We start from the raw sequence: 193,834 nt of genomic DNA, 5'->3' as shown, positions 1-193,834 counted from the left end.
AGTGCTGACGCCGAGTTTTCGATACATGTTCTTCCGATGGGTCCGGACCGTCCAGACGCTGATGTAAAGTTTCTGGCCAATGGCCTCATCGCTTAGCCCTTCGAGCATAAGGTCGAGAACCTCACGTTCGCGCACCGTAAGCGTCTTCTTCAAGAGACCCGCTCTTTCTCCTTCCTCTTCGCTCTCCGATAAAGTTTCCCGTTCCGCTTCCCCTCCCCCTGCCCAAAGCTCCCGCCCGATCTGCTCCGTCATGTCGATCAGCCAGAGTGCGTAGCCGTACGGATCTCGATCTGTCGAAAAGAAAAGCCCTACATAACCCAGCGGCTCCTTCCCAAACGGTACCGCGACGGTCCACATCCCTTTGAACTGCGGACAGGTGTGAACCGCACCGGCGACGGCACGAATGCGTCCTGAGCGCTTCGCCAGAACAAAAGCGGTGAGGCCATAAGACGCCTCATCGAGCAAATCTCCGGGATTGAATTCCGGAATTGCGCTCAAGGAAGGCGACCGTGCGCTTTCGCCTCCTTGTTCCCCGCCGCTTCCTCCCGGCGTCGGATGCATGTCCGAAACGACGCGGAGATCAAAATCCGTTACGATGAGCCCGACGTCGGGCAAGCACATTCCGAGCGTTTCGTAACGCCGATACCGTCGGCGAAAGCATGCGATGAACGAAAAGAGGCGTCCCGCGTTCGAAACAGGAAAATTCGGCGCCTGGTCCTGCCGACTTCCGCAATGAGGGCGAATGTTCCGCCTGCGAAGATCGCCGAGCACCTCCGCGATCTCCTCATCCACCGCCAGGAAAGCCGGTTCCTGACCCAGGACTCGCTTCTCTGAGAGGCTTTCCACGGTCCTCCCTCCTGCGCCGTTCAATCTCCCGTTTCGTTCACTCGCCTCCTCGACTCCGTCTTCTGCGCTAAGTTTTTGGGTTTGGCGGAATTTACAACCAGGATAGCATGAAAAAAAATGGCCGGTCAACGAGACACTCGGCTTTGGCCATATGGCCAAAACGAAACCTCCAGCGTCCAGCGCCCCAAAACGAACCGGTAGCGTCCAAAAAAGAACCGGCGCCAATTCGCAGGACCTTCCCGAACCGGCGCCAGGTGTGCGAGAGGCCGCAAGAACACAACAACACGACCCGTTTTGGGAGAAAAGCATAGCTCGCAGAAGTGAATGGCGCTTTCCGCCTTCATTCCTCGTGAAGCAGGGTTTCCCCCCGGACCAAAAGCGGAGCCACTAAGACGAGAAGAATACTCAAAATCAGAGAACCGACAATGGCGAAGTACGCCACCCGCACCGGCGACACGTCCGGTCGAAGGGTGATTACCACGAGGCTAATAAGGACGGGCGACGTCGCGATCAATACCACAGGATTCTGGGTAACGAGCATTCCCGTACGGAAGCGAGCCAGCGACGGAAACAGAAGGAGGAACAATACCGAGAGAAGGCCCGCGAGTATGGCGAGGCTCAGCGGCATGAGAAAGGCGCTCTCCCAGTAAGTCGGCTCGGGCATCAGTTGGGTGACCCCCATACCCCAGAGGGTAAAGAAGGAAAGGACGAGGGTCATGAAAGACAGAACCGCCCAGCTCGCTACAGCAAAGCTCAACGAGGCTGTGAACATGGCCAGCACGAGGGTGCGCAGCCGGATAGGCGCTGCCAACAGAAGCTCCATGGTCCCGCGGTTGATCTCGCTGCCGATGATGTTCAGCGGAATATTGGCTGCCGTGAAAGAAGTGAGGAGGGCGAGAAAAAAGGGCCCTTGGATGATGAGAAATGCAGCCGCCCAGGCCACTCGGGAGTCAGGCAAGGAGCCGAAGTAGTGTCTAGAATAAAACTCCAGCGACTGACGCGTCGGCGCTGTAAGCAGGTTGGGTGCGAGGAAAATCGTAAGCACTACAACTACCAACAGGACGCTGAAGAGGAGTGAGCTTTTAAGGAGCGTCCGACCTCCTTCCCGCCACGTCCGCCACACATATGCTCTGAGCACCCTAAAGGCGCCCGGCGGTGAGGGCGTCGAAGAGAGATTCGAGGGGGTTGTCAAGTTCTCTCACCTCCAAGACGGACAATCCAGATGTGACCAAAGCGGACACCGCTCGGGACACCTGTTCCTCCTCAGACACCTCTATGACCCAAAGTCCTCCCTCCAGACGGCTTTCAAGTCCCAATTGGGCAAACACGGGGCGAGGGTCTCCTGTTGTGCGAAAACCAAAACGCCGCAGGCCCATACGTCCCTTCAGATCCTCCACAGAACCTCGCTGGATGATCCGTCCGCGGTGAATGAGGATCACCTCTTCTGCCAGTTCGGCTGCCTCGTACAGGTTGTGGGTGGCCGTTAGGATGAGTTGGCCTTCTCGGGCCAACCCTTGAAGCAGCTGGCGCACGCTGCGCGCCAAGATCGGATCGAGCCCCGTGGTGGGTTCATCCAAAAGAAGCACATTAGGGGTGGCGAGAAGCGCCCGGGCCAGGTTGACCCGGCGCTTCTGACCGCCGCTTAAGGTGCCCGCGGCCTGCATCAAGAACTCCCCCAATTGCAGCTCTTCCACAACTTCGCTCACACGCTGCCGTGCCACATCCTCCGAAAGACCGTACATCTGAGCAAAAAAGAACAGATTGTCGCGTACCGTCAGCGAGGGGTAGAGCGTGTCTCGTTGCGGCACGTAGGCGACTTTGGTACGCACCGAAAGATCACGCGCCAGATCTCTCCCTTCAATGCGCACCTCACCCCGCCATGGCCTCAGAACACCAGCCAGCACCCGAAAAAGGGTGGTCTTACCGGCGCCGTTCGGGCCCAGGAGCACATGAAATCCAGGACCAAGGTTGAGCTCAATTTCATGCAGCACGGTTCGAGATCTGTATCCTACCGTGACCGAGCGGACCTCAAGCATCGGGGAGCATCACCTTCCGTACCGCCACAGCCTTGAGCTGAAGCGGGGTTGTTTTGATAAGGAAGCTTCAGTATCTGCCGTCGTGTGTCGTCCCCGAGCGCTTTGAACACATGTGTTAGAGACATGCCGACCGACCACCTTTAGATCCTTAGGCAACTATCTAAAAACTAAAGCGCAAAATTGCCACCGTCAAGGGGGAAGTAGCCACAAAAATGCGGCCGCTCACCTTGTGAGCCTTTCGTATGCCGGCGAAACTCCCGGTCTGTGAGCGCTTCCGCACATATCGGCTTAATCGTTTGAGATTCCGCACTACAGCCATCAGGAGGGTTTCCCCCTGCATCGCTTCCAAGCCACGGTTTCAATCACGGCTTAAGCCGTACTACTCTTTGCCTTCGGCAAAAAGTCGTTCCATGACGACGCGTCGCGTCCGTTTGGCCCGGTCATGCGGTTGACCATTCTGGCGACACACAATGCTTTGTAGGTCTTTGCCGATTCTGGACCATCGGATCCGCATGGTGATCAGATATGCCTTCTCTCCCTCACCGGATGTTCGGACCGCGCTTCAGGCGTGATGACGGGCCAAAGCGTTCATCCTGACCCAAAAGAGAGAGCGCCCGAAAGCCACCCCCCATCGCGATCCGGGCGGCGCCTTCATGAGTCACGCGTAGGTCGGTCATCTCCTACTTGAAGAAGGGCAGCGGCTGGCGTACAGCCTTCGGAGCCCGAAGGAGAATCCCGCCGACGAATCCTTCCTCTCGCGTTTCAAAGCAGAGCATCGAAAGCTTCTCTTGCAGCAAAGAGCGTCGAAGCCCTCGATGCGCTTTTGACCGAACGGATTCGGACCGATCACGAGCACCGGGTGCATTCAAGCCTTCGGACCAAAACACCCCAAGAAACGCTTAAAGAATCTCTGATTACAAGCAAAGTCTGTATCACATAGGGAGACCGAATAAAATATCTAAATCAAGGGCGTGGTTTCACCTTCCCGAACGATCGTCCGGTGAAAACAGGAGAGCATTTCATCACCACCTTGCGCGGTGTGAATCGTGTCATCACAGATATGCATTTTAGCACCCCATAGAACCCGCAAAATCTTGATACAACATTATCGAGGGTTCCGCATGTGCTTCGGAACTCTCGAATTCTAGCTAAAGTTTCGCCAATAACTCGATTATCAGTTTGAAAATACCATATGAAAGGACGGGGATAATAAAGCTAATGCCTACAATCCACAAAATTGAAATCTTTGATTTTTCGAACTTGCAAAGCGAATAATTGATTAAAAATATAAGAAAAGTGATTAAAGTGAAGACTTTAACAAGAAAAAGAATTGGTGAAGGAGGTGTTGTTGAATCGAAATAAGAGTATATATACATCGTCTCGGCGAAAACAACAATTGGCCCTGTGAGCAGAAATGCGATAAAGTTTAGAACAATACACGCCTTTGAAAAAGACAAAGCATTAACACCACCTTTAGAAAAATGGAAGTTAAGCTAAGCTAGCGACCCAGAAAGTCATCATGGGGGGCGCCAGCTTAGCCCGGTCATCTTCACCTGCAGGGTACTAACTGATTCCCACTGATACGAACCAAAACCCCACTCCTGCGGGCAGCGTCAACCTTGTCGGCCAATTGGGGCTCCGATGCGCTTGGGTTATTCACAGCAATTTCCCGTCCTTTCGCGTTGTTATACAAGTCCATCTGCTTCTCGATCTCAGGTTGATTGGGGTTTTGTTCATGAGCGGTCGCCCACCGGATCGCCCAATCAAGATCTATCCGCTTGACCATCAAGGCGTTCCAGTAAGCGTGGCGAAAGGCATCGGTGCAATCGTTGTGCCCGCTGTACCCAAACCGGCGCGTAGTTTCGCCTATTGCATCTCGAGCTGCTAAATATGCTTTATAGGCCTTCCAAGGGTTCTCCCAGAAGAGCTGCTTTTCCGCATCAGTCAGACCCTTGTAGATGTCATAATACCCTTGAGCAACGACATCTCCAGGATTCTTCCTTGAAGTTCTATCGATGTACCGAAAGAAATCTTGATAGTTGGCCTCGGGGTTTTCTTTTTTGAACTTCTCGGCCTCGCGGACCAGCATCAGAAAGCTTCGGTTATCAATCGCATAGAAGGCATTCTCCATGCTGGTTTTCCCGCCGGACTTCGATGCCGCCAAAGCGAAGCCGTGAAAGTTAAATAAGACCATCACTATTGTTACTGCCGCCAATAGCCCCCGGAATACCTTCACCGAACATCATCCTCCTTTCAATGATTAACACTTTTTCTTCATTTTTCTTCTGTTCAATTATACGTTTTATCCTTAGATAATTTTATATTATTTTCTAATTAACGAATTTTTGTTTAATATTATGCTATAAATGTTCTCCCTGCTGCGTTGTCAGAAGCAGAAAATGGGGTCGCGCAACGGCGGATAGACAATGTACCCCCTTCCTACCCATCATCGACCACCAAAGAAGAACGATCAGTGAAAATCGAACGACTTTCACACTACCTTCACTCCTCCTTTCCTTACCTTCTTAATCTGCCCCTCAAGGTGAGTGAACGTTCTCGATGAACCTTCGTAAATATTACCATATCACGTATGACTACACCTCCTAATCTAACATCAAAGGTGTTCGTGTATTACTGTCTCTTTTTTACTATAGTCAGCGCGATCTGTCTATACCTCAAACGAGGCATTTTTCTTAGCCAGCACCCACCCTTTCATCTTCCCCACTAACTCCCGCAAGGTGCTGACGCCGAGTTTTCGATACATGTTCTTCCGATGGGTCCGGACCGTCCAGACGCTGATGTAAAGTTTCTGGCCAATGGCCTCATCGCTTAGCCCTTCGAGCATAAGGTCGAGAACCTCACGTTCGCGCTCTGTGAGCGTGTTCTCCAAGAAACCCGCTGTTTCTCCTTCTTCTCCGCTCTCCGATAAAGTTCTCCGTTCCGCTTCTCCTCCCCTTACCCAAAGCTCCCGCCCGATCTGCTCCGTCACTTCGATCAGCCAGAGCGCGTAGCCGTGCAGATCTCGATCCGTCGAAAGGAAAAGCCCTACATAACCCAGCGGCTCCTTCCCAAACGGTACCGCGACGGTCCACATCCCTTTGAACTGCGGACAGGTGTGAACCGCACCGGCGACGGCACGAATGCGTCCCGAGCGCTTCGCCAGAACAAAAGCGGTGAGCCCATAAGACGCCTCATCGAGCAAATCTCCGGGCTTGAATTCCGGAATTGCGCTCAAGGAAGACGACAGTGCGCTTTCCCCTCCTTGTTCTCCACCGCTTCCTCTAGGCGCCGGATGCATGACCAAAGCGACGCGGAGATCGGAATCCGTGACGATGAGCCCGACGTCGGGCAAGTACATTCCGAGCGTTTCGTAACGCCGATACCGCCGGCGAAGGCAAGCGACGAACGAAAAGAGGCGTCCCGAGTTCAGAACGGGAACATTCAGCGACCGATCATACCGACTTCCGCAATGAGGGCGAATGTTCCGCCTGCGAAGATCGCCGAGCACCTCCGCGATCTCCTCATCCGCCGCCAGGAACGCAGGTTCCTGGTCGGGGATCCGCTTCTCCGGCGGGCTTTCCACGGTCCTCCCTCCTGCGCCGCCCGATTGTTCGTTTTGTTCGTTTGCCTTCTCGACTTCAACTCCCACGATGAGTTTTTGGGTTCGGTGGAATTCTGGAACAGGATAACCTCGGTGTCAAGGTAACATCGGAACAAATAGCCTGTCAACAGAACCCGCTGTTGATCTGTGTGACAAAAATGACATCGTTCCACCGCCCCAATACGAACCGGTGCCGGTTCGCAGGCCCATTCCGAACCGGCACCAGATGTGCGGAAGACCTCAAAACATCGACGACACGACCTGTCCGGGGAAAATGCAGGCCCCGCAGAAGTTGCTTCCGCCCTCATTCCTCGTAAAGCAGGGTTTCCCCCCGGACCAGTAGCGGGGCCACTAAGACGAGAAGAACACTCAAAATCAAAGAACCGACGATAGCGAAGGACGCCACCCGCACCGGAGACACGTCCGATCGAAGGGTGATAACTAAATATTAAAAATATTGGATACTAGTCATGCCCGTTGGAAACGGGTTACTTTTTCCCCTCATCCCCGTCTGCCTCCCGAAAACTGAAGTACACGTAGGAGGCCACGATCGGAATGAGTCCCATGGAGACGATTCCTACAACGAAGGCGATTGCCGCGGCCCGACCGGGGACAAAGGACAACAAGAGGCAGATGAGACCCCCAAACACCCATACCCGAGCCGCAAGACGATGCGTCCGCCGCCACACCTCTTCGTCCGCCAGCGTCCAGGGAGTGCGGATTCCGACGAAGTAATTGGGTTTGATCTGTCCCATGACATTGCCGGTCACAACGAAAATCAGGCTGAGCACCACTTCCACCCAGCGCCCCACGTCCACCGCATGGCCTAAGGCCGAAGTCATCACAATCCCGTACACCACGACCATGAAAAAGACGAAGCTCCATCGAATCACACGATATGCCCCGAGGAAACGGCCGTAATTGCGGCGGTTGGGATCAATGAGGGGGGTTACAAGCATCAAGAGATAGAGTCCCAGCGTGAGCAACGGAATTTCAAACGCCGCCTCCAACCGTGAACCGTACCTATCTACTTCGCCCTCGAGGTTCCAATGTACGGGCACTCGCTCCGGCAACTGCGGATAGAGAGAAAAGGCAGCAACGAGCATACCTACCAATACGAGCCACACGGGCCATTCTTGCATTACACTTCCATTACACTTCTCCGGGAAAGGTCGTAGGTTTCACTTGGGGCGTCCTTTGCCATGGCCTTTCGCTCCTTTCACTCCCTTTTTCGCCGTTGCCCGTTGCGGGACGCTCCACGTTTACGGCACCTGCGGCAAAGTCCATCGCCCAAGCCACGACCTCTTGAAAGACCGTGGTGTTGAGGGTGTAGTAGATGTTCTGTCCGCGGCGATAGTCCTGAACGAGCTGAGCCTGCTTCAGGACGTTCAGGTGATGGGAAATCGTAGGCCATGAAACGGCAAAGTGCGCCGCGATCTCTCCGGCAGTAAGGTCCCTTGCTCTAAGGAGCTTCAGTATCTGCCGTCGTGTGTCGTCCCCGAGCGCTTTGAACACATGTGTTAGAGACATGCCGACCGACCACCTTTAGATCCTTAGGCAATCATCTAAATGATAGGGCGCAAAACGGCCACCGTCAAGAAGCTCTTTCATGACGGACTCCCCCTTTCCAAGCACGCTCTTAGTGGGAGGAGAAAGCGTAAGGCCGCACGAGCGTTCGAATATCGACGACGCGGCCCATCCGAAGGGCCTTTGCTGGCCGGTGCACACAAGAATACATGTCCTCGGGTATCTCTCCACGTAGGCGACGATTTTCGCTGTGCTCTCACGATCTGGAGCGTTGAACGGTTCGTCATGATTATAATCAAAATTATTATTCGTATTAGACAAAGTAACTAACAATATCTAATATTTTCTCTACTATTTACCCGTTAATAAATACCCAAAATAAACAAATATGGGCCCGCCCAAAAAAGAAATTCCCGCATAGAGAATCGCCGCCGGACGCCGGTTTTGCCACCGGTCGTCGATTTCGAGCATCAAGGCAGAAAACGTCGTATACCCACCGAGAAAGCCCGCGAGAAGAAGCGGCCGAAACGGAGACGGAAGGGGGAGTACGGCATCTAACAAACCGAACGTAAATGCTCCGCTCAAGTTGACGGCGAGGGTTCCCCACGGAAGCGCTGCGCCGCTTGCAAACGCGCGAGTGTTCAACGGTGCGCTCAGCAAATAGCGGAGGATCGCCCCGAAAAATCCGCCGGCAAAGACGAGAAATCCCGCCATCACCGCCGCTCCTCCTTCCTTTCCGCCGTCGGTTGCCCGTACGCCCTAGCGACGAGGCGACGGCCGGCACGCAAGGCCAACCAACCGGCAACGAAGGAGAAGACTCCGTAGCCTATGCCGGCTCTCGGTCCGAGCTGAAGCGCGTCTCCGCTGAAGCCAGAAAAGGTGGTCAGACCGCCCAAAAAACCGGTCCCGTACCAGAGAAAGCGTCGGGCAGACTCCGGCGTCCGATCCCGGAGCACCCACTCAGCCAAAACTCCCAGTCCGAAAGCCCCGGCCAGATTCACAAAGGCTACCGCCGCCGGCTCCCACGCTTTGGGGAGAGCCACTCCGACCATCCAGCGCATGAAGGAACCCACTCCGCCTAAAGTTCCAACCGCAAGAATGTCCCGCCCTCGAAATCGAGGACGGTTCGCACTCCCCATCTACCACTCCCCCTTGTTGCCGCACACCGCATCCGGGATGTCTTGGGAACGAGGTCTCGCATGATGTCAAGCGCGCGGACTCAAGGGGCACGGAGTTTTGGGTTCTTGGGCACCTCCGAACTTACACCCCCGCCTCCCCGAGGACAAAACTCAGAAGGAGAACCACGAGGACGAAGAGGGTGATCCCCGCGTACAACCGGTCTCCCTCGCGGAGGAAGAGAAAAACCGAGGCCGCAACCCGAAGTACGGGTGTGGCGATGAGGAGAACAAGCCCGAGGGCGATGATCGCCGCCGGATTTCCACGCACGCTCTCTCTCAAAAGTTCTCCCGGGGATACGGGGTATGCCGGTGCCGTGGGAGGGGCGTGGAGGACCTGCGAAACGTGAGCGACGGCGAGACCATCGCGAAGGAAAAGGAGAAGAAGTCCAAAGGCGATGACGACGGTGCTCGTGAGTACGCCGATGCGGAGAATGCGGCTTACGGCCACTTCCATCTCGCCGAGCGGTTTCGCGGCCGGCGGATTTTCCTTACCCTGGGCCAAGGAGTTCACCCCCATATCCCACGGGCGAGCATTTCTAGGGCGAGGATGGCGAGGACGGGGACGAAGAGGTAGCGAAGGGCCACCCCGCGAATGCGCACCATGATCCGCGTCCCTAAAAAGGCGCCTACGAGTACCCCCAGGGCCACGGGGGCGGCGACGAACGGCTCGATGTAGCCCCGGAGGAAGTAAATCCCGGCGCTCGCGGCGGCCGTGACGCCGATCATGAAGTTGCTCGTCGCCGAAGAAACCTTGATCGGCAGGCGCATGATGAGGTCCATGGCGAGCACCTTAAAGGCCCCGCTTCCGATGCCGAGAAGCCCGGAAATGAGGCCCGCGCCGAACATCGCGGGAAAGGCGAAGGCGACGTGCGTGGGTTCGTAGGTGACTTCCCGCCCCAGGGCTTGGTCGTAATAACTTCCCCGCAGGCGAAAGCGGCGCGTAAACCCGTCGGGTTCGATAGGCAGTGGGAGCTCTTCCTTTCGCTTTTGAAACATCTGTACGGCAGAATAGAGAAGCACGAGGCCAAAGATCACGAAGAGCCAGCGGGGGTTGACGATCCCGATGAGGAGGGCCCCGGCGATCGCGCCGGTGGTCGTGGCCATCTCCAAAAGCATCCCCACGCGGAGGTTCGTGAGCCGGTCGCGGACGTAGGCGACGGCCGCCCCGCTCGAGGTGGCGATCACGGAGACGATGCTCGCTCCGATGGCGTAGTAGATGTGCACCCCCAAGAAGAGCGTGAGTACGGGCACCATTACAACGCCGCCACCCAACCCCAACAGGGCGCCGACGATTCCCGCGAGAACCGAGGACAAAAACGTGACGAGGACGAAGGCGATGCCGGACATCGGACAGCCTCCCCGAGTTCGGGATCTCTGGCCGAAACGCGGAAGGATCCACTCCGACCCTACAAGGACGAGGAGGAAGCTTTCTCCGAAAGATCTCCGGGAAAAGGACCCGCAGAAACGTACAAAGGGCGTTCCGAGCGCGCTCGGAACGCCCTTATTGTACCAGATCGCTCATTCGAAAACCCCGAAGGCGATCTTTGCCAATGCGGAAAGGCGAGTCTTCATGTCCCACGGGGGCATCCAGACGAGCTCCACTTCGACCCCAGGGAAGAGCCGGAGGGCCTCGAGCGCCTTGCGTGTCTCCGCGAGGATGAGGGGCGTAAAGGGGCACCCCATGGAGGTCATCGTCATCTTGACGTGGAGGACTCCGTCCTCGCGGCGCACGACGTCGTACACGAGTCCGAGGTTGATGATGTCAACCCCGACTTCCGGGTCCACTACCTTGCCCAACGCGTCGAGGATCTTTTCCTTTTCCTCTTCGGATACGCCCACGAAGTTGATGGGCGCGATATCCGTGAGGTCGATCTCGTCGAACTCCACGGGTATCCCTCCTTAACGGTTCCCCAAGGCAGGTCGAACCGTCCCCAAAGCCCCCCGTACGGCAAGCGGCCCGGCATGGTTTAGGCGGCGCAACTCGAGAAGCGGAGCTCAGCAGATCCGCGGAAGCTGCATCCCCAAGAGGCGGAAAATGCGGCGGCGCGAACCGACGGGGCTTCGCAAAAGAAGCTTGCCCTCTTCGCTGCGGCCTACGACGCGCCCGATGATCGTCGCATCGCGCCCTTCCTCGCGCGCGCGCATCGCGGCTAGGGCCTTTTCCGCGTCCGCTTCGGGAACGATGAAGACGACCTTGCCCTCGTTGGCGAGAAACAGCGGATCAAGGCCGAGGATTTCGCACGCACCTTCGACTTCGGGCTTGAGGGGAATCGCTTCTTGGTCGAGTTCGACGATCACGCCGAAATCCTCCGTGATTTCCACGAGGGTTGTGGCGAGGCCGCCGCGCGTCGGGTCGCGCATCACGCGAATCCGGACGCCCGCGTCGCGCACGGCGCGAATCAAAGGGTACAGCGAGGTGCTGTCCGTGGGGAGATCCGTCGCGACGCCGAGCTCACCCCGCGCCGCGAGGATGGCCACGCCGTGGTCGCCGATGGTGCCGTTGACGATGACCACGTCGCCTTCCTCGATGTCTTCCGGGTGCAGCTCCCATCCCGGGTGAACCACGCCGACGCCGGAGGTGTTGATGAAGATCTTGTCGGCGCTCCCCTTCTCCACGACCTTCGTATCTCCCGTAATGATGCGCACGCCCGTCTTGGACGCCTCTTCGGCCATGGAGGCCACGATCCGCTCGAGGTCGTCGAAGGAGAGGCCCTCTTCGAGGACGAAGCCCGCCGAGAGGTAAAGGGGCTCCGCTCCGCTTACGGCGAGGTCGTTTACCGTGCCGGCAACGGCGAGCTTGCCGATGTTCCCGCCGGAAAAGAAGGGCGGCTTTACGGTAAACGTGTCCGTCGTAAAGGCGATGCGCGAGCCGGGGAGGTCGAGAACGGCGGCGTCGAATTTCGCCTCTTCGGCGTGGCCGAAGTACTTCACGAAGAGATCACGGATGAGCTCGTGCGTCATTTCGCCGCCTTCGCCGTGTTCGATGCTAATGTGCCTGGCCATGCCCTGCCCTCCTTTGGCCTCATCGTCAACCCTTGCGAGACCTTTTCGTGGGGACTCCCGGACGACGTTCGGGGGATCACTGGCGGAGGTACTTGTAGTGTGCCGCACACGCGCCTTCCGAGGAAACCATGCACGGTCCGATCGGGTGGGCGGGCGTGCACGCCTTTCCGAAGAGCGGGCATTCTTCGGGTTCGATGAGTCCGCGGATGACCTCGCCGCAGCGGCACGCCGTCGGCTTCGGCTTGCCTACGGTCACGGGGAATCGCTTCTTGGCGTCGAAGTGGGCGTATTCGGGACGGAAGTCCATGCCGCTCTTGGGGATCACGTCGATCTCCCGCCACGCCATGTCCACGGGCATGAAGTACTTCTCCGCGAGTTTCCAAGCACCGGGGTTCCCCTCTTCTCGGACGACGTACGGGTAGTTGTTCACGATCTCCGCCTTGCCCTTGAGGACGAGGTCGAGGAGGATGTAGAGCGAGCTCAGGATTTCGTTCATCTCGAAACCGGAGATCACGCCGTTTACGCCGTATTCTTCGGCGAGCCAGAGAAAGCCCTTGCGTCCGAGGATGGTGGCCACGTGTCCCGGGAGGATAAAGGCATCGATGCGCGTCTCTCCGGTGTCCAAGAGGTAGCGCATGATGGGTTCCACGAGCTTCCCCGACATCCACATGGAGAAGTTTTCGAGACCCAAGGTTTCCGCCTCGTATACCGCCGCGGCGAGCACGGGAATCGTCGTCTCGAAGCCTACGCCGAGAAAGATCACCTGCTTATCCGGGTTCTTTTGGGCGATTTCCACGGCGTCGGAGGGGGAGTACACCACGCGTACGTCCGCCCGCCCTTCCGCCTTGGCCTTCATGAGCGAGCCGCGCGAACCGGGGACGCGGAGCATGTCTCCGAACGTCGTGATGATCCGGTCCTCGCCGTCCGCGAGGGCGATCATCGCGTCGATCTCCTGCTGGTCCGTAACGCACACGGGGCACCCCGGTCCGGAGACGAGCTTGAGCACGTCGCGCAGGGCGTACTTAATCCCGAATTCGGCAAGGGCGTGCGTGTGCGAGCCGCAAACCTCCATGAACGACGCTGGACGTCCGTGCACCTCGACGAACTTTTCCGCCAACCGCCGGACTTCGCGCAAGAGCTCCCGGGCAAGGGCCGGATCTTTCGTCCTCTCGATCGCCTGGGCGATGCGGTCTTCGGCGTGCACCTGGGTTTCCATCCGCCTTCCCCCCGTCTCTTTTCTTACTCACCAGAAGGCCGAATTCAGCGGTCGGTCGGATCGATGACGCCCTGCTCCCGAAGCTCATTGATGAGCTTCCACGCCTCGATGCTCTCGAGGGCAAACTGCTCGTCGATGACCTGCAGCGCCTTCCCCGCATGCACGAGCACCCAGTCCCCCACTTCTACGTCCGGCGTGAGGAGGATGCCGATCTTAAGCCGCGAACCCATGACGTCGACAATCGCCGTGTACTCGTCGCGTTCGAGGATTTTCCCGGGTACCCCAACGCACATGATCTCTACCCCCCTTGGTATCGTGCAACGAACACCTGTCCGGCGGAAAGGCCGCCGTCGCCGGCGGGCAAGACGCGGTGGGTGAAGACCTCGAATCCCGAAGATTCGAGGGCGAGCTTGAGCTTTCTCCGCAGCGTAGGGTTGTGGAAGCACCCCCCGGAGAGGACCACGCGCCGCGTACGTTCGGGGTGCGCGGCGGCATCCCGAACGACGACTTCTTTTAAGGCGCGCACGATCGCCGCGTGGAACTTCCCGGCGATCTCCTTAGGCGGCACGCCCCCGGCGAAGTCGCGGAGGATTTCCTCAAAGAGCGGCGCCGGATCCAGCAGGAAACCTTCCGCGTTCTCGCGCACGGCGAAGGTGTACGGCGGAAATTCCTCCTCCGGCCGGATGAGTTCCGAAAGGACGATGGCCGGCTCTCCGTCGTAGGCGGACTCCTCGACGAGTCCGAGGAGGGCGCTCACGGCGTCGAAGAGACGGCCACACGTCCCCGCCAGAGGCACGCCCCTCCCCCCCGCGGCGAGAAAACGGAGGAGGGCGCGGGCGGTCTCGAAGCGTTCCGGAAGGTGGCGGCGGAAGATGCCTTCGGCCCGCTTCGCCCCGAAGAACCCGTAGAGCATCCCGAGGAGCGTCCGCCAAGGTTCGCGCACAGCGCGATCTCCGCCGGGGAGCGGTGCGTAGCGCAGGTGCGCGATGCGGCGAAAGCGCGCGTAGCCACCGTAGAGCACCTCGAACCCCCAAATCGCCCCGTCCGTACCGTACCCCGTCCCGTCGAGGATGAGCCCGTAGACTTCCCCGTCGAGGTGGTGTTCTCCCATCGCTGCGGCGAGGTGCGCGTGGTGGTGCTGTACGGGGACGATCTCTGCCTCAGGAAACCGCCTGCGGAGATCTTGGGCGAGCCGGCGCGTCGTAAAGAGCGGGTGCATGTCCACGGCGATGCGCGTCAGCCGAATCCCCATCCAGCGGAAGAGGTGTTCGAACTCCCGCAGGTAGTGCTCTTCGACCTCCACGGCGCCCATGTCGCCGATGTGCGGCCCGACAAAGAGCTGCCGGTGGCGTCCGAAGGCAAACGTGTTCTTTTCCTCGGAGCCCATCCCGACGATGCCGTGAACGTCCACGTGGGTGAAGATCGGCTCGGGCACAAACCCGCGGGAGCGGCGTAGAAGGTCCACGTCCCCTCCCACCACGCGGAGCACGGAGTCGTCCAACGGGTGGACGATCGGGCGGTTGTGTAGGAGGAAGGCGTCGGCGATCCCCCGCAGGTAGTCGTACGCCTCTTCATTCCGGTAGAGGATGGGGAGGCCGGAGGGATTGGCGCTCGTCATCACGAGGTACGGGGGAGCGCCCTCTTCGAGGAGGAGGTGGTGCAGAGGCGAGTAGGGGAGCATGATGCCCACGGTAGCGAGTCGCGGGGCCACGGACGGCGCGAGGGGCGAGTCCGGCCGCTGCCACGCGATCACGATCGGCGCCTCCGCGGACGTGAGCCAGGACTCCTCTTCGGGGGTCAGTTCCGCCACGCGCCGAGCGTGTGCGAGGTCGCGTACCATGACCGCGAGCGGTTTCCGCGGGCGGTGTTTGCGGGCGCGGAGAAGTTGTACGACGTCCTCCCGCGTGGCGTCGCAGGCGAGGTGAAATCCCCCGATGCCCTTTACGGCGACGATCTTGCCTTCCCGAAGGAGCTCCTGCGCGCGCAGTACGGGATCTCCGGAAAGGGGCCGACCGTCGGCATCCGTGAGGATGAGCGACGGTCCGCAGACGGCGCAGGCGGTGGTCTCAGCGTGGTAGCGGCGGTCGGCGGGATCCTCGTACTCGCGGCGGCAATCCTCGCACAGCGGGAAGAGCCGCATCGTCGTGCGCTCGCGGTCGTACGGAAGCGACTCGATGATCGTGTAGCGCGGCCCGCACTGCGTGCAGCTGATGAACGGGTAGCGGTACCGGCGGTTCGTGGGGTCGCGCATCTCCCGCAGGCAGTCTTCGCAGACGGCCATGTCCACGGGGATCACGAGGTGCGATTCGCCTTCAGGATCGCTCGGGAGGATGCGAAACTCCCGTTCTCCACGCGGTTCCGCATCTTCTACGCGGTACTCGTAGATCCGCGCCGCACGCGGCTTTTCCTCTGGAAGGGCGTCCACGAAGCCCTGCACCGCTTCTGGAGACCCCTCCGCGTAGACGAACACGCCGTCCATGTTGTTTTGAACGCTGCCGAACACGCCGAACCGGTCGGCGAGGCGGGCGACGAAGGGACGAAACCCGACCCCCTGTACGCGTCCGCGGATCGTGATCCGAACAGCGACCCTCTCCCCCTCCGGCCGCGGGGAGGCGCCCATGCCGGATGCGGGAACGCCGCTGCGCTTTACGCCACCATCTGCTTCCAAGCCGCGTACACCTCGTCAATCCAAGCGTACCACTGGTCGAGGTTCGTCCCGTCCTTTGTGGAAATCGGGATGAGCCGCGAGTCCGGGTTGATCGTCCGGAGGTCTTCGACGGCCTGCTCGACGCTGAATTCGAAGTACGGCAAAAGGTCGATCTTGTTGAGAAGGACGAGCTCCGTCTTGAGGAACATCACGGGGTACTTGAGGATCTTGTCGTTGCCTTCGGGGACGCTGAGAAGGGCGACGCGGTGGCGTTCGCCGAGGTCGTAGTTTGCCGGGCAGATCAGGTTCCCCACGTTCTCGATGAACACGATGTCGAACTGGGAGAGGTCAAACTGCGGAAGCACCTTGGCCACCATGCGGGCGTCGAGGTGGCAGACCCCCTGCGTGTTGATCTGGATCGCCTTTGCTCCGGCCGCGCGAATTCGGTCCGCGTCCTTCTGCGTCGCGAGGTCGCCTTCGATCACGCCGATTCGGTACTTCGGCGCAAGCGCTTTCACGGTGTGCTCGAGAAGGGTGGTCTTGCCCGACCCCGGGGCGCTCATGATGTTGATCGTGAGGACCCCGTACTTGCGAAAGAGCTCCCGGTTGTGCGCCGCCGCCTTGTTGTTGCTCGCGAGGGCGTCCTCGGAAAGGACGATGCGCTCCACTCCGATCAACTCCCTTCGTAGGAGAGAACTTTGAGGGTTTCCCCGGAGATGATCTTGCCGCCCGGCATGCCGCAGTTCGGGCAGAGGGCGACGCGGTTGTCCGGGGTGTACTCGTGCCCGCAAAAGACGCACTTCGCCCGCGCTTCCTCGCGGATGATCACGAGCTCGGAAGACTCGTCCAGGATGGGCGACTTCATCGCCTTGTGGATCTCGAAGGCCATCTCGAGGGCGTCCGGCATGGCATTGGACAGATCGCCGACGATGAGTTCGATCTTGAGCACCTTGCTGAGCCCCCGAACCTTCATGTCCTCGGCGATGAGGTTGAGAATGTCGCCCATGAGTGCGACCTCATGGCTCATCGACCTTCACCCCAATGCGGGCCCCCTCGTCGTCCCGACGAAAGCGCACCCAAAGAGGCGCGAGGGTTCCCCCGTTGTCTAGTATACGGTATTCCGTCCGACAACGCAGGCAGCGAAGTGCACGGGCGTAGGGGATGTGGGTGAGGAGTCCGCCGCACGTGGGGCAGCGGTTCCGGAGCGCGCGTTCGTTCCCATCCCGATCTTTGACGACGAAGAAGGCGTCGTTTCCAGCAAAGACGAGCTCGGCTTCCCCCGGCTCGAGATTCCGAACGCGTACGGGAAACCAGAGCACACCTTCTACCGCCTCCGAAACCTCTTCGAGGCGCTCGGCGTACTCTTCCGCTAGAGGGGCGGCAACCTCCCGTACAAACCCGAAAAGCTCTTCCTTGAGGCTCTTCCAAAACTCCCGCCGCTCCACCGTTCTCACCCCCCGAGGGGTTCCCCTCTGCGGGCAAAGACCTGCCACGACGTGCTGGATCCCGAGTGGCGCGCTGCTAGGTTTCCCGCCGCGGGCAAAGACTTGCCGTACGGCATGCCGCCGGTCGAGGCGGCGGCTCGGGTTCCCTTACGCGGACGAAAGACCGTCCACTTCCCTTCCGAGCCGCGGTCCTCTGCCGCCCCCGGACGTCGGGAGGTAACGGTCCTTCCGCCCGTCTTTAAGAGGGAGGGTGTATGTCTTCCTTCGCCCGCTCGGCGGATTCCTCCCCGAGTTCCTCCCGTACCCATTTTTCCACCAGGCCGAGGACGGCTTCGACGACCTCGGGCAGCTTCGCCCGAACGGTGTCCGTAAGTTCGAGACCTACTTCCAAGGAGGCCGGCTGAACGCCCACAAGGGCCACGCGCTTGGGAAGTCGGCCACGAATCTTGGCACCAAAGAGGATCTCCGGAAGTCCAATCTCGTGGGCGGAGAGGCGCACCCCGTAGTACACAGGGATGTTTTCCTCGCCTTCGATCACGAGCACGGTACCGGGCGGCTTTTTGGCTTCGACGGCGTCGACGACGATCAAGTTTTCCGCATCTTCGACGGGAACGATGAGCCGAAGGCCGTCCGTTCCCCCTTCGACGATGTCGACGGTGAGGTCCTTGCGTTTGCCGTACGCGGCACGAAGCGCCTCTTCCAGAAGCGGGAGGACGTGCATCCCCACCCCTTCGTCGCTGAAAAGCGTGTTCCCCAGCCCCAGCACGGTGATGTGCACAGGAGCATCCCCCCGAACTAGCCGGCGATGAAAAGCGCCGCGAGGCCCGCGTAGCCCCCGCGGCGCTGCTTCCGCATCTTTTCAAATCCCTCAGACGGCAGGTCCCCCTGCCGGAACCGCCTCGAAGAACCGGCGAACCTTCGAGGCGATCAGTCGCTCTTCTTGGCGAGTTCTTCCCGCACGGCTTCTTCGGGGGCGACCTTGTAGCCCGTAAAGATGGAGCTCAACGTCCCGCTCTTCTCGAGGACATCGTCGCGGATGGCCATGTACACGTGGACGACTACAAAGATCATGATGAGCCAGGCGACGATGCGGTGCCACGACCGAACCATGAAGCTCGGCCCGAAGATCCACGGCACCCAGGCGAAGAGCTTACCCCAGAAGCTCTCGGGTTGCGGTTCAAAGAGCATGTAGAACCCCGTCAGCACCATTATAAGGGACATGATCCCCAGGAGCCAGTAACTAAACATCGCCAAGGGGTTGTGCCCCACGTAGTGCTGCTTTTTGTTTGGCAGGAACAGGTAGAACTTGAGGGTCTCCCACATGCCCTTCCAGAAGTCTTTCCTAAACGGATGCTCAGCTGCGTAGCGGTTCCCCCAGATGAGCCAGTACAACCGGCCAATCCATCCCAGGGTGAAGATGAACGCCGTGATGAAGTGGATGTCCCGCGCCCACCCCATGAAGAAGTTCGACGCTTCCGTAGCCTCGATGGGGATGGGCTGGACGAACGGATTGCCGATGTACACGCCGGTCACGAAGAGCGTGAAAATCGCCAGAGCGTTGACCCAGTGCCACACCCGAACGGGGAGCTCCCAGACGTAAACCTTGACCGTACCGGGCGACACGCGTTCCACCTTGGGGACGCGGTCGACGAGCTTCCCACTCGGGGCGGCTACCTGCGCGGATCCGCTCCCTCCCGACGTCCGCGCCATGTGCTCGCCTCCCCTCTCCACAAATTCCATATCCGCCAAACCCTCCCGCGGGGGAACCCCCAGGGTGCATCGCGCCTTCGGGAGTTCCCCCTGCGGCGCGCGAGAGGGCCGGACCGTTCGGAAACCTTACATGTCGAGGAAGAACTCGAGGGTTTGGTTGGTCGTGAGGTCCGTGAGGTGCACGGCACACGCCATGCACGGGTCGAAGGAGTGGATGATCCGGAGGATCTCCACCGGTTCGTCCGCCTTGTGGATGGGGGTTCCGACGAGGGAGGCCTCGTATGCACCCACGTTTTCGAGCGCATCCCGCGGCGAAGCGTTCCACGTCGTCGGCACGACGGCCTGGAACCGCTCGACCTTCCCGTCCTTGATGATCACCCAGTGGCCGAGCGCGCCGCGCGGGGCCTCCGTGTACCCGACGCCCTTAGCCTCCTTGGGCCAAGTAGACGGATCCCACTTCTTGCCGTTAAAGGTCGACCAGTCGCCCGCCTTGATGTTCGCGAGCAAGCGGTCGAAGTCTTCCTTGGCGTACTGGAGGGCGATCTTGGCGTCGAGGGCGCGGGCGAGGGTGCGGCCGATGGCGGAGTGCATCCAGTGGATGTCCACCGTGTCCGTCCCGCCGAGCGCCTTGATCGTCTCGTTTACGCGGGCGAGCGCTTCGTCTACCGTCCCCCGGATGACTTCGTTCTTCGCCGCGTACCCCACGATCATCCGCGCCAGCGGCCCGACCTCCATGGGCTTTTCTTCCCAGCGCGGCGCCTTCACCCACGAGTACTTCCCTTCGACGTTCAGGTACTCGAAGGGAGGCTTGGGGCCGGTGAAGTGGAGGTTCGTCTCTCCTTCAAACGGGTGCTTTCCGTATCCGGGCTTCTCCTTGCCGTCGTACGTGTACCAGGAGTGGTCGACGAACTCCTGAATCTGCTTCGGGTCGACCATGTCCACGGGGTGAACTTCGTTCAAGTTGAAGTCGAGCACCGCACCCCGCGGGAAGCGGTAGGACGCCACGTCGTCGATGTCGTTCGGCGGCATGTCCCCGTACGAGATGTAGTTCTTGAGCCCGCCCCCGTACCTCCAGTCGCGGTAAGCCGCCGCGAGGAGGATGGCATCCGCGTAGTACACGTTGTTTACGAATTCGATGGCCATGTCGAGCTGGCGGCCGACTTCCGTGAGGCGGGAGGTGTTCAGGGCGTTGTCGCTGTTCAGGTCGATGGGCCACGGTACGCCGCCTACCACGTAGTTGGGGTGCGGGTTGCGGCCGCCGAAGATCGTGTGGATGCGGACGACTTCGCGCTGCCAGTCGAGGGCCTCCAGGTAGTGGGCAACGGCGATGAGGTTGATCTCCGGCGGAAGCACGTACGCGGGGTGGTTCCAGTACCCCGTGGCGAAGATCCCCAACTGCCCGCTGTCGATGACCTTCTTGAGCTTGGCGAGAATGTCCTTGAAGTAGGCGGGCGAAGTCTTCGGCCAGTTCGACCACGGAGCGTAGTTCTGGGCGATCTCGCTCGCTTTCACCGGGTCGGCCTGGGCTGCGGATACGACGTTCACCCAGTCGAGGGCGTGCAGCTGGTAGAAGTGCACCGTGTGGTCGTGGGCCATCTGCGCCCCGTACATGATGTTGCGGATCAGGTTGGCGTTGAGCGGAATTTTGATGCCCAGAGCGTTTTCCACTGCGCGGACCGACGCCAGCGCGTGCACCGTGGTGCAAACGCCGCAGATGCGCTGCGTGAAGGCCCACAGGTCGCGCGGGTCACGCCCCTGGACGATGAGCTCGATCCCGCGCACGGCCGTGCCGGAGCTGTAGGCCTTGGAAATCCTTCCACTCCCGTCGAGTTCGGCCTCGATTCTGAGGTGTCCCTCGATGCGCGTGATCGGGTCGACGACCAAGCGGTTGGCCATTCTCTCTCACCCCGTCTTTCTCGCGGTCGTTTGGTTTACTCTTCCTTGGCGGCCGTTTCGGCCTTTTCGTGCTTCGCAATCCGCCCGCGGAGCACGACGGTAGCCGCAGCGTGGGCGGCGATGCCCGCAACGACGACACCCGTAAGGATTGCGCCTACCTTTTCGGGGTTTACCGTCGTCTGCGTGCCCGGAATCATCGCCAGCCGCTCGTAGAAAGGACCCTGGTCCCAGAAGTTGGGCTCCGAACAACCGATGCACGGGTGGCCAGACTGTACGGGCCAGGAGAGGCCGCCGTTCCAGCGGAGTTCCGCGCAGGCGTTGTACGTCGTCGGACCCCGGCATCCGAGCTTGTACAGGCAGTACCCTTGCCGCGCCCCTTCGTCGTCGAACGACTCGGCAAAGAGCCCAGCGTCGAAATACGCGCGGCGCTGGCACTTGTCGTGCAGGCGGTGACGGAAGAATTCCTTGGGCCGACCGAGCTCGTCGAGTTCGGGGATTTGGCCAAAGATCACGATGTGGGCGATCGTGTTCGTCATGACTTCCGCGATCGGCGGGCAGCCCGGGATGCGGATCACAGGCTTCCCCTTTACGAGATCGGCGGCCGCCTTGGCCCCTGTCGGGTTTGGCTTGGCCGCGGGAATCCCGCCCCAGGACGAGCAGCTTCCGAAGGAGACGACGGCCATCGCCTTTTCCGCGGTCTCCCGGAGGATGTCGTACGCGGAATGCCCGCCGATGAAGAGGTACTCCGGCGCCGGGACGCTTCCCTCGACGACGAGGACGTACTTCCCGGGGTATTCGGCCATGATCTTCTTGCGGTGTTCTTCCGCCGCGCTTCCGGCACCTGCCATGATGAGTTCCGTGTACTCGAGGGAGATGAGATCGAAGAGGACCTTTTCCATGCGCGGCTGCATGGAGCGAATGAAAGATTCCCCGCATCCGCTGCAGCTCTGGAACTCCAGCCAGATCACCGGTACGCGTTCCTTCGTCTCCATCGCCCGGACGACCTTGGGCATTTCCTTGAGGTCGAGCCCCAGGGCGAGGGTGATCGCCGAGGCGAGCTTAAGGAAGTCGCGCCGCGTGAGGCCGGCTTCCAAAGCTTCCTCGTAGATCGTCTTGTGCCCCGTAGCGGTCGGCATGCTCCCGTTCCCCCCTACGTGCGTCTTTTTGCGCTTGGGTGAGGGCCGTCTGAAAGCGCTGACAGTGCGGCGCAGAGATCGTGCTACGTCGCGTACGTCGGAAGAGTATGACACCCTTACCCCCATCCCAACCTCCACCCGTATCTTACCGATTAGAACGGGTCCTACGCAATCTTCTTTCCAAGTTTGTCATAGAAAATTCAACTCCAAACGCGGAACTTCGTGCTACCGTGAAATATCGGCGTAGTACCATACGCCGTAACCCTTGGTCGTCCTGGGTTTGTAAGCGTTCGTGAAAAGTTTCATGCGTGGGTGATTGTAGTTCGTGTTTCTACAATACGTATAGTGAAAACGATGGCAAAAGCCGCGCTCCGCGTCCCGGAAAACGTACCCAGTGGCCGAATTTCCTATTTTTGTGTCAAACCTGCGGAAAGGGATTGACATTTCCCTAGGGATAGGGAATGATTTGGGTAAGGCCACTACATGTAGGAGCGGGAGGTTCGGCCCATGGATCTCAAACGGCTCGTCGAAGACTACCTCACCCAAAACGACTGGCGGGTGCACGAGAACAGCAACATGAACTACTCTCTACAGGGGCTCAACAACCACATCGCGCAGGAAGTCGTGAAGTGGTACTGGCTCCACGAGGTGTACACGCCGGAAATCCGGAAGGCGCACGAAGAAGGGGATTTCCACATCCACGACTTGGGAAGCCTTTCCGTCTACTGCATGGGTTGGGACCTTAAAGACCTCCTCCTTACGGGCTTCACCGGCGTGGAAGGAAAGATTTCCTCGAAGCCTCCCAAGCACTTCCGCACGGCGCTCCTTCAGGTAGTGAACTTTTTCTACACGCTTCAGGGGGAGGCGGCCGGAGCGCAGGCGTTCTCCAACTTCGATACATACCTCGCGCCGTTTATCGCCTACGACGGCCTTTCCTACGACGAAGTGAAGCAGGCGATGCAGGAGTTCATCTTCAACCTCAACGTCCCCACGCGGGTGGGCTTTCAAACGCCCTTCACCAACATCACCCTCGACCTAGTCGTCCCCGACTACATGAAAGACGAGCCCGTAATCATCGGCGGCGAGTACATGGAGCGCACGTACAAGGAATTCCAGCGCGAGATGGACATGTTCAACATGGCCTTTGCCGAGGTCATGCTCGAAGGCGACGCCCAAGGACGGATTTTCACCTTTCCCATCCCCACGTACAACGTCACCAAGGACTTCCCCTGGGATTCGCCCGTCGTGGATAAGATCATGGAGATGACGGCAAAGTACGGGACTCCCTACTTCTCCAACTTCGTCTCTTCGGACATGAACCCGGAAGACGCGCGAAGCATGTGCTGCCGCCTCCGCCTCGACAACCGCGAGCTCAAAAAGCGCGGGGGAGGGCTCTTCGGCGCCAATCCCCTCACCGGCTCCATCGGCGTGGTGACCATCAACCTCCCGCGCATCGGCTACCTCGCCAAATCCGAGGCAGAGTTCTTCGCCCGACTGGAAGAACTTATGCGCATCGCCAAGGAAAGCTTGGAAATCAAGCGCGCGAAGCTCGAGGAGTGGACGGAAGCCGGGCTCTATCCGTACACGAAGTTCTACCTGCGAAACGTAAAGGGACTCGTCGTAGGCACGGACCCATTCGCCGCGTTCTCCCTCGGCGGCTCCGGCAGTTACTGGAACAACCACTTCTCCACGATTGGCCTCGTGGGGATGAACGAAGCCCTCGTGAACTTCCTCGGCACGAACATCGCCACAAAAAAAGGCGTGGAGTTTGCCAATAAAGTCCTTGACTTCATGCGCGAGCGCGTCGCGGATTTCCAGGAAGAAACGGGGCACCTCTACAACCTCGAAGCGACGCCCGCCGAAGGCGCCTCCTACCGCCTCGCCCGCTTAGACCGCGAGCGCTGGCCGGAAATCTTTACGGCGGGAGAATCCACGCCCTACTACACAAACTCTTCTCAGCTTCCCGTGGACTTTACAGATGACCTCTTTACGGCCCTAGACCTTCAGGCCGACCTTCAGACGAAGTATACGGGCGGTACGGTATTCCACGCCTTTCTCGGCGAAGCCGTCTCTGACATTCGCGTCGTAAAGAAAATCGTAAAGACCATCGCCGAACGCTACCCGATTCCCTACTACACGCTTACGCCGACCTTCAGCATCTGCCCCAACCACGGATACCTCTCCGGAGAACACTTCACCTGCCCATACTGCGGCGCGAAGACGGAAGTCTACAGCCGCGTCGTCGGCTACTACCGCCCTGTGCAGAACTGGCACGAAGGAAAGAAAGAGGAATTCGCCCAGCGGCTTGAATTCAAGCTTCACGCCGGAGCAGGAGCGTGACGTCCTCCCCTCAATGAATTGAGGGGCATCCCTTTCAGGATGCGCGCAGGCTTTTGTTCCTGCGCTTCGGTTCGTGGACTCCGTGCCATCCCAAGTGGAATGACAGGACCACAGGCCGCGCCACACGGCCACTACTCCCCTTCACGGGAGATACCTGGAACGCCCTCTCGAAGATGTTCAGAGAGCCGTTCACGTCCGCCTGCGCCCTCCAGCCGCAGGAACACTCGTAAAGCCCCCTGTGCTTCCGGTTGGAGGGTAAGACGCGCCCGCAGGCGTGACAGCGCGCGGACGTGTTCTTCTCGTCCACGTCGTCCCGGACCACAATTCCCGCCAGAGCACCCTTGTACTTGAGCATATTGACTAGCTTCCGGTACGGCCAGGCATGTAGCCTCTGGTTGAGTTTGTCTCCGTAGTCGATGCTCTCGCGGATGCAATAAAGATCCCCGATGGCTATCTCCCCCACGCCCCGCCTCACGCACTCCTCTATGAAGTGGGACGTGGCAATGTGGAGCAGGTGCTCCACTTGAAGCTTTTCCCGGTGGGCCACCTCCCTCCACCTATGGGAGTTTGGCTTGAGACTCGCCCGCACCTTCTGCCAGTATCTCCTAACCGACTTAATGAACCTGCCCGAGTAGAGCAGCACGGTACCGTCCTCGAAGGCGGCCGCCATGAGAACGGTCTCCCCCAAATCCAGGGCAACTCTCTTTGTCCCAGGACGCGGGTTCGCCTTCACCTCCACCACCAGACGGGCCTCTATCTGCCCGGACACCTTGTCGTAGATGATGGAGAGCTCCCGCACCCGCTCGTACTCCACGCCGGGACGGTGAGAGATGCGGAAGGAGACCTGTCTTACCCCGTCTTCCCGGCCGGTGCCCAGAGAAACCGTGACCTTGTCTCCTTCCACCCTGAAGCCGCTCTGGACGTACTTGAGCGGGGAGAGGTAGCTTTTCGGACGAAATCCGGGGGCGCTGTGCCGCGTGAACCCCTTTTTCTTGAGGGCGAAGAAGGACCTGTACGCTTCTATCACTTCGTCCCTCGTGAGCTGCACGGACATCGAGTAGTAACCTTTCGCCCGGGGAAGTTTTTTTAAGATGCGGTTGAGGTTCCTGCGGGAAACATTTGCTTTTCCGGTCTCCTCGCACTCCTTCCGGAGGTGCCAGAGGAGGCCGTTGTAGACCTTGGTGGCGCAAAACATGGCGTCTTTGAGGACGGTCAGGGTCTTGGGGTCGGCGTGAACCTGGGCTTTAATAGTGACGAAGGGCACTCACAGTTCACCTCCTTCCCCTATTGTCTTTTGAGCCTTGATATACCTTTTAATGACTTCGCTTGAGACCTGTCCCGCCGTGCCCACATAATAGCTTGGATTCCATAAGTGGCCGCCCCAGAGCTCCTTTTTGAGCTCCGGATGCTTCTTAAAAAGCATCCGGGCAGTGGAACCTTTCAGCACCTTGGCTATCACTGCAGGTGCAACTTTGGGAGGGGCGGAAAGAAAAACATGCACGTGATCGGGCATAACCTCCAGGGCTAGCAGTTCGTACCCGTGTTCTGCGCAGAGAGCGATGATAGCTTCCTTCAGGGAAGCGTCTACTGGAGGAAGGAGCACTTTGCGACGATACTTGGTTGACCATACAAAGTGGTAATTGATGTTGTAGACCGCCGTTCCTGTGGACTTCCAAGCCTTCTTCTTCATACCTTCATGGTATTACGCAAGGAGAAGAAACGCAAGTATTAGGACGAGGGGGTCCGTGTATCCCCTCAATAAATTGAGGGGGATTACAGCCCCCTCGCACTCCCCCGTTTTTCTAAAAAGGAGGTTTTTGCCGTGTTCTACGACTTCCTTCCCCTTACGCTCGTGGACTATCCGGGGCACGTCGCCGCTACGGCCTTCATAAGCGGTTGCAACTTCCGCTGTCCGTACTGCCACAACTCCGAACTCATCCGCGTGCAGCCGAATCCTAGGAGGACAGAAGACGAATTCCTCGCGTACTTGCGCTCTCGCGCAGATGCGTTAGAAGGCGTTTGCATCACGGGGGGAGAGCCTACGCTTTGGAAGGGACTTCCCGAACTTCTCAGGCGAATCAAGGACTTAGGCCTCAAGGTAAAGCTCGACTCTCAGGGCTCTAGGCCGCACGTACTGGAAGCCCTCTTCCGCGAAGGGCTCGTGGACTACATCGCCATGGACGTCAAGGCGCCCCGGGAAAAGTACGGCGAATACGTCTGGGACCTCCGCGACGTAGACCGCGTAGCCGAATCGATAGAGCTCATAAAGGCCCTCGCCCCCGACTACGAATTCCGCACGACGGTTGTAGAAAGGCTTCACACGGTAGAGGACGTCTTAGAAATCGCCCGCTGGGTCGCCCCTTGCAAGCGCTACGCGCTTCAAGCTTACCGCCCTTCCCCCGGCGTAAAAGACGTAGAGGCGAGCGGGGAAACTCCCACGCCCGCCTCCATGCTCGAAGAAATTAAAAAGCGCCTTCCGGAAGGGATTGAAGAAGTGCTCCTTCGGACGTACGCGTGACCTTCTCCCACCTTTAAATAAGGTGGGCTTCCCCGGCGGTTTCTCGTAAACGCCTCAAAAAGACAGATCTTCGGGCGTTTCTCGCCCGTATGCGTCGAACGCCTCGGATTCGAGCGCCGTGTGAGCCCGGCAGGGGAAGACGAGGCGGAAGATCGTTCCATGCGGGTTTCGCTCTTCGATCTCGATCTTCCCCCCGTGGGCGACGACGATTCGATGCGTGAGGAAAAGGCCGATGCCCGTACCGCCCGCCTTGTTGCTCCAAAAGGGATCGAATACGTGCGCGCGCTGGGGCTCTGGAATTCCCGGACCTTCGTCCGCCACGGAAAAGACCACGTACTCCCCTTCCTTCCGGAGCTCCAACGTCACGGTGCCACCCGGGGGAGAGACTTCGATGGCGTTTTTGATCACGTTCACGAGCGCCTGATGTACCCGTCGGGCATCGAGGGCGCATGCCTTTTCGTGGAACGACTGATAGCGGAGGGCGAGGTAGACCTCCGCCTGGTTGGCATACGGCCGCATGAGTTCGTGTACCTCGGTGAGCAAAGTTACGGGATCGACGTCCTTTCTCTGCAAGGGCTTGGGAACGTACAAGTCGAGGAGCTCTTCTGCCAGAAGTTGTGCGCGGTCGACTTCGCTCAGGAGGAGCTTCTGCTGCGCGGCAGGCATCGCCCGCGCGTTGAGCTGGAGGTACCCGCGCAGGACGGCCAAGCTGTTTTTGAGTTCGTGGGCAAACACGGCGACGAACGGCCGCCGCTCCCGGGCAGATTCGCGGGAGGGAAACACGTGAAGCCGCTCTGCGTGCACGTCGAAGAGCCACGCGGCGGCAAAGACGACCAAGGCGAATCCCATCCAGAGGGGCAGGGGCGAAGGCGGACGGACGGAGAAGACGTCGCGAAGTGGTCCGACACGGCCGCCCAACCAAACGAGGGCGTAGGCGAAGAACGCTGCGGCGAGGAGGAGGAGGCCGTCGAGGCGAAAGGGGGACCGGACATCGATCCCCCCTCCTTTTCCGAGGTACCCACTAAAGGCGCCTACAAGGCCGAGAACGAGGGCCTCCCCTACGGGGGAACCGAAGAAGTAGAGAATGGGGAAGAGAGACGACACGAGGAGGATCGGGAAGCGACGCGTCGTCATGGCAACCACGTAGGGAAGAAAGAGGCTGTACTCGGCGCCGGAAGGAAACGACCACCGCGACATCGTCGAGAAACTCACGACAACCCACGCAACGGAGAGGACCTCGACGGAGAAGCGCACAAGGGCACCGGATCCCCTCTTCGTTTCCCCTAAGGGAGAAAGCGCCTCAAGAAGGATCCGGTACCCCCACCAGAAAAACACAGCGGCTCCGAAAAACGCCACTCCGTCGCGCAGAAGCTCCATCCCCGTCATCCTTTCGCCATCTTCTATCTTACCTCTATTCCTCGGGTTCGGCAGAATTCACTCCGAATGCACAGGACCCCGAAGTGGAAAACTGAGGAAAGAAAAAGCCCCCACGAAGGGGGCGTGCCATGCGGAGGTGAACTTCTGGGCACCGCCGCGTCGCGCGGTGCCCGCGAGAGCGCACATGATCCGACCGTCTACCCCGGGGGAACTCGTCGTCCGCCTGCGGGACTTGGGCGTCCCGTTGAGAAACTCCTGGGAACGAGGCGGGAGCGCCTTGCCGAACCCACCTACGTCTCCCCCACGCGCGCGCTTTTGGAGCGCGCGCGAGAACGACGGCGTTGCCGTATGGTTCGGTCACGTAGGCGAAGACGGCGCCTTCCGTTCCGTATACTCCGCGGCCTTCCTCTCCCGCGCCGTACCGCCAAACCTTGCCCGCCTTCGCACCGCGGTACGCTTTTTCCGCGCCACGCAGGCTCAAGTCTCTCTCTCCGAAATCTCGTTTTTCCTCGAGCGCTTAGGGGTTCTCGGCGAGGGCCGGGAGTGGACGCGCCCCCTCTTTCGCACCTATCGCGAACCGTATGCGGAGTACCTCGCCGCCTGGGACCCGCAAAAGCGGCTCTTCGTCCTCGGGGTGCGCTTCGACGTCTCCCCCCTCACCTGGCCGGAACCGCGTCAATCGGGAAACTCCCAGAAGAACGGCGTCCCAAGGTCGACGTGAATTGCCGGCGAGAGAAACCCGCCGAGCTTTACGTGGCGAAGCGGCGCGTCCACGGACGAATACGTCATGGAAAAGAGGGCGTCGAAGCCGAGTCCCTCGAGCACTTGAGGAAGGATGCTCGCCGAAGGCCCTGCGAGGACGCGGTACCCGGAAACGAGCTCGAGGACGCGGTCGACGGTGAAGTTGTTGAGCGTCATCCCCGTGATCACGGCGGCCCCGCAACGCGGGAGGAGGAGGGGCTCCTCCACGTCGGAAAAGGAGAATGGACCCTTGAGCGACTGAGAACGTTCGAACACCCAGACGTCCTTCCCGCGATCGCGCAACAGGTGGTCGAGGGGGCTCATGTTCCCCACGAGGCAGATGGGGTCCGGATAGGCGACGAGCCGCTGGATCAACGCGTCGGAATCGGCCCGGCGCACGGGTGGATAGTGGTACTGACTTACGGCGTTCGCCATGGCGAGGCCGAGCACGCGGTTGAGGGGATGGGGATCGACGACGAACCGCTCTAGGGCCCCGAGTTCGGGGGGATGGACGCGCCCCACCCGGTGGATGTCCTCGTGCGGAATGTGGGCCGCGCCAAAGGCCCGGCGTCCGTCCGGTCCCTCGACGACGACGTAGGCGGCCAAAAGGCACAGTCCGTAGTCCACGACGCGCAGGTCGCGCGCGTACGGCGCGAGGCGTCGGGCGATCTCCCGAACGATCATTCGTCGTCTTCCTTTCGCCAAAAGATCCAGGCCATCTTGGTGCGCACGTGGGTCGTGACCGTTCCCTCGGCGTCGGCACGGCGTTCGAGGAAGGCGCGGATTTCCCTCCGCAGGGCCTCCTCGTCTTTTGCCTCGCGGATGAAGCGCCGGAGGTAGCGGTCTATGGCGTCTTCGACGGTGAGCCGCTGCGTCCACCCGCCGCGGCGGTACGTTACGGACGGATGAAAGCCGCGAAGCCAGAGGAGGTTGAGCACCGCGTAAACGCGAGGCTCGTCGAACGCCTCGCGAAACACGTCTTCCGGCGGCCGAAAGCCCAAGGCCGCCTCGAGTTCTTCCCGCAGGCTGTCTCGCCGCCAGACGAAGCTGGAGAGAAAACCTGCGTTTCGCGACGCCTCTACCATCTTGAGAAAGGCGTCGGCGTTGCGAATGGCGGGCGTATTGGAGGCAAAGACGAAGTCGAAGGCGCCACGCCAGCCCACGGCGTCCAAGTCCAACTCCTCCCAAACCGCCTGCACAAAGTGCGTGCGGTCCGCGACGCCGTAGCGTTCGGCGTACGCGCGAGCCCTTTCTACCATCCGTTCCGCAATGTCTACGCCGGTGACGTCGTAGCCCTCTTGGGCGAGAAAGATCGCGTACGTCCCTGGCCCGCACCCGATGTCCAATACGCGCGCCGGCGGTCGGGGAACGCCCTCCGCGTTGAACCAGGCGAGCAGGTCCTCCACGCGCCGCTTGCGTTCGGGATCCTCGAGCAGGCGTCCGAACTCGTCCGCCCGACGGTTCCAAAACGACTCTTGTTCGGCATAGCGCGCGGGCCCTCCCGGCCAAAGTGCGCGGAATACGGCTTCGTCGATCGCCACGAAGCGCCACCTCTCTCCGATCGGTAAACGCTTTCAACCTCGATTCTTTTTGTATTTTACCTCCAAAGGCGCTGGGGAGCAAAACTTTCCGCCGCCGGAGCGAAAAACGAAGAAAAGACCGAGGAAATCGTGCCACCTCGGCCTACCTCTGTCCGCTCTCTCGTCTCCCAACTACCCTTCCCACTGCAGAATCCCGCGGGGCGCTCCGCCTTTCCAAAACCCTTGGCCTTCCGTGGGCCACCCTTCCTTTTCCCAAAACGCGCGCATCGCGTCTACGTCAAAGGAAGGGCCCCCGGGAACTTCGATCGTGAGGGGCAAAAAGCGGCGGTATGCCCAGTCCAGATACGCCTTGCGCATCGCCAGCTTGAGCGTGGAAAAACGTTGCTCGAGCACTTCGGAAACGCCGGAAAACCGGTAGACGATGTATCCCCCCATGGGCCTTGCCACCCTTTCCAGGTGCGTGTGCGCACTTCCCGCCTTGTTTCTCATTGTACCAAAAGGGGCCGCCGAGAGGCCAATAAAAAAGGGGCTCCATTCCCTCCCCCCGCTCCGCCCCATTTCTGAAAGGAAATGAAAACCATAAAACGTGCGTGCTCGCACCTCGCACCTCCTTGACATCTTTCCCGCAAATAGGTATAGTCTTTCTCGGAAAAAGAACAAGAACGATTCTCGACTCCTCCGGTCCGGAAACGGGACCGGCCGCTCCGACCGCGGGAAAATTTTCCGGGAAGGGAGGAAAGGACGATGGCACAACCTGAAGCCGTTCGCGGGTTTCGCCCGCATGCGGAAAAGCTCTCCTCCGGCGAACACGTCGAGCGCGGGCTCCGCTACTTCCCCATCGCCCTTTTCTCCCTCGTGATGGGAATCGCGGGCGTGACCATCGCAACCCACCGTACGGAAACCCTGTTCGATGTCCCCCACATCCTCTCGGGAGCCCTCCTCGTCTTGGCGAGCGCGTTTTTCGCGGCCTTTACCCTCCTTCAGATCGTCCGCGCGATCCGCTGGCCGGAGGAGATCGTCCGCGACTTCAATCACCCGACGCGCATCAACTTCTTTGCCGCCTTTTCCGTAAGCTTTCTCCTCCTCAGCATTGCCTACCTCGACTTCGTACCGGATATCGCCCGCGTCCTCTGGTGGATCGGAACGCCGCTTCACCTGGGAATTACCTTGGCGATTTTGAACAAGCTCATCCACCAGGACACCTTTGAGATCCAGCACTACAACCCCGCCTGGTTCATCCCCTTCGTAGGGAACATCGTAGTCCCCGTGGCGGGAGTGGAATTCGCCCCGCTCGGAATCAACGTGTTTTTCTTCGGCGTCGGCCTGTTCTTCAGCATCGTCCTCGGCACGATCTTCTTCTACCGAATCTTCTTCCACGCTCCGCTTCCCATCAAGCTCGTGCCGACGTTCTTCATCCTCATGGCCCCGCCCGCCGTCGGGTGCATCTCCTACGTGAAGCTCACGGGCTGCTTCGACATCTTTGCCCAAATCCTCTACAGCATCGCCCTCTTCATGGCCCTTCTCTTCCTCTTCCAGTTCCGCATGTACACGCGGATTCCTTTCTACATTTCCTGGTGGGCGTATCTCTTTCCCAGCGCCGCCCTCACGATCGCCACGATCCTCGCGTACCACATGACGCACGAAGAAATCTTCCGCTGGCTCGCCCACTTCTTCAACGTCGTGCTTCTCACGTGGCTCGCCTTCTTCACGTGGAAGACGTACAAACTCCTCAAGATGCGCCACCTCTGCGTCAAGGAAGATTGAAAGGCAAAGCGAAAACGGGCGGGAGCTTCCCCCGCCCGTTTCTCCGGAAAAAACCTCGCGGCGACGACCAAACGCGCGAAGGGGCGCTGTGCGCCCCTTCGTTTTTTTGTCTTTGCGCCTTTTCTGCGCGGAGGGAGGTCGAAACGGGCGTCCGTCCCACCCTTACGGGGGCGGAAGCGCCGAAGGAGGCTCCCCCTCAGGGAGGGCGGTGCGGCGAAGCAAGACGACGCGGAGGACGCGCGGCCCCCGCTCGACGCGAACGCGGTCCGGATCCACCCCTACGGGAAGAGGGAAACTCCAGGCAAAGGCGCGCCGCGTCTCCCGCACGCCTTCTCTCTCGACGTACCGATGCACGACGCGGCCGCGAACGTGGGGGAGGCGGCGGTCGACGGCGACGTCCACCTCGTCGGAAGTGAACCCTTCGGGAACGGAGATTTCCACGACGACCGTCTGGGCGTCGGGGGAGTACACGCGCATCGCCGGAGATCCCCGAAAGAGGTCGGCCGCCGAAAGGCGGAGGTCGGAGAAGAGCCGCCGGATGTCGTCCCAAAATCCGTCCCACACGGTCGGTCCCCCTGCCGCCTGTGTATGCGCCAAAGGGGACAGCGCCGCGGCGCTCACCCAGGGGCGTCCTTACTCCGCGTCCCGCTCGCCGGCGCGGGAGACGTCCTCCCACCAACGCCGAAGGATTTCCGCCTCGTGTGTTCGTCCGCGCCGCTCCAAGGCTCGGAGGAGGGCGACGAAGTCCGTGAGGGCGGAAAAGGCGGTGCCGCGTTCCGCGAGGCGGGCGGGCCCTTGAGGAAACCCGTAGGTAAAGAGGACGAAGACGGAGAGGACGCGCGCACCCTCGTTCTCCAAGGCGTCCACCGCCTCGAGGGTCGTCCCGCCTGTCGTGAGGAGATCCTCGAGAAGCACGACGGGGGTACCCGCGCGGAGTTCCCCCTCCACGCGGCGGCCGCGGCCGTGTTCCTTGCGTTCGGCCCGTACGTAGACCATGGGCAACCCAAGGCGGTCGGAAACCCAGGCGGCGTAGGGGATCGCCCCCGTCGCCACCCCCGCCACGGTGAGGAGGTGGCCCTCTGCGGAAGCGGGAGAAAGGGAATCGCGGACGTGCCGCACGCGGTCCGTGAGGGCGTCGACAAATGCCTTCCGCGCCGAGGGCCGCGAGAGGAGGATGCGGTGGTCGACATAGACGGGGGAGGACAGGCCTGAGCGAAAGCGAAACGGTTCCTCGGGCCGTACGTGGACGGCGCCCACTTCGAGGAGAAGATCCGCCAAACCCAGAGCCTCTTCCCGAAGGGGAACGTCGAAGCGGTCGGATGCCACGAATGGATCCCTCCCGGAAATCCCAGGCGTCCTGAAGTTCCACAACGTGCGGGGCGATCCGTCCGGACGGGGCACCTGCCGCCGGAAAGAAAGCCCCCTTTAGCCCTTTATCGCCTGGGAGGCAGATCAAAAAGGGCGGCGGCGATCTCTTCGAGGATCGCCTCCGCAGCCCTGCGGGGGTCGGGTGCCCAAACGATAGGGCGTCCGACGACCACGGCATCGGCGCCGGAACGAATGGCCTCCCCCGGGGAGGAAACGCGCCTTTGGTCGTCTTCCCCTCGGGAAAAGGCGGGGCGGATTCCCGGAACGACGAAGATCGGACCGGGTCCCAGGGCGGCGCGGAGGGAGGTGACCTCCCACGCCGAGACGACGAGGCCCGCCGCCCCGCCGAGCAGGGCTTCTTCCGCGAGGATGCCGACGCTTTGCCGGCGATCGATGCCGAAGCGGGCGAACTCCGCCTCGCCTAAGGACGTGAGCCAGGTGACGCCGAGGAGGTACGGCGGGGCGTAGCTCGGTGAGTTTTGCACCGCGAGAACGTCCTTGGGGGATGCCTGGTGCTTTTCTCCCCGTACCCGCGCTTCCCGGATTCCTTCGTAGGCAGCACGCACCATTTCCCTGCCTCCGGACGCGTGAACCGTGAGGAAGAGGACCGCTCCCGCGGGAAGAAGGCGCGCCGCGCGGTAGACGGTATGGGGGATGTCGTGGAGCTTGAGGTCGAGGAAGACCTCGTAGCCGCGCTCCGCGAGGACTTCCACGAACCGTGGGCCTTCGGCGAAGAAGAGTTCCAATCCGACCTTAACCCGCCGAACGCTTCCCCCGAGCCGGGAGAGGAGGTTTTCCGCCTCTTGCCGGGAGGGGACGTCGAGGGCCACGAAGAGGCGACTTCGTGGATCGTCGTCGAAGGGCTTTTGCGCAGGGGACAAGGGGATCATTCCGCCTCCCCCCTTCCTTCCGAAGGCGCGAGGGCGCGGAGTCCGCCACGGTGGGCGATTCCGACGAACGACGCCGCACGATCGACCCCGACGGCGCGCAGGGCGGCGGGAAGCTCCGCGAGAATCCGCTCGAACACGAAGGGATCCCGGAGCGCCGCGGTTCCGACTTGGACGGCGCTCGCGCCGACGGCGAGGAACTCCAAGACGTCCTCCGCGTCGGAGATCCCGCCGACGCCTATGATCGGCAAGGGGACGTGTCGGTACACTTCGTAGACGAGGCGGAGGGAGATGGGCTTGAGCGCGGGGCCGGAAAGGCCGCCCGTGACGTTTGCGAGGACGGGGGCGTACGTCCGCCGGTCGACGGCGAGGCCGGGCATCGTGTTTCCGAGGACGAGGGCGTCGGCCCCGGCGGCGTTGGCGGCCTTCGCCGCTGCAACGACGTCGCACGTATCCGGAGAGAGCTTTACCCACAAGGGCAAGGACGTCGCGGCGCGCACGCGCGCCGTAACCCTCGCCACGCCCTCGGGATTTCGCCCGAAGGCGAGACCGCCTTCGGCCACGTTCGGGCAGGAGAGGTTGATTTCGAGCGCGGAGATGCGGGGCGAGCGGGAAAAGGCCTCGGCCACGGCCGCGTATTCGTCTTCGGTGTTTCCGAAGATGCTCGCCACGAGGACGACCCCCTCGGGGAGGCGTTCCACGAGCGCGAGCGCCTCCCGGACTCCGGGGTTTTCTAGGCCGATGGCATTGAGCATTCCGCAGGGCGTCTCCGCCACGCGAACCCCACGGTGTCCGGGCCGGGGGGCGAGAGAGGTCGACTTCAGGACCACAGCGCCCAGCCGACGAAGGTCGAGCCACTCCATCGCCTCAAGGCCGTACCCGAACGTCCCGGAAGCCGGGAGCACGGGATTGGCGAGGCGAAGGGGGCCGAGGGAAACGGTGAGGTCGACGGACTTCGGTGTCCGCCGACTCCCGTCGGATTCGGACGAAAACACAGCAAACCTCCTCTCGTTCCTGCACCGGAGGGGCTAGGGGGCGTCACAGGGAAAGCCGCCTAGGACGCATCGCCTTCTCGGGGGGCGAGGTGGGGGAAGTGCACCTCGCGGGAGAGGACGGGGCCTTCGCGGCAGAGACGTACGTTCCCCACCGCTGTCTCGACGACGCAGCCGCGGCAAAGTCCGGTTCCGCACGCCATGGGTGCCTCGAAGGCGCCGTACACGCGCGCCGCGGCGGGGAGACGGCGAAAGGCCGCCTCAAGCATGGGCTTCGGTCCGGCGACGAAGACGGCGATTTCCTCCGGAGGGACGGGGTCGGGCCACAGCTCTTGCCAACGCGCAAACGCCGCGTCCAGCGCCGTACCGGGAAACGCCACCGGAGGAACGACCCTCCCCTCTGCGTCGCGAGACGGACGTTCCACGGCGAGAAGGGGCTCCGCCCAGGGACGGAAAAGGCGGGCGAGAACGGCCTCTTCGCTCCGGCGGATCCCGAGGACGACGGCTACGTCGGAGGTTCGAAAGGCCGTCTTTCCTGCGGCGACGGCGGCGAGGACGGAGGCGAGCGGCGCGGCCCCCACGCCGCCCGCGAGGAGGAGGAGCTTGCGCGCTCCGGGCGGCGCAAGGGGGAACCCCGTGCCCAAAGGTCCTAAGAGGCGAAGCCGATCCCCCGGGCGAAGCCGGGCGATGGCGGACGTCCCGCGTCCGACGACGCGCACGGCAAAGCGGTGGACGACGCCCAGGCGGGTGACGAGGCTGAAGGGGCGGCGGAGGTACACCTCCCCGCCCTCCAGGAGGATTTGGAAGAACTGTCCCGGTTGGGCGTCCGGAGGGAGGGACTCTGCGGGAACCGTGTCGAGGAGGACGAGGTCGGACGTAAGCGCCTGCACGTCCTTCACGAAAAACGGCAGATCGGCAAAGGGGGTAGGCGTCGCGACGTCGGCAATCGAGGAAGTCACGAGCTCACGCTCCCCTGGGCGAACTCCGCGCCGTCGCCGATCTCTCTCCCAGCCCCGACGTTCGGCGGAACAACGTGGGCATCCGGAAGGAGGTCGCGCACGGCGCGGGAGAAGAGTTCGGAATCTGCGTAAGCCACGCGCCCCCCCACGAGCGTTAGGACCGGCCAACCCCGTAGGAGACGTCCGAAAAAGGGGCTGTTGCGGCTCTTGGACGCCAGCCTCTCGGGGACGACAGAACGCGGGAGGTAGGGATCCACGAGGACGAGATCGGCCGGAACGCCCGCTCGAAGTTCGCCGCCGGGAATCCCGAGAAATCGTGCGGGGATGCGGGACATGCGGTCCACGAGTTCTCCTAGGGAAAGCCTTCCCCGGAGGACGAGTTCCGTGTACAAGAGGGGAAAGGCCGTCTCCAGACCGAGGATCCCGAAGGGGGCCCGTTCGAGGGGGAGGGCCTTTTCCTCCGGAGCGTGGGGGGCGTGGTCCGTGGCCACGAAATCGACAACCCCCTCCCGGAGGGCACGGACGAGGGCGTCCCGATCCTCGGCTTCGCGGAGGGGAGGGTTCATCTTTGCGTCCTGGGGTCGGGTCGCGACCGGCAACCGTTCGGCTCCGGCGGCAACGTCTGCGGATCGGCGCACGTCCTCCCACGTGAGGACGAGGTGGTGTGGCGTCGCCTCGGCCGTGAGGTGGACTCCCCGACGGGCGAGAAGCGGGCGCAGGCGCCGGACGAGTTCTACGGAAATTCGAGAGGACAGGTGCTGCAGGTGGATCCGCGCCCCGGGAACGAAAGCCCCGAGGGCGAGGTCGCGGCCGATGAGCGACGCCTCCGCCTCCGGTGGATACGTCGGAAGTCCCCGCCCTTTCGCCCACGGGCTCGGATGGACGACCCCTCCCCGGGAAAGGGAAGGGTCTTCCTCGTGAAGGAGGACCGGCAACCGGAGGCGGGCAGAAGCGAAAAAGGCCTCCCGCAGGACGTCGGGATCGAGGACGGGAAGGCCGTCGTCGGAAAAGGCGCGAACGCCCGCGGCGGCGAGGGCGGCAAAGTCCACGGGAACCTCCCCTGTCTGCCCGCGCGTCACGGGAGCGGTGACAAAGGTACGGACGACGGCGGTTCGGCGGGCGACGGCGCGCATCTCCCAAACCCGCTCCGGCGTGTCCGGAGGCGGGACTGTATTGGCCATCATGAGCACCGAGGTAAATCCCCCATGGGCAGCGGCACGACTTCCGCTGGCGATCGTCTCCTTGTGCGTTCCGCCCGGTTCGCGGAAGTGCACGTGCGCGTCTACGAAGCCCGGAAGCGCCCACATCCCCTCTCCCGCGATGCGAAAGACCCGTTCCCCCAAGCCCCCCACCCCGTCCCGCGGGCCGGCGTAGCGGACGAACCCTTCCTCGAGGAGGAGAAGGCCGTAGACGAGCTTTCCCTCGGGCGTGAGGACGAAGACGTCATCGATGGAGAGGAGAGGTAAAGGCACGGTTCCCCTCCTCCCGGACGGGCGACTCGGCATAAGACGGCAGATCCCCGCCGAGGGCTTCGGCGTCCGCATTTCCCTCGCCGGCAACGCGGTCGCCTTCGCACGGCCCGAGGTTCCCTCCCGCGGCGACGAGGACGGCCATGCGCACGTAGAGGCCATTTTCCACCTGGCGGCGCACGAGAATCCGCGGGTCTTCTCGAAGGGACGGATCGATTTCCACGCCCCACGTTACGGGGCCCGGGTGGAGGATTCGGGATTCGGGGCGTAGGGCGCGCGCCCGCGCCTCGGTAAGCCCGTACCGCTCGAGGTACGACACGGGCGTTGGAGACGCGGAGGAGCCTGCGGAATGCGCGTGGCGCTCCCACTGGGGCCGGAGGACGAGGACGGCGTCGGCGGAAGCGAGCAGGTCTTCGAGGGAAACGTCTTCGAGGGCGACGCGCTCGGCCACACCCGGCAAATCCTCCTCGCGACCGAGCCAGGCACGAGGTGCGGCGGCCGTAATGCGCACGCCGAGGCGCGGGAGGAGACGCGCGTGCGAGCCGAACACCCGGCTGTGCCGAAGGTCGCCGAGGACGAGGAGGCGAAGACCCTCCAGGCGCCCGAAGGCCTCGTAGAGCGTCCACGCGTCGAGAAGGGCCTGCGTCGGATGCTCCCCGGTTCCGCTTCCGGCGCTCACCACGGACGGAGAGAGCGCCGGCGGACGGATGACGTCTTCCGAGGTGCGGACGACGGCCACGTCTACTCCCAAAAGGGCGAGGACCTCCAAAGTATCCGCGAGTGTCTCGCCCTTCGCCCGGCTCGTAAGGCGCTCGTCGAGGGTGAGGACTTCGGCGCCCAGGCGCATGGCGGCGAGGGAAAAGGAGAGGCGCGTGCGCGTGGACGGTTCGCCAAAGAGGAGGGCCACCGAGCGGCCGGAGAGGAGCTTGGGAGGTTCCTGCCGTGCGCGAAGTTCCCCCGCAAGCCGAAAGAGGGCGTATACGAGGCGGGGCGAGAAGTCTTCGGCCGAAAGGAAGTGGGGCACCGCATGCCACCTCCGGAAAAAACGCCCGCTCGCGCGGGCGCGGAAAGTCACGTCCGGGAAGGCGGGCCGTCTTCGCCGCCGCGGTGCGGGGAACGTCCCTCGTACGGAACTTCGCCCGCCGCCTGGGCGGCCAAGGTCGTCTTGCCGTAGGCGACGGCGCGTTCGGGAAGCACGAGATGGAGAAAGATGCCGAGCAAGGTGGCCAAAGCGATGTTGTCTACCGTGAGGGAGAACGGCACGCCGCCGGGAAAGGTTCCCGCGAGGTCGAAGCGAAAACCGCCGATACCCGTCACGAGGACGACGGCGACGAGGAGCATGTTGCGCCGGTGGGCGAGGTCGACGCCGTACTCGACGAACATCCGAAGCCCCTGGGCGGCGATCACGCCGAAGAGCACGATCATCACGCCCCCGAGGACGGGCTTGGGTACGGCCAGGAGGGCAGCGCCGAGCTTTTCCACAAAGGCGAGGAGCGCGGCAAACCCGGCGGCTCCGAAGAGGACCGCCCGACTGTACACGCGGCTTACCGCAAGAACGCCGATGTTTTCGCCGTACGTCGTGCTCGGCGGCCCGCCAATCCACGCCGCAAGCATCACCGCCAGTCCGTCCCCCAAAAGCGAGCGCGGGAGGAGGGGGACCAACGGACGTCCGATCACGCGCTCCGTGACGAGGAGGTGGCCGATGTGTTCCGCGAGGGTGACAAAGGCGATGGGGGCAATCGTGAGGGCGAAGAGCCACGCCTCGGGCGTGAGCGCGGCGCGGGCGACTTCTAGCGTGTGCGTGTGGCGGGAAAAGAACTCCGCCGGCGTGAGAAACCAGGAAGCTTGCGCCACCTTGCCCACGAATCCCCCGTCGGGTCCAGCGGTGAACCAGTCCGGGTGGCGGAGGTAGGCGTAGACGGTACCCAAGACGACTCCCGTGAGGACAGGGAGGACGCCCAGAAGGCCGCGGCCGTACAGGTTCACGAAGAGCACGATCGCCAAGGTGACGAGGGCCACCTCTGCCGCCGCGAGAGAGCTCCCGCCCTGCGGATGCAAGGGATCCGCGAGCGCCCAGGACACCGCCACGCCGGAAAGCGCGAGGCCGATCACGGCGACGATGCTCCCGACGAGAACGGGAGGAAGGATGGCGTCGAGCCAGCGCGTTCCCGCACGGTGCACGAGCCAAGCAAAGACGAGGTACAGCGCGCCAGAGAGAAACGCCCCCAAAAGGGCGGCCCCTACCCCGGCCGCGTGCGTCACCGTGAGAATGGGGCCGATGAAGGCAAAGGAAGAGCCGAGGTAGTTCGGAATCCGGCCGCGCGTCACGAGGAGGAAGAGGATCGTTCCCAACCCGCTCGCCAAGAGCGCCGCCTGCACGTCCAGTCCCGTGAGGATCGGCACGAGGACCGTAGCGCCGAACATGGCAAAGACGTGTTGTAGGCTCAAGGGCAGGAGGCGAAGAAAAGGCGGAGTGTCTTCTACGTCGTAGAGGGGGCGAATGCCGAAGGACGTCGGGCGTTCCTCGGAACGGGCCATGCGGCGCTACTCCTCTCCCCCGCTTGTAGCTTCAGAGGCGCCTTCCGCCTGCGGACCTCGGCCGTCCCGGTCGCGACGCGCCTCGCGCAAGGTGACCAGGTCGCGGCCGTCCACTTCCACGAGTTCTACGTAGACGCGCTCGTCGCGCGAGGTCGGGACGTTTTTGCCGACGAAGTCGGGGCGGATGGGCAGCTCCCGGTGCCCGCGGTCGACGAGGACGGCGAGCTGGATGGCCGCCGGACGGCCGCGGGAAATCACGGCCTCCATGGCTGCACGCGCCGTGCGCCCCGTGTACAGCACGTCGTCTACGAGGACGACGACCTTCCCTTCGATCGGCACGGGAAAATCTGTACCCTGGACGAGGGGATCTCCCGAAGGTTTGAGGTAGGTGAGGTCGTCGCGGTACAAGGTGACGTCCACCACGCCCACGGGGACCTCCTGCCCTTCGATTTCCCGCAGTCGTTCCGCAAGGCGCCGCGCGAGGTACACGCCGCGCGTGCGTACCCCCGCGAGGACGACGTGGGCAACCCCCTTATTCCGCTCGACGATCTCGTGGGCGATGCGCGTGAGCGCACGCCGGACAGCCGCCTCGTCCATGAGTTCCACGTTGCGCGCCACGGAATACCGCCTCCTCGTTTGCGTCTGGCCCGAACGCTTGCCGCCGTATCCGCGAGGGACTCCGACGGGGTTCTCCGGGCACGAAAAAACCCTCCCGCCGGGAGGGTGGAGGGTAGGCAAGGTAGGTTGTATGTAGCGCGTCGCCGCGCCGAAGAGCGCACTTCGGCCCCGCGCGGTCGACTCCAACCTGCCCTCCTTGTCAGCCTCGCCGGACTGCCTTAAAGGAGGCAACGCGCATCTCGGATTCGGTTCGGGTGGATTGTACTCCGTTTCTCCGCGTTTGTCAATCACCCGCCCGATCCGGACGAAAGGAGTCGGAAGGCACCTCTTCGGTACCGTAGACGAGGCGCCGGAGGCGCTTTTCCACGCGCGCCCAAACTTCCTCCGGAGGAGGCGCGGACGGAGCGAGAGAATCCCCCGGTACACGCGCGGACGTACTCCCTTCCGGACAGAGGCGGAAGAACGCTGCGCGAAAGTCCTCCGGCGGCGGTGCGTACGCCCGAACTGGCTCTTTCGTCACGGGGTGGGTGAACCGAAGGCCGAAGGCGTGCAAAAGGAGGGGGGTACCGGACCGTTCGCGCCGGTAGCCGTACACGGAATCGCCCACGACGGGGTGGCCTATGTGCCGCATGTGCACGCGAATCTGGTGCGTGCGCCCCGTCTCCAAACGCAGGACGACGAGGCTGACCGACGAGCAGGCCAAGAGCATCCGGTAGTGGGTAATCGCCTCCCGACCCCCGGCCACGACAGCCATGCGCTTCCGATCGCGCGGATCGCGTCCGATGGGGGCCACGATCGTACCTCGGGGAGGGTCGGGGTGACCGTGAACGACGGCCACGTAGCCGCGAAAGACCGAATGGGCGGCGAAGAGGCGCGCGAGTCGGTGGTGGACGGCGTCGCTCTTGGCGACGACGAGGAGTCCCGTCGTATCTTTGTCCAGGCGGTGGACGATGCCTGGGCGAAGTTCGCCGCCCGCTCGGCTCAGTTCGGGAAAGCGGACGAGGAGGGCGTGGACGAGCGTTCCCGTTTCGTGTCCCGGACTGGGGTGCACGGGCACGCCCCGCGGCTTTTCGACAACCGCGAGGTAGGCGTCTTCGTAATGCACGGAGAGCGGGCGGTCTTCCGGGACGAGCGCGAGCGGAGGATCGCGAGGTACGAGGACCTCTACGCGTTCCCCCGCACGTGCCGGCCGCTTGGGCGCATCTACGGGGACGCCGCCCGCGTGCACCCGCCCTTCGGCGATGAGGCGCTTGATCCGCTCGCGGCTCAACTCCGGAAGGAGGGAGGCGAGGACGCGGTCGATCCTCTCGCCGTGCGCTTCCGGAGGAATTTCGACGGAGATCCGTTCCGCTTCCCCTTCTCTGCCTACCATTCGCCCTTCCAAAGCGCTCTCCCCTTTTTTCCGAAGAGGAAGAGGGCGCCCAGGAGAATCCCTCCTACGGTGAGCGCCGCATCGGCGACGTTAAAGACGGGGTAGTGGATCGCGCGGACGTCGATGAAGTCGACGACCGCCCCGTAGGCGATGCGGTCCCAAAGGTTCCCCGCCGCACCTCCGAGCACGAGCCCGAGGGCCAAGGAATACCCTCTTCCCCACGCCGAAAGCCGATACACGAGGTAGACGAGCATAACCACGGCCACGGCGCTCAAAAGGGCGAGAAATTCCGTGGCGCCACGCAGCATCCCGAAAGAGGCTCCGGTGTTCCGCACCGAAGTGATGTGGAGGATCCCGTCGAAGACGGGGAAGCTCTCCCCGACGAGGAGGCTGTGGAGGACCCACACCTTGGCCGCGCGGTCGAGGAGGAAGACCAGCGCCGCAACCAAATACCCTCCCGTCGCACGGAAAAAGACGGTCCTTTCGTTCGGCGAAAGCGAGAGCCGTTTGCGAAGGCCCATTTCCCAAACTCCTTGGAGGCGCTCCCCAAACCTAGGTCGCCTTGCGGAGGTAGGTGGCGGCAAACTCCTCCGCCGGGAGCGGCTTCCCGAAGTAATACCCCTGCATGATCTGGAGGCTGTTGGAGGCGAGGAATTCCTTTTGCCACTCCGTTTCCACGCCCTCGGCGACGACTTCGAGTCCCAAGGCGTGGGCGAGGTAGATCACGGCCGTCGCGATCGTACCCGTATCCTTTTCGTCCTTGACCTCCCACACGAAGGAGCGGTCGATCTTCACGGCGTCGATGGGGAGACGGCGCAAGTAGCTTAGGGACGAATACCCCGTGCCGAAGTCGTCTACGGCGATGCGTATCCCCATCGCCTTGAGTTCCTTGAGCCGTTCGACGCTCGCCTCGATGTCGCGCATGAGGACGCTCTCGGTGAGCTCGAGTTCTAGGCGGTTCGGCTGCACCCCGCTCTCGGCGACGATGGCCGCCACGCGGCGGACGAACTCCGGGTCGTCGAACTGGACCGCCGATACGTTGACGTACGCCCGAAGCACCTCGCCCGTCTCGCGCTCCCAAGCGACAAGCTGGCGCAAAGCCTCCCGAAGGACCCACTCCCCGATCGGAACGATGAGCCCTGTGTCTTCCGCCTGAGGGAGGAACTCCGCGGGAGGAATGAGCCCCATCTCCGGATGCCGCCAGCGCAGGAGCGCTTCCATCCCCACGAGCTTTCCCCGCAGGACGTCGTACAGGGGTTGATAGTATAATACCAATTCTCCACGTTCGAGGGCACCCCAGAGGTCCATTTCGAGCACGAGCTGGCGGACGAGCACGTCCTTCCCTTGGGGGACGTAGCGCACGACCTTTCCCCGCCCCCGTTCCTTCGCGCGGACGAGGGCCCCTTCGGCGGCCCGGAGGAGTTCCTCAACGCTTTGGCCGTCCTCGGGGTAGACGGCGACCCCGACGGAAAAGGTGAGGTGGTACGTCCGTCCTTCGACCACGAACGGGTCGTAGCCTCCGCGGGCGACCGTCGTTAGCTTGGCGAGAAGCTCGTCTAAAGCCTTCGGGTCTTCCGAAGGCAAGAAGAATACGAGGCCGTATTCGTCACCCGCCATCCGCGCCACGAGGCCGTTCCCGGAGACGAGCGTGCGGAAGAGGTCGCGCGCCGCACGCAAGAGCTCGTCCCCGACCTCGGGACCGAAGGCGTCGTTGTATACCTTGAATCGGTCTACGTCCACGAGCACGACGGCAAAGGGAGGCACGTTGTGTCGGAGGAGCCGATCGAGCGTCCGGAGAAACTCCTGGCGCGAGGGAATGTCCAAAAGGACGTCCCCCGTCCGTTCCTCCTCGCGTACGGGGACGAGGCTCGAGACGAAAAACCCCGCGGCGTCTTCGTCGAGGGGACGCGTGCGGAGGAAGAAGGGCTCCCCGCCGTAGGAGTCGGCGGTACGGAGGAGAAACGCCCGCCCCGGCTCCATGAGCGCGCGGAAGAAGAGCGGCCGATCTTCGGGGACGAAGAGCTTGAGCGGGCTCTTTCCCAAAAGCTCCGCCTCGCCACCCCGGGCGAGCGCCTGTACGGCCGCACCGTTGGCGAAGACGATTTTGCCGTACGCGTGGACGAAGATCGGTGTGTCCACGCTGGCGAGAGACCTCCAGCAGGGGGCGACGAGACGGGGGGCGTCGGGTGGAAAAAACAGGCCCAAGAGCACCCCTGCATCGCCCGGGAAGAGGTGCAGGACACCGATGCCGCGTTCTTCCGGCACAGCCGTGAGGGCGTAGCCGCGGCGGTAGGCGGCGTCCAGCGCTCGGCGGACGGCCTTGGCCCCCGAGGGAAAGAAGACCTCAAGAGAGCAGCCCGAATTCGCGCACTCGGAAGGGCGTCGACCTTCTCCGGCAAACGTAAGGAAATCGCAGCCGAGTACGGGGCGTACGAGCCAATCCTTGGACGATTTGTCTGCGGCGGTAAAGACGAGTACCGTGCCGGGAACCCGAGGTGCGGCTTCCTCTCCGTCGCGACCGCGATCGACATTCTCCGCGTCGGCAAACGGGCCGCTCTCCCGGTCTTGCTCGCGGGAAGCCATAGATCCACGCACCACCGTTTCGCACTTCGGCTTCTCCGCTCATTGTAGCATCTCGCGTTTATCTCCGAAAATAGGAAGAACTATGCGGTTTTCCTTGAAGATTGGCAGGAAGCTCCTCCACGGGATTTCCCGTGTCGGCAAATTCCGCAGAGTAGGAAGCGGAACGAGCCGCGAATTCTCCCGTACTCGTGTCCGATGTCCCGAAACTTTCCACCTCTTCCCATACGTCTTCCGGGGAAATCCCCGGCGTTTCCCCCGCCCTTCTTTCCCCTTCGCTCCCGTACCACGTCCGGAGGTATTCCTCCTCTGCGGGCCTGCGGGGCGTCTCGCGCCGGCGAACATCCTCGAACTCCCGTTCGTGTTCGAGGCAAAACCGCGCGGCGGGTACGGCGAGGAGGCGTTCGAAGGGGATCGGCGCCCCGCAGCGTTCGCACAGGCCGTAGATCCCCTCTTCCATCCGCCGCAAGGCGCGGAGGATCTCCTCCCGCTCCGCCCGGTAATCCAGGGCGAGCGCGAGGTCCCGGCTTCGGTCGTGCGTGAGCGTCCCGTCGTCGGCGGGGTGGTTGTCGTAGCGGGAAAGCTCGGAACTCGCATCCGTTTCCGCAAGCGTGGCGGCACCCGCGGCGAGCTTCGCCTCGAGCTCGTGCAGGCGTTCCTGCAAAATCCGCCGTAAAGTGGCCCGTTGCTCATCCGTGAGGTGGTCTTCCGTACGCACGGCGATCTTGCCTCCTCGGGAAAAACGCCGCACCGCCGGCAAAACGCCGGGGCGCGGCGCAGGTCTCCTTTTACCTTTTCCCGAGGAGGTTTCCTTTACGCGTCCGACTGCGCCACGCGGCCCTCGAGGACGAGGCGCCGAACCACCGCAGCACAGCGCGGGCAGAGGTCCGGATACTCCGGATCCGAACCGACCTCCGGTGTGATCATCCAGCAGCGTGCGCACTTTTGCCCTTCCGCCCGGGATACCGAAGCCCACCCTCCCGGGAAGGGAACGGCGTCCGCCGGCGGGGCCTCTCCAGGGTCGTGGACAGTGACGGCCGAAGTGAGGAAGATCTCCTCGGGCCGCGGGAGCGAGCGGAGAAAGTCGGCCGCCTCCGCACTTTCCGGATAGAGGTGGAGGTGCGCCTCGAGCGCCGCACCCAGGAGATCCGCCTTACGGGCTTCTTCGATGGCCTTGTTGGAAGCCTCGCGGACGGCGAGGATTTTCGCCCATCGGGCGTGCAGGGCGCGGTCGATGAGGCGCGGATCGGGCTCCGGGAAGTCGGCGAGCTGCACGCTCTCTTCCTTCGGCCCGGGCATGTGCTGCCAAACTTCCTCTGCCGTATGCGGCAGGATGGGGTGGAAGAGGATCGCGAGCGCCCGAAGCGTCTCGTAGAGGACGGTTTGGGCGGACCGGCGCCCCTCGTCCTCCGGATGGCTCGTGTACAGGCGGTCCTTGAGCACGTCGAGGTAGAAGGCGCTCAAATCCACCGTCGCGTACGTGTGGAGGAGCATGTACACCTCGTGAAAGTCGTACGCCTCGTACGCCCGCCACACGCGGCCGATGAGCTCGTGCAGGCGCGAGAGCATGTAGCGGTCGAGCTCCCAGAGCCGCTCCGGCGGCACGCGGTCGCGCGTCGGGTCGAAGTCGCTCGTGTTTCCCAAAAGGAAGCGGAACGTGTTGCGCACTTTGCGGTACACTTCGGCGATTTGCCCGAGGATCGCATCCGAAATTCGCACGTCCGACGTGTAGTCTACGGAAGCGACCCAGAGGCGGAGGATGTCCGCACCGTACGTCTTCATGACGTCCATGGGGTCGACGATGTTCCCCAGGGACTTGGACATCTTGCGCCCTTCCCCGTCGAGGACGAAACCGTGCCCGAGCACGGTCTTGTACGGCGGTCGGCCGAAGACCGCTACGGCGGTCGTAAGCGACGAGTTGAACCAGCCGCGGAACTGGTCCGAGCCTTCGAGGTAGAGATCCGCCGGCCACTCGAGCTCCGGACGCGTCCGGAGGACGGCCGCATGCGAAGATCCCGAGTCGAACCAGACGTCCATCGTGTCCGTTTCCTTGCGGAAGTGCGTGCCGCCGCAGTGCGGACAGCGAAAGCCCTCGGGGAGGAAGTCCTCCACCGGACGCTCGTACCACGCGTTCGACCCTTCGGCCTCGAAGATCAAGGCGACGCGGTCGAGGATTTGCGCGTCGATGATGGGCTTGCCGCACGTCGTGCAGTAGACGGCGGGGATGGGGACGCCCCAGACGCGCTGCCGCGAAATGCACCAGTCGCCGCGGTCGCGAATCATGTTGGCGAGGCGGATTTCCCCCCACTCTGGGATCCAGCGAACGCTCTCCACGGCGCGCAGGAGTTCTTCGCGAAACCCATCGATGGAGGCAAACCACTGCTCCGTCGCTCGGTAGATCACGGGCTTCTTCGTACGCCAGTCGTGGGGGTAGGTGTGACGGATCGTCCCTCGGTGGATGAGGGCGCCGCGTTCGGCGAGGATCTCGATGATCCGTTCGTCGGCGTCCGCGTAAAACATCCCTTCAAAACCGGGGGCTTCGGCGGTAAACCTCCCCTTTTCGTCCACAGGCGAAAGGAGGGGAAGACCGTACCGCTCACCCACGTAGGCGTCGTCTTCTCCGTGCCCGGGTGCCGTGTGCACGGCGCCCGTACCCATGTCCAGGGTGACGTGTTCTCCGAGGACGACGGGAACCACGCGCTCGTAGAAGGGGTGGTGGAGGGTGACGCCTTCGAGCTCCCGGCCGCGCCAAGAGCCGAGCTCCCGAACGACGGACACGCCGGTGACCTCGCGGAACGCGGGGACGAGCTCCGTGGCCACGAGGAGGTTGCCGCGGTCCGTCTCCAAGAGGCTGTAGCGGTACTCCGGGTGCAAGGTCACGGCGAGGTTGGCGGGGAGCGTCCACGGGGTTGTCGTCCAGATCACCACGCGGTCCCCCGGGGAAAGCTTGCCCTTCCCGTCCACCACATCGAAGGCGACGTAGATCGAAGGGGAGACCTTGTCGCGGTACTCGATTTCCGCGTCGGCGAGGGCCGTCTCCGCGGAAGGAGACCAGTAGATCACCTTGAGCCCGCGGTAGATGTATCCCTTTTTGGCCATCTCCCCGAAGACGCGGATCTGCGCCGCCTCGTACTTGGGGTCGAAGGTCACGTAAGGGCGTTCCCAGTCGCCGCGGACGCCGAGACGCTGAAACTGCCGGGTTTGCCGTGCGATGAACTCTTCCGCCCACTCGCGACAGAGGTTGCGAAAGGGAACGATGCCCACGGAACGCGGATCGGCCTTTTTGTGGGTGATCACCGCGTGTTCGATCGGCATTCCGTGCGTGTCGAATCCAGGCACGAAAGGCGCGTCGTACCCCATTTGCGAGCGTGAACGCACGATGATGTCCTTGAGGACCTTGTTGAGGACGTGCCCCATGTGGATGTCGCCGTTGGCGTACGGCGGTCCGTCGTGCAGGACGAACTTGGGCCGACCGCGGTTCTTTTCCTGTACGCGGGCGTAGATGCCCATTTCCTGCCAACGAGCTTGGATTTCCGGCTCGCGCTTCGGGAGGTTGGCGCGCATGGGAAAGTCCGTCTTGGGGAGGTTCACCGTCGCCCGGTAGTCCACGTTTGCCACATCTCCTTTGTCCCACGCAAAACGACCGGTTGGTACACGAAAAAGCCTTCCACCCGCCGGATGGAAAGGCCTCCGCTCGCGCCCGTTTCCGAACCAACTCTCAAAGCGGCCCGGCTTACGGGTAATTATAGGGAAAGCAAATCCCTCCCGGCAAGCACGGAGCCGGAAGATCGGAGTTCTTACGTACGCAGAGACGTTTTCCTCCCGGCGACGCATCTTTTCTTCGCCGGGTGCGTAGGCGTCTTACGGAAGAAAGCCAAAGAAACGCGCTTACGGCGTGCGGAGCTCTTCACGCCCCCTGCCTTCCCCAAAGGTCTCCTCCGTGAGGCGGTCCCAATCGTGGCTCTGGAGCATCTCGAGCTGCGCTTCGAGCAGCGTGCGGAAGCGGTTGCGATAGACGATCGCCCGCTGCTTGAGCTCGTCGATTTCCAAGTTGATCTTGCGCACTTTGGCGAGGGCCTCTTCGACAATGCGGTTGGCGTTTTTTTCCGCCTCCCGGAGGATGAGCTCCGCCTCCTTGTGCGCGTTGGCCTTCACTTGCTCCGCCGTCTTCTCGGCGGCCACGAGGGTTTTCGTGAGGGTCTCCTCCAAATTCCCGTAATGGTTGAGTCGCTCCTCGAGCTCGGCGACGCGCTTTCGAAGCCTCGCCTGTTCCTCGAGAAGAAGCGCCATCTCGCGCGCCACCTGTTCGAGAAAGGCGTTCACCTCGTCTACGTGGTACCCGCGAAAGGCGATAGGGAATTCCTTGTGTTCGATGTCTTCGGGTCGCAGGGCCACCGCCGCATCCCCCCTTTGCCCGCCCCGCCCGCACACCTCACCTCCGGGATGCGCCTAAGGGCTACACCACCACCGAGGGACCGCACCCCGAAAGCGGGTAAACCCGCCCGTCCCGCCGGTGTTCGGCCCGACGCCCCCGTTCTCGAAAGGTCAGCGGCGGAAGTTCCCCAGCGTCTCGTCGGCAAAGAGCGAGATCGACCCTTCGATCTCTACGTTCTCCGGAGCGAGGAGGTAGATGTCCTCTCCTACGGCCGTGAACTCCCCTTCCAGGACGTAAATCGTCCCGCTCAAGAAGTCCTTCATCCGCTGCTTGAGCTCGTGGGGCACACGGTGGAAGTTCACGAGCACGGCCTTCCTCGCGCGCAAGTGGTCTGCAATGTCCTTTACCTCGTTGAACGTCCGCGGCTCTACGATGACCACCTTTGCCTCACTCCGCTTCCGTTCCAAGGGTACGATGTTCCCCCGCCGCCGCGACCGCTCCGCCTCGGTCTCCGGTTCGGCAGGCTGCCGGCCGTCCTCTCCGGTGAATTCGCCGTCGTCGCCCAGCCCAATCCACTGAAACACGCGATCCATCATGAAAGGCTTCCTCCCATCTTTCGAACTTCGAAAATTGTCGCAGGCGCCGCCTCAGGCTCGAAGGAAGAGGAAGGCGGCCATCCTCCCCGCCTTCTCTCCTTCCCGACGGTGGGAAAAGAGGAGGTCTCCGTTTCCGTCTGTAGACAGAGGACTACATTCGATACGGTCTTCGGGAATTCCTGCCTTCTGCAAGAGAAGAGCGTTCAAAAGGGCGAGGTCCAACCGCGCCCTTCCGCCCGGCCCACGGTCGAGCACCCGCTCAATCTCCGTATCGGCAAGACCGGCCCGTTCCCTTAGACCTTCCAACGCGCGGAGGACGTCTTCTCCGACTTCGTACGCGGCACGGGAAATTCCCGGACCGACGACCGCCCGCAAGCTCCTTGGCTCCACGCCGAAGGTTCGAACGAGGAGTTCGACGCTGCGGCCGGCCACATTGCGCACCGTCCCGCGCCAACCGGCGTGCGCCAGGGCGATCGCCTTCCCGGGCGCGTACAAGTAGAGGGGCAAACAGTCCGCGTAGGTCATGAGGAGCACCACCCGCGGACAGTCGGTCGCCGCGATGTCCGCCTCGGGAACGTCTCCCGCCGGAATCTCCTCTTCCTCTCCGTTCTCCCGGACGAGCGTCCCGCGGCAGTCGCCACCCTGCGCCTCGAGGACCCAAGCATCCGCACCGTGGACGAGCCTGGGGGCGGCGAGGCGGAGCTCGTCCCCCAAAAGGGCGAGAAGCGTGCGCCGGCGGCGTTCGGCTACGGCGGGGTCGCGCTCGCGCGAGGGGGAGAGATTCCCCCACGGCTCTCCCGGACGCCGGTCGAAGTCTCGCGCCGTAAGCCCCCCCACGACGGTCGCCGTACCGCGTACGCGCAGCCAAAAGATGCGGTTTTCGGAGTCGTACGCAAACGGCCCGTCTCCCGTTCGGGCGCCTTCCACGTGTTCACCTCCTCGGGAACACCCGCGGCCTCCTCACCACGGCTTCGCCCGTGGTCCATTATACCGTTAAGACTTCCCTTCCGGGAGTCGGGACGCGGGAGAATCGGGGGTTCGAACGAGGATCACGTCGACCCCGATCGTCTCGATGTCCTCCCAGCGCACGACGGTTTCTTCAGGACGCCGAAACCAGGAAAACATCCCCCCGCTTTTGGGGACGATGAGGGCAAGCACGCGCCCGGCGTCGGGATCGATTTCCACGTCGGCCACGCGTCCGAGACGCTTCCCGTCCGAGAGGCGAACGACGTCCTTGGATTGAAACTCGGAAATCCTGAGCACGTCAGCCACCGCCTTCCCTCTACCGGTATATGCGCGGCGGCCGGAAAGGTACGCCACGAACTACCTGGGGAAACGCGCCGTGTGCGGCGCGCGAAAAAGGCGATGACCAGTCCCGCTCCTTCCCGCTCCTTCCGAACCCGGAGCGGCGCCTATTCCGCGAGGTCGACGTGCTTTTGCATGTGGCGCAAGGCGTTCTTTTCCAGGCGCGAAACTTGCGCCTGGGAGATCCCGATCTCCTCCGCGATCTCCATCTGCGTCTTTCCTTCAAAAAACCGCTTCGTCACGATGAGCCGTTCCCGCGGCCCCAGATTGCGCAACGCCTCGCGCAAGGCGATCCAGGTAACCCACGTCCCTTCCCGCGTGCGCTCGTCGCGGACTTGGTCCATGAGGTAGATCGGATCGCCCCCGTCCTGGTAGATGGGCTCGAAGAGCGAAACGGGCTCCTGTATCGCCTCCAGAGCGAGGATGACCTCCTCGCGGGAAAGGGAAAGCTCGGCGGCGATTTCGTCCACCGTAGGTTCGATCGACCGTTCTCCGAGCAGGCGGTCGCGCACGTTGAGGGCTTTATAGGCAACGTCCCGGAGGGAACGCGATACGCGAAGGGCGCCGTTGTCCCGAAGGTAGCGGCGAATCTCCCCCACGATCATCGGCACGGCGTACGTGGAAAAGCGCACGCCGTGTGCGAGGTCGAAGTTGTCGATCGCCTTGATGAGGCCGACGACGCCCACCTGAAAGAGGTCGTCCATGTTTTCTCCGCGGTGGCTGAAGCGCTGCACGACGGAAAGGACGAGACGCAGGTTGCCGTAGATGAGGCGCTCCCGGGCTTCCAGGTCTCCCTCTTGCATGCGCCGAAAGAGTTCCTGCATTTCCGCATTCGTAAGTACGGGAAGCTGCGAGGTGTCGACGCCGGTGATTTCGACCTTGTGGTTCCCGGACACGCATTCGTCCCTCCCCGGTACACACTTCCGCCACGTCCGCGCATGGCGTTACTCAGTATGCCCGGTTCGGGACGATCCATGACGAAAACGGCCCCTGCAGACACACCAAATGCGAAGCTCCGGAGAAGGCAAACGTTCGTTTCGGCAGGAGACGAAAGCCTACGCCATGTTGCTCATGGCTACCTCGAGCCGCCGGAGAATCCGCTTTTCAAGGCGCGAAATGTACGACTGGGAAATCCCCAATAGGTCCGCAACCTCCTTTTGCGTGTATTCCCGGCCGTCGCGGAGGCCGAACCTGAGCTCGACGATCGTCCGCTCCCGCTCGCTCAGCGTGGAGATCGCCCGGCGGAGGAGTTCTCGGTCTACCTCCGCCTCGATGCCGCGGTGGAGCTCGTCGTCCCCGTGCCCGAGGACGTCGGCGATGAGCAGTTCGTTTCCGTCGGAGTCCACGGTCAGCGGCTCCTCGAGCGAGACTTCGTGGCGCAGGCGGTTCGCCTTCCTTAGGTGCATGAGGATTTCGTTTTCGATGCAGCGGGAGGCGTACGTGGCGAGCTTAATGTTCTTTTCCGGATCGTACGTGTGCACCGCCTTGATGAGGCCGATGGTCCCGATGCCGATGAGGTCGTCGAGGGGGACGTACGGCTGCTCGAACTTTCTGGCGATGTACACGACGAGGCGGAGGTTGCGCTCGATGAGCGTCTGCTTGACCTCGTGCGCGTCCTCACCCGACCGAAGCCGGCGGATGAGCACTTCCTCCTCCTCGCGGGCGAGGGGCGGCGGCAGCGTGTCCGGCCCTCCGAGGTAGTACACCTCCTCGGACGCGAGCCCGAGCCGTACGAGTACCATGCGGAAGAAGGCCTTAATCTTATGCACGAGGGTCCGCCACGTCCACATGTCCTTCCCTCCTTCGGTTCGGGTCGCTTGACAGCTCCGCACTCGGAAAGACCTCCGCCGGGACGAGTACCTCGGCGGCGGCGTCGGAGAAGAGAGGGCGGACGCTCCACGCGAGGCGGGGACGGTGGAGGCGTACGCGCTCCCGACCCGCCTCGAGGACGACCTCGTCGACGACAAACGAAGGGAGGAGGCCGGAACCGCCCACGCTGCGGTAGGGCAAGAGACGGAACCGGCGAACCAAGGGTTCCGGGAAATCCCGGGGGATCCGGCCTTCGACGAGCCGCTCGAGAACTTCTACCGCCTGCGGGAGGCCTCCGAGTTCCGGAAAGAGGCGAACCAAAACGGACGTATCGGCGAGCAGCACGGGTACGTTTCCTACCGGATCGCGCAACAGATGGCCCGTGTCCACGAGGCCGACGAAGGAAACCTCTTTCCCCTCTGCCCGCGCAGTACCCCGTACTCGGTGTGCGATCCCCCGCCGCCCTCGCTCCAAGGCCCGCAAGGTCACCTTGCCCAAGGAAAACATGAGCGCGTAGCCCAAAAGGAGCGCTCCCCAAGAGGCGTGGGACGTCGGCGTCGTGGAAAGCCCCGCACCCCGCCCTTCCCAAGATGCGAGAAACGTGAGCACGCCCCCGTAGAGGAGAGAGACGAGCCAAAAGAGGGCCGTGAGGCGGAGGAGTACCTGGACGTTTCGCACGGAAAAGGCGACACAGACGACGAGGAAAGAGAGTACCGCCGCGTAGCCTACCGTGAACGATGCGGGCCATTCGGAAGCGTACGGAGGAAGGGCGGCGACTCCCCCAAAAAGGGCGGAGACCACGAGGCGCGAGATGCGGATCGGGCGGTCGGCGAGGGATGCCACGGCCCAAAGGAGGAGGGCGTCGACGAGGAAGTTGTAGAGGACGAACAGGTCGACGTAGAAGACGGGCTCCATCGCCCCTCCCCCCGGGCTCGGTCTAGGGCCAAGTATATCCCCCGTCCCCGGAAGGAGGTGTCGAAGCGGGCAGGCGCCGGGAACGAAACTTTCTCCCCGTGCCCGTCATTTTCGTCCTTCCCTGGACAAAACCCGCCCGAGGTCGGTGGAACGCCCGGCCTCTTCGGGCGAAAGAGAGCGGCGGGGCGATGCATTTCCCGCGTAGCGAAACGAAAAGACGCCCCGCCTTCGGCCCGCAGTGCAGCGGAACCGAAAGGGGCGTCCGAAGTGGGGTCCTTCGCCTCTTTAGGGGCGCGGACGGCGCTTGCGGAGAAACGTCGGAATGTCGAAGTCGTCGAAGAAGGGAGGGGAATCCTCCGGGGCTTTGGAGGAAGAGGGCGCCGCCTCCTGCGTCCGCGGAAAGCCCGCCTCGCGCTTCTTTTCGTCGAAGCCGGTGGCGATGATCGTCACGTAAATCTCGTCGTCGAGGGATTCGTTGATCACCGCTCCGAAGATCATGTTCACATCCGGGTCGGAGGCCGCGTGGACGATTTCGGCCGCCTCGTTCACCTCGAAGAGGGTGAGGGACGTCCCTCCGGTGATGTTGAGGAGTACCCCCTTCGCCCCTTCGATCGTCGTCTCGAGAAGGGGGCTCATGATCGCCCGCTTCGCCGCTTCCTGCGCCCGGTTTTCGCCGGAGGCGACGCCGATTCCCATGAGGGCCGTACCCTTGTCCTGCATGATCGTCTTTACGTCGGCAAAGTCCAGGTTGATGAGCCCCGGAACGGCGATGAGGTCGCTGATCCCTTGCACGCCTTGGCGGAGGACGTTGTCCGCCATGCGAAACGCCTCGGTGATCGTCGTGTTCTTGTCCACGACTTCGAGAAGGCGGTCGTTGGGGATGACGATGAGCGTGTCTACGCGCTCCTTGAGGTTTGCGATTCCCGCTTCCGCCTGAAGCATGCGGCGCTTCCCTTCGAAGCGGAAGGGCTTGGTCACCACGGCGACCGTGAGCGCCCCGAGCTCCTTCGCCACCTGGGCGATGACCGGGGCGGCTCCCGTTCCCGTACCGCCGCCCATGCCCGCGGTGACGAAGACCATGTCGGCGTCCCGAAGGACGGCTTCAATGGCCTCGCGCGACTCTTCGGCCGCCTTTTTCCCGATCTCCGGATTGGCCCCCGCCCCGAGACCGCGGGTGAGCTTTTCGCCAATTTGCAGCTTTACGTCCGCCTTGGACAGGGATAGGGCCTGTGCGTCCGTATTTACGGCGATAAACTCTACGCCCGAAAGGCCGCTTTCGATCATTCGGTTTACGGCGTTCGAACCGCCGCCTCCGACGCCCACAACCTTGATGACGGCCGGAACGGCTTTTTCCATCTCCAGGTCGAGCATCTCCGTAGCCTCCCGTCTCGTACACCCGTAGGCACGACGACCGAACCTACTTCTCGTATCGGCAGTCCTTCCGATGTTTTCAACTCTTCGGAGGTTCTCCCTACTCCATCTATCTTACCTCGTCTTCGGTTCCGCAGGAAACCCCTTCCGCGGCCGAGCGCCTCCGCGGAAGGTCAAAACCGTTCGAGAAGCCACTCGCGCACGCGGCGAATCCACCCTTCTTCGCGGATTCCGTCGTGTCGGCGAAACCCTTCTTCTGCGAGTCCAGCCAGGGCTTCGGCGTGCAGGAGGGCGACGGCGCCACTCAGGGAGGGATGGCGTACGCCCATGTACTGGGGGTAGCCGATGCGCACGGAACCGGGAAAGAGGCGGCGAACGAGTCCCGTAAATCCAGGAAGGGCCGACGTCCCCCCGGTAAAGACGTACGTGGGCAGAGGATCCAGGGCGTGCTCCTCGAGGCGCGAACGCACGAGGGTGAGGATTTCCTCCAGACGGGCTTCGAGGATTTGGGCGAGCTCCGTCTGCCGGAGGTACGCCTCGCCCTTCTCGGAAGGAAGGGAGAGGACCTCGACGTCCGCCGCTTCCTGGACGTAGGCGACGCCGTGCGCGAGCTTGAGCTGCTCCGCGTCTGCGAGGGAGATCCCGAGAACGCGCGCCACGTCCCGCGTGAGGTAGGCGCCGCCGAAGGGAAAGGATTCGACGACGAGGCGCTCCGCGTCCTTCACGGCGATGAGTTCCGTGTTCCAGCCGCCCACGTCCACGACGACGACGCCCTCGCGCCGCTCTTCCGCGTGCGTGAGGAGTTCGAGGACGGCAAAGGGGCGAAAGCGGTAGACGGCCTCGCGCTCGAGCCGGTTGAGGAGACCCCGGTACGCCTCGAGGACTTCCTCCGGAACGCGTACTTGCCAGCCTTCGAAGACGAGTTCGTGTCCCGCGTGGCCTCGCGGGTCGGCGAGCCGGACGCCATCGAGGAGGAACCGCCGCGGCAAAACTTCGGGAACGTACGCCCCCGCCCCTTCGCCCTGGGCCGCGGCGACGAGGGCTTCCACTTCGGCGTCGTCGACCGCCGTCCGGGGGTCCCGCCGCGCCGATACGCGTACGGGGGCGATTTCCGCCTCCGCTCCCCCTACGCCGATGACGAGCACCTCCGGAGTCGCGTGCGCCATGGCCTCTGCCTCCTCCAAGGCGCGGCGCAGCGCGGGGAGCACGTCCAAGACCTCCCGCGGTCGCGACTTTGCCGTCCCCGCAATCGGGGCCGCCGCCGCACCGCGGACGTACAAGGCGTAGCCGCGGCGCTCCCCGACGACGACGCGAACCCGATGGGTGCCGATGTCCACGGCGGCGATGACGCTGCGCGATACCACCGCCCGCCCCCTCCTTTCCGGCTCATCCGTATGTGTTCCACGTCGAAAAGGGCAATTCCTGCCTCATCCCGCGTAGAGGGGCGAACTAGAAGGACTTGGGGCGTTCGGAATAGTAGATCCCCTCGGGGTAGAGGTAGAGCACGCCTTTCGGGGCGTCGGGCAGGGCGCGGCGGACGGCGGGAAAGGAGGCGAGCATGCGGCCCAGGTGGCGCAGCGTCGTCTCCGCGACGAGTCCGTCGCGAAAGCGAAGGTGCAAGGCTTCTGGATCGGAGGCGCGCGGCGTCCCGCGCACTTCGGCGATCGCCGTACGCACTTCCTTCGGCGTTGCGGCGAGCTCCGCCGCGAGGCGGGGAAAGAGGTCGTGGGGGACGTCCACGAGGCGCGGCAAAGAAGGAGACGCGCCCTTTGGGGGCTCGTCCACCGGCGACGCGTCCCGATCTCCACGCAAAGACCCTTCCGACCCCGGGAGAACAAAGGGCGAGACGTGGCCGTTGGCCAACAGGGTCCCTCCTTCTGCGAGAAGGCCCACCGCCTCCTCTTCTTCCACGCTCAGGAAAATCCGGTTGGGAAACGTCCACCGGACGCGCGCGGAGCGAAACTCCCCGCTCGCAAGGAGGTTGCGGCGGGCCCAGAGGGCCCGCCCCAAAAAGTCCCCTTCGCGCACGCCGGAAAGCGCGAGAACTTCTTGCCGCGGGACGCGCACGGCGCCGTCGACGACGACCGAGCCGACCTTTGCGTAGGGGCTAAAGGCGTACGCGGCAACGGCGACGCCGAAGAAAAAGAGCGCGACGAAGAACCGAAGCTTCCTGCGCACGGCGCCTCCTCCTCCCGAACGATCCCGACCGACGGCTCAGCCCGCCGCCTCTTCCTCCCGCGTCGCGGAAACCCTGCGGATAGAAGCTCCGAGGGCCGCAAGCTCCTCCTCGATGCGCATGTAGCCGCGGTCGATGTGCGTAAGCCCGTAGACGCGCGTCGTCCCCTCGGCAGCGAGACCCGCGAGGACGAGGGCGGCGCCTCCCCGAAGGTCGTAGGCGCGAACGCGCTCGCCCTTGAGGCGTGTAGGCCCTTCGATGACCGCCGTGCGTTGGTCGACGTAGATCTTGGCCCCCATGCGGACGAGCTCCTCTGCGTGGCGGAAGCGGCCGTCGAAGACCGTCTCCACGACGACGCTCGTACCCTCCGACTGCGTGAGGTATGTGACGAGCTGGGGCTGGAGGTCCGTGGGAAACCCGGGATGGGGGGCCGTGACCACGCGCGGGAGCGGGCGCGGGGGGAGCTTCCCCCGCAGGCGGATCGTATCCGCCCCTACTTCGAGCTCCGCACCGCTCGTCGCGAGGAGGTCCAGGACTGCCTCCATGTGCTCAGGTCTGGCGTCCTCGAGGACGACGTCCCCCCCGGTGATCGCCGCGGCGAAGAGAAACGTCCCGGCGACGATGCGGTCGGGGATCACGCGGTGGCGGGTGCCCCGGAGCTCGCGCACTCCTTCCACGACGATCGTCGCCTCCCCTGCACCGTACACGCGGGCGCCCATCGCGTTGAGGAAGCGGCCGAGGTCCTCGATTTCCGGTTCCCGGGCGGCGTTTACGATGCGCGTCGTCCCCTCAGCAAGCGCCGCCGCCATCATGAGGTTTTCCGTGGCGCCCACGCTCGGGTACGGGAGGACGATCGTGGCGCCGCGGAGGGCGAGTGCCCGCGCCTCGATCCTCCCGCCTTCTTCTACGACGCGCGCCCCGAGCCGCCGCAGCCCTTCCACGTGGAAGTCGATGCGCCGCGTGCCGATGGCACAGCCTCCGGGGCGGTAGAGCGTCGCCTCGCGGTAACGGGCGACGAGGGGCCCCATGAGGAAGAGGGACGAACGCATCTGCCCCATGAGTTCCTCGGGGACTTCCGTGCGGTGGATTTCCCGGGTGTCGACGTAGAGGGTCGTCCCCTCGCGCCGCACGCGCGCCCCGAGCGCGTGGAGGATGGCGATCATGATCTTTAGGTCGAGGAGGTCGGGGACGTTTTCGATTTCGAAGGTGTCCCGCGCAAGCACGGTGGCGGCGAGGATGGGGAGCGCCGCGTTTTTGGCCCCGTAGACCTTGTGCCGGCCCACGAGGGGACGACCGCCTTCGATGAGGAGATGGGACAAAGGTGAGCACCTCCGCTCACCCCTCCCCCACCACCACGACCTCCGTCTCCAAACGCACGCCAAACTTCCGGTACACCTCGTCCTGGATGCGTTCGATCAGGGCGCGCACGTCTCGGGCCGTGGCGCCGCCTGCGTTTTCGATGAAGTTCGCATGTACGGACGAGACGACCGCGCCGCCGACGCGAAGGCCTTTGAGCCCGGCGGCGTCGATGAGCCTTCCCGCGTAGTCTCCCGGCGGGTTGCGAAAGACGCTGCCCGCCGTGCGGGCGGTGACGGGTTGCGTCCGCGCGCGCCGTTCGCGGAAGGCGGCCAGGCGTGCGCGAATCTCTTCGGGGTCGTCGGGACGAAGGCAAAACGCTGCCTCCACGACGACCGCCCGTTCCTTCTGGAGGATCGACGTGCGGTAGGAAAACCTTAAGCTTTCCGGACCCGCCACGACCTCGCGACCGTCGGGGGTGAAGAGGCGTACGGAGCGAAGGACGTCCTTCACCTCGCCGCCGTGCGCTCCGGCGTTCATGACCACCGCTCCCCCGACCGTCCCCGGAATCCCCCCAGCAAACTCGAGCCCCGCAAGCCCCTGGCGTGCGGCAAAGGAGGCAAGGCCGGGAAGAGACGCCCCACCGCCGGCGATCACGAGAACCGTCCCGGGAGGACAGGAAATGTCCCCGCCCTGGGGGGAGACGGCGAGGGTGCGGAATGCGCCCACGAGGCGGAATACGACCCCGCGAAACCCGCCGTCGCCGAAGAGCACGTTCGACCCGTGCCCCAAAAGGAACCAGGGGATCCCCTCCTCCCGCAGGAAGGCGAAGAGGCGCTCGAGCTCTTCCGGCGTACCGACGTCCACGAGGGCGTCGGCCGGCCCGCCGATGCGCCACGTTGTGTACGGGGCGAGGAGTTCGCGGAAGCGCACCCGGGTAAAGGCGAGGTCTGCGAGGCGTCGCAGGGCGGGATGCACGGAAAGTTCCTCCCTTGCACGGCGTCCCCCGGTCCGGTTGCCCCCGCCGAGCTGGCGTGGGCGGTTGCCCGGTCCACCCCAACGTATGCGCGGAAGCGGCCCTGCGTCCCGGCGGGATTCAACTTGCCCGCGCGGCGCGCGACACGGAAAGAAGAACGCCCGTGCCGGCGAGGGTGATCCCCAGGGAAGACCCGCCCGCGCTCAAAAAGGGCAAGGTGATCCCCGTAACGGGGAGAAGTCCGAGGACGACGCCGACGTTGATGAATACCTGGACGAAGACGAGGGACGTAAACCCCGTGGCGAGGTAAAAGCCGAAGGCATCGGGGGCGCGGAGTGCCGCCCGCACCCCCCGCCAAAGGTAGACGAAGAAGAGGGCGAGAAGTGCCATCGCCCCGAGGAACCCGAGTTCCTCGGCGACGATCGCAAAGATGAAGTCGTTGTACGGCTCCGGCAGGTAGAGGAACTTCTGCCGGCTCATCCCGAAGCCGACGCCGAACACCCCTCCTGGCCCTACGGCCATGAGCGACTGAATCGTCTGGTACCCGGCGCCGAGGGGATCTTGCCACGGGTCGAGGAAGGCCGTGATCCGTCGGATCCGGTACGGCTCGGCGAGGATGAGAAGTCCGAAGAGGGCGGCGCCGAGGGCGGCGAGAACGGCCAACACGCGGTGGGAGAGACCGGCGACGTAGAAGAGGATGAGGACGGAGGCCGCAAGCACCGTCCCCGTCCCTAGGTCCGGTTCGAGGAGGATGAGGGCAAACACGAGGGCGAGGAAGCCGAAGGCGAGGGCCGCTTTGGAGCCGTTGCGCACGAGGTCCGGGTGCCGGTCCAAGAGGTGGGCGTAGGTCCAGATGAGGGCGAACTTGGCGAATTCCGCCGGCTGCACGGAAAAGGCGCCGAATCCGATCCAGCTTCGGGCCCCGCCGCGCACGTCGCCGATCCCGGGAACGAGCACGAGGACGAGCCCGAGGAGGGCGATCCCCGTGAGTGCGGGGACGTAGCGCCGAAAGGCCCGGTAATCCGTGCGGGCGAAGACGGCCATCGCCCCAAGCCCCAAGGCGGCAAAGACCGCTTGCCGCTTCCCGTAGTACCACGGATCGCCAAAGTCGCGCGCCCCTACCGCCGAACCGGCCGAGGTGACTGCGAGTAGGCCGAAGACGACGAGAGCGACCGCCGCTCCGAGGAGGACGAAGTCGAGAGAGTCTCCCCCTGCGATTCCCCGCCGCGGAACCGTTGCCGTGCCCGGAGCACCCATACTTCCGCCTCCCTCCGTATCTCGCAGGCGCATGGACGGAGCCGTTCCCCCGGGCGTGCGGCGCCGCCCGGCGCAAATCCGCCGGCAGGCGGGCCGCGGGTTTTGTCGATCCCGCGGCCGAGAACGTACCCCCTACCTCGCCCTACGGCCCCGAAGGTGCGGCAAACGCCTCGCGCACCAAGCGGCGGAACTCCTCCCCACGCGCCTCGAAGTCGGGGTATTGGTCCCAAGACGCCGCCGCCGGAGAGAGGAGGAGCACGTCACCGGGGCGAACGAGCTCGCGCGCACGGCCGACCGCCTCGGCGAGGGTGAGGACGAGGTGGACGGAACCCAAGCCCGCCTCCCGCGCTGCCTGGGCCAGACGCGGGCCCATCTCTCCGTAGGCGATGAGGGCGCGGAGGTCTCCCTCCCGCCCGGCAAAGTACGGGGCGAGGGGGGAGAGGGACTCCCCGCGTTCCAGACCGCCGGCGAGGAGGACCGTGGGGCGACCGGAGAGGGCGGCGAGGGCCGTCGCCGCCGCCTCGGGGTTCGTCGCCTTGGAGTCGTTGTACACGTGTACGCCGGAAAACTCGCCTACATACTCGAGGCGGTGCGGCACGCCGGAAAACGTGCGAAGTCCCTCGACGAGCGCGTCGACGCTAGCGCCTAGGAGGTGCGCCGCGGCGGCGGCGAAGAGGGCGTTTTCCGCGTTGTGCCGTCCGGGCAAGGGGAGGGCGCGCACGGGCAAGAGGGGGAACACCGCGGCGCCGAAGGCGAGGGCGAGGCGGGGTTCTCCGTCCTCCCGGACGAACGCCGCCCACGGGGCGTCCGGCCGCCGGAGGCCGACGAGGAGACGCCGGCCACGGTGTCCCTCGAGGAGCGCCAGCGTCTCGGGGGCGTCCCGCACGACGGCGACGTCCCCCGGCCCTTGGGCGGCAAAGAGGTGCGCCTTGGCCTGAGCGTAGGCGGCCAGCGAGCCGTGGTAGTCGACGTGGTGTGGGTAGAGGTTTGTAAGTACGGCGACCTCCGCGCGGAACGCCTCGTTCGCCAGGCGCATGTCCTCGAGCTGAAAGCTCGACAGTTCGGCGACAAGACGCGCCCGGGGAGAGAGTTCGCCCGCGACGCCCGAGAGCGGGACGCCCACGTTTCCCGCGGCAACGGCCTCCCAACCGGCGAGGGCGAGGATGTGGCGCGTCCAGAGGACGACCGTCGTCTTGCCGTTGGAACCCGTAACCGCCACACGGGGGTGCGGCAAGAGCGGCAGGCTGAGACCGACCTCGGACACCACGGGAATTCCCCGTTCGCGCGCCGCCCGCACCGCCGGATGTTCCGGGGGAAGTCCGGGGCTCTTTACGACGACCTCCGCCCCTTCGAGCACCTCCGGCCCTTGCGGTCCGATGCGCACGGAAACCTTTGCACGCTCGAGCTCGGCGAACTCCGGGCGTTCGCGCACGTCGCTCAACGCGACGCGGGCCCCGGCCCGGGCGAGAAGGAGGGCGGCGGCGACGCCGCTTCGGCCGCCGCCGAGGACGAGAACCCGCCTCCCGGCGTAGCGCCGCCGCAGGGCGGACCACCCCCGCTCGTGCGGCGAGGCGATGGATCCCACGGGGAATCGCGTCATCGGGCGAGCACCTCCACCGTGAGGGCGCAGGCGGCGCACAGGGCCTCGAAGGCCCAAAAGGTGGCGACGATGCGCCATTCGCTCCAGCCGACGAGTTCGAAGTGGTGGTGCAAGGGAGACATGCGAAGCAGGCGCTTCCCGCCCGTGCGCTTGAAGTAGATCACCTGAAGGATCACGGAAAGCGTCTCGACGACGAAGAGCCCGCCCAAGAGGACGAGCAAAAGCTCCGTGCGGGTGAGGACGGCGAGACCCGCAAGGGCACCTCCCAGGGCGAGGGAGCCCGTATCGCCCATAAACACGCGCGCCGGGTGGGCGTTGAAAAAGAGGAAACCCACGAGCGCCCCGACGAGCGCGGCGGCGAAAAGCGCCTCCTCGAAGTGCCCGCGCCCCAAGGCGAGGATGGCGTACGCGCCGAAGGCGATGGCCGCCGAGCCCGCAAGGAGACCGTCGAGTCCGTCCGTGATGTTCACGGCGTTCGTCGTGGCGACGAAGACGAGGAGGAGGAAGGCGAAATAGAGGACGTAGGCGATGGGACCGGGTCCTAAGGCGACGTCGCCGACGAAGGGGACGAATACCCGCGGGTCGAGCCGACCCGTCGCGGCGAGGAGGAGGAAGAGGGCAAAGGCGAGGGCGAGCTGGGCGAGGAACTTGTCGCGAGCGGTGAGGCCGAGGTTGCGCCGGTAGACGACCTTGAGGAAGTCGTCGGCAAAGCCGATCGCCGCATACCCGAGCGTCGCCACGAGGAGGAAGGCCGTCTCCGGCGTCCAGTGGCCGAAGAAGGCGAGGGCGAAGAGCGCGCCGCCGAGGAAGATGAGCCCGCCCATCGTCGGCGTGCCGCTCTTTTTGGCGTGCCAGCGCGGCCCCTCCTCGCGAATGGACTGGCCGGCCTTGAGCCAGCGGAGAAGGGGAATCGCGGCGGGTCCGATGAGGAGCGTCGCGAGGAAGGACGTGGCCATAGCAAAGAGGAGGACCCGTTCAACCACCGGTCGGCCCCCCCTCCCCCGACCCTTCTGCGAGGAGGGCTTGGACGAAGCGCTCGAAGCGCATGTAGCGCGACGCCTTAAAGAGCAAGACCGCGTCGGGGCGGTCGTAGGACCGGACCTCCGCCAGAAGCGCCTCCGGGTCTTCCGTACGCCATACGCGGGCGCCGCGGGCGCGGAGCGCCGCCTCCAGAGGGGCGAGCCCGGGGCCAAAGAGGAGGTAGACGATTCCCTCGACGGGAAGGGTTTCCCCGAGTTCGGCGTAAAGCCGCGGCGCGTGCTCGCCGAGCTCTCCCACCTCGCCGAGGACGGCCACGCGCTCGCGCGCGGGGACGCGGGCGAGCACGGACACGGCGGCGCGGATGGACGTGGGGGCGGCGTTGTACGTATCGTCGAGGACGAGCGCCCCCCGCGGCGTATGCCGCGGGGCGAGGCGCATGGGCGAGCGCTCGAGTTCACGCCAGGCTGCCTCGACTTCCGCCGGCGGAATCCCGAAGTCGCGGGCGACGAAGAGGGCGTAGAGGGCGTTGCGCCAGGCAAAGGCTCCGGGGAGCGGAACGTCCAGTTCCGCGCGCCCCCCATTCACCTCCGCCCACATGCGAAAGCCGTCCAGACCCCGGTCTTCGAGTAGCCCGCCTGGGTCCTTTCCCCGCGGACCGACGGTGCGCACCTCCCCGGGAAAGGCGAAGAGGTAGGCCGCCTTGGGGAGGAGTGGGTCGTCGTCCGGAATGTAGATCCGTCCGCCCTCGTCCATCCCGAGGGCGATTTCCGCCTTGGCCACAGCGATCGCCTCACGCGAGCCGAGAAGGCCGATGTGCGATTCCCCCACGAGGGTGATCACGGCGACGTCCGGCCGCGCGAGGCGGGAAAGCTCGGCGATCTCTCCGCGGCGGTTCATCCCCATCTCGAGGACGACGGCGTCGATGTCCTCGTCGGCCGCAAGCAAGGTGAGCGGTACGCCGATGTGGTTGTTGTAGCTCTCCCGCGCGTAGGCGACGGTCAGGCGGGCGGCGAGGGCGCGGGCGATGAGGTCCTTGGTCGTCGTCTTACCTACGGATCCGGTCACGGCGACGACGCGGCCGCGAAGGCGCGCGCGGTGCGCCCGCGATGCCTCCCAAAGGGCGACGAGGGGATCGTCCACGAAAAGGAGCGGCCTCCGGCGGAGTTCCGCCGGAACGGGGACACTCCGGCGCCAGAAAGACGCCGCGGCGCCACGGGCAAAGGCGTCGGCGACGTAGGCGTGTCCGTCCGTTCGGGCTCCCGGTAGGGGGACGAAAAGCTCGCCGCCGCGGACGGCGCGGGAATCGTGGACGACGCCGCGCACCCGCACGGCCCCGGGCGCAAGGTCCCCCGCGTATTCCGCCCGGGTCGCGGTGAGGAAGAAGGCGAGCGGCCACTCAGGCATCCTCCGCACCCCCCAACTCCCTCAGGGCGGCGAGGGCCTCTTCGCGGTCGTCGAAGGGGATGCGGAGGCGGCCGACGATCTGCTCGCGCTCGTGCCCCTTCCCGGCGATGAGCACGACGTCCCCCGGACGGGCGAGGCGAATTGCGGCGCGGATCGCCCGCTTTCGGTCGAGCTCGACGTATGTCTCCCGCTCCGGCGGATCGGGAATCCCGGAGAGGATGTCCCGGGCGATGGCCTCCGGGTCTTCGCTCCGCGGGTTGTCGCTCGTGACGACGAGGACGTCGGCGAGGCGGTGGGCGACCTCGCCCATGCGCGGGCGCTTTGCGCGGTCGCGGTCGCCGCCGGCGCCGAAGACGACGATCACCCGACCTTCGGCCCACTCGCGGACGGCGCCGAGGGCCTTTTCCAACCCGTCGGGGGTGTGGGCGTAGTCTACGAGCACCGTAAACGGCTGCCCGGCCTCCACCCGCTCCATCCGGCCGGGCACGGGGCGGACGTACTCGAGGATGGGTACGAGCTCCTTGAGGGGGACGCCGAGGGCGTGGGCCGCCGCGAGGGCGGCGAGGGCGTTTTCCACGTTGAAGCGGCCAAGGAGCGGAAGGCGCGCGGGTAGGCGTTCGCCCGTGTAGGCCTCGAGGACGAACGTCGCACCCTGGGCGTTCAGGTGGACGTCGACGGCGCGCAGGGCATTTTCCGGTCCGAAGCCATACGTATACACAGGTACGGCGCTTCGCCGTAACATTCGCTCCGCATGGGGGTCGTCGCCGCGGACAATTGCCGCCTTTTCCGCCGAAGCCTCCGAACCGAGAAAGGCAAAGAGGAGGCCCTTGGCCTCCGCGTACGCGTCCATCGTCGCGTGGTAGTCGAGGTGGTCCTGGGTGAGGTTCGTAAAGACCGCGGCGGTAAGACGAACCCCCCGAATCCGGCCTTGGTCGAGGGCGTGGGAAGACGCTTCGAAGACGGCCGCCTCCAGGCCGTGGATCCGCATGTCGCGGAAGAGGCGCTGAAGTTCGGCGGCGCCCGGCGTCGTGAGCTGCGCCGGACGGGGACCGCGGCCGACGTCGACGAACACCGTGCCCACGAGGCCCGTGCGGATCCCCGCCGCCTCGAGGAGCTGCTGCACGAGGTAGGCGACGGTCGACTTCCCGTTCGTCCCCGTGACGCCGACGACGCGAAGGTGGGACGTGGGGTCGCCGTACAGGCGCGCGGCGAGAAAGGCGAGGGCCTGGTGGGGGTCGGGAACCTCGACGATGGGGACGCCTTCGGGAACGCCACCGCGGCGTACGACTTCCTCCCCCCGCCCCATGGCGACGACGAGGGCGACGGCGCCGCGGGCGAGGGCGTCGGGGATGAACGCGTGCCCGTCGCCTGTCGTGCCTCGGCGGGCGACGAAGAGGCTGCCGGGAAGGACTTCCCGCGAGTCGTCGGTGATGTGCGTGACGTTGACGGTGAGAAACCCCCGCGCCCTCCAGACGCGGAGCGGCGCGAGGAGTTCGGCGAGACGCATTCCCCGTTCCTCCCTTACGGCCGACCCCGGGCGACGGTCGACCGACGTGCGGGAATCCGACGTTCGACCTTGCCCGTACCGTCCCCCATTGTACGGCGTTTTGCAAGGCTTGTCACGAAAGCGCCTACCGACCTTCCGCGGGGGCACGTGGCCCTAGCCGAATGCGCACCCGTTCGCCTGGGGCGAGCTTCGTCCCCGGGGGAGGAGATTGGTCGACGACGACCTCCCCTTCCCCCACGACCTCGAGGTCGAAGGTGTAGGAGCTTTGCCGGATGTCGTCCACGCCCATCCCCACGAGGTTGGGAACCTCCAGGGGCGGGACCTCGGGCCAGACGTACTTTTCCCGGGGAATACCTCCTTCGCGCGGAGGAATTCCCAAGATCCGAAGGGAGGCGTCGAGGACCTGCCCGGCGATGGGCGCGGCGACGACGCCGCCGAACTGGATTCCCTGGGGGTGGTCGACGGCGATGTAGACGACGAGCCGGGGATCGTCCGCCGGAGCAAAGCCGATGAAGGAGACGATGTACTCGCCCGGAAGGTAGCGCCCGTCCGGACCTACCTTTTGCGCCGTCCCCGTCTTCCCGCCTACCCGGTACCCGTCCACGTACGCCCGGTACCCCGTCCCGCGGGCGACGACGGATTCGAGGGCGTAGCGAACCTGCGCCGAGGTCTCGGGGGAGATTGGCGTGCCGCGCACCTCCGGCTCTTGGCGGTGGACCACCGCACCCGTGCGCGGGTCGCGTACTTCCTTGAGGAGGTGTGGCCGGTAGAGGGTTCCGCCGTTTACGGCGGCGGAGACGGCGGCTACCTGCTGAATCGGCGTTACGGCAACCCCTTGGCCGAAAGCAGTCGTCGCGAGCTCCACGGGACCTACGCGCTCGAGGGGGAAGAGGATTCCCTTGGCCTCCCCGGGAAGGTCGATGCCCGTCTTTTCTCCAAAGCCGAAGGCGCGGATGTAGCGAAAGAGCGTTTCCTTGCCGAGGCGGAGCCCGAGTTCGACGAAGCCCGGGTTGTTGGAGTTTTCCACGACTTGGAGAAAGGTCTGGTCGCCGTGTCCTCCGGGCTTCCAGTTCCGGATCTTTACGCCGGCGACGATGATGTAGCCGGGGTCGAAGAAGTGCTCGCGCTCGAGGTCGACCTTTTTCTCCTGGAGGGCGGCGCTCAGGGTGACGATCTTAAACGTCGAGCCGGGTTCGAAGACGCGCCAGATCGGGAGGTTGCGGTTGAGCACTTCGGCCGGATACTCCCGGTAGCGGTTCGGGTCGAATGTGGGCCGCGAGGCCATGGCGAGGATCTCCCCCGTTCGGGGGTCAGCGATCACCCCCATGGCCGCCTCGGGCTTGTACGTGAGCCAGGCGTCGTCGAGGGCGTTCTCTAAGATCTCCTGCAGACGGAGGTCGAGGGAGGTCACGACGTCGTAGCCGGCTTCGGGGGCGTCGTACAGCATGGGAAGCCCGGGAAGCGCCTCGCCCGCCGCGGTGGTGAAGAGCTTGAACGCCCCACGGCGCCCCCGCAGCACCTCGTCGTAGGCGAGCTCGAGGCCGGAAAGTCCCTGGTTGTCGATCCCGACGAACCCGAGGACGTGGGCGGCCAAGGAACCGTGGGGGTAGATGCGCGCCGGCTCGGGGGCGACGTAGACGCCAGGAAGGGCGAGCGCCTCTACGCGCCGCCGCACGTCTTCGTCCACCCGCCTGCCTTCCGGCGAAAGGCGCACCACGAGCGTCCTCTGCGAAATACGCCGAAGGATCTTTTCCCGGTCGGCGCCGAGTTCGCGCGCGAGGATGTCCGCCGTGCGCTCCTTGTCCCGTACCTGGGCGGGAAAGACGAGGACGGAGTACGCCTCGCGGTTCGTCGCGAGGATTTCCCCGTTGCGGTCGAGGATCCGCCCCCGCGGAGGTTCTACGGGTACATCCCGACTCCAAAGCTCCAAGGCCTTGGCCGCGAGGTCCGGGCCCATGAGCACCTGGAGGTGAAACAGGCGCAAGGCAAAGACGACAAGCGCAAGCGTGGCGAGGCCGAAGAGGGCGAGGAGGCGTCGAGAAGGTTCGCGCCGCACGCGTCCGTCCTCCCCGGGGCACCTGCCGCACGCGATCGGACGAGGGCGGGACAGACACCCACGACAAGTCCAACGTTCACCTCACTCGTATGCGGCTTTCCCCCGCGGGAGAACCCGTCCCTTCGCGCTCCACGCCGAGCAGAGGCGCTGCCTGCTCGACGACCTTGCGAAAGATCGGGGCGACGACCTCGCCGCTCCCCTCGGCCGGCCGTTCTGGTTCATCGACGGCGATGTAGAGGGCAAACCGCGGGTGGTCTACGGGGAGGAATCCGTAAAAGGAATAGATGTACCGCCGCGCTTCGTACTTTCCCGTGCGGGGATCGACCTTTTGCGCTGTGCCCGTCTTGCCGCCGATGCGGTATCCGTCCACGGCATAGGCGTGTCCCGTACCTTCGGGTCGGGCTACGACGTCGGCGAGGATCTCCCGCACCTTGGCCGCCGTTTCCGGCGAAACGACGCGTCGACCTTCAGAGGCCGTGGGGGAAGTGCACGTCCCGGCGTTGGCGTCGCGAACGCACTTCACGAGCACGGGATCGCGCAGTACCCCATCGGTCACCGCTGCGGAAAGGGCACGGACGAGGCCAAACGCCGTCACTTCGAGTCCCTGCCCGTACGTCGTCGTCGCCACGTCGCGCGGCGGCGCAGCGGCAAAGTCGGGCAGCCGACCGCGCGCCGATCCGGGGAGCGGAGCCCGTCCCGTGAGCGAAAACGGCAGTTCGTCTACGCCGAAGGCGTGTTCGTACCGGGCAAGCCGCTCCCGTCCCAGGCGCTCGTACCCGAGGATCACCGCGGCGACGTTGCTCGAGCGGACGATCCCCTCGCGCAGCGTGATCTTCCCCCATCCCCTGGGGTCCGACCAGTCGCGGATCGGGGGCGAGATTTCCGGACGTGCATACACCCCCGCCTGGTACGTGTCGTCGTCGCGGTACACGCCTTCTTCGATCGCCGCGGCTAGGGTGAGCACCTTGAAGGTCGAACCCGGCTCGTAGAGCCTGCCCACGAAGGGATTTGTGTACTCGGAAATCGCCTCGTACCGGTTGGGATCGAAGGTCGGGCGGGCGGCGGCCGCGAGCACCTCCATCGTCCACGGATCGACGAGCACGCCCCAAATGCCCTTGGGGTGGAGTTCCTCGTCCGCCTCCCGAAGCGCCTCCTCGAGGATCGCCTGCAGGCGGACGTCGATCGTGAGCACGACGTCCTTTCCCGGACGCGGCGGATCACCCTGGACCTCGGCGTAAGGGAGGGGTACGCCGCGGTTGTCCGTGGGCACCGAAGTCTTTCCCCGCGTGCCGCGGAGTACGGCATCCAATCCCGCCTCCAGGCCGTACTCCGCCTTCCCGTCCCGGTTTACGTAGCCGAGGAGGTAGGCGGCGTACTCGCCTTTGGGGTAGTACCGTCCGACCTCGGGGCGAAAGACGACCCCCCGAACGCCCGCGCGCCGCAGCTCTTCCTCGAGAGCTTCCTTGCGGTGCGGGAGGAGCTTCCACCCGTAGGGGCGGAACTCCACCTGGTACCTCCCCCGTTCGCGCCCTTCCCGCAGCGTGTTCAAGATCGCCTCCTCGGGAGCATCGAGCCCGCGGGCGAGGGCGCGGGCCGTCGCCTCGAGGTCCTCGACGTGTTCGGGAGCCCGGGGATCGAGGAGGGCGACGACGTCAAAGGCGGGAACGTCGTACGCGAGGCGTTCGCCATTTCGGTCCAAGAGGGATCCGCGGGGCGCCTCTTCTTCGCGCGAATGAACCCATTGTTCGGTGGCGGCGTGAAGGAGTTGGGGGCCCCACACCTCCTGTACGTAGAAGACGCGTCCGATCACGGCGACGAGGAAGGCGACAAACACGCCCAAGAAGTACGCAGCCGTGCGGAACGCGCGGTGCGCGTTCCCCGGGCGTCTCCCCCCGCCGACGTCCCCCCGCGACGTCACGGCCGCGTCTCCGGACGTATGGCGTCCGGCTCTCCCCCCTGCGTCGGCGAGACACGCGCCACGACGGGCGAACCGGTCGGGGGACGGTTGCCAAGTTGGGCCACACCTTGGGGCGTCCCGTCGCCGCGCACCACGGTTCCCGCGTTCTTCTCCAGGCCGAGCCCTGCGGCAACCTCGCGCAGACGTTCGGGGGACTTCAGGCGGTCGACCTCCGCCGTAAGAAGGTCCACTTCCTGCCGCAGGGCGGCCGTTTCCCGTTCGAGGCGAGACGCTTCATAGCCGAGCCCCGTGAGGTAGGCCATGCGCGCGAGATAGGCGAAGACAACGAGGAGCGCCAATACCGCGTACCCGAGGTAGGTGCGCTTTTCTGCACCCGAAAAGGGTACGGACGAAGGGGCGGTCGGCTTCGCCTCCGGCGACCCCGAAGGACGCGCGCGGCGAGGCGACCGCGGAAGCGGCGGTGTTGGGACGGGGTCGTATTCCGCAGGGCGGGCGCGGAGAGCCGCGGATCCTCGAAGCGGGGGGTGCACGACAAACCCTCCCTCCATCTCGTCGAGGTACATCGGTTTCGAAGGGTTCGCACCACGAACTTGGGGCGGCGGATCACGTGACCCGCTCCAGGGCGCGGAGCTTCGCCGACCGGGCACGGGGGTTGCGCGCCACCTCCTCCGGCGTCGGCGTTACGGGTTTCCGCAAGAGGAGGCGGTAGGTCGGGCGCGGGGCGCCGGAGTACGGTGCGGTCGACTCCGGACCGTACACCGCCCGGCGAAAGGCTTCTTTCACGCGTCGGTCTTCGAGCGAATGGAAGGAGATCACCGCCAGACGGCCGCCGGGACGAAGGAGGCGGATCGCCTGCTCGAGGGCAGTCTCCAGGCGGGCCAATTCGTCGTTTACGGCAATCCGGAGCGCCTGGAAGGTCCTGCGCGCCGGATGCCCTCCCCGCCTGCGGTAGCGGGCGGGAATTGCGGCTTTCACGATCTCCACAAGTTCTCCCGTCGTGGTGATGGGCGAGCGCGCCCGTGCCTCCACGAGGAAGCGGGCAATGCGCCTGGCAAAGGGTTCCTCCCCGTACTCACGAAGGATTCGAGCGAGCTCGTCTTCGGACAGGGTGTTGACGAGGTCGGCGGCAGTAACCGCCCCCTCGGGATCCATGCGCATGTCCAACGGGGCGTCCGCGCGGTAGGTAAACCCCCGTTCTGCCTCGTCGAGTTGGAGGGAGGAGACTCCGAGGTCGAAGAGGATTCCGTCTACCCCTTCGGGTACCAAGGGACGTACGACGTCCTCGAGGTCGGCAAAGTTCGCGCGCTTCAGGATGAAGCGCCCCCCCACCTCGCCCAGGGCGACCTCCGCGCGGGCCAAAGCCGACGGATCTTGGTCGATGCCGATGAGGAGCCCGCCGTCCAAGCGCGCGAGGATCTCCCGCGCATGCCCCCCGAGGCCGACCGTCGCATCGACGAAGATCTTCCCGGGAGCGGGGGCGAGAACCTCCACCACTTCCTGAAGGAGGACGGGTATGTGCACGCGCACGCCTCCTTACGGGATGTCCGCGCCGGAATCTTCCCACCCCTCGTCGAGGTCCAGATCGATGAGGGACTCGGCGAGATCCGTGTACTTCGCCTCTCCTTCGGCGACGTACGCCTCCCAGCGCGCCTCGTCCCAAATCTCCACGCGCGCGGAAACCCCGACGACTACGACGTTCTTCGTCAAACCGGCGTAGGCCGCGAGGTTGGGCGGGATGTTGATCCGGCCCTGACGGTCGGGTTCCACCTCCACAGCGCCGGCAAAGAGGAGGCGCGTAAAGGCACGGACTTCTTTGCGGGTAAAGGGAAGGGAGCGCAGGCGCCGCTCGAGCGTGCGCCAGGCGCCAAGGGGGTAGGCGAAGAGGGAGCCGTCGAGTCCGCGCGTGAGGATGAACGGCGAACCCAGTTCCTCGCGGAAGCGGGCAGGAATCGTGAGCCGACCCTTTTCGTCGAGCACGTGCCGGTGCTCCCCGAGGAACATCCCCCTCACCTCCCCACTTTACCCCACTTTGCCCCACCTACGCTATGTTCTTCGGCGCCACGGCAAAAAATCCTTCCCCGAGCCGCGTACGAAAATACCGCCCGGGAAGGGCTTCCCGGGCGGTTCGATCGTCCGCTTGTCCGATGGGAGGAAATCCCGCGCGTTGCCGAGGGGAACAGGGAGAGCCGCGACCTTACGCTTCCTCTCCCTCGAGGTAACGCCTTTGGTCTTCTGTGAGGTGGTCAATCGCGATCCCGAGGGCGGCGAGCTTCCGGCGCGCTACCTCCTCGTCTACCTCCGGCGGCACGGGCAAGAGCTCCGGAGCAAGCCGCCCTTCTCGCGCGTGGCGCTCCCGGAGGTAGAGGAGGGAGAGGGCCTGCAGGGCAAAACTTAGGTCCATGATCTCCGCCGGGTGGCCGTCGCCGGCCACGAGGTTCACGAGCCGACCCTTGCCGAGGAGGTAAAGCGTACGGCCGTCTGGGAGGACGTACGCGTCCACGTTGGGCCGAACGTCCTCGTCTATGCGGACGGCCATCTCCCGGAGTTCGGAAACCGCGACCTCGACGTCGAAGTGGCCCGCGTTCATGAGGAACGCCCCGTCCTTCATGCGGGCGAAGTGCTCGCGTCCGAGGACGCGCGCGTTCCCCGTCACGGTGACGAAGACGTCGCCGATCGCCGCCGCCTCGAGGGCCGGAAGGACACGGAACCCCTCGAGGTGGGCTTCCAAAGCCCGCACGGGATGGACTTCCGTGACGACGACCTCCGCCCCGAGTCCGCGGGCGCGCTGGGCTACGCCCTTCCCGCACCACCCGTAGCCGTGGACGACGACGGTCTTCCCCGCGACGAGGAGGTTCGTCGTCCGAACGAAGGCGTCCCACACCGACTGTCCCGTACCGTAGCGGTTGTCGAAGAGGTGCTTCGTGGGCGTGTCGTTCACGAGGACCATGGGAAAGCGCAGGCGTCCCGACCTCGCCAGCGCCCTGAGGCGCAAAATCCCCGTCGTCGTCTCCTCCGCCCCGCCGATCACGCTCGCGGCGATTTCCGGGTAGCGCGTGTGCAGGAGGTGGACGAGGTCGCCGCCGTCGTCCACGAGAAGGTGCGGACGGGCCCGGACGAGCTCTTCGAGGTATGCCTCGTACTCCTCCTGCGTCGCTCCCCGGCGGGCGAAGACGCGGACGCCGCGCGCCGCCACGGCCCGGGCGACGTCGTCCTGCGTGGAGAGAGGGTTGGAGCTCGCGAGGTAGACCTCTGCACCGCCCGCCCGAAGCGTGTCTGCGAGGTAGGCCGTCTTAGCTTCGAGGTGAAGGGCGATGGCGATCGTGAGGCCGGAAAAGGGGCGCGTGCGTTCGAATTCTGCCCGAAGCGTCCTGAGAACGGGCATGAAGCGTTCTACCCAGAGGAGCTTGCGTTCGCCGAGGTCCACGGCCGTATCCCTACCTCCCTTGTGCTACAAGTTCCATGCCGTTACCAAGATTCCCACGAGGACGAGGAGCGCGTACACGCCGCCGAAATACAAAAGCCCCAGCCGCAAGGCCACGCGGCCGAGGGGGAACCTCACCCTCCGTCCGCGCCGCACCCCGTAGGCGACGAGGGCGGCGAAGGCGGCAAAAAACCCGAAGAGAAAGGCAAACCGCCCGACCCCTCCCCAGCGCACGACCTCTCCCAAGACGAAGTCCGCGAGGAAGAAGAGGAGCGAGGTCGCCCCGAGTGCCCACTCCCGCGCCTCCGAAGGGGAACGCGTGACGTAGTATGCGACGAGCCACACGAGGGGAAAGCCGAGAGGCGGGACGACGACCAACGCCGCCAGAACGTGCTGCACGACTTGCGGCACGGCCGACCCCCTTTCCGCAAACACCCTTTCCTGGGCACAATTCGTCATCCGCGGGCAAACTCCTCCCTCGGCGCGGAAATTTTGCATGCGGCGCATGAATCCTGCCGCCGCCTCCCAACCTAGGAAAAGAAACCCGTGGCAGAGACTTCCGCACCCGGCGAATTCCGGTACTCGGGGCGAGAGGAGGGGACAAATGAAGAAAAAGGATAGGAGCGGGACCCAAGACAAAAGCGCTTCCCCTTTGCGTCCCCAAGATGCCCTTCGCCGCACTTTCGAAGGACTGGCGGACTTCGTATCCCGAACCCTGGAAGACGGCCCGAAGCGCGCGACGCTTCTCTACGTCAAGACCGTGGCCGACGAAGACAAGATCCAGCGCTACCTCGTGCGCGTCTTCTTCGAAACCGATGCGTCCCGCTTCCGCGACTACCTGAAGAGCCATCCCTTTGGTATCCCCTACGCCGACGAAGGACAGGCGGCCAAGATGCTCCTAAACGGGGCCGTCTTCGTGGAATTCGAAGGAGAGCCCTACCTTCTCGACCTTCGCCTCCTCCAGGATACGGGGGTTCAGCGGACGGAAGTCGAGCCCGTCCTCCAAGGCCCCCTCAACTCGCTGAGCGAAACCCTCCTCGTCAACCTCAACCTCCTCCGCTTTCGCTACAAGCAGGTCAACCTCGCCATCGAGCTCGGGGAAATCGGTACGCGCAGCCAAACCAACGTCGCCCTCGTCTACGACCGCGACCTCGTGAAGTCCCACGTTCTCGAAGCCCTCCGCAAGGCGATCCAGACGCCCGACCTGCCCGCCCTCTTCGCCGCCGGACAACTCGAGCGCGTATTTGCCGGGAAGTTCACGCTCTTCCCCTCGTACATGGTCACGGACCGACCCGACCGAATCCTGCAGGAGATCACCCACGGAAAGGTGGCCCTCCTCCTCGACGGCTCGGAGTTCGCCCTCATCGCCCCGGCTTACTTCTTCGACTTCTTCGCCTCCATGGACGACGTGTACCATCCCGGCATCGCGCGCCTCTTCTTCCTCACCATGCGCTTTACCGCCGTCCTCGTCACGCTGCTTACGCCCGCACTCTACGTGGCCCTCACCGTGTACAACCCCGGAGCGATCCGCCTCCCGCTCACGTTGTCCGTGGCGGGAAGCCGGGCGGCCGTACCCTTTTCCGCGTTTTTCGAAGTGCTCTTCATGATGCTCGCTGTGGAGCTCCTTCTCGAAGCCTCGATGCGCCTGCCCAAGAGCATAAGCGCCGCCGCGACCACCGTAGGCGGAATCATCCTCGGGCAGGCGACGACCACCGCAGGGATCGTCTCCGACGTCATGATCCTCGTGATCGCCGTCGTAGCCATTTCGAGCTTCGTGGTCCCCGTAAACCCCATGTTGTACGCCGTGCGCATCGCGCGCTATCCGCTCATCGGCCTCGCCTCCCTCTTCGGCCTCGCGGGAATCCTCGTGGGGTTTGCGGTTTACCTCTTCGCACTCGCCGAAAGGGAGAGCTTTGGCGAACCGTACTTCTACCTTCCCTTCTCCGCGGGGACGTCCGGCAAAGGAGTGGGACGCTAAGTGCAGCCACGCTTTGCCCTGTACGTCTTTCTCGCTACGTACTTCATGGCCGGCTTCGGGTTCGTCCCCCACCTCCTTCTCGCCTCCCCGGCGGGGGACGGTCTTGCCCTCGCGGCGGGCAGCCTTCTGGGAATCGTCCTCGCTTTGGCCTACGGCACCCTTTGGCGCAAGGCTCCCTACACCCCGCTTCACGATCAGCTCACCGCCGTGTTTCCGTCCCCCGCGGCGCGACCGCTGGCGGCAGCCTTCGGCCTTACGTACCTCGCGTGGGGGAGTTTTGCGATCCTCTTTTCCGCAGATGTCGCCATACGCTTCCTTGGGGCTCCGGCCTACCTTTCGCTCCCCGTGTTCCTCTTCGCCGCCCTCGCCCTTTACGGCGCACGACTCCCCTTTTCCAAGCTCCTTCTGGCAGTGGAGGTGCTCGCCCTCCTCGGGATCCTCGTCCTCCTCGTGTCCCTGCCACCTACGCTCACTCAGCCGCATACCCGATGGGACCTTGCATGGCGCCACCTCCTGCGTCCAGGGCTGCCCACGTACGGGCAAATCGCCGCCGCCTTTGCTCCCTTTTCCGGGACGCTGGCCCTAGCGGGGTTCCTCCACGTCCTCGAACCCCCGAAGCGCCTCTTCCCCTACGCCCTCGTTTTCCTCTTCCTCGCCCTCGCCTACGTCTTCCTCTACCTCCTCCCCCTCTCCCTCCTCGGCCCGGAACTCCTCTCCGGAGCACCGTACCCGTGGTTGAGCGCGGCGAGTGCCGTGCGGCTGTACCTTTCGCCGATGGAGCAGGACTTCCTCACGCTCGTGCTCGTCACCCTCACTTCCTCCTCCCTCGCCGCTACCGTTTTTTGGGCCGCCTCCGTCCGCCTCTTCGAGGCCGCCCTGTTCGGCGAATCTGCCAAACGAAAAGGAGCTCGGGGGACGACCCCCGAGCTCGACGCTCCCGCCTTTATGGGTATGCGGCGGCAACGGCTCTTCCCGTGGCTGTTCCTTGCCGTCACCGGGCTAGTTCTCCTCCCCATTTTCTGGAACCTCCTGGGTACGGAAGGGACGTACCGGGCGGTGGCGATGTTCTTCGACGTTTTACCTGCGGCCGAACTCGTCGCCCTCCTCGTCTTTGGACTCTTCGTGCGCCTCCCCCCGCAAAAACGGTCTCCCCAAGGCGCGAGAAGGGGCTTCCGCGGAGGGAAAGCTGCACTCGTCGCCCTCCTTCTCGGCGGAAGCGCGGCGTTTGTCGCCGGGTGCAACTACCGCGACATCGAGCAACACGCGTTCGTCATCGCCGTGGGCGTAGACGGCCCCGGCGTCACCGAAAGTACCTCTGTACCGAAGAAACACGAAACAGAAGGCCTACGCTTTACGTTTAAGGTGGTCATCCCCAGCCCCGAGATCAAAAAGGGAGAAAACCGCTTCCTCCTCCTGGAAACGGAAGCCTCGGGGTTCGCCGAAGCCGTGGAAACCCTTCGCACGCGCTCATCCAGCTACCTGGACTTTTCCCACCTCAACGTCGTGGTGATCGGCGAGGACGCCCTCTCACACCGTACGCTGGGTGAACTCCTCGACGGGTTCCTCCGCCGCGAAGAAATCAAGGTGACCGCCTTCGTCGCGGTGGGACGGCCCTCCGCCCGAGACGTCCTCGAGATCAAACCGCCCGACGAGCGAATCCCCGGGAGCAACCTCCTCTCCCTATTGGAACGAACGGGCGAAGACAACCCCGACCTCTACCCGGCAGAACTCTTCGACGTGGGGCGCAGGCTCCTCGAGCCGGATTTCGATCCCGTCCTCCCCGTCGTGAGCGTCGAGAAACAAGGTTACCGCGTGGATTCCCTCTACGTGTGCGACAAGGCCCGGCCGCGGCTGGAACTCCGCGGCGAGGAGGCCGTCCTTTTGAACGCGCTTTTGCGCGAACGAATCCCCCTCAGCGTGCGGGTAAACGGTGCCCTCCTCGTGAGTCCCCCGGGGCGTTGGCGCACGGAGCTCTGGCTCGAGGACGGGACGACCCTTCACCTCCGACTTCGGGTCGACGCCGCCGTCGAGGAAAATTCCGACGGGCTCCCAAAGTCCGAACTTGAAGCGCGTGCCGCCAAGACCCTGGCGGAAACCGCCCAAACCGTCTTACAAAAGGTCGGAGAGGAAGGGCTCAACCCCTACGGACTGCCCCTTTCGCAGACCGCGCCCTCGTCAAAAGTCGCGAAGGCGCCTCGGCGCCTTCGCGACGTCCGCGTCGAGGTCTTCGTGCGCATCGTCGACCGGGGAAGCCTGGAGGTACACACGAACCGCTAGACGAAAGCCTTACGAGTCTTCGAGGTCGCGCAGAGCCTCCAAGATGGGGGTGAGGGCGTCCGATTTTTCATCCAACGAGCCCGGTTCCCTTGCAAACGCGAGAGAAAGGCGAATCTCCCTGCCTCCCCCTTCCTCTTTCTTTGCGGAAAGAGGCGAGACCCTCCGGATTGTGCTTGCACCCAACGTTGCCCTCCGGTGCGGAGGTCGCTGTTCTCCCTTGTCCTCCGGCTTTTCGCGAGAGGAGCTTCCCCCTTCCCCCTTCCCTTTCTCCCCGAGCGCCTCCCCTTCGGAAAGGGCCGAAGCCGAAAGAGACGCCCGACCAGACGGAGGAGCCGAGGGGGAAACCGAAGCCGAGGGAAGGGACGGACCGACAGAAGCACCTCTATGCGAGGGGAAGGAACCCGGAACGGACCCATCCCCGAAGAGCTCTTCCAATTCCTCGAGAAGTGCGGAAATCTTCCGGAGAACCTCGCGGGCGCGGGCGGAAGGATCCGGTGCCGCAGGGGAGAAAGCGGAGGAAGGCGGAATCTCCTGGGGAAAAGCCCCTTTCGAGCGGGCACTTCTGCGGAGGGCGGCAAGCTCCTTTGCGTAATCCTTGCGCACGAAGCGGTTCCAGCGGTAGCTCGCGGCGGCGTAGGAACGGCCGAGGCGCTCTGCGGCCTCCTCGATCCCGGCCTTTTGGGTGCCTCCCCGACGAAGCGAAGAGAGCACGCTCTCCGCCAAAATGCGGTCATCCTCGGGCGTCCAGATTTCGTAGGAACGGGACCTCTCCCTTTTCATCTCTCGTCCACTCCCACACGGCGTACGTCCCCACACCGGGAAAACCCGAAGAAGCGGGGCGGCCGGAAGGTAAGTGACCGGCGCAGCGCCTACCCCTAGTATAGCAAACTCCCCTGTAGTTTTCGAAAAGACGAAAAGGTATACACACAAAAGGAGTCGCCGCACAGGCGGCGACCCCCTTCCGTTCATCCGAAGTTCCCATTTGTTCGACGTCTCCGCGTCACGCCAAGGCGAGCAGGACCTCCAAGGCCTCACGATCGTAGCCGACAATCAGGTGGTCCCCGTAGGTGATGATCGGCCGCCGAAGGAGGCGGGGTTCACGGTGAAGGAGCTCGAGGAGCTCCGTAAAGCGGAGGTTTTCGATGTCTATACCGAGCGACTTAAAGACCTGACTGCGCTTGGACAAAAGCTCGTCCGTCCCTTCCGTGGTCAGGCGGAACATCTCCTTGAGCTCGTCCGGAGACGGCGGATTCCGAAAGATGTGCCTCTCCTCGTAGGGGATCCCGTGGCGGTTGAGCCATTCCTTGGTCTTGCGGCACGACGTGCAGCTCGGGTACGTGTAGAAAATCACCTTACCCTTTCGGCGCGGCGCCATTTTCCTCACCCCACCTTGTTCGATCTCGAGGCCCGAGACGGTGCACGGGCCGTGCCGGCGTTCTCATCCGCCCGAAAAACGGATTGAGAACAATACTCGCTACAATGTATTGTAGCCTCGCCCGTCCGGGGCGTCAAGGCACCCGTGAAAAGTCAAAATATTTTTATTTACCAGTTCATGCTTGATTTCTCCGGTTCCCATCGTATATACTATCCCTGGTATGGTAGGTGGTCGTGGCCCCTCCCGGAGATGCGGAACTCCCATTTGGGACGACCGGGTAAGCGCTTTCTCTACCGGGCCAGGGGAAAGGCGTTCCACAACGGCAGGAAAGGAAGATCGACCATGGCGAGCGAACAAGTTCTGAAAATCACAGGCGCCCTCTCCGATCCGACCCGCTACAACATCTACCGCTACGTCCTGGCCAACAAAGAGGGGGTTACCGTCACCCAAGTCGCCGAACACTTCGGGATCCACCCCAACGTCGCCCGGCTGCACCTCACGAAGCTGGAAGAGGCAAACCTCGTCACGTCCCGTGCGGAAAAGTCCGGGAAGGGCGGTCGGCCGGGGAAGGTCTACACCCCAACCCTCAAGCGGGAAACCGTGTCCTTCCCGCCGCGGGACTACGCCTTCGTTTCCGAGGTGGCGATGCGGACGCTGGACCGCCTCGGCGAAGAGGCGAAAAAGGTTTTCGTCGAAGAGGGGTACCGCCTGGGCGTCGAGGTAGGGCACCGCTACCTCCAAGATGAGCACTTCCGAGCGGAAGACCAGCCCTTCCCCCGGCTCGTCGAAGCGGCCATCCGCATCGCGGAACAGCAAGATCTCTACCCCGAACTCCTCGAGGTACAAGATCCCATGTTCCGCTTCCGCGTACGGAACTGCCCCTTCATGGAGCAAATCCACGACTACCCCGTGATTTGCGAAATGCACCAGGCATACCTAAGGGGGATCCTCGAGACGATCGGGGGCCGCGTCGACCTGATCGAGGAAAAGTGCATGGTGCACGGCGACCTCGACTGCGAGTACATCGCCGTAAAGCTCCCGTAAACGTCTTTCCGGACCCCGATTCGCCGAAGGGGAAAGAAAAAATCCCCACAGGAGAAAACGCCAAAAGCCGGGCGGGGATACCGCCCGGCTTTCGTCCGCATACCCGCAGAAATCCGGCCCCTCAGTGGACTTCCGCTCCGTGCTCCTCCGCCGTCTCCGACACTTCGCGAATCACCGTGTCCACGAAGCGAAAGCCTTCTTCCGCCTCCGTGAGGTCCTTTACGCTTAACATCCCCACGACACGCCCTCCGTCGACAACCACCAAGCGGCGGATCTGGTGCTCCGCCATGAGCTTCGCCGCCTCGAGGAGCGGACGATCCGGGGAGACGGTGACGGGATTCGGGGTCATCACGTCCGCCACACGCAGATTCCCGTCCTTCGCCTCGGAAAGCGCGCGGACGACGATGTCGCGGTCGGTGACGATCCCGAGAAGCTTTCCGTCCGCGCCGACGACGGGCAACGCGCCGATGTCGTGCTCCTTCATCCGCCGTGCGACTTCCACAAGCGTCATCTGCGGATCGGCGGTGACGACCTGCCGGGCCATGACGTCGGCCACGCGGGTCACGGCGTTCACCTCCTCGGAAGATCCGCCCTTATCCTTTGCGAGATCCTCCGCCCCTATGTGTGCCGCACGGCCGAAACGCCCTCGCCCGCTCGTCCCGAAATCCCGGTATAATCGGAACCGAGAGGAGAAACTAGCTGTGGACGAGGTGAAAGGCGATTTCTCCCAGACGTCTCCCCCATGAGCACCCCGCTGCGGTAATCCCCTTTTCTTCCGTGTCGCCGCGGAAGGGCTTCGCCGGATCGGAAAAGCGAACGGCCGTATCGCCCGGTCCAGACTACGTCCTCCTCCTCCTCACGGTGCTCCTCGTGATCTTCGGCCTCACGATGGTGTGGAGCGCCAGCCTGCCCGAAGTCCAACTCCCCGCCTCGTCCCGGTCCTCCGCAACGACGTCCGCCTTCCACTTCCTTTTGCAACCCGGCGCTCTGAACTGGGCCGAGCGACAACTTCTCTGGGCGGGACTTGGGAGCGTCGTCCTCGTCGTGGCGATGCACACCCCCCTCCGCCTCCTCCGAAAGCTCATCCCGCTCGCCCTCGCCGCGGCCTACGCCTTCCTCGTTCTCGTCCTCATCCCACACGTGGGCACGGAAGTCAACGGTTCGCGTTCCTGGCTGCGGTTCGGAGGCCTCTCCTTTCAACCTTCCGAATTCGCCAAACTCGCCCTCCTCATGTACCTCGCCGCCTTCGTCGCCAATCGGGGGGATCGGATCGCGCAGTTCCGCAGGGGGTTTCTGCCGCCGCTCCTCGTCGGCGGAAGCCTCGCCTTCCTCGTCCTTTTGGAAAACGACCTCGGAACGGCGGCCATCCTCCTCGGTACGACGCTCGTCGTCCTCTACCTCTCCGGCGCCGACCTCCGCCACCTCCTCTTCGTCGGTGTCGTTTCCGCGGCGGGAGTCGCCCTGGCCGTCTTTTTCGTCCCGTACCGGATGAACCGGTTCTTCGCCTTTCTCGATCCCTGGTCGGACCCCCAGGGGCGTGGATACCACCTCATCCAGTCCTTGTACGCCATCGCCCACGGCCGGCTGGTCGGCGTAGGTCTGGGCTACGGCACGCAAAAGGCCTACTACCTCCCCTACGCCCACAACGACTTCATCTTCGCCGTCGTACTCGAGGAACTCGGCGCGATCGGCGGCGCGCTCCTCCTCTTCCTCCTCGCCTCCCTCGTGCTCCGGATCGCCTTTCTCGCCGCACGCACGGACGATCCCTTTGCCCGCACGTTGGCGTACGGCATCGCCACTTCCCTCTCCATCCAGACGATGTTCAACCTCGGGGGCGTGACGGGGCTCCTTCCGATCACTGGAGTGACCTTACCCTTTATCAGCTACGGAGGAACGTCCCTCGTATTGAGCCTCGGGGAGGTCGGCATCGCCTTGGCGATCTCCCGACTCCGTCGGGTTTCCGGCTGAACGACCTTCGCCCTGTGCGGTGGGCTCGGGAGGCCGAGCCTTTCTCTCGCGGACGTCTTCGACGAAGACGTCCACGGCGTCCGGGACGTAGCCCGTAAGACGCTCCACATCTTCGCGGACGCGCCTCTGGACTTCGCGCGCCACGCTCCGGATGTCCGCACCATAGTCGACGGCAAGGCGCACGAAAACGGAAAGCCGACCGTCTTCCCGGCGCAGCTGCACCGCCGGCCCGGCGGGCCTCCCCCAAAGGCGGTACACCCAGCCGCCCACATACGGCTCCTCTGCGAGGTAAGCTCCGGGTGTATCCTCTACGGCGAGGCGAACGAGGAGGGAGATCACCTCCATAGCCACGCCGCGCTCTTTTGTTTCCGACTCTTTGGAATACTTGTTATTCGACTGCGCAAACGATGCTTCGGAATGCGACGGGGGTTCCCCCAACGAACGCCCCGTTTCGTCTCGAGGTTCTCTCCCGAAGGTCTCCATCGGCATGTGCCGGCCTCCTTTGCCTGCGGCGGCCGTTGCCGCTCTCGCTTCATTATACCGCAGCGGTTTTCATATTCCTGCATGCCCCGGCAAAAACTAGACGCGAGGCGGAAGTTGCCAATGCGGAGGGTACGCCCTCGCCGGAGAGGGCACCCGGAGGGAGGGACCGCCGTGTTCCGCCCCTGGTCCGTCTTTCGGCGCCACCGGGAAAAGCAGCGCACCTTGGAAGAGGCGGCGGCAAAGCGCACGGGCGTGCCGGGGCCGAAGTGTCCCAAGTGCCCCATCTCTTCTAAGCTCAAGACGAACGTCGCCAAGGTTCGTGAGCACTTTCATTCGCCGCAAAACGTCGACCTCAAGGTGCGCCACATCACATACGGCCGGCGCAAGGCGGCCATCGTCTACCTGGAAGGGACGATCGAAGAAAGCACGATCGACGAGGCCGTGATCCGGCCGTTAAACGAACGGGTTACCGCCATCACCGGGAAAAAGGCCTACACGGAGATCACGACGATCCTCGACTCGCTCCACCTGGACTACGTGGACGAAATGGAGGACGCGCTTCGGCACATCCTCGACGGGCACATCGTCCTCTTCATCGACGGGATCCGCCGCGCCTTCGCCATCGACTTTTCCTTCTTCCCCACGCGTTCCGTTCAAGAACCCAAAATCGAACACGTCCTTAAGGGGCCGCAGGAAGCCTTTGTGGAAGACCTGCACCAAAACCTCGCTATCCTCCGCCGCTACCTGCGCTCGCCCAACCTCGTCCACGAGTCCTTTCGCATTGGGACAGAGACGCGGACGGAGGTGGCCCTTCTCTACCTCAAGGGAACGGCGAGCGAGGAATTCGTCGACCGTTTTCGCCGGCGGCTCGACGAGCTGGCGCAGGCAGACTTTCAGCGCGTCGTCTTCATCGAGGAGCTCCTCGACCCCTACCCCAAGAGCCTCCTTCCCTCCTTCCTCGCAACGGAACGGCCGGACCGTGCGGCCTTCCACCTCCTGGAAGGCCACGTCGTCCTCATCCAGGAAAACTTCCCCTTCGTCCTCATCGCTCCCGCCCCGCAGTGGAACCTCCTGCACACGCCGGACGAACACTACCAGAGGTGGGCGTACGGAAACTTCCTCCGCGGGCTCAGGATCTCCGCCTTCTTTTTGAACCTCCTCGCGCCCGCCCTCTACGTCGCCGCCGTGAACTACCACCCGGAAACGATCCCCCTCGACCTCCTCGTCTCCATCGCCGGATCGCGCGAATACGTCCCCTACCCGACCGTCGTCGAAGTCCTCCTCATGGAGTTCAGCTTCGAGCTCATCCGGGAGGCCTCCACGCGGATCCCCACGCAGATCGGACCTACGATCGGCATCGTCGGCGCCCTCATCCTCGGGCAGGCGGCCGTTCAGGCCGGGCTTATAAGCCCCATCCTCGTGATCGTCGTGGCGATCACCGCCCTCGCCTCCTTCGCCATCCCTGACCAGAGCCTCGGGTTTTTCCTCCGGATCATGCGCTTTTTCTTCATCTTTGCCGCCGCCCTCTTCGGCTTCCTCGGCATCGCCACGCTCTTCGCCGTCCTCCTCGCCTACATGGTCTCCCACGAACCGTTCGGCGTAGGGCACATGGCCCCCGTCGCCCCCTACCTCCCCTCCTCCAAAGACACCTTCTTCCGCCGCACCTTCTGGGAGGAAACCCACAACCCGGAAACGGCCATGCCCCAAGCCGAGCTCCGCCTTCGCCTCCCCTTCCACAGGATCCCCGCGCGGGAGAACCCCCGGAACCCGAAACCGTAGGGGAGAAACCGGTTTCCGCAGGAGCGCGGCGAAAGACCCCCCGAAGAGAGGAGGGGGCGCGTGGAAACGCCGTCGACCAACCGACGCATCGGCTTTCGCGAGCTCACGACGATGACGTTTTTCCTCATCGCCCTCCGCGGCACGGACGAAAATACAACACTCTATTTCCAAATCGGCGGCAACGCCGCATGGATGGTCCCCCTCATCCAGTGGCTCGCCTTTGTCCTCCTCTTTGTCCCGCTCACGCGGAAGATGGAGCGCCACGGCGCCGACGACGTCTTTCGTCTCCTCAAGCTCATGTGGGTACCTACGGCGACGCGCTTCACCGCGTGGGGCCTCTTCCTCCTCCTCCTCGCCCTGGGGGCGCTCTGCTTTCGTCCGTACGTCGTCATGCTCACGGTGATGTTCTACCTGCGTACGCCCGAACACGCCGTCGGCCTCGTGCTCCTCTTGGGCGGGATGTACGTCGCCTCTCGCGGCTACGAGGCGATCGGGCGAATGGGCAACATGTTCTTCGTGTACGCCATGTTTTTTTTCGTCCTCCTCATCCTCGGCGTCATCGACCTCGTGGACCCGTCCTATACCTTTCCTCTCTTCGGACCGGGAATTCCGCGGATTCTCCGGGAATCCCTCCTCACCCTCGGCTTTTTCTGCGAGCCGTTTTTCCTCGCCTTCCTCGCCGGTGCCACAAAGGGGGGAGTTCGCACCTTTCGCCGGGCAATCCTCACGGGGACGGGAATGGCCGCCCTGGTGATGAGCGTGTTTCTTCTCCTCTACGACTGGGTCTTCGGTTTCCCCAGCGTAAACGACATCCTCTTCCACTACCAGCAACTCACGCGCTTCGCCCACTTTGGGCTCTACATCTCCCACATCGAGGCGATCTTCCTCTACATCTGGGTCATGGCCTCCGTGGCGCGGCTCGCCATCGTCCTTTACCTCCTCGCCCAGCTCCTCCGCCTCGCCCTGGACGTACCCGCGGGAAGGCCGCTTCTCCCGCTCGTTGCCGCCTACCTCTTTCTCACGAGCCTCATCCCCGTGGGGATCAACGACATCTTTCGCTGGAAGTACGCCGTCGTCGTCGCCGCCACCTTCGTCATGCTCCTCTTGGGCCTTGCCGTCGTGCTCTGGCCGCTTCCCGCGGGAAAGCAGCCGTTCCGGGGAGGAAGGCCGCACTGAACTTCGCCTCGAACCTCGGCCGACGGCGACGTTTCTGGCGTAGTGCAGCCAAACTCGGATGGAGGAGGCCGATGGCGATGAAAAAGGAAGGGCGAGAAGGGCCGAAGTCTCCCGTACCCTCCCCTCGTGGCCGTAAGGGCGAAGCCCTCCCGAAAGGCAGGGCGGAAATGCCTCGGTCGACGGCGCGCGGGCGTCTGAAATGTGCGCTTCGGGCTTTAGGGCGTTCCGCGTTCCTCCTCGCGGGGATCGGCGGATTGTTGACCCTGGGCGGCTGTTGGGACAAGGTCGAACTCGAGGACATCGTCTTTGCCTCGGCCATCGGCCTCGACCGTGCGGAACAGCCGGGGCGGCTGGATGTCACCTTCGAGCTCATGAACACCAAAAAGGCTTCCATTCCTATAAGCCAGACGGCGCAAAAGGAGCCAAACGTCACGTACGTCACGGTGCGCGATACGACGCCCATCTGGGCGCGGGACATCGCAAACTCCGTGGTCACCCGTCGGATCAACATCTCCCACGTTCAGACGATCGTCATCGGCGAGGAGCTCGTGCGCCAAGAAGACCTCTTCGTCACCCTCGCCGCGGCACTCCGCGACCCGGAAATGCGCCGGGCAACGCCGATCATCGTCACGCACGAGCGCGCGGAGGACTTTTTGCGGGAAAACCGCCCCCGATTCGAGACGCTTCCGTACATCTTTTATCGCTTCAAGCTCAACCGCTGGAAGGATACGGGAACCGTCCCCATTTCCACGCTCAACGAATTCCTCCGCGCCTACAGCATCCGTGCTGGCTACCTCGTCACGTACGCCACGGCTCGACGCGAGGAAGGTTCGGAAGGACGAGACGACCGCGCCTTCCCCGGGGAACTCCGCATCGAAGGAGGGGATCCCGTGGAGATGATCGGGAGCGCCGCTCTCGCGCGGGGGAAGATGGTCGGGGCGCTCACGGGGTATGAGACGCGCTTCGCCCTCCTCTTAGGAAACCAACTTCACGTAGCGACTTACCTCATCGGATTTCGCGATCCCGTAGATCCGACGTACTACGTCTCCACGCGGATCCAAAACTGGGAGGGACCGCGGATCCGCATCGACGTAAGCCGCGAGATTCCTCGGATCGTCGTCGACGTCCCCTTCCGCGTAGAGGTCCTCTCCGTTCCCTCGCGGGTCGACTACGTGAACGACGCCGAGAAGCGAAAACTCCTCCACGAGAGCATCCGCAAGGAACTCGAATCGGCCTTCCGCCGGGTCGTCCACCGGGCGCAGAAAGAGTTCGAAACGGACATCTTCGGTTGGAGCCGATTTGCGCTTAGGCTTTTTCCAACGTGGGAAGACTACCGTCGGTACGATTTCCCGGGAAAATTCCCCCGCGCCGAGGTAGAAGTCCACGTGGACGTAAAGATCATCAACTTCGGAAAGACCGTGACCACCCAAGAAGAATCCCCGGAACCCAAGATGCGCTGGTGAGGCGTGCGATGGCCACGTTGATCACCCTCTTTGTCGCCGGTGGCGGTGCGCTCCACGCAATCCTTTGGGCGCAGACGCTTCGCCGAGAACAAAAAACGGCCCAAGCGTGGGCCGTGATCTTTCTCGCGTTGGGGCTTCTCCCGCTCGCCGTGTACCTCGTACTCCGTCCGTACTGAGCCTCACTCCGAACGGAAACGCCGGGGGGCGTCGGCTGACCGCCCTCACGGAGTCGGCCGACACCCGGCATCCGGACGGGACACGCTCACGTCTCGCGCAACCTCTGCATCGAGGCGGGCTAGCTCTTCTTCCAAGCGGTCGAGGATCCGCTTCCCCTCCTCGCGCGAGATGAGGCCGAGGCGTACGGCAAAGTCCACCTCGCGGGAAAGGCCAAACATTTGCGTATCGAGAACCTCCTGATAGAGGGGACAGTTCGGGAGGACGAGGTTTTCCCGTTGCACGCGGATGAGGCGCATGATGCGCTCCGCATCGGATTCCAAAATTTCCAGCGCCTTGGCGGCGAAGTCGACGTTGTCCATGCGAACCTCCCCCGACCGGGACACCCTTTACGCATTACTATAGCACAACGGACGCGGAGATTCGAACGTTCGAATTCGTTGCCGTTTCCCTGCGCTTTACCGCTGCGGGGCGAGGAGAAGGACGGTACGGCGACCGCCCCCGGCTTCGAGCACGACGTACGGCGACCCGGGAAGTCGCCGGGATGCCTCGTCCGGCGAGATCGCACCGAAGTACCCGTCGATCTCGCCGCGACGCAGAGCGGCGATCCCTTCCGGCCAAGGGAGTTCGCGAAAGCGCACCACCCCCCCTTGCGCCTCCGCCCATCGGCGCACGGCGAGGGCTTCTTCGCCTTGCGGATCGCGGTCGTTCCGGTGGGGGACGACCCCCCCGTCGAAGCCGATCACGTACACGAGATCCGTGTTCCGCACGAGACAATCCGCATCGGATTCTCCGCGTTCTCCCCCCGCCTGTAGCCTGCCGCCGAAGGCGGGGGGGCGTTCCGGAAGGAAGTCGCCCACCCCGTCCCTCGGAAGCGGCGAAACGGCTTCCGCGTCCGCGCGGACCGCGGCGACGATGGCCAGGGAGCCGTCCCCTTCGCGGCGGAAGCGGTACCGCCAGCGGACGACGATATCGTTCTCCCACTCTTCCTCCACGTCGGCTTCGAGCAGTTCGCCTCCCGCACCGTCCAATACACGACGGGGGTTTTGGGCGGACGGGCAGAGGCGGATCCTCCGCGGCCGGAGTTCGGGCGTACCTGAAGGAAGTTCTCCCTGGGCGATCATGTCCGAAAAGAGGCGCCGGAGTTCTGCATCCGTCCCCTCTAAGAGGGAGGCGTCGCGTTTTCGCAGGGCCTCGTCGAAGGAGACGGCAAAGCGCACGGCAACTTCCAGAACCTCGGGGGCCCGCATGTCGAAGCCGGGAGGTGCGCCGAGCCACCAGACGATGGCGTCGGCTTCTAAAGCCCGCTCGGGGGTGAGCCTTCGTACGGCAAACCAGGGCTCGGCCGCGCCCCCCTCCGGAGAGTTGTCCTTAAGGTCCGGGCAGGCATACCGAAGTTCGCCGGACACGGGAGGAAAGGGGCCGAACCTCCCCGGTCGCACCTCGGGCAGAGGAAATGCGATCCCCTCCCTTTCTCCTCCCGCGAGGAGTTCGAAGGTCCCGGTTTGGGAACCGGAGGATGCGCGTTCTCCCCCTTCCGGCACCCAGACATACAGAGCCGGGAGGTAGACGCGAAACGCGCGCCCCACCCGGACGAGGGAAAAGGGCGGTGGAAGCGCTTCGTCCGTCTCTCCTCGAAAGGCAAGGTGGGTGCTGAGCCACTCCCGGTAGGAAGGATCGGAACGATAGGCGGCCGCGAGGAGCGCCCCCCATTCGCGGGAAACGGGGTGCCAATGCCCCTCTTCGTCGCGCGTCACGGCGTAAGACGCCGCCGCATCCGGATCGCCCCGTTCCAAAGCCGAGAGAAAGGCCCCGCGCGTCGCCTCCGGGGCGCGCGAAAGCTCCCAGCGTTCGGCCACGTGGAACCCGATTCCCGCCGCCAGCGACGAAACGGCGAAAAACACCCCCAGGCGTACGAAAACGCGGCGCGGAACGAATCGCCCTGCGCGGTCGGAACCGAAAACAAACGTGCGGAAGGCACCGAAGCGGAACCCGACCGCCGCACGGCGGCCGAAGGACGATGCCGCGCCGCGGATTCGCCGCCAAATCGCCTCGAACCCGTACACGCCTTCACCATCTCCGCCCGTACGCACCGTTCCGTACTCGAAAGGCGACCGCCCTCCCCGCCACAAGGCGGAAAGGGCACACAGCCGCCCTACGTCCTTATGCAGCGGATGCGGGGGAAAGACCTCACGCGCTGAGCATCCCCCAGGCGAGAAAGAGTCCGTAGACTACGAGGGCCCAGAAAGAGGTGCGCACAGGGGAGGAACCGAGTTCCGGCGTAAGGGCCACGCCGAGAAGCGTTCCGCCCAAAAGGCCGCCGAAGGCGAGTACCGGGTGGACGGAGGCAAAGGCGAAGAGGAGAAGAAGCGCGATTCCAAGGAGGACGCCCGCGTCAACGAGAAATTCGCGCCCCAAGAGGCGACGGCGGCGGAGGAGAAAGCTCAAAAGGCCGCCGACGAGGGCGTAGAGCGCCGCCGTACCTCCCCAAGCTTCCGCACCTGAGAGGGCTTCCGCCCAGCGCACGCCCAAAAGTCCTCCGCCGACGTAGAGGGTGAGGAGGCGCGACGTACCGAAGGCGCTCTCCGCAGGAGGAGCGAGGACGTAGAGGGCAAGGGCGGCGAGGACGAGCGAGGGAAACCCGCCGAAGACGAAGGGAGACCCGAGCCCTTCCAAAACGAGGCCGAAGATCCCGGCATGCCGGAGCCAAATTTCCTGCAGGCGGTTGGCAAGCTCGGGCCAGGAGAGGAGAAGGTACGTGGCGGCAGACGTTCCGAGGAGAAGGTACGTGCCGAACATGGGCGGGCGTACTTCGAGACCTCTCTCGGGGGAAGGGGAAACGCCGTCTCCCTTCCGACGAAGGCCGCCCGCCAAGGGAGAAGAAGAAAAGAACCCGCTCCACCAGCGGGCGTAGCGCGGGAGGTACGGGCGAAGGCCGCCCGCAAGTACCTCTTGCCAAAAGGCGCACTCCCGCTTCGCCAGACCCTGGGAAAGGGGCGCTCCCCCCTCAGAGGTGGCGGAGAAGCCCCGAGCGTCCGCGTCTGAAACGGGGGAACCCACCCGGTCAGCCTCGTGGGCGAGTTCCTTCTTCTCCGAGGTACCGAAGGGGCAAGGCGACAGACGAACTTCTCCCGCCTCTTCCGCCGCCTGGGGCACCTCGGCGACGGAAAGCGCGAACTCCCCGTCGGCAGGGAAAAGGACCCCAAGCAAGAAGTTCGTGGCTCCGTGGACTTCCGCCAGCGCGGTGCTCACCGCATCGCCGTCGGAAAAAGGGCCGAGGTCGCTTCGCGCATCCTCCTCGCGCGCGGAGCATGCGACGAAGAGAAGCACAGCCTCGAGGGAAGGAGCGCGAAAACGCCGCCGGAGCATGTCCCCCATGCGGAGCGTCGCCCGCACGACTTCGGAGAGCGGGAACGCGTCCGGCGACGCGCAAAAGAGGCGCACGTATGTGACGCGCTCGCCGAGCTTTTCCACGAGGTGAACGGAAGGGCGCACCCCGCGGACGTCGTAGGCGTCCCGCCACGCCACGATGCGAAACCCGCGCCTCCGGATGTAGGCCTCGACGAACGCCCAAAATGCCGCCTCTCCCCAACTCTCTGCCCTCACGCGCCGTACCTCCCCCCGAACGCCCGCATGCGAAACGAGGGTGGTCCGCCGCTCACAGGCTTCCCACCCCCGTCGGAGAGGACCGCACACCGGCCGTGTCTATGGTGTCGCCTCCCCGGTCCCGCCTTCGCCGGATCGGGGCCGAAAGGAGGTCGTGCTCACTGAAACCGCTCTTCGATGAGCTCGCTCACTTCGTACCAGTATTCCTCTAGGCTGGGGGCGAAGAAGTAGTGGACGCCGTCGACCTCCACGTGGACGATGCTTTCGAGCTCCTTCATGAGGTCCACGCGCTCCTGCGGCGTGAACGCACGGCCGAGCTCGCGCTCCGCCTCGACCCACAGCATGCGGTAGGCGTCCTCGTAGAAGCGCTCCAACCCCAAGCGCGGAACGGCCTCGTAAAAGGGGCTGCGGATGCGCTTCTTCACGATGAGCGACACCTTCTTCACGTCCACCACCTCTTCTTTCTCCCGCGCGGCACCGAAGGCGCATCACCGCGGTCGCTTCGCCTCTAAGCATACTATATTTCTTCGAGTACCTTAAGACCTAAAACCTCCAACCCGTCGGCGAGCACGCGGGCGACGCGGGCCACGAGGGCGAGCTTGGCCCGGCGCTCTTCCGCATCTTCGACGAGGATGCGCTCTTCTTGGTAGTAGCGGTTAAAGGCCTTGGCGACATCGAGGATGTGGCGGGCGACGGCGCTCGGCTCGTAGAGTTCGATCCCTTTGCGCACGGCCCGAGGATAGGCAGCGACGAGCTTGAGCAGTTCCCACCCCCGGTCGCCCGCAATTCCCCGGACGTCCGAAGGCACGGCGGCCAACGCCTCTTCGTAGGGCTCACCCGCCCGGCGAAAGAGGCCCTTCGCCCGCGCGTACGTGTACTGCACGTAGGGGCCCGTCTCCCCTTCGAAGCTCAAGGCTTCCTCCATGTCGAAGTCGACGTCGTGGAGCCTGCTCTGCCGTAGGTCGCCGAAGATCACCGCCCCGACGCCGATCGCCTCGGCTACGGCCTCCTTGTCCGCAAGCTGGGGGCTCTTCTCCTCGAGGATCTGAAGGGCACGCGCCTTCGCCTCGTCGAGCACCTCTTCGAGGAAGATCACCCGCCCGCGGCGCGTCGAAAGCTTTTTGCCGCCGAAGCGGAGAAGGCCGAAGGGAACGTGGACGATCGCGTCGGCCCACGGGTACCCCATGCGCCGGAGAACGCCACGAAGTTGCTCGAAGTGGAGGGACTGCTCCCGACCGACGACGTAGAGGAGGAGGTCTGCACCGAGTACGTTCTTCCGGTAGAGGGCGGTGGCGAGGTCGCGCGTGAGGTAGAGGGTCGTCCCGTCGGACTTGAGGAGGAGGGCCGGGGGGAGGTCGTCGCCGAGGCGGACGACAAAGGCGCCTTCGCTCTCCTCGAGAAGCCCCTTGGCCCGAACCTCTTCGAGAACCCCAGGAATCTGGTCGTTGTAGAAGCTCTCCCCGAGGACGTATTCAAAGGAAACCCCGAGGCGGTCGTAGATGCGCATAAACTCCTTGAGGCTCTCGTCGACGAACATCCGCCAGAGCTTCCGCGCCTCCGGGTCCCCGTCCTCGAGCCGCTTAAACCAGCGCCTCCCCTCGTCTTCGAGCTCCGGACGTCGCTCTGCCTCCTCGTGAAAGCGAACGTAGAGCTCGAGGTAGGCGCGGATCTTGTCCGGAGCACCTTTGGGAATTCCCCACATCGCGTACGCGGCCATGAGCTTCCCGAACTGCGTTCCCCAATCGCCGATGTGGTTCACGCGCAGGACTTCGTACCCCGCCCGAAGAAGGAGGTTCCGGATCGCCTGGCCGATCACCGTCGAGCGCAGATGTCCAACGCCGAACGGCTTGGCGATGTTCGGCGAGGACATGTCGATCACGACGCGCTTCCCCGCCCCCCAGGAAAAGCGGGCGAAATCCGGCGCCGCCGTCTCGCGCAGGATGTCGCGCACCGCCGCTTCCCGGGGAAGGGCGACGTTCACGTAACCGCCGTCCGCCCGGGCGGAAAACCCCCGCGCGGCCAACGCCTCTGCAGTTTCCCGGGCGATTTCGGCCGGCGGACGACGCCGCGCCTTGGCCAGACGAAAAGTGGGAAAGGCCACGTCCCCGAGAGAAGGATCCGGGGGCGTGTCCAAGAGCTGTTCGATTTCCTCGGGAGAAAGTTCCGAGACGAGTTCTGCCAACACATCGCGTACCGGTCGCCAGTACACCGCGTCAACCCCGCTTTCCCGAAATTCCCGCCGATCCAAGGTTCCGTGCAACCCGTTAGGCTATTGTACCGCAGCCGCACGCCGTATGACAAATCCGGGAAAGACGGGGAAGCGTATCTACTCGCACCCAGACACATGCGCAATCTCTACCAAAAGGCAAACATGATGGCGTTTGCCAAAAAGGATTTATGTATGAATAAAATACGAAAGACTTCTCGCATTACTTTACAAAGTAAGAAACGCGTTACTTTACAAAGTAAGAAAAGAGACTACTCAAAAGACCCATGAGGATCGATCCAAAAAACGCGGGCCAAAACCCGTGAACGACGAACCCGGATACGACGCTCCCCACGAGCCAAAAGAGGAGAGCGTTGACCACGAGGCCGAACAACCCAAGGGTGAGCACATTGAGGGGGAGGGTGAGGAGCATGACGACGGGGCGGAGCACGGCGTTTACCAGACCCCAGAGGAGCGCCGCGACGATCGCCGCGCCGACGCCGTGAACCTCGATTCCCCGCAAAATGTAAGGGAGAAGGAGGATCGCAATCGCGTTACCGAGGAAGCGTACGAGCACGGTACATCCCCTTTCCGCACGCCACGTGAAAGGACGTCTCCGACCCCAGCATACCAGATATACCCGCGCAAGAGAAGCGACCCCGATCGCCGAAAATCTGTCTTGACATCTGTAAGAAAAAGTTGTATGCATGACGCACGGGGGTGATGCCCCATGGCGAAGGCGATTCCCCAAGAGACGGGGCAACTCCCCCGCGGAGGAGTCGCAATTGCCGATTACCTCGTCGTCGGCGCCGGAGCGGCGGGGCTCGCGACGGCCCTCTGCCTCGGAAAGCGCGGCTCCGTGATCCTCATGAGCAAGGGATCTCCTCGGGCGAGCGCCTCCTATCGCGCCCAAGGGGGGATCGCCTATCCGCTTCCGGAAGAACTGAACGAACACGCGGAAGACACCCGCCGCACGGGGAGCGCCCTCGTGGACGAGGAGGTTCTCCGCACGTACCTGAGCCGCGCTGGCGACGCGTTCGCCTTCCTCGAGGACTTGGGCGTTCCCTTCGAACGCCATCCGGACGGTTCTTTGGTGCGCGTCCGCGAGGGAGGGTATACGCACGCGCGCATCGCGCGGACCGCCGACCACATCGGCCGTTCCCTTACGACAGCGATGATCCACGCCTTAGCGCACGCGCCCTCCGTCCGCATCTTGCCCTATGCCCGCCTCCTCCGCATCCTCGTGCACGAGGGAAATGCGGTAGGAGGGATTTTCTCCCGCAGGGGGACCCCGTTTGTCGTGCTCGCGCGGATGACCTTCCTCGCCACGGGGGGCTTTGCCGGACTCTTCGCCCGAAGCACACACGCGGCCCACGCCTTGGGAGAGGGAACCTTCCTCGCCTGGGAAGCCGGAGCCGTCCTCCGCGACCTCGAGTTCGTCCAGTTCCACCCAACGGCGCTTGCCCGCGGACGACTCCCCCTCCCTCTCCTCACGGAAGCCCTTCGGGGGAGCGGCGCGCGCATCGTCGACGCGGCGGGCGTCCCCCTCCTCGAGAGAATCCATCCCCTCGGAGACCTCGCCCCGCGGGACGTCGTCGCCCGTACCCTCTACGAAGAAGGGATGCGCGGGCGAAGCGCGTTCCTCGACCTTCGGCCGGTGGCGAACCTCCGGCAAAGGTTTCCCACGGTGTGGCGCATCCTCCGCCGTGCGGGCTTTGATCCAGAAAGGCCCGTCCCCGTCACGCCCGCCGCCCACTACACGATCGGGGGCATCCTCGCAAGCGCCGAGGGGCGGACGACCTTGCCCCGCCTGTTCGCGCTCGGCGAGGCCGCCTCCACGGGTTTCCACGGCGCAAACCGCCTGGCTTCGAATTCTCTTTTGGAAATCTTCGTCCAGTCTCTCCTCGCGTGCGAAGACGCGACGCGAACCGAGGCCCCCTTGCCCAACGAAGTAGCCGCCCACCACGCGCGGAAGGCCCTCGACCGCGTGCCCCGCGGCCTTCCCGACGTCCCCAAAAGCGCCCTTTTGCGCCGCGTCCGCGAACTCCTCTGGCGGCGCGCCGGGATCGTCCGCGACGGTACGGAACTCCGCGCGGCCCTCGACGAACTGAGCCGACTCCGGCAGAGGCTTGTAGCCCGCGCTTCTCCCGAAGCCGTACCCTTTCTCCCGGATGCGGCCGTCTTGGGTACCGCGACGCTCTTCGTCCGCTCCGCCCTCGCCCGCGAAGAAAGCCGCGGCGTGCACGCGCGGCGCGACTTTCCCGGGATGGAGGTGCGTCCGCGGCACACGCTCCTCCTTCCCCCGAAACGCCCCGATTCACGGGATCGGGAAACCTTTTACGGGTTTCCCTCCCCGGAAGAAGGAGAGCTCCTTCGGGTGAACGCAAAGGGCATCCCGGACGGCTTCCCCTCGCCGCCGACTCCCCTGCCGTGAGCAATGGCACCCCCGCGCGAGTGCAAGCGCGAAGAGGATGCGCCCGATTCTTTCTCGCTTCGGGAGTCGGGGCCGCGCGGGCGCAAGTACAAAGGGAATGCGTCCGACCTCTTCCTTGCCCCGGGAGACGGGGCACCTCGGCGCGGGCGCGAAGAGGAACGGCACACCCGGATAGAGAAATCTTTCACATAGGGAGACGCGAAAATCGGGCCCAAAGTACGGGCGCGAAAGGGGGATTCCCCGTGTGGACGACCAACCCCTACGTCCGGAAGATCCTCGCCGCCGCCCTCGAAGACGACCTCGGGCGCGCGGACCTCACGTCCTGGAGCGCGCTTCCCGACGTGCGGGCGACGGCGGTCGTGCGCGCGAAGCAGGCGGGGCGGATCGCCGGCCTCCCCTTTGCCGAGATCCTCTTTCGCCACCTCGACCCCAACGTGGAGGTGGAGAGGCTCGTCTGCGAGGGGACGGACGTGGAGGCGCAAACGGTAGTGCTTCGCCTGCGCGGGCGGGCGCACGCCGTCCTCGCGGCGGAACGCACGGCGCTCAACGTGCTCATGCGCCTTTCGGGCATCGCGACGCGCACCCGCGACCTCGCCGCGCGCATCGCGGAAAGCGGCGTGCGCCTTGCAGCGACGCGGAAGACGGCCCCTGGGTTCAGCTTTTTCGACAAATACGCCGTGGCCGTAGGCGGAGGTCTCCCGCACCGGTTCGGCCTCGACGACGGCATCCTCCTCAAGGACAACCACATCGCCCTCGTGGGATCGATCGGAGAAGCCGTACGCCGCGTGCGCGCCCAGTTCGGACCCTACCGCTTCCTGCAGGTGGAAGTGCGAAACGCGGACGAGCTCGAGGAAGCGCTTGCCGCCGGCGTAGACGGCGTCCTTTTGGACAACTTTTCGCCCCGAGCGGCGCGCGAGGCGGTCGCCTACAGCCGCGCGCGCGTACCCAAGGTGTTCGTCGAAATCTCCGGCGGGATCACGCCCGAAACCCTGCCGGAATATGCGAAGGCGCGGCCGGACGCCATCTCCCTCGGCTGCCTCACCCACTCCGCGCCCGCCCTCGACCTCTCCCTGGACGTCGTGGCGGGCGAATAGCCCCGGAGACGGTTCCGTCGCGACCCGAAGCGCCGCGCCACGGGAAACGTCGCCGCGGGCGGCGGCCCGATCTCGGAAAGGGTGCGGCGAACGGGCGGTTCCCCACCAAGACTTACCCCTAAGGAGGGAAGCCGATGGCCCCCGTTTCTTCTCTTCCGTCGGAAATCCTCGCCCTGCGGGAAAGCCTCCGGGGACGGGTCGCCCTCCTCGCCCACCAGTACGTCCTTCCCGAACTCGCCCGGCTGGCGGACGCCGTCGGCGACTCCCTGGAACTCGCCCGACTCGCCGCCGAACGGCCGGAAGGGAAGGTCCTCCTCCTGGGCGTCCGCTTCATGGCCGAAAGCGCGGCCCTCCTCGCCGGCGAGAACAAGCGCGTCTACGCCCCCGTCCCCACGGCGGGGTGTGCTTTGGCGAAAGCCGTGCGCGCGGACGCGCTCGCGCACGCCTTGGAAGAATCCGCCCGGCGGGGGCGGGAGGTCGTCCCCGTGGCCTACGCGAATACGGACGTCGCCGTCAAGGCGGTCGTCGGACGCCACGGCGGCGCCGTGGCCACTTCGGCAAATGCCGTAGCCGTTATACGCGCCTACCTGGACCGCGGAAAGAGCGTCCTCTTTCTCCCCGACGAAAACCTCGGCCGCGTCGTCGCCTGGACGCTCGGCTTGCGCGAAGAAGAAGTCCGCCTGTGGGGCGAGGCTCCCGTAGAGGACCGCCGCATCCGCCTCTTCCTGTGGCCGGGCGCCTGCCCCGTGCACGCGGCGCTGGACGCGGTAGACCTTCGCCGCCGAAAGGAATCCGAACCGCACGCCCGCTTCCTCGTGCACCCGGAGTGCCCCCTCCCCGCCGTGCGGGAAGCCGACGCCTGGGGATCCACGCGGCGCATCCAAGAATACGTGGAAAGCCTGCCCCCCAGGACGCGCGTGTACGTGGGAACGGAAGAGCACATGGTGCGCCGCCTCGCCGAAGACCACCCCGAGCTCGACGTCCGTCTCCTCCTCCCGCGCGAGTCAGCGGTCTGCCCTTACTTCGCCGCCCTCACGCCAGAGCGCGTCGCCGAAGCCCTACGAGCGATCGCTGAAGGACGCGGGGAGGCGTACGAGGTGCGGATTCCCCCAGAGCTCGCTTCGGACGCGCGCCGCGCCGTCGAGCGCATGGTGGCGCTCACGAACGCCGCAACTTCTCGCGGGTAGCGAGGAGCGCCGCAAAGAACGCCGTGAGGGGAATCGCCGCCACAAGACCGATGCTCCCCGTGAGGGCGCGGACAATTTCCGTCGCGATCACGTCGAGGTTTAGGATCTTGTGGAGAGACGCGCCGTAGGCGGTGAAGAGGAGGAGGAGGGGGATCCCGCTCCCCGCATACGCCAGAATGAGCGTGTTCGCCATCGTGCCCATGATGTCTTCCCCGACGTTCATCCCGGCGCGGAAGAGTTCCCAGCGGCCGAGCTCCGGGTTTGCCCGGTGGACCTCTTCTACAGACGAGGCGATGGAGATCGCCACGTCCATCACAGCGCCAAGGGCGCCGAGGAGGATCCCTGCAAAGAGGAGGCCACGGAAGTCCAAGGCGATTCCCTGCGGGATGTAGAGGAGCATCTGCGCCTCGTCGCCCGAAAGCCCCGTGAGGCGGACGCGCGTGCCTACGAAAAAGGCGAGAAAGCCGGCGACGAGCACGCCGCCCAAGGTGCCCAAGATGGCGGCAAGGCTCTTGCGGTTGAACCCCGCGACGAAGGTCATCGCCACCACGGTGATGAGGAGGACGATGCCGAGGGCGAGGGGGACGGGAGGATATCCCTTGAGGATGTAGGGGACGAGGACGCCGACGATGAGGGAAAAGGTCACCGTGAGGGTGACGATCGCCGAGATCCCCTTTTTCCGCCCTACGGCGACGAGGGCGGCGGCAAAGAGGAGGACGAGGTAGAGAAGGTAGTTTTCCCGGTAGTAGTCCGTGATGTACACCTCGGGGCCCGTCGGCCCGGACACGACAGCCACGAGAACCCGGTCTCCGGGGTGGGCTACGACGTCGAAGGCCGGCTGGCCGGAAAGGTGGTTTTCCACGGTAAACTCTCGGCCCGCGTAAGGGCCCTTGAGGACCCGGAGCTTCACCTCTTGGACGCCGCCGCCGAGGGACCCGAGCTCGGGAGTCGCCCGCACTTCCGTCGCCTCAAGGACGACGGCCGGGTAGAGGTGTTCTTCGCCAGAGGCGCGGGGCGGAGGAACGTTCGCCTCCCCCGCCGAAGGTGCGGGGCCGACCGCGGGACTCGACCCTTCTCCCGAAGAACCCGAGATCCCCGGCGCAGGCCCAAAGCCTCCGTTTGAAGCGGCAAGCGACGACGGCCCTCCTGCTCCGAATACGACGAGGCCAAACAGCACGACGAACAATACTCTGTACGTGACACGGCCGATTCGGCGAAACGACACCAAAGCTCCCTCCCTCGGGTACGCGACTCGCCCTTTCCGATGGAGCAGCCAATGCCTCCGGAGTGCAGCAGGAAAACTTTCGCAGGATCCGGAACGCACGTTCTTACGTGCCCAATTCTACAGCAAAAAAAGCCCCCGCGGCGGCGCCGCGGGGGAATGTCGTGTATTTCCAAGGGGGGCCAACCACAGGTACTACCGATTGCCGACACGCCCGGGGAATCCTCAGAACGGGGAAACGCGTGCAGCGGATGCTCGAGACGCCCTCGACGTCACGCTTGCGGGGCGACCCCCGCGCCCTTGCCGCGACGCGCCGCCCGCTCTGCCTCCACCTCCGCAACGGGGACGAGCTTTTCCGCCCACTTAGGCGAGTGCTCCTCTGCGTACTCCATGGGAACGTAGCCCGCGCCGAAGCGGAACATCGCCTTGAAGTCCGTGAACATGATGAGGGCGAGCGGCACGTGGACGAAGAGCATGAAGAGCGTAACGAAGAGCGTCACCCACACGTGGAGGTTGAAGAAGAGAGCCGCCCAGTACTTCCCGAGGGCCTGCGGGAAGTAGTACAGGCTCCAACCGGTCACGATTACGAGGAGGACGGTGAAGACGACGAGGATGGCGTAGAACTTTTGCCCCGCGTTGTACTTGGACTGCGGGTAGGTCTTGGGCGAGCCGATTTTGAGGAACTTGTACGGGTAACCGCCGAGGTTCGTCCACCACAGCCAGGTGTCGCGGTCCCAGGTGAAGATCTCCTTGAGAAAGTACACGGCACGGTCGAAGGCGAAGATGGCGTAGGCCAAGGTCGCAAACGTGAGGACGGCGCCGAAGTAGACGTGCCAGCGCATGAAGGCCGCCGCCGTCGCATCGCTTACCCAACCGAAGTACACGCCGAAGCCCGTGATCGCAAGGCCGAACCACGTCACGAGGAGCGTAAAGTGCATGAGCTGGCTCGGCAGGCTGTGCTTGAGGGCCACCTTTTGCGCCACGAACGTTCACCTCCCGAAAATTCTCGCGCATGCCGCACGGGCAGCTATTCCCTTACAGGTCGAGGCGGAACTTGGAGCGCGGCGCGTAGGACGTGTGGAGCAGGTGGTGCGTGACGTGGCTCACGGGGTGTTCGCCGAACTCCTCGTAAAAGGTCTTGATCATGGGCGTCTGGTGGCTCGCGGCGAGGCCGAGCTTTTCCCGTACGCGCTTGTCGTCCTTGTACAGGCCGGCCTGGCGCATCTGGATGTACTTGTTCCGCTTCGCGATGATGTCCGTGAGCTTGTATCCGCCGAGGGCGAGAAGGGCGACGCCCACACCCGCAAGGGTGAGGAAGGAACGCCGCGTGATCCCGCGGTCGAGCGGAGGCTCCACGTACACCTCGGGTTCTTGCACTTCGACTTCCGCCGCCGGACGAACTTCCCTTTCTACGGCCATCGCAGGAGTCCTCCTTTCCCCGGATTTTTCTGCCCAACCTCACACACGCACGAGCGGAAGCAGCGGGTCGATCCACGACGTACCCATCGGGTTTACCGGCTGACCTCCACCGTTGATGCACCCGCCGGGGCACGTCATGACCTCGATGAAGTGGAACTCGCTCTTTCCTTCCGCAACTTCGCGGAGGATGGGCTTTAGGTGGGAGGCGTGCGTTCCGATCCCGTTCACCGTCGCCACCTTGAGGTCGAAGTGGTCCGCTCCGAGGGCCTTTTGGAACTCCGGCGCCAAGGGCACGCGGATCGTCGCCGCCGCCACAGCGTTCGTGTAGCCGCGGACCGCTTCGAAGTCCCACGTCTTGTCAACGGCCGAAGGTTCCTGACCAGAGAGCACGGCAAAGGCGAAGCGCACCGCCGCCTCCATGACCCCGCCGCTCACGCCGAAGATCGTCGCACCGCCGGAGTACTGTTCGAATTCCTGCGGTTTGTCTTCGGAATCCTTGGGCATGGAGAGGAGGTCGATGCCGAAGTCGCGGAAGAGCTGGGCGAGTTCGCGCGTCGTGATCACGGCGTCTACGTCGCGCATCTCCGTCCCGTGCGGGATGATCCCCTTTTCCTCGAGGTAGTGCTGGGCCGCCGTAAACTCCGGCCGCGACGCCTCGAAGATCTTGGCCGTGCAGGGCATGATCCCTACGGTAAAGACGTCGCGCGGGTCGACCTTCCAAACCTTGAGGGCGCCGTACGTCTTGGCCGTAGGCCCGGCCATGAGGAGCGGGCTACGGGCGCTCGAGAGGTGCGGCAAGATGTCCGGGTAGTAGAGTTCGGCAAAGCGCACCCACGCCGGGCAGCAGCTCGTAAACTGCGGCAAGGGCCCGGGCTTGAGCTCTTCGAGGTTGAGGGTGAACTCCTTCCCCCAGAGCTTGAGGGTGACCTTTTTGAGGCCGAAGATGTTGTACAGGATGCGCCCGACGAGCTCCGTCCCCTCTTCGAGGATCGTCTGGTCCGCCGCGTAGTTGTTGTCGTAGATCTTAAATCCGGCCTTCTTGAGCGCCGCGTGGAGCTGTCCGACGGTGAGCGTGCCCGGAGGCTGACCGAACTCCTCGGCGATCGCCACGCGCACAGCCGGCGCGGGGATTCCGACGACCGTCGTCTTGCCGTCCTTGAGCTTCTTTTCCACGAGCTCGAGTTGGCTCATCTGCTCGATGGCTCCGAACGGGCAGTTCGTGAGGCACTGACCGCAGTTGATGCACCGGTCGACGTCGATCTTGTGCGTGACGCCGATTTCTCCGGAAATCGCGTCTGCGGGGCACACCTTGCGGCACGTATCGCAGCCTACGCACCGGTCCGGATTGATGTGGATGATGCCCCGGAGTTCGCCCTTCCGGTAGGTGCCGGTGGCCTGCTTGAGCGGTTCCGAAGCGGGAAAGGTCCGCACCTTCATCGTAGACATCCCATTCCCTCCCTTTCTCCCGAAAGCGTGTTTCCCCCGTGCCTGCGCCCTTCTCCTCCAATCGATCCGACTCACTCGCAAACGTCCTTCCCGTAGTTCCTCCGTCGGGGCGAAGTCCCGCGCACCCCACGCGCCTTCTGCGAGAAACCCTTTTCGCAAGCGCTTCCAACTCTCACGTCGACCCTCTGCCGTCTGCATACCCCGTACCCTACTTCTACGTGCGCGGATCGCCCCTTTCCGAAGCACCTCCTTCCCTTTCCTTTCCTTTCCTTGCGTCCCCTGCTCCCGGTCAGTCGTCCCGAGCGAGCCGGGTACGCGGCCGGGATTTTGCATCCCCCGACTCTGCGCGACGCGTCGTACGTGCTGGGATGCGTGCCGGGTTTTCTACATGGACACAGTGGAAAACTATTTTAGCTATTCTTGCTACTTTCTCCGCTTCCAATGTAACAGGTCATAGCACAAAAAGTCAAGTACGTGATACGAGGCTTTGCGGGGGGTTCACACTTTTTTCGTTTTCTCAACGATTCTCGTTATCGCGGACTCGGCCCAAGTCCGAGGAAGGCCGTGGAGTAGGGGCGGTCCCCACGGGCCGCCCCTTCTCCTCGTGCGCTTCTTCCCCTCGCTCCGCCGTTCGGCACCTTCGGATCGCAGGTACGTCCGGAGGTATGCGCCCTTCGCGCGGCAACGGCCCGCACGTTCGCCTCTCTCCTCACAGGTAGAGGTCGCGCTCGCCCTCCTCTTCGATTCGGCGCATGTAGTCCTTCACGAGGGCGGCCATCTTGGGCTTCTTCGCCTCCGCTTCGCGGAAGTACTCCTGGATGTGCTGCTCTCCGAGCTGGCGCGTCTTTTCCGAAGCGTAGTCCAAGAGATACTCCTTGAGCGTGAGGTATCCGTTGGGCGTGCAGAAGTTTTGGATGAGCCCCGTCTTGGCAAAGGGCATGAAGTTGTCCCCCGTGCGTCCGGCGCGGTAGCAGGCGGTGCAGAAGGAGGGGATGAATCCGTCTTGCATTGCGGAGTAGATGAAGTCGTCGAGCGTCCGTTCGTCGTTGATGAGGAACTGCTGCATCTCCAGACCGCGCTCGCGCCGCGAGTACCCCCCGAGGGAAATGTTGGATCCGGCATCGGTCTGGGAGACGCCAACCTTGAAGAGCTCCTGCCGGAGGGCCGCCGGTTCGCGCGCCGTGAGGATGAGCCCCGTGTACGGGATGGCGAGGCGGTAGATGGCGATGATCTTTTTGAGCGTCGCGTCGTCGATGCGGTAGGGGGACTTGTACGTGAAAGGCGTGTTGATCGCCGGCTCGAGGCGCGGGAAGGAAACGGTGTGCGGACCTACGCCGAACTCGCGTTCCATGTCCAGCGCGTGGTAGATCGTCGCCATGACCTCGAAGCGCCAATCGTAGAGGCCGAAGAGGACGCCGATCGCCACGTCGTCGATCCCCGCCTCCTGCGCACGGTGCAGGGCGAAAAGGCGCCACTTGTACGAGTGCTTGAGGTCACCCTTGGGGTGGACCTTGCGGTAGGTCTCCGGGTGGTACGTTTCCTGGAAGACCTGGTACGTTCCGATGCCTACGGCGTGCACTTCCTTGTACTCTTCCACGGTGAGGGGGGCGGCGTTCACGTTCACCCGGCGAATCTCCCCCGGCCCCTCCTTGATGCTGTACACGCGGGCGATGGAACGGACCATGTAGTCCACGTCGCTGTTCGGGTGTTCGCCGTATACGAGGAGGAGCCGCTTGTGCCCCATGCGGATGAGGGCGCGAACCTCTTCTTCGATCTCTTGGTCGTTCAGCGTCTTGCGCACCATCGCCTTGTTTGCCGCACGGAAGCCGCAGTAGATGCAGTTGTTCACGCACTCGCTCGAGAGGTAGAGGGGCGCGAAGAGGACGAGGCGGTTGCCGTAGACCTTGCGCCGCACCTTCCAGGCCATGTCGTACATCTCTTCGAGGAGATCGGGGTCGGTGGTGTTGATGAGCACCGCCGTTTCCCGCGGGCCGAGACCTGCCAGCGTGTACGCCTTGGCGAGGATCTCCCGCACTTCCTGGGGATCGGGATTCTTCGTCTCTTCGAGGTAGCGCCAGATCTCCTCCTCTTTGACGAAGATCTCGCGTGTCTCCGTCTCCTCGTAGCGCTCGATCATCTCGAGGCGCTTCGCCTTCCACGTCTTTTCCGAAAGCGTGAGGACCATACGCCTTCCCTCCTCCAGAAGTCTTCTCCTCCAAACCTTCCCTGTCCCCCGATCCTCTCTTGCCCTGTGAACCGCCCCTACCCGAAGCTCTACCGCCGCCGCACCCGCCTACGTGCGGACACCCTACTTGCGCCGCCGAAGTACCCCCTCCCGCAATCCGAAAGCGCTTTCTCTCTTGCCTTCTATCTTAGCATACTTTGGAGAAAACGTAGCACCAAATCTCTCCTTGGAGCGATTTTGTTGGCATTCGTTCACAATTCGCCTCCCCGGGATGCAGGCGCCACGCCTTGCCACATAACCGACACAGATGTCGTCGCCTCCTTCGGCAGAGGTGGAAGCGGTAACCGCCCGAGACGACGGAGGGGCGTTCAATCTTCCGTAAAAAAGATGTCCACCTCGATGAAGTCCCGGAGCATACGGTCCACATCGGCGTGGCGGAATTCATCTCGGGCTACGAAGATGAGGCGGCGCACATGCTTTACGGCCACGGATACGTCCATCGCCGCACGGGCAAACGTCGCCACGGAGGCGTCGAACGGGCAACGACATCCGCCCGCACCGAGTGCGGGAATGGCGAGCGAGGTGAGCCCTTCGTCTTCTGCAACGCGCAGGACGGCCATGTATCCCTTGTAAAGCTTTTCGCCGAGCTTGGAATCCCAAGCCCCGTCGCAGGCGGGAGGAAACATGCCGATCACACCGCGAAGTTCCTCGGGAAGTGCGGTTCCCCCTCCCGCACCGGGATCCCGCGCGAGAAAGAAGGCCTGGTGTGCGCGGGGTAGGTCGTCGGAGAGGGCGCGTGCCGCGGCGGATGTGGCCTCGCGAAAGCGCTCCGTTCCGCCCCACGCCTCGGCCACCGCCGCCGCCACACCGGAAAGGTCGCGCGTGAGGTCTTCCGGAAGGGGAACTGCCCACGCATCTGCGGGCACTTCGACGATGGTACCGTGACGGACTTCCAGGGTGAGCTTCCCAAGGGTGTACATCGCCTTCGCTCCTTTTCCGAGATAGTGGTCGACTTTCCCGCCTCGGGACGAGGCATCGACCGACCAATCGGGCCAACCGGGGGCGATTCCCCTCGCCGTCTCCTCCTCTGTAGGTGGTTCGCCAGACGTACCCCAGAAACCCGGAGCCAGCGGGAGGAAGCGCGCTGGTCGCGCCGCCCTCAGTCGACCACGAGCCCGACTTCCGCAGCCTGCCGTTCCCAGTAGGCGTAGACGTTTTCCCCGTCGTCGACGAGGTCGGCCTTGGTCTTCCCTGGGTAGAGGTCGTAGTGCACCTTCCACCGGGGTGGGGTGACGTCGGGCATCACGACGTTGGGGCCGCAGAGGAGGGGGAGGTGGGGGTTGTCGCGGAAGGCCACGCGAAGCGCGGTCGTCGCCGGCAAGTGCGTCTCCGGGAGGTTGAGGCGCGTGAGCGCCACCATCTTGAGCGTGAGTATAGGGGAACCCGGCGCCGCATCGCGAAGCGGCGTCTCGGGATGCGGGATGAAGGGACCAACTCCGGCCATCTCCGCCCGAAGTTCGCGCATGAAGATCACGTCGTCTACGAGGCTCTCGAGTGTTTGACCGGGCAGGCCGACCATCATCCCCGGCCCCGTGGCGTACCCGAGGGATTTGAGCGTGTAGAGATGCTCCCGGCGTACGCCAAAGCTCGTCCCGGGGTGCAGCCGGGCGTAGAGTTCGGGGTCGCTCGTCTCGTGTCGCATGAGGTAGCGGTACGCTCCGGCGTCCATGAGCCGACGATAGGCCTCAAAGGGGAGCTCCCCCACGGAAAGGGTGAGGACTACGCCGTAGCGCGTGACGATTTCGCGCACCAAACGCACGAGGCGGTCGGGGTGCCACGCCCCGTCTTCTCCGGATTGGAGGACGATGCGGCGGAACCCCATGCGAATGGCGCGCTCCACCGCGGCAAAGATCTCTTCCTCGTCCATCCGGTAGCGGACGAGGTTGCGGTTGGAGCGGCGGAGCCCGCAGTACAGGCAGTCGTTTCGGCAGATGTTGGAAAACTCGATGATGCCCCGGAGCACGAGCACGTTTCCGAAGACCTTGAGGCGCACGAGGTGGGCCGCCCGGCAGAGGATGTGGAGGACTTCTGGGTCCTCGGGGTCCCGAAGGAGGGCGAGCATTTCCTCCTTGGTGAAGGGCGGGCCCGCTAGGGCGCGGTGCGCGAGGGCTTTGGGATCAAAGAGCTCGTTGGGCACGGCGGCAGAAGAAGGCTTTGCCGAAGGGAAGACCGTCACGGGGATCCCCTCCCCGAAGCCGGCTTTGCCGAACGCGGGTCCTTCGCCTCCTCCCCTTCCGACGGAACTTCGTCGAGAAGGGCTTGAAGTTCTGAAAAGGGAGAAAGGCCGCGCCGAAGGACGCCCTGCATGTAGGCGAGGGCGACGCCGTAGTTCACGAGGGGGACGCCAGCCTCCCGCGCCTGGACGATGCGGGAAAGCATCTCGCGCCGGTTTAACATGCACGCCCCGCAGTGGATGATGAGCCGGTACCCCGCGAGCGGTTCGGGAAGCGGGCCCGCGCCTTGGTGGTAGTCGATGTGCACCTGGTCCCCCGTGCGGCGCCGAAGCCACCCGCCGATCTTCACGCGGGCGATGTCGTCTTCCGTGGTGGGGTGCGTGCACGCTTCGGCAATGAGGACGCGGTCCCCCGGGGCAACCCGCGGAAGCTCCCGCACCCCGCGAACGAGCGTCTCCAGATCCCCCTTGTAGCGGGCGAAGAGGACGGAAAAGGACGTAAGGGGGATCTCTTCCGGCACGATCTGGGCGACGGGACCGAAGACGGACGAGTCCGTAATCACAAGCCGCGGCCGAATCCCCCGGGCAAAGACGAGGGGAAGGTCACGGTCCTCCACGACGAGGGCAAGACCCCCGTGGTCGATGATGTCCCGCAGGACCTCCTGCTCGGGGAGGATGAGGCGCGCCTTGGGAGCTCCGGCGTCATGGTGCGTCACCATGACGAGGAGATCGCCGGGATCGAAGAGGTCGCCGACGATCGTCGGGAGTGCCCAATCCCCCGGAAGGGTGTCCACGATCTGCCGGAGGAGTTCGTTCACCCCTTCGCCCCGCTCGGCACTCACGAAGGTCGGGGCGGAAGGCAGGCGGCGGGCGAGTTCCTCCCGTTCTGCGGGGGTGAGGATGTCCGCCTTGTTCACCACGAGCACATACGCCGTCCCTCGGCGGCGAAAGAGGTCGAGGAGGCGTTCCTCCGGTTCTCCCCACCCCTGCGCGGCGTCGACGACGAGCAAGGCGAGGTCAGTGCGCGCGAGCATGTCGAGCGACTTGCGCACCCGGAGGGCGCCCAATTCCCCACCGTCGTCGTCAATCCCCGCGGTGTCGATGAGGACTACCGGTCCCAGAGGATGGAGTTCCATCGCCTTGAGGACGGGATCGGTCGTCGTGCCGGCTACGGGCGAGACGATGGCAAGGTTTTGCCCCGTGATCGCGTTGAGGAGCTGGGATTTTCCCGCGTTGCGCCTCCCGAAGAGGGTGATGTGCGGCCGTTCTCCTCGGGGTGCCGCAGACGTCGAACTCCACGTCACGGTCGTCCCCCTCCTTCCCGAGGATGGAGTTCCATCGCCTTGAGGACGGGTTCGATCGTCGTGCCGGCTACGGGCGAAACGATGGCGAGGTTTTGCCCCGTGATCGCGTTGAGGAGCTGGGATTTTCCTGCGTTGCGCCTCCCGAAGAGGGTGATGTGCGGCCGTTCTCCTAGGGGTGCCGCAGATGTCGAACTCCACGTCACGACCGTCCCCCTCCTTCCCGAGGAGGAAGGCCCTCCGCTTCCCCCGCGGCACTTCCCTCCTCCGCGTCAGCGGCACCTTCTCTCTCCGCCGCCCGCACGCGCGCCCGCAGCTCTTCGAGGATTGTCCGAAGCGGAGGATCCACGGGCCGCCGCGCGCCCTCGGGGTAGTCCTCCCACCCCACGCGTTCGACGAACACGTACCAGTCCCGCCCCAGGGAAAAGCGCTCCGGCGGGAAAAAGGTCTCCTCGCCGTACCCGCCCACGTGGTGAAAGCGTCGCCCGCCGACGAGCCGGGCGAAGTACATCCGGCGCACGACGCCCGTCTCCACGGCGCGACGGGCCACGGACAAAAGGCCGTCGAGGAGTTCTCCTTCCTCAGCGATGAGCTTCCCCGGCCCGGATGTTCCCTCCCGCAAGGCACCCTCCCCCCTCAAACCGAACTTCGCCCTCCGACATGCTGGTAGCAAGTTTCTATTTCGGTCATGTTACAGGATAGCATGTTTTCCAAGAGAGGAGCAACGAAGGAATTGTGAACGTTTTCATATGTGAAATATTTCACAAATAGGAATGCGAGGCGGCTCCCCGCCCCGCAAAAGGTCGAACCCGGACCCGGAGCGAACCCCGTCCCTCAGGCCAGGGCGAGCGCCTCGTTGGCGAGGCGGACGGTGAGTTCCGTCTCCGCCTTGAGGCGGCGGAGTTGCATGGGAGTAAGCACGTGCGCCGCCCAATCCCAGTGCACGGCCACCGTATCTCCCGGCTTCACCTCAAGGGGAACACCGCTTACGTCCCCTTCCGCGAGGTCCACGAGGACCACCTCGGGATCGCCGAGCTGAAGGCGGTCGCCGCGGAGGACGAGGGGTTGGCGCCGCACCGCCACTTGTCCGCCGAAAACCGCCTCCACCGTCCCCCAACTGATCCGACACTTGTCCATGTGCTCCAAGGCGATGTCCGGCCGGGCGCTTTTGAGCGCTCCCGTGCGCGTGTAGACATCGAAGACGTGGAAGTTGTGGTGCGGGTGCGCCCCGTGCTCGAGCTTGCCGACGAGCCAGGCAAAGGCCCGATCGGGCATGCGCTTTTTGAACTTTTCCGTGAGGGCGTCGTAAAACTTGCGCGGCGTCACGCGATCCAAAAGTTCGTTGCCGATCCAGTACGCCTCGACCACCTTGGGGTGGAACGGGTTTCTGTATCCGTTGGAGTAGGCGATGAGGCTCAGGTAAAAGTAGGCGGCCTGAAAGTCCCGGGCGAGGCGGAAAAAGCCTTCGTCCACCCGACGCTCGGCGACGTACGCGTAGACGCTTCGGCTCTCCGCCGGCCCGCAGTACCCCAGACGATTGGGCGGGTAGGCAAAGCGCCCAAAGAGGAGCGCCCCTTCCACCACTTCCGGATCGTATATGAGCATATCGGACAAGGGAAATCCCTCCCATCCTCGTCTCTTGGATCGCAGGAAAGCGCTTTCTCCTTCATTTTACCCCACGATCCCGATGAGCGCCTTGGCGGAAGGTCGAAGGAAAAACCGGCACGGGAACGAAAGGAACGCCGTCTTTTCCCGACGGCGGGAGTTCGAGGCGGACGAACGGCACGCCGTAGAGGCGCTCCAAACGCCCTTCGGTGAGCCCCGCGGGAAGGGACACGGCTTCCGTTGTCCCGTCGGAAAAGAAGAGCACGGCGCGGTCGGCAAATCCCAGGGCCGCTTCGGGGGCGTGGGTGGTGAAGAGCACGGCGAGCCGCTCGCGGTCGGCGAGCTCCCGGAGGAGGGCGAGGACTTCCAGGCGTTGGCGGACGTCGAGGTGCGCCTCCGGCTCGTCGAGGACGAGGAGTTCGGGAACGCGGGCGAGCGCCCGGGCCACGAGGACGCGGCGGAATTCGCCGCCGGAAAGCGACGATACGCCGCGCGCGGCGAGGTGCTCCACCCCCACACGCCGCAGGGCGGCGCGGGCGAGTTCGACGTCGCGCGCCCCGGGGGCGGAAAAAAGGCCGAGGTGCGGCGTCCGCCCCATGAGGACGTAGTCGAGCGCGGTGTACCCGAAGGCGACTTCTGCCTGCTGGGGAACGTAGCCGGCAACTCGGAGGGGCGGTAGGGTATCCCCGTCCTTCCCCACCCAGTAGGCCTTTCCCCCGAGCGGGCGGAGAAAGCCGAGGATCGTCTTGAGGACCGTGGACTTCCCCACCCCGTTGGGCCCGAGGATCGCCACGACTTCCCCCGGTCGAACGGAGAACTCTACGCCCGCGAGAAGGGGAGTCCCGCGGTAGCCCACGCGGAGGCCGTCGACGCGGAGGCCTGCGGATTTCCCGTCCATCTCCCTCATCCCCATCTCCCTCCCGTCCGCCTAAGGAGCACGTAGAATCCTGGAGCACCGACGAGGGCCGTGAGGATCCCCAACGGGATTTCCGCCGCCGTGAGCGTGCGGGCGAGGACGTCTACGACGAGGAGAAAGCTCGCCCCTACGGACGCCGCCGCGGGCAGGAGCCTCCGGTGCTCGGGACCGACGAGCATCCGGGCGAGGTGCGGGACGAGGAGCCCTACCCACCCGATCACCCCGGCCGCCGCCACCTCCGTCGTCACGAGGAGGGCGACGGCGGCGACGACGACCGCGCGCAGGCGCTGCGGGTGCACCCCGAGGGAGAGGGCTTCCTCGTCGCTCAGAGAGAGGACGTTGAGGCGGTAGGCGAGGGCGAGGAGAATCCCCCCACCGAGGAAGAGGGATACCCCCGCCGCCCGCAGGGAAAAGGGCGAAGCGTGGGCGAGGCTTCCCATGAGCCAGTAAGTGATCGCGGGGAGCTTGTCCTGGGGATCGGCGACGTACTTCACGAAGGACACGAGGGCGGAAAAAAATGCCCCCGTGACGATCCCCGAAAGGAGGAGGACGAGGCGGGGATCGCCGACGCGCACGCGGCTCATACCGAGGACGAGGACCTGGCTCACAAGCCCGGTGAGAAACCCCAAGGCGTAGGAGGGGAGGGAAAATCCCCAAAAGAGGATGCCCGTCGCCACGCCGAAGGCCGCCGCGGGAGTCGCCCCCAGGATGTCGGGGCTCACGAGCGGGTTGCGAAAGATCGCCTGAAAGGACGCCCCGGCAATCCCCATCCCCGCCCCGAGAAAGAGGGCGAGAAGCCCGCGCGGAAGGCGCTGGGTGAAGAGCACGGCCTCGAGGAGGGGCTGCTCCGCGGGCGCGGGCGGAGAGCCGACGAAACCTGCGGTGAGGAGCCACAGGGCGTTGTCCCAACTTACGGGATAACGGCCGACGAAGAGGGAGAGGAAAAAGACAAAAAGCGGTGAGGCGAGGAGGACGGCGTACCCCCACCTGCCCCCCGCCCCACCGCCCTGTCGTTCTGGAGATACCCGATACGCCGACATTCCGTGCACCCCTTGACGGGCCGCCGCCCCGTCCGAAACCCACCGCGGGTACGTCAGTACACGTTGTGGAGGCGGCGGACGACTTCCTCGCGGGAGATCGTGTAGCCGTAAAAGTCGCGGTAGAACTCCTGCACCTTGGCCACGACGTCCACGTCGGCAAAGGCGTTCGGATGGGCGAGCTTGCCGAGCCACCACATCATGAGCGGCGACTCCGGGTTGGGCGGCTCCCAGCGGTAGCCGACGAGGGGCACCTTATACACGCGCCCTTCGCGCACCGCCCGCAGTTGGCTCCAGTCCTGACCTTCGATGCGGTTGTTGAGGAAGTCCTCCGGCGTGCGGTCCGTGAAGTTGCTGATGAGAAGGATGTCGGGGTCCATGCGGTAGATCTGCTCCATGCTCACGTTTTGCCAGCCTTTGAGGTCTTCGGCGGCGTTGCGCACACCGGCGGCGTCCATCCACACGTCAAAGTAGATCCCCTTCCCGGCGACGCGCGGCGTCTCGTTGTAGACGAGGAGGACCTTGGGACGCCGTTCCTGCGGAATGTCCCGGGTACGGGCGCGTATGGCCTGGAGGTTTTCCTCGTGGTAGCGGACGAGGGCTTCCGCCCGCTCCTCCTTTCCGAGGAGCTTCCCGACCATGCGGAACCACCCTTCGAGATCCTCCTGCGTCCCGTGGTGGATGGCGAGGACGGGAAGTCCGGCTCGCTCCATCTTTTCGATTTCCGGCTTCTGGTCATCCCACTGGATCACGACGTCTGGACGGAGCTTTAAGAGTTCCTCGAGATTCACCGTAAAGCCTTCCTGCACGAAGTTCGTAGGCACCTGGGCGAGCGCGGGATCGATGTCTTTGAGGGTGCTCTCCCGGTAGGCCTTCATCGCCGTAGGGTGCATGCCCACGATGCGCCCGCCGCCCCCGTCGATGGCGAAGATCACGGAGGGCATGGGCATGGGGAGGAGGACGATCCGCCGGACGTCCGCAGGAACGCTCACCTCACGCCCGAGCTGGTCGACGATTGTGCGCGTAGCGGGCGCGGTTGGAGAAGGCGGCGTTTCCGCCTGCGGTTGGGATTTCCCCCCGCACCCGACGAGCGCAAAGAGGGCGATCCACGCCGCGGCAAAGCCCGAAACGAACTTGCTCCAGTGTCCGCGGCCGCGCCGCGGCGGAAAACCGAAACGAGCATCCATGGAAGCGAGACCCCCTACTGCGAGACGAAATGTGCCGCTCCGTCGATACTCATTCTCACTCGTCTCGTACGAGCGTAGCACATTTCGCCTCTCCCGTGCAACACGCGGGCTGCATCTTGCGCCTGCAAGCAAAGGGCGGGAGGTGCGCGCCTCCCGCCCTTGCCGTATCCGACCTTTGTCGGCGGTACGTCCCCCTCCGAGGACAATGCGAAAAGGGTGCCCACGCCGCCACCGTTGCGTTACCGCGGGGCCTCGCACGGCCCTCTACCCTGCCTGACGGTCTCCTTCGGCGCTCAAGCGGCGCTCTGGTTCGATCCGTTTTCTTCGGAAGGGGGGCGCCGGCGCACCAGCACCGCAACCCCCGCACCGACGGCGGCGAGACCCGCGAGCGCGAGAAGGCCTGCGGTGAGCCACTCTCCCGTGCGCGGGATGCTCCCCTTCGAAGGGGCCTTGGGAGCAGCTCCTACTCCCGTAGTAGCGGAAGGAGCACCCGCTTCGGCGGCGCCGGAGGCGGGCTTCTCCTCAGGTTTTCCTTCCGAAGATTTTCCTTCCGTAGGCGCGGCGGCGAGCTGAAGGCCTGCCACCGCGACGGGCTTTGCGGTGGAATTCCCTGCCTTGGGGTCACCCAACTGGCCGAAGGTATTTGCCCCCCACGCCCGGACGCTTCCGTCCCGCAACACGGCGAAGGCGAAGTTGTCGCCAGCGGCGACGGCCTGGGCCGGCGTGCGGCACTGTACGCGAACGGGAAGCGCGCGATTTTCCGTCGTCCCATCCCCCAACTGGCCGTACGCGTTGTAGCCCCAAGCCCATACGGCGCCATCCTCCGTGAGGGCGTAGGAGGTGCCGTACCCGGCGGCTACGGCGACGACGCGGGAGAGGTTCTTGACCTGCACCGGGGTTGGCCGCGCTTCGCGCGTCCCGTCTCCAAGTTGGCCGAAGGCGTTGTCGCCCCACGCCCACACCGTGCCGTCGCGCTTGAGCGCGAGGGAGTGCACGTCCCCCGCCGCCACCTGCACGACGTCCGTGAGGTCCTTGACCGCCACGGGAGACGTGCGGTTTTCCTTCGTCCCGTCCCCCAGCTGGCCGAAGCGGTTCCACCCCCACGCCCACACCGTGCCGTCGCGCTTGAGCGCGAGGGAGTGCACGCCGTTTCCGTGGGAAATCCCCGCCGCCACCTGTACGACGTCCGTGAGGTCCTTGACCTGAACGGGCTTAAAGAGGAAGGCGTTTCCCGCAGGCAGCCCGGCACCCAGCTGGCCGAACTCGTTGCTCCCCCACGCCCAGGCCGTACCATCCTCGCGCACGGCGAGCGAATAGCCGTACCCGGCGGCTACGGAGACCACGCGGTCGAGCCCTTCGAGGCGGAGCGGGACGGGGCTCGACGTCTTCGCGTCCGTGCCGAGTTCTCCGAAGCGGTTGTCTCCCCAAACCCAGACCGTGCCGTCCTTCTTGAGGGCGACGGAATGCATGTCCCCCGCCGCCACCTGCACGACGTCCGCGAGGTCCTTGACCGCCACGGGAGACGTGCGGTTTTCCGTCGTGCCGTCCCCCAGCTGGCCGTACGCGTTATACCCCCAGGCCCGGACCGTTCCGTCCGGAAGGAGGGCGAGGGCGTGCGCATAGCCGCCGGAAATCGGGGCAGAGGGTACAACCGCCGCGCCCCAAACCGCCGTCGGAAGCAACCCGTACGCGGCCAAAATCGCAAATGCCGCAAGTAAGGGAAAGAATGCGCGAACTCTACCCTTCCTCACCGACCGTTCCTCCCTTCGATCCTCGAACACGTTAGTAGCGGTATCCGGAACGCTCCGGATACGGTGCGTCGCCCTTTACGGAGAACCAAATCATGCGGTTGAGAAGGTCGTCGTACTCGGGGTTGTCGATCACGGCGTTCATCCGCTCCCCGAGGAGGGCGTACTCCTTCGCGCGAGGGTTCGGCGCTTCGTCGGGGGTAGGGTTCATGCGGTCGAGCGGGATCCGGTTCGGCCGATGCAGGTACGGACGGAGGTCGAGGCTGTCCGTAAAGAGCTTGTCCATCGGCTTCGCCGCGAGGTCCATGAGGTTCATCGGCGGGATTCCGAGGATCTGCTCCATCGTCCGAATCGCATCGATCTGGGTGTAGAACGTACTTACCGTCTTGCCGAGACGCGAATAGGGGCTCAAGACGAAGGCGGGGGATCGGAAGGGAGAAACGTGGTCCCAACCGTCCTGGGCGTCGTCCTCCACGACGAAGACCGCCGTCTCCGGCCAGAAGCGGCTACGGGAGAGGGCTTCCACGATTCGCCCGAGGGCGATGTCGTTGTCGGCGACCATGGACTGGGGCGTGGGGAAGCCGGGCTTCGTCCCGCCCGTGTGGTCGTTGGGCAGGGCGATGAGGATGAAGTTCGGCATCTCGCCATCGGCTTCGAATTTCCGGAGGTCTTCGATGAACATCTCCGCGCGGAGGACGTCGGAAAACCGGTAGTCCTCACCCGGAAACTCGGGGTGGGTGTGCTTCAGGATGTTGGGGATCGTGCCGACGACGTGCAGCCCTTGCGGGCGCTTGCCGGCGAGGTAGAGGTCGAAAAGCGCCTTCCAGCCGAGAGAGTTGTCGTCCATCCGCGGAAGCGTGCCTTCGCCGTACACGCGGAAAGTCTTCCCGTGCTTGAGGACGTTGTCCCAGATGTAGCCCGTCTTGGGCGGCACGAGGGCGTCGAGGAGCGTGTGCGGGTAGCCGCGGAACCAGGCGCGGACGTTTTTCTCCACGTAGTCCGAAAGGTAAGCCGTCGTCGCCCACGGGTGTCCTTCTGCGGAACTCTTGGCCGGGAGGTAGAAATTGTCCAGAAGAGCGAACTCGCGGGCGAGGGCGTGGTGGTTGGGCGTCACGGGTTCGTCGAAGACGACGAGGTTCTTGTCGCCATTGCCCTCCGGCATGTCTCCGAATACCTGGTCGTACGTGCGGTTTTCCTTGATGATGTAGACGACGTGCTTGATCGTCGATGGTTCGCCGAGCCGCTCAGGAATGGGGCGCGGCTTTGCGTCCGGACGGGCGGGGGCTTCGAGGGATTCCTTAGAAGCGACCGCTCGGTTGTACTGGATGGAGAGCCACACGGTGTCCGTGTAGCGGGCGAGTTCTTCTTCTGTCTTCGGCAGGGGGATCGCCGAAACCATGGCGAGCTGCCGGTGGGCGTTGTACGATCCGGCCGTCGGGAACTTCTCCCCCGTCGCCGGCGAGGGGTACGGGCTTTGGAAGGCCTTGTCCGTGGGGTCGTCGGTCGTGGCGTAGGGACCCACGCCTTCGAGGTCGGCCACCCACAAGGTCTCTCCGTCCGACGTCACGGCAAGGCCGCTCGGGTATTGGGCCGTCGGGAGAAAGCCGAGTACGCGGCTGTCTTCCTCGGTGCCGGTGCCGCCCGACCTCTTTCCGAGTTCGATCACGGCGACGGCGTTGAGCATTCCGTCCGCGACGTAGAGGCGAGAACCGTCCGGGGACAGAGCGAGGGCGTTGGGGGAAGCCCCGTAGGGCAAACCGTCGACGCTCGCCCAAATCGTCTCCACGACCTCGTCCGTGTCCGTGCGGATCACGCTCACCGTGTCGCTTCCGGCGTTGGCCACGTAGACGTACTTCCCGTCGGGGGAGGCGAGGACGGCTCCAGGAAGGAGGCCGACGTCGAGCGTCTTGACGGGGGCATAGGTGCCGTCTGCGTTTCGGCGAAGCACCTCAACGGTCCCCGACGCGGCGGTGTCCGTGGTGGGGTCCACGAGGACCTTCTGCTGGAGCTTGAGGTTGTAGTCGTTCCAGCCGCCAAGACCCGTGGGGTCTTTTGCCTGCGGCTTGCGACCACCCCACATCGTGACGTAGAGCTTGTCCCCCACGGCGGCCACGCCGTACGGGTAGTAGGAAGTCGGGATGTCGATGCGCGTGACCGACCCGTCGGCGAGGTGCACGGCGGCGACAGCGCTCGTTCCGTTCAGGGCGACGAAGAGCGTAGACCCGTCGGAGGAGAGCGTAAGACCGTTGGGCAGGGCGGGGCGGCCGTCTTCCGGCGGGAAGGTCGCAAGCACGGTCGCCTCGCCGAAGGTTCCGTCGGCGTACACCGTGATCTTCAAGACCTTCCCGTCTTTGGGCGACTTGAGCTTGGAGTCCGCTCCGGAGACGGGGACGTACACGGCGCTTCCGGTCGGGTCCCAGACGACACCCGCGTAGACACCCACCCCTTCGTTGGCGGTGTCGAACTTGCGTGTCGCGAGGATTTCCTTCGTGTGGGCGTCGATGAGGGCCATGTCGAAGCGCCCGAGGACGGCGACGAAGCGGCCGTCGGGCGAAAGGGCGAGGTCGAGGGCGTGGTTTTCCAGGGACTTATCCCCCCAGGTGATGAGCTCTCCTGCGGGGTAGAGGACTTGTCCAGTGGGAAGAAGGATCGCTCCAGAATCGTCGGTTGGCGGACCGGCGGTGTTCTGAGCATTTTGGGCAAAGCTCACGCCGAAAAAGGGCAAAACCGACGTAAAGAGCACGAAGGCGGCGAGCCAAGCAATGCCGCGGTGGCGACGGGAGAATTTCATTTTCCTCCTCCTTTCCTCCGCATCCCGAAAAGGCCGCATCCTCGACCTACGGGATCCGCCTATAACTCTACGGCCAAACTAGGAGGAAAGGGGTTAAAGCTCCGTAGAGTTTCCGTAAAGGTTGTGTAAAACACAAAAACGCGAGGCGGGGACTTCCGCCTCGCGGGGACTCGAACGGTTTAAGGTTTAGTCCCGATGGATCCACCGACCACGCCAACCTTTCGCTCGGTGAGCGATGTAGGTGAGAGGCATTGATTCAACAGGACCAAAGCAGCGTTCAAGAACTTACGCAGCAAATCTCCGGGAGTTTTGTGGAGCAAATGGCCCCTGGAAATAGCGTAGGTTTGACCCCAATGGAGGTATAGACGGTGAAAGCATATACGCCCGACAAAAGTTCCAGGGCAAAGGGGAAAGAGAGCAACATTTATACCATCCCATACTCCCAGTGGAAACCGTTGGTCGTTTCGTGCTTAATCGAAAGATCCAGACGACATAGCTCCTGAGCCAACTCCTCAATACACCCGTAAAAAATTGAGAGGCGGAGCCGCAATCTCTTCATCTCTTGTCTTGGAGTGACTGTTTCTCTGCGGCTCTTGCCTGTTCCGCCCCTATATTATGGGTCGCTACCGCCAAGGACAAGGATGTCGATCGCCGCCTCTATTCCTTGAGTGAGTCGTACAGACAGTACCCACCCGTTCTTGATGAACCCCAAAAGTAGCGACCAACCGGTACTGTCTGACTTGATTTGGCGCGCGACATTCCGAAACGGGAAGATGATGTCTACGTCTTTTTGAATTTCTTATTGATGGATCCAAGAACTAACCATTTGCCGTAGAATATATACACTTATGCTTTTATTGCGAAAAATTAAATTCACCAAATGATTGAGTAAATAAAAATTAAAAAAACTTATAACTTTCACCAAAAATACAAACTATTTTTTAATATTACTTGTTCACCTATTAATTAAATTCTACTTTTTGTTTGTTTTTAAAAAAATAATCGTAAAAATCAAATAGCAATAGATTATTTATATTTACCTATAACGCGTTTAACGCGTCTGTGCGACAAAGAGCAAAAATTAAAAAGATATACTGAAGAAGTATTACATAAAATAAACGTAGGAAGTGCTGTAAAAGTACTACATGATAAAGTTCGTATGTCCACCGAAACGCTCCACTATAAGCAAAATAATGTTATTGTTTAAAAAAATGGATAGGATAGCCTCCCATACAATGCGGACAGATTCTGGACAAATTCTAAAACCCTCCTTGGGAGGCGATCCGCATGACATAGAGTACTAGAGTACTAGTGTTATTGTCCCCCTGCACCTGTGCCATCTAAGCTCTTGGCTTTGTTCGCAACAGAACCAAACAATGCGGATAGGGCATCCTTTACAGAAGTCGCTAAACCATTTTTAATTTCTCCATTATTACTAAATGCCGAAGCGATTGCGAACAAAACCGCCAGCACGAGAAAGCCGAGCGCTACCCACTCGAGCGATACGCCACCACGATCGTTGCGGAGCATCGACCCAACGCGCGCTTTGACCCACTTCGGAAAAAGATGGGCGTCCACGTAAAGGCGGATTGTCGCTTCGTTCAGATAGGTCCAAACTCCCCTCTGCATCCGCTCCACCCCCTTCCCTGGGTAAGTAAACCTGCGACTTCGTCGGCAGACGATAGCTAGCCTCTCGCAAGAATCGAAAACCCCGATCCTCGCTTCCCGCCTCCGCCCAAAATTATGGACAAAAGATATTCGGTTGTCAAGATCGGAAAAACGGTTCCCTCATCTCTTGAGGCAAACGCGCCAAGAAATCTGTCGACAAATCTGGCCCGCGGCCCCATCCCTACCGCTCCGACTCGTTTTTCTGACTATCGGTAAACGAGGGCCAGACCGCACGCCGGGATCAGTACGGCAAAGGCTACCTGTAGCTTGTTTCTCCAACGATCAATCGCCTCCTCCCCAAAAATCCCTAACCCGTTCGGCTGTTTGCGGTGCCTCGAAGGTCGGAGGCCCTTGCACCACTCCGGAAGAAGGCCAAGTTCAAGGTCTTCTACTGCCCGTACTGCTCGGTTCAAAAGGCCTTTGACCTGGACAATGCCGATTCTGATCCCACGCCCCACTAGTAGAGCCAGACTCCTGCGGTAGTAGATCCGATCTAACCACTTCACGGTGCTTGCCCTAGACCACACCAACGGTCCGCCGATTGCAATGCTAAGTGCTACGGGTTCCCCGACTGTGGAAACGCCAAGTACTATAAGAGACTAACATAACGCCAATCCCTATTAGCGCCATGCCCATGTGACGAAAGAAATCAAACGCCGCTTCGCCCGGTCCTGATCGCTTTCGTCGTTGCCGGGCGCGTTCCACATCGTCCAGATGTCCATGCTCATGTCCCATGCCTCAAACCTGAGGGTTGTAAACCCAGTGACCGCACCATACCTCATAACCCAACGGCCAACAAGCATTCTTGCAAGTTTGATAGCCTCCCTTGCACGGCCAGATAGACTTCACCTCCAAGGCCAGACCCCACGCCTTCGTACGCTTCCGAAAACGCACGTTGTACGATATGCGCTTCTGTCATCACCCTTTAGTCGGTTAGAAGAGCTCAGCAGGGCGACGAATCCCCCGCACCTAACTGCTTCTCCACCAATCCGGCGCATGCTTTCTCCCCACCCGCCAACCCACCGTCCGGCACCCGCTTTGGATTCCGCAGCACCTTTTGAATCATCATCTCTGTTTCCGCAAAAGCAGTCCCCCATTGATACTTACAGAATGCTTTAATAACTTCATATTTTTAGCATATGTATTGCATTCGAACTTTAATAACTTCATATTTTTAGCATATGTATTGCATTCGAACAATGGATTTATTATCAAATATAGATATTAAATATGGTATAATTTTTTAATAGTCCGCATCATTGTTTTTATACGTATATTAATCAGCGTGAATTACTTTATATTGTGCATCAAACTATAAGAATACTTGTTAATATATCAATCACAAAATACACGTATATTACACAAATAAAAAAGGCGCCTGTGAAAAACGAAGGCGCCTGGAAAATTCGAGGAGTTTCTCGAGTGGCTTACGGTTTGGACCCGATGGAGCCACTAAGCTCGTTATCCCTTACCTCGGTGAGCAGTGTGGGTGAGCGGGGTTGATCCAACTGAGAGGAAAAGCGCCCAAGAAGCCAAGAACTTACGCGGCAAAGCCCCGAGAGTCGTCCTCAGCCGAGCGGTCCTGCCGGCGCACCAGCACTGCGGCTCCCGCACCCGCGGCGGCGAGACCTGCAAGCGCGAGAAGACCTGCGGTGAGCCACTCTCCCGTGCGCGGAAGTACCGCGGCAGGCTGCGCCGCCGGCTCCACAGGCCTAAGGGTTTGCCCGCCCGACGACGCCTCCGCCCCCGAAGTCTGCTCGCCCGCGGTCGGCGACTGCACCTCCACGGCAAAGGCCTTGGGGTCGAGAAGCAAGCGGACGATCATGGCGTTCTTGAGTGCCTGCGCGCGCGCCTTTTCTGCGGGCGTCGCCTCGCCCGCCTTGACCTTGGCCCGCAGGGCGAAAAATTCCGGCTCGAGGACGCCGTCCTGCGGCCGCACCCGAACCATGGTCCCGTCCTTCGCCGTCAAGGTGAGGACAAAGCTTTCCGGACGTACGGGAGGATCCTCGAGCATCGTGAAGTTCCCGTCCCCGGCGACGGCCGCGAGGAACTTCTCTATCCTGTCGTTCTTCAGCTTCGTCTCGAGGGTGAAGTTCCCCTGTACCAAGGCGAACTCGGGGCGCGTCTGCCGAAGGGTGGCTACGGCTTCCTGCACGGCGCGGTAGAGGAACGTCCCGCCGAGGCAGATCCCCTGCTCCCCAAACATGGTATCGGCGTATCCTACCGACCGTTCCTCGCCGCCCGTCCCCCGGACGACGATCGGATCGACGAGCCGCGCCGTGAACATGCTCGGCTTAGGGGCGAGGAGGTTGACGAGGACTTCCCGCTGCATTTCCTGGAAGCGCGCGGCTTCTTCGGGAGAGGCACGACCAGAAACCACGCGGTTGCGCAGGGCGAAGAACTCCTCCCCTCCAAAGAGTTCCGGCATGGCGCGCACGACCGCGACGCGCTTGTCGCCCTCCCGGACGAAGAAGAACGTCGGCGCTTCCGGAAGGAGGGGCATGGGTATGCCGAGGTAGCGGACGTCCTTTGCTGCGGCCTCCATGACCGGACGCGAACCTGCATTAGGAGGCAGGAAGGAGCGAACGGCGAGACCGTCGCGTTCCAGGGGGCCACCGAGACCCTCCTCGCCACTCGCCAAGACGCGCCAGGCGAGGGCCGTCCCGGCGACGATGCATGGGTAGCCGAGGCCAGCGTCTCGACCGATGCGCATCGCCCGGTCCAGCGTAAGCGGTTGGCCGTCGACGAGGGGGTTCGGTCCGAGCACCTCGGCGACGCGCCAGAGGGCGATCGTCGCCGCCGCCTGGCGGTCAGCGGTCACGAGCGCACGCTTCCCCTCTGGCGGATAGCGCCAGGAGCCTTCGGGGAGGGTTTGCAGGAGGGAAGGGATCTTTCGGCCCGTGAAAAAGCCCTCGCTCATCATCACCGGAAGCACGACGGCCGTCTTGCCTTCCGCGACGACCGCCGCGGCCACGTCGGCAAGCGCGGGCCTCGCCTCGCCCGAGACGTAGCCCGTCCGCACGTCGCGAACCCTTCCGTCGGAAAAGCGCTTTACGAGCTCGCCGAGGGAGTTCAGGTTTTCCTCCCACTTCGCCTGTCCCTCGGGGGTATCCGATCCGTGGGCGGCGAGGATCACGACGTCTTTCTCCGGATCTTGGAGGAAGGGGGCCGCGACGGCCGTGAGGACAGCCGCAAGCATCGGATGGTCGTCCACGGCAGGGGTGAAAAAGACCCGGCCGGGAACTTGGGCCCGCGGCAGATCTTCTGAAGGATCGGGCGGCGTTTCATGAAGTCCGAGGATGTAGCGGATCTCTTCGATGTGGTTGGAGTAGCTGCTCACGAAGAACGGGACGGCGACGATGTCCCGAACGCCCCGATCGGCCAGCGCCTTTACCGCCTGGGGAATCGTGGGTTCTACGGCTTCCAAATACCCGAGGACCACGGGCACGTCGAGGTGCTTTTGGAGTTCGTCGCGCACGGCCTCGACGGCCGCCGTCCAGGAATCTTCCTTTGTACCGTGGGCGACGAGGAGTACGCCTATCCCTTCCCGCCCGGGCACCGGAGCGCCCGCGCTCGCGTGGGCGAGAGAAGCGAACACACCCCAGAGAAGGGTCAAAGCGACGAACAGAGAAACGAGCCGAAACCAAGGCGCGGGTCTACGCCCCGCGCGAAGGAATCCCGCCATGGCGCGAAACCACTCCTTTCGTCGGAAAAGATTTGCCTCTGCGGCAAACGCACGAGGGGGATCGCCGGAAGGGCGCATTCGCCGACAGGTACAACAGACGCCCTACGCCGTGCGCCTGCGTGGACGCAAGAAGAGGAGGAAAGCTCCCGCAAGGGCGGAACCGCCGCCTAGAAAAGGAAGGAACGCAAACGCGGCATCTGCACCCGTACGGGGGAGAACACCCGCGGAGATTTGCTTGGATCCGGGAGCGGGAGCAAGATCGGCATCGCTCTCCGAGGAAAGACGCCCGGCACTGGCAGACGGCATTCCTGCATTCGTGGGCGTCTCCCCGCCTACCGCCGGTGTTCCTTCCCCGGCCGGCGGCGCCACTCCGTCAGTAGGCGGCGCACCTGGATCGGGCGGAGGAGGGGGAGTCTGCCCATTGGCGGGCGGCGCACCCGGATCGGAAGGAGAAGGGGGAGTCTGTCCGTTGGCGGGCGGTGCACCCGGATCGGGCGGGGGCGGCGAAGTCCCCTCCCCCGGAGACTGACGCTTCTCGGGAGCGAAGAGGGCGAGGAAGGCGTGGTGCTTGTTGTCTTCGTGAAAGCTCGTCCCGCGTCCCGCGACGGCGATCGCACCGGCAGCGTTTATCGCCACGCCGTACGTGTGGTCTACGCGCACGCCTCCCAGCTGGGCGAGCCATTGCAAATTCCCCGCCTCGTCCACGCGTACGACGGTGTGCGCGTAGTTCCCCGACCCGAGCATGGCCGGTCCGACGAAGACGTACCCGCTCCCGTCGGGAAAGGCGGCAACGTCGAAGCCCCAAAACGCGCGTCCCGCGCCGGCGCCAAAGACGCGTACCCACTCCTCCTTCCCCGTCGCGTCGAACTTGCGCAGGAAGGCGGCGGCGTTGTGCGGCGGGTACGACGTCGTCGTCCCCACGACGAGGGCACCGCCGTCCCCCGTGGCTACGACGTCGTACGGGAAGTCGTTCTTCTCCCCGCCGAAGGTCGCGTTCCAGAGGACGGAACCATCCTCAGGACGAACGCGTAGGAGAAAACCGTCCCACACGTTCGATCCGGGCGCTTTGAGGGCTTTCCCGGCGACAAAGATGTCGCCGTTCGCGGCAAGGGCAAGCCCCTTCCGGTCGATCAGCGTCCGCGTCTCCCCGCGGTAGTCCTTTTCCCAACGCACGTTCCCCAAGGCGTCGAGACGCCAGAGGTGGACGGAACTCTCCGCCGCATCCGTGTAGCGGCTCGCGGCGACGACAAATCCCCCGTCGGCGAGAGGGAGTACGCCGCGGCCGTAGTCGACCACCTCTCCGCCCCCCAGCCGCCGCTCTCCCAGGACGGCCCCGTCTTCCGCCCGCAAGGCGAGCACCCAGGTAAAGGGATTTTCGCTCTTGGGGTCGGCGTAGCCGACGACGTACACCCTGCCGTCGGGGCCAATCGCCGCGTGCGTCGGATACGTCGCCGCATCTGCTACGCGTTCGTCGCGCTTCCAGAGGATTTCCCCGCCTTCGGAGAAACGGAGGATTTCCGCATGGACCTTGCCCTCGAGGACGACGGTCCCTATGGCGAGAAAGCTCCCGTCGGGAAAGGCGGCGACGTGAAGGAATTCCGACGGCGCCACCTCAAACGCCTTTTGCCAACGCACCTCCGGCGGCGGATCGCTCACGTATACGAAGAGCACCGCCTCGCGACCCGCGTAGCGCGCGGTGAGCTTTGTATACCCTGCGGAGAGCCCCGCAAGCCGTGCGTTCCCTTCGGAGACCTCCACCCGGGCCACGCCTGGATCGGCCACTTCGTACTCCGCCTCCGCGGTCACCGTGCGCGTATCCCCGGAAGCGTACTTCGCCACGAGGTCGGGCAAGGGCGCCTGCTCTCCCGTACGGACGACGAGCGAGGGGTTGAGAAAGACGAGGGAAGTCACTTCCGATCCTTCGGCCCGTACGGCTGACGGAACTACTGCCCACAGGAAGGCAAAAAGCGCAAGAAGTACACGCCAAAAACGGGACGCCGCATCCCGCCGGCGAAACCCCGGTGGCGGTTGCGCCACGTTCAACCTCCTCCTCTCATGCCGAAACTGGATTCCGCGCGGGCGCACACCCTCGACTGCCGAGTAGGGGCTCGTCAGGAGCACGCCCTCTTCCCACAGAACCGAAGAACCGAAACTCTGCGGCCGAAGACGCGGAGCAAACGATAAGGAGAATCTTTCTCGATCGAGAGGTAGTATACCCTTCCTATTCTCTCATGTCAATAAAAACCGTGCTTCCAGATATAATTTAAAACTTTTATCGAGTTGGAACACGTATCACGAAGTTCTCCCTACAAACACGGCGTTCGCCCGTTCTCTGCGAAGACGGGGCAAACGCGCGTTGCGAAGACCCGACTTGCCCTCACCTGGCGTTTCCTTCTTCAATTCGTGTCTTCCGGGCGCGCCCAGTAAGAACGGTGATGCCTAGGCGTCTATACGCGCAGACAAAACAAACACCGGATGCGGGACCGCACCCGGTGTTTCATCTGGCGGATTTCCTTTTATTACCTGAGAGGCGTACGCCCATCCCCAACGCGCCCGTGCGCAAAGGCCTCTTTTCCCGAAAGCCCGGGAAACTTTACGCTCCCTCGCGGAGGACGGCCCGAAGGTGGGCTTCGGATTCCTCGGAGGCCAGCTCGCGAAATTCTGTCTTCCCCAAATCCGTGAGAAACACGAAGCGGATCTTTTTCCGCACGTTCTTCTTGTCCCGAAGCATCACCCGGACGACGGAGGCGGGGTCGTACGCTTCCCCTTCCGGCCAGCGGAGGTCGAAGCCGAAGCGCGCGAGGAGCGCTTCGAGGCGCATGCGCACGCCATGGGCCAAAATCCCCAGGCGTTCCGCGATGCGCGACTCCACGGCGAGCCCAAGGGCCACAGCCTCCCCGTGAAGTAAAGACCGGTAGCCCCCGAGCGTTTCCAAGGCGTGGCCTACGGTGTGGCCGAGGTTGAGGACCTCGCGGATGCCCAGCGTCTCGTAGGGGTCGCGGGATACGACGTCCGCCTTTACCGCAATTCCCCGAAGGAGGGCTTCGGCGAGCGCGCCGGGATCTAAGGCCATGATCTTTTCTGCTTCCGCCTCGAGGAAGGACACGTACTCCTCCCCTTCGAGAAAGGCGTGTTTCACGACTTCCGCAAGCCCCGAACGCACCTCGCGCGGAGGAAGCGTGCGGAGGAGCGCCGTGTCGTAGAGGACGGCCCGGGGAAAGGCGAAGACGCCAAGGGCGTTTTTCGCAAGGGGGTGGTCGATCCCCACTTTCCCGCCGACGGCGGAGTCGTGGGCGAGGATCGTCGTGGGAAGCTGGACGAAGGCGATCCCCCGCATGTACGTGGCGGCGACAAATCCGCCGAGGTCTCCGACGACGCCGCCGCCGAGGGCGAAGAGGACGCTTTTTCGTCCGGCGCCTCCCTGGAGCATCTCCCCCACCGCCCATTCGTACGTGGCGAGGCTCTTGGAAGCCTCGCCGGCGGGGACGACGACGCGGAAAACCTCGAGCCCACAGGCGCGAAGGAGGGCTTCGACGCGGTCGCCGTAGAGGGCGTTTACCGTAGTGTCCGTAAAGAGCACGTGCGGAACTTCCGGCGCGGGAACGAGCCCCGCCCCCCGGGGTGGCGCGGATGCGAGGTACGAGCAGAGCTCGTCCAAAACTCCTTCGCCTACGACGACGGGGTACTCCACCCGGTCTTGCCGGATCCAACGCGTGTGCGCGGTTGCGGTCATAGGTCCCCTCTCCGCCCTTTCTCCGCGAGTTTCGCCGGGGCACGCAAGCCTCCTGACGCTCTCGCTCTCCGAAGTACGCGTCTCGCCTTCTCTGTACGCCCTCAGCCGCGCATGCGCTCCCGCGCCCGCGCCACGGCGTCCCGCAGGTCGTCGAAGCGGTCGGCGGGAAAGGTCTCCACGAGGGCGGCAGCGATCTCCCAGGCGATCACGTTTTCCAGGACCACGAGGGCGGCGGGCACCGCCGTCACGTCGGAGCGCTCGACCGCCGCCCGAACGGGTTCCTTTGTCCGAAGGTCCACGCTCGGCAGGGGATTCTTCATGAGGGTGGGAATGGGCTTTTTTGCCGCCCGGAGGAGGATGGGCATGCCGTTGGACATCCCGCCTTCGATCCCGCCCGCCCGGTTCGTCGGGCGTACGAAGCCCCGCTCGGCGTCGTAGGTGATCGCGTCGTGCGCCTCGGAGCCGCGGCGGTCTGCGAGGGAAAATCCGTCCCCGATCTCCACGCCCTTGATCGCCTGAACGCTCATCGCCGCCCGGGCGAGGCGGGCGTCGAGCTTCCGGTCCCAGTGCACGTAGGAGCCGACCCCGGGAGGAAGCCCCCAAACGGCCACTTCCAGAACCCCGCCGAGGGTATCTCCTTCCCGCCGCGCCTCGTCGATGCGGCGGATCATCTCCCCTTCCGCTTCGGGATCTAAAGTATACACGGCGGAGGCCTCCGTGCGCTGCCGGACTTCCTCGGGGGGGAGGGACAAGAGGTCGACGCGCGACACCACCCCGCCTAGGGCCTTTACCTGCCCCACCACGACGATCCCGAGTTCGGCGAGGAGGCGGCGGGCGAGGGCACCGATGGCCACGCGCATGGCCGTCTCGCGGGCGCTCGCGCGCTCGAGCACGTCGCGAACGTCCGTGTGGCCGTACTTGAGAACTCCGGCGAGGTCGGCGTGGCCCGGACGAGGGGCCCACACGCGCCGGAGGCGGCGGTCCCGCTCTTCCGGCGAGAGGTCATCGGGAAGCGAGGGGGGCTCGGGGGAGAGGGCCTCGCGCCAGTTTTCGTGGTCGCGGTTTTCCAGGTAGAGCGCGATGGGCGCTCCCGTAGTCCTTCCGTGGCGGACGCCCGCGAGAATCCGCACGCGGTCGCGTTCGATGGTCTGCCGCCCTCCGCGGCCGTACCCTCCTTGCCGGCGCGCCAACTCGCGGTCGATGTCTGCCGCCGCAACCGCAAGTCCCGCCGGAAAGCCTTCGACAATGCCCACGAGCGCCGGCCCGTGGGATTCCCCTGCCGTGAGGTAGCGCACCGTTCTCACGCTTCCTTTCTCGTGGCAAACCGCCTCCGCCACCGTACACACCGCCCCGTTTCAACCGGGGCGACGCACCCTCTTTGCGGAAGGGGCGGAAAAGGCGGACGTCTGCGAATCCCCACCGACCTTCCGCAGGGCAGATGTCCGGACGGACCCACCCGCGGAGCCTCGGGTGCGATCGGAGGAGGCGCTACGTCGGATCTCCGACCTTGCGGTAGATGAACGGGTACACCTGCCTAAGTCCGTAGCGTTCGGAGGAAAAGATCTGCTCCGTGCTCCCGACGAAGAGGTAGCCCCCAGGGCGCAGGGAACGGGAGAGCTCCCGGTAGAGGTGCTCCTTTCCCGCATCCGTGAAGTAGATGGCGACGTTGCGGTTCACGATGAGGTCGAACCCCCGCTCGTACGGGTCGCGCAGGAGGTCGTGGCGGCGAAAGTAGACCGCGCGCCTTAGTTCCGGCACGACCTCGTATTCGTCCCCGACGCGGATGAGGTAGCGGGCAGCGAACTCCGGAGGGACGAGGCGTACGGCGGATTCCGGGTAGCGGCCGCGCCGCGCGCGGGCGAGGGCGTCTTCGTCGATGTCCGTGGCCAATAGCGTAACTCCGACGAAGCTCCTCCTGCGGGCGTGCACGAGCATCGCCAAGGTGTACGGTTCTTCGCCGCCGGCGCACGCCGCGCTCCACAGGCGCGCCGTGGTCTTCGCAAGGATTTCCGCGAGGACGTACCGGTCGAGATCTTCCCAGCGGTCGGGGTTGCGGAAAAACTCGGAGACGTTGATCGTGATCCGGTCGAGGAATTCTCGACGCAGCTCTTCGTCGCGCTCTACGGCGGCGAAGTACTCCGCGTATCCGGAAAAGCCGCGCCGGCGGATGAGGCTCGTGATCCGCCGGCGCATTTGTGCCTCCTTGTACTGCCCGAGGTCGATCCCGAAGCGGCGGCGGACTCCCTCTACGAAGACGCGGTAGGAAGCGTCGTCGAAGCGCTCCTCCATCGTCAAATCCACGCGTCTACGGCGCGTCGGTAGTCCACGATCTCCTCGGGACGAAACCAGAGGGCGATCTCCCGCTCCGCGCTCTCCCGCGAATCGGAGCCGTGAACCAGGTTCTTTTCGATAGACAAGGCGTAATCGCCGCGGATCGTCCCCGGTGCGGCGTCGCGCGGGTTTGTGCGTCCCATCATCTCCCGCACGACGCGAATCGCGTCTTCGCCCTCGAGGACGAAGGCGAAGACGGGACCGGAGGTGATGAAGGATACGAGGTCTTCGAAAAACGGCTTTTCCCGGTGCTCGGCGTAGTGGCGCTCGGCGAGTTCCCGCGAGACGCGGAGGAACTTTCCGGCGACGATGCGAAGGCCCCGCCGCTCGAAGCGGGTGAGGATTTCGCCAACGAGACCGCGTTCTACGCCGTCCGGCTTCACCATGACAAACGTTCGCTCGACCACGAGACAAGCCCCCTCCTTACACTGTGTGCGCAGGACCTCCCCGTCAATTCGGGGGCGCCCTCTCTCAGTATTTCCGACGAGCGATGAAATGCAGAATCCCCTCGAGATACGCCACGCCGTCGCGATCGCGAAGGGGAACGAGTGTTTCCTCCCCCTTCGCCACGTAGCGGGCGACGAACGCGCGGCTTTCCTCGAAGATCCCGCGTTCGTGCATGCGGGCGACGAGGTCCGGGAGGAGTTCCGCCGTCCTCCGGGTGCGGAGTGCCGCGAGCGCCTCCGGTCCGAGCACGGGATCGCGCAGGGCGAGGAGCGTCGGCAAGGTGACGTGGCCCTGGGCGAGGTCGTGCCCCCGGGGCTTCCCGAGCTCTTCTTCGGTGCCTACGAAGTCGAGGAGGTCGTCCGTAAGCTGAAAGGCCATCCCCGCGTAGTATCCAAAGCGGCCGATGCGGCGTTCGACGTCCGGCGGCGCACCCCCAAGGCGGGCGCCGAGGCGGGCACTTGCGGCGATGAGGAGCGCCGTCTTCCGCCGAATGCGGCGCAGGTATTCGCGGCACGTCACCGGGCGGTAGAGGTCCCCGAGCTGCACGATCTCGCCAACGGACATCTCGTACACCGCCCTCGCCAGGACCTCCGCCGCGAGGCGGTCGCCGATGCTCGAGATTTCCTCGAGCGCCTTGGCAAACAACATGTCCCCCAGGAGGACCGCCGCCCCTTCCCCCCAGCGCGCCCGCACCGTGGCGCGCCCGCGCCGAAGGTCGGCGGCGTCGACGACGTCGTCGTGCACGAGGCTCGCCATGTGGACGAGCTCCAACGAAACGCCCAAGTGGACGAGACGCCGCTCCCGCTCCTCCGGCGCTTCTCCGGAGTACGCGCCTCCGCCCCGCTCCCGTGCGAAAGACTCGCCCACACGGGCGGCGATCAAGGCCAAAAGCGGGCGCAGGCGCTTCCCCCCCGCCCGAAGGAGGTGGACCGTCCCTTCGAAGAAGAGCGGATGGTCGCCCTCCAGAAGGGATTCGAGGCGGTCCTCGACGAGGTTGAGGGTTTCGGCAAACATCGCGTAGAGCTCGGGAAACGATACCGTCCTCACCGATACGTCACCTTTCTCGTGCATCCGCGACCCACACCCGCGCCGCCTCCGATCGAAACTTCGGTTCCGGATGCGTTCCCGATTCCGCGGACTATACGGACGCGAGGCTCGCGTAGCGGAGTCGAACGTCCTCCTGCAAAAAGCCGAGGCGGCGCGCCCAGGAGAAGTAAAGCGCGAGGCCGGCCTCCTCTTCTGGCCCAAGGTCGAAGGAGAGGCCGGAGAAGTAGGCGTGCCAAAACTCCGCGTCGCCTCCGACCTCGCCCTGTACGGCTTCCACGAGAGGGCGGAAGTCCCGCTCCGAAAGCCGACGGCTTTGGAGGAGTTCCCGGTATACGACCTCGACGGAAGCCGTGCGGCGCTTCCACGTATCTTCGCGCACGGCGAAGACGGCGTACGTCATGGGAAGGCCCGTTTCCGCAAACCAGAGTTCCCCTACATCATACACGAAAAGCCCCCGTGCCCGAAATGCCTCGCGAATCGCCTCGTCGCCGATGAGGAGCGCGCCATCGTGCTCGGCGAGCATCGCCCGAAGTTCGGGTTCATGGGAACGGCCCTCTACTTCTAGGCCGTAAAACCCGCGAAAGAGGATTTGGACGAGGTGCGCGCTCGTCGCCGAACGGTTTGTGAGCGCGAGGCGCACGCGCCCCTGGCGACGGATTTCGGGAAGGGGGCGGCGGAGGAAGAGGAGGATGGAGCGCACCTTGCCGCGCGCGCTCACGGACAGATGGGGCAGGAGGAGGTACTCCCGGGAATGCTGCCCGTAGGCAAACGAAGATATGGGGCCCATGTCCACCTCGCCGGCGGCCATCTTGCGGTTGAGCTCGGCGGGATACGTGGAGACGAATTCTGCCACCCCGGCGAGGGAGCGGGCGTCGAGGTAGAAGTACATGGGGAGTGTGTTTGCGTAGTCGATCCGTCCCACGCGGAGCATGTCTACTCTCCTTTGGAACCTTCTCCCCAGCGGGCGTAGACGTCCGGTGCGGAGAGGTCGAGGCGGTCGAGGATCTTGCCCACGACGAAGTTCACGAGGTCGTCGACGGTGCGCGGCCGGTGGTAGAAGGCGGGCATGGCGGGGAGGATCGCCGCACCAGCGCGGGCCAGACGCAGCATGTTTTCCAGGTGGATCGCGGTGAGCGGCGTCTCGCGCGGCACGAGGACCAGCGGGCGCCCTTCCTTGAGCGCCACGTCGGCGGCGCGTTCCAGGAGCTTTTCGCCGGACCCGGTGGCCAGGCGGCCAAGGGTTCCCATGGAGCAGGGGACGACAACCATCCCGCGCGTGCGAAAGGAACCGCTCGCCACGGGGGCGCCTACGTCCTCGTTGTCGTAGAGGAAGACGTCTGCAGGTGCCGCACCCTTTCTTACTCCCGGGCGACTCCCCTCCGCCGCTGCAGGCCCCCCGCCCCCGCCTTCCGGCGGCCACACCCATGTGCGCCTCACCCAATCCGCGAGGTGTTCCCCGTCCCAACCAAGCTCCTCTCGAAACACGCGGCGCGCGGCATCGGTGACGACGAGGTGGACCTCCACTCCCGCCGCCCGGAGCACACCGACGAGGCGGCGCGCGTAGACGGCGCCGCTCGCCCCCGTCACCCCTACGACGAGGCGGTGCGGCCCCTTCTGCGTCAGACCGGACATCCCCCCACCTCCCGCCTCGTCTCTCGTAAGGGACCCTTTGCCGTACGTCCGGTCAGAATTCGAATTCAGACGAGGTAGTTCAAGAGAACGAAGGCGAAGAGGACGACGCTCATCACGCCGTTCATCGTGAAAAAGGCGGCGTCCAGACGGCTCAGATCTCCGGGGCGCACGAGAGAGTGTTCGTAGACGAGGATCGCCGCGGCAGCGCCCACACCGGCAAGGTACCAGGCGCCGAGCCCAGCAGTCCCCACGAGGGCGAGAAGGAAGAGAACGGTGAGGACGTGAAACACACGGGCGATGCGGATCGCCGTTTCCGCCCCGTAGCGCGCCGGGAGGGAGTGCAGGCCGTGGGCGCGGTCGAACTCCTCGTCCTGCAAGGCGTAGAGGACATCGAAGCCCGCCACCCAAAAGGTCACTGCGAGAAAGAGCCATACAGACGGACCGTGAAGCGAGGCCGTGGCCGCCACCCAACCGCCCAAGGGGGCAAGGGCGTCCGCCGCTCCAAGGACGAGGTGACTCCAGGCCGTAAAGCGCTTCGTAAACGAATAGAGGAAGAGGATCCCCGCCGCAAGCGGGAGGAGGAGGAGGGCGGTGGTGTTGAGCATGGCCGCGGCCAAGACGAACACGCCAAAGGAGGCGATCGCGTACGCCCACGCCTCCCGGACACCGATAAGGCCGCGGGGGAGCGCACGGGCGCGCGTGCGCGGGTTGGCGGCGTCGATTTCGCGGTCGATGATCCGGTTGAGCGTCATCGCCAGCGTGCGCGCCGCCACCATGGCCACGGTCGTCCACGCCCACATCCAGAGGGTAGGCCACGTCCCCCGGACGTAGAAGCTTCCGAGGACGAGGCCGACGTACGCAAAGGGAAGGGCAAAGACCGTGTGTTCAAATTTGATCATCTCGAGAAAGACGAGGAAGCGCTCCCACGCCGAACGCGGGACTTGTCCCTCGAGTTCGCGCGCATCCCCCGCCACGTCAGGTCTCTCCTTCCGTACGTGCCTGCCCGAGCGCAGAGCTCGGGACCGCCTTTCGGCCACAGGCGGCCGACGGCCGCCGCGGCAAGCGGCGAACGCGAATCCCGCATCCTATTCTCCCGGTTCCTCGGGTCGGTAGCCGATGTGAATCGCCGCGACGCCAAAGGTGAGCGGGATGACCCGCACGCGCTCGAGCCCCGCCTCCTCGAAGAGGCGCCGGAGCGTCTCGGCATCGATGAAGCGCTTGAGGGATTCTGGAAGCCAGGCGTATTCCTCGTAGCGACCGGCGATGCGGTCGGCGATCCACGGGAGAACGCGTTCGAAGTATACGCCGTACACCTGGCGGAACCCCCAGAGGTACGGGTGCGACAGCTCGAGTGAGGCGACGAAGCCGCCCGGACGGACGACGCGCCGCATCTCGCGCAGGACGTGCGGCACGTCCGTCACGTTTCTCAGGGCAAAGCCGATCGTCGCGCCGTCGAACGCGGCGTCGGGAAAGGGGAGCCTCTCCGCTTCCCCCTCGCGAAACTCGACGCGCGCCAAAGGTGCCCGACCCGATTCGCGCAGACGGGCGACCTTTTCCCGTGCGATGGAGAGCATCTCCGGAGACAGATCCACGCCCACGACTTCCCCTTCGGGGCCGAGCCGCCGGGCTACGGCGAGGGCGAGATCCCCCGTCCCCGTCGCAAGATCGAGCACCCGCATCCCCGGAGTGAGGCGGAGCTCCCGCAAAAATCGGCGGCGCCAGAGCTTGTGCGTCCCGAAGGAGAGGAGGGTGTTGAAAAAGTCGTACCAAGGGGCGATCGAGCCGAATACGCGCCGGACGTAGGCCTTCTTTTCTTCGGGCGTGCGGAACGTCGGGGCCCCCATCGATCTACTCCTTCTCTGCCGCGAGGAGGCGTTCGTCGAAAGCCCGCGGGAGCGAGGCGGCAAACGCGGCCACATCGCTCCCCGCCGCATCGCGCTCCACCTCGTGGGCTACGCGGCGAAGGAGGGCGAGTGCCTCCCGGTAGAGGTCGCCGTCCCGCCCCGAGCGCATGCGCGCGTGCTCCACCTGCAGGTAGAGCTCCACGAGGCGGCGGAGCCGCGGTTCTTCCGGGGACAAGGCCAAGTAGAGGGTGGCCTCTGCCCGCGAGCGAAATTCGAGTTCGAGTTCCGGAGAAAACTCCGGCTTGCGCCGCCATTCGAGCAGGCGGACGATTTCCCGGTTGTACGCGGCGATCGCCGCGGCAAACGGGACGAGCCATTCCCCCCTCCCCTCTTCGAGGAGGTAGAGGAAAAAGAGGCTGGACAGCGCATCCCCCTCGAGCACGCGGAGGCCGACCGGCACCCCCATCTCTCCCTGCGGCTCGCCATCCCACACGCGCGCGTGACGCGCCAGCGCCGAGACGATGAGGTGCACGGCCACCTGTCCGCTTTCCCGCGCCCGCGCGTCCAAATCGAGGAGGGCGAAGATCCGCTCGGCGAGAAACACGCGTTCCGGCGAGAGTTCGGGCAACCTGTCGGCCAAGAAGGGAAGATCTCGGGCGGCGCGCACCAGCCGCCGTTCGAACACCTCCAAGCTCCTCCGCCACGTCAACCGCGTCGACCCCGCTTCCCGCTCCTGTCGGACGGCCTCGTGCCACGCCTCCGCCGTAGGCGGCCGGCGCGGCGGTCGGCATCGTAAGGATTATACCACAAAGGAGGGCAAAAACCGGGCCGCGCCGAGCGTCGCCCTCAGGCGGCGAAGAACCGCGCGCCCCTCAACCCCCGGAACCCGGCCAACGCGGTCCGAAGGTGATTTCGACCTCGGGACCGAAGAGGGACTTGAGGTTCGCGGGGGACAAAGGTTCACGAATGTGCCGGTCTTCGGGTAAAAAGGCGGGCCGCCGCGCGCGCAGGGCGAGGTAGAGCTCTTCGGTGTCCCCGACGAACACGCGAAGGTAGAGGGTCTCCGCGGGAAGTTCCGTAAACACGGCTCCGTAGAGGGCGAGGGCGTCCCCCAGGGCGGTACGCGGATCCGGGGGCGAGCCGACGCCGACGAAGAGGGTCGTCCCCTCTTCGCGTACGTGCCGCACGCGCCCCGAGAGGGGGAGCGAGGTAAAGAGGCGGACGATGCGCTCCTCCCGAACCTCCCCGGGGGCAGATGCGGACCTCGAAACGCCGGAGAGCGCGTCCCACGGCCCTCGGGGGGGCGAGGGCAAAAGGGCGAGAGCCGCGAGAAGGACCGTGAAGAGCACGGCGGACGCCGCAAGCACGGGGCGTCCGCCGATCTCTCGGACCCTTTTCGAAGAAGGGGCGGCAAGGTCGCGCGCGCCGCACCGCGCATGCCCCGCACGCCGGAACATTCCCCTCACCCGCCCCCTTCCGCGGCGGCCGGGAACCCACCTACGCGTCCCTGGCGGTTTCCGACTTTCCGGACTCCACGGTACCGAAGCGGGTGTACACCTCGGCGTGGCCGCGGATCTTGATCGCCGCCGTGTGTTCCGTGAACTGAGCCACCATAACCTCGCCGGCGTCGAGCTTTTCGATGTGGTGGAAGCGCGTCGTCTCCCCGCGCGTGAGGCCGATCACCGTGACGCCGTTTTCCAAGGCCCGGATCACGACGTAGTCGTTGTACATTCCTTCGGACACGCGACCCTCACCTCCGGTGGTTGCCCAAGAGAAGTCGGAGCGCCTCTTCCCGAAGGGTCGGATCCTCGCGAAACACGCCGCGCGTCGTGATCGTCACCATTTGGGAGCCGGGCTTCTTCACCCCGCGCATGACCATGCAGAGGTGTTCCGCCTCGAGGACGACGATTACGCCGCGGGGCGCGAGGACGTCGACAATCGCGTCGGCGATTTCCTCCCCCATGCGCTCCTGAATCTGCGGGCGTCGGGCGACCACCTCGAGGACGCGGGCCAGCTTGCTCACGCCGACGACGCGGCCGTCGGCCGGGAGGTACCCGATGTGCCCCCTTCCGAAAAACGGGAGGAGGTGGTGTTCGCACATGGAGTAGAACGGGATGTCGCGAAGGGCGACGAGCTCTTCGTGGCGCTCGGTGAAAAAGGTGTTGAGCTCTTTGCGCGGGTCCTTCCCCACGCCAGAAAAAATTTCTTCAAACATCTCGGCAATGCGCCGCGGCGTATCCGCCAAACCCTCGCGATCGGGATCTTCGCCGATCGCCTCGAAAATGAGGCGGACGGCGTGCTTCACCTTATCGTGGTCGATGGCCAACCTGCGGTACCCCCTTCGGCGTGGACCGTAGCCGCGATGCCAACCGGTATTGGCGGAATTCTCTAGGCGGTCGAGTGCATCCCGGCACGCGGGCGATCGCCCACGGACATCCTACCACGCCGAGGGGAAAAAGGGAACGCGTCAAAAGCGAGGACACCCGCAAAGGTCCCGTAAGGTCCCGCGAGAAACCCGCCGTTTATTTAGACGGACCCTACACGCAATGCAAGAATCACAAGAGGATGGCGATGAGGCCGCCGGAGCCCTCGTTCACGATCTTTTCGAGCGTCTCGCGGAGCTTGTAGCGCGCCTCGTCGGGCATGAGGTGGAGCTTCGCGCGAATGCCGTCCTGGACGACCTGGTAGAGAGAACGTCCGAAGATCTCCGTCTTCCAGAGGGCCTCGGGATTCGCCTCGAAGTCGCGCATGAGGCTTTCGGCAAGCTCTTCGCTCTGGCGCTCGCTCCCGATGAGCGGGGAAAACTCGGACGCCACGTCCACGCGGATGAGGTGGATGGACGGCGCTTTGGCGCGCAGGAGGACGCCGAAGCGCGACCCCTGGCGGTAGACCTGCGGCTTCTCGAGCTCTAGGTCTTCCGGACGCGGCGTGGCGATCCCGTAGCCCGTCGCCCGGACCATCTCGATCGCCTCTGCAAAGTGGTCGTACTCCCGCTTGGCGCGCGCGAACTGGATGAGGAGTTCGAGGAAGTGGTCGCGCCCGCGCACTTCCGTCCCCAACACCTCGCTCACGATCTCTTCGTAAAGTTCGTCCGGGGCGTCCAACTCGATTTCGGCGACACCCTGGCCCAAGTCGAGCGAGGAGATCTCGGCGCTCGAGATGAAGTCGTAGTCCTCGAACTTCCCCAAGACCCGCTGCACGTCGCGCACGCGGGTGACCTCTTTTACGGTTTCCTCCACGGCTTCCTCGTACTTCTTGCGCAGCCAATGCCCCTCGTCGAGCACGAGGACCCAGTCGGGGAGGTGAACTTTGAGTTCGTAGAGGGAGAATTCGTAGAGCGCCTCCCGCAGCACGGTGAGGGCGGTCTCCTCGTCCATCGTCGCCGCGGAAAGGGCGAGGACGGGGACGTCGTACGCCTCCTCCAGGCGCGCGCGCAGACCTTCCGTCTCAGGATCCGTCGGGTGGACGCTGTTCAACACGACGACGAAGGGCTTCCCGACGGCCTTGAGCTCTTCGATGACCGTCCGCTCCGCCTCTTCGTAGTTCGCGCGCGGGATTTCCCCGATGGAGCCGTCCGTCGTCACGACGATCCCCAGCGTGGAGTGGTCCTGGATCACCTTGCGCGTGCCGATCTCCGCCGCCTCGTGAAACGGAATCGGCTCTTCAAACCACGGCGTGTGCACCATCCGCGGCCCGGATTCGTCCTCGTACCCGCGCGCCCCAGGGATCGCGTAGCCCACAGAATCCACGAGACGCACGTAGACCGAAAGCCCCTCCCCCACCTCTACGCGCACCGCCTGCTTGGGGATGAACTTCGGCTCGGTGGTCATCACCGTACGCCCCTGGGCGCTCTGAGGGAGCTCGTCGATCGTCCGCCGACGCTCTTCCTCGTCTTCGATGTACGGAACCACGAGGAGCTCGAGGAAGCGCTTGATGAACGTGGATTTTCCCGTGCGCACGGGACCAACGACTCCGACGTACACCTCACCGCCGGTGCGCTCGGCGATGTCGCGAAAGACCTCTTCCCGCTTCATCCTCTGCTCCACGGCCTTCCCTCCCTTGACCTCGACTCCCACCGGAGCACCCGGTTTCTTTCCTGCTCATCGGGATAGACGGTACGTCCCCACGCGGAACGGTACATGTATACGCCGCACGTCCCGCTCTATACCGAAGGCTCTCTCGCGTGCCCCTCGGCCGCACCCCTCCGGGCCTGCAAACCCTGTAGATCAAGACGACGGCGCCCGGGCGAACGCGAGGGTTCGGGCATAGAGATGGGGAGAAGCGAATCGCTCCGTGCGGAGGTGAAAAGGCCTTTCGCCGAGGAAAGGCCGCTTCCCGTGAACAAAGCCAAAGGTACCGGAGGGAAGAAGGGAACCGGACGCGAAGAACCGAAACCCGAAGAGGCCAACGCTGCGACGCGCGAAGGCGGTTCTTGGGTACACGAGCTTAAGCCCCTGCACGAAAGCATCCGCAGCCTCGCACAGTCCGTGCAGGAAATCGAAAAGCTCACCGCCGGACTCCTCGTCGCCCTCGAAGTCCTCGACCAGGTCCGGCGGTCGGACCTCCTCCGTCGCGCCGGCGAGGCGCTCCTCGCAAGTGACGTTCCCCCCGCAGAACGCCTGAAGCGCTTTGCCGCCATGCTCGAACGCGTGGACGCGAAAAAAATCCAGGCCGTCCTCGAATCGCCGCACCTCCAAGCCCTGCTCGACCTCATGGGGCCGAAAAGGCCGGGCGGAAGCGGAAAGTGAAGCGCCCGCCGCTCGAGCGGCGGGCGCAAGCACGTCATCGGAGCTTTTGGCGGAGAGTTTCGCCTCCCGCCCGCGCCGTCCGCGGCGGGAAAGCGAACAACGACGCGGACCTACGCCTCGGGATCCGACCCGCCCGGGGCGGGAGGGACGCCCTTTTCTCGGAGCAAGCGCTGGATGGACTCCATCCCGCGGAAGGGGTGATTGCGCAGGTAGGCGACGATCTCCTCTTCCTTTTCCGGGGGGAGGGGCCGCCCGAGGGCCGCCGTGAGGGTACGGACGAGGTTTCGGAGCTTTTCTTCGTTCGTCTCGTCGCCCGCCTTGAGGTCGGCGGCGAGCGCCTTGAGTTGGCCGGGATCGACCTTGGTCTGCCCGAGGCGGCTGAGGACTTGAAGGAGGTCGGCGAGGTTCACGGCGATACCTCCCTGCCGCGGCCGTGCCCGCAGCCGGATCTTCTACCGGCAGAGTATGCGCCGCTTTTGCGGGCGTGACGGCGCCACCGCCGGACGCACGACCCCTCGGGCGAACGGACGACCCTCTCCCTCGCTCCCGAGCGGTTCGCCTACCCAAACGTTCAAAAGGGCAAAATTTCGACCTCGGGCTTCGGCTCCCTCCCCATGAGCCGATCCGCCGCCGTGCGGGGGTCCAACCCTTCGAAGAGGACCGCGTAGAGCGCTTCCGTAATAGGCATGGACACCCCGAGCCGAAGGGCGAGCTCGCGGGCGGCGCGGGCCGTGGATATTCCTTCGATGGCCTGACCGATCGTGCGCCGGACTTCCTCTAAGGAAAGGCCCTGGCCGAGGAGGTACCCGGCACGCCAGTTGCGGCTCAAAGGGCTCGAGGTCGTGACGATGAGGTCGCCGAGGCCAGAGAGCCCGGAAAAGGTCAGAGGATGGGCACCCAACCTCTGCCCGAGGCGCGTCATCTCCACGAGGCCCCGTGTCACCAAGGCGGCCCGGGCGTTGTGCCCGTAGCCGAGCCCGTCGGACATTCCGGCGGCGATGGCGATGATGTTCTTGAGCGCGCCGCCGAGTTCTACGCCGACGACGTCGGCGTTCGTGTAGACGCGAAAGGCGGGCGTGAGGAAGAGTTCCTGGGCGCGGCGCGCCACGTCCTCCACGTAGGCGGCGGCGACTACCGATGTGGGCTTACCCACCGCAACCTCTTCCGCGTGGGAAGGCCCCGAGAGGACGGCGAGGCGCCTTGCGGCGCCCGGAATCACCTCCTCGATGACCTGGGAGAGGCGCAGGTTCGACCCGACCTCCAACCCTTTCGCCACGTTGACGAGGAGCGCATCTCCGGGAAGGTAAGCGCGGGCGGCGGTGAGCACCTCGCGCAGCGCCTGAGAAGGTACGGCGAAGAGCACGACGTCCGCCCCGGACAGGGCGGCGGAAAGCTCGGAAGTGACGGCAACCGCAGGTGGGAGAACGACGTCCGGGAGGTACCGGCGGTGCCTGCGCTCGCGGGCAAGGTGCTCCATCTCCTCCGGGTTGCGGCCCCAGAGGCGTACGGGGAACCCCTTTTCGGCGAGGAGGCGAGACAGCGCGATTCCAAAGCTCCCCGCCCCGAGTACGGCGATCGTCTCCTTCACGGCTCTCTCTCCACGACTCGTTCCGGACCGACGGCGGACGGCCCGGAATGTTTTCTCCCGAGGTTTTCGGCGGCTCAGACGGATCCCGACGGGGTACGGCGTCGCGCGACGTAGCGCTCGGCCTCGATGCGGATTGGAACCCCCGGCAAGGGATGAACTTCGCGCAGGCGGTTTTCCAAATAGCCGAGGTACCCGGAAGTGACCAAGGAAGGGTCGTCGACTTCGACGACGAACTTCGGCGGCCCCGTGAGGACTTGGCGCATCCGGTAGAGGCGGGGCCTTTTCCCCCCTACGGAAGGCGGGGGCGTAAGAAGTACGGCGTCGCGGAAGATCGCGTCGAGCTCTTCCGGATCGATCCGAAAGCGGAAGCGCTCCGCCGCGGCGCGTACCTCCTCGAGGAGGCGGGATACCTTGCGTCCCGTGAGGGCGGATATGTAGAGGACCGGTGGGTTGGCGAGGAAGTACAGGTCGCGGCGGACCTCCCGTTCGTAGCGCACGGAAAGCTGGGGATCGCGCTCCACGGCATCCCACTTGTTGAAGGCAACGACCACCGCCCGTCCCCGCTCCCAGGCGTAGCCGGCGATGCGCCGGTCCTGCTCGACGATTCCTTCCGTCGCGTCGAGGACGAGGACGGCGACGTGGGCGCGTTCGAGGGCGCGGAGCGTGCGCAAAGTGCTGTAGTACTCCGTTCCCCGCCCGACGCGCCCCGGGCGCCGGAGCCCGGCGGTGTCCACGAGCACAAACTCCGCCTCGGGCGTCCGAAAGGGAATGTCCACGGCATCCCGCGTCGTACCCGGAACGTCCGTGACGACGACGCGCTCTTCGCCGAGGATCGCGTTTACGAGGGAGGACTTCCCGACGTTCGGGCGGCCAACGATCGCCACGCGGATCGCGTCGTCCCCGACCACTTCTCCCTCGTCTTCCTGCGGCAGGCGGGCGAGGACGGCCTCCACGAGCTCGGCGATTCCCTTCCCGTGGGCGGCGGAGACGGCAATGGGGTCGGAAAGGCCGAGGCGGTAGAACTCGGGGACGTAAAGCTCGTGTACCGGTGCGTCCACCTTGTTCACCACGAGGAGGACGGGTTTCCCGGATTTTCGCAGAAGCTGGGCGATCGATTCGTCGGCCGGCGTGATCCCCTCTTGGGCGGAGACGACAAAGAGGACGAGGTCGGCCTCGTCGACGGCGGCGAGCACCTGACGGCGGATCGCCGCGGGGATCTCTTCTTGCGCCTCGAGGTCGAGTCCTCCCGTATCCACCACCCAAAACCGGCGCGAAAACCACTCCGCCTCGCCGTAGAGGCGATCCCGCGTCACCCCGGGGACGTCCTCGACGATCGCCCGACGCTCGCCGATCAGGCGGTTGAAGAGGGTGGACTTCCCGACGTTTGGCCTCCCTACGATGGCAACGATGCCGCCCACGCAATCACCTCCCGCCCTGCGTCCCGCCGTTCCCAAAGAGGACTTCCCAGAAAGAGTCCGCGGAAATGCGAAAGAAAAAGTCGGGGGCGCCCCCGACTTTTCCCTCGCCGTACCCGACGCCGTGCCGCACCCCGGCGAACCGCTCGACATCGGGCGGTCCTTCCGGCGCGCACGCGTCGTACCCGCCGAGTCGCCGCATGTCCGATTCGAAGTCCGTCAAAAGAGCTTGTCGCGCAGATCCTCCTGGATGAGGTCGCGAATGGAGACCTCCAGGCTCTCGTCCTTCTCCTGCGCGGCGTGAGCCTCCCGCTCGCCGCGGCCGCGGCGGCCGCCCCCGGAGACGGGTTCGCCTTCCGCCTCGCGGATGCTCAGGCTGATCCGCCGCTCTTCGGGAGAGATGGAGAGGATCTTGACCCGCACGCGATCTCCCTCGTGCAGCACTTCGTGCGGCGTGGACACGCGCCGGCGCGCCACCTGGGAGACGTGGACGAGCCCTTCGACCCCCGGAACGATCTCGACGAACGCCCCGAAGGGGGCGAGGCGCTTCACCACGCCTTCCACGACGTCGCCCTCGTGGAAGTGTTCCGCAATCGTGTCCCAAGGACCGGGCTGCGTCTCGCGCAGGCTCAGGCTGATGCGGCCGGTCTCGCGGTCCACCTTGAGCACCTTTACGCGGACGCGGTCGCCCTCCTTTACCACCTGCCGCGGGTCGTCCACGGGATCCCAGGAGAGCTCCGAGATGTGGACGAGTCCGTCGACGCCGCCCAGGTCGACGAAGGCCCCGAAGTCCACGATGCGGACCACCGTACCTTCGAGGACCTCGCCTTCCACCAGGCGCGCGAGCGCCTCCTCCCGGCGCCGCTCCTTCTCTTCTTCCACGACGATGCGGTGCGAGAGGATCACGCGGTTTTGCTCCGGATCGAGCTCGAGCACCTTGACGGGGAGACGCTTCCCCTTGTAGACGCTCAAGTCTTCTACGTAGCGTTCGCCCACCTGCGAAGCGGGAATAAAGCCCCGAAGGCCGACGTCCGCCACGAGGCCTCCTTTCACCGCGTCGAAGATCGTCACCTCGAACGTTTCGTCGCGGTCGAAGAGGTCGGCCAGCCTCTGCCACGCTTCCCGCGCGTCCACCGCGCGCTTGGAAACCACGATTTCCTGCTTGACGGGGTCGACCTTGACCACCTCGACGCGCACGCGGTCGCCCACGCGAAGGACGTCCGAAACGCTCTCGATGTGGAGCGCGCTCACCTCGCGGATGGGAAGGATTGCCTCCCGCCCGTCGCCCAAGTCCACCATGGCGTGCTTCGCCTCGACCCGGGTCACCACGCCTTCCACGACTTCGCCCACGTGGAGGTTTCCGCCGAAACCTTCCTGCCCAAAGCTCATCGAAACTCCTCCTTGCGGCCCTGAACCGAATTGAATAGGCGCTCCTCGACCAGACGGACGATCGCCTCCACGACTTCGTCCACCGACTTCCCCGTCGTGTCGATCTCCACGGCATCTTCTGCTTTGCGGAGAGGAGCGACCTCGCGTTCGGCATCCTTCCGGTCGCGTTCCCTGAGACGTTCCAGGGTTTCCCCGTAGGTCGGGCGCTCCCCCCGCCGCGCGAGTTCTTCGTGGCGCCGGCGAGCCCGTTCGTCGAGAGAAGCCGTGAGAAACACCTTTACCCTCGCTTCCGGCAGCACCACCGTGCCGATGTCGCGCCCGTCCATGACGACCATCCGCCCAGCGGACAGGTAGTGCAGCGCCAGCTGACGCTGGCGGCGCACGAGCTCGGCGCGCACACCGGGGTGGCGGGCGACCGCGGAGACGGAACCGGAAACGCGAGGCGAGCGGATCTCCTGCGTGACGTCGCGTTCATCCAAAAGCACGGTGGGCACGCCCTCGGCGTTCGGCCCTCCGAAGGCGACCACGGTCTCCCCGAGAAGGGCGACGAGGGCCGCCTCGTCGTCTACGGGTACGCCGCGCTCCAACGCCTTAAGGGTGAGAGCCCGATACATCGCACCCGTATCCACGTAGTAGGCGCCCAAACGCTCCGCGAGACGACGCGCCACCGTGCTCTTTCCAGCACCAGCCGGTCCATCTATGGCGATGGCGTTCAAGCGTCGTTTCACCTCGACTTTGGCCTCGTGCCCCTCCGGCTAAGCTCCGCCCGGCCCCGAAGCGCACGCGGCTCTCCGGGACCGCGGCGACCCGTTCCGCCCTGCGCCTCTGGGAATTTTTCCGGGGTGCCGAACTTCCTGGCCCATTATAGCACACCGTAGAGGGGGCGGCAAAAGCGAGGAAAAAACTTTTCCACCTCGCCGGTTTGACGAAAGAGAGCCGTCCTTCCCGGAGGACGGCCCTCGCAGGCGACGCCTCACCCCTTTTCCGGCGGACGGCCGAGGAGTTCCACGTGCTCCTCTGTGCCGTCGAAGGCGTTGAGGAAGACCCGGTACGGCGTCCCGCCATCCTCCACGACAAAGGTGTAGGCAAGTACTTCCCGCCCGGCTTGGTCTTGGGTGATCGCGAGGCGCGGAGGGTCGACGAGCTTGCCGCGGTTCTCCGCCGCGCGGCGCGCCTCTTCGGCGGTGAGCTTGGGCGCGGGGATGTCGCGGGGGCGGTGAAAGGCGAGGTAGGAAGAGCGGTCCAGGCCTACGACGGCCCCGTCGTCGAGAGCCACCCAGACGCGGATGGCGTCGGGGAAGAGGAGGACGTCCCCCTGCACGGGAACGAAGCGGTACACGGCAAAGCCGTCACCCATCCTCCCGTCCGCGAGGACAAACCCGCGCATCCCGCGGGCGTAAAGGTCCCGTTCGGCCTTTACCGCACCTTGTTCGTAGGTGAGACGGGGGGCGCCGAGCGGCCGCACGTGCCGAAGCCAGACGATTTCGCCGCCGCGCTCGAGAACTTCGCCCGTGTAGGCCTCGCCGTCGCGCGGATTTTGCGGCTCGATCGTGACGTCGAAGAGGGCGACGTCGTCCTCCACCCGATGAACTTCGGCGTGCCGCACGTCCGAAGGGGTGAGGCCGAAGGCCTTTGCCACAATTTCCCGAGCCTGAGATTCGGACACGGGATTTCCGCGGGCCGCCTCCTTAAGGCCCATGCGCAAGCGTTCGCCGTCCAAAGGAGGAAGCGACCCATCGGGAAAAGGAGGATCGCCCTTTAGTCCGTCGGAAATCTTGCGCAGTCCGTCCACGACGGGATTTCCCCGGGCCTCCGAAAGGGCGAGGGCCATCTCCACGTCCATCCAGCGGATCTTGTGTTCGGCAATGTTCGTCCCGAGGGTTTCGAGCTCTTCCCGAAGCGCCCTGGCCTCGCAGGCAAGCGCCTCGACGCGCTGAGCGCGGCCGTCGTCCCTCGACTTTCCCTCTGTGGCGGCGAGAAAGGCAAAGCGAGAGACGTTCCCCAAAAACCCCTCGAGTTCTGAGGCCGGAAGGAGCGTGAGGGGGAGTCGAGAGAGATTCGCTCGGGCCGCATCGGCGTGTTCCTTGAGCTCGAAGAGCTTGGCCGTGGAGTACCCGTCGTCGCGGGAGGTGCGAAGCACGGTCAACGACCGCTCGATCCCCTCCAAATGGGCGAGCAAATCGTAAAAGGCGCGCTGGTACTGGTTTTCCGCTTTAAGGAGTACGGCGTTCTTTTCCTGCGTCTCCCGATACCCCCAATAAAGGGAGACCACGAGGAGTCCGCCCAAGACGACAAGCGCGATGCGCGATCCCAAGGTCCCCACTTCCTTTCCCGAGGACGATCGCATTCCCGCGCGGTGACCCCGCGGGACGACGGCTGTCCGTAGCGTGCGCCGATCCGCGCGCTTTATGCCGCAGATCCCGCCCGCGCCCGCGAGTTCGTGTCGTCCTTTCGCGACCTCCCCACCCGTGCGGCGCACACGAAATCGGCCGCCGTGGGGCCTTCGTTCGGCGCCCGTACGGCGGCCTAGGTAACCGGTTATGGCAAGGGCGAGACGGGGAACTCCCCCGAACCTCACCCCTCACGCTTTTTTTCCGGATTGTCTCCTGCGAACTGCGCCGTCGTGCGGTCGAGAATGGGAGTGATCGTGAAGTCGTCCGTGTTGCCGCAGACGCACTGTACGAATCCCGTTTCGTAGGTGCCGTCTTTCGTCTTCCGTCCGCGGAGGATGTACACCTCACCGCAGCGGTTGCAGCGGATCATCACCTTTACGCGACGCATGGGAACACCCGTCTCTCCCTGGGTATGGTCTACGGACGTAGGATGCCCCATCGGATCGAGTGCCATGGCCCCAGCCCCCCTTCGATCGACTGCGCGACCCGCCGATGGTCCCTAAGACAAGCCCCGAATGTAACCATACTTCAAGCCCCACCGGCAGGGCAAGAAGCAAAGCGTCGCCGCGTCCCCACGGAAACCCCGCCGAAGTCGAGACCGAAGGACGCGCGCCTTCTTCGGTCCGCGACCTCCGCGGGCGGAGGCCAAACGCTTCCCGCTGGCGAAAAGCCGAGAAGTCCGCGAATTTGCCGAAGGGGCCTAAGTTCTGGTAAGATTGCACCCGGCGCGTCGGCAGCCCCTTTCCCCGGCTTTCGCACCCGTTTTGGTTTCGTTTTTCCTTTGAAACTACTTGAACCTCTCCGTGAAATCTTTCCACGCGAATGCGGGGAAATCCTTCTTCACGCAAAACTTTCGAAGCTCGTTGCTGCCGGCAAAAGGAGGAAACCGAAGCAATGCCGCTCCTTGCGGAAACGGGAGGGTTCGGCGGGTTCGCGGATCCCGCGTTTTGGGCCGCTGCCCTGGGCATCGTCCTTCTCGACCTCGTGCTCGCCGGCGACAACGCCGTCGTCATCGCCCTGGCGGCGCGGGAAGTCCCCGTCCATGGGAGGAAACGGGTGATCTACGTCGGAACGCTTCTCGCCGTGATCCTCCGCATCCTCTTTGCCTTCCTAGCGGTGGCCCTCCTCCGCCTTCCCGCCCTCCGGGCCGTAGGCGGCGTCCTCCTCGTGTGGATTGCCTACCGCTTCCTCCGCCACGAAGTGGAGCGGCGGGCGAAGCGCGCCGGCGGAAAGCATGCGAAGGCCGCAGGGGAAGTCGCACCGGCGGACGGCCGAAGCGAGCGGGCGGCGATCGGAACCGCCGCCGCGGCGATTGCCGCGCGCACGATGGCGCAGGCCGTTCGGCGCATCGCCTTTGCCGACACGATCATGAGCCTGGACAACGTCCTCGCCGTCGCCGCCGTGGCGCGAAGCGAGCCAATCCTCCTCGTGGTCGGTCTGGCTTTGAGCGTCCCCCTCATGATCTGGGGGAGCACGTTCATCGCCGGGCTCATGGACCGCTTCCCCGTCCTCGTGGACGCGGGAGGAGCGGTCCTCCTCTGGAGCGCCGCCCACATGATCCTCGAAGATCCCCTGACCGGCCCGTGGTTCACCGCCTCATGGGTGCGCGGAGGGTTCGTCCTCCTCGTCCTCGCCGGGACCTTCTTCTTCGCCTACCTCCCCCGGATCCGGAAGAAAGGGTAGGTCTTCGGGGAGGGAGGGAAAGTACTCTTCCAGCACGCGAAGCACCACGGACGCGGAAAACCCCCGCCCGAGGAGGAAACGCGCGAGGCGCATGCGGCGTTCCTCCTCCTCGCCCTTGAGGCGCGTCAGACGCCGTTCGGCCAGAGAACGGGCGAGGCGGTACTCCTCCTCCGGATCCAAGTGGCGCAAGGCGTCGTCCGCGATCTCGCGGTCGACGCCTTTTTTGCGCAGTTCGGCAAAGAGCGCCCATCGGCCCCGAGGGCTCGAAGCGGTGCGCAGTTCCACATACGTCTCCGCATAGCGGCGGTCGTCGAGGTAGCCCTGCCGCCTGAGCTCCCGTACCACCGTGCGCACGACCTCGGAGGAATACCCTTTTGCGCGCAGCGCCCTGCGCACCTCCGCCTCCGTCCGCATGCGTCGCGCGAGAAGGGAGATCGCCTGTTCTTTGGCACGCGCCACCTCCGCTTCCTCTCGAAGGGCTTCCCGGTCGGCCAACGAGAGTTCCTGCCCCGGGACGAGAGAACGGCGGACGACGACCTCTTCCGGAAGTTCCGTGCGCATCCCGTCGTCCCAGAAGACTTCCACGCCTCCGCGCCTCCCCGCCTCTACGGCGACGACGCGCACGGTGCGGTCTCGTCCGACCTCGCCCGTACGGGCGTCGTCTAGCGTTCCTCCGTCCACACGAGTTCGCCCTCCTTTCGCCGCCGCGCCCAGGGCGCCCAAAGGGCTTCGAGCACGTCGAGGATCACGTACAGAACCAGTCCCAAAAGGCCGAGTAGGGCGACGACGGCAAAGATCTCGCCGTAGGCGTAACGCGACTGCGCCCGCTGGATCAAGTAGCCGAGCCCTTCCTCCGTGGCGTACGTCTCGACGAGGAAGAGCACGGAAAGGGCGATCCCCGTATTTACGCGGAGGGCCGTAAGCAGCGCGGGAAACGCCGCGGGGAGGTACACGTGGCGGTAGAGGTCCCACGGTCGCGCGCCCAGAGCGCGCACGGAGAGGACGTAGGCGGGATCCACGGCGCGCACCGCATCGCGAACGGCGATGAAAAGCTGGTAAAAGAGGATGAGAAAGAGGATCGCCTCCCGCGAGAGGTCGCCGAGGCCCAAGAGGAGAAAAAATACGGGCATGAGCGCCGTCTTGGGGACGGGGTACGTGAGGTAGACGTAGGGGGCAATTCGCCCGTCCCACTTCGGGTGCGTGCCGAGGAAGACACCCAAGGGCAAGGCCAAAAGGACGGCCCAAGCAGTCGCCACCCCCACACGCTTGAGGCTCGCCCCTACGTGGTGCACGAGCCCGTCCCCCAAAAGCCGCAAAAACCCCTCGAAGGCAACCGAAGGCGGGGGGAACACGGGATTGCGGAGGACGAGGGCAATCCCCCACCAGAGGGCGAGGAGTACGCCGAAGGCGGCGAGCAGCCGAACCGGCGACCGAAGGCTCAACCCGCCATCACCTCCCGCAGACGGGCGCGGATCTCCGCGGCGAGGGACGCCCCCTCCCCCTTGCCGCGCCCCGGGTTCTCCCACACGTGGGCCACCTTCCCCGGTTGCGGCGTAAAGAGAAAGATCCGGTCGCCGAGGCGTACCGCCTCTTCGATGTCGTGGGTGACGAGGAGGGCCGTAAACCCGTACTCTGCGTGCAGGCGGAGGAGGAAGTCCTGCATCGCCTCACGGGTGAGCGCGTCGAGGGCGGAAAAGGGCTCGTCCAAGAGGAGGAGGCGCGGCAAGGTGACGAGGGCGCGGGCGAGGGCCACGCGGGCGCGCTGCCCGCCGGAAAGTTCGTAGGGCCTGCGGCGGCCGAGGCCTTGAAGCCCCACCTCCGCGAGGACCGCGTGGACGCGGGTGCGGATTTCCTCCCGAGGCACCCGGCGAAAGAGAAGCCCCAAAGCGACGTTGTCTTCCACGGTCTTCCACGGGAGGAGGGCGTCGCTCTGGAGGACGAGCGCGACGTCGCGGCGCGGATCGAAGTCGGGGATGCGGTAGACGATGCTCCCCGTGTACTCGCCGCCGAGGCCGGCGAGGAGGTGAAGCAGCGTGCTCTTTCCCGACCCCGACGGGCCGAGGAGGACGGCGATTTCTCCTCGGCGCACGTCGAGGTCTACGCCGTCCAAGGCGAGGACGCTTCCCCCGGGTCCGCGGTACGCGGCGCGGAGCCCGCGCACCTCGAGGAGGACTTCGGCGCTCATCGGCCATTAAACCCCGGGGCGAGGAGCTCGTCCGGCGTGACCTCGGTCGAAAGGAGGTCCTTCCCCCGAAGCCACGCGAGCACGTCCTCGATTTCCCGCCGCGGCGGCGGTGCGGGGAGGGGGAAGCGCGGCACGGCGTAGGTGGCCTCGAGCTCCTGCGGGATCCGAGCACTCTCCACGAAGTCCCGGCGGTAGCGTTCGGGGGAAGCGTTGAGCGTCTCTACCGCCTCCCGCAAGGCGGCGAAGAACCCTTCCATGGCACGGCTGTTTTCCGCGAGGAAGGGGCCGGAAAAGACGAGGACCACGTGCGTGAGGTTGTTGCCCCGATCGTCGACGAGCACGCGCGCACCCCTCTTCTCCGCGAGGCTGGCGAGCGGTTCAGGAAGCACGGCGGCGTCTACGCTTCCCTCCGTGAGCATCGTCATGCGGTCGGAGATCTTGGGTACCCAGGTCTTGTGTACCTCCCGTGGGGCGACGCCGAGGCGTTCGAGGAAGCGGTCGCCGACGTACTCGACCACCGAATTTTGCGACATTGCCACCTTGCGCCCGCGCAGCGCCTCGGGCGTGAGCGGATTCGGCCAATCCACGCGCGGAGAGCCAAGCAAGGCGAAGGTGCGCGTCTCCGCCGTGGCCTCCATGAGGGATACGGTCACGCGTACGTCCTTACCGCTCGCGCGGAGGAGGGAGGCGGCGACGAGGTCCGACACCATGCCGTCGATTTGGCCCGCCAAAAAGGCGCTGTCCCGCTCAGAAGCGCTCTGGAAGGGGACGAGCGTCACCTCGACCCCCTTCTGGGCAAAGGCGCCCGATTGCTTTGCCACGACGAGGGGAAAGGCGTCGATCGTCGGAAGGATTCCCACGCGCACAGAAATGCGCTGCCCTTCCGCAGGCGGAGGTACGTTTGCTGGTGCGGGAGCCGCGGGAGCCGTTCCCCCCTCATTTGCCGAAGGCGCTTGAGGCGCCTTGCGGGCGCACGCGGTGCCCCAAAACCCAACCGCCAAAAGCAAGGCGACGATTGCCGCCGCCTTCCCTACCCATCCGAAGCGATCGCCTCCCATGTGCCAACCGCCCCCTTGGTTCCTTTTTGTATGTCTGTGTGCCGATGCGGACATCCCGATAGATTCGCCTCCGTCTCGGACCTTCCGAAGGGAACCGCTTCCGTAAGGCATCCCCTGCGGCACAGACGTCCGTCATCCGCCGCCGCGCAAATCTCCGCTGTGGTATGCTTGAGGTACGCACGGGTTCCGCCGTAAAGCATACCGCAGCGCCGGCCCTTGCGACAAATCGCGGCGAAGGGAGCGCAGTTCGTGCCGTTTCTCTGGCCGATCCTCCTCATCCTTCTTTTGCCCCTTCTCCTCCTCAACCTCTTCTTCCAACTCGTGACCTTTTCCTTCGCGAAACTCGGGCTCACCCCTACCGGGGCGACGTTTCTCCTCCTCTTTTCCCTCTTCGGAAGCCTCATCAATATCCCGATTTCCGAGACGCGCACGTACGTACCCCCGGAACCCGTCGGATACTTCCGCGGACCGGTTTGGGTCTACTACCGCCCGCCCCGGGTTCAGGAGACGATTCTCGCCGTAAACGTCGGCGGGGCGATCGTTCCTACGGTGTTCGGTTTCTACCTCCTCACGCGCACGCCCCTCGTGCCCGCCCTCCTCGCCACAGCCATCGTCACGGTCTTCGTCCACCTTTTGGCCCGCCCCGTACCCGGCGTCGGAATACAGGTTCCCGCCCTCCTCCCTCCCCTCGTCTCCGCCCTCGTGGCGATCCTCCTCGGCGGCGAACACGCGCCGGCCATAGCCTATATCTCCGGCGCGTTCGGGACGCTCATCGGCGCCGACCTCCTCAACCTCCCCAAAATTCGCTCCCTCGGCGCCCAAGTGGTGAGCATCGGCGGTGCGGGCGTCTTCGACGGGATCTTCCTCGTGTCCGTCTTCGCCGCCCTCCTCGCGTAGCGCCCACCCCGCCCTTCCTGCACAACCCTTCCCACTCTCCGGCGTCCGGCGGGAAAGCGTCAAGGAAGGACTTCCTCCTCGTCCGCCTCCGCGATTTCCCGCCAGGCGAGGTAAAAGCCGATGAACGCGCCTGCGAGGTACAGGAGCGTGCCCAAAAAGGCGAGGAAGCGCCCTTCGCGCCGGTTGCGGAACGACTTCTTGGGGCAGCGGGGCAGAGGTCGGGGCGCGGTAGGGGAATCCCTTTGCGGTCCCTGCCTGCGCGGCGTCCCCGCACGCGGATAAGGGCGGGACGGCTTTGTCGCCCGCGCGGGGGAAGGACGCCACACCCGCCCGCGGTCCATGTTCCCACCTCCCAGGCAGCCTTCCCCCCAGCGTATGCACGAAGAGTGCCAAAGCGAGGGCGGGAAAAGACGACTCCCCCGGAGACGGGGGTCCGCCTCCGGGGGAGTCGCAACACGTACGACGCAAAACCGTCTCGGGCCTACGACCGGGCGAAGTACGTTCGGAGGGTGCCCAAGGCGTCCTCCGCAATGAGCTTTTTGCCGTATTCCTCGAGGATCGCCTCGCTTACGCTCACCGCCTCCCCGTACTCCGTGAGCACGGCGAGCGCTTGTGCGGCCTTCCCCGCCTCGCGAACGAGCGTTTCAGGGAAGTAGAGGACGTACAGCTTGCGGAAGGCGTACAGCCGACCGCCGTGCGGGAGGATCCCCGCAAGCTTCTGCGCCGCCGCAATCACGTGCTCTATGTCGCGAAAGGCCACGACGACGTCCTCCCTCTCCGCGAGGAGGACTTCCATCTGCAGGCTCTCTTCTCCGTCCTCCTCGTAGAGGGCTTCGTCTTCTGCCGTACGGCTGATCACGACGACCATCCCGTGCGCCGGAAGGGTGAAGATCTCCACCGCCACGGGCCCCCGAGCTTCGAAGCCCACCTCGTAGTACGCCTGCTCGAGCATGTCGTGGAAGAGCTCGTGGACCTTGGGTAGGTCCTTCCACAGGTCTTCCCGATCGAGCTGGCGTTCCGCGAGGTCGTCGGGCGTAAGGAAAAAGCGCACCTTATCGGGTGAAATCCGTTCGATCCGCACATCCGTTCCCCCCCTCGCAAAGACGAAGAGGAAACCCTTCGCCTTTGGGTGGTCATCTCATTCTAGCGGAATCTCCCGAACCCCGCAAGAGTACAAAGACCGAACCACCCGCAGGTATTTACAGGCGACCGCCGTGCCGACGAACGAGCTCTTGGGCGTGGGCCAGGTGTATTTCGGGGACCACGGCCGCGAGGACGACGCTCCACCCTTCTACGCGACCCTCCCCGTCGGCCATCCCGGAAACCGCCGGGTCGGCTCCAAGGAGTACGGCGGTGCCGCGGGACGGAACGTCCACGTCGAGAACGGAACCCGCAAGGGAGGGCATCCTTCCGCTCATCGGGTCCGGGCGCGCGGCGTCGTCGTACGGTTGGGCGTAGAGAGGTTCTACGCGCACGTCGTCGATTCCGAGCTGCCACAGCGCCTCCTTGACGCGGTCGGCGTCTTCGGCAGTTCGGAAGTAGGCGATGAGGTTGCGTTCGGCCTTGGTTTCGGACACACGCGTTCCCTCCTTTGCGCGCGCAAAAAGGCGCATGCGTACGTGCACGGATACACGCGAAACGGGCGGACAGACGTAGCCTGCCCGCCCGAAGGAGAGTGCATTCTCCGAATCCATGGCGTTCGAAACCCCGCAGTCCCCACCGTACGGCGCTTCGCTTTGCCGGAAGCGAACACTCGACAAACCGTCACGAAGACGCGTTTTCGCTGGGCGCCGCCTCCGGGTGCTCCTCCCGCGCGCGTTCCGTAAACGCCGCCTGATAGTTCACGGGTCGGGCCGGAGCAAAGGTGGAGATCGCGTGCTTGTACACGAGCTGCGGCTTCCCCTCGCTTTCGATCACCACGGTAAAGTTGTCGAACGCGCGGACGAACCCCCGAAGCTGAAAGCCGTTTATGAGGTAAACGGTCACGGGGATGTTGTCCTTCCGAAGCTGGTTCAAAAAGGTGTCCTGGATGTTCACCTGCGCCTTGGCCACCGGACCCTTGCCTCCTCTTTCTCTTGCGAGTTTCGCACGGCTGTACGGCGTCTTGCCGAACGTCCGCTTCGGAAGGCTGCGGCATTCGCTCCGAAGCTGCCGACGTCGCCTTCCTCCTATGTTGAATTCGCCTCGGTGCGGGAGAATCCTGCCACGAGGGCGAAAATTTCTTTCCGGCTGTCCTCGCGAACTTCCTCGTCCCAAGGAAACCAGCGCACGTCGGGAAGCGCGCGAAACCAGCTCAGCTGGCGCTTGGCGTACTGCTTCGTTCGGCGCTTGATGCGCCGCACGGCTTCCTCCAGCGTCGCCTCGCCGCGCACTACGGGGACGAGTTCCTTGTACCCAAGGGCCTGAAGGGCCGTCGCCTCCTCGTCGACGCCGGCTTCGAGGAGGGCGCGCACCTCTTCGAGGAGCCCGCGGGCGATCTGCTCGTCGACACGCGCCTCGATCCGGCGGTAGAGCCGCGACCGTTCCATGGTAAGGCCGAGGAACAGGAGGCGAAACGGACTTCGGCGCCGCCTTGGGGATCGTGCGTCTTCCCCGCATTTTTCGGCGCCTTCCTCGGACTGTCGGTCGGCCTCTTCGGCGGGAAGGGGCTTCGCCTCCGCAGAGGCTCCGCCACCGAGCTTTGCCGCCGCGGCGAAAGCGCCGAAATCCGTACCCCAGGCCTCCGGAGGGATTTCGGCCCGTTCCAGGGCGCGGACGATGCGCCGGACGTCGTGGGGGTGGATGGACGCCACGTCCGGGACGAGCGCCCGCGCCCACTCCCAGAGGCGTTCGGAACCCACTTCCTGCGCGAGGGCGTACCACCGTTCGCGGCGGGCGGGGTCCCGCCCGGGAGACGAAAAGTCGTACTCGGGGTAGTAGACGACCGCATTTACGTACAGACCCGTCCCCCCTACGAGGAGGGGAATTCGCCCACGGGCGAGGATGTCGCGAATCGCCCGCAGGGCGAGCTTTTGGTACTCGGCCACGGAAAACGATTCCCGCGGGTCGCGAATGTCCAGGAGGTGGTGGGGGATTCGCCGGCGGATTTCCGGCGCCACCTTGTCTGTCCCGACGTCCATCCCGCGGTAGACCTGCATGGCGTCCGCGTTCACGATTTCCAGGGGGAAGCGCTCGGCGAGCTCGAGGCTCAGGGCGGTCTTCCCTACGGCCGTGGGACCCACGAGGGCGATCAGCGGGGCGCCGGCGAGGCCGTTCGCTTCGTCCCCGCTTCGAAGCTCTTCCCCGTGCCCGTGCGGGTCGCCGGAGGGTTCCCGCACCCTTGCGCCGCGCAAACGGACCTCGGCCCCGCCACCCTCGCTGCCGGCGGGATTGCCGCCGGATTCGCGCGCTTCTTCGCCGCGAAGGTCTCCGCGCGGTCCCGATCCGCACTCCCGCAGGCCATAGGTGAAGGAAGCGCCTTGGCGTCGGGGTACGGGAACGAGGCCGAGCGCGGAAAAGTCGGTCCCGCGAACGGAGGTCTTTACGAGGACGAGGCGCCGAGCGAGCCGGCAGGCGGCGTCCACGTCTTCGCGGCGCAGAGGCGAATCCAAAGCGACGCGCCGGATCGCGGCCATCGTGGAAGAACCCGGGACGCTGCCTCCGGGAAACATGGGGTCGAAAAATACGACGTCCACAGAACCGGGAGGAAGTCCAGGTAAGACGTCCCGAAAGTCGCCCAGGCGCGCGTCGATGCGCAGGTAGGCCCGGCGGACGTCTTCGTCGGGAAACGGGTACGACGTCCGCCCTTCGCGAAAGAGGATGTAGACGGGGAGCGAGCCTTCGACGCCCATCACCGCCCCCTTCTCCCCCACGACGAACGACCAGACGGCCGCATCCCCGCCCAACCCAAGCGTCGCGTCGAAGACCACGTCCCCCGGCCCCACAGAGGAAACTTGTACCATTAGATCACTTTTGCCTTCCCGGATGGCCTTTATGCGCCTAAGGGCCATCCCGGGGTGAAAAAAGAGGGGGTACGGCACATCGGGAAGGACGAGGATGAGGTCGCGCGGCGGAGGAGATTCCGTTACGGCGAGAAACCACCCAGCCCCCGTCTCGGCGAAGAGGCGCGACCACGGGCGCCCGCGCCGCGGAACCACCGGCAGGCCGTAGGTATCCGCAAGGCGCGAAAGGCGCTCCCGAACCTCCGGAGACGGAGGTTCGCGTAAACTCGTCGTGAGCACGGACATCGCCTCCAAGACGCAAGGCCCGCGATCAGGGAACCGTGCGGCGAAAGAGCCGCTCGAAGTCCTCGCGCCCGATGCGGACGATCGTCGGCCGGCCGTGGGGACAGGTGTACGGCTCAGAGCAGCGGAAGAGCTCGGCGAGAAGGCCGGCCATCTCTTCCTGGGTGAGGCGACGGTTGCCCTTGATCGCCGCCTTGCACGCGCGGTCTTTGAGGAATTCGTCCAAAAACTCGAGGCGCCCGAGGCGCCCGCCCTCTCCGAGAAAGCGCTCGAGAAAGGCGAGAAAGGTCTCCTCGTCGGCAAGCCAATCCGGGACAGCGCGCACGCGAAAGCGCCGTGGGCCGAAGGGGGCGATGTCGATCCCCATCTCCCGAAGCGCTTCGAGGTGCTCCGCGAGCGCCTCCGCTTCAGATGCCGACCGCTCAAACACCCAAGGGACGGCAAGAAACTGGACGGCGGGGGTCCCGTCGGCCGCGGCGCGGCGGAGCCTTTCGTACCAAATCCGCTCCTGGGCCGCGTGCTGATCGACGAGGTAGTACTCCCCCTCCCCTTGGGCGAGGATGTACGTGTCGAAGAGCTGAAGCAGGGGAACGGGAGACGCGGCGAGCGAAAGTCCTGCGCCGTATCCCCCTTGGGGTTCCCGCACGTGCGCCGGACCCCCTCCCTCCCTCGAGGTGCCCACCACTTCGGGGGTATCCGCCTCGCCGCCGTGCGGGGGCGACCCGGTCCCCGCCTCGAGGCGCCGCCCTTGGAGCAAAAAGGCAAAGGGACCGCGCAGGCGAGAACGCGTCCTTTCCGCCACATCGGACGCCCTCACCCCGCCCGACCCGGAAACCTTTCCGCGAAAGGAAGAAAGGGCGCTTCGGCGCTCCGAGGGGGGAATGCCCTCGGAAGATCTCGCGGGGGGAGCTTCTGAAACCGGCGCAGGAGAGCCTTGGGACCCTTCCGGAGGAATGCTTTCGGTAGGCGTCGGAAGCGCTCCGGCGTCCTCCCCTCGCATCGGCCCTTCGGCGTCGGTCGGAGCAGAGCGACCCCGCACGAGTTCGCCGAAGAAAAACGTCCGGTCCGCGCGGGCCAGGGCGCGGGACACCGCGTCGCGCACGAGCCCGTAGAGGAGGTGTTCGTCTTCTTCGGAGAGGCGTACCTCCCACTTGGCAGGGTGCACGTTGGGATCGATGCGCTCGGGCGGTCCTTCGACAAAGAGGACGAAGGGAGGGCGGTGTTCGCGCAAAAGTCGCGTCCCGTACCCGTCGAGGACGGCCCTTTGCCAGGCGAAGGACCGGACGGGACGGCCGTTCACGTTGAAGTACATGCGCCGCACGCGCTTGCGCGCCGCCGAAGGAGCGCCCACAAGTCCCCACACCCGCCAAGGGCCGCGCTCCCCCTCTACGGGGATCATCTCCCGCGCCGCCTCCGCACCGGCGACGGAGGAGTAGGCGTGGAGGAGGACGCCGTCGCCGGGCGTGGCAAAGGCGAGGCGGTCGCCCCCGTACACCGCAAAGGCGACGTCCGGACGGCTCAAGGCGAGGCGCTCGAGGATTTCGAGCAAGTGCGCCCCTTCGGCGACGAGGGAGCGGACGAACTTGCGCCGCGCCGGGGTGTTGAAGAAGAGGTCGCGGACGACGACCTCCGTCCCCGGGGCGCGGGCTTCTTCGCCCCGGCCTACGACGACCCCCCCCTCCACCTCGATCCACGAGGCTACGGGGGCGTCGGGCGTTCGGCTCACGAGGCGCACGCGCGCCACGGCCGCGATGCTCGGGAGCGCCTCCCCACGAAAGCCGAGGGTGGTCACGCGGGCGAGGTCCTCTGCACGGGCGATCTTGCTCGTCGCGTGGCGCACGAACACGTGGGGGAGGTCTTCGGCGGAAATTCCCTCGCCGTCGTCGCGCACGCGGACGAGGGCGATCCCGCCCCCTTCGTACGCCACCACGACCCGCCGCGCCCCGGCGTCGAGGGAGTTTTCTACGAGCTCCTTGGCTACGGAAGCTGGCCGTTCGACAACCTCTCCCGCGGCGATGTGTCCGACGACCTCCGGCGGAAGCACGCGAATCTTAGCCAAAGTGCTCTCCTTCTTTCTCCAAACCCTCGCCAACTCCCCCGAGTCCCGCAAGCGCGTCGAAGTGCTCGCGCAGGCGGCGACGCAGGGCGGCCAGGGTGTTTAAGGCTTGAATGGGAGTCATCCGGTCCACGTCGAGCTCCTCGATTTCTCGAAGGAACGCGAGAATTGCCCGTACGGCGTCGCGCTCGGGAAGGTCCGCGGGATCCTGACAGGGGGCGAGGCCCCCCTCCGGTCCCTCGGCTTCTCCTCCCTCCCCGCCGGATGTTTCGTCGGCGAAGGCGAGGGGGAGGGTGAGCGTCTCCACCGCCGCGCCCTTGCCGCCGTAGAGGCGGGCGAGGCGCTCCGCACGCCGAATGACCTCTTCGGGAATGCCCGCGAGCCGGGCGACGTAGATCCCGTAGGAGCGAGATGCGGCGCCGGGGCGAAGCCGGCGCGTAAAGACGACGCCGTCCGCCCGCTCCTTGACCTCCAAGTGCACGTTCCTTAGGCGTGGCAGGCGCCCTTCGAGTTCGGCGAGTTCGTGAAAGTGCGTGGAGATGAGGGCCTTGGCTCCGATCTTGTCGTGGATGTACTCGATGGTCGCCTGGGCGATCGCCAGGCCGTCTTCCGTGGAGGTGCCGCGCCCGAGCTCGTCCACGAGGAGGAGGCTCTTGGGCGTGGCCTCGCGGAGCATCGTCCGCACTTCCTTCATCTCCACCATGAACGTACTATCGCCCGCCGCGAGGTCGTCGCCGGCGCCGATGCGCGTAAAGATGCGGTCGACCACGGGAAGCCGCGCCGCCTCGGCGGGAACGAAAGACCCCATCTGAAAGAGGAGCTGGATGAGGGCTACCTGACGCATGTAGGTGCTCTTACCGGCCATGTTCGGGCCGGTGATGAGGAGGATGCGCACCTCGTCGTCGAGGGCGGCGTCGTTGGGGACGAAGGCGCCCGGCGGCATGAGCGCCTCGAGGACCGGGTGCCTCCCGGCGCGAATGTAGAGCGAACCGTCGGGCGAGAACTCCGGTTCGACGTATCCGCGGCGGTCGGCGACGGTGGCGAGCGCCTGAAAGACGTCGAGCTCCGCGAGAAGCCCCGCGAGTTCGCGCAGGCGCGGCGCCGCTTCGAGAATCCGATTCCGGACGTCCTCGAGAAGGACCGCCTCGCGGGCGCGGGCGCGCTCTTCGGCGGTGAGGATTTCCTCCTCCCAACGCTTGAGCTCCTCCGTGTCGAACCTCTCGGCGCCGGCGAGCGTCTGTCGCCTGCGGTAGTGCGGGGGCACGAGGTGGAGGTTGGGGCGCGTGACCTCGATGTAGTATCCGAAGACGCGGTTGTAGCCTATCTTGAGAGAGCGAATCCCCGTCCGCCGACGCTCTTCTTCCTCCAGGCGGGCGATGCGGGCCGTCCCCTCCTCCTGCAGGGCGCGCAGGCGGTCGAGCTCCGCATCGTACCCCGGCCGGATCACCCCGCCCTCGGAGAGAGAAAAGGGCGGATCGTCCACAAGGGCGCGTTCCAAGAGGTCGCGCAAGGCGTCCAGAAGGTCGAGGCGGCGCCACGGGAGGAAGCGTTCGGGCAACTCTTCCCCCGCAAGGGATTCGAGGAGAAGGGCGCGCACGTGGGGAAGGGCGCGGAGGGTGTCGCGCAGCCGGGCGAGGTCTTTGCCCGAAGCCCCTCCGGCGTAGAGGCGCGACAGAGGACGTTCGATGTCGTACGTGCGGGCGAGAAGCTCGCGCAGGCCCTCGCGCAAGAGGGGGAGGCGCTTTATGGTGCGAACGGCCGCAAGCCGGGCCCTGATCTCCCCGGGATCGACGAGAGGGCGCTCGAGAAAGCGGCGCAGGAGGCGGCGCCCCATCGGCGTTCGCGTCTCATCCAAGAGCCAGAGGAGGCTCCCCTCGTAAGAACGCCGGCGCTCAGTTTCGAAGAGTTCGAGACTCCGCCGCGTCGCCGCGTCGAGCACCATCGCGTCCTTGCGGCGAAAGGCGACGAACGGTCGGAGGGGGAGGCGCGCCGCGCGGCTTACGCGCCGCACGTAGGCGACGAGACGGCGCGCCGCCTCATATCCGGGCGTATCCGGAACGAGAGAACGCAGGTAGTCTTCTTCCCCTTCTCCCGACCCCCCCGCCCCGGATGCCCCGAAGAACCCCGCTCCTGTAGCGTCCACAGGGCCGCCCGGGTCCTCCGCGCCCGCCTCTTCTTGCCAAAGGGTGGGGAAAGCGCCAAAGCGCCGGACCAAGGGCTCGAGGTCTTCCCAAACCTCCGGCGCGAGGAGGACCTCCCGGGGAGAAACCGCGGCGAGCTCGGCCTCGAGGCCGGACTCGCCGACCAGGGGATCGACCAAGGCATACCCTTCGCCCGTGGACACGTCGAGGAAGGCGAAGCCGTACGCCTTCGCCCCTTCCCCTTCGCCTCTTCCCCGGGTGCGCCTCCCCCTCTCCGGAGAACCCGCATCGCGGGATAGGTCCCAAGGAACGACCGCCGCGAGAAACCGGTTGTCCTCCGTGAGGTACGGCTCTTCGAGGAGCGTCCCCGGCGTGAGGATGCGCGTGATTTCCCGCCGCACGAGCCCCTTCGCCGTCTTGGGATCCTCCATCTGCTCGCAGATCGCCACGCGGTACCCCTTTTCGAGGAGCTGGCGGAGGTACTGATCCGCCGAATGGTACGGTACCCCGCACATGGGAACGCGCTCCGAACCGCCGTCGCGCCCCGTGAGCGTGAGGCCGAGTTCGCGCGAGACGACTTCCGCATCCTCGAAAAAGAGCTCGTAGAAATCCCCCAGGCGGAAGAAGAGGAGCATATCCGGAACCTGGCGCTTGATCTCCAAGTACTGACGGAACATGGGTGTGTACGCTTCGGGATCGGGGAGCTTGTCGGACGTGCGCGCTTCGCGCGGCCCGGCGGCCATCGGCGGACCCCCCTTCGCAACCCGCTTTTCGTCCCGCGCGCCTCCATATGCGCACCAACCGGCCTTGGCACAAGAAAGCGCTCCGAAGGTTCGGAGCGCGCGTTGCCGTTTTCTTGTAGTATACCGCTTCACCCTTCGCGGTGCCAGAGCTCGCGCAGATCCCGTCGCGCCTCCCGCGCGCCCCATACCGCGCGCCGAAAGAGGTCGTCTGCGGCGCGGATCCGCCCGACGGCGTGGGACGTGTCGACAAAGAGCCGGAGGTATATGGGGCGCAGTTCCCGCCAGGCGGCGAGGACCTCGGCCGCAAGCGCCCCCTTCCCTTCAGACGAAGGCCCGTCGCCGGACCGTGCCCGCCGGAACGAGGATCCCTCCCTCGAAAGCCCCTCCGCCGCCCCCAGCAGGAGGGCGCAGGCAAGGTGGGCGGTCTTGGCCCGAAGAGCGGGCAGGCGGTCGGTAGAGCGGGCGACGGCGTACGCGAGGACGAAGACGGCATACGCCGTGTCCGGGGAGGTGAGGAAGCTCGCCGGCGTACGGTACTCGAAGCCGCCGTGTTCCTTGGCGCGGAAATCGCCGGGGAAGCCGTAGCGCGGGCGCCGCGCGCCTCCCTCGGGCTCGAGGAGAGCGAGGGGGAGGGCAACGTAGCGGTCGAGCTGCCGGAGGAGGCGAAAGGTGAGGGGAACGCCGCTAAGGTGGATGTGTCCGCCCGTAGGCAGTCCCGGCCTTCCCGCGCCGGCGTAGACGCCAGCGTTTGGGACGCGGCGAAACACCTCGGCGAGCAGGCGGCGGATCTCGCCGTGAAGTTCCTCGGGCGAGGATCCGGGAGGAGGGCGGAGCTCGAGAACGGGGCGCTCTCGCCCGTCCCGGCGGCGCACGGTTACGCGGTCGCAGCCGATTTCCCCAGCGTCGGGAAATCGACGAGATGCCGGGACGATGCGTCCATCCGGACGTTCGAGGAGGAGTTCGAGGTCGGCACCCATAAGGAGGGGCGTTTCCGGAACGTCCCCCCGCCTACGCGGGTAGCGGCGGCGGAGGAAGCGCCCGAGAAGCCGCGCCTGTGAGAGGTTGAGCGCAGGAGGCGCCTCGACGGCGAGGAGGGAAAACCCCTCCTCCGTCTCCACAAGATCCACGAACCCGAGGTCGAGACCCAGAGCGTAGACGACGCGAAGGGCCGCTTCCGCGGCGCGAAAGAACCGCCGCCCGTACGGCTCGAGGAGCGGATGCTCAGGAGATAAAAAGAGCTCCCGCGAAGCGGGCGCTCCCCAGGCAGATTCCGGGGCCTTGGCCGTCTCCACAAACCCCGAGGGATCGTGCACCTCGCGCCACAGGAGGGCGCCGTCGACAAAGAACAGGCGAAAGGTACGACGCAAGACCGAGAGGCTCGCGGAAGCGCCGTCTCCCCCCGGATGAACCGCCCTGCGGGGGCGTTCCGCCACCGCAGCTTCTGCGACGCCTCCCCTCCTCAGCACAAACGAAGGAGCCACGGGTAGCCCCCAGGCGCGAAAGCAAGAGACGAGCCTTGCCACCTTTTCCCGCCCTGCCCGAATCCCCTGCCCCGCCCCTCCCTCGTCGCCGAAACCCGAAGCCGAAAGTTCAGCAAGCGGCGCGTAGGCTGCGTTCAGGATGCGCATCCCTGCCGCTTCCCCCAAACGGGGATCCGCACCGGACGCTCGAAAATCCCTGGAACGAATGTCCCCCGTTGCCGCATGCCCGAAGGGCAAATGTCCCCCTTCGTCAGGAGGCGGCGCGTCCGACCACCAGAGGGCAACCTCCGAACCGGGAAAGGTGAGAAGCCAACGTCCCCCCGGCGCGCGGGAGGAAAGAAAGCCGGCCTCCGCAAACGGCGTGAGACCGGCCCCTTCGCGAAGCAGGTTTTCCGTACGAATTCGGGCCGTTGCGCGCATGGTCGACCTCCGGAAGAAGCGGCGGTGCGAAAGGCAAACCCCTCCGAAGCGGAAAGAGATTTCCTTGCGGGGGAGGCACCTCCCGCGTGCGGATCAGTCCAACTCGTCGGCGAAGAGGTCGTCTTCCACGGGATCTTTTTTCTCCTTTTCTCCCGGAAAGGCACAGGCATCCGGAGCGACGACGACGCAGAGGCGCGTTTCCCCCACGAGTTCCGCCTCGAGTTCCATGGCCACGGTCATCGCGATCTCTCCGTCTACGACCCGCGCTTCCACGGCATGCGGCGCCTCGAGTTGCGATACCCGGACCATGAGGAGATCTTCGACACGATCCGGATCGAGGTAGCCGAGGGGGATACGCGCGCGGTACGTGAGGGTCGCCTTGGCAACGTCCGTCTTCGTGTTGTTGTCGTACGCGTACCACGCGTTCACTTCGTAGCTCCCTTCAACCTCTACGGCGTCATCCACGCGACGGCCGGAAAAGACGTGACCGATCACCCACAGACCGAGAACTCCCGTGGGCGTGTGCTCGGGCGTGATCCGGTGCGAGTTCTGCACGTACTTCCGCCCGCGGCCGACGACGGCCTTCGTGAGAATCTCGCGGAAGAGGATCCGCTTCCCTTCAAGGCTCTCCACCTTCGTCCCTCCTTCTCCCCGCGTTCCGCCCCCATGCTATGCGGAGAAAGGAGGGCTGGTGCCTCGAGAAAGCCGCACGCGCCGATGCACAGCTCCGGATTGGGTTGTCTCGAGCAACATGTTCACCTGAGTTATAAAAAAATAATCCGAAGCGGCATCCAACCTCGCACGCTGTTGATGGCGTAAAGGCGATCGGCAGCCCGAAGGTCTTCCCAAGAAATACGAGCTTCCTCTAGGGTACCGGCAGCAAGGAGGTAACCACGAAAAACACCGGGAAGAAGTCCTTCTTCGAGCGGCGGGGTGTATAACCTGCCAGCGCGCTCGACGACAAGGTTGGCCCGCGTTAGCTCCGTCGGTCGTCCCGCGCGATTCCAAAGAAGTACATCGAAACCTCCGATAGGAACGGGGATTTGCCGGACCGCTACCTCTTCCGAACCTTCCGCGAGACGCTCTTCGTAAAACGAACGGTCGATCCGTTTGTGCCACCAACGATCCTCCGTTTCGTCGATCGGCACACGAGCGGGAACGGAGAACACCTCTCCTTCTAAACCTGCTTTCGGCTTCGGGGCCAACCGTCCTTGGTCATTCCACGGAGAACCCAGGGGTTCCACATGCCAGTGAATCGAACCCGACCTGGGGACGACAAGACGCAGCCGAAAGAGGCCTACAGGATGTTCTGATTTTGCCTTCCAAAGGGCCCATTCAACCTCTTCCTGTCGATCCGGAAACCCATAGTACCGAAGGGAGGACGTCAGACGCGCGAGGTGATCCGCCTCAAGGAAAATTTCACCGTCATCGAGGCGCATCGTTTCAAAAAGTGCCGGGGGCATCTTGGGTTGGGGGCAAGAGAATTGCGGCCTTAAGGATTGCTTCCTGGTATTCCCGTTTTGCATCCGAGTGTAAAGTCACCCCGCTCCCCGTTCCAAAGATGAGTCGCGAATTCGGGTTGTCGACGACGGCCGTGCGAATGGCAACGCTAAACTGCGCTTTCCGCGAATCGATAATCCCGATAACACCCGTATAAAGGCCACGGGGGGTTCCTTCTAACCGTTCAATCCACCTAAGCGCTGCGCGTTTAGGCACACCGGCGATGCTCGTAGGGGGATACAAAGTTCGAAAAAGCTCCGGGAGATTGATACCGTTCCGTGTCTCTGCCTCAATGGGGAGGGTTAGTTGCCAGACAGTCGGATATGCCTCCAAAACGGGGGAACCGATTCGAACGCTACCGTCGACCACAGGACGTAGTTCTTCTACAATATTCGAGGCGGTTTGGAAAAGCTCCAACCGATCTTTTTCCGATGCCAAGAGCTCCGCTCCTCGTTTTGCATCTTCTTCAGCAAACCTTCCGCGAGGTGCTGTTCCTTTCATCGGCCGGAGATGGATCGTCCGACCGTCCCAGGTGAAAAAAAGTTCCGGTGAGGCCGAAAAAACAAATGCTGTACCAAAATCGAAAAAATGCTCCGTATCGAGCACCCTGCCGACGAACGAGATTCCTATAGAAATGCACCAACTCCTGGGTACGGAGTGCACGAGATAAAGGCAAGACCAAACGAAAAGTCAAGTTCAATACTTCAAGTTCTCCTGTGCGCAGAACACTCTGCAATTGAGAAAACACGGTAGCATAAGAGTACCACGACGCTTCTTTTAATATGCCGTCAGGAAAGTACCCTTTGCTCAATGCGAAAAGGAGTTGCTTCCATCTCTCGCTGTCCACCCAATACCATTTATCTTCACCATAACCAGGAGAATAAACAGATCTAGAATCATTTTCATTTGGTTTATATGCGCAATTATCTAAATTATATTCTTTATCAGAAAATAAACCGAACCATGCTAATGGTAGATCTAAATTAATATTATAATTAAGTTTTTCGTCTTTTTTGACACCTCTTCCTAAATCAATGTTTTTTAATTCTACACTATCGTTTAAAAAAGCCCTCCATGCTTCAAATGTTAAAAAACCAATTACAATAAACCCTCGCTTACGAGCACTATCAACGCAATCTAGGGCTTTAGGAATATCACTTAATTTATAAACAAAAAATTCAGTGTCAGCACGAGAAAAAATAAATGATTCGCCGTTAAAATCAAAAATTGCTTTTCTAAAGTTAAATATTTTGTCGTTCATAGACGAATAAACCTCCGAAAGAGATCATAATCACAAATTTTTCGCAAGAAGGACCTACACACCGTCCGAACCCGCCTCCCCCAGCGCGCGGTTCAACGCACCTTCGAGGACGGACAACACGAGGTCGCGTCGGGCGGCAAGCTCCTCCCACAGAACGAGGTACTCGGCGCCCACCGGATAGGCGGAAATCTCCGCTTCGAGACGTTCCACGGCGGCGGTATCCCCACGGCTGCGGGCGAGGTGCCAAGCGCGGACGAGGGGGGCGAGGCGGGGATGCCGGGCGCAGCGCGCGGCGGCAGCGCGAAAGCGTTGGCCAACCTCGCTCGCACGCAAAACCTCCACCACGGCGCGCGCCCGGGCGCGGACGAGTTCAGTTTCGGTCGGTTTCTCCGCGTTCATCCGCCGACCTCCACCTCCGCAGGAGTCGCCGCTCCGACGTAGGTGCCGTAGAGCGTGTAGGGCTGCACGCGCTCGATGCGCACGCGGACGAACTCTCCGGCGAGTTCCGGCGGACCTTCGAAGTGTACGAGCTTATTCGTGCGCGTGCGCGCGGCGAGGACGCGGCCGTCGCGCTTGCTCGGACCTTCCACGAGGACGGTTACGCTCCGGCCGAGGAGCGCTTCGTTGTGCCTTAAGGCGTGCGCCCGGACGACTTCGTTGAGGCGTTCGAGGCGCGCCCGCTTCACCTCATAAGGCGTGTCGTCGGGAAAGCGCGCCGCTGGCGTCCCCTCTCGCGGGGAATAAATAAAGGTAAAGGCGCCATCGAAGGAGACCTCCTCCACGAGGGAGACGGTCGCCTCGAAGTCCGCCTCCGTCTCTCCGGGAAAGCCCACGATGATGTCCGTCGTGAGGGCCACCTCGGGAATGTGCGCGCGGATTTCCCGCACGAGTTCGAGGTACCACTCCCGCGTGTAGCGGCGGTTCATCCGCCGAAGCACGGCGTCGGAGCCGGACTGAACGGGCAAGTGCACGTGCTCCACGAGGTTCCCGCCGCGGGCGAGGACCTCGATCGTCCGCCGGTCGAAGTCCCGCGGGTGGCTCGTCGTAAAGCGCACCCAAGGAATGGGGATCTTTTGGATGTCCGCGAGCAAGTCGGCAAAGGTGTACACGCGGTCGCGAAAGTCCTTGCCGTAGGCGTTTACGTTTTGCCCGAGAAGCGTGACCTCCCGGTATCCCGCCTCCGCGAGCTCGCGCACCTCTCGGAGGACGTCCTCCGGAAGCCGACTCCGCTCGCGCCCGCGCGTGTAGGGAACGATGCAGTACGTGCAGAACTCGTCGCAGCCGTAGGAGATATTTACGTACGCCTTAATCCGGTCGCTCCGGCGCACGGGGAGCGCCTCGACGAGTTCCTCTTCGCGATTCCACACGTCAAAGACACGGACTTGATCCAAAATCGCCTCCGCCAGGCGCGCGGGGAGGAGGTGCAGGTTGTGCGTGCCGAGGACGAGGTCCACCTCTGGGTGCTCTTCGAGCAGCTTGCGCGCCACGCCCTCTTCCTGCGGCATGCACCCCATCACGCCGACGACGAGTTCGGGGCGCGTGCGCTTAAGCCCCTTGAGCCGGCCGAGTTCGCCGAACACGCGTTCCTCGGCGTTTTCGCGGATCGCGCATGTGTTGAGGAGGACGACGTCCGCCTCCGCCGGATCTTTGGCAGGGGAAAAGCCCATGGCCTCGAGAAGTCCCGCCGCCGTCTCGGAATCGCGGACGTTCATGAGGCAGCCGTAGGTGTAGATGAAGTACTTCTTCCCCCGTCCCAAGCGGCGGAGCTCCTCAGAAAGAGGGGGATAGAGGACGACGGGGAGGTCGCGAAACACCCGCCGCCGCGTCTCCCGTGCCGTGGGCAGGCCGTACACGCGGGCAGGCGTAAGCCGCCGAGGTACGTAAGGAGTTCCCCGAAGGGCGGTTTCGCCCACACCTGCAGGGGAGTCCTCCGATGCGTCCGAAAGAAGCCGAAGATTGGATGCCGACTCCTGTATGGAAAACAGACGAGTGAGATCGCGTTCGGTCGTCTGCCGTTCGCTCATCCGTACATCCCTCCAGAGGGAGTATACCACGGAAACGCACGAAAGACCGAGGAAAACGCTGCGGCGATCGCTGCGCGCTGGGCGCTTGCGGTTGGGAGAAAAACCGAATACGATAGGCGTGCGGGACGAAAAATGTACGGAATGCGCCCCTCGCTCCCGCCCGTCGAACGCCAAGAAACCTACCCGCAGAGGGGGAACGGCCGTGGATTTGGACCGCATGTTCGAACTATCCGCACGGGGGACGAACCCCGGGCGCGAAGTCCTCGCCGGACTCACCACCTTCCTCACCATGGTCTACATCGTCGTCGTGAACCCGATCATCCTCGGGCAGGCCCAGGTGCCGTTCGACCGCGCCTTTTTCGCCACCGTCGTGGCGACGATCCTCGGAACCTTGTGGATGGGGCTTCGGGCGAACTACCCGATCGCCGTCGCCCCGGGGATGGGGCTCAACGCCTTCTTCGCCTTTTCCGTCGTCGGAAGCGCTGCGGGAATCGACTACCGCGTCGCCTTTGGGGCGGTCTTCGTCGCCGGCGTTCTCTTCGTGATCCTCTCCGTGACCCGCTTTCGCGAGGACCTCCTCAACGCCATCCCCGCAAGCCTCAAGCACGCGGTCACCGCGGGTATCGGCCTCTTCATCGCCTTTATCGGCCTCAGGCTTTCCGGCATCGTCACGGCGCATGGAACAAACCTCGTAGCCCTGGGAAACCTCAAGGCGCCCCAAACCCTCCTTGCGCTTTTCGGCCTCCTCGTCACCGTCGTGCTCTACGCCCGCCGTGTCCCCGGGGCGATCTTCCTCGGAATGCTCGTGACGGCGATCGTGGCCGCGGCTGTGGGCATGCTCACCTTTGATCAGGGGTTCTTCTCCCTGCCGAAGCTCCCCTCCGACGGCCTCTTCGTCGTCGATCCCTTCACGCCCTTCGTCGACCTCTTCCGCTACGACCTCTACACCGTCGTCCTCGCCTTCCTCATCATCACCTTGTTTGACACTACGGGGACGATGATCGGCATCGCCGAACAGGCGGGGCTCCTCGTAAACGGCCGCTTTCCTCGGGCGCGCGAAGCGCTCCTCGCCGACTCCGTGGCCACGAGCGTAGGCGCCCTCCTCGGCACGAGCCCCACGAGCGCCTACATCGAATCCGGCGCCGGCGTGGCCGCCGGGGGACGGACGGGTCTCACCGCCGTTGCCGTTGCGGGCTTTTTCCTCCTCACGCTCTTCTTTTTCCCCACGGTGCAGGCGGTCGCCGGGCTTTCCGCCATCACCGCCCCCGCCCTCATCCTCGTGGGAAGCCTCATGCTCCACGTCCTCCGGGAAATCCCCTGGGACGAATTCGACGAGGCCTTCCCCGCCTTTCTCGTGATCCTCTCCATGCCGCTTACCTCGAGCATCGCCACGGGCATCGCCCTCGGCTTCTCCGCCTATCCCATCCTCAAGCTCGTCCGCGGCCGCGGTCGCGAGGTACACCCGCTCCTCTACTTCTTTGCCGTGGTCTTTCTCATTCAGCTCTTCTTCCTGCCGCACGTGTGACCTCCCTATCGGGCTCCACCCGTGCACAAAGCCCCCCGACCATGGCGGTCGGGGGGGCTTTTCGTCGTGTGGACGGAAGTCCCGGGCCTACACATCCCGACTTTGCGGAAGCTCACGCGCCGTGGGGGGGCGGCCTTTCCCTTTGCCCTTGGCCGACAGAGGGATTTCTGCGGTCCTATCGGATTCCGTGCCTTCCGGAGCGGGGTAGGGCGAAAATCCCGGCATCCGGCGGTGGAAGTGCCCGATCGCCTGCCGCAGCTCCGGATCGGCGATCGGCCGAAAGTCCACGCGCATCCGTCCTTCTCCGACCTCGATCACGCGGTATCCCGGAGAGTCGAGCACGGCCGCCGTTTGCACAAAGGCGATCCCTTGGCGGTAGACGACGGAGTGGACGTGGTTGTGTCCGGTGAAGACGACCACGGGGGCCGGCGCCGAAGCCAAGAGATCGATCAGAGGCACGGCCGGATCGACGTGCATCTTGGCCTCGGTGGAGCGGGCCGTCGTACCGTACGGCGGGTGGTGGACGAAGACCAAAAACGGCCGATCGTCCCCCTCCTCACGCGAACCGAGCACGCCGGCTAGCCATCGGAGCTGCTCTCCGTCCATCGTCCCACTCCAGTCTCGCAGAGAACGGTCGCGGGTGCTGTCGAGGAAGATGAGGGTCGCCTCGTCGTGTTCGACCACGCGAAAACGCGCCTGTCCGATCTCCGCCTCGATCTCCTCTTTGGGCAAAAGGAGCGTGTCGTGGTTCCCCAGGACGTAGAGAAAGCGCTCGCCCGCGGGATCGAAGAGCTCCCGCACTCCGGCGAATTCTTCGGGGTAGCCGAAGTTCGTCACGTCGCCGACGCCCACGAGGTAGTCCGCCCGTTCGGCCAACAGGTGATCGGCGAGGGTTCGGTAAGCGCGGTCGCGCGCCGCGGCGGTGCTCCGATCCGCGCATTCGAGAAAGTACGGGTAGTGAAAGTCTCCGAAAAGGACGATCCGCAACCACTTCTCCTCCCCAAAGCGAAGGTGCCGCAGGCGGTGGAAGGTTCCGTTCGATCGCATCCAGCATAGCACGGTTCCGTAAAGGTTTCGTTGCGGTTCCCTAAAGGTTGGGTGAAGATCCGAAGGCCGCACATCGGCGAAGCGGGCGCTCTTCCGTCCGTCACACGGCCTCCCACACGAGGAGAAACGGCGCGGGATCCTTTGTCCCCAAGACTTCGCTCCGGACGACGCGGGCGCGGTGCGGAGTCGCACGGCGGGCGAAGGCGAGGAGGGCTTCGGCTTCTTCTTCGCCTCCGGGATGTCCGGGATAGGCGACGACGGTGAGGATCCCTCCGGGCACGAGGAGCCGAAGCGTCTCTTCCACGGCCCGAAGGGTCGAAGGGGGGTGTGTGACCAGCGTAGGGTCGCCCCCGGGCAGGTACCCGAGGTTCATCATCGCCGCGTGAAGCGGCTCCCGTACGTGACGGGCGAGCTCCGCGTGGTCTGCCCGAACGAGCGTCACGCGTCCGAGAAGCCCGGCTTCCCGCAGCCGGGCTTCCGTGCGGCGAATCGCTTCTCCTTGTAGGTCGAAGGCCCAGACGCGTCCTCCTTCGCCCACCGCCCGGGCGAGGAAGAGGGTGTCTCGGCCGTTTCCGGCGGTGAGGTCGGCGGCGACGAGTCCCCGCGCTGGCGAAGGTTCCGGCGCGCGACTGCCGTCGAAAGGAGACCGATCGTCCCGAAGCTTCCTCTCCGCCTCCGCCGCGCGAAAGCGCGAGAGCGCCGCGCACACGAAGAGCTGGGCGAGGTCGACCATCCGCGCAAACGAAGAGGGAAGGTAGCCGCACCCGAGGTCTGAACCTTTACCGTCCACGGAGGATCCCCTTCCTGAGCGTAGCGGCCCCAAAGACGGCAGCGCATCGTTCACCGCCCACGGGAGATTCCCCCTTCCCCGTCCCGAGAAGCCCCTTCTCCTCCGGCGAGCGCCGCCGAGACGATGCGCGAGAGGTTGCCCCACGTGATCCGTTCCACGGTTTCCTGCGGGTAGCGGCGGTGGAGCTCATCGAGAAGGTGGCCCCAGCACCCGGCATGTTCGAGCCCGCGCGGGGTGCGGTCGATTCCGTCGAAGTCGGAGCCGAAGAACACGTGTTCGTCGCCGAGCAGGGCGAGGGCGTACTCCACGTGGCGAAGGACGTCCGTGAGGTCGGCCTCGGGCGCGTCCGTGAGAAATGCCGGGACAAACGTGATCCCCACTCCGCCTCCGAGGCGCTTGAGGGCGAGAAGCTGTTCGTCGCGGAGGTTGCGCGGGTGCGGACGAAGCGCCCACACATTGGCATGCGTAGCCACGGGCGGCACGCGCGCGCCGCGTTCTTCGAAGAATCGGACGACGTCCCAAAACCCGCGCTCCGAGAGGTGGGCGACGTCGACGAGGGCGCCGAAGCGGACGATTTCTTCGAGGGCCGCAAGTCCGAAACGCGTAAGCCCGCCGCCCCGCGGTTCTCCCGCTCCGTCGGCGGCCAGGTTTGCCGGGTTGTGCGTAAGCCCCACGGAGCGAACGCCGAGCCGAAGCAAGGTCCGGAGGTAGGTGAGATTTCCCCCGACGGCGTCGAGCCCCTCGAGGGCCAAAAGCAGGGCCGCCCCGCCCTCGCGCTCTACGCGGGCGAGGTCCGACGGAGAGCGGAGGAACACGCGCGGCCAAACGCCTTCTCCGCCTTCGGGGTTCGACGTCCGGGCCGCCGAAGCAGGCGCATCTCCACGCCCGTCTCCGGGGGGATCGCCGAGGAGAGAGCAGTAAAAGAGGTCCACCTGCTCGAGGGCCGCGGCGAAACCGCCTTCGGATACGGCGAACGGCGGAAGGTAGATCGGCGCAAAGAGGAGGCGTACGTCCCCCTCGCGCAGGCGGGCGGGTGTCACGTGGAGCTCACCTTCCTCCCAGCGCACCTCCGCATCTTCCTCCCGAAGGAGGCGGTATCGGCGGAGCTGCCAGAGGCGGTACAAGACGTCGGCGTGGGCGTCGGCGATCGGCATGTACGTCCCTCCCCCGCTCTACCGCGTGTGCATCTTGAAGCCGCGTCCCGCGGACGGGCGCACGTACCTCAGCGGGACGGCGCGGTGCCGCCCGGGGCACAAAAAACCGCAGGCGCGCCGCGAGCGCGCCCGCGGAGGGGCCTTTTCCAACGCGGACAACATCCTTACGGGAGGACCGGCGGACGGCGCAACAGGTTCACCGCGGCTCCACGATGAGCTTGATCGCCGTCCGCTCCTGTCCGTCGATCGTCACGTCCGTGAACGCGGGTATGCAGATGAGGTCGATCCCGCTCGGTGCCACGTACCCGCGGGCGATGGCCACCGCCTTGACCGCCTGATTCACCGCTCCTGCCCCGATGGCCTGAATCTCGGCGGCACCTTTTTCCCGAATTACGCCGGCCAAAGCTCCTGCTACGGCGTTGGGATTGGACTTGGCGGAAACCTTGAGGATCTCCATGAGGGAACCCTCCTCGGATGGGTGCTGTTCCGGAGCAAGAGTACCTGGGTGGTCTTCGCTGTATATCTTTCTCCGTCTCTTCGAAAAATCCTGCTTCCCTCCCTCGGAGAAACCTTCCCACAACGGGGGAAGCAGGGCTCTATCGGCGCGCGATTACTCTCCGCCCTCTCGCTCCGTACGCGCGGGGGCCTCGGCCGCGCTCCCGCCCGAGGGTACGAGCTCTGCGGCGGCCTCCGCTTCCTCGAGGGAATCCCAGGTGAACCGCGCCGACTCGATTTTCACGGAGCGTCCGGAAGCGTCGATCTCCACGGCGCACACGCCGATCTCGACGCCCCCGCGTTCTTCGACTTCGAAGCGTCCGGGAAGGTAGGTGAGCGTCCGCCGAAGGACACCCTCCCGCTCCATCCCGAGGATCCCGTCCCGTGGCCCCGTCATCCCCACATCCGTAAGGTATGCCGTACCTCCGGGTAAGATCCGGGCGTCGGCCGTAGGCACGTGGGTGTGTGTGCCCACGACGGCGGAGACGCGCCCATCGAGGTACCAGGCGAGGGCCTGCTTTTCCGCCGTAGCCTCGGCGTGCACGTCTACGAAGACGGCGTCGGCGCGTCCTTCGAGCTCCCGGAGGATCCCGTCGATCGTGCGGAACGGATCGCAGAGGGGCGGCATGAACGCCCGGCCCATGAGGTTGACGACAGCGAGGCGAAAGCCCCCGCGTTCGACGATCCAAAAGGCGGGACCGGGAGTCCCTGGCGGGTAGTTCGCTGGCCGCACGACGGGAAGCGCTCCTTCCGCAAAGAGTTCGAAGACGTCGCGGTTGTCCCACGTGTGGTTGCCGAGGGTGATCGCGTCGATCCCCGCCTCCACGAGCTGGCGGGCGACGTCCCGCGTGATCCCTTTGCCGTGGGCGGCGTTTTCGCCGTTCGCCAGCACGACGTCCGGGGCGTAGCGCGCCCGAAGGAGGGGGAGTACAGCAGCTACGAGTCGGCGGCCGGGTCGGCCTACGATGTCGCCCAAAAAGAGGACGCGCATTCCGTGCACCCTTTCTCTTGTGGGAAAAAGGCGCACGTGCTCGCCGCGCGTGCGCCTTCCGTAGTCCCGGGGTCAGCGGGCGTACTCGACGGCCCGCGTTTCGCGGATCACCGTGACCTTGATCTGCCCGGGGTAGGAAAGTTCGTTTTGGATCTTTTCCGTGATCTCCCGCGCGAGGCGGTACACGCCGAGGTCGTCCACGCGCGAAGGCTGGACGATGATCCGGAGTTCGCGCCCCGCCTGGATCGCGTACGACTTCTCCACGCCCTCAAAGCTGTTGGCAATCCCTTCGAGGCGTTCGAGGCGCTTGAGGTACGCCTCCAGCGTCTCCCGACGCGCTCCCGGACGGGCGGCCGACAGGGCGTCGGCCACGCCCACGAGTGCGGAGACGACGTGGGTGTATTCCGTATCCCCGTGGTGGGCGGCGATCGCGTTCACCACGGCGGGGTGCTCTCCGTACTTCACCGCGAGCTCGACGCCGATTTCCACGTGCGAGCCTTCCATCTCGTGGTCGAGCGCCTTCCCGATGTCGTGAAGGAGTCCCGCCCGCCGCGCGAGCTGGACGTCTTCGCCCAATTCCGCCGCGAGGAGCCCCGCGAGGTGGGCGACTTCTTTGGAGTGGGCGAGCACGTTTTGCCCGTAGCTCGTGCGAAAGTGGAGCTTTCCGAGGAGCACGATGAGGTCCGGGTGAAGCCCAAAGACGCCGACTTCCATCGCCGCCTGTTCGCCGTACTCGCGGATCCGCTCTTCCACCTCTGCCCGCGCCTTTTCCACCATTTCCTCGATTCGGGCGGGGTGGATGCGCCCGTCTGCGACGAGCTTCTCGAGTGCGACCTTGGCGATTTCGCGGCGAATGGGGTCAAAGCTGGAAAGGACGACCGCCTCGGGTGTGTCGTCGATGATCAGATCTACACCGGTGAGCGTTTCCAACGTGCGGATATTGCGCCCCTCCCGTCCGATGATCCGCCCCTTCATTTCATCGTTGGGAAGTTGCACAACGGAAACCGTAGCCTCCGTCACCACGTCTACGGCGAGGCGCTGGATCGCCGTGAGGAGGATTTCTCGTGCCTTGCGTTCCGCTTCCCGTCGGGCTTCCGCCTCCGCGTCGCGGAGGAGCTGCAGGACTTCCTGCTCTGCCTGCCGCTCCGCTTCCTCGAGCACCAGCCGACGGGCGGCCTCCGGGGTTAGGCCGGATATCTCGACGAGCTTCGCTTGCGCCTCCGCGTACTTCCGTTCCGCATCTGCGAGCAGGCGCTCGAGTTCCTCCTTCCGGGCAGCCAGGCGCTCCTCTTCTCCGCGCAGGCGCCCCTCGAGGTCGCGCAGGTTACGCTCCCAACGCTTGAGTTCTGCGGCGCGTCGGCCTAGAGAATCTCCCTGCGCACGGATCCGCTCTTCTTGTCGCCTGAGCTCTTCCCGCGCCTTTTCTAGGGCCTCTTCTTCGCGGCGAAGGCGCTCGCGTTCGTGCTTAAACTCGATCTCCGCGGCCTCGCGCATCCGGTGGATTTCTTCTTTCCCTTCGAGGATGCGCTCCTTCTTAAGGGCTTCCGCTTCGCGTTCCGCCTCTTCGAGAATTCGCGCGGCGCGCTTTTCCGCGCTCTCGAGGTCACGATCGGCGAGCGATTTCCGAAGGAAATATCCTCCAAGCCCGGCGAGGGCCGAAGACAACGCAACAGCCAAAACACAGAGTGCTCCGTTTACGGGCACGTTTTCACACCTCCGTTTGCGGACGGACCGAGTCGGATTGCCGTGAAGCGAGAACGGCCGTTGGTAGGGCGATCCGCAGTGACGGAGGGACACACATCCACGCTTGGAAAACCGGCTAAACCGGTGCACGCGAGACGATTCACCCGGACTCACTGCGATTGTACCTCGTTCAAAAAAAGGGAGTCAAGGGAAACTTCCGCTCCCCGACTCCCGACACCGTCTGGGTTTCCGTTGGGCTTTACACCTCTTCCGATCCTTCGGGGACGTCCCCCTCCGCCCGTGCCGGCGGCTGGTGCAAGGCGTAGTGCTCGCGGATTTTCGCCTCAATTTCCCGGGCAATGGAAGGGTTCTCCCGGAGGAACTGCTTGGCGTTTTCGCGTCCCTGCCCAAGACGGGTGTCGCCGTAGGCAAACCAGGACCCGCTCTTTACGACGACGCCGATTTCCGTCCCGAGGTCGAGAAGTTCGCCCTCCTTGGAAATCCCCTCACCGAAGAGGATATCCACGTCCGCCGTACGGAAGGGAGGGGCGACCTTGTTTTTGACCACGCGGACGCGCGTCTTCGCACCTACGACTTCCGTGCCCTGCTTGATCGCGTCTACGCGGCGCACGTCGAGGCGGATGCTCGCGTAAAACTTGAGCGCCCGACCGCCTGGGGTCGTCTCTGGGTTGCCGAACATCACCCCAACCTTTTCCCGCAGTTGGTTGATGAAGATGGCGATCGTCCGCGACTTGCTGATCGCCCCGGCGAGCTTGCGCAGCGCCTGAGACATGAGCCGGGCCTGAAGGCCTACGTGGGCGTCGCCCATTTCACCCTCGAGCTCCGCCTTGGGCACGAGGGCGGCTACGGAGTCCACGACGACGATGTCTACTTCGCCGCTCCGGACGAGCGCCTCACAGATCTCCAGCGCCTGCTCGCCCGTATCCGGCTGGGAGACGTAGAGCTCGTCGATGTTCACTCCGAGCTTCTCCGCGTACGTCGGATCGAGGGCATGCTCCGCATCGATGAAGGCGGCAATCCCGCCCTGCTTCTGTACCTCTGCGATGGCGTGCAGGGCAAACGTCGTCTTTCCCGACGATTCCGGTCCGAAGATCTCGATGATCCGACCTCGGGGGTACCCCCCTACCCCCAAGGCGATGTCCAAGGCGAGCGACCCGGAAGAAACCACGGGAATGGGACCGACCTGCGCCTCCCCCAGGCGCATGATCGCCCCTTTCCCAAACTGGCGTTCGATTTCCGCTATGGCGCGCTCCAACGCCGCTTTCCGTTCCGACACGGCAAACTCTCCCTCCGTGCGCCGCCCTCCCGCACCGACCGCGCCGGTCGGGGGTGCCGCCGGGCGCACACCCCCGTATTCGCTGCGGCTCCCCCGCCCAACCGTGTCGCCGAAAGGTCGGTGATGCGTGATCGCGGGAAGAAAACTCCAGCTTTCCTCGTTTCCCATCATACCGCTCTGGACGAAAGAGAACAAGTGTGCGAAGATCCCGCCCGGGTCCGCCGGATTTGTCCCCGAGGTGCGCGAGGTCTTCGGACGCCGTTGGGCAAAACCCCCCGGCCGCCGCCGGCGGCCGTCTGCCGAACCTTGCGGCGGCGGCCCTTACGAGCGCTGGCGGGGGCGTGCGGGTTCGACGTTGATGCGCAGGCCCATGAGGCGGCCGCCCTGAAGGGCTTCGTAAACGAACGGGGCCACGGCTTCCGGGACTTCGACGAAGGAAAAGCGGTCGAAGATGTCGATGCGTCCGATCTCCGATTCGGAAATCCCGACGAGTTTGGCCAGCTCTTCGGCGAGGCGCTTCGGCGTGAGCTGGACGTTTTTGCCCACGTTGAGGAAGAATCGGACCATGCCTTCCTGCGCACCGGTTTCGCCGAAGTCGTACCCATGCGCGACGTCTTCTTCCAAGCTCTCGCGAAGGGCGAGGTGCACGAGGGCGGGCACGAGGGCATCGGCGGAAAAGCGCTCCTGGAGGCGCGCGGCGAGGTCGCGGGCTACGGGATGAAACTCGCCGGACGCTATTGCCTCTTCGACTTCGCCGAGGAATGCGTCCGCACGGCGCAGGTTGATTTCCCCTGCAGAAGGGAGGTCGCGCGGCTCGATGTGGACGCGGGTGACCTCCTGAATCATGCGAAGCTGCTTCATCTCCCGCGGGGTGACGAGGGTGATCGCCACGCCGCTTCGCCCCGCGCGTCCGGTGCGGCCGATGCGGTGGACGTAGCTTTCGGGATCCTGAGGGATGTCGTAGTTGATCACGTGGCTCACGTTGGGGATGTCGAGTCCGCGGGCGGCCACGTCGGTAGCGATGAGGTGCTCGATTCTGCCGGCGCGGAAGTCGCGCATCACGCGTTCGCGCTGCGCCTGCGAGAGGTCGCCGTGGATCCCGTCCGCCAAATACCCGCGCGCCTGCAGGGCTTCCGTGAGCTCGTCTACGCCCTTTTTCGTCCGGCAAAAGATGATCGACTGCTCGATCTCCTCCGCGTCGAGAATGCGGGCGAGCGCCTCGAGCTTGTTGCGCTCCAGGACCTTGTAGTACACCTGCGTGATCGAGGGGGCGGTGAGTTTGTCGTCGCGGGTCACGCGGATCGTCACGGGATCGCGCATGTAGCGTCGCGTGAGGGCGAGGATCGGCGGTGGCATCGTCGCGGAAAAGAGGAGGTTTTGGCGCTCGCGGGGGAGCCGCTCGAGGATCCGCTCGATGTCTTCGATGAAGCCCATGTCCAACATCTCGTCCGCCTCGTCGAGCACGAGGATCTTTACGCGGCTCAAATCGAGCGTCCCCCGTTCGAGGTGGTCCAGAAGGCGGCCCGGAGTGCCGATGACCACGTGGACGCCCTGGCGCAGCGCCCGGACTTGGTGCACGATGGACTGACCGCCGTACACGGGCAAAACCTTGAGCGGCTTGTACTTCGCGATGCGCCGGATCTCCCCCGAAACCTGAACGGCGAGCTCGCGCGTGGGGACGAGGATGAGGGCCTGCACGTGGGGGACGCGGGGATCTACCGTCTCCACGATGGGAATGCCGAAGGCCGCCGTCTTTCCCGTGCCGGTCTGCGCCTGGCCGATGACGTCCTTGCCTTCTAAGATTACGGGGATCGCCTCGCGCTGGATCGGCGAAGGTTCCTCAAATCCCATATCCTGGAGCGCCCGAAGCGTCGCATCGGAAATGCCAAAGTCCTGAAACGTCGACATGCGCATCACCCTTGCCTGAGCGAATTCGAAAGAAGTTCTGGGTCGCCGTCTTCTCCCCGCACCGCCTTGAGGAGGAAAAAGAGGGCGAGCTTCGCCAGCCGGACGCGGATGTGGCCCCGGGAGCCGCAGAGCCGGAGGGCGTACGCCCGATCCCCCTCGGGGGCGCTCAGGCCTACGTAGGCCGTGCCTACGGGCTTCCCATCGGCAGGGGCGGGACCCGCGGCGCATGTGGTGGAGAGGCCGTAGGTGCTTCCGCCGAGGCGGCGCGCGGCGCGGGCGAGTTCTACGGCGCTCCAGGCGCTCACCGCGCCCTCTTCGGCGAGCTTCCGCGGCGAGAGGCCAAGCCACGCGGCCTTGCGGTCGGTGGCGTAGGGGATGAAGCCGCCGAGGTACACCTTGGAGGCCCCGGCCTCGGAGACGAAACGGGAGGCGAGTTCGCCGCCCGTACAGCTCTCGGCGGTGACGAGCGTCGCTCCACGGCTCACGAGCTCGTCCAAAAGCACCCGGGCGACGGTGGTTTCCTTGCCTTCCCCGTAGTAGTACGGCCCGAGGCGTTCGAGGACGGCGCGTTCGAGGGGGGCGAGTTTTTCCTGCGCCTCTTCCGGCGTCGCGGCGCGGGTGGCGAGGCGGAGGATCACCTCGCCTTCCTCCGTGTACGGCGCGATCGTAGGATCCCCCTGTTTCCGGACGAGGTCCTCAATGCGGGCGAAGAGCGCCCCTTCTTCCAGGCCGAGAAAGCGGAGGTAACGGCTTACGAGGGGGCGACCGCCGGGAAACGCCTCCCGCAGATAGGGGGCCACGTGGCGTTCGAACATCGGGACGAGCTCCCCGGGCGGTCCCGGCAAAAGGACGTACGTGCGCCCGCGCGCCCGCACGGCCATCCCCAAGGCGAGTCCCACCTCGTTGGGAAAGGGCGTGGCCCCTTCTAGGAGGAGGGCCTGGCGTCCTTCCCGCGGGAGGGGGGTCTGACCGCGGGATCCCTTTCGCGCTTCGATCTTGGCCAGCCACACCTCGTCTTCCTTGAGGCCGAGGCCGAGGTGCTCGGCAACGGCGTCGCGCGTGAGGTCGTCGTCCGTAGGGCCCAGACCGCCGGTGAGGACGATGAGCTCCGCCCTCTCCTCGAGGAAGGAGAGCGCCTCGCGGATCCGCATCCGGTTGTCCCCGACGACGAGGTGGAAGTAGACGTCAAACCCGAGTTCGTTGAGCGCCGCCGTGAGGTACGTGGCGTTCGTGTTTACGACATGGCCGACGAGGAGCTCCGTCCCGACGGTGAGGATTCCCGCCCTCACGCCTCTTTCTCTCCTTCCCTCCACCAGAGTTCCCGCGTGCGCCAAAAGTACCCTGCGCCCGAGAGGAGGGCCGCCCACACGGAAGCGTAGAGCATCCACCACGCGAACGCGCCGAGCCAAGGGAACGTCGCCCCCACGTCCGGTACGTCGGCGAGAAGGAGGGCGAAGAGCCCGACGAGCTGGAGGAGCGTCTTGAGCTTCCCCCCTACGTCTGCGGCGAGGACGACTGAGTTGGCCGCGGCGACGATGCGGAGCCCCGACACGGCGAACTCGCGGAAGAGGACGGCGAGAAACCACCACGCGGGCAAGGCCTGCTGGGCGATGTAGGCGAGGAAGACCGCGGAGACGAGCACCTTATCCGCGAGCGGGTCGAAGATCTTCCCGAAGGTCGTAATCGGACCGTAGCGGCGGGCGATGTAGCCGTCCAACACGTCCGTAGCCGCTGCGAGGGAAAAGAGGAGAAGCGAGCTCCAGCGCGCGGTCGGTCCCGGAGTGACGAGGGCCCACCACAACAGCGGGATGAGGCCGAGGCGGAGGAGGGTGAGGCGGTTCGGCCACGCGAGGTTCACCGGCGACTCCCCCTCCTTCTTTCGCCGCCCGCCGCGGATCCGACATCGGCCGAAAGCTCCCGAGTTTCCGCCCGTCCGTGCGGCGTTTCGTCCGCGACTTCCTCGGAAACAAAGGTCCCGAAAGTTTCCGTCTCCCACGCGTGTTCGAGGCGGACGAGGGCGAATTCCCCCGCCGGACCACCGTACCCGCGCACGACCGTGTGTCCGTCGATCTCCGGAGCGTCGTAGGGCGTTCGCCCTACGGCTTCGCCGTTCGGGAGGATGCGCTCGATGAGTACGGGAACCACCCGACCGAGCCGCCGTCCGTTCCGGCGCTCGGCGACCTTCCGCCCGACTTCCATGAGGAGTTCCGCCCGCCGCCGCCGCTCCCTGAGCGGCACCCGCCCTTCGCGCAAGGCGAAGGCACGCGTCCCTTCCTCGGGCGAGTACGGAAACGCCCCGACGTGCTCGATCTCCGTCCGTTGCACGAAGTCGAGGAGGGCGGCGAAGTCCTCCTCCGTCTCCCCGGGAAAGCCGACGATAAAGGACGACCGTAGGGCGGCGTCGGGGAAGAATTCCCGGATGCGCCGAACGATTCCTTCGGCGTCCCACGCCCGGGGATCGCGCCCCATCCGCCGCAAGAGCTCGGGGACGACGTGCTGCAGGGAAATGTCGAAGTAGGGGACGACACCGGAGGATTGGGCCATCGCCTCGAGGAGTTCCGTGGTGATCCCCGATGGGTAGAGGTAGAGAAGCCGAAGCCAGCGTCCCCGGAAGAGGGGGCCCAGCGCCCGAATGAGGTCGGGCAAGAGGGAACGGCCGGCGAGGTCGAGCCCGTAGGCGCTGAGATCCTGGGCGATGAGGACGACCTCGCGCACCCCTTCCTCGAGGAGGGTCTCCACCTCCGCCACCACGGAGCGAAGCGAGCGCGAGCGCAGGCCGCCGCGGACGAGGGGGATCGCACAAAAGCTGCAGCGCCGGTGGCACCCTTCCGCCACCTTGACATAGGCTACAGGACCGGGCAAGCGAAGGCGGCGGAGGTGTTCGTACGACGCATTTTCGGGAGCGCTTACAAAGAATGGGCGCTCCCCTGCGAGCGCCCGCCGCACCGCTTCAGAAATGTGCGCTAAGTCCCCCGTCCCGAGGAATCCGTCCACCTCCGGGAGTTCCTCCCGTAGGACTTCTCCGTACCTCTGCACGAGGCACCCCGCGGCGATCACCGCCCGCAGGCGCCCGCGCTCCTTTTCTCGCGCCGCCCGAAAGAGCGCCGCGAGGGACGTCTCCTTGGCCTCACGGATGAAGGCGCACGTATTTACAACGCGAACGTCCGCCTCTTCCTCGGGAGGGACGACGGTGTAGCCCGCCTCCTGCAAGACGTACGCGAGGATTTCCGTATCCACGGCGTTTTTGTCGCACCCGAGCGTGAGTAGGGAAACCTTGATCGACACGCACCCTCGCCCTCGATTCCGCGCGAAGTTCGTCCCCGGTACCCCCGCTGGCCGACCCGCGTCGAGAGCCTTTGCCACGCCAACGCGGTAAAGCACCGACCTCCAGGCTTGAAGAGGAGTGTACCACGGGGGCACCCAACTGTCAAAACCCTACGAAGAGGCCTTCGAACCCGAACTTCCGAGCTGGAGCCACACGTTGTACACGTTGGGCTTGTCTTTGAGGACGAGCTCCGCACCGCTCACCTCGATGCGGGCGTTCGCCGTGGCGCCGAGGCGGATCCACAAGCTCTTGGCCCCCTTGGTGTCCACCTCTACCTGCTCGCCCTTGCGCAGGGTGCGTTCGAAGAGGACCTCGCCCCCTTCGCCGTCCTTCTGCACGCGCACCCAAACGTCGCCTCCGGGCGCCGAGAGGCTCAACGTGAGGGCGTCGGTACCCCGGACTTCGTAGAGGGACGTCTTGCCCTCTTCGCGCACAAACAAGAGTTCCGCCTTTTCCGGACCCGGTGGCGGCTCTTCCTTTCCAGGGGCCGGCGCCGGAGCCGCATTTCCGGAATCCGGAGCGGGCTCGGTGATGGGGCCCGGCGGGAGGTTGTCGCGCACCTTAGGGGCGCTCGGCCAAGTCGAAGAAGTTGCGGAATGAGGCCACCACGAACCGCTTTCCAGCACGAAGTGGTAAAAGATGTACCCGAGGAGAGCGAGAAAGAGGAGGAGCACCCCCCTCGCCAACCACGGACCGAAGACGTCCCGCGACTTCCGCCGAGGCTGTGCCTTCTCCAGCTTGAGGACGTAGGCCTCCTCAGCGTAGGGATGCTTCGGCAGTTCCGATTCGTAGCGCGCCAAAAGTTCGTCGGCGTCGAGGCCGAGGACCTCCGCCACAGAACGCACGAACGCCCGCGCGTAAAACGGACCCGGCAGTCGGGTGTACTGGCCGTCCTCGAGGGCTTCCAGGTACCGCCGCTGGATCTTGGTGATCGCCGCAAGCTCGTCGAGACTGAGCCCTTTTTCTTCGCGCGCCCGACGAATAACCTCCCCGAGTTCCGGCATCGACGCGCACCTTCTTCCTCCCCGTTCTTCTCCGCGCACAACCCCCACGCGTGCGGTCCGCCCCCGTACCGCGTGTGCTAAGGAGCGTCGGACGTCTGTCTCGGGAGGCTCGCCCGCACTTCCCCGCCTTTCGGGGCAAAGCGAACCGGGGCGAGATCTCCGCCCCGTCGCCCCTAGTCGCCCTCTCCGGCATAGCGTTCTTCAAGGGCAGCGACGTCGTAACGGATCTCTTCGTGCGGCGCGTTCCTAAGTTCGAGGATGAGCTGGAAGTCCTCCCACGCCGCAAAACGTTCCTCGACGAGCACGTCGGGATGTTCGACGACTACGGTGTGGGAACCTTGGAGCACCTCGCGCACGAGCTCCCGGTGCGCCGACGAGCCGCGAAAGACGGTGAGGATCGCGTCTACGAGGTACACGACGTCCGGAGCGCGTTCCGCCGCGTCGAGCTCCGTCCGAAGGACATCACCGAAGAGAGAGGCCGAAAGGAGGACCCAGCGCTTCCCCGCGTACACCGCCGCAGCGACGGCTGCCTCCGTCTTGCCCGTCCGCGGCACCCCCCTGAGGCCAATGAGACGCCGCCCCTCGCCCTTCATGAGCTCTCCGAGAAAGTTGACGAGGATTCCGAGCTCTTCCCGCGTAAAGCGAAACACCCGGCGGTCGACGGCGTCCTGCTCGATGTAGCGTCCGTGGCGGATCGCCAAGATGTCGATCAGCGTCGGACGGCGCAGGGCCGTGACCCGGATCGTGGGCATACGGTCCAAGACGTGGGCGAGGAGTTCAACGCGCGCCTCGTCTCCGCCTTCGAGGACGAGGCCGCGCCGGCGCGTGTCCACCCCGCTGATCGTGAGGATGTTGAGCCCCAGAGCCCCCACGAGGGAGGCAATGTCCCCGAGGAGACCGGGACGGTCTACGGCGATGTGGTACTCCAAGTACCAACGGTTGTCCCCCGGCATGCCCCCACGCTCCGAAACCTCGAACTCACCTCGTGCGTACCTTTATTGTACCCCGAACGATTTCCCGAGAGCAAAAGAAAAACCCCGCCTCTGACACGGAGCAACAAAATCGTAAGGTGTGTTCCTGTACGAAACCGTGTGGGCAAACTTGCAGCCGGTTGCGACAAAAATTCCCCCGGGCGGCCAAAGTCCCACCCGGGGGAAACGCGGTGCGGCGCCGTATCCAAAACCCGTACCGCTAGACCGCCGCCGAACCCGTCTCCCGAAGGAGAGGATCGGGGGCGCCTCCGTTAGCGTTTCTGGACGAGCTTGACGACCACGTTCGCGATGGCCTGCTGCTCCTGCTCGTTGGCTACCTGCCACATTTCCTTGAGGAGCTTTTGCTCCGGCGTCCGCGGCTCCACTTCGGCGGCGAGGTAGTCGCCGATTTGGTGGGCGACCGCCTGGATCGTCTGCTGATCGAGGCCCGCGCCCTGCGCCTGCGCGACGCGGTCCTTGAGGAAGCCCATCCAGTCGCCGAAGTTGTTCAAGATGCCCATCTTCTCGGCCCCCTTACGCGGTCGTTTGCCCGAACGTCCGCACGCCCTGCGAGGCCCCGGAAACCCGCGGCTCCGCGACGGTGGCAAAACGCCATCGGCCGAATGCCAGGACACATCCCGACCCGCCGACGGCGGTGGAGCGCCTTCGGCCCCACCTGCACGTTAGGCTGTGCGGTTTTTCGACCTACATCCCCGGGAAAAGCGGGTAAGGGAGGCCGCCGCGCGGACGGAACCGGGTGCCGCGCCTACCTCCATCCGCCGTGGACCGTGAGGATGTGTCCCGTGATGTGGCGGCTTTCGGGGGCGAGGAGGAAGGCGACTGCGGCGGCGACCTCATCGGGTTCGGCCGCTCGTCCGAGGGGGATTTCCGCCAGCGTCTGCCGGATCCCCTCTTCTCCGAGGGGGGCGAGCATGGGGGTGTGGACGACGCCCGGCGCGACGCCGTTCACCGCGATACCCGATGGGGCGAGTTCTCGGGCGAGGGAGCGAACGAGGGCGTGCACGGCGCCCTTGGCCGCCGCGTAGGCGGCCTCTCCCGCGGCACCGCTTTCCCCCCACACGGAGGACAAAAAGACCATCCGACCTTCGCGCCGCCGCACCATGGAGGGGATGAGGCGACGGGCGATGAGGAAGATGCTCCGAACGTGTACGTGGAAAAGCGCGTCCCATTCCTCTTCCGTGGTGTCCGCAAGCAGGCGGTAGAGGGGCTGTCCCGCGGCGTGTACGTACGCCCGCACCCAGGAAAACTCCGGACGCGCAGAGAGCTCCGCTGCGAGCCCTTCGGTTCGGGACAGATCGCGGACCCAGAGGATCGACCGCGCCCCTCGCGCCTCGAGCTCCTCGGCGAGTGCGGCGAGACGGCTTGCGTCGCGGCCGTGGAGGAGGAAATCCCACCCGTCCGCCAGACGACGGGCGATCGCCGACCCGATCGCCCCCGACGCTCCGGTGAGGAGGAGGAGCGGCCGCTCCGACACTTTAGCGCACCTCCGGGTCGTACGCCTGCCCGAGGGAGCGCGGGGCCTCCGCACGTCCGACGAACCCCGCGAGGACGAGGAGGGTGAGGACGTAAGGGAAGAGGAGGATGGCGTCCAAGGGAATGTCCCGCGCCCAAGGCGTGAGCTGGATGAGGTTCTTGAGCCCAGTACCGATGCCGAAGAAGAGGCTCGCGAGGAAGGCGCCGACGGGATGCCACTTTCCGAAGATCATCGCCGCGAGGGCGATGAACCCCTGGCCGGAAATCGTCGCGTGGGAAAAGTTCCCCGTCGTCGTGAGCACCACCGTAGCCCCTCCGAGGCCCGCGAGAAAACCGCTTACGAGCACGCCTATGTAACGGATGCGCCGCACCGGAAGGCCGGCGGTCGCCGCCGCGCCCGCGCTTTCTCCCGCCGCCCTGAGGTGTAGCCCAAAAGGCGTGTGCCACAGGAGGAGGTAGGCGCCGAGGACGGCGAGAAACGCGAGGTACGTAGACGGATACGTGGCAAATACGGAGGGCCCGAGGACGGGAATGCGCTCGAGGAGGGGGATCCCCCAGCGGCCGAAGACCGCCTGGCGCAGCGTATCCGTCTGACCCGCCCCGTGGAAGAACACCTTTACCAGGTACACGGAGAGGCCGAAAGCCAAAAAGTTCACGACGAACCCGCTTACGACTTGGTCGGCGCGGAGGGATACGGAGGCGTAGGCGTGGAGCAGAGAGAGGAGCATCCCGGCGAGGCCCCCGAGGAAAAACGCGGGCCACGCGCCCCACGCCCCCCACCCCGAGGCTTCCAGCACGACGGCGGAACTCGCGGCGGCAAAGGCGCCAAAGATCATGTACCCTTCAAGGGCGAGCCCGATGACGCCCGAGCGCTCGGAAAACACGCCGCCAAGGCTCGCCCAGATGAGCGGCGTGGCGTACACCGTGGTAATCGCGAGAAACTGCCCGAGAGCTTCAAACATCCGCATCCTTCCTTTCCCGAACCCGCAACGCGGCTCACTCGGCCGACCGCCGCACGCCCACCCAACGCTCGAAGACGTAGCGCACGGCGACGAAGAGGAGGACTGCGGCGACGACGATGCGCACGGCCTCGAGGGGAACTCCGGCCACGAACTGCATGCTCCCCGCGCCGTAGTTCAAAAGACCGAAGAAAAGCCCGGCGAGGAGGATCCCTGGCGCGGTGTTGCCGCCGAGGAGCGCCACGGCGATCCCGTCAAACCCGGCGTTGGGGAGGGCCGCGGCGATGCCCATGTAGTGGAATACCCCGAGCACCTCTGTCGCTCCCGCCACACCCGCAAAGGCGCCGGCCAGGCCCATAGCGAGGACGATGCTCCGCCCGGGCGGGATCCCCGCGTAGCGGGCGGCTCCGGGGCTCAAACCCGAGGCGCGTAGGGCAAAACCAAGCGTGTGCCGCTCGAGAAGGACGGCGTAGACGACGAGGGCGAGCAGGGCGAGGACGAAGCCGTACCCGAGGCGCGCCTGGCCGAAGAGGGAGGCGAGCGTTGGAGAGTCGAGTGTCGCCGAGGCGGCGACGAAGCGGCTTCTCTGCCTCTGGTTAGGGTCGAGGAGGTACGCGCGGATGAGGCCGTTCCCCAGGTAGAGGGCCGTCCAGTTGAGCATGATCGTGGAGATCACCTCGTGCACACCGCGCCACGCCTTGAGGTACCCGGCAAGCGCGCCCCAGAGCGCGCCGGCGAGGGCGGCCGCCGTGACGGCGAGGCCGGCGTGGAGCACGGGCGGAAGCTCCCAGGCAATCCCGACCCAGGCGGCGGCCACTCCCCCGAGGTACATCTGCCCCGCGGCTCCGATGTTGAAGAGACCCGCGCGGTACGCGAGGGCGACGGAAATCCCCGTAAGGAGAAGGGGAGTGGATTCCCGGAGCATCTCTCCGAGCTGGTACGGGCTCGTGAGTACCGACCAAAAAAGCGCCCGGTAGGCTTCGAGCGGGTTGTATCCCCCAAAGAGCATGACCGCCGCGCCGACGAGAAGCCCCAAGAACAAGGCGATAAGGGAGACGAAGAACTCACGCACCACCCGCCACCCCCTCGGACGTCGCGGCTTTTCGCCGGCCGGCCATGAGCAGACCGACGACCTCCCGGTCCGCCGTCGCGGGCGTGAACTCCCCCACGATGCGTCCTTCGTAGAGCACGCCGAAGCGGTGGGCGAGGGCGAGGATCTCGTCGAGCTCGTAGGAAATGAGGAGCACGGCGACGCCTTGGGCGGCGAGTTCGCGCAGGCGTCGGTGCACGTAGGCGATCGCCCCTACGTCCAAACCGCGCGTCGGCTGCGCCGCGACGAGCACCCGAAGACGACGGCCGAATTCTCGGGCGAGGATGAGCTTTTGCTGGTTCCCTCCCGAAAGGCTGCGCGCCCGGGCGAACGGATTTTCGGGAACCACCTCGTTCTTGGCGAGCGCGTCACGGGCGTAGCGCACGGCCTCCCCCACGCGGAGAAACCCGGCACGCTGAAACTGCTCTTCGTGAAAGCGGTTCAAGATGAGATTTTCCCAGAGGGTGAAGTCGAGGACGAGCCCGTGCCGGTGGCGATCTTCGGGGACAACGCCGAGCCCACGGTCGAGGCGCGCCCGCGGCGGAAGGGAGGTAACGTCCTCGCCCGCGAGGCGAATCGCCCCCGCCACCCGCCGTAGGCCGAGGAGTGCCTCTACGAGGGCTTCCTGTCCGTTTCCCGCCACCCCGGCAATTCCGTAAATTTCCCCGGGACGCACGGCAAAACTCACACCGGCGAGGGCCGACTTCCCCCGGCGTACGTCCCGCACGTCCGCCACCTCGAGCTCGGGCGTCTGTTCACCCTCTTCCGCCGTTACTTCCGCCTGCCCGCGAGCGGCCCTCTCCGGCGCTTCCCCAGTGACCCGTACCTCCGAAGACGGCTCGACCGCGGCTTCCGCCCGCAGGACGAATTCCGCCTCCGCCTTTTCCCCTACCATGGCGCGCGCGAGTTCCCGCTCCGTGACCTCGCCCCGGCGGTACCGGCCGACCACGCGCCCCCGGCGGAGGACGACGATGCGGTCGGCCGCCGCAAGCACCTCCCGCAGCTTATGCGTGATGAAGACGATCCCCTTTCCCTCCCGTACGAGGCGGGCAAAGATGTCGAGAAGCGCGTCCGCCTCCTGGGGCGTGAGCACCGCCGTCGGCTCGTCGAAGATGAGCACCTCCGCCCCGCGGTAGAGAACCTTGAGGATCTCCACGCGCTGGAGGAGCCCTACGGGCAGATCGGCGGCGCGGGCGTGGAGGTCGACGGAGAGGCCGTAGCGCTCCATGAGGTCTTTGAGCTCCGTTTCGGCCCTGCGCCGGTCGAACCACCCGCGCGTGCTCGGCCGTGAGCCGAGCACGACGTTTTCTAACACGGTGAAAGCGTCCACGAGCTGAAAGTGCTGGTGTACCATGCCGATGCCCAGGCGAATCGCGACATCCGGTCCGTCCAGACGGACGACCCGCCCGCGCACGCGGATCTCCCCGGCGTCGGGACGATAGAGGCCATAGAGGACGTTCATGAGCGTCGTCTTGCCGGCGCCGTTTTCCCCCAAGAGGGCGAGGATCTCCCCGGGGTAGAGAGACAGATCCACGGCGTCGTTTGCCACGAGGTTGCCAAAGCGTTTCGTAATCCCCCGAAGCTCCACGAGAGGCTCTCCCGCGGTTTCGCGATTCTCCACGACATCCTCCTCCCCGACGCGGGTCGCCCCACGACCCGCACGGATCCGCAGGCGACGCTAAGAACGACCGCGTGCGAACGTAGGTCGGCTCCCGGAGACACGAGGATCCGCTCACGAAAGCCGGAAAAGGCGGGCGGGGCGGAGACACCCCACCCGCCTTCCGCGCTCAGTATTCCGGCGTCGTCGGGACGACGATCTCGCCCTTGACGATCTTTTCCTTGAACTCCTGCACCTTTTGCATGACATCCTGAGGCACGTGCGGGTTGTCCTTGGGAAGACCAACGGCGTCTTCCTTGAGCCCCAAGGTGACGATCCCGGGGGTGAACTTCCCCTCCATCACGGACTTGGAGACGTCGTAGATGGCCACGTCTACCCGCTTGAGCATGGAGGTGAGCGTAACCTCGGGGCCGAGGTCGCGCTGGTCGCGGTCCACCCCGATCACCCAAACTTCCTGCCCCGCCTTGCGCCGGTCCTTCGCCTCGCTGAAGACGCCGTCGCCCGTCTGCCCTGCGGCGTGAAAGACGATGTCCGCGCCTTTGTCGTACAGGGAAGCCGCCGCGCTCTTTCCGTCGTCGGGGCGGTTGAAGTTCCCCGTGTACGCCACGAGCACCTGGGCGTTGGGGTTGGCCGCCCGCACGCCAGCCTTGAACCCGGCCTCGAAGCGCTTGATCACGGGAATGTCCATCCCTCCAACGAAGCCCACCTTGCCCGTCTTGGTCATGAGCCCGGCGACGACGCCGACGAGAAAGGCACCCTCCTGCTCGGCAAACGTCACGGAGGTCACGTTGTCGAGACCCTTTACCTCGCCGTCGATGATCCCAAACTTAATCGCTGGGTTCTTGGAGGCTACGTCGCGCACGGCATCCGCCATCATGTAGCCGATGCCCCAAATGAGCGAATACCCACCTTGAGCGAACTGCTGCAGGTTGGGGACGTAGTCGGCGTCGCTCTTAGACTCCACGTACTTCACCGTAGCACCGGTTTCCTTCCCGAAGCGCTGGAGCCCTTCCCACGCCCCCTGGTTGAAGGAGTTGTCGTTCACGCCGCCGATGTCCGTAACCATGCCTACGCGGAAGTCCTTGTGCTCCCCCGCTCCCGGCGCCGGCGCCGAACCCTTGGCACACCCGGCCAGTAGGCCCAAGGCCAAAACGAAGGCCAACGCAATTGCCCCCACGCGGCGAAACGTCGGCACACGGCGGAACTTCGGATGCCCCTTCATGTCGCCACCCCCGTTTGGATTTTCGACGCGACCGTTTCCATCCCCCGTTCGGTGCACCCCGATCATGCTGTGACCCCCTTGTGCGTGTGTGTCCACGGCTCTTGCGCGTTGGGAGGCGCCACGCCGAATCTCGGTCCTCTGACACGATTGCAGCAAAATCGACCTTCGGGGTTCGCGTAACCGGTTTCCCTCCGGACGTCCCGAAGCGCCCACCCCCTTCTCAGCTCCCGGGCGCCAAACGCGAGGGCGAAGCAGCTCAAGGCCCGAACGAAATTTCGTCCCCTTCCGCAGGCGCCTTCCCCCGCGGGCTCTTACGCCCGAAGTCGTAGTCGTCTACGAGAACTTTGCGCGGCCGGCTCCCTTCGTAGGGTCCCACGATTCCCTTGCGCTCCATGATGTCGATGAGGCGTGCGGCACGGGAGTAGCCGATGGCGAAGCGCCGCTGAAGGAGCGAGACGGAAGCTTGCTTTGTCTCGAGGACGAGGCGGACGGCGGGTTCGAAGAGTTCGTCCTCCACTTCCGGCTCGTCGGCGTCCTCTTCGACCGAACGCAAGGATTCGTCGTAGACGGGAGTGAGCTGGGCGCGGACGAAGCGGACCACCTCCTCTACCTCGCGGTCGGAGACGTAGCACCCCTGAAGGCGGAGCGGCTTGGAGGCGCCGACGGGCAAAAAGAGCATGTCGCCGCGGCCGACGAGCTTTTCTGCCCCGCCCATGTCGAGGATCGTCCGCGAATCCACGTGCGAAGAGACGGCGAAGGCGATGCGCGAGGGGATGTTCGCCTTGATGAGCCCGGTGATCACGTCCACCGAGGGCCTCTGGGTGGCGACGATGAGGTGAATCCCCGCCGCGCGCGCCTTTTGGGCGAGACGGGCGATCGACGCTTCGACTTCCGCGGGGGCGACCATCATGAGATCCGCGAGCTCGTCGATGACGACGACCACCTTGGGCTTAGGTTCTCCCCGAACCGCTCCGCGCATGACGAGAGCGTTGTAGCGGTCGAGGTCGCGGGCGCCCACCTCGGCAAACGCCTCGTAGCGGCGTTCCATCTCCTCGACGACCCGCCGGAGGAGGAGAGAGGCTTTTTTCGCGTCCGTGACCACGGGTGCGAGGAGGTGCGGAATCCCGTTGTACACGGAAAGCTCGACCATCTTGGGGTCGACGAGGAGGAACTTCACCTCGTCCGGCCGCGCCTTGTAGAGGATGGAGAGGATCATGGCGTTGAGGCTCACGCTCTTCCCACTCCCCGTCGCCCCGGCGATGAGGAGGTGGGGCATGGCGGCCAGGTCGGCCACGACGACCTCGCCGCTGATGCTCTTTCCGAGGGCGAGGGTGAGGAGGGAGGGAGAATCTTGGAACACACGGCTTTCCAAGACCTCCCGCAAGCTCACGACCTGCACCTCGTCGTTGGGGACCTCGACGCCGATCACGGACTTCCCCGGTACCGGAGCTTCGGTGCGAATGTCGCGGGCGGCAAGGGCGAGGGCGATGTCGTCGGTGAGGCTCAAGACGCGGCTTACCTTTACCCCCGCCTCCGGTTGAAGCTCAAAACGCGTGACCGTGGGACCTTCGAGGATCCCCACGAGTCGCACCTGGACGCCGAAGCTTTCGAGCGTACGGAGGAGCTTCTCCGCCTTTGCCTCGGGCCGCTCCTTCCGCCGCGAAGTGCGGGGGGCGGGGCGTTCAAGGAGGGAAAGGGGCGGGAGGCGGTAGCGAAGAGGTACGGGACCTTCGGGAAACACGAGGGGGAGTTCGAGCTCTTCGCCTTCGGCAGAGGGAACGTCGGAAAAGGAAGCGGCGCGCCCTCCGCCGCGGACGGCGAATTCCGCTCCGCCGGCTACGGCCGTGCCTCCGCCTGCACCGCTTCCCGGGAGGGGCTTCGAAGTCCGGGGGCCGTCCCCTTCTTCCGCGGAGGGCTCCGGAAGGTCCTTTGCCTCGGCCGAAAGAGGTGCCTCAGTCGACCGCGGCGACCAAGAAAACCCTTCCCGAATCCGCCGCAAGATCCCCGGCGCCGCCTCCTCACCGCCGGAACCGGACTTCCCCTTCGGGCGTTTCTCTTCCCGAGACCTCCGCGAAGGAGCAGCTTCGCCGCCGAAGGACGCCGAAGAGGCTACGGGGTGCGAGGCTCCGTCTGCTCCCCCTTGGGCGTCCGGTACAAGGGGCTCGTCTCCCGCACGGCCGAAGTAGACGCCTTCGGCCGTCGAAGGGACGTCTTCATGAAGCGAACGCCGCTCCATAGAGTCGGAATCTCCTGCGAGAGGCAACTCCTCGCCCGTACCCGCAGAACTTCCGCGCCGAAGCCCCGCGCGAACCAGTCGTGCAGCTCCCCCAAGGCGGAGCGCCAGACCCCGAGTGAGGCGCGCAAGGAATGCGCCCACCCGCACCGCCCCTTCGCGCAGCGAGCTCCAGACCTTGCGGAGGGAAGTACCCAAGAGAAGGAGGAGTCCGGCAAGGAAGAGAAGGCCGTCCATGAGGTAGGCCCCCACGCCGCCAAAGAGGTAGACGAACAGAGTGGCAAGCGCCGCGCCGACCATGCCGCCGCCGATCGCCACCGGTACCCCTTGGGCGTCGAGAAGAAGGCGCTTCCACGTCGTAGTGAGGATGGCCAGCTTGAGGCCGCCTTCCTCGCGCAGGTCGCGGAGGATCTCCAGGTGGGAAAAGAGGAGGAGGGAGAGAAAGAGGAAAAGCCCGCCGACGAACCGGGGGTGAAGGAGGTGCGGACGCCGCCGGTAGACGAGGACGAAAAGGCCCGTCCCGATCAAAAAGAGCGGCAGGACAAAGCCCCAAGCGCCCGCCAGGCTCCGAAAGACGAAGCGAAGCGCGCGCCCCACGGCACCCCAACTCCCGCTCAGGGCGACCACGCCGACGGCGATCGTAAAGAGCGCCAAGAGGTCCAGGCGCACTTCACGCACCCAGGACGGACGAGCTTTCTTGCGCGCCATGCCCGCGACTCCCCCTCCCGGAAACCCCGCGACCTCCACCGTTTGCGCCGCTCCACCGACCGCCCGGCAGGCCCTTCGGACGCTTCGGCGGCCATGCGGGCAGCGCCTCCCGCCGCGCTTCGTTCGGCCCGTCCCCCACATTATACCATCGGAGCACCCCCCGTCGAGGACGATCCCCGACGACTCCCTCGGACATACGGCACGTCCTCCCACACGGCCCCTGGAGAGAACGCCGGATGCGTGTAGTCCTCCGCCCAAGGACTTCGGAGGGAAACCACCTCCCACTTCCCCGTCTCTTTCGGACGAATCCGGAGGAAGCGCACGCCATCTGTAAGTTCGACCTCCTCCGAAGCCGTCATTTCGGCAAACCCCGCCCACACGACTTCCGGCGGAAGGAGCGAAGAATGCAAGCTCCCGGGGAGCGTCTCCCACCACACGGCTCCCCCTCCTTTCCTGCCGTCTTTTGCGGGCGGTCGCGCCGCCCGCTACGCGTTCCGTCCGTCCTCGCCCACCGTTCCGCAACACGTGGACAAATGTCCCGGTTGCTTCCTGCTTCCGCGAGGAGGTGCTCGTAGACCACGGCTGACCGTGTTCCGCCGCATAGCTCCTCTCCACAGGCGTCACTTCCCGCGGAACTCGCGGTAGGGCAGTCTATAAGCCGATTGCCAGGGCAAATTTGAGCAGGTTCTTTGCCGCGTTTTCGTCTCGGTCGTGGCGTGTGCCGCACACCGGACACGTCCACGCTCGGACAGAAAGCGGAAGCTCAGAAAGTACGTACCCGCAGACAGAACACATCTTCGACGTCGGTGCAAAGCGGTTTACCTTCACCATCCGCACTCCCCGAAGCTTGGCTTTCGCCTCGAGGAGCGCCCGGAAGGTGCTCCAGCCGACGTCGGCGATGTAGCGGGCAAGGCGGTCGTTTTTGAGCATGCCGGCGACGTTTAGATCTTCGATCGCGATCACCGGATGCGTCCGGACGAGTTCGGCCGTGAGCTTGTGGAGGAAGTCCAGCCGGATGTTTTGAACCCGGCGGTGGAGTCTGGCAAGTTCAAGGCGCGCCTTTTCGTAGTTCTTCGTGCGTTCGATGAGTCTTCCGGTTTTGTCCCGCACACCCCGGCGGGAAAGA

The 193,834-nt window shown here is 64.7% G+C and carries 174 protein-coding genes and 1 pseudogene; 19 read left to right on the top strand and 156 right to left on the bottom strand.

Annotated features, from left to right (window positions below; genetic code table 11):
* The 23 genes from C7438_RS09200 to C7438_RS00770 all read right to left on the bottom strand — a co-directional run.
* On the bottom strand, nucleotides 1-1,071 hold a 1,071-nt coding region (locus C7438_RS09200; protein ID WP_211321998.1), incomplete at its 3' end, for a helix-turn-helix domain-containing protein.
* Nucleotides 1,072-1,186: 115 nt separating this feature from the next.
* Nucleotides 1,187-1,984: a hypothetical protein gene (locus C7438_RS00875; RefSeq protein ID WP_121443472.1), complete on the bottom strand. Its 798-nt coding sequence runs from the start codon at nucleotides 1,982-1,984 to the stop codon at nucleotides 1,187-1,189.
* Between the two features lies 1 nt (nucleotide 1,985).
* Nucleotides 1,986-2,882 carry a heme ABC exporter ATP-binding protein CcmA gene (gene ccmA / locus C7438_RS00870; protein WP_121443471.1) on the bottom strand — a complete coding sequence of 299 codons (897 nt, stop codon included), beginning with the start codon at nucleotides 2,880-2,882 and terminating at the stop codon, nucleotides 1,986-1,988.
* Between the two features lie 1,549 nt (nucleotides 2,883-4,431).
* Nucleotides 4,432-5,118, bottom strand: coding sequence for a DUF6973 domain-containing protein (locus C7438_RS00865; RefSeq protein WP_121443470.1), 687 nt, complete (start codon nucleotides 5,116-5,118; stop codon nucleotides 4,432-4,434).
* A gap of 432 nt (nucleotides 5,119-5,550) precedes the next feature.
* Nucleotides 5,551-6,084 carry a helix-turn-helix domain-containing protein gene (locus C7438_RS00860; RefSeq protein ID WP_211321997.1) on the bottom strand — a complete coding sequence of 178 codons (534 nt, stop codon included), beginning with the start codon at nucleotides 6,082-6,084 and terminating at the stop codon, nucleotides 5,551-5,553.
* A gap of 887 nt (nucleotides 6,085-6,971) precedes the next feature.
* Nucleotides 6,972-7,610: an SdpI family protein gene (locus tag C7438_RS00855; protein ID WP_211321996.1), complete on the bottom strand. Its 639-nt coding sequence runs from the start codon at nucleotides 7,608-7,610 to the stop codon at nucleotides 6,972-6,974.
* A gap of 25 nt (nucleotides 7,611-7,635) precedes the next feature.
* A complete protein-coding gene (locus C7438_RS00850) occupies nucleotides 7,636-8,013 on the bottom strand; it encodes an autorepressor SdpR family transcription factor (RefSeq protein ID WP_121443468.1) in 378 nt (125 codons plus the stop codon).
* 348 nt (nucleotides 8,014-8,361) lie between these two features.
* Nucleotides 8,362-8,724, bottom strand: coding sequence for a fluoride efflux transporter FluC (locus C7438_RS00845; protein ID WP_245956464.1), 363 nt, complete (start codon nucleotides 8,722-8,724; stop codon nucleotides 8,362-8,364).
* Entirely contained in the window at nucleotides 8,724-9,149 is a 426-nt protein-coding gene (locus C7438_RS00840; RefSeq protein WP_121443466.1) for a fluoride efflux transporter FluC, read from the bottom strand. Before C7438_RS00840 ends, C7438_RS00845 begins: the two co-directional genes overlap by 1 nt.
* A gap of 121 nt (nucleotides 9,150-9,270) precedes the next feature.
* Nucleotides 9,271-9,690, bottom strand: a complete 420-nt coding sequence (locus C7438_RS00835) for a DUF1634 domain-containing protein (RefSeq protein ID WP_211321995.1) — start codon at nucleotides 9,688-9,690, stop codon at nucleotides 9,271-9,273.
* A gap of 5 nt (nucleotides 9,691-9,695) precedes the next feature.
* Complete coding sequence (locus tag C7438_RS00830; RefSeq protein WP_121443464.1) at nucleotides 9,696-10,535, bottom strand: sulfite exporter TauE/SafE family protein; 840 nt, start codon at nucleotides 10,533-10,535, stop codon at nucleotides 9,696-9,698.
* A gap of 171 nt (nucleotides 10,536-10,706) precedes the next feature.
* Nucleotides 10,707-11,075 (bottom strand): metal-sulfur cluster assembly factor, encoded by a 369-nt coding sequence (locus tag C7438_RS00825; protein ID WP_211321994.1) that lies wholly within the window; start codon nucleotides 11,073-11,075, stop codon nucleotides 10,707-10,709.
* 108 nt (nucleotides 11,076-11,183) lie between these two features.
* Nucleotides 11,184-12,191, bottom strand: a complete 1,008-nt coding sequence (gene hypE, locus C7438_RS00820) for a hydrogenase expression/formation protein HypE (RefSeq protein WP_121443463.1) — start codon at nucleotides 12,189-12,191, stop codon at nucleotides 11,184-11,186.
* Nucleotides 12,192-12,267: 76 nt separating this feature from the next.
* Nucleotides 12,268-13,407, bottom strand: a complete 1,140-nt coding sequence (hypD, locus tag C7438_RS00815) for a hydrogenase formation protein HypD (RefSeq protein ID WP_121443462.1) — start codon at nucleotides 13,405-13,407, stop codon at nucleotides 12,268-12,270.
* A 44-nt stretch (nucleotides 13,408-13,451) separates the two neighbouring features.
* Nucleotides 13,452-13,700 carry a HypC/HybG/HupF family hydrogenase formation chaperone gene (locus C7438_RS00810; protein ID WP_121443461.1) on the bottom strand — a complete coding sequence of 83 codons (249 nt, stop codon included), beginning with the start codon at nucleotides 13,698-13,700 and terminating at the stop codon, nucleotides 13,452-13,454.
* A 5-nt stretch (nucleotides 13,701-13,705) separates the two neighbouring features.
* A complete protein-coding gene (hypF, locus tag C7438_RS00805) occupies nucleotides 13,706-16,075 on the bottom strand; it encodes a carbamoyltransferase HypF (RefSeq protein ID WP_211321993.1) in 2,370 nt (789 codons plus the stop codon).
* Complete coding sequence (hypB, locus tag C7438_RS00800) at nucleotides 16,054-16,722, bottom strand: hydrogenase nickel incorporation protein HypB (RefSeq protein WP_121443460.1); 669 nt, start codon at nucleotides 16,720-16,722, stop codon at nucleotides 16,054-16,056. Before hypB ends, hypF begins: the two co-directional genes overlap by 22 nt.
* Nucleotides 16,723-16,727: 5 nt before the next feature.
* Nucleotides 16,728-17,081: a hydrogenase maturation nickel metallochaperone HypA/HybF gene (locus C7438_RS00795; protein WP_121443459.1), complete on the bottom strand. Its 354-nt coding sequence runs from the start codon at nucleotides 17,079-17,081 to the stop codon at nucleotides 16,728-16,730.
* A complete protein-coding gene (locus C7438_RS00790; RefSeq protein WP_121443458.1) occupies nucleotides 17,071-17,499 on the bottom strand; it encodes a hypothetical protein in 429 nt (142 codons plus the stop codon). Before C7438_RS00790 ends, C7438_RS00795 begins: the two co-directional genes overlap by 11 nt.
* A gap of 238 nt (nucleotides 17,500-17,737) precedes the next feature.
* Nucleotides 17,738-18,277: a HyaD/HybD family hydrogenase maturation endopeptidase gene (locus C7438_RS00785; protein WP_211321992.1), complete on the bottom strand. Its 540-nt coding sequence runs from the start codon at nucleotides 18,275-18,277 to the stop codon at nucleotides 17,738-17,740.
* 149 nt (nucleotides 18,278-18,426) lie between these two features.
* Nucleotides 18,427-19,209: a Ni/Fe-hydrogenase, b-type cytochrome subunit gene (gene cybH / locus C7438_RS00780; RefSeq protein WP_121444013.1), complete on the bottom strand. Its 783-nt coding sequence runs from the start codon at nucleotides 19,207-19,209 to the stop codon at nucleotides 18,427-18,429.
* A gap of 126 nt (nucleotides 19,210-19,335) precedes the next feature.
* Nucleotides 19,336-21,105, bottom strand: a complete 1,770-nt coding sequence (locus C7438_RS00775; protein WP_121443457.1) for a nickel-dependent hydrogenase large subunit — start codon at nucleotides 21,103-21,105, stop codon at nucleotides 19,336-19,338.
* Nucleotides 21,106-21,140: 35 nt separating this feature from the next.
* Complete coding sequence (locus C7438_RS00770; RefSeq protein WP_121443456.1) at nucleotides 21,141-22,241, bottom strand: hydrogenase small subunit; 1,101 nt, start codon at nucleotides 22,239-22,241, stop codon at nucleotides 21,141-21,143.
* A gap of 507 nt (nucleotides 22,242-22,748) precedes the next feature.
* Between C7438_RS00770 and C7438_RS00765 the strand changes: the two genes are divergently transcribed.
* Nucleotides 22,749-24,581 carry a ribonucleoside triphosphate reductase gene (locus C7438_RS00765; RefSeq protein WP_121443455.1) on the top strand — a complete coding sequence of 611 codons (1,833 nt, stop codon included), beginning with the start codon at nucleotides 22,749-22,751 and terminating at the stop codon, nucleotides 24,579-24,581.
* Between the two features lie 34 nt (nucleotides 24,582-24,615).
* Here the strand turns inward: C7438_RS00765 and C7438_RS00760 are convergent, their stop codons facing one another.
* Both C7438_RS00760 and tnpA read right to left on the bottom strand, forming a co-directional pair.
* Nucleotides 24,616-25,845 carry an RNA-guided endonuclease InsQ/TnpB family protein gene (locus C7438_RS00760; RefSeq protein WP_121443454.1) on the bottom strand — a complete coding sequence of 410 codons (1,230 nt, stop codon included), beginning with the start codon at nucleotides 25,843-25,845 and terminating at the stop codon, nucleotides 24,616-24,618.
* Nucleotides 25,846-26,271 (bottom strand): IS200/IS605 family transposase, encoded by a 426-nt coding sequence (gene tnpA / locus C7438_RS00755; RefSeq protein WP_121443453.1) that lies wholly within the window; start codon nucleotides 26,269-26,271, stop codon nucleotides 25,846-25,848.
* A 132-nt stretch (nucleotides 26,272-26,403) separates the two neighbouring features.
* On the opposite strand from tnpA, the gene C7438_RS00750 reads away from it, so the two are divergent.
* A complete protein-coding gene (locus C7438_RS00750; protein ID WP_121443452.1) occupies nucleotides 26,404-27,099 on the top strand; it encodes an anaerobic ribonucleoside-triphosphate reductase activating protein in 696 nt (231 codons plus the stop codon).
* 54 nt (nucleotides 27,100-27,153) lie between these two features.
* On the opposite strand, the gene C7438_RS00745 is transcribed toward C7438_RS00750, so the two are convergent.
* Nucleotides 27,154-28,485, bottom strand: coding sequence for a sensor histidine kinase (locus C7438_RS00745; protein WP_121443451.1), 1,332 nt, complete (start codon nucleotides 28,483-28,485; stop codon nucleotides 27,154-27,156).
* A 175-nt stretch (nucleotides 28,486-28,660) separates the two neighbouring features.
* Here C7438_RS00745 and C7438_RS00740 point away from each other — a divergent pair, with 175 nt between their 5' ends.
* A complete protein-coding gene (locus tag C7438_RS00740) occupies nucleotides 28,661-29,197 on the top strand; it encodes a hypothetical protein (RefSeq protein ID WP_147401946.1) in 537 nt (178 codons plus the stop codon).
* Here the strand turns inward: C7438_RS00740 and C7438_RS00735 are convergent.
* The 3 genes from C7438_RS00735 to C7438_RS08960 form a co-directional block, all read right to left on the bottom strand.
* Nucleotides 29,152-29,901, bottom strand: a complete 750-nt coding sequence (locus C7438_RS00735) for a Rossmann-like domain-containing protein (RefSeq protein ID WP_121443449.1) — start codon at nucleotides 29,899-29,901, stop codon at nucleotides 29,152-29,154. The genes C7438_RS00740 and C7438_RS00735 overlap by 46 nt on opposite strands.
* Nucleotides 29,898-30,623, bottom strand: a complete 726-nt coding sequence (locus tag C7438_RS00730) for a methyltransferase domain-containing protein (protein WP_434963938.1) — start codon at nucleotides 30,621-30,623, stop codon at nucleotides 29,898-29,900. Before C7438_RS00730 ends, C7438_RS00735 begins: the two co-directional genes overlap by 4 nt.
* A 306-nt stretch (nucleotides 30,624-30,929) precedes the next feature.
* Nucleotides 30,930-31,193, bottom strand: a complete 264-nt coding sequence (locus C7438_RS08960) for a hypothetical protein (RefSeq protein ID WP_147401945.1) — start codon at nucleotides 31,191-31,193, stop codon at nucleotides 30,930-30,932.
* A gap of 309 nt (nucleotides 31,194-31,502) precedes the next feature.
* Here C7438_RS08960 and C7438_RS00720 point away from each other — a divergent pair, with 309 nt between their 5' ends.
* On the top strand, nucleotides 31,503-32,522 hold the full coding sequence (locus C7438_RS00720; RefSeq protein WP_121443446.1) for an SLAC1 anion channel family protein: 1,020 nt from the start codon (nucleotides 31,503-31,505) through the stop codon (nucleotides 32,520-32,522).
* Between the two features lie 162 nt (nucleotides 32,523-32,684).
* Here the strand turns inward: C7438_RS00720 and C7438_RS00715 are convergent, their stop codons facing one another.
* The 38 genes and pseudogenes from C7438_RS00715 to C7438_RS00530 all read right to left on the bottom strand — a co-directional run bounded on the left by C7438_RS00715 (nucleotide 32,685) and on the right by C7438_RS00530 (nucleotide 74,775).
* Nucleotides 32,685-33,086: an Hsp20/alpha crystallin family protein gene (locus C7438_RS00715; protein WP_121443445.1), complete on the bottom strand. Its 402-nt coding sequence runs from the start codon at nucleotides 33,084-33,086 to the stop codon at nucleotides 32,685-32,687.
* A 69-nt stretch (nucleotides 33,087-33,155) separates the two neighbouring features.
* Nucleotides 33,156-33,848, bottom strand: a complete 693-nt coding sequence (locus tag C7438_RS00710) for an orotate phosphoribosyltransferase (RefSeq protein WP_170143454.1) — start codon at nucleotides 33,846-33,848, stop codon at nucleotides 33,156-33,158.
* Nucleotides 33,849-33,955: 107 nt separating this feature from the next.
* Nucleotides 33,956-34,780, bottom strand: coding sequence for an orotidine-5'-phosphate decarboxylase (pyrF, locus tag C7438_RS00705; RefSeq protein WP_121443443.1), 825 nt, complete (start codon nucleotides 34,778-34,780; stop codon nucleotides 33,956-33,958).
* On the bottom strand, nucleotides 34,777-35,772 hold the full coding sequence (locus C7438_RS00700; protein WP_121443442.1) for a dihydroorotate dehydrogenase: 996 nt from the start codon (nucleotides 35,770-35,772) through the stop codon (nucleotides 34,777-34,779). Before C7438_RS00700 ends, pyrF begins: the two co-directional genes overlap by 4 nt.
* A gap of 59 nt (nucleotides 35,773-35,831) precedes the next feature.
* Nucleotides 35,832-36,728 (bottom strand): iron-sulfur cluster-binding protein, encoded by an 897-nt coding sequence (locus tag C7438_RS09525; protein WP_121443441.1) that lies wholly within the window; start codon nucleotides 36,726-36,728, stop codon nucleotides 35,832-35,834.
* Nucleotides 36,725-38,200, bottom strand: a complete 1,476-nt coding sequence (locus C7438_RS00690) for a dihydroorotase (RefSeq protein WP_170143453.1) — start codon at nucleotides 38,198-38,200, stop codon at nucleotides 36,725-36,727. Before C7438_RS00690 ends, C7438_RS09525 begins: the two co-directional genes overlap by 4 nt.
* Nucleotides 38,172-39,221 carry an aspartate/ornithine carbamoyltransferase family protein gene (locus C7438_RS00685; RefSeq protein ID WP_170143452.1) on the bottom strand — a complete coding sequence of 350 codons (1,050 nt, stop codon included), beginning with the start codon at nucleotides 39,219-39,221 and terminating at the stop codon, nucleotides 38,172-38,174. Before C7438_RS00685 ends, C7438_RS00690 begins: the two co-directional genes overlap by 29 nt.
* Before the next feature lie 47 nt (nucleotides 39,222-39,268).
* Entirely contained in the window at nucleotides 39,269-40,735 is a 1,467-nt protein-coding gene (locus C7438_RS00680; protein WP_121443438.1) for a uracil-xanthine permease family protein, read from the bottom strand.
* Between the two features lie 81 nt (nucleotides 40,736-40,816).
* Nucleotides 40,817-41,353 (bottom strand): annotated as a pseudogene (gene pyrR / locus C7438_RS00675) (bifunctional pyr operon transcriptional regulator/uracil phosphoribosyltransferase PyrR); the annotation flags it as partial.
* A 283-nt stretch (nucleotides 41,354-41,636) separates the two neighbouring features.
* Entirely contained in the window at nucleotides 41,637-42,737 is a 1,101-nt protein-coding gene (locus tag C7438_RS00670; protein ID WP_211321991.1) for an RluA family pseudouridine synthase, read from the bottom strand.
* Complete coding sequence (gene lspA / locus C7438_RS00665) at nucleotides 42,719-43,246, bottom strand: signal peptidase II (RefSeq protein ID WP_121443436.1); 528 nt, start codon at nucleotides 43,244-43,246, stop codon at nucleotides 42,719-42,721. Before lspA ends, C7438_RS00670 begins: the two co-directional genes overlap by 19 nt.
* 31 nt (nucleotides 43,247-43,277) lie before the next feature.
* Entirely contained in the window at nucleotides 43,278-45,308 is a 2,031-nt protein-coding gene (locus tag C7438_RS00660) for an EAL domain-containing protein (RefSeq protein ID WP_121443435.1), read from the bottom strand.
* 58 nt (nucleotides 45,309-45,366) lie between these two features.
* Nucleotides 45,367-46,023 (bottom strand): TraR/DksA C4-type zinc finger protein, encoded by a 657-nt coding sequence (locus C7438_RS00655; RefSeq protein ID WP_147401944.1) that lies wholly within the window; start codon nucleotides 46,021-46,023, stop codon nucleotides 45,367-45,369.
* A gap of 95 nt (nucleotides 46,024-46,118) precedes the next feature.
* On the bottom strand, nucleotides 46,119-48,914 hold the full coding sequence (ileS, locus tag C7438_RS00650) for an isoleucine--tRNA ligase (protein WP_121444011.1): 2,796 nt from the start codon (nucleotides 48,912-48,914) through the stop codon (nucleotides 46,119-46,121).
* Nucleotides 48,915-49,193: 279 nt separating this feature from the next.
* Nucleotides 49,194-49,700, bottom strand: a complete 507-nt coding sequence (locus C7438_RS00645) for a DivIVA domain-containing protein (RefSeq protein ID WP_121443433.1) — start codon at nucleotides 49,698-49,700, stop codon at nucleotides 49,194-49,196.
* A gap of 150 nt (nucleotides 49,701-49,850) precedes the next feature.
* Nucleotides 49,851-50,276, bottom strand: a complete 426-nt coding sequence (locus C7438_RS00640; RefSeq protein ID WP_121443432.1) for a cell division protein SepF — start codon at nucleotides 50,274-50,276, stop codon at nucleotides 49,851-49,853.
* A 51-nt stretch (nucleotides 50,277-50,327) separates the two neighbouring features.
* Nucleotides 50,328-51,203: a purine nucleoside phosphorylase YfiH/LACC1 family protein gene (locus C7438_RS00635; protein WP_121443431.1), complete on the bottom strand. Its 876-nt coding sequence runs from the start codon at nucleotides 51,201-51,203 to the stop codon at nucleotides 50,328-50,330.
* 66 nt (nucleotides 51,204-51,269) lie between these two features.
* Nucleotides 51,270-51,548, bottom strand: a complete 279-nt coding sequence (locus C7438_RS00630) for a YlmC/YmxH family sporulation protein (protein ID WP_211321990.1) — start codon at nucleotides 51,546-51,548, stop codon at nucleotides 51,270-51,272.
* A 140-nt stretch (nucleotides 51,549-51,688) separates the two neighbouring features.
* The gene (gene sigG / locus C7438_RS00625; RefSeq protein WP_121443429.1) at nucleotides 51,689-52,477 is read right to left on the bottom strand and encodes an RNA polymerase sporulation sigma factor SigG; all 789 of its coding nucleotides are present in this window, start codon (nucleotides 52,475-52,477) and stop codon (nucleotides 51,689-51,691) included.
* 159 nt (nucleotides 52,478-52,636) lie between these two features.
* Nucleotides 52,637-53,371, bottom strand: coding sequence for an RNA polymerase sporulation sigma factor SigE (gene sigE, locus C7438_RS00620; protein ID WP_121443428.1), 735 nt, complete (start codon nucleotides 53,369-53,371; stop codon nucleotides 52,637-52,639).
* Nucleotides 53,343-54,305, bottom strand: coding sequence for a sigma-E processing peptidase SpoIIGA (locus C7438_RS00615; protein ID WP_121443427.1), 963 nt, complete (start codon nucleotides 54,303-54,305; stop codon nucleotides 53,343-53,345). Before C7438_RS00615 ends, sigE begins: the two co-directional genes overlap by 29 nt.
* A 285-nt stretch (nucleotides 54,306-54,590) precedes the next feature.
* Nucleotides 54,591-55,676 (bottom strand): cell division protein FtsZ, encoded by a 1,086-nt coding sequence (ftsZ, locus tag C7438_RS00610; protein WP_121443426.1) that lies wholly within the window; start codon nucleotides 55,674-55,676, stop codon nucleotides 54,591-54,593.
* A gap of 173 nt (nucleotides 55,677-55,849) precedes the next feature.
* A complete protein-coding gene (locus C7438_RS00605; protein WP_121443425.1) occupies nucleotides 55,850-57,040 on the bottom strand; it encodes a cell division FtsA domain-containing protein in 1,191 nt (396 codons plus the stop codon).
* Between the two features lie 85 nt (nucleotides 57,041-57,125).
* On the bottom strand, nucleotides 57,126-57,854 hold the full coding sequence (locus C7438_RS00600) for a cell division protein FtsQ/DivIB (RefSeq protein ID WP_121443424.1): 729 nt from the start codon (nucleotides 57,852-57,854) through the stop codon (nucleotides 57,126-57,128).
* Between the two features lie 36 nt (nucleotides 57,855-57,890).
* Nucleotides 57,891-59,171: a UDP-N-acetylglucosamine 1-carboxyvinyltransferase gene (gene murA / locus C7438_RS00595; RefSeq protein ID WP_121443423.1), complete on the bottom strand. Its 1,281-nt coding sequence runs from the start codon at nucleotides 59,169-59,171 to the stop codon at nucleotides 57,891-57,893.
* Nucleotides 59,172-59,187: 16 nt separating this feature from the next.
* Nucleotides 59,188-60,126 carry a UDP-N-acetylmuramate dehydrogenase gene (gene murB / locus C7438_RS00590; RefSeq protein ID WP_121443422.1) on the bottom strand — a complete coding sequence of 313 codons (939 nt, stop codon included), beginning with the start codon at nucleotides 60,124-60,126 and terminating at the stop codon, nucleotides 59,188-59,190.
* 118 nt (nucleotides 60,127-60,244) lie between these two features.
* Nucleotides 60,245-61,381: a putative lipid II flippase FtsW gene (ftsW, locus tag C7438_RS00585; RefSeq protein WP_121443421.1), complete on the bottom strand. Its 1,137-nt coding sequence runs from the start codon at nucleotides 61,379-61,381 to the stop codon at nucleotides 60,245-60,247.
* A gap of 142 nt (nucleotides 61,382-61,523) precedes the next feature.
* On the bottom strand, nucleotides 61,524-62,981 hold the full coding sequence (murD, locus tag C7438_RS00580; protein ID WP_170143451.1) for a UDP-N-acetylmuramoyl-L-alanine--D-glutamate ligase: 1,458 nt from the start codon (nucleotides 62,979-62,981) through the stop codon (nucleotides 61,524-61,526).
* Nucleotides 62,978-63,937 (bottom strand): phospho-N-acetylmuramoyl-pentapeptide-transferase, encoded by a 960-nt coding sequence (gene mraY / locus C7438_RS00575; RefSeq protein WP_121444010.1) that lies wholly within the window; start codon nucleotides 63,935-63,937, stop codon nucleotides 62,978-62,980. Before mraY ends, murD begins: the two co-directional genes overlap by 4 nt.
* Before the next feature lie 19 nt (nucleotides 63,938-63,956).
* Nucleotides 63,957-65,366, bottom strand: coding sequence for a UDP-N-acetylmuramoyl-tripeptide--D-alanyl-D-alanine ligase (locus tag C7438_RS00570; protein WP_121443419.1), 1,410 nt, complete (start codon nucleotides 65,364-65,366; stop codon nucleotides 63,957-63,959).
* Nucleotides 65,359-66,873, bottom strand: a complete 1,515-nt coding sequence (locus C7438_RS00565) for a UDP-N-acetylmuramoyl-L-alanyl-D-glutamate--2,6-diaminopimelate ligase (RefSeq protein ID WP_121443418.1) — start codon at nucleotides 66,871-66,873, stop codon at nucleotides 65,359-65,361. The genes C7438_RS00570 and C7438_RS00565 overlap by 8 nt, the downstream gene beginning before the upstream one ends.
* A 124-nt stretch (nucleotides 66,874-66,997) precedes the next feature.
* Nucleotides 66,998-68,929, bottom strand: a complete 1,932-nt coding sequence (locus C7438_RS00560) for a stage V sporulation protein D (protein ID WP_121443417.1) — start codon at nucleotides 68,927-68,929, stop codon at nucleotides 66,998-67,000.
* Between the two features lie 76 nt (nucleotides 68,930-69,005).
* Complete coding sequence (locus C7438_RS00555) at nucleotides 69,006-70,847, bottom strand: peptidoglycan D,D-transpeptidase FtsI family protein (RefSeq protein WP_121443416.1); 1,842 nt, start codon at nucleotides 70,845-70,847, stop codon at nucleotides 69,006-69,008.
* Nucleotides 70,844-71,377, bottom strand: coding sequence for a hypothetical protein (locus C7438_RS00550; RefSeq protein ID WP_121443415.1), 534 nt, complete (start codon nucleotides 71,375-71,377; stop codon nucleotides 70,844-70,846). Before C7438_RS00550 ends, C7438_RS00555 begins: the two co-directional genes overlap by 4 nt.
* 73 nt (nucleotides 71,378-71,450) lie before the next feature.
* Entirely contained in the window at nucleotides 71,451-72,374 is a 924-nt protein-coding gene (gene rsmH / locus C7438_RS00545; RefSeq protein ID WP_121443414.1) for a 16S rRNA (cytosine(1402)-N(4))-methyltransferase RsmH, read from the bottom strand.
* A gap of 6 nt (nucleotides 72,375-72,380) precedes the next feature.
* On the bottom strand, nucleotides 72,381-72,848 hold the full coding sequence (gene mraZ / locus C7438_RS00540; RefSeq protein WP_121443413.1) for a division/cell wall cluster transcriptional repressor MraZ: 468 nt from the start codon (nucleotides 72,846-72,848) through the stop codon (nucleotides 72,381-72,383).
* A 193-nt stretch (nucleotides 72,849-73,041) separates the two neighbouring features.
* Nucleotides 73,042-74,271: an adenosylhomocysteinase gene (locus tag C7438_RS00535; RefSeq protein ID WP_289626224.1), complete on the bottom strand. Its 1,230-nt coding sequence runs from the start codon at nucleotides 74,269-74,271 to the stop codon at nucleotides 73,042-73,044.
* Between the two features lie 24 nt (nucleotides 74,272-74,295).
* Nucleotides 74,296-74,775, bottom strand: a complete 480-nt coding sequence (locus C7438_RS00530; RefSeq protein WP_121443412.1) for a hypothetical protein — start codon at nucleotides 74,773-74,775, stop codon at nucleotides 74,296-74,298.
* Nucleotides 74,776-74,872: 97 nt separating this feature from the next.
* Between C7438_RS00530 and C7438_RS00525 the strand changes: the two genes are divergently transcribed.
* Together C7438_RS00525 and C7438_RS00520 are read left to right on the top strand one after the other, a co-directional pair.
* A complete protein-coding gene (locus tag C7438_RS00525) occupies nucleotides 74,873-76,246 on the top strand; it encodes a spore germination protein (RefSeq protein ID WP_170143450.1) in 1,374 nt (457 codons plus the stop codon).
* Entirely contained in the window at nucleotides 76,247-78,523 is a 2,277-nt protein-coding gene (locus tag C7438_RS00520) for a Ger(x)C family spore germination protein (RefSeq protein ID WP_121443410.1), read from the top strand.
* A 9-nt stretch (nucleotides 78,524-78,532) separates the two neighbouring features.
* On the opposite strand, the gene C7438_RS00515 is transcribed toward C7438_RS00520, so the two are convergent.
* Nucleotides 78,533-79,303, bottom strand: coding sequence for a hypothetical protein (locus C7438_RS00515; RefSeq protein WP_121443409.1), 771 nt, complete (start codon nucleotides 79,301-79,303; stop codon nucleotides 78,533-78,535).
* Nucleotides 79,304-79,523: 220 nt separating this feature from the next.
* On the bottom strand, nucleotides 79,524-79,898 hold the full coding sequence (locus C7438_RS00510) for a Spx/MgsR family RNA polymerase-binding regulatory protein (RefSeq protein ID WP_121443408.1): 375 nt from the start codon (nucleotides 79,896-79,898) through the stop codon (nucleotides 79,524-79,526).
* Nucleotides 79,899-80,240: 342 nt separating this feature from the next.
* Here C7438_RS00510 and C7438_RS00505 point away from each other — a divergent pair, with 342 nt between their 5' ends.
* The gene (locus C7438_RS00505; RefSeq protein WP_170143449.1) at nucleotides 80,241-80,942 is read left to right on the top strand and encodes a helix-turn-helix transcriptional regulator; all 702 of its coding nucleotides are present in this window, start codon (nucleotides 80,241-80,243) and stop codon (nucleotides 80,940-80,942) included.
* A gap of 121 nt (nucleotides 80,943-81,063) precedes the next feature.
* Here C7438_RS00505 and C7438_RS00500 read toward each other — a convergent pair whose 3' ends face one another.
* On the bottom strand, nucleotides 81,064-81,507 hold the full coding sequence (locus C7438_RS00500) for a CBS domain-containing protein (RefSeq protein WP_211321989.1): 444 nt from the start codon (nucleotides 81,505-81,507) through the stop codon (nucleotides 81,064-81,066).
* Between the two features lie 212 nt (nucleotides 81,508-81,719).
* Here C7438_RS00500 and ftsW (C7438_RS00495) point away from each other — a divergent pair, with 212 nt between their 5' ends.
* The gene (gene ftsW / locus C7438_RS00495) at nucleotides 81,720-82,910 is read left to right on the top strand and encodes a putative lipid II flippase FtsW (RefSeq protein WP_170143448.1); all 1,191 of its coding nucleotides are present in this window, start codon (nucleotides 81,720-81,722) and stop codon (nucleotides 82,908-82,910) included.
* Here the strand turns inward: ftsW (C7438_RS00495) and C7438_RS00490 are convergent.
* A complete protein-coding gene (locus tag C7438_RS00490) occupies nucleotides 82,812-83,399 on the bottom strand; it encodes an Asp23/Gls24 family envelope stress response protein (RefSeq protein ID WP_121444007.1) in 588 nt (195 codons plus the stop codon). The two genes, ftsW (C7438_RS00495) and C7438_RS00490, sit on opposite strands and share 99 nt — an antisense overlap.
* Nucleotides 83,400-83,564: 165 nt before the next feature.
* On the opposite strand from C7438_RS00490, the gene C7438_RS00485 reads away from it, so the two are divergent.
* From C7438_RS00485 to C7438_RS09065, 4 genes are all read left to right on the top strand, one after another.
* Nucleotides 83,565-85,172, top strand: coding sequence for a spore germination protein (locus C7438_RS00485; protein ID WP_170143447.1), 1,608 nt, complete (start codon nucleotides 83,565-83,567; stop codon nucleotides 85,170-85,172).
* 60 nt (nucleotides 85,173-85,232) lie between these two features.
* Nucleotides 85,233-86,348: a GerAB/ArcD/ProY family transporter gene (locus C7438_RS00480; protein WP_121443404.1), complete on the top strand. Its 1,116-nt coding sequence runs from the start codon at nucleotides 85,233-85,235 to the stop codon at nucleotides 86,346-86,348.
* A 77-nt stretch (nucleotides 86,349-86,425) separates the two neighbouring features.
* The gene (locus C7438_RS00475) at nucleotides 86,426-87,811 is read left to right on the top strand and encodes a Ger(x)C family spore germination protein (protein WP_170143446.1); all 1,386 of its coding nucleotides are present in this window, start codon (nucleotides 86,426-86,428) and stop codon (nucleotides 87,809-87,811) included.
* 8 nt (nucleotides 87,812-87,819) lie between these two features.
* Nucleotides 87,820-87,987, top strand: a complete 168-nt coding sequence (locus C7438_RS09065; RefSeq protein WP_170143445.1) for a hypothetical protein — start codon at nucleotides 87,820-87,822, stop codon at nucleotides 87,985-87,987.
* A gap of 45 nt (nucleotides 87,988-88,032) precedes the next feature.
* Here C7438_RS09065 and C7438_RS00465 read toward each other — a convergent pair whose 3' ends face one another.
* The 6 genes from C7438_RS00465 to C7438_RS00440 form a co-directional block, all read right to left on the bottom strand.
* Nucleotides 88,033-88,347, bottom strand: coding sequence for an Fpa/YlaN family protein (locus C7438_RS00465; protein ID WP_121443401.1), 315 nt, complete (start codon nucleotides 88,345-88,347; stop codon nucleotides 88,033-88,035).
* A gap of 96 nt (nucleotides 88,348-88,443) precedes the next feature.
* Nucleotides 88,444-90,051, bottom strand: a complete 1,608-nt coding sequence (locus C7438_RS00460) for a transporter substrate-binding domain-containing protein (protein ID WP_147401941.1) — start codon at nucleotides 90,049-90,051, stop codon at nucleotides 88,444-88,446.
* Between the two features lie 124 nt (nucleotides 90,052-90,175).
* Entirely contained in the window at nucleotides 90,176-91,591 is a 1,416-nt protein-coding gene (locus C7438_RS00455; protein ID WP_121443399.1) for a rhomboid family intramembrane serine protease, read from the bottom strand.
* A 158-nt stretch (nucleotides 91,592-91,749) separates the two neighbouring features.
* Nucleotides 91,750-92,037 (bottom strand): hypothetical protein, encoded by a 288-nt coding sequence (locus C7438_RS00450; RefSeq protein ID WP_147401940.1) that lies wholly within the window; start codon nucleotides 92,035-92,037, stop codon nucleotides 91,750-91,752.
* Nucleotides 92,038-92,108: 71 nt separating this feature from the next.
* Nucleotides 92,109-93,800: an arginine--tRNA ligase gene (gene argS / locus C7438_RS00445; protein WP_211321988.1), complete on the bottom strand. Its 1,692-nt coding sequence runs from the start codon at nucleotides 93,798-93,800 to the stop codon at nucleotides 92,109-92,111.
* 244 nt (nucleotides 93,801-94,044) lie between these two features.
* Entirely contained in the window at nucleotides 94,045-94,374 is a 330-nt protein-coding gene (locus C7438_RS00440; protein ID WP_211321987.1) for a phage holin family protein, read from the bottom strand.
* Nucleotides 94,375-94,527: 153 nt separating this feature from the next.
* Between C7438_RS00440 and C7438_RS00435 the strand changes: the two genes are divergently transcribed.
* The 3 genes from C7438_RS00435 (at nucleotide 94,528) to C7438_RS00425 (ending at nucleotide 98,512) form a co-directional block, all read left to right on the top strand.
* Nucleotides 94,528-96,231: an L-aspartate oxidase gene (locus tag C7438_RS00435; protein WP_121443396.1), complete on the top strand. Its 1,704-nt coding sequence runs from the start codon at nucleotides 94,528-94,530 to the stop codon at nucleotides 96,229-96,231.
* Between the two features lie 242 nt (nucleotides 96,232-96,473).
* Nucleotides 96,474-97,325, top strand: coding sequence for a carboxylating nicotinate-nucleotide diphosphorylase (gene nadC / locus C7438_RS00430; protein WP_121443395.1), 852 nt, complete (start codon nucleotides 96,474-96,476; stop codon nucleotides 97,323-97,325).
* 134 nt (nucleotides 97,326-97,459) lie between these two features.
* The gene (locus C7438_RS00425; RefSeq protein ID WP_121443394.1) at nucleotides 97,460-98,512 is read left to right on the top strand and encodes a quinolinate synthase; all 1,053 of its coding nucleotides are present in this window, start codon (nucleotides 97,460-97,462) and stop codon (nucleotides 98,510-98,512) included.
* Here the strand turns inward: C7438_RS00425 and C7438_RS00420 are convergent.
* From C7438_RS00420 to spoIVA, 33 genes are all read right to left on the bottom strand, one after another.
* A complete protein-coding gene (locus tag C7438_RS00420) occupies nucleotides 98,484-99,737 on the bottom strand; it encodes a YibE/F family protein (RefSeq protein ID WP_170143444.1) in 1,254 nt (417 codons plus the stop codon). The genes C7438_RS00425 and C7438_RS00420 overlap by 29 nt on opposite strands.
* Before the next feature lie 269 nt (nucleotides 99,738-100,006).
* Nucleotides 100,007-100,717 carry a cytochrome b/b6 domain-containing protein gene (locus C7438_RS00415; RefSeq protein ID WP_121443392.1) on the bottom strand — a complete coding sequence of 237 codons (711 nt, stop codon included), beginning with the start codon at nucleotides 100,715-100,717 and terminating at the stop codon, nucleotides 100,007-100,009.
* 52 nt (nucleotides 100,718-100,769) lie between these two features.
* On the bottom strand, nucleotides 100,770-101,153 hold the full coding sequence (locus C7438_RS00410) for an iron hydrogenase small subunit (RefSeq protein WP_121443391.1): 384 nt from the start codon (nucleotides 101,151-101,153) through the stop codon (nucleotides 100,770-100,772).
* A gap of 39 nt (nucleotides 101,154-101,192) precedes the next feature.
* Complete coding sequence (locus tag C7438_RS00405) at nucleotides 101,193-102,599, bottom strand: [Fe-Fe] hydrogenase large subunit C-terminal domain-containing protein (RefSeq protein ID WP_121443390.1); 1,407 nt, start codon at nucleotides 102,597-102,599, stop codon at nucleotides 101,193-101,195.
* A 709-nt stretch (nucleotides 102,600-103,308) separates the two neighbouring features.
* Nucleotides 103,309-104,784 carry a [FeFe] hydrogenase H-cluster radical SAM maturase HydG gene (hydG, locus tag C7438_RS00400; protein WP_121443389.1) on the bottom strand — a complete coding sequence of 492 codons (1,476 nt, stop codon included), beginning with the start codon at nucleotides 104,782-104,784 and terminating at the stop codon, nucleotides 103,309-103,311.
* A gap of 368 nt (nucleotides 104,785-105,152) precedes the next feature.
* A complete protein-coding gene (locus C7438_RS00395; RefSeq protein ID WP_121443388.1) occupies nucleotides 105,153-105,764 on the bottom strand; it encodes a macro domain-containing protein in 612 nt (203 codons plus the stop codon).
* Nucleotides 105,765-105,943: 179 nt separating this feature from the next.
* The gene (hydE, locus tag C7438_RS00390; RefSeq protein WP_121443387.1) at nucleotides 105,944-107,020 is read right to left on the bottom strand and encodes a [FeFe] hydrogenase H-cluster radical SAM maturase HydE; all 1,077 of its coding nucleotides are present in this window, start codon (nucleotides 107,018-107,020) and stop codon (nucleotides 105,944-105,946) included.
* A complete protein-coding gene (hydF, locus tag C7438_RS00385) occupies nucleotides 107,017-108,321 on the bottom strand; it encodes a [FeFe] hydrogenase H-cluster maturation GTPase HydF (protein ID WP_121443386.1) in 1,305 nt (434 codons plus the stop codon). Before hydF ends, hydE begins: the two co-directional genes overlap by 4 nt.
* On the bottom strand, nucleotides 108,318-108,524 hold the full coding sequence (locus C7438_RS00380) for a GTPase (RefSeq protein ID WP_121443385.1): 207 nt from the start codon (nucleotides 108,522-108,524) through the stop codon (nucleotides 108,318-108,320). Before C7438_RS00380 ends, hydF begins: the two co-directional genes overlap by 4 nt.
* Nucleotides 108,521-108,940, bottom strand: coding sequence for a hypothetical protein (locus tag C7438_RS00375; RefSeq protein ID WP_147401939.1), 420 nt, complete (start codon nucleotides 108,938-108,940; stop codon nucleotides 108,521-108,523). Before C7438_RS00375 ends, C7438_RS00380 begins: the two co-directional genes overlap by 4 nt.
* Before the next feature lie 212 nt (nucleotides 108,941-109,152).
* The gene (locus C7438_RS00370; RefSeq protein WP_121443383.1) at nucleotides 109,153-109,923 is read right to left on the bottom strand and encodes a DUF6390 family protein; all 771 of its coding nucleotides are present in this window, start codon (nucleotides 109,921-109,923) and stop codon (nucleotides 109,153-109,155) included.
* A gap of 61 nt (nucleotides 109,924-109,984) precedes the next feature.
* Nucleotides 109,985-110,830 carry an ABC transporter ATP-binding protein gene (locus C7438_RS00365; RefSeq protein ID WP_170143443.1) on the bottom strand — a complete coding sequence of 282 codons (846 nt, stop codon included), beginning with the start codon at nucleotides 110,828-110,830 and terminating at the stop codon, nucleotides 109,985-109,987.
* Nucleotides 110,827-111,879, bottom strand: a complete 1,053-nt coding sequence (locus C7438_RS00360) for a FecCD family ABC transporter permease (protein ID WP_121443381.1) — start codon at nucleotides 111,877-111,879, stop codon at nucleotides 110,827-110,829. The genes C7438_RS00365 and C7438_RS00360 overlap by 4 nt, the downstream gene beginning before the upstream one ends.
* Before the next feature lie 53 nt (nucleotides 111,880-111,932).
* Nucleotides 111,933-113,063, bottom strand: coding sequence for an ABC transporter substrate-binding protein (locus C7438_RS00355; RefSeq protein WP_121443380.1), 1,131 nt, complete (start codon nucleotides 113,061-113,063; stop codon nucleotides 111,933-111,935).
* A gap of 293 nt (nucleotides 113,064-113,356) precedes the next feature.
* Nucleotides 113,357-114,814 carry an RCC1 domain-containing protein gene (locus tag C7438_RS00350; RefSeq protein ID WP_170143442.1) on the bottom strand — a complete coding sequence of 486 codons (1,458 nt, stop codon included), beginning with the start codon at nucleotides 114,812-114,814 and terminating at the stop codon, nucleotides 113,357-113,359.
* Nucleotides 114,815-114,845: 31 nt separating this feature from the next.
* Nucleotides 114,846-117,602 carry a bifunctional YncE family protein/alkaline phosphatase family protein gene (locus tag C7438_RS00345; protein WP_121443378.1) on the bottom strand — a complete coding sequence of 919 codons (2,757 nt, stop codon included), beginning with the start codon at nucleotides 117,600-117,602 and terminating at the stop codon, nucleotides 114,846-114,848.
* Between the two features lie 1,314 nt (nucleotides 117,603-118,916).
* Nucleotides 118,917-119,231: a hypothetical protein gene (locus tag C7438_RS00340; RefSeq protein ID WP_121443377.1), complete on the bottom strand. Its 315-nt coding sequence runs from the start codon at nucleotides 119,229-119,231 to the stop codon at nucleotides 118,917-118,919.
* A 1,579-nt stretch (nucleotides 119,232-120,810) separates the two neighbouring features.
* Entirely contained in the window at nucleotides 120,811-122,955 is a 2,145-nt protein-coding gene (locus C7438_RS00330; protein ID WP_170143441.1) for a sirohydrochlorin chelatase, read from the bottom strand.
* A gap of 102 nt (nucleotides 122,956-123,057) precedes the next feature.
* Nucleotides 123,058-124,992, bottom strand: coding sequence for a PQQ-binding-like beta-propeller repeat protein (locus C7438_RS00325; RefSeq protein WP_121443374.1), 1,935 nt, complete (start codon nucleotides 124,990-124,992; stop codon nucleotides 123,058-123,060).
* A gap of 556 nt (nucleotides 124,993-125,548) precedes the next feature.
* Nucleotides 125,549-126,688, bottom strand: a complete 1,140-nt coding sequence (aroB, locus tag C7438_RS00320; RefSeq protein WP_121443373.1) for a 3-dehydroquinate synthase — start codon at nucleotides 126,686-126,688, stop codon at nucleotides 125,549-125,551.
* A gap of 101 nt (nucleotides 126,689-126,789) precedes the next feature.
* Entirely contained in the window at nucleotides 126,790-127,983 is a 1,194-nt protein-coding gene (aroC, locus tag C7438_RS00315) for a chorismate synthase (RefSeq protein WP_121443372.1), read from the bottom strand.
* A gap of 193 nt (nucleotides 127,984-128,176) precedes the next feature.
* Nucleotides 128,177-128,977 (bottom strand): CheR family methyltransferase, encoded by an 801-nt coding sequence (locus C7438_RS00310; protein ID WP_121443371.1) that lies wholly within the window; start codon nucleotides 128,975-128,977, stop codon nucleotides 128,177-128,179.
* Between the two features lie 2 nt (nucleotides 128,978-128,979).
* Nucleotides 128,980-129,426, bottom strand: coding sequence for a nucleoside-diphosphate kinase (ndk, locus tag C7438_RS00305; protein WP_121443370.1), 447 nt, complete (start codon nucleotides 129,424-129,426; stop codon nucleotides 128,980-128,982).
* A gap of 64 nt (nucleotides 129,427-129,490) precedes the next feature.
* Entirely contained in the window at nucleotides 129,491-130,513 is a 1,023-nt protein-coding gene (locus C7438_RS00300; protein WP_170143440.1) for a polyprenyl synthetase family protein, read from the bottom strand.
* A gap of 91 nt (nucleotides 130,514-130,604) precedes the next feature.
* Entirely contained in the window at nucleotides 130,605-131,444 is an 840-nt protein-coding gene (locus C7438_RS00295; RefSeq protein WP_121443368.1) for a menaquinone biosynthetic enzyme MqnA/MqnD family protein, read from the bottom strand.
* A 2-nt stretch (nucleotides 131,445-131,446) separates the two neighbouring features.
* Entirely contained in the window at nucleotides 131,447-132,145 is a 699-nt protein-coding gene (locus C7438_RS00290; protein ID WP_121443367.1) for a UbiX family flavin prenyltransferase, read from the bottom strand.
* A gap of 65 nt (nucleotides 132,146-132,210) precedes the next feature.
* Nucleotides 132,211-133,119, bottom strand: a complete 909-nt coding sequence (locus C7438_RS00285) for a UbiA-like polyprenyltransferase (protein WP_245956395.1) — start codon at nucleotides 133,117-133,119, stop codon at nucleotides 132,211-132,213.
* A gap of 111 nt (nucleotides 133,120-133,230) precedes the next feature.
* Nucleotides 133,231-133,989 carry a demethylmenaquinone methyltransferase gene (locus C7438_RS00280; protein WP_121443366.1) on the bottom strand — a complete coding sequence of 253 codons (759 nt, stop codon included), beginning with the start codon at nucleotides 133,987-133,989 and terminating at the stop codon, nucleotides 133,231-133,233.
* 4 nt (nucleotides 133,990-133,993) lie between these two features.
* Nucleotides 133,994-134,674 (bottom strand): hypothetical protein, encoded by a 681-nt coding sequence (locus C7438_RS00275; RefSeq protein ID WP_121443365.1) that lies wholly within the window; start codon nucleotides 134,672-134,674, stop codon nucleotides 133,994-133,996.
* 187 nt (nucleotides 134,675-134,861) lie between these two features.
* Nucleotides 134,862-135,356 carry a hypothetical protein gene (locus C7438_RS00270; protein ID WP_147401936.1) on the bottom strand — a complete coding sequence of 165 codons (495 nt, stop codon included), beginning with the start codon at nucleotides 135,354-135,356 and terminating at the stop codon, nucleotides 134,862-134,864.
* Nucleotides 135,357-135,486: 130 nt separating this feature from the next.
* Nucleotides 135,487-135,720: a trp RNA-binding attenuation protein MtrB gene (gene mtrB, locus C7438_RS00265; protein WP_121444004.1), complete on the bottom strand. Its 234-nt coding sequence runs from the start codon at nucleotides 135,718-135,720 to the stop codon at nucleotides 135,487-135,489.
* Between the two features lie 19 nt (nucleotides 135,721-135,739).
* Complete coding sequence (gene folE / locus C7438_RS00260; RefSeq protein WP_121443363.1) at nucleotides 135,740-136,315, bottom strand: GTP cyclohydrolase I FolE; 576 nt, start codon at nucleotides 136,313-136,315, stop codon at nucleotides 135,740-135,742.
* Between the two features lie 229 nt (nucleotides 136,316-136,544).
* Nucleotides 136,545-138,023: a stage IV sporulation protein A gene (gene spoIVA / locus C7438_RS00255; protein WP_121444003.1), complete on the bottom strand. Its 1,479-nt coding sequence runs from the start codon at nucleotides 138,021-138,023 to the stop codon at nucleotides 136,545-136,547.
* Between the two features lie 303 nt (nucleotides 138,024-138,326).
* On the opposite strand from spoIVA, the gene C7438_RS00250 reads away from it, so the two are divergent.
* Nucleotides 138,327-138,737, top strand: coding sequence for a hypothetical protein (locus tag C7438_RS00250; protein WP_147401935.1), 411 nt, complete (start codon nucleotides 138,327-138,329; stop codon nucleotides 138,735-138,737).
* Between the two features lie 110 nt (nucleotides 138,738-138,847).
* Here C7438_RS00250 and C7438_RS00245 read toward each other — a convergent pair whose 3' ends face one another.
* The 7 genes from C7438_RS00245 to C7438_RS00215 all read right to left on the bottom strand — a co-directional run bounded on the left by C7438_RS00245 (nucleotide 138,848) and on the right by C7438_RS00215 (nucleotide 145,976).
* The gene (locus tag C7438_RS00245; protein ID WP_170143439.1) at nucleotides 138,848-139,147 is read right to left on the bottom strand and encodes a stage VI sporulation protein F; all 300 of its coding nucleotides are present in this window, start codon (nucleotides 139,145-139,147) and stop codon (nucleotides 138,848-138,850) included.
* A 161-nt stretch (nucleotides 139,148-139,308) separates the two neighbouring features.
* Nucleotides 139,309-140,325 carry an NAD(P)H-dependent glycerol-3-phosphate dehydrogenase gene (locus C7438_RS00240; protein WP_121443360.1) on the bottom strand — a complete coding sequence of 339 codons (1,017 nt, stop codon included), beginning with the start codon at nucleotides 140,323-140,325 and terminating at the stop codon, nucleotides 139,309-139,311.
* Nucleotides 140,326-140,399: 74 nt separating this feature from the next.
* The gene (gene der / locus C7438_RS00235) at nucleotides 140,400-141,743 is read right to left on the bottom strand and encodes a ribosome biogenesis GTPase Der (protein ID WP_245956393.1); all 1,344 of its coding nucleotides are present in this window, start codon (nucleotides 141,741-141,743) and stop codon (nucleotides 140,400-140,402) included.
* Nucleotides 141,744-141,959: 216 nt separating this feature from the next.
* A complete protein-coding gene (rpsA, locus tag C7438_RS00230) occupies nucleotides 141,960-143,129 on the bottom strand; it encodes a 30S ribosomal protein S1 (RefSeq protein WP_121443358.1) in 1,170 nt (389 codons plus the stop codon).
* Complete coding sequence (cmk, locus tag C7438_RS00225) at nucleotides 143,126-143,857, bottom strand: (d)CMP kinase (RefSeq protein ID WP_121443357.1); 732 nt, start codon at nucleotides 143,855-143,857, stop codon at nucleotides 143,126-143,128. The genes rpsA and cmk overlap by 4 nt, the downstream gene beginning before the upstream one ends.
* 245 nt (nucleotides 143,858-144,102) lie before the next feature.
* A complete protein-coding gene (locus C7438_RS00220) occupies nucleotides 144,103-145,443 on the bottom strand; it encodes a PepSY1/2 domain-containing protein (RefSeq protein ID WP_170143438.1) in 1,341 nt (446 codons plus the stop codon).
* Nucleotides 145,444-145,703: 260 nt separating this feature from the next.
* Nucleotides 145,704-145,976, bottom strand: coding sequence for a hypothetical protein (locus C7438_RS00215; RefSeq protein ID WP_211321986.1), 273 nt, complete (start codon nucleotides 145,974-145,976; stop codon nucleotides 145,704-145,706).
* 440 nt (nucleotides 145,977-146,416) lie between these two features.
* Between C7438_RS00215 and C7438_RS00210 the strand changes: the two genes are divergently transcribed.
* Complete coding sequence (locus C7438_RS00210) at nucleotides 146,417-147,205, top strand: TerC family protein (RefSeq protein WP_170143437.1); 789 nt, start codon at nucleotides 146,417-146,419, stop codon at nucleotides 147,203-147,205.
* Here C7438_RS00210 and C7438_RS00205 read toward each other — a convergent pair.
* Genes C7438_RS00205 through C7438_RS00190 form a run of 4 tightly spaced genes read right to left on the bottom strand, consistent with a single transcriptional unit; the run spans nucleotide 147,119 to nucleotide 150,448 of the window.
* On the bottom strand, nucleotides 147,119-147,886 hold the full coding sequence (locus tag C7438_RS00205; protein WP_121443354.1) for a regulatory protein RecX: 768 nt from the start codon (nucleotides 147,884-147,886) through the stop codon (nucleotides 147,119-147,121). The genes C7438_RS00210 and C7438_RS00205 overlap by 87 nt on opposite strands.
* Nucleotides 147,868-148,647, bottom strand: coding sequence for an ABC transporter permease (locus tag C7438_RS00200; protein ID WP_170143436.1), 780 nt, complete (start codon nucleotides 148,645-148,647; stop codon nucleotides 147,868-147,870). The genes C7438_RS00205 and C7438_RS00200 overlap by 19 nt, the downstream gene beginning before the upstream one ends.
* Nucleotides 148,644-149,390: an ABC transporter ATP-binding protein gene (locus C7438_RS00195; protein WP_121444001.1), complete on the bottom strand. Its 747-nt coding sequence runs from the start codon at nucleotides 149,388-149,390 to the stop codon at nucleotides 148,644-148,646. Before C7438_RS00195 ends, C7438_RS00200 begins: the two co-directional genes overlap by 4 nt.
* Complete coding sequence (locus tag C7438_RS00190; protein WP_170143435.1) at nucleotides 149,387-150,448, bottom strand: ABC transporter substrate-binding protein; 1,062 nt, start codon at nucleotides 150,446-150,448, stop codon at nucleotides 149,387-149,389. The genes C7438_RS00195 and C7438_RS00190 overlap by 4 nt, the downstream gene beginning before the upstream one ends.
* Nucleotides 150,449-150,697: 249 nt before the next feature.
* Between C7438_RS00190 and C7438_RS00185 the strand changes: the two genes are divergently transcribed.
* Nucleotides 150,698-151,345 carry a DUF1614 domain-containing protein gene (locus C7438_RS00185; RefSeq protein ID WP_121443351.1) on the top strand — a complete coding sequence of 216 codons (648 nt, stop codon included), beginning with the start codon at nucleotides 150,698-150,700 and terminating at the stop codon, nucleotides 151,343-151,345.
* A 59-nt stretch (nucleotides 151,346-151,404) separates the two neighbouring features.
* On the opposite strand, the gene C7438_RS00180 is transcribed toward C7438_RS00185, so the two are convergent.
* The 13 genes from C7438_RS00180 to miaB all read right to left on the bottom strand — a co-directional run bounded on the left by C7438_RS00180 (nucleotide 151,405) and on the right by miaB (nucleotide 167,194).
* Nucleotides 151,405-151,686, bottom strand: a complete 282-nt coding sequence (locus C7438_RS00180) for a hypothetical protein (protein ID WP_121443350.1) — start codon at nucleotides 151,684-151,686, stop codon at nucleotides 151,405-151,407.
* A gap of 140 nt (nucleotides 151,687-151,826) precedes the next feature.
* Nucleotides 151,827-152,426 (bottom strand): adaptor protein MecA, encoded by a 600-nt coding sequence (locus C7438_RS00175; RefSeq protein WP_121443349.1) that lies wholly within the window; start codon nucleotides 152,424-152,426, stop codon nucleotides 151,827-151,829.
* Nucleotides 152,427-152,544: 118 nt separating this feature from the next.
* On the bottom strand, nucleotides 152,545-152,922 hold the full coding sequence (locus C7438_RS00170) for a hypothetical protein (protein WP_147401933.1): 378 nt from the start codon (nucleotides 152,920-152,922) through the stop codon (nucleotides 152,545-152,547).
* Nucleotides 152,923-153,109: 187 nt separating this feature from the next.
* Nucleotides 153,110-153,397: an RNA chaperone Hfq gene (hfq, locus tag C7438_RS00165; protein ID WP_121443347.1), complete on the bottom strand. Its 288-nt coding sequence runs from the start codon at nucleotides 153,395-153,397 to the stop codon at nucleotides 153,110-153,112.
* A gap of 116 nt (nucleotides 153,398-153,513) precedes the next feature.
* Nucleotides 153,514-155,565, bottom strand: a complete 2,052-nt coding sequence (locus C7438_RS00160) for an isopentenyl transferase family protein (RefSeq protein ID WP_170143434.1) — start codon at nucleotides 155,563-155,565, stop codon at nucleotides 153,514-153,516.
* A gap of 31 nt (nucleotides 155,566-155,596) precedes the next feature.
* Nucleotides 155,597-157,627 carry a DNA mismatch repair endonuclease MutL gene (mutL, locus tag C7438_RS00155; protein ID WP_170143433.1) on the bottom strand — a complete coding sequence of 677 codons (2,031 nt, stop codon included), beginning with the start codon at nucleotides 157,625-157,627 and terminating at the stop codon, nucleotides 155,597-155,599.
* A complete protein-coding gene (gene mutS / locus C7438_RS00150) occupies nucleotides 157,620-160,508 on the bottom strand; it encodes a DNA mismatch repair protein MutS (RefSeq protein WP_121443344.1) in 2,889 nt (962 codons plus the stop codon). Before mutS ends, mutL begins: the two co-directional genes overlap by 8 nt.
* A 128-nt stretch (nucleotides 160,509-160,636) precedes the next feature.
* Nucleotides 160,637-162,409 (bottom strand): putative amidoligase domain-containing protein, encoded by a 1,773-nt coding sequence (locus C7438_RS00145; RefSeq protein WP_121443343.1) that lies wholly within the window; start codon nucleotides 162,407-162,409, stop codon nucleotides 160,637-160,639.
* 93 nt (nucleotides 162,410-162,502) lie between these two features.
* Nucleotides 162,503-163,042 carry an outer spore coat protein CotE gene (gene cotE / locus C7438_RS00140; RefSeq protein WP_121443342.1) on the bottom strand — a complete coding sequence of 180 codons (540 nt, stop codon included), beginning with the start codon at nucleotides 163,040-163,042 and terminating at the stop codon, nucleotides 162,503-162,505.
* Nucleotides 163,043-163,173: 131 nt separating this feature from the next.
* The gene (locus C7438_RS09580) at nucleotides 163,174-163,848 is read right to left on the bottom strand and encodes an aminotransferase class IV (protein ID WP_170143432.1); all 675 of its coding nucleotides are present in this window, start codon (nucleotides 163,846-163,848) and stop codon (nucleotides 163,174-163,176) included.
* Between the two features lie 4 nt (nucleotides 163,849-163,852).
* Complete coding sequence (locus C7438_RS09575; RefSeq protein WP_170143431.1) at nucleotides 163,853-164,515, bottom strand: chorismate-binding protein; 663 nt, start codon at nucleotides 164,513-164,515, stop codon at nucleotides 163,853-163,855.
* A 709-nt stretch (nucleotides 164,516-165,224) separates the two neighbouring features.
* Nucleotides 165,225-165,569, bottom strand: coding sequence for a hypothetical protein (locus C7438_RS00125; RefSeq protein WP_121443339.1), 345 nt, complete (start codon nucleotides 165,567-165,569; stop codon nucleotides 165,225-165,227).
* Nucleotides 165,566-167,194: a tRNA (N6-isopentenyl adenosine(37)-C2)-methylthiotransferase MiaB gene (gene miaB / locus C7438_RS00120; RefSeq protein WP_121444000.1), complete on the bottom strand. Its 1,629-nt coding sequence runs from the start codon at nucleotides 167,192-167,194 to the stop codon at nucleotides 165,566-165,568. The genes C7438_RS00125 and miaB overlap by 4 nt, the downstream gene beginning before the upstream one ends.
* Nucleotides 167,195-167,411: 217 nt before the next feature.
* Between miaB and C7438_RS00115 the strand changes: the two genes are divergently transcribed.
* A complete protein-coding gene (locus tag C7438_RS00115) occupies nucleotides 167,412-168,719 on the top strand; it encodes an NCS2 family permease (protein WP_121443999.1) in 1,308 nt (435 codons plus the stop codon).
* A gap of 87 nt (nucleotides 168,720-168,806) precedes the next feature.
* On the opposite strand, the gene C7438_RS00110 is transcribed toward C7438_RS00115, so the two are convergent.
* The 22 genes from C7438_RS00110 to C7438_RS00005 form a co-directional block, all read right to left on the bottom strand.
* Nucleotides 168,807-169,706: a metallophosphoesterase family protein gene (locus C7438_RS00110; RefSeq protein WP_170143430.1), complete on the bottom strand. Its 900-nt coding sequence runs from the start codon at nucleotides 169,704-169,706 to the stop codon at nucleotides 168,807-168,809.
* 160 nt (nucleotides 169,707-169,866) lie between these two features.
* Nucleotides 169,867-170,556 (bottom strand): tRNA 5-(aminomethyl)-2-thiouridylate-methyltransferase MnmM, encoded by a 690-nt coding sequence (mnmM, locus tag C7438_RS00105; protein ID WP_211321985.1) that lies wholly within the window; start codon nucleotides 170,554-170,556, stop codon nucleotides 169,867-169,869.
* A gap of 50 nt (nucleotides 170,557-170,606) precedes the next feature.
* A complete protein-coding gene (locus C7438_RS00100) occupies nucleotides 170,607-171,710 on the bottom strand; it encodes a dipeptidase (RefSeq protein ID WP_121443337.1) in 1,104 nt (367 codons plus the stop codon).
* A gap of 196 nt (nucleotides 171,711-171,906) precedes the next feature.
* Nucleotides 171,907-172,167, bottom strand: a complete 261-nt coding sequence (locus C7438_RS00095; RefSeq protein WP_121443336.1) for a stage V sporulation protein S — start codon at nucleotides 172,165-172,167, stop codon at nucleotides 171,907-171,909.
* 153 nt (nucleotides 172,168-172,320) lie between these two features.
* Nucleotides 172,321-173,196, bottom strand: coding sequence for a TIGR00282 family metallophosphoesterase (locus tag C7438_RS00090; protein WP_121443997.1), 876 nt, complete (start codon nucleotides 173,194-173,196; stop codon nucleotides 172,321-172,323).
* Nucleotides 173,197-173,268: 72 nt separating this feature from the next.
* Nucleotides 173,269-174,873, bottom strand: coding sequence for a ribonuclease Y (gene rny, locus C7438_RS00085; RefSeq protein ID WP_434963937.1), 1,605 nt, complete (start codon nucleotides 174,871-174,873; stop codon nucleotides 173,269-173,271).
* 265 nt (nucleotides 174,874-175,138) lie between these two features.
* Nucleotides 175,139-176,176, bottom strand: coding sequence for a recombinase RecA (recA, locus tag C7438_RS00080; RefSeq protein WP_211321984.1), 1,038 nt, complete (start codon nucleotides 176,174-176,176; stop codon nucleotides 175,139-175,141).
* Nucleotides 176,177-176,497: 321 nt separating this feature from the next.
* Entirely contained in the window at nucleotides 176,498-178,084 is a 1,587-nt protein-coding gene (locus C7438_RS00075; RefSeq protein WP_121443334.1) for a DEAD/DEAH box helicase, read from the bottom strand.
* A gap of 5 nt (nucleotides 178,085-178,089) precedes the next feature.
* Nucleotides 178,090-179,373, bottom strand: a complete 1,284-nt coding sequence (locus C7438_RS00070; protein ID WP_170143429.1) for a competence/damage-inducible protein A — start codon at nucleotides 179,371-179,373, stop codon at nucleotides 178,090-178,092.
* A complete protein-coding gene (gene pgsA, locus C7438_RS00065; RefSeq protein WP_170143428.1) occupies nucleotides 179,370-179,942 on the bottom strand; it encodes a CDP-diacylglycerol--glycerol-3-phosphate 3-phosphatidyltransferase in 573 nt (190 codons plus the stop codon). The genes C7438_RS00070 and pgsA overlap by 4 nt, the downstream gene beginning before the upstream one ends.
* Nucleotides 179,939-181,369, bottom strand: coding sequence for a 30S ribosomal protein S12 methylthiotransferase RimO (gene rimO, locus C7438_RS00060; protein ID WP_170143427.1), 1,431 nt, complete (start codon nucleotides 181,367-181,369; stop codon nucleotides 179,939-179,941). The genes pgsA and rimO overlap by 4 nt, the downstream gene beginning before the upstream one ends.
* 150 nt (nucleotides 181,370-181,519) lie before the next feature.
* Nucleotides 181,520-182,413 carry a helix-turn-helix domain-containing protein gene (locus tag C7438_RS00055; RefSeq protein ID WP_121443331.1) on the bottom strand — a complete coding sequence of 298 codons (894 nt, stop codon included), beginning with the start codon at nucleotides 182,411-182,413 and terminating at the stop codon, nucleotides 181,520-181,522.
* 173 nt (nucleotides 182,414-182,586) lie between these two features.
* The gene (locus C7438_RS00050) at nucleotides 182,587-183,366 is read right to left on the bottom strand and encodes a DUF3388 domain-containing protein (protein ID WP_121443330.1); all 780 of its coding nucleotides are present in this window, start codon (nucleotides 183,364-183,366) and stop codon (nucleotides 182,587-182,589) included.
* 290 nt (nucleotides 183,367-183,656) lie between these two features.
* Complete coding sequence (locus C7438_RS00045; RefSeq protein ID WP_121443329.1) at nucleotides 183,657-183,905, bottom strand: DUF3243 domain-containing protein; 249 nt, start codon at nucleotides 183,903-183,905, stop codon at nucleotides 183,657-183,659.
* A gap of 245 nt (nucleotides 183,906-184,150) precedes the next feature.
* Nucleotides 184,151-184,879: an elongation factor P 5-aminopentanone reductase gene (gene ymfI, locus C7438_RS00040; protein WP_170143426.1), complete on the bottom strand. Its 729-nt coding sequence runs from the start codon at nucleotides 184,877-184,879 to the stop codon at nucleotides 184,151-184,153.
* 1 nt (nucleotide 184,880) lies between these two features.
* Nucleotides 184,881-185,846, bottom strand: a complete 966-nt coding sequence (locus C7438_RS00035; RefSeq protein WP_121443327.1) for an ABC transporter permease — start codon at nucleotides 185,844-185,846, stop codon at nucleotides 184,881-184,883.
* Between the two features lie 28 nt (nucleotides 185,847-185,874).
* Nucleotides 185,875-186,909 carry an ABC transporter permease gene (locus tag C7438_RS00030; protein ID WP_211321982.1) on the bottom strand — a complete coding sequence of 345 codons (1,035 nt, stop codon included), beginning with the start codon at nucleotides 186,907-186,909 and terminating at the stop codon, nucleotides 185,875-185,877.
* Nucleotides 186,902-188,548 carry an ABC transporter ATP-binding protein gene (locus C7438_RS00025; RefSeq protein WP_121443326.1) on the bottom strand — a complete coding sequence of 549 codons (1,647 nt, stop codon included), beginning with the start codon at nucleotides 188,546-188,548 and terminating at the stop codon, nucleotides 186,902-186,904. The genes C7438_RS00030 and C7438_RS00025 overlap by 8 nt, the downstream gene beginning before the upstream one ends.
* 166 nt (nucleotides 188,549-188,714) lie before the next feature.
* Nucleotides 188,715-189,767: a BMP family lipoprotein gene (locus C7438_RS00020; RefSeq protein ID WP_121443993.1), complete on the bottom strand. Its 1,053-nt coding sequence runs from the start codon at nucleotides 189,765-189,767 to the stop codon at nucleotides 188,715-188,717.
* 256 nt (nucleotides 189,768-190,023) lie between these two features.
* On the bottom strand, nucleotides 190,024-192,708 hold the full coding sequence (locus tag C7438_RS09520; RefSeq protein WP_289626223.1) for a DNA translocase FtsK: 2,685 nt from the start codon (nucleotides 192,706-192,708) through the stop codon (nucleotides 190,024-190,026).
* A gap of 140 nt (nucleotides 192,709-192,848) precedes the next feature.
* Nucleotides 192,849-193,145, bottom strand: coding sequence for a hypothetical protein (locus C7438_RS00010; protein WP_121443325.1), 297 nt, complete (start codon nucleotides 193,143-193,145; stop codon nucleotides 192,849-192,851).
* A gap of 214 nt (nucleotides 193,146-193,359) precedes the next feature.
* Nucleotides 193,360-193,834 (bottom strand): RNA-guided endonuclease TnpB family protein (locus C7438_RS00005; RefSeq protein WP_147401931.1); only part of this gene is annotated, 475 nt, incomplete at its 5' end.

The organism is Brockia lithotrophica (genome assembly GCF_003633725.1).
Taxonomy (GTDB): domain Bacteria; phylum Bacillota; class Bacilli; order Thermicanales; family DSM-22653; genus Brockia; species Brockia lithotrophica.
The sequence above is the reverse complement of the archived record's forward strand: the minus strand, read 5'-3'. Positions and strand labels throughout refer to the sequence as shown.

What these genes read in the sequence shown, in the direction of transcription:
- C7438_RS00615 (WP_121443427.1), bottom strand. Translation starts at nt 54,305, where the DNA reads ATGGAGCCCGTCTTCTACGTCGACCTGTTCGTCCTCTACAACTTCCTC.
- aroB (WP_121443373.1), bottom strand. Translation starts at nt 126,688, where the DNA reads ATGACCGCAACCGCGCACACGCGTTGGATCCGGCAAGACCGGGTGGAG.
- miaB (WP_121444000.1), bottom strand. Translation starts at nt 167,194, where the DNA reads ATGAGCGAACGGCAGACGACCGAACGCGATCTCACTCGTCTGTTTTCC.
- C7438_RS00115 (WP_121443999.1), top strand. Translation starts at nt 167,412, where the DNA reads ATGTTCGAACTATCCGCACGGGGGACGAACCCCGGGCGCGAAGTCCTC.
- C7438_RS00505 (WP_170143449.1), top strand. Translation starts at nt 80,241, where the DNA reads ATGGCGAGCGAACAAGTTCTGAAAATCACAGGCGCCCTCTCCGATCCG.
- C7438_RS00850 (WP_121443468.1), bottom strand. Translation starts at nt 8,013, where the DNA reads ATGTCTCTAACACATGTGTTCAAAGCGCTCGGGGACGACACACGACGG.
- C7438_RS00035 (WP_121443327.1), bottom strand. Translation starts at nt 185,846, where the DNA reads ATGCGGATGTTTGAAGCTCTCGGGCAGTTTCTCGCGATTACCACGGTG.
- C7438_RS00045 (WP_121443329.1), bottom strand. Translation starts at nt 183,905, where the DNA reads ATGGGCATCTTGAACAACTTCGGCGACTGGATGGGCTTCCTCAAGGAC.
- C7438_RS00095 (WP_121443336.1), bottom strand. Translation starts at nt 172,167, where the DNA reads ATGGAGATCCTCAAGGTTTCCGCCAAGTCCAATCCCAACGCCGTAGCA.
- C7438_RS00330 (WP_170143441.1), bottom strand. Translation starts at nt 122,955, where the DNA reads ATGGCGGGATTCCTTCGCGCGGGGCGTAGACCCGCGCCTTGGTTTCGG.
- mraY (WP_121444010.1), bottom strand. Translation starts at nt 63,937, where the DNA reads ATGGCCACGTCCTTCCTCGCGACGCTCCTCATCGGACCCGCCGCGATT.
- mraZ (WP_121443413.1), bottom strand. Translation starts at nt 72,848, where the DNA reads ATGTTCCTCGGGGAGCACCGGCACGTGCTCGACGAAAAGGGTCGGCTC.
- C7438_RS00720 (WP_121443446.1), top strand. Translation starts at nt 31,503, where the DNA reads ATGGCACAACCTGAAGCCGTTCGCGGGTTTCGCCCGCATGCGGAAAAG.
- C7438_RS00845 (WP_245956464.1), bottom strand. Translation starts at nt 8,724, where the DNA reads ATGGCGGGATTTCTCGTCTTTGCCGGCGGATTTTTCGGGGCGATCCTC.
- C7438_RS00190 (WP_170143435.1), bottom strand. Translation starts at nt 150,448, where the DNA reads ATGGGAGGCGATCGCTTCGGATGGGTAGGGAAGGCGGCGGCAATCGTC.
- C7438_RS00745 (WP_121443451.1), bottom strand. Translation starts at nt 28,485, where the DNA reads ATGACGGGGATGGAGCTTCTGCGCGACGGAGTGGCGTTTTTCGGAGCC.
- C7438_RS00075 (WP_121443334.1), bottom strand. Translation starts at nt 178,084, where the DNA reads ATGTCGACGTTTCAGGACTTTGGCATTTCCGATGCGACGCTTCGGGCG.
- C7438_RS00740 (WP_147401946.1), top strand. Translation starts at nt 28,661, where the DNA reads ATGATCCGACCGTCTACCCCGGGGGAACTCGTCGTCCGCCTGCGGGAC.
- hypD (WP_121443462.1), bottom strand. Translation starts at nt 13,407, where the DNA reads ATGGAAACCCAGGTGCACGCCGAAGACCGCATCGCCCAGGCGATCGAG.
- C7438_RS00295 (WP_121443368.1), bottom strand. Translation starts at nt 131,444, where the DNA reads ATGCTCCGCGTGGGACGGATCGACTACGCAAACACACTCCCCATGTAC.
- C7438_RS00145 (WP_121443343.1), bottom strand. Translation starts at nt 162,409, where the DNA reads ATGCGCGCAACGGCCCGAATTCGTACGGAAAACCTGCTTCGCGAAGGG.
- C7438_RS09580 (WP_170143432.1), bottom strand. Translation starts at nt 163,848, where the DNA reads ATGCGCCTCGATGACGGTGAAATTTTCCTTGAGGCGGATCACCTCGCG.
- C7438_RS00660 (WP_121443435.1), bottom strand. Translation starts at nt 45,308, where the DNA reads ATGGCTTCCCGCGAGCAAGACCGGGAGAGCGGCCCGTTTGCCGACGCG.
- C7438_RS00680 (WP_121443438.1), bottom strand. Translation starts at nt 40,735, where the DNA reads ATGGCCCGTTCCGAGGAACGCCCGACGTCCTTCGGCATTCGCCCCCTC.
- C7438_RS00465 (WP_121443401.1), bottom strand. Translation starts at nt 88,347, where the DNA reads ATGGACAACGTCGACTTCGCCGCCAAGGCGCTGGAAATTTTGGAATCC.
- tnpA (WP_121443453.1), bottom strand. Translation starts at nt 26,271, where the DNA reads ATGAAGAAGAAGGCTTGGAAGTCCACAGGAACGGCGGTCTACAACATC.
- lspA (WP_121443436.1), bottom strand. Translation starts at nt 43,246, where the DNA reads ATGGGCCTTCGCAAACGGCTCTCGCTTTCGCCGAACGAAAGGACCGTC.
- murD (WP_170143451.1), bottom strand. Translation starts at nt 62,981, where the DNA reads ATGACGCGATTCCCCGTGGGATCCATCGCCTCGCCGCACGAGCGGGGG.
- C7438_RS00770 (WP_121443456.1), bottom strand. Translation starts at nt 22,241, where the DNA reads ATGCCGACCGCTACGGGGCACAAGACGATCTACGAGGAAGCTTTGGAA.
- rpsA (WP_121443358.1), bottom strand. Translation starts at nt 143,129, where the DNA reads ATGAGCTTTGGGCAGGAAGGTTTCGGCGGAAACCTCCACGTGGGCGAA.
- C7438_RS00775 (WP_121443457.1), bottom strand. Translation starts at nt 21,105, where the DNA reads ATGGCCAACCGCTTGGTCGTCGACCCGATCACGCGCATCGAGGGACAC.
- C7438_RS00515 (WP_121443409.1), bottom strand. Translation starts at nt 79,303, where the DNA reads ATGAAAAGGGAGAGGTCCCGTTCCTACGAAATCTGGACGCCCGAGGAT.
- C7438_RS00565 (WP_121443418.1), bottom strand. Translation starts at nt 66,873, where the DNA reads ATGCGTCTCGCCGAACTCCTCGCGCCGCTCCGCGTCTGGAGGGCGCGG.
- C7438_RS00360 (WP_121443381.1), bottom strand. Translation starts at nt 111,879, where the DNA reads ATGTCGGCGTATCGGGTATCTCCAGAACGACAGGGCGGTGGGGCGGGG.
- C7438_RS00570 (WP_121443419.1), bottom strand. Translation starts at nt 65,366, where the DNA reads ATGCCTGAGTGGCCGCTCGCCTTCTTCCTCACCGCGACCCGGGCGGAA.
- C7438_RS00020 (WP_121443993.1), bottom strand. Translation starts at nt 189,767, where the DNA reads ATGAAGGGGCATCCGAAGTTCCGCCGTGTGCCGACGTTTCGCCGCGTG.
- cybH (WP_121444013.1), bottom strand. Translation starts at nt 19,209, where the DNA reads ATGGCGCGGACGTCGGGAGGGAGCGGATCCGCGCAGGTAGCCGCCCCG.
- C7438_RS00340 (WP_121443377.1), bottom strand. Translation starts at nt 119,231, where the DNA reads ATGCAGAGGGGAGTTTGGACCTATCTGAACGAAGCGACAATCCGCCTT.
- pyrF (WP_121443443.1), bottom strand. Translation starts at nt 34,780, where the DNA reads ATGATCCCCTTGTCCCCTGCGCAAAAGCCCTTCGACGACGATCCACGA.
- mutS (WP_121443344.1), bottom strand. Translation starts at nt 160,508, where the DNA reads ATGGCCGCCGGGCCGCGCGAAGCGCGCACGTCCGACAAGCTCCCCGAT.
- C7438_RS00525 (WP_170143450.1), top strand. Translation starts at nt 74,873, where the DNA reads ATGAAGAAAAAGGATAGGAGCGGGACCCAAGACAAAAGCGCTTCCCCT.
- C7438_RS09520 (WP_289626223.1), bottom strand. Translation starts at nt 192,708, where the DNA reads ATGGCGCGCAAGAAAGCTCGTCCGTCCTGGGTGCGTGAAGTGCGCCTG.
- C7438_RS00355 (WP_121443380.1), bottom strand. Translation starts at nt 113,063, where the DNA reads ATGGATGCTCGTTTCGGTTTTCCGCCGCGGCGCGGCCGCGGACACTGG.
- C7438_RS00405 (WP_121443390.1), bottom strand. Translation starts at nt 102,599, where the DNA reads ATGTCTACGATGAAGGTGCGGACCTTTCCCGCTTCGGAACCGCTCAAG.
- C7438_RS00215 (WP_211321986.1), bottom strand. Translation starts at nt 145,976, where the DNA reads ATGGCACTCGATCCGATGGGGCATCCTACGTCCGTAGACCATACCCAG.
- C7438_RS00830 (WP_121443464.1), bottom strand. Translation starts at nt 10,535, where the DNA reads ATGTCCGGCATCGCCTTCGTCCTCGTCACGTTTTTGTCCTCGGTTCTC.
- C7438_RS00195 (WP_121444001.1), bottom strand. Translation starts at nt 149,390, where the DNA reads ATGAGCGCCGAAGTCCTCCTCGAGGTGCGCGGGCTCCGCGCCGCGTAC.
- C7438_RS00090 (WP_121443997.1), bottom strand. Translation starts at nt 173,196, where the DNA reads ATGCGCGTCCTCTTTTTGGGCGACATCGTAGGCCGACCCGGCCGCCGA.
- C7438_RS00050 (WP_121443330.1), bottom strand. Translation starts at nt 183,366, where the DNA reads ATGCCGGGGGACAACCGTTGGTACTTGGAGTACCACATCGCCGTAGAC.
- C7438_RS00765 (WP_121443455.1), top strand. Translation starts at nt 22,749, where the DNA reads ATGGATCTCAAACGGCTCGTCGAAGACTACCTCACCCAAAACGACTGG.
- C7438_RS00055 (WP_121443331.1), bottom strand. Translation starts at nt 182,413, where the DNA reads ATGCCGGAACTCGGGGAGGTTATTCGTCGGGCGCGCGAAGAAAAAGGG.
- C7438_RS00530 (WP_121443412.1), bottom strand. Translation starts at nt 74,775, where the DNA reads ATGCGCCGCATGCAAAATTTCCGCGCCGAGGGAGGAGTTTGCCCGCGG.
- C7438_RS00310 (WP_121443371.1), bottom strand. Translation starts at nt 128,977, where the DNA reads ATGGAGGAGCGCTTCGACGACGCTTCCTACCGCGTCTTCGTAGAGGGA.
- C7438_RS00435 (WP_121443396.1), top strand. Translation starts at nt 94,528, where the DNA reads ATGGCGAAGGCGATTCCCCAAGAGACGGGGCAACTCCCCCGCGGAGGA.
- C7438_RS00810 (WP_121443461.1), bottom strand. Translation starts at nt 13,700, where the DNA reads ATGTGCGTTGGGGTACCCGGGAAAATCCTCGAACGCGACGAGTACACG.
- ftsW (WP_121443421.1), bottom strand. Translation starts at nt 61,381, where the DNA reads ATGGGTGCTCCGGGCACGGCAACGGTTCCGCGGCGGGGAATCGCAGGG.
- C7438_RS00410 (WP_121443391.1), bottom strand. Translation starts at nt 101,153, where the DNA reads ATGGCCGTAGAAAGGGAAGTTCGTCCGGCGGCGGAAGTCGAAGTGCAA.
- spoIVA (WP_121444003.1), bottom strand. Translation starts at nt 138,023, where the DNA reads ATGAAGCGGGAAGAGGTCTTTCGCGACATCGCCGAGCGCACCGGCGGT.
- mtrB (WP_121444004.1), bottom strand. Translation starts at nt 135,720, where the DNA reads ATGTACAACGACTACGTCGTGATCCGGGCCTTGGAAAACGGCGTCACG.
- C7438_RS00345 (WP_121443378.1), bottom strand. Translation starts at nt 117,602, where the DNA reads ATGAAATTCTCCCGTCGCCACCGCGGCATTGCTTGGCTCGCCGCCTTC.
- C7438_RS00365 (WP_170143443.1), bottom strand. Translation starts at nt 110,830, where the DNA reads ATGAGGGAGATGGACGGGAAATCCGCAGGCCTCCGCGTCGACGGCCTC.
- ccmA (WP_121443471.1), bottom strand. Translation starts at nt 2,882, where the DNA reads ATGCTTGAGGTCCGCTCGGTCACGGTAGGATACAGATCTCGAACCGTG.
- C7438_RS00475 (WP_170143446.1), top strand. Translation starts at nt 86,426, where the DNA reads ATGAAAAAGGAAGGGCGAGAAGGGCCGAAGTCTCCCGTACCCTCCCCT.
- C7438_RS09065 (WP_170143445.1), top strand. Translation starts at nt 87,820, where the DNA reads ATGGCCACGTTGATCACCCTCTTTGTCGCCGGTGGCGGTGCGCTCCAC.
- C7438_RS00125 (WP_121443339.1), bottom strand. Translation starts at nt 165,569, where the DNA reads ATGAACGCGGAGAAACCGACCGAAACTGAACTCGTCCGCGCCCGGGCG.
- C7438_RS00100 (WP_121443337.1), bottom strand. Translation starts at nt 171,710, where the DNA reads ATGCCGATCGCCGACGCCCACGCCGACGTCTTGTACCGCCTCTGGCAG.
- C7438_RS00735 (WP_121443449.1), bottom strand. Translation starts at nt 29,901, where the DNA reads ATGATCGTTCGGGAGATCGCCCGACGCCTCGCGCCGTACGCGCGCGAC.
- C7438_RS00395 (WP_121443388.1), bottom strand. Translation starts at nt 105,764, where the DNA reads ATGTACACCCTTGGGAAGCTCACCCTGGAAGTCCGTCACGGTACCATC.
- C7438_RS00210 (WP_170143437.1), top strand. Translation starts at nt 146,417, where the DNA reads ATGCCGCTCCTTGCGGAAACGGGAGGGTTCGGCGGGTTCGCGGATCCC.
- sigE (WP_121443428.1), bottom strand. Translation starts at nt 53,371, where the DNA reads ATGTGGACGTGGCGGACCCTCGTGCATAAGATTAAGGCCTTCTTCCGC.
- C7438_RS00425 (WP_121443394.1), top strand. Translation starts at nt 97,460, where the DNA reads ATGGCCCCCGTTTCTTCTCTTCCGTCGGAAATCCTCGCCCTGCGGGAA.
- C7438_RS00290 (WP_121443367.1), bottom strand. Translation starts at nt 132,145, where the DNA reads ATGTCCGGTCTGACGCAGAAGGGGCCGCACCGCCTCGTCGTAGGGGTG.
- C7438_RS00370 (WP_121443383.1), bottom strand. Translation starts at nt 109,923, where the DNA reads ATGCTCATATACGATCCGGAAGTGGTGGAAGGGGCGCTCCTCTTTGGG.
- hydG (WP_121443389.1), bottom strand. Translation starts at nt 104,784, where the DNA reads ATGGTCCTCACGCTTTCGGAAAAGACGTGGAAGGCGAAGCGCCTCGAG.
- C7438_RS08960 (WP_147401945.1), bottom strand. Translation starts at nt 31,193, where the DNA reads ATGGGGGGATACATCGTCTACCGGTTTTCCGGCGTTTCCGAAGTGCTC.
- C7438_RS00640 (WP_121443432.1), bottom strand. Translation starts at nt 50,276, where the DNA reads ATGATGGATCGCGTGTTTCAGTGGATTGGGCTGGGCGACGACGGCGAA.
- C7438_RS00280 (WP_121443366.1), bottom strand. Translation starts at nt 133,989, where the DNA reads ATGGGGGCCCCGACGTTCCGCACGCCCGAAGAAAAGAAGGCCTACGTC.
- hypE (WP_121443463.1), bottom strand. Translation starts at nt 12,191, where the DNA reads ATGGCCAGGCACATTAGCATCGAACACGGCGAAGGCGGCGAAATGACG.
- C7438_RS00490 (WP_121444007.1), bottom strand. Translation starts at nt 83,399, where the DNA reads ATGCCGATGGAGACCTTCGGGAGAGAACCTCGAGACGAAACGGGGCGT.
- C7438_RS00510 (WP_121443408.1), bottom strand. Translation starts at nt 79,898, where the DNA reads ATGGCGCCGCGCCGAAAGGGTAAGGTGATTTTCTACACGTACCCGAGC.
- C7438_RS00795 (WP_121443459.1), bottom strand. Translation starts at nt 17,081, where the DNA reads ATGAGCCATGAGGTCGCACTCATGGGCGACATTCTCAACCTCATCGCC.
- C7438_RS00840 (WP_121443466.1), bottom strand. Translation starts at nt 9,149, where the DNA reads ATGGGGAGTGCGAACCGTCCTCGATTTCGAGGGCGGGACATTCTTGCG.
- C7438_RS00180 (WP_121443350.1), bottom strand. Translation starts at nt 151,686, where the DNA reads ATGGACCGCGGGCGGGTGTGGCGTCCTTCCCCCGCGCGGGCGACAAAG.
- ftsZ (WP_121443426.1), bottom strand. Translation starts at nt 55,676, where the DNA reads ATGCTCGACCTGGAGATGGAAAAAGCCGTTCCGGCCGTCATCAAGGTT.